195 protein-coding genes, 1 pseudogene and 1 riboswitch (1 of these 197 cut by a window edge) are annotated in these 230686 nt (G+C 52.5%); of the genes and pseudogenes, 110 read left to right on the top strand and 86 right to left on the bottom strand.

Annotated features, from left to right (window positions below; genetic code table 11):
* The 3 genes in view from dnaN to gyrB are tightly spaced (at most 49 nt apart) and all read left to right on the top strand, a layout consistent with a single transcriptional unit that may run on beyond the window.
* Nucleotides 1-630: the 3' portion of a DNA polymerase III subunit beta gene (dnaN, locus tag CLR69_RS18295; protein WP_129707529.1), read on the top strand. Its footprint begins 471 nt before the window's first position; only the last 630 of its 1101 coding nucleotides appear in the window; its start codon lies off the left edge, out of view; it ends in the stop codon at nucleotides 628-630.
* Between the two features lie 49 nt (nucleotides 631-679).
* Nucleotides 680-1765, top strand: a complete 1086-nt coding sequence (gene recF / locus CLR69_RS18290) for a DNA replication/repair protein RecF (protein WP_129707527.1) — start codon at nucleotides 680-682, stop codon at nucleotides 1763-1765.
* Nucleotides 1766-1783: 18 nt separating this feature from the next.
* Entirely contained in the window at nucleotides 1784-4201 is a 2418-nt protein-coding gene (gyrB, locus tag CLR69_RS18285) for a DNA topoisomerase (ATP-hydrolyzing) subunit B (RefSeq protein WP_129712925.1), read from the top strand.
* A 319-nt stretch (nucleotides 4202-4520) separates the two neighbouring features.
* Here gyrB and CLR69_RS18280 read toward each other — a convergent pair whose 3' ends face one another.
* Nucleotides 4521-5474 carry a LysR family transcriptional regulator gene (locus tag CLR69_RS18280; protein WP_242451658.1) on the bottom strand — a complete coding sequence of 318 codons (954 nt, stop codon included), beginning with the start codon at nucleotides 5472-5474 and terminating at the stop codon, nucleotides 4521-4523.
* A 107-nt stretch (nucleotides 5475-5581) separates the two neighbouring features.
* Between CLR69_RS18280 and CLR69_RS18275 the strand changes: the two genes are divergently transcribed.
* A complete protein-coding gene (locus CLR69_RS18275; RefSeq protein ID WP_129712926.1) occupies nucleotides 5582-7141 on the top strand; it encodes an MFS transporter in 1560 nt (519 codons plus the stop codon).
* Nucleotides 7142-7208: 67 nt separating this feature from the next.
* Here CLR69_RS18275 and CLR69_RS18270 read toward each other — a convergent pair whose 3' ends face one another.
* From CLR69_RS18270 to CLR69_RS18260, 3 genes are all read right to left on the bottom strand, one after another.
* Nucleotides 7209-8399 (bottom strand): MFS transporter, encoded by a 1191-nt coding sequence (locus tag CLR69_RS18270; RefSeq protein ID WP_129712927.1) that lies wholly within the window; start codon nucleotides 8397-8399, stop codon nucleotides 7209-7211.
* A gap of 223 nt (nucleotides 8400-8622) precedes the next feature.
* Nucleotides 8623-9810: a mannonate dehydratase gene (gene uxuA, locus CLR69_RS18265; RefSeq protein ID WP_129707519.1), complete on the bottom strand. Its 1188-nt coding sequence runs from the start codon at nucleotides 9808-9810 to the stop codon at nucleotides 8623-8625.
* 43 nt (nucleotides 9811-9853) lie between these two features.
* Complete coding sequence (locus tag CLR69_RS18260; protein ID WP_129712928.1) at nucleotides 9854-11161, bottom strand: MFS transporter; 1308 nt, start codon at nucleotides 11159-11161, stop codon at nucleotides 9854-9856.
* A gap of 275 nt (nucleotides 11162-11436) precedes the next feature.
* On the opposite strand from CLR69_RS18260, the gene CLR69_RS18255 reads away from it, so the two are divergent.
* Nucleotides 11437-12126, top strand: coding sequence for a FadR/GntR family transcriptional regulator (locus CLR69_RS18255; protein ID WP_129707515.1), 690 nt, complete (start codon nucleotides 11437-11439; stop codon nucleotides 12124-12126).
* A gap of 52 nt (nucleotides 12127-12178) precedes the next feature.
* On the opposite strand, the gene CLR69_RS18250 is transcribed toward CLR69_RS18255, so the two are convergent.
* Both CLR69_RS18250 and CLR69_RS18245 read right to left on the bottom strand, forming a co-directional pair.
* Nucleotides 12179-14182 carry a methyl-accepting chemotaxis protein gene (locus CLR69_RS18250; RefSeq protein ID WP_165345999.1) on the bottom strand — a complete coding sequence of 668 codons (2004 nt, stop codon included), beginning with the start codon at nucleotides 14180-14182 and terminating at the stop codon, nucleotides 12179-12181.
* A gap of 327 nt (nucleotides 14183-14509) precedes the next feature.
* Complete coding sequence (locus tag CLR69_RS18245; RefSeq protein WP_129713033.1) at nucleotides 14510-15523, bottom strand: LacI family DNA-binding transcriptional regulator; 1014 nt, start codon at nucleotides 15521-15523, stop codon at nucleotides 14510-14512.
* Nucleotides 15524-15735: 212 nt separating this feature from the next.
* Between CLR69_RS18245 and CLR69_RS18240 the strand changes: the two genes are divergently transcribed.
* From CLR69_RS18240 to yidA, 5 genes are all read left to right on the top strand, one after another.
* Nucleotides 15736-16041, top strand: coding sequence for a PTS sugar transporter subunit IIB (locus CLR69_RS18240; RefSeq protein WP_039275979.1), 306 nt, complete (start codon nucleotides 15736-15738; stop codon nucleotides 16039-16041).
* Nucleotides 16042-16057: 16 nt separating this feature from the next.
* Entirely contained in the window at nucleotides 16058-17371 is a 1314-nt protein-coding gene (locus tag CLR69_RS18235) for a PTS sugar transporter subunit IIC (RefSeq protein WP_129712929.1), read from the top strand.
* Entirely contained in the window at nucleotides 17361-17693 is a 333-nt protein-coding gene (locus CLR69_RS18230) for a PTS lactose/cellobiose transporter subunit IIA (protein ID WP_129707678.1), read from the top strand. The genes CLR69_RS18235 and CLR69_RS18230 overlap by 11 nt, the downstream gene beginning before the upstream one ends.
* Nucleotides 17694-17708: 15 nt before the next feature.
* Nucleotides 17709-19151: a 6-phospho-beta-glucosidase gene (locus CLR69_RS18225; protein ID WP_129712930.1), complete on the top strand. Its 1443-nt coding sequence runs from the start codon at nucleotides 17709-17711 to the stop codon at nucleotides 19149-19151.
* A 421-nt stretch (nucleotides 19152-19572) separates the two neighbouring features.
* Nucleotides 19573-20388, top strand: a complete 816-nt coding sequence (yidA, locus tag CLR69_RS18220) for a sugar-phosphatase (RefSeq protein WP_129712931.1) — start codon at nucleotides 19573-19575, stop codon at nucleotides 20386-20388.
* Between the two features lie 145 nt (nucleotides 20389-20533).
* Here yidA and CLR69_RS18215 read toward each other — a convergent pair whose 3' ends face one another.
* Entirely contained in the window at nucleotides 20534-21430 is an 897-nt protein-coding gene (locus CLR69_RS18215; RefSeq protein WP_129707507.1) for a LysR family transcriptional regulator, read from the bottom strand.
* Nucleotides 21431-21572: 142 nt separating this feature from the next.
* On the opposite strand from CLR69_RS18215, the gene CLR69_RS18210 reads away from it, so the two are divergent.
* The 7 genes from CLR69_RS18210 to CLR69_RS18180 all read left to right on the top strand — a co-directional run bounded on the left by CLR69_RS18210 (nucleotide 21573) and on the right by CLR69_RS18180 (nucleotide 29832).
* Nucleotides 21573-23123 carry an ABC transporter substrate-binding protein gene (locus CLR69_RS18210; RefSeq protein ID WP_129707505.1) on the top strand — a complete coding sequence of 517 codons (1551 nt, stop codon included), beginning with the start codon at nucleotides 21573-21575 and terminating at the stop codon, nucleotides 23121-23123.
* 68 nt (nucleotides 23124-23191) lie between these two features.
* Nucleotides 23192-24076: a dihydrodipicolinate synthase family protein gene (locus tag CLR69_RS18205; protein WP_129712932.1), complete on the top strand. Its 885-nt coding sequence runs from the start codon at nucleotides 23192-23194 to the stop codon at nucleotides 24074-24076.
* A gap of 108 nt (nucleotides 24077-24184) precedes the next feature.
* Nucleotides 24185-25138 carry a nucleoside hydrolase gene (locus CLR69_RS18200; RefSeq protein ID WP_129712933.1) on the top strand — a complete coding sequence of 318 codons (954 nt, stop codon included), beginning with the start codon at nucleotides 24185-24187 and terminating at the stop codon, nucleotides 25136-25138.
* A gap of 1 nt (nucleotide 25139) precedes the next feature.
* Nucleotides 25140-26111, top strand: a complete 972-nt coding sequence (locus tag CLR69_RS18195) for a nucleoside hydrolase (RefSeq protein WP_129712934.1) — start codon at nucleotides 25140-25142, stop codon at nucleotides 26109-26111.
* Entirely contained in the window at nucleotides 26111-27088 is a 978-nt protein-coding gene (locus CLR69_RS18190; protein ID WP_129707497.1) for an ABC transporter permease, read from the top strand. Before CLR69_RS18195 ends, CLR69_RS18190 begins: the two co-directional genes overlap by 1 nt.
* Complete coding sequence (locus CLR69_RS18185) at nucleotides 27085-27993, top strand: ABC transporter permease (RefSeq protein WP_129707495.1); 909 nt, start codon at nucleotides 27085-27087, stop codon at nucleotides 27991-27993. Before CLR69_RS18190 ends, CLR69_RS18185 begins: the two co-directional genes overlap by 4 nt.
* Nucleotides 27994-28032: 39 nt before the next feature.
* Nucleotides 28033-29832 (top strand): ABC transporter ATP-binding protein, encoded by a 1800-nt coding sequence (locus CLR69_RS18180; RefSeq protein ID WP_129712935.1) that lies wholly within the window; start codon nucleotides 28033-28035, stop codon nucleotides 29830-29832.
* 86 nt (nucleotides 29833-29918) lie between these two features.
* On the opposite strand, the gene bhsA (CLR69_RS18175) is transcribed toward CLR69_RS18180, so the two are convergent.
* The 5 genes from bhsA (CLR69_RS18175) to CLR69_RS18155 all read right to left on the bottom strand — a co-directional run bounded on the left by bhsA (CLR69_RS18175) (nucleotide 29919) and on the right by CLR69_RS18155 (nucleotide 34181).
* Nucleotides 29919-30176 (bottom strand): multiple stress resistance protein BhsA, encoded by a 258-nt coding sequence (gene bhsA, locus CLR69_RS18175; protein WP_129712936.1) that lies wholly within the window; start codon nucleotides 30174-30176, stop codon nucleotides 29919-29921.
* A gap of 179 nt (nucleotides 30177-30355) precedes the next feature.
* Nucleotides 30356-31156 (bottom strand): aliphatic sulfonates ABC transporter ATP-binding protein, encoded by an 801-nt coding sequence (ssuB, locus tag CLR69_RS18170; protein ID WP_129712937.1) that lies wholly within the window; start codon nucleotides 31154-31156, stop codon nucleotides 30356-30358.
* Nucleotides 31153-31947 (bottom strand): aliphatic sulfonate ABC transporter permease SsuC, encoded by a 795-nt coding sequence (gene ssuC, locus CLR69_RS18165; protein WP_129707487.1) that lies wholly within the window; start codon nucleotides 31945-31947, stop codon nucleotides 31153-31155. The genes ssuB and ssuC overlap by 4 nt, the downstream gene beginning before the upstream one ends.
* A gap of 10 nt (nucleotides 31948-31957) precedes the next feature.
* Entirely contained in the window at nucleotides 31958-33100 is a 1143-nt protein-coding gene (gene ssuD, locus CLR69_RS18160) for an FMNH2-dependent alkanesulfonate monooxygenase (RefSeq protein ID WP_129712938.1), read from the bottom strand.
* 58 nt (nucleotides 33101-33158) lie between these two features.
* On the bottom strand, nucleotides 33159-34181 hold the full coding sequence (locus tag CLR69_RS18155) for a sulfonate ABC transporter substrate-binding protein (RefSeq protein ID WP_129712939.1): 1023 nt from the start codon (nucleotides 34179-34181) through the stop codon (nucleotides 33159-33161).
* 446 nt (nucleotides 34182-34627) lie between these two features.
* Here CLR69_RS18155 and CLR69_RS18150 point away from each other — a divergent pair, with 446 nt between their 5' ends.
* From CLR69_RS18150 to CLR69_RS18135, 4 genes are all read left to right on the top strand, one after another.
* Nucleotides 34628-36073 (top strand): MFS transporter, encoded by a 1446-nt coding sequence (locus CLR69_RS18150; protein WP_129712940.1) that lies wholly within the window; start codon nucleotides 34628-34630, stop codon nucleotides 36071-36073.
* Between the two features lie 314 nt (nucleotides 36074-36387).
* Nucleotides 36388-36711: a PTS sugar transporter subunit IIB gene (locus CLR69_RS18145; RefSeq protein ID WP_029367717.1), complete on the top strand. Its 324-nt coding sequence runs from the start codon at nucleotides 36388-36390 to the stop codon at nucleotides 36709-36711.
* Nucleotides 36708-38030: a PTS sugar transporter subunit IIC gene (locus tag CLR69_RS18140; protein WP_129712941.1), complete on the top strand. Its 1323-nt coding sequence runs from the start codon at nucleotides 36708-36710 to the stop codon at nucleotides 38028-38030. The genes CLR69_RS18145 and CLR69_RS18140 overlap by 4 nt, the downstream gene beginning before the upstream one ends.
* A 25-nt stretch (nucleotides 38031-38055) precedes the next feature.
* Nucleotides 38056-39453: a glycoside hydrolase family 1 protein gene (locus CLR69_RS18135; protein WP_129712942.1), complete on the top strand. Its 1398-nt coding sequence runs from the start codon at nucleotides 38056-38058 to the stop codon at nucleotides 39451-39453.
* A gap of 195 nt (nucleotides 39454-39648) precedes the next feature.
* Here the strand turns inward: CLR69_RS18135 and bhsA (CLR69_RS18130) are convergent, their stop codons facing one another.
* On the bottom strand, nucleotides 39649-39906 hold the full coding sequence (bhsA, locus tag CLR69_RS18130; RefSeq protein WP_129707473.1) for a multiple stress resistance protein BhsA: 258 nt from the start codon (nucleotides 39904-39906) through the stop codon (nucleotides 39649-39651).
* A 212-nt stretch (nucleotides 39907-40118) separates the two neighbouring features.
* Here bhsA (CLR69_RS18130) and CLR69_RS18125 point away from each other — a divergent pair, with 212 nt between their 5' ends.
* Nucleotides 40119-41429 carry a YidR family protein gene (locus tag CLR69_RS18125; protein WP_422762874.1) on the top strand — a complete coding sequence of 437 codons (1311 nt, stop codon included), beginning with the start codon at nucleotides 40119-40121 and terminating at the stop codon, nucleotides 41427-41429.
* 47 nt (nucleotides 41430-41476) lie between these two features.
* Here the strand turns inward: CLR69_RS18125 and CLR69_RS18120 are convergent, their stop codons facing one another.
* Entirely contained in the window at nucleotides 41477-41833 is a 357-nt protein-coding gene (locus CLR69_RS18120) for a YceK/YidQ family lipoprotein (RefSeq protein ID WP_129712943.1), read from the bottom strand.
* A 388-nt stretch (nucleotides 41834-42221) separates the two neighbouring features.
* Between CLR69_RS18120 and ibpA the strand changes: the two genes are divergently transcribed.
* The 6 genes from ibpA (at nucleotide 42222) to dcuR (ending at nucleotide 49544) form a co-directional block, all read left to right on the top strand.
* The gene (gene ibpA / locus CLR69_RS18115) at nucleotides 42222-42635 is read left to right on the top strand and encodes a small heat shock chaperone IbpA (RefSeq protein WP_113627117.1); all 414 of its coding nucleotides are present in this window, start codon (nucleotides 42222-42224) and stop codon (nucleotides 42633-42635) included.
* A gap of 129 nt (nucleotides 42636-42764) precedes the next feature.
* Nucleotides 42765-43217 carry a small heat shock chaperone IbpB gene (gene ibpB, locus CLR69_RS18110; RefSeq protein WP_129707468.1) on the top strand — a complete coding sequence of 151 codons (453 nt, stop codon included), beginning with the start codon at nucleotides 42765-42767 and terminating at the stop codon, nucleotides 43215-43217.
* Between the two features lie 188 nt (nucleotides 43218-43405).
* Nucleotides 43406-45064, top strand: a complete 1659-nt coding sequence (locus CLR69_RS18105; RefSeq protein WP_129712944.1) for a putative transporter — start codon at nucleotides 43406-43408, stop codon at nucleotides 45062-45064.
* 527 nt (nucleotides 45065-45591) lie between these two features.
* Complete coding sequence (locus CLR69_RS18100; protein ID WP_129707464.1) at nucleotides 45592-47004, top strand: anion permease; 1413 nt, start codon at nucleotides 45592-45594, stop codon at nucleotides 47002-47004.
* 196 nt (nucleotides 47005-47200) lie between these two features.
* The gene (locus tag CLR69_RS18095; protein WP_129712945.1) at nucleotides 47201-48829 is read left to right on the top strand and encodes a sensor histidine kinase; all 1629 of its coding nucleotides are present in this window, start codon (nucleotides 47201-47203) and stop codon (nucleotides 48827-48829) included.
* On the top strand, nucleotides 48822-49544 hold the full coding sequence (gene dcuR, locus CLR69_RS18090; RefSeq protein ID WP_129707460.1) for a two-component system response regulator DcuR: 723 nt from the start codon (nucleotides 48822-48824) through the stop codon (nucleotides 49542-49544). The genes CLR69_RS18095 and dcuR overlap by 8 nt, the downstream gene beginning before the upstream one ends.
* Before the next feature lie 90 nt (nucleotides 49545-49634).
* On the opposite strand, the gene CLR69_RS18085 is transcribed toward dcuR, so the two are convergent.
* Both CLR69_RS18085 and CLR69_RS18080 read right to left on the bottom strand, forming a co-directional pair.
* The gene (locus CLR69_RS18085; RefSeq protein WP_129712946.1) at nucleotides 49635-50039 is read right to left on the bottom strand and encodes a MoaF-related domain-containing protein; all 405 of its coding nucleotides are present in this window, start codon (nucleotides 50037-50039) and stop codon (nucleotides 49635-49637) included.
* A gap of 41 nt (nucleotides 50040-50080) precedes the next feature.
* On the bottom strand, nucleotides 50081-50638 hold the full coding sequence (locus CLR69_RS18080; RefSeq protein WP_129712947.1) for a flavodoxin family protein: 558 nt from the start codon (nucleotides 50636-50638) through the stop codon (nucleotides 50081-50083).
* Between the two features lie 104 nt (nucleotides 50639-50742).
* On the opposite strand from CLR69_RS18080, the gene CLR69_RS18075 reads away from it, so the two are divergent.
* On the top strand, nucleotides 50743-51141 hold the full coding sequence (locus tag CLR69_RS18075) for a winged helix-turn-helix transcriptional regulator (RefSeq protein ID WP_129707454.1): 399 nt from the start codon (nucleotides 50743-50745) through the stop codon (nucleotides 51139-51141).
* A gap of 44 nt (nucleotides 51142-51185) precedes the next feature.
* Here the strand turns inward: CLR69_RS18075 and CLR69_RS18070 are convergent, their stop codons facing one another.
* Nucleotides 51186-52529, bottom strand: a complete 1344-nt coding sequence (locus CLR69_RS18070) for a 2-hydroxycarboxylate transporter family protein (RefSeq protein WP_129712948.1) — start codon at nucleotides 52527-52529, stop codon at nucleotides 51186-51188.
* A 1420-nt stretch (nucleotides 52530-53949) separates the two neighbouring features.
* On the opposite strand from CLR69_RS18070, the gene dppA reads away from it, so the two are divergent.
* The 6 genes from dppA to CLR69_RS23460 all read left to right on the top strand — a co-directional run bounded on the left by dppA (nucleotide 53950) and on the right by CLR69_RS23460 (nucleotide 59938).
* Nucleotides 53950-55557: a dipeptide ABC transporter periplasmic-binding protein DppA gene (dppA, locus tag CLR69_RS18065; RefSeq protein ID WP_129707449.1), complete on the top strand. Its 1608-nt coding sequence runs from the start codon at nucleotides 53950-53952 to the stop codon at nucleotides 55555-55557.
* A 235-nt stretch (nucleotides 55558-55792) separates the two neighbouring features.
* Nucleotides 55793-56812 carry a dipeptide ABC transporter permease DppB gene (dppB, locus tag CLR69_RS18060; protein WP_012772789.1) on the top strand — a complete coding sequence of 340 codons (1020 nt, stop codon included), beginning with the start codon at nucleotides 55793-55795 and terminating at the stop codon, nucleotides 56810-56812.
* A gap of 13 nt (nucleotides 56813-56825) precedes the next feature.
* Complete coding sequence (gene dppC, locus CLR69_RS18055) at nucleotides 56826-57728, top strand: dipeptide ABC transporter permease DppC (protein WP_129712949.1); 903 nt, start codon at nucleotides 56826-56828, stop codon at nucleotides 57726-57728.
* 13 nt (nucleotides 57729-57741) lie between these two features.
* Complete coding sequence (gene dppD / locus CLR69_RS18050) at nucleotides 57742-58722, top strand: dipeptide ABC transporter ATP-binding protein (protein WP_129712950.1); 981 nt, start codon at nucleotides 57742-57744, stop codon at nucleotides 58720-58722.
* Complete coding sequence (gene dppF, locus CLR69_RS18045) at nucleotides 58719-59729, top strand: dipeptide ABC transporter ATP-binding subunit DppF (RefSeq protein ID WP_129712951.1); 1011 nt, start codon at nucleotides 58719-58721, stop codon at nucleotides 59727-59729. Before dppD ends, dppF begins: the two co-directional genes overlap by 4 nt.
* Nucleotides 59684-59938, top strand: coding sequence for a SymE family type I addiction module toxin (locus CLR69_RS23460; RefSeq protein ID WP_422762873.1), 255 nt, complete (start codon nucleotides 59684-59686; stop codon nucleotides 59936-59938). The genes dppF and CLR69_RS23460 overlap by 46 nt, the downstream gene beginning before the upstream one ends.
* 103 nt (nucleotides 59939-60041) lie before the next feature.
* Here the strand turns inward: CLR69_RS23460 and CLR69_RS18035 are convergent, their stop codons facing one another.
* The 8 genes and pseudogenes from CLR69_RS18035 to CLR69_RS18000 form a co-directional block, all read right to left on the bottom strand.
* Nucleotides 60042-60242 carry a hypothetical protein gene (locus tag CLR69_RS18035; RefSeq protein WP_242451657.1) on the bottom strand — a complete coding sequence of 67 codons (201 nt, stop codon included), beginning with the start codon at nucleotides 60240-60242 and terminating at the stop codon, nucleotides 60042-60044.
* Nucleotides 60243-60695: 453 nt separating this feature from the next.
* Nucleotides 60696-61241 (bottom strand): annotated as a pseudogene (locus tag CLR69_RS23325) (RHS repeat-associated core domain-containing protein); the annotation flags it as partial.
* 158 nt (nucleotides 61242-61399) lie between these two features.
* Nucleotides 61400-61924, bottom strand: coding sequence for a hypothetical protein (locus tag CLR69_RS18025; protein WP_129707439.1), 525 nt, complete (start codon nucleotides 61922-61924; stop codon nucleotides 61400-61402).
* A gap of 15 nt (nucleotides 61925-61939) precedes the next feature.
* On the bottom strand, nucleotides 61940-66211 hold the full coding sequence (locus CLR69_RS18020) for an RHS repeat-associated core domain-containing protein (RefSeq protein ID WP_242451655.1): 4272 nt from the start codon (nucleotides 66209-66211) through the stop codon (nucleotides 61940-61942).
* Nucleotides 66201-66650 (bottom strand): DUF1795 domain-containing protein, encoded by a 450-nt coding sequence (locus CLR69_RS18015; protein ID WP_129707435.1) that lies wholly within the window; start codon nucleotides 66648-66650, stop codon nucleotides 66201-66203. The genes CLR69_RS18020 and CLR69_RS18015 overlap by 11 nt, the downstream gene beginning before the upstream one ends.
* Before the next feature lie 28 nt (nucleotides 66651-66678).
* Nucleotides 66679-68508, bottom strand: coding sequence for a type VI secretion system Vgr family protein (locus tag CLR69_RS18010; RefSeq protein WP_129712953.1), 1830 nt, complete (start codon nucleotides 68506-68508; stop codon nucleotides 66679-66681).
* 89 nt (nucleotides 68509-68597) lie between these two features.
* A complete protein-coding gene (locus tag CLR69_RS18005; protein ID WP_012822145.1) occupies nucleotides 68598-69116 on the bottom strand; it encodes an Hcp family type VI secretion system effector in 519 nt (172 codons plus the stop codon).
* 516 nt (nucleotides 69117-69632) lie between these two features.
* On the bottom strand, nucleotides 69633-70883 hold the full coding sequence (locus tag CLR69_RS18000; RefSeq protein ID WP_129707431.1) for a valine--pyruvate transaminase: 1251 nt from the start codon (nucleotides 70881-70883) through the stop codon (nucleotides 69633-69635).
* Between the two features lie 392 nt (nucleotides 70884-71275).
* Between CLR69_RS18000 and CLR69_RS17995 the strand changes: the two genes are divergently transcribed.
* Both CLR69_RS17995 and CLR69_RS17990 read left to right on the top strand, forming a co-directional pair.
* The gene (locus CLR69_RS17995; protein ID WP_129712954.1) at nucleotides 71276-72484 is read left to right on the top strand and encodes an aldose 1-epimerase family protein; all 1209 of its coding nucleotides are present in this window, start codon (nucleotides 71276-71278) and stop codon (nucleotides 72482-72484) included.
* Nucleotides 72485-72646: 162 nt separating this feature from the next.
* Nucleotides 72647-73558 carry an EamA family transporter gene (locus tag CLR69_RS17990; RefSeq protein ID WP_129712955.1) on the top strand — a complete coding sequence of 304 codons (912 nt, stop codon included), beginning with the start codon at nucleotides 72647-72649 and terminating at the stop codon, nucleotides 73556-73558.
* Between the two features lie 75 nt (nucleotides 73559-73633).
* Here the strand turns inward: CLR69_RS17990 and CLR69_RS17985 are convergent, their stop codons facing one another.
* Both CLR69_RS17985 and CLR69_RS17980 read right to left on the bottom strand, forming a co-directional pair.
* Nucleotides 73634-75079 (bottom strand): tagaturonate reductase, encoded by a 1446-nt coding sequence (locus tag CLR69_RS17985; protein ID WP_129712956.1) that lies wholly within the window; start codon nucleotides 75077-75079, stop codon nucleotides 73634-73636.
* A 13-nt stretch (nucleotides 75080-75092) separates the two neighbouring features.
* Entirely contained in the window at nucleotides 75093-76115 is a 1023-nt protein-coding gene (locus tag CLR69_RS17980) for a zinc-binding alcohol dehydrogenase family protein (protein ID WP_129712957.1), read from the bottom strand.
* Between the two features lie 140 nt (nucleotides 76116-76255).
* On the opposite strand from CLR69_RS17980, the gene CLR69_RS17975 reads away from it, so the two are divergent.
* The 3 genes from CLR69_RS17975 to ggt all read left to right on the top strand — a co-directional run bounded on the left by CLR69_RS17975 (nucleotide 76256) and on the right by ggt (nucleotide 80775).
* Nucleotides 76256-77170 carry a GntR family transcriptional regulator gene (locus CLR69_RS17975; protein ID WP_129707422.1) on the top strand — a complete coding sequence of 305 codons (915 nt, stop codon included), beginning with the start codon at nucleotides 76256-76258 and terminating at the stop codon, nucleotides 77168-77170.
* A gap of 213 nt (nucleotides 77171-77383) precedes the next feature.
* Nucleotides 77384-78733 carry an MFS transporter gene (locus CLR69_RS17970; RefSeq protein WP_129712958.1) on the top strand — a complete coding sequence of 450 codons (1350 nt, stop codon included), beginning with the start codon at nucleotides 77384-77386 and terminating at the stop codon, nucleotides 78731-78733.
* A 263-nt stretch (nucleotides 78734-78996) separates the two neighbouring features.
* Nucleotides 78997-80775, top strand: a complete 1779-nt coding sequence (gene ggt, locus CLR69_RS17965; protein WP_129712959.1) for a gamma-glutamyltransferase — start codon at nucleotides 78997-78999, stop codon at nucleotides 80773-80775.
* Between the two features lie 116 nt (nucleotides 80776-80891).
* Here the strand turns inward: ggt and CLR69_RS17960 are convergent, their stop codons facing one another.
* The 7 genes from CLR69_RS17960 to eat all read right to left on the bottom strand — a co-directional run bounded on the left by CLR69_RS17960 (nucleotide 80892) and on the right by eat (nucleotide 92172).
* On the bottom strand, nucleotides 80892-81221 hold the full coding sequence (locus tag CLR69_RS17960; RefSeq protein WP_129712960.1) for a zinc ABC transporter substrate-binding protein: 330 nt from the start codon (nucleotides 81219-81221) through the stop codon (nucleotides 80892-80894).
* Between the two features lie 74 nt (nucleotides 81222-81295).
* Entirely contained in the window at nucleotides 81296-81706 is a 411-nt protein-coding gene (locus tag CLR69_RS17955; RefSeq protein ID WP_242451654.1) for a DUF4279 domain-containing protein, read from the bottom strand.
* A gap of 202 nt (nucleotides 81707-81908) precedes the next feature.
* Nucleotides 81909-82244: a hypothetical protein gene (locus tag CLR69_RS17950; RefSeq protein WP_129712961.1), complete on the bottom strand. Its 336-nt coding sequence runs from the start codon at nucleotides 82242-82244 to the stop codon at nucleotides 81909-81911.
* A 74-nt stretch (nucleotides 82245-82318) separates the two neighbouring features.
* Nucleotides 82319-87463, bottom strand: a complete 5145-nt coding sequence (locus CLR69_RS17945) for a DUF637 domain-containing protein (protein ID WP_129712962.1) — start codon at nucleotides 87461-87463, stop codon at nucleotides 82319-82321.
* 34 nt (nucleotides 87464-87497) lie between these two features.
* Nucleotides 87498-89180, bottom strand: a complete 1683-nt coding sequence (locus tag CLR69_RS17940; RefSeq protein WP_129712963.1) for a ShlB/FhaC/HecB family hemolysin secretion/activation protein — start codon at nucleotides 89178-89180, stop codon at nucleotides 87498-87500.
* Nucleotides 89181-89433: 253 nt separating this feature from the next.
* A complete protein-coding gene (locus tag CLR69_RS17935) occupies nucleotides 89434-90777 on the bottom strand; it encodes an aspartate aminotransferase family protein (protein ID WP_129712964.1) in 1344 nt (447 codons plus the stop codon).
* Between the two features lie 33 nt (nucleotides 90778-90810).
* Nucleotides 90811-92172 carry an ethanolamine permease gene (gene eat / locus CLR69_RS17930; protein WP_129712965.1) on the bottom strand — a complete coding sequence of 454 codons (1362 nt, stop codon included), beginning with the start codon at nucleotides 92170-92172 and terminating at the stop codon, nucleotides 90811-90813.
* A 258-nt stretch (nucleotides 92173-92430) separates the two neighbouring features.
* Between eat and CLR69_RS17925 the strand changes: the two genes are divergently transcribed.
* Together CLR69_RS17925 and qhpR are read left to right on the top strand one after the other, a co-directional pair.
* Nucleotides 92431-93438: a phosphotransferase enzyme family protein gene (locus CLR69_RS17925; protein ID WP_129707676.1), complete on the top strand. Its 1008-nt coding sequence runs from the start codon at nucleotides 92431-92433 to the stop codon at nucleotides 93436-93438.
* Nucleotides 93439-93610: 172 nt separating this feature from the next.
* A complete protein-coding gene (qhpR, locus tag CLR69_RS17920; RefSeq protein WP_129707412.1) occupies nucleotides 93611-94669 on the top strand; it encodes an AraC-like transcriptional regulator QhpR in 1059 nt (352 codons plus the stop codon).
* A 6-nt stretch (nucleotides 94670-94675) separates the two neighbouring features.
* On the opposite strand, the gene bcsC is transcribed toward qhpR, so the two are convergent.
* The 6 genes from bcsC to bcsR all read right to left on the bottom strand — a co-directional run bounded on the left by bcsC (nucleotide 94676) and on the right by bcsR (nucleotide 105335).
* The gene (gene bcsC, locus CLR69_RS17915) at nucleotides 94676-98155 is read right to left on the bottom strand and encodes a cellulose synthase complex outer membrane protein BcsC (RefSeq protein WP_129712966.1); all 3480 of its coding nucleotides are present in this window, start codon (nucleotides 98153-98155) and stop codon (nucleotides 94676-94678) included.
* Nucleotides 98137-99252, bottom strand: coding sequence for a cellulose synthase complex periplasmic endoglucanase BcsZ (gene bcsZ, locus CLR69_RS17910; RefSeq protein ID WP_129712967.1), 1116 nt, complete (start codon nucleotides 99250-99252; stop codon nucleotides 98137-98139). Before bcsZ ends, bcsC begins: the two co-directional genes overlap by 19 nt.
* 6 nt (nucleotides 99253-99258) lie before the next feature.
* A complete protein-coding gene (gene bcsB, locus CLR69_RS17905; protein WP_129712968.1) occupies nucleotides 99259-101616 on the bottom strand; it encodes a cellulose biosynthesis cyclic di-GMP-binding regulatory protein BcsB in 2358 nt (785 codons plus the stop codon).
* A 73-nt stretch (nucleotides 101617-101689) separates the two neighbouring features.
* Entirely contained in the window at nucleotides 101690-104389 is a 2700-nt protein-coding gene (gene bcsA / locus CLR69_RS17900; protein WP_129712969.1) for a UDP-forming cellulose synthase catalytic subunit, read from the bottom strand.
* A complete protein-coding gene (gene bcsQ, locus CLR69_RS17895; protein ID WP_129712970.1) occupies nucleotides 104386-105123 on the bottom strand; it encodes a cellulose biosynthesis protein BcsQ in 738 nt (245 codons plus the stop codon). The genes bcsA and bcsQ overlap by 4 nt, the downstream gene beginning before the upstream one ends.
* A 2-nt stretch (nucleotides 105124-105125) precedes the next feature.
* Nucleotides 105126-105335 carry a cellulose biosynthesis protein BcsR gene (gene bcsR / locus CLR69_RS17890; RefSeq protein ID WP_129707400.1) on the bottom strand — a complete coding sequence of 70 codons (210 nt, stop codon included), beginning with the start codon at nucleotides 105333-105335 and terminating at the stop codon, nucleotides 105126-105128.
* 544 nt (nucleotides 105336-105879) lie between these two features.
* On the opposite strand from bcsR, the gene bcsE reads away from it, so the two are divergent.
* From bcsE to CLR69_RS22935, 7 genes are all read left to right on the top strand, one after another.
* Nucleotides 105880-107454, top strand: coding sequence for a cellulose biosynthesis protein BcsE (gene bcsE, locus CLR69_RS17885; RefSeq protein WP_129712971.1), 1575 nt, complete (start codon nucleotides 105880-105882; stop codon nucleotides 107452-107454).
* Nucleotides 107454-107672, top strand: coding sequence for a cellulose biosynthesis protein BcsF (gene bcsF / locus CLR69_RS17880; RefSeq protein WP_129713036.1), 219 nt, complete (start codon nucleotides 107454-107456; stop codon nucleotides 107670-107672). The genes bcsE and bcsF overlap by 1 nt, the downstream gene beginning before the upstream one ends.
* 1 nt (nucleotide 107673) lies before the next feature.
* The gene (gene bcsG / locus CLR69_RS17875; protein ID WP_129712972.1) at nucleotides 107674-109320 is read left to right on the top strand and encodes a cellulose biosynthesis protein BcsG; all 1647 of its coding nucleotides are present in this window, start codon (nucleotides 107674-107676) and stop codon (nucleotides 109318-109320) included.
* A gap of 486 nt (nucleotides 109321-109806) precedes the next feature.
* Nucleotides 109807-110955: a HAMP domain-containing protein gene (locus CLR69_RS17870; protein WP_129713037.1), complete on the top strand. Its 1149-nt coding sequence runs from the start codon at nucleotides 109807-109809 to the stop codon at nucleotides 110953-110955.
* Between the two features lie 307 nt (nucleotides 110956-111262).
* Nucleotides 111263-112555: a dicarboxylate/amino acid:cation symporter gene (locus tag CLR69_RS17865; protein WP_129707393.1), complete on the top strand. Its 1293-nt coding sequence runs from the start codon at nucleotides 111263-111265 to the stop codon at nucleotides 112553-112555.
* 394 nt (nucleotides 112556-112949) lie between these two features.
* Complete coding sequence (locus tag CLR69_RS17860; protein WP_129712973.1) at nucleotides 112950-114446, top strand: M16 family metallopeptidase; 1497 nt, start codon at nucleotides 112950-112952, stop codon at nucleotides 114444-114446.
* Nucleotides 114447-114907: 461 nt separating this feature from the next.
* The gene (locus CLR69_RS22935; RefSeq protein ID WP_165346001.1) at nucleotides 114908-115078 is read left to right on the top strand and encodes a hypothetical protein; all 171 of its coding nucleotides are present in this window, start codon (nucleotides 114908-114910) and stop codon (nucleotides 115076-115078) included.
* 93 nt (nucleotides 115079-115171) lie between these two features.
* On the opposite strand, the gene kdgK is transcribed toward CLR69_RS22935, so the two are convergent.
* Nucleotides 115172-116104, bottom strand: coding sequence for a 2-dehydro-3-deoxygluconokinase (kdgK, locus tag CLR69_RS17855; protein WP_129707389.1), 933 nt, complete (start codon nucleotides 116102-116104; stop codon nucleotides 115172-115174).
* A gap of 147 nt (nucleotides 116105-116251) precedes the next feature.
* Nucleotides 116252-117268, bottom strand: a complete 1017-nt coding sequence (gene yhjD / locus CLR69_RS17850; RefSeq protein WP_129712974.1) for an inner membrane protein YhjD — start codon at nucleotides 117266-117268, stop codon at nucleotides 116252-116254.
* Between the two features lie 138 nt (nucleotides 117269-117406).
* On the opposite strand from yhjD, the gene CLR69_RS17845 reads away from it, so the two are divergent.
* Nucleotides 117407-118606 carry an MFS transporter gene (locus CLR69_RS17845; RefSeq protein ID WP_129712975.1) on the top strand — a complete coding sequence of 400 codons (1200 nt, stop codon included), beginning with the start codon at nucleotides 117407-117409 and terminating at the stop codon, nucleotides 118604-118606.
* A 41-nt stretch (nucleotides 118607-118647) separates the two neighbouring features.
* Here the strand turns inward: CLR69_RS17845 and CLR69_RS17840 are convergent, their stop codons facing one another.
* Nucleotides 118648-119214 (bottom strand): DcrB family lipoprotein, encoded by a 567-nt coding sequence (locus tag CLR69_RS17840; RefSeq protein WP_129707383.1) that lies wholly within the window; start codon nucleotides 119212-119214, stop codon nucleotides 118648-118650.
* Nucleotides 119215-119400: 186 nt separating this feature from the next.
* Complete coding sequence (locus CLR69_RS17835) at nucleotides 119401-120078, bottom strand: 7-cyano-7-deazaguanine/7-aminomethyl-7-deazaguanine transporter (RefSeq protein WP_129712976.1); 678 nt, start codon at nucleotides 120076-120078, stop codon at nucleotides 119401-119403.
* Between the two features lie 216 nt (nucleotides 120079-120294).
* On the opposite strand from CLR69_RS17835, the gene tusA reads away from it, so the two are divergent.
* On the top strand, nucleotides 120295-120540 hold the full coding sequence (gene tusA, locus CLR69_RS17830; protein ID WP_129707672.1) for a sulfurtransferase TusA: 246 nt from the start codon (nucleotides 120295-120297) through the stop codon (nucleotides 120538-120540).
* A gap of 221 nt (nucleotides 120541-120761) precedes the next feature.
* Here tusA and CLR69_RS17825 read toward each other — a convergent pair whose 3' ends face one another.
* Together CLR69_RS17825 and CLR69_RS17820 are read right to left on the bottom strand one after the other, a co-directional pair.
* Nucleotides 120762-123125 (bottom strand): zinc/cadmium/mercury/lead-transporting ATPase, encoded by a 2364-nt coding sequence (locus CLR69_RS17825; RefSeq protein ID WP_129712977.1) that lies wholly within the window; start codon nucleotides 123123-123125, stop codon nucleotides 120762-120764.
* Between the two features lie 94 nt (nucleotides 123126-123219).
* Nucleotides 123220-123849, bottom strand: a complete 630-nt coding sequence (locus tag CLR69_RS17820; protein ID WP_129707377.1) for a lysoplasmalogenase — start codon at nucleotides 123847-123849, stop codon at nucleotides 123220-123222.
* Nucleotides 123850-124030: 181 nt separating this feature from the next.
* On the opposite strand from CLR69_RS17820, the gene CLR69_RS17815 reads away from it, so the two are divergent.
* On the top strand, nucleotides 124031-124351 hold the full coding sequence (locus tag CLR69_RS17815; RefSeq protein WP_010681394.1) for a DUF1820 family protein: 321 nt from the start codon (nucleotides 124031-124033) through the stop codon (nucleotides 124349-124351).
* On the top strand, nucleotides 124351-124710 hold the full coding sequence (locus CLR69_RS17810) for a DUF2500 domain-containing protein (protein ID WP_129712978.1): 360 nt from the start codon (nucleotides 124351-124353) through the stop codon (nucleotides 124708-124710). Before CLR69_RS17815 ends, CLR69_RS17810 begins: the two co-directional genes overlap by 1 nt.
* 3 nt (nucleotides 124711-124713) lie before the next feature.
* On the opposite strand, the gene CLR69_RS17805 is transcribed toward CLR69_RS17810, so the two are convergent.
* Together CLR69_RS17805 and rsmD are read right to left on the bottom strand one after the other, a co-directional pair.
* Nucleotides 124714-124989, bottom strand: coding sequence for a DUF1145 family protein (locus CLR69_RS17805; RefSeq protein ID WP_165346003.1), 276 nt, complete (start codon nucleotides 124987-124989; stop codon nucleotides 124714-124716).
* A 29-nt stretch (nucleotides 124990-125018) separates the two neighbouring features.
* Nucleotides 125019-125594 carry a 16S rRNA (guanine(966)-N(2))-methyltransferase gene (gene rsmD / locus CLR69_RS17800; RefSeq protein ID WP_129707371.1) on the bottom strand — a complete coding sequence of 192 codons (576 nt, stop codon included), beginning with the start codon at nucleotides 125592-125594 and terminating at the stop codon, nucleotides 125019-125021.
* A 349-nt stretch (nucleotides 125595-125943) separates the two neighbouring features.
* Between rsmD and ftsY the strand changes: the two genes are divergently transcribed.
* The 4 genes from ftsY to rpoH all read left to right on the top strand — a co-directional run bounded on the left by ftsY (nucleotide 125944) and on the right by rpoH (nucleotide 130222).
* Nucleotides 125944-127398, top strand: a complete 1455-nt coding sequence (gene ftsY, locus CLR69_RS17795) for a signal recognition particle-docking protein FtsY (protein WP_129712980.1) — start codon at nucleotides 125944-125946, stop codon at nucleotides 127396-127398.
* Nucleotides 127399-127403: 5 nt separating this feature from the next.
* Nucleotides 127404-128075, top strand: a complete 672-nt coding sequence (ftsE, locus tag CLR69_RS17790) for a cell division ATP-binding protein FtsE (RefSeq protein ID WP_012772843.1) — start codon at nucleotides 127404-127406, stop codon at nucleotides 128073-128075.
* A complete protein-coding gene (gene ftsX, locus CLR69_RS17785) occupies nucleotides 128065-129033 on the top strand; it encodes a permease-like cell division protein FtsX (RefSeq protein ID WP_129707367.1) in 969 nt (322 codons plus the stop codon). The genes ftsE and ftsX overlap by 11 nt, the downstream gene beginning before the upstream one ends.
* A 331-nt stretch (nucleotides 129034-129364) precedes the next feature.
* Nucleotides 129365-130222 (top strand): RNA polymerase sigma factor RpoH, encoded by an 858-nt coding sequence (gene rpoH, locus CLR69_RS17780; RefSeq protein WP_012772845.1) that lies wholly within the window; start codon nucleotides 129365-129367, stop codon nucleotides 130220-130222.
* A 64-nt stretch (nucleotides 130223-130286) separates the two neighbouring features.
* On the opposite strand, the gene panM is transcribed toward rpoH, so the two are convergent.
* Nucleotides 130287-130736, bottom strand: a complete 450-nt coding sequence (panM, locus tag CLR69_RS17775; protein WP_129712981.1) for an aspartate 1-decarboxylase autocleavage activator PanM — start codon at nucleotides 130734-130736, stop codon at nucleotides 130287-130289.
* A 404-nt stretch (nucleotides 130737-131140) separates the two neighbouring features.
* On the opposite strand from panM, the gene CLR69_RS17770 reads away from it, so the two are divergent.
* From CLR69_RS17770 to CLR69_RS17745, 6 genes are all read left to right on the top strand, one after another.
* Nucleotides 131141-132253: a branched-chain amino acid ABC transporter substrate-binding protein gene (locus CLR69_RS17770; protein ID WP_129707363.1), complete on the top strand. Its 1113-nt coding sequence runs from the start codon at nucleotides 131141-131143 to the stop codon at nucleotides 132251-132253.
* 157 nt (nucleotides 132254-132410) lie between these two features.
* Nucleotides 132411-133337, top strand: coding sequence for a high-affinity branched-chain amino acid ABC transporter permease LivH (gene livH, locus CLR69_RS17765; RefSeq protein ID WP_129707360.1), 927 nt, complete (start codon nucleotides 132411-132413; stop codon nucleotides 133335-133337).
* On the top strand, nucleotides 133334-134608 hold the full coding sequence (locus tag CLR69_RS17760; RefSeq protein ID WP_129707358.1) for a high-affinity branched-chain amino acid ABC transporter permease LivM: 1275 nt from the start codon (nucleotides 133334-133336) through the stop codon (nucleotides 134606-134608). Before livH ends, CLR69_RS17760 begins: the two co-directional genes overlap by 4 nt.
* The gene (livG, locus tag CLR69_RS17755) at nucleotides 134605-135375 is read left to right on the top strand and encodes a high-affinity branched-chain amino acid ABC transporter ATP-binding protein LivG (protein ID WP_113627073.1); all 771 of its coding nucleotides are present in this window, start codon (nucleotides 134605-134607) and stop codon (nucleotides 135373-135375) included. Before CLR69_RS17760 ends, livG begins: the two co-directional genes overlap by 4 nt.
* Nucleotides 135376-135380: 5 nt before the next feature.
* Nucleotides 135381-136082 carry a high-affinity branched-chain amino acid ABC transporter ATP-binding protein LivF gene (gene livF, locus CLR69_RS17750; RefSeq protein WP_129707355.1) on the top strand — a complete coding sequence of 234 codons (702 nt, stop codon included), beginning with the start codon at nucleotides 135381-135383 and terminating at the stop codon, nucleotides 136080-136082.
* A 29-nt stretch (nucleotides 136083-136111) separates the two neighbouring features.
* Nucleotides 136112-137302 (top strand): aminotransferase-like domain-containing protein, encoded by a 1191-nt coding sequence (locus CLR69_RS17745; protein ID WP_129707353.1) that lies wholly within the window; start codon nucleotides 136112-136114, stop codon nucleotides 137300-137302.
* A gap of 101 nt (nucleotides 137303-137403) precedes the next feature.
* On the opposite strand, the gene CLR69_RS17740 is transcribed toward CLR69_RS17745, so the two are convergent.
* The 8 genes from CLR69_RS17740 to ltnD all read right to left on the bottom strand — a co-directional run bounded on the left by CLR69_RS17740 (nucleotide 137404) and on the right by ltnD (nucleotide 148881).
* The gene (locus CLR69_RS17740) at nucleotides 137404-139050 is read right to left on the bottom strand and encodes a methyl-accepting chemotaxis protein (RefSeq protein ID WP_129712982.1); all 1647 of its coding nucleotides are present in this window, start codon (nucleotides 139048-139050) and stop codon (nucleotides 137404-137406) included.
* Between the two features lie 590 nt (nucleotides 139051-139640).
* Nucleotides 139641-141311: a methyl-accepting chemotaxis protein gene (locus CLR69_RS17735; protein WP_129712983.1), complete on the bottom strand. Its 1671-nt coding sequence runs from the start codon at nucleotides 141309-141311 to the stop codon at nucleotides 139641-139643.
* Nucleotides 141312-141589: 278 nt separating this feature from the next.
* A complete protein-coding gene (locus CLR69_RS17730; protein ID WP_129712984.1) occupies nucleotides 141590-143269 on the bottom strand; it encodes a methyl-accepting chemotaxis protein in 1680 nt (559 codons plus the stop codon).
* Nucleotides 143270-143556: 287 nt separating this feature from the next.
* Entirely contained in the window at nucleotides 143557-144915 is a 1359-nt protein-coding gene (locus CLR69_RS17725) for a GntP family transporter (protein ID WP_129712985.1), read from the bottom strand.
* Between the two features lie 192 nt (nucleotides 144916-145107).
* The gene (gene otnI, locus CLR69_RS17720) at nucleotides 145108-145890 is read right to left on the bottom strand and encodes a 2-oxo-tetronate isomerase (protein WP_129712986.1); all 783 of its coding nucleotides are present in this window, start codon (nucleotides 145888-145890) and stop codon (nucleotides 145108-145110) included.
* Nucleotides 145891-146036: 146 nt separating this feature from the next.
* Nucleotides 146037-146699 (bottom strand): 3-oxo-tetronate 4-phosphate decarboxylase, encoded by a 663-nt coding sequence (otnC, locus tag CLR69_RS17715; RefSeq protein ID WP_129712987.1) that lies wholly within the window; start codon nucleotides 146697-146699, stop codon nucleotides 146037-146039.
* Nucleotides 146696-147970: a 3-oxo-tetronate kinase gene (otnK, locus tag CLR69_RS17710; RefSeq protein WP_129712988.1), complete on the bottom strand. Its 1275-nt coding sequence runs from the start codon at nucleotides 147968-147970 to the stop codon at nucleotides 146696-146698. The genes otnC and otnK overlap by 4 nt, the downstream gene beginning before the upstream one ends.
* Complete coding sequence (ltnD, locus tag CLR69_RS17705) at nucleotides 147967-148881, bottom strand: L-threonate dehydrogenase (RefSeq protein WP_129712989.1); 915 nt, start codon at nucleotides 148879-148881, stop codon at nucleotides 147967-147969. Before ltnD ends, otnK begins: the two co-directional genes overlap by 4 nt.
* 336 nt (nucleotides 148882-149217) lie before the next feature.
* Here ltnD and ygbI point away from each other — a divergent pair, with 336 nt between their 5' ends.
* The 9 genes from ygbI (at nucleotide 149218) to CLR69_RS17660 (ending at nucleotide 157479) form a co-directional block, all read left to right on the top strand.
* Nucleotides 149218-149979, top strand: a complete 762-nt coding sequence (gene ygbI / locus CLR69_RS17700) for a DNA-binding transcriptional repressor YgbI (RefSeq protein ID WP_129712990.1) — start codon at nucleotides 149218-149220, stop codon at nucleotides 149977-149979.
* Nucleotides 149980-150092: 113 nt separating this feature from the next.
* Nucleotides 150093-150788: a hypothetical protein gene (locus CLR69_RS17695; protein ID WP_129712991.1), complete on the top strand. Its 696-nt coding sequence runs from the start codon at nucleotides 150093-150095 to the stop codon at nucleotides 150786-150788.
* A 1-nt stretch (nucleotide 150789) separates the two neighbouring features.
* The gene (locus CLR69_RS17690) at nucleotides 150790-151206 is read left to right on the top strand and encodes a hypothetical protein (RefSeq protein ID WP_129712992.1); all 417 of its coding nucleotides are present in this window, start codon (nucleotides 150790-150792) and stop codon (nucleotides 151204-151206) included.
* A 325-nt stretch (nucleotides 151207-151531) separates the two neighbouring features.
* Nucleotides 151532-152797 carry a sn-glycerol-3-phosphate ABC transporter substrate-binding protein UgpB gene (gene ugpB / locus CLR69_RS17685; protein ID WP_395303111.1) on the top strand — a complete coding sequence of 422 codons (1266 nt, stop codon included), beginning with the start codon at nucleotides 151532-151534 and terminating at the stop codon, nucleotides 152795-152797.
* Between the two features lie 72 nt (nucleotides 152798-152869).
* Nucleotides 152870-153757, top strand: a complete 888-nt coding sequence (gene ugpA / locus CLR69_RS17680) for a sn-glycerol-3-phosphate ABC transporter permease UgpA (RefSeq protein WP_129707325.1) — start codon at nucleotides 152870-152872, stop codon at nucleotides 153755-153757.
* Nucleotides 153754-154599: a sn-glycerol-3-phosphate ABC transporter permease UgpE gene (ugpE, locus tag CLR69_RS17675; RefSeq protein ID WP_129707323.1), complete on the top strand. Its 846-nt coding sequence runs from the start codon at nucleotides 153754-153756 to the stop codon at nucleotides 154597-154599. The genes ugpA and ugpE overlap by 4 nt, the downstream gene beginning before the upstream one ends.
* Before the next feature lie 25 nt (nucleotides 154600-154624).
* On the top strand, nucleotides 154625-155698 hold the full coding sequence (locus tag CLR69_RS17670) for a sn-glycerol-3-phosphate import ATP-binding protein UgpC (protein ID WP_129707321.1): 1074 nt from the start codon (nucleotides 154625-154627) through the stop codon (nucleotides 155696-155698).
* Complete coding sequence (gene ugpQ / locus CLR69_RS17665; RefSeq protein ID WP_129712993.1) at nucleotides 155698-156447, top strand: glycerophosphodiester phosphodiesterase; 750 nt, start codon at nucleotides 155698-155700, stop codon at nucleotides 156445-156447. Before CLR69_RS17670 ends, ugpQ begins: the two co-directional genes overlap by 1 nt.
* Before the next feature lie 75 nt (nucleotides 156448-156522).
* The gene (locus CLR69_RS17660; RefSeq protein WP_129712994.1) at nucleotides 156523-157479 is read left to right on the top strand and encodes an AEC family transporter; all 957 of its coding nucleotides are present in this window, start codon (nucleotides 156523-156525) and stop codon (nucleotides 157477-157479) included.
* Between the two features lie 13 nt (nucleotides 157480-157492).
* Here CLR69_RS17660 and CLR69_RS17655 read toward each other — a convergent pair whose 3' ends face one another.
* Nucleotides 157493-157783 carry a hypothetical protein gene (locus tag CLR69_RS17655; protein ID WP_129707315.1) on the bottom strand — a complete coding sequence of 97 codons (291 nt, stop codon included), beginning with the start codon at nucleotides 157781-157783 and terminating at the stop codon, nucleotides 157493-157495.
* Between the two features lie 195 nt (nucleotides 157784-157978).
* Between CLR69_RS17655 and CLR69_RS17650 the strand changes: the two genes are divergently transcribed.
* Entirely contained in the window at nucleotides 157979-158443 is a 465-nt protein-coding gene (locus tag CLR69_RS17650; RefSeq protein ID WP_012772875.1) for a tRNA (cytidine(34)-2'-O)-methyltransferase, read from the top strand.
* A gap of 20 nt (nucleotides 158444-158463) precedes the next feature.
* On the opposite strand, the gene CLR69_RS17645 is transcribed toward CLR69_RS17650, so the two are convergent.
* The 4 genes from CLR69_RS17645 to cpxR form a co-directional block, all read right to left on the bottom strand.
* On the bottom strand, nucleotides 158464-159273 hold the full coding sequence (locus CLR69_RS17645) for a DUF3142 domain-containing protein (RefSeq protein ID WP_129712995.1): 810 nt from the start codon (nucleotides 159271-159273) through the stop codon (nucleotides 158464-158466).
* On the bottom strand, nucleotides 159243-161417 hold the full coding sequence (locus CLR69_RS17640; protein WP_129712996.1) for a PA5441 family protein: 2175 nt from the start codon (nucleotides 161415-161417) through the stop codon (nucleotides 159243-159245). Before CLR69_RS17640 ends, CLR69_RS17645 begins: the two co-directional genes overlap by 31 nt.
* 228 nt (nucleotides 161418-161645) lie before the next feature.
* Nucleotides 161646-163016 carry an envelope stress sensor histidine kinase CpxA gene (cpxA, locus tag CLR69_RS17635; RefSeq protein WP_129712997.1) on the bottom strand — a complete coding sequence of 457 codons (1371 nt, stop codon included), beginning with the start codon at nucleotides 163014-163016 and terminating at the stop codon, nucleotides 161646-161648.
* Nucleotides 163013-163711, bottom strand: coding sequence for an envelope stress response regulator transcription factor CpxR (gene cpxR, locus CLR69_RS17630; protein ID WP_012772878.1), 699 nt, complete (start codon nucleotides 163709-163711; stop codon nucleotides 163013-163015). The genes cpxA and cpxR overlap by 4 nt, the downstream gene beginning before the upstream one ends.
* A 153-nt stretch (nucleotides 163712-163864) precedes the next feature.
* Between cpxR and cpxP the strand changes: the two genes are divergently transcribed.
* From cpxP to CLR69_RS17595, 7 genes are all read left to right on the top strand, one after another.
* A complete protein-coding gene (gene cpxP / locus CLR69_RS17625; RefSeq protein ID WP_129712998.1) occupies nucleotides 163865-164389 on the top strand; it encodes a cell-envelope stress modulator CpxP in 525 nt (174 codons plus the stop codon).
* 228 nt (nucleotides 164390-164617) lie between these two features.
* On the top strand, nucleotides 164618-164893 hold the full coding sequence (locus CLR69_RS17620; RefSeq protein WP_129707668.1) for a type II toxin-antitoxin system HicA family toxin: 276 nt from the start codon (nucleotides 164618-164620) through the stop codon (nucleotides 164891-164893).
* A complete protein-coding gene (locus CLR69_RS17615) occupies nucleotides 164890-165252 on the top strand; it encodes a type II toxin-antitoxin system HicB family antitoxin (RefSeq protein ID WP_129707300.1) in 363 nt (120 codons plus the stop codon). Before CLR69_RS17620 ends, CLR69_RS17615 begins: the two co-directional genes overlap by 4 nt.
* 366 nt (nucleotides 165253-165618) lie before the next feature.
* Nucleotides 165619-166806, top strand: a complete 1188-nt coding sequence (locus CLR69_RS17610) for a sugar transporter (RefSeq protein ID WP_129707298.1) — start codon at nucleotides 165619-165621, stop codon at nucleotides 166804-166806.
* A gap of 43 nt (nucleotides 166807-166849) precedes the next feature.
* A complete protein-coding gene (gene fieF, locus CLR69_RS17605) occupies nucleotides 166850-167752 on the top strand; it encodes a CDF family cation-efflux transporter FieF (RefSeq protein ID WP_129712999.1) in 903 nt (300 codons plus the stop codon).
* A gap of 206 nt (nucleotides 167753-167958) precedes the next feature.
* Nucleotides 167959-168921: a 6-phosphofructokinase gene (gene pfkA, locus CLR69_RS17600; RefSeq protein ID WP_129713000.1), complete on the top strand. Its 963-nt coding sequence runs from the start codon at nucleotides 167959-167961 to the stop codon at nucleotides 168919-168921.
* A 513-nt stretch (nucleotides 168922-169434) separates the two neighbouring features.
* Nucleotides 169435-170364, top strand: coding sequence for a LysR family transcriptional regulator (locus CLR69_RS17595; protein WP_113627050.1), 930 nt, complete (start codon nucleotides 169435-169437; stop codon nucleotides 170362-170364).
* Here CLR69_RS17595 and CLR69_RS17590 read toward each other — a convergent pair.
* From CLR69_RS17590 to CLR69_RS17575, 4 genes are all read right to left on the bottom strand, one after another.
* Complete coding sequence (locus tag CLR69_RS17590; protein ID WP_129713001.1) at nucleotides 170351-171043, bottom strand: DUF6250 domain-containing protein; 693 nt, start codon at nucleotides 171041-171043, stop codon at nucleotides 170351-170353. The two genes, CLR69_RS17595 and CLR69_RS17590, sit on opposite strands and share 14 nt — an antisense overlap.
* Before the next feature lie 35 nt (nucleotides 171044-171078).
* Entirely contained in the window at nucleotides 171079-173853 is a 2775-nt protein-coding gene (locus tag CLR69_RS17585) for an exo-rhamnogalacturonan lyase family protein (RefSeq protein WP_129713002.1), read from the bottom strand.
* Nucleotides 173854-173857: 4 nt separating this feature from the next.
* Entirely contained in the window at nucleotides 173858-176128 is a 2271-nt protein-coding gene (locus tag CLR69_RS17580) for a TonB-dependent receptor (protein ID WP_129713003.1), read from the bottom strand.
* Nucleotides 176129-176213: 85 nt separating this feature from the next.
* On the bottom strand, nucleotides 176214-177221 hold the full coding sequence (locus tag CLR69_RS17575) for an ABC transporter substrate-binding protein (RefSeq protein WP_129707289.1): 1008 nt from the start codon (nucleotides 177219-177221) through the stop codon (nucleotides 176214-176216).
* A gap of 444 nt (nucleotides 177222-177665) precedes the next feature.
* On the opposite strand from CLR69_RS17575, the gene CLR69_RS17570 reads away from it, so the two are divergent.
* From CLR69_RS17570 to aguA, 7 genes are all read left to right on the top strand, one after another.
* Nucleotides 177666-178520, top strand: a complete 855-nt coding sequence (locus CLR69_RS17570; protein WP_129713004.1) for an energy transducer TonB — start codon at nucleotides 177666-177668, stop codon at nucleotides 178518-178520.
* 10 nt (nucleotides 178521-178530) lie between these two features.
* Nucleotides 178531-179247, top strand: coding sequence for a MotA/TolQ/ExbB proton channel family protein (locus tag CLR69_RS17565; protein WP_129713005.1), 717 nt, complete (start codon nucleotides 178531-178533; stop codon nucleotides 179245-179247).
* 1 nt (nucleotide 179248) lies between these two features.
* Nucleotides 179249-179650 (top strand): ExbD/TolR family protein, encoded by a 402-nt coding sequence (locus tag CLR69_RS17560; RefSeq protein WP_129713006.1) that lies wholly within the window; start codon nucleotides 179249-179251, stop codon nucleotides 179648-179650.
* A gap of 20 nt (nucleotides 179651-179670) precedes the next feature.
* On the top strand, nucleotides 179671-181281 hold the full coding sequence (locus CLR69_RS17555; protein ID WP_129713007.1) for an ABC transporter permease: 1611 nt from the start codon (nucleotides 179671-179673) through the stop codon (nucleotides 181279-181281).
* Nucleotides 181282-181298: 17 nt separating this feature from the next.
* The gene (locus tag CLR69_RS17550; RefSeq protein WP_129713008.1) at nucleotides 181299-182057 is read left to right on the top strand and encodes an ABC transporter ATP-binding protein; all 759 of its coding nucleotides are present in this window, start codon (nucleotides 181299-181301) and stop codon (nucleotides 182055-182057) included.
* Between the two features lie 511 nt (nucleotides 182058-182568).
* Nucleotides 182569-183453 (top strand): N-carbamoylputrescine amidase, encoded by an 885-nt coding sequence (gene aguB / locus CLR69_RS17545; RefSeq protein ID WP_011095743.1) that lies wholly within the window; start codon nucleotides 182569-182571, stop codon nucleotides 183451-183453.
* Between the two features lie 3 nt (nucleotides 183454-183456).
* Complete coding sequence (aguA, locus tag CLR69_RS17540) at nucleotides 183457-184557, top strand: agmatine deiminase (protein ID WP_129713009.1); 1101 nt, start codon at nucleotides 183457-183459, stop codon at nucleotides 184555-184557.
* A gap of 154 nt (nucleotides 184558-184711) precedes the next feature.
* On the opposite strand, the gene tpiA is transcribed toward aguA, so the two are convergent.
* Both tpiA and CLR69_RS17530 read right to left on the bottom strand, forming a co-directional pair.
* Entirely contained in the window at nucleotides 184712-185479 is a 768-nt protein-coding gene (gene tpiA / locus CLR69_RS17535) for a triose-phosphate isomerase (RefSeq protein ID WP_107168687.1), read from the bottom strand.
* 159 nt (nucleotides 185480-185638) lie between these two features.
* The gene (locus tag CLR69_RS17530; RefSeq protein ID WP_129707275.1) at nucleotides 185639-186238 is read right to left on the bottom strand and encodes a YiiQ family protein; all 600 of its coding nucleotides are present in this window, start codon (nucleotides 186236-186238) and stop codon (nucleotides 185639-185641) included.
* A 258-nt stretch (nucleotides 186239-186496) separates the two neighbouring features.
* On the opposite strand from CLR69_RS17530, the gene CLR69_RS17525 reads away from it, so the two are divergent.
* A complete protein-coding gene (locus CLR69_RS17525) occupies nucleotides 186497-186919 on the top strand; it encodes a DUF805 domain-containing protein (RefSeq protein WP_129713010.1) in 423 nt (140 codons plus the stop codon).
* 17 nt (nucleotides 186920-186936) lie between these two features.
* Here CLR69_RS17525 and fpr read toward each other — a convergent pair whose 3' ends face one another.
* The 4 genes from fpr to CLR69_RS17505 all read right to left on the bottom strand — a co-directional run bounded on the left by fpr (nucleotide 186937) and on the right by CLR69_RS17505 (nucleotide 191580).
* Nucleotides 186937-187683, bottom strand: coding sequence for a ferredoxin--NADP(+) reductase (gene fpr / locus CLR69_RS17520; protein WP_129707271.1), 747 nt, complete (start codon nucleotides 187681-187683; stop codon nucleotides 186937-186939).
* Nucleotides 187684-187921: 238 nt separating this feature from the next.
* Entirely contained in the window at nucleotides 187922-188932 is a 1011-nt protein-coding gene (gene glpX / locus CLR69_RS17515) for a class II fructose-bisphosphatase (protein ID WP_129713011.1), read from the bottom strand.
* A gap of 243 nt (nucleotides 188933-189175) precedes the next feature.
* Nucleotides 189176-190687, bottom strand: a complete 1512-nt coding sequence (glpK, locus tag CLR69_RS17510; RefSeq protein ID WP_129713012.1) for a glycerol kinase GlpK — start codon at nucleotides 190685-190687, stop codon at nucleotides 189176-189178.
* Between the two features lie 53 nt (nucleotides 190688-190740).
* Nucleotides 190741-191580, bottom strand: coding sequence for an MIP/aquaporin family protein (locus CLR69_RS17505; RefSeq protein WP_048263061.1), 840 nt, complete (start codon nucleotides 191578-191580; stop codon nucleotides 190741-190743).
* A 550-nt stretch (nucleotides 191581-192130) separates the two neighbouring features.
* On the opposite strand from CLR69_RS17505, the gene zapB reads away from it, so the two are divergent.
* Nucleotides 192131-192370, top strand: a complete 240-nt coding sequence (zapB, locus tag CLR69_RS17500) for a septal ring assembly protein ZapB (RefSeq protein ID WP_005973326.1) — start codon at nucleotides 192131-192133, stop codon at nucleotides 192368-192370.
* Between the two features lie 118 nt (nucleotides 192371-192488).
* Here the strand turns inward: zapB and rraA are convergent, their stop codons facing one another.
* From rraA to priA, 7 genes are all read right to left on the bottom strand, one after another.
* On the bottom strand, nucleotides 192489-192974 hold the full coding sequence (gene rraA / locus CLR69_RS17495) for a ribonuclease E activity regulator RraA (protein ID WP_129713013.1): 486 nt from the start codon (nucleotides 192972-192974) through the stop codon (nucleotides 192489-192491).
* A gap of 134 nt (nucleotides 192975-193108) precedes the next feature.
* Nucleotides 193109-194026, bottom strand: coding sequence for a 1,4-dihydroxy-2-naphthoate polyprenyltransferase (locus CLR69_RS17490; protein WP_129707265.1), 918 nt, complete (start codon nucleotides 194024-194026; stop codon nucleotides 193109-193111).
* 144 nt (nucleotides 194027-194170) lie between these two features.
* On the bottom strand, nucleotides 194171-195502 hold the full coding sequence (hslU, locus tag CLR69_RS17485) for an HslU--HslV peptidase ATPase subunit (RefSeq protein ID WP_129707263.1): 1332 nt from the start codon (nucleotides 195500-195502) through the stop codon (nucleotides 194171-194173).
* 9 nt (nucleotides 195503-195511) lie between these two features.
* A complete protein-coding gene (gene hslV, locus CLR69_RS17480; RefSeq protein WP_005973334.1) occupies nucleotides 195512-196042 on the bottom strand; it encodes an ATP-dependent protease subunit HslV in 531 nt (176 codons plus the stop codon).
* A gap of 205 nt (nucleotides 196043-196247) precedes the next feature.
* The gene (gene ftsN / locus CLR69_RS17475) at nucleotides 196248-197108 is read right to left on the bottom strand and encodes a cell division protein FtsN (RefSeq protein ID WP_129707261.1); all 861 of its coding nucleotides are present in this window, start codon (nucleotides 197106-197108) and stop codon (nucleotides 196248-196250) included.
* 213 nt (nucleotides 197109-197321) lie between these two features.
* Nucleotides 197322-198365 carry a DNA-binding transcriptional regulator CytR gene (gene cytR, locus CLR69_RS17470; RefSeq protein WP_129707259.1) on the bottom strand — a complete coding sequence of 348 codons (1044 nt, stop codon included), beginning with the start codon at nucleotides 198363-198365 and terminating at the stop codon, nucleotides 197322-197324.
* 299 nt (nucleotides 198366-198664) lie between these two features.
* Nucleotides 198665-200863 (bottom strand): primosomal protein N', encoded by a 2199-nt coding sequence (gene priA, locus CLR69_RS17465; RefSeq protein WP_129713014.1) that lies wholly within the window; start codon nucleotides 200861-200863, stop codon nucleotides 198665-198667.
* A gap of 271 nt (nucleotides 200864-201134) precedes the next feature.
* On the opposite strand from priA, the gene rpmE reads away from it, so the two are divergent.
* A complete protein-coding gene (rpmE, locus tag CLR69_RS17460; RefSeq protein WP_010281510.1) occupies nucleotides 201135-201350 on the top strand; it encodes a 50S ribosomal protein L31 in 216 nt (71 codons plus the stop codon).
* An 86-nt stretch (nucleotides 201351-201436) separates the two neighbouring features.
* Here rpmE and CLR69_RS17455 read toward each other — a convergent pair whose 3' ends face one another.
* From CLR69_RS17455 to metJ, 4 genes are all read right to left on the bottom strand, one after another.
* Nucleotides 201437-202450, bottom strand: coding sequence for a FecCD family ABC transporter permease (locus CLR69_RS17455; RefSeq protein ID WP_129713015.1), 1014 nt, complete (start codon nucleotides 202448-202450; stop codon nucleotides 201437-201439).
* A complete protein-coding gene (locus CLR69_RS17450) occupies nucleotides 202447-203409 on the bottom strand; it encodes an ABC transporter substrate-binding protein (protein WP_129713016.1) in 963 nt (320 codons plus the stop codon). The genes CLR69_RS17455 and CLR69_RS17450 overlap by 4 nt, the downstream gene beginning before the upstream one ends.
* Before the next feature lie 9 nt (nucleotides 203410-203418).
* Nucleotides 203419-204216, bottom strand: a complete 798-nt coding sequence (locus CLR69_RS17445; RefSeq protein WP_129713017.1) for an ABC transporter ATP-binding protein — start codon at nucleotides 204214-204216, stop codon at nucleotides 203419-203421.
* 224 nt (nucleotides 204217-204440) lie between these two features.
* Complete coding sequence (metJ, locus tag CLR69_RS17440) at nucleotides 204441-204758, bottom strand: met regulon transcriptional regulator MetJ (protein WP_005973355.1); 318 nt, start codon at nucleotides 204756-204758, stop codon at nucleotides 204441-204443.
* Nucleotides 204759-204945: 187 nt separating this feature from the next.
* Here metJ and metB point away from each other — a divergent pair, with 187 nt between their 5' ends.
* The 10 genes from metB to oxyR all read left to right on the top strand — a co-directional run bounded on the left by metB (nucleotide 204946) and on the right by oxyR (nucleotide 217527).
* Complete coding sequence (gene metB, locus CLR69_RS17435; RefSeq protein WP_129707249.1) at nucleotides 204946-206106, top strand: cystathionine gamma-synthase; 1161 nt, start codon at nucleotides 204946-204948, stop codon at nucleotides 206104-206106.
* 2 nt (nucleotides 206107-206108) lie between these two features.
* Nucleotides 206109-208544 carry a bifunctional aspartate kinase/homoserine dehydrogenase II gene (locus CLR69_RS17430; protein ID WP_129713018.1) on the top strand — a complete coding sequence of 812 codons (2436 nt, stop codon included), beginning with the start codon at nucleotides 206109-206111 and terminating at the stop codon, nucleotides 208542-208544.
* 203 nt (nucleotides 208545-208747) lie between these two features.
* Nucleotides 208748-209914: an ABC transporter ATP-binding protein gene (locus tag CLR69_RS17425; protein WP_129713019.1), complete on the top strand. Its 1167-nt coding sequence runs from the start codon at nucleotides 208748-208750 to the stop codon at nucleotides 209912-209914.
* Between the two features lie 22 nt (nucleotides 209915-209936).
* A complete protein-coding gene (locus CLR69_RS17420) occupies nucleotides 209937-211070 on the top strand; it encodes an extracellular solute-binding protein (RefSeq protein ID WP_129713020.1) in 1134 nt (377 codons plus the stop codon).
* 71 nt (nucleotides 211071-211141) lie between these two features.
* Nucleotides 211142-211981 carry an ABC transporter permease gene (locus tag CLR69_RS17415; RefSeq protein ID WP_129713021.1) on the top strand — a complete coding sequence of 280 codons (840 nt, stop codon included), beginning with the start codon at nucleotides 211142-211144 and terminating at the stop codon, nucleotides 211979-211981.
* Complete coding sequence (locus tag CLR69_RS17410) at nucleotides 211978-212784, top strand: ABC transporter permease (RefSeq protein ID WP_129707239.1); 807 nt, start codon at nucleotides 211978-211980, stop codon at nucleotides 212782-212784. Before CLR69_RS17415 ends, CLR69_RS17410 begins: the two co-directional genes overlap by 4 nt.
* Nucleotides 212781-213785, top strand: a complete 1005-nt coding sequence (locus CLR69_RS17405; RefSeq protein ID WP_129713022.1) for a LacI family DNA-binding transcriptional regulator — start codon at nucleotides 212781-212783, stop codon at nucleotides 213783-213785. The genes CLR69_RS17410 and CLR69_RS17405 overlap by 4 nt, the downstream gene beginning before the upstream one ends.
* Nucleotides 213737-214594, top strand: a complete 858-nt coding sequence (locus tag CLR69_RS17400; RefSeq protein WP_242451653.1) for a phosphodiesterase — start codon at nucleotides 213737-213739, stop codon at nucleotides 214592-214594. The genes CLR69_RS17405 and CLR69_RS17400 overlap by 49 nt, the downstream gene beginning before the upstream one ends.
* Before the next feature lie 523 nt (nucleotides 214595-215117).
* Nucleotides 215118-216014 carry a methylenetetrahydrofolate reductase gene (gene metF / locus CLR69_RS17395; protein WP_129707235.1) on the top strand — a complete coding sequence of 299 codons (897 nt, stop codon included), beginning with the start codon at nucleotides 215118-215120 and terminating at the stop codon, nucleotides 216012-216014.
* Between the two features lie 604 nt (nucleotides 216015-216618).
* The gene (gene oxyR, locus CLR69_RS17390) at nucleotides 216619-217527 is read left to right on the top strand and encodes a DNA-binding transcriptional regulator OxyR (protein ID WP_010281486.1); all 909 of its coding nucleotides are present in this window, start codon (nucleotides 216619-216621) and stop codon (nucleotides 217525-217527) included.
* On the opposite strand, the gene sthA is transcribed toward oxyR, so the two are convergent.
* Nucleotides 217519-218925 carry a Si-specific NAD(P)(+) transhydrogenase gene (gene sthA, locus CLR69_RS17385; RefSeq protein WP_129707234.1) on the bottom strand — a complete coding sequence of 469 codons (1407 nt, stop codon included), beginning with the start codon at nucleotides 218923-218925 and terminating at the stop codon, nucleotides 217519-217521. The genes oxyR and sthA overlap by 9 nt on opposite strands.
* Nucleotides 218926-219136: 211 nt before the next feature.
* On the opposite strand from sthA, the gene fabR reads away from it, so the two are divergent.
* Together fabR and CLR69_RS17375 are read left to right on the top strand one after the other, a co-directional pair.
* On the top strand, nucleotides 219137-219766 hold the full coding sequence (gene fabR / locus CLR69_RS17380) for an HTH-type transcriptional repressor FabR (RefSeq protein WP_010308157.1): 630 nt from the start codon (nucleotides 219137-219139) through the stop codon (nucleotides 219764-219766).
* 32 nt (nucleotides 219767-219798) lie between these two features.
* The gene (locus tag CLR69_RS17375) at nucleotides 219799-220185 is read left to right on the top strand and encodes a YijD family membrane protein (RefSeq protein ID WP_129707232.1); all 387 of its coding nucleotides are present in this window, start codon (nucleotides 219799-219801) and stop codon (nucleotides 220183-220185) included.
* A gap of 108 nt (nucleotides 220186-220293) precedes the next feature.
* Here the strand turns inward: CLR69_RS17375 and CLR69_RS17370 are convergent, their stop codons facing one another.
* Nucleotides 220294-221046, bottom strand: a complete 753-nt coding sequence (locus CLR69_RS17370) for an IclR family transcriptional regulator (RefSeq protein WP_129707230.1) — start codon at nucleotides 221044-221046, stop codon at nucleotides 220294-220296.
* A gap of 404 nt (nucleotides 221047-221450) precedes the next feature.
* Between CLR69_RS17370 and CLR69_RS17365 the strand changes: the two genes are divergently transcribed.
* The 6 genes from CLR69_RS17365 to CLR69_RS17340 all read left to right on the top strand — a co-directional run bounded on the left by CLR69_RS17365 (nucleotide 221451) and on the right by CLR69_RS17340 (nucleotide 226269).
* Nucleotides 221451-221843 carry a RidA family protein gene (locus CLR69_RS17365; protein WP_129707228.1) on the top strand — a complete coding sequence of 131 codons (393 nt, stop codon included), beginning with the start codon at nucleotides 221451-221453 and terminating at the stop codon, nucleotides 221841-221843.
* Between the two features lie 136 nt (nucleotides 221844-221979).
* Nucleotides 221980-222816, top strand: coding sequence for an ABC transporter substrate-binding protein (locus tag CLR69_RS17360; RefSeq protein WP_129707226.1), 837 nt, complete (start codon nucleotides 221980-221982; stop codon nucleotides 222814-222816).
* Between the two features lie 48 nt (nucleotides 222817-222864).
* Nucleotides 222865-223602 carry an amino acid ABC transporter permease gene (locus CLR69_RS17355; RefSeq protein WP_129707224.1) on the top strand — a complete coding sequence of 246 codons (738 nt, stop codon included), beginning with the start codon at nucleotides 222865-222867 and terminating at the stop codon, nucleotides 223600-223602.
* Nucleotides 223599-224243 (top strand): amino acid ABC transporter permease, encoded by a 645-nt coding sequence (locus CLR69_RS17350; protein WP_129713024.1) that lies wholly within the window; start codon nucleotides 223599-223601, stop codon nucleotides 224241-224243. Before CLR69_RS17355 ends, CLR69_RS17350 begins: the two co-directional genes overlap by 4 nt.
* The gene (locus tag CLR69_RS17345; protein ID WP_129713025.1) at nucleotides 224240-224977 is read left to right on the top strand and encodes an amino acid ABC transporter ATP-binding protein; all 738 of its coding nucleotides are present in this window, start codon (nucleotides 224240-224242) and stop codon (nucleotides 224975-224977) included. Before CLR69_RS17350 ends, CLR69_RS17345 begins: the two co-directional genes overlap by 4 nt.
* A gap of 20 nt (nucleotides 224978-224997) precedes the next feature.
* Nucleotides 224998-226269: an alanine racemase gene (locus tag CLR69_RS17340; RefSeq protein ID WP_129713038.1), complete on the top strand. Its 1272-nt coding sequence runs from the start codon at nucleotides 224998-225000 to the stop codon at nucleotides 226267-226269.
* A 126-nt stretch (nucleotides 226270-226395) separates the two neighbouring features.
* Here CLR69_RS17340 and trmA read toward each other — a convergent pair whose 3' ends face one another.
* Nucleotides 226396-227514 (bottom strand): tRNA (uridine(54)-C5)-methyltransferase TrmA, encoded by a 1119-nt coding sequence (trmA, locus tag CLR69_RS17335; RefSeq protein ID WP_129713026.1) that lies wholly within the window; start codon nucleotides 227512-227514, stop codon nucleotides 226396-226398.
* Nucleotides 227515-227644: 130 nt separating this feature from the next.
* Nucleotides 227645-227878, top strand: a riboswitch (cobalamin riboswitch).
* A gap of 66 nt (nucleotides 227879-227944) precedes the next feature.
* Here trmA and btuB point away from each other — a divergent pair.
* Both btuB and murI read left to right on the top strand, forming a co-directional pair.
* Complete coding sequence (gene btuB / locus CLR69_RS17330; RefSeq protein ID WP_129713027.1) at nucleotides 227945-229849, top strand: TonB-dependent vitamin B12 receptor BtuB; 1905 nt, start codon at nucleotides 227945-227947, stop codon at nucleotides 229847-229849.
* Nucleotides 229794-230651, top strand: a complete 858-nt coding sequence (gene murI, locus CLR69_RS17325) for a glutamate racemase (protein ID WP_129713028.1) — start codon at nucleotides 229794-229796, stop codon at nucleotides 230649-230651. Before btuB ends, murI begins: the two co-directional genes overlap by 56 nt.
* Nucleotides 230652-230686: the final 35 nt, after the last annotated feature.

Here is a 230686-nt window from a genome sequence, read left to right as displayed (position 1 = left end):
ATGTTGTTTGAAACCGAAGGCGAAGATCTGCGCACGGTCGCGACCGATGGTCACCGTCTGGCGGTCTGCTCAATGCCGGTTGGACAATCTTTACCATCACATTCGGTGATCGTGCCGCGTAAAGGTGTCATGGAATTGGTGCGCTTGCTGGATGGCGGTGATACACCGTTGCAACTGCAAATTGGCAGCAATAACATTCGTGCGCACGTCGGTGATTTCATTTTCACGTCGAAACTGGTCGATGGCCGTTTCCCTGATTATCGCCGCGTATTGCCGAAGAACCCGGATAAAACGCTGGAAGCCAGCTGTGATTTGCTCAAGCAGGCTTTTTCCCGTGCGGCGATTCTGTCGAATGAAAAATTCCGCGGTGTGCGTCTGCATCTGATTCAGAATCAGCTTAAAATTACTGCCAATAACCCAGAGCAGGAAGAAGCGGAAGAGATTCTGGATGTGCAGTACGACGGCACCGAAATGGAGATCGGCTTTAACGTCAGCTACGTACTGGATGTGCTTAATGCGCTGAAGTGCGAAGGTGTGCGTTTGCTGCTGACCGATTCCGTTTCCAGCGTGCAGATTGAAGATAGCGCCAGCCGAGCGGCGGCCTATGTCGTCATGCCAATGCGGTTGTAGAATTATCGGGCAAGTTTACTTGCCCTTTCATCATTAAGATAACTGCAACATGGCCCTCACTCGTCTTCTCATTAAAGATTTCCGTAATATCGAGGCGGCCGATCTGGCATTGGTTCCCGGCTTTAATTTTTTGGTCGGTGCCAACGGCAGCGGTAAAACCAGCGTGCTGGAAGCGATTTATACGCTGGGGCACGGGCGCGCGTTTCGTAGCATTCAGGCGGGGCGCGTGATTCGTCACGATCAGCCGGAATTTGTGCTGCATGGTCGGATTGATGGCACAGAAACAGAGCGTTCCGTCGGGTTAAGCAAAAACCGTCAGGGCGATAGCAAGGTGCGAATTGACGGCAGCGACGGTCATAAAGTCGCTGAACTGGCACAATTGCTGCCAATACAGTTGATCACACCTGAAGGGTTTACCTTACTCAATGGCGGTCCGAAATTTCGGCGCGCCTTTCTCGACTGGGGCTGTTTCCATAATGAACCCGGCTTTTTCGCAGCCTGGAGCAACATGAAACGCCTGCTGCGCCAGCGAAATGCGGCGCTACGTCAGGTGAGTCATTATGGGCAGCTCAGAGCCTGGGATCAGGAATTGGTGCCGCTAGCGGAACGTATCAGCGAGTGGCGTGCGCAATACAGCGCGGCGATTGCCAGTGATATCTCCGCGACCTGTACGCAATTTTTGCCAGAATTTTCTCTCAGTTTCTCTTTCCAGCGCGGCTGGGATAAAGAAAGTGAGTATGCAGAACTGCTGGAACGGCAGTTCGAACGCGACCGTATGTTAGGTTATACGGCGCTGGGGCCGCATAAAGCCGACTTCCGCATCCGCGCCAGCGGCGTGGCCGTCGAGGATATGCTGTCCCGGGGACAGCTCAAGCTGCTGATGTGTGCGCTGAGGCTGGCTCAGGGTGAATTCCTCACCCGTCAGAATGGACTGCGCTGTCTGTATCTGATCGATGATTTTGCTTCCGAACTGGATAGTACCCGCCGCCGTTTGCTGGCAGAACGGTTAAAAGCCACTCATGCACAGGTGTTTGTCAGTGCGGTTAGCGCTGAACAGATAGAGGACATGATTGGTGAAAAGGGCAAGATGTTCCGCGTAGAACAGGGTAAAATAACGGTTCAATCACAGGACTAAAATGAGCGAGAAACGTTGATGTCGAATTCTTATGACTCCTCAAGTATCAAGGTATTGAAAGGGCTGGATGCGGTACGTAAACGCCCAGGTATGTATATCGGCGATACGGACGACGGTACCGGCCTGCATCACATGGTATTCGAGGTTGTGGACAACGCTATCGACGAAGCACTCGCTGGCTATTGTAAAGACATTATCATCACCATCCATGCCGATAACTCGGTGTCGGTGCAGGATGATGGCCGTGGTATTCCAACCGGCATTCATGAAGAAGAAGGGATCTCCGCTGCTGAAGTCATCATGACCGTACTGCATGCGGGCGGCAAGTTTGATGATAACTCGTATAAAGTCTCCGGCGGCCTGCACGGCGTAGGGGTTTCCGTGGTTAATGCCCTGTCGGAAAAACTGAAGCTGGTTATTCACCGCGACGGAAAACTTCACGAGCAGACCTATAAACACGGTGTGGCGCAAGCACCGCTGGCTGTCACGGGTGAAACCAACAGAACCGGTACGACGGTGCGTTTCTGGCCGAGCCACGAGACGTTCACCAATGTGGTGGAGTTCGAGTATGAAATTCTGGCCAAGCGTCTGCGCGAGCTGTCGTTTCTGAACTCTGGTGTTTCTATTCGCCTGATTGACGAGCGTGAGAAAGATAAAGCCGATCATTACCATTATGATGGCGGCATCAAAGCATTTGTTGATTACCTGAACCGTAACAAGACGCCAATCCACCCGAACGTGTTTTATTTTTCAACGATGAAAGATGATATCGGCGTAGAAGTGGCGTTGCAGTGGAACGATGGTTTCCAGGAAAACATTTACTGCTTTACCAACAACATTCCGCAGCGTGACGGTGGTACGCACTTGGCTGGCTTCCGCGCCGCGATGACCCGTACGCTGAATACCTACATGGATAAAGAAGGCTACAGCAAGAAAGCCAAAGTCAGCGCTACCGGTGACGATGCGCGTGAAGGGCTGATTGCCGTGGTGTCCGTGAAAGTGCCCGATCCGAAATTCTCTTCACAGACCAAAGACAAGCTGGTTTCTTCCGAAGTAAAAACCGCCGTCGAATCGCTGATGAACGAAAAGCTGGTGGATTACCTGATGGAGAATCCGTCAGACGCCAAAATCGTGGTCGGTAAAATTATTGATGCTGCACGTGCCCGTGAAGCGGCGCGTAAAGCGCGTGATATGACGCGTCGTAAAGGTGCGCTCGATCTGGCTGGTTTGCCGGGTAAACTGGCGGACTGTCAGGAACGTGACCCTGCGCTGTCTGAACTGTATCTGGTGGAAGGGGACTCAGCGGGCGGTTCTGCTAAGCAGGGGCGTAACCGTAAGAACCAGGCGATTCTGCCGCTGAAGGGTAAAATCCTGAACGTTGAGAAGGCGCGTTTTGACAAGATGCTTTCTTCGCAGGAAGTGGCGACGTTGATCACTGCGCTGGGCTGCGGCATTGGCCGTGATGAGTACAACCCAGACAAACTGCGCTATCACAACATCATCATCATGACCGATGCTGACGTCGATGGTTCGCACATCCGTACCCTGCTGTTGACCTTCTTCTACCGTCAACTGCCTGAAATTGTTGAGCGTGGCCACGTTTATATCGCGCAGCCGCCGCTGTACAAGGTGAAAAAAGGCAAGCAGGAACAGTACATCAAAGATGACGAAGCGATGGATCAGTACCAGATTATGCTGGCACTGGACGGCGCGACGCTGCACACCAATGCACAGGCACCAGCGCTGGCGGGTGAACCGCTAGAGAAGCTGGTTTCTGAACACTACTCTGTACAAAAGCTGATTGGCCGTATGGAACGTCGCTTCCCGCGTGCGTTGTTGAATCGTCTGATCTATCAGCCTACGTTGTCCGAAGCTGATTTGAGCGAACGTGAAAAAGTGCAGGTGTGGGCGGAGTCACTGGTTAGCAGCCTGAACGAAAGCGAATTGCACGGCAGCACGTACAGCTTTGTGATTCACCACGATGAAGAGCGTGGCGTGTTTGAACCGGCACTGCGCGTGCGTACGCACGGTGTGGATACCGATTACCCGCTGGGCGCGGGCTTTGTGGCGGGTGGTGAATATCGCAAGCTGAACCTGCTGGGCGAAAAATTGCGCGGCTTGATTGAAGAAGATGCGTACATTGAACGCGGTGAACGCCGTCAGCCAGTTGCCAGCTTTGAGCAGGCGCTGGAATGGCTGGTGAAAGAGTCTCGCCGCGGTCTGACCGTGCAGCGTTATAAAGGCCTGGGCGAAATGAACCCGGATCAGCTGTGGGAAACCACGATGGATCCGACCAGCCGCCGTATGCTGCGCGTGACAGTTAAGGACGCCATTGCTGCCGATGAGCTGTTCACTACCCTGATGGGGGATGCGGTTGAACCGCGTCGTGCGTTTATCGAAGAGAACGCCCTGAAGGCGATGAACATCGATATCTGATTCGGTCTACAGTGTTATCGTTATCTGAGCCAGCTCCCTGCGGAGCTGGCTTTTTTATTTCACCTGAGCCGTCCTGAATGACACCTGTACCGCACTTTTCTGGACTACGCCAAGACTAGGTGCGGTTTTTTATCAATAGGTTATGTTATTTCAATCGATGCCCATGCTTTCCGACACTTGACCCGACTTCCCCTCTGCTAGCCTCTGGAAGGTTCCAGAGAACCGGGTCTTTCCAGAGTCATCATGGCAAAAATCAAGCTCACCAAGCCTGCTGCTGCTGCTGCGGGTAGTTGGGGAGGTTGGGTGATCCAACGGGTTTTCAGTCGGCTGACCCCTTGCTCAGCCACGGACTCATACCCAGCGCCCCCACAATCCAGTCGGCGAATGCCCGTGTCTTGGCAGGAACCAATCGTGCGGATGGATGCACAAGGTAAACGGTCTCGTTGCTCTCCACGGGATGATCGGGCAGCACCAGCACTAGCCGACCACTATTTAGCTCCGGCCCTGCAAGCCAGTCAGATACCATTGCAATGCCCGTACCTGAAACGGCCGCTTGTACAAGGCTCTGCGCATCGTCGGTGACCAGAGGGCCAGCGATCCGAATTGCCGTAGCCTTGTCACCATCGCGCAGGTGCCAAAGCGGGTGCGATGCCAGACGGCAGAATCCCAGACAGGCGTGCCCGGCAAGATCGGCTGGGCGAGAAGGAGTACCGTGTGTTTGTAGATACGCGGGAGATGCACAGAGCATGCGCTGCGATGGCGCGAGCCTGCGTGCCACCAGTCTGCTATCGGCCAATGTTCCGATGCGGACTGCTACATCAAATGACTCAGCCACCAGATCGACGTAGCGATCTTCAAAGGCCGTTTCCACGATCAACTCAGGATAGGCCGCCAGGAAGGCTGGAAGGATCGGTGCAACCCACATGCGGCCGAAGGTCGCGGGCAAGGCGATACGCAGCGTGCCGCGCACGCCGACCGCAGCTGCTGCGGTGTCCTGCTCGATTTCCTGCAAGGTGCGCAAAGCGACCAGCATACGCTGATGGAAGGCCTCACCAGCTTCCGTCAACGCCAGCCTTCGTGTGGTGCGCTCCATAAGGCGTACACCTAGGCGCTTTTCTAGTGCCGTGACGCGTCGAGAGATAATGGAGCCATCACGCGCCAGCGCCAGGCCCGCGGCGGTGAATCCGCCATGTTCGACCGCGGCCAGAAAAGCTGTGATCTGCTCGAAATCGGTGCCGTTCATCTCTGTATTATTTGCATCAGTTATTTGCATTTAACCAATATTATCATTTTATGGTGAAGTAATTAAGCTGTGGGCAATCATCTAGCCCTCGGTTCCATGCGCATCCGGCGCGGACGGAAGGGTATGTTGGAGCTGAAATGAGCAAGACACATACGTCGGTCGCGACGGGTGACAGATTTAAGGTATTGGTGGCGATCTGCATCTCTGCGGTCATCATTCCGCTGGTGTTCACTGGCCCGGCGATATCCACGCTGGCGGTCGGGCGCGATTTAGGCGGGGATCAGTCCACCTTGAGTTGGATCGTGAATGCGTACGCCATCTCATTCGGCGGTTGCGTTATGGCCGCGGGAGCCATCGGTGACCAGATCGGCCGCAAGCGTTGCTTCGTGGCAGGGCTTTGGGTTTTCATCATCACCTCAGTTCTGATCGGTCTGACCCCGACCTTACTACTGCTAAATCTGCTGCGCGCCGCCGAAGGCATCGGTGGCGCCTTGGTACTAACCTCAGCCACCTCGCTGCTGGCTCAGGAGTTCGAGGGCGCAGAGCGTACTCGGGCTTTTAGCTTCCTGGGAACCGCGTTTGGTGTGGGTCTTGCGTTCGGACCGATGGCGTCCGGTTTCCTGATCGAGCACTTAGGTTGGCGCTCGCTCTACTTCGCCATCGCATTGATAGCGGCCTTGATCCTGTTACTGGGTACGAAGCGGATCAAGGAATCCTACGACCCCGATGCACAAGGTATTGACTGGCCGGGCTCCGTGTCCTTTACGACCGCATTGGTGTTGCTGACATTCGGCATTGTGTTCGGGCCGCAAGACGGCTGGGCGAGCCTGAAGGTTCTGTCGATGTTGGGCGGTGCTGCTCTGCTACTGGGAATATTCGTCGCCGTGGAGCTGCGGCGTACACGTCCCATGCTTGAACTTTCCCTGTTCCGCTACCCGCGTTTCATCGGCGTGCAGTTGCTACCAGTAGCGACGGGCTTCAGCTTTATCGCCTTGATTGTCTATGTGCCGATTTGGTTCATCGTGATCCAAGAGCGCGATGCGTTCACTGCTGGCCTTGCTATCCTGCCGCTAACGGCACCGATGCTGGTGGTGCCGCTGTTGGCGGGGAGGATGGCCCGATACGTCTCTCCGGGCCTGCTGTCGGGCATCGGCTTTCTCATTTCAGCTCTCGGTGCCTGGCTGTTGATGGACATATCTCCTGGCGGAAGCTTGTGGATGATGGCGATTCCCATGTTACTGATCGGCGTCGGCAATGGCCTACCGTGGGGGTTGATGGATGCCTTGTCAGTCAGTGTTGTTCCCAAGGAGCGTGCAGGAATGGCTGCCGGTATCTTCACCACCATGCGGGTGGCTGGGGAGGCGATTGCTATTGCGGCTATAGGCGCTGCGTTGGTCGGCTTGACGGCTACGAACTTGCGCACTGCGGCAGATGCCAATTCGCTATCGTTGCCGCAAAACGCCACGATGATTGCCAGTCAGATCGGAACTCGTTCCGGGCATGGTTCGTCTGCAACGACAGCCAGCGCCACGGACGACGTGATCATTGAGCTTGCGCATCGTGCCTACACTTCGGCTTTTCACAGCATCTTCGGTGTGCTGGCGCTCCTCTCTATCCTGACAGCGGTGATCTGCATCTTGACGCTGCGAAAATCGGCCGATGCACCGGACGAAACCTCGAGATCCGGTGGTAAGTAGTGAGTCACTAACTCAGTTAACCTATTGAAAAAATAACGTAGTCATCCGCATTTCTTTTTGCTTTTTATCAGGCCAATGCACGCCGTTTGGCGCTGCGCATTTCCTGTAGCAGCGTGATGAAAGCGGTGATTAGCATAAAGATGACGGCAGACCAGAAAATCGCGTGAGGGTGGCCGTGATCCAGCAGCCAGCCGAACAGCACTGGTCCCGCAGCACCACCCAGATTAAAGCCAGTGGAAACAATACCAAACACTCGCCCTTCGGCACCCGGTGGTGAGGCGGCGCGCACTAACATATCCCGAGACGGTGCGATCATACCGGAGAGGAAACCAGCGGCAGCCAACAACGGCACTAGCACGATGGTGGGTAAAGAATACATGGCGACGATGCTGACCAGTATGGCAGTGACGGCCAACGCCGCTGTCGCGACCAGTCCGTGCCGTTTAGTTTTATCCGCCAGTGAACCGCCAGCCAGTACGCCAAAGGCGCTGGCGAACAGAAACGCGGTGAGTGCCACGTTAGCCTGTGAAAGCGACAAGTCGTAGCCCGTTACCAATGCCGTCACCGAGAAGTTCTGGATTGAACCCGTACTTAAATTGAGCAACAGGAACAAAATCAACAGCGCCAGAATTGGCAGTGTGAAAACAGGCGCACGGGATATGCCTGGTTGGGTGTTTGTTGCCGCTGCGGGTTGCGCCCGGCGGGGTTCATCGCGATCTGTCAGAAGCAGTGGGATCGTCAGTAAGCCGATGATGCCGGAAACGATGAATGCGCTGTTGATACCGGAAAAGGCGGCAACGGACAGCAAAATTCCGGGGGCAATGGCCGTGCCCAGAAAGCCGGAGAACGTATGTACCGAGAACGCGCGACCCATGCGTTTTTCATCAATTCCGCGCGACAGTAAAGCGTAATCTGCCGGATGGTAAACCGCGTTCGCCACACCAGCCAAACCCATTACGGCGATCAGCCAGACGTAGCTGCCTGAAAAACCGAGTGAAAGAAAACAGAGGCTTCCGAGCGTGATTCCTGCGGTTAACGTGCGACGTGCACCAATGCGGTCCACTATAAAACCAATCGGCGTCTGCACACAGGCGGAGACAATGTTGAATACGCTGAGTGCAAACCCGAGTTCGACAAAGCTGATATCGCGCTGGGCTGACAGCAGTGGAATGAGTGCAGGCAGCACCATCATATGGAAGTGACTCACCAGATGGGCGGATGAGATTTGCGCCAGTAGCGGTAATTTTATGAGTTTCATATTTTTGGTCGCTTACAGGTCTATCGGTTTTATTATCGTGAGAGCTAGCGCAGGAACGGAGGGGCACTCCCTGGCAAAGAGATCATAAGGTTAGCATACTACTTATACTCGTTAGATTAGGGAAATGAGACAAGCGATTTGACGAGATGATAGGGGGCAAGTGGCGGAGAGAAAGCCGATCTCATGGAGAGTCAGAGACCGGCTAATTGAACGACGTTAATCGTTAGTCTTGTGTGAAAAATGTTTTCTTCAGCGCCACTTCAACACCACGTACTTCAGCAAGGCCGCGAAGACGGCCAATGGCTGAATAGCCTGGATTGGTCTTTTTCTTCAGATCGTCAAGCATTTGGTGACCGTGGTCGGGGCGCATCGGAATGGCACGTAAATTCCCCTGATGGCGGCGTTTCTGTTCCTCAGTAAGTACCGCTTTCACCACGCCGACCATGTCGACATCGCCATCCAGATGATCGGCTTCATGGAAACTATTCGGATTCACTTCACGTTTAGTGGCTCGCAGATGCATGAAGTGAATTCGGTCAGCGTAGGTTTCCGTCATTTTCACCAGATCGTTATCAGCACGTACGCCGAATGAACCGGTACACAGCGTAAAACCATTGTGGATACTATCGACGGTTTCTTTCAGCCACTGCATATCTTCAATTGTTGAGACAATACGCGGTAGCCCTAAAATGGGGCGCGGTGGATCGTCTGGGTGTACCGCCAGCACAATACCGACTTCTTCGGCAACATGAACGATGGCTTTGAGGAAATATGCCATATTTTCCCGCAGACGCTGGTGATCGATGCCTTTGTAGCGATCTAACTGAGCCTGAAATTGATCGAGCGTATAGCCTTCTTCTGCACCGGGCAGACCCGCAATAATATTACGCGTCAGTGTGTCGATATCTTGCTGGCTCATTGCTGCAAAATAGGCGCTAGCCTGAGCACGCTCATCGTCGTTGTAGTCTTGTTCTGCGCCGGGGCGCTTGAGGATATGCAGCTCGAATGCGGCAAATGCAATGTGATCGAACCGCAAAGCGCGAGAACCATCCGGCATCGGGTAGGCCAGATCGGTACGCGTCCAATCCAGTATCGGCATGAAGTTATAGCAGACGGTATCAATACCGCAGGTACCGAGATTACGTAGTGATTGCTGGTAGTTAGCAATGTATTCCTGATAGCGGCCCGTATGCGTTTTGATCTCTTCATGTACGGGAATGCTCTCAACCACAGACCAGACTAAGCCTTTTTCTGCCAGCAGTGCCTGACGTTGTTTGATCTCCTCAACGGGCCATACTTCGCCATTCGGAATATGATGCAGTGCGGTGACGATACCCGTCGCTCCCGCCTGACGCGCATCGTCTAATGATACGGGGTCGTTAGGGCCGTACCAGCGCCATGTATGTTCCATAATGTTACTCCTTGCTACTGAATATCAAAAATAGGTGGCGATATTATGCCGCTGGGGTTTCTTCTATAGGATCTTTCACGATAAAGAAGTAAGCCAGCGCCCCTGCAAACGTCACACAGGAGCACACCACGAGGGCCAGATTAAATGAATGCGTTTTGTCCACGACCCAACCGGTGACGATGGGGGCAAAGGACGCGAAAATGAAGCTACCGAAATTCTGTATGCTGCTGACTGAAGCAACCATACGCGAAGGCGCCATCACTTGTACCAATCCCCATGCTGATGTTCCCGCGAAGTGGACAAAGAACAGCGCCAGACTGATAAACGCGACGGCCATTGAGGTAGATGTTGATTGCACAACCAGCAGTGTACATGCCGCAGAGCACACCAGACCCAGGCAAATGAGTGACTTACGGCTTTTGGCAAGGGAATAGCCTCTGCGTGCCAGCTGGTCAGCAACGGTGCCATTAATCAACATGCCAATTGAACCAAAAAGGAAGGGAATAGCTGCGACCCATCCGGTGTTGACCAGACTCAGTCCACGTTCTGCCTGAAGGTAACCCGGTAACCAGGAAAGGTAGAGCCATCCAGTATAGTTAACACCGCTGAAGCCCAGAATCATTCCCCACACGGTACGGCGTTTAAACAACGCGCCCCATTCTTTCAGCGTAACACGGGTCTGCGATACGGGCTTGGTGCCAGCATTGAGGTAGTCTTTCTCTTCCTGAGTCAGAACGAATTTTTCACGGTTGCGATACCAGGCATACCAGCATAGAGCGATGGCGATACCGGCGATACCAATAATGACAAACATCATACGCCAGCCAAATGCCAGCATCAGCGCAACCAGAATGGGGGGGGCAAAAGCCTGACCAATGGTTGTAGAGGAATTGAAAATCCCCATTGGCAGACCGCGTTCTTTAGCGGTGAACCAATCGTTGATGACTTTTACGCCACTGGGCATAAAGGGAGCTTCACCGATGCCCAAACCAATACGCAGCATGATGAAATGGGAGAAATTATTCACCATGCCCGCCAGCGCTTGCATACTTGACCAAAACAGCAAACCGGCACCCAGCACAACGCGAGGGCCGAAGCGATCCAATAACAGCCCGCTGGGTAACTGCGAAATACCATAGGAGAGTGAAAAAGCGGAGAGGAGCACGCCAAATTCCGTGGCGGACAGTCCCAGATCGGCACGAATGGCTTCGTTTGCAATAGACAACGAACCGCGATCGAGAAAATTGATAATCCCTGCAAGAAACAACAAAAGCAAAGAAACAGTCTGGATACGTTTGAGCCGTTCAGTACGTTGCGCTGTCGGCGTGTGATCCAACGAGGTGGTAGACATTATTTTTATCCTCAACAGCAATCAGAATCTTTTAAGACCTCGAACCGTTATAGAGATAACAGCATTGAAGTTTGGACTAAAGGTCTGGTGGTCAGGCCACTGGACCTTAAAAAGTATTCCGCAATACGACGGTAATTACTGTGATGTACTTCTCATTATCTTTTCTCTTGAGTGATGGGCAGCGTAGATGAAAGGGCGAGCGCCTTCTCCGCATGTGGTAAGATTTGCTTCAGCATCGTACAGCCCACGCAGGCCTGAAGCCGGTTGGAGGAGTTATGGATTTACCCACGCTCAAAGTGGAGCGTTTGTATCGTCAGATATCAAATCTGCTGATCAACTGTATTCAACGTGGACAGTTTTTACCGGGAGATTTGCTGCCTTCAGAACGGGACTTGGCTAAACAACTCGGTGTAAGTCGGTCGTCGATTCGTGAGGCATTGATTGCATTAGAAATTACCGGATGGGTCGAAATACGCACCGGAAACGGTGTTTTTGTCAGCAACCCATTGCCACTGGTTGCGCAGCAGCAACCAGAAGAAGAATTCAGCCTGAAATCGTTGATTCTGGCCCGTCAGGCCTTTGAAGGTTTATTGGCGGAAATGGCCGCACGTAACGGTAGCGAAGATCAGCGAACCGAACTCATGGATATCATGCAGGATCTTACGCAGCTCAATGCTAACGATGAAAAATTTCTGAGTGAAGATAAGCGCTTTCATTTACTGATTGGCGAAATGAGTGGTAATGAAGTGCTGCGTGACATGATGGAGAATTTGTGGAACAAACGCACAAGCTCACGTTTTATTCGGCTGGAGAGCCATTACGCGCAGGAGGATTTTCCTGTGGCGTTGCAACAAGATCACCATGATATCGCGGTGGCGATTGTGGAGCGCGATCCAGTGCGTGCTCGCTCCTGTATGGAACGTCATCTACAACATGTTTACGATCGACTATTCAGCAACCCATAAGTCATGAAGCTCACCGCCTCAATTGAGGCGGTGAGCTTTGGAGCGCAAAGGTCTAAGAGAGCTTGAATACCAGCACCGTTTGCGCGAGCTGTCTGGCCTGCTCTTCCAATGATGCGGCAGCAGCTGTGGCTTCCTGTACCAATGCGGCGTTCTGTTGGGTGACGCCGTCCATCTCGTGAACGGCCTGCGTGACCTGACTGATACCGCGCGATTGTTCATCCGACGCAGAGACGATCTCATCCATGATGTCTTTTACCGAGGTTACGGCATGCAGCATTTCCTGCATGGTTGAACCGGCGTTTTGAACCAGCGTGACGCCGCTGTCGACACGGCTAGCGGATTCCGTAATCAGTGCTGTGATGTCTTTTACGGCACTGGCACTGCGCTGCGCGAGATTACGCACCTCGTTGGCGACGACCGCGAAGCCGCGCCCTTGTTCACCTGCTCTGGCGGCTTCCACCGCCGCATTGAGCGCCAGTATGTTGGTCTGAAACGCGATACCGCTGATGATGCTGGTAATATCCGCAATCTTCTTCGAACTGTCGTCGATCTCACTCATAATGTTGACGACCTGACCGACTATCTTGTCACCCCTCTGAGCGATGTGTGCAGCATTCTGTGCCAGCGTTGTAGCGTTGTGGGCGTTATCCGCATTCTGTTTCACCGTCGCCGTAATTTGTTCCATGCTGGCGGCGGTTTCTTCCAGCGCCGCAGCCTGTTGCTCAGTGCGGGAAGCCAGATCGGTATTGCCTGCCGCAATTTCTGTCGCTCCATGGCTGACTGATTCGCTGGTACTAATCAACTGCTCGGCGATGTCTCTCAACTGCGTCTGCATGGCGTTCATAGCGTAAAAAATACTGCTGTCGTCCTTCGGCTGCACAGGAATGTTTTGCGTTAAATCCCCTTGTGCGACGGACAGGGCGATCTGTGCTGCCTGAGCCGGTTCTCCACCGATAGGGCGGGCAACCTTGCGGTTAAAGATGATACCCAGCACGCCGGAAACGACCACGATGCTCAGTACCATAAGCAGTAGTGCCATGTTGCGCTGCTGTGCGGTTTCCGCCATCACCACGTTGACGGGAGCGGATAAGCCAAGCATCCAGGGCGTACCCGTATTGCCGATTTTTACTGGTACATACACGTTAAACGCCGGCGTGTTTAGCACGGTATTGTCACGCTCGATCTGATAAGGCTGACCCGTGGTGACATGCTCAAGCAGCGTTGAGTCGTTTTCAATTTTTTTGGTCACCCGAGCTTTGTCGGGATGAGAGATATAGGCACCGGTGTGTGACAACAACTGTGCGTAGCCCGTGCCTTGATAAGGTTTGATGTCATTGGTGAGCTGTTGCAACGTATCCAGTGCAAAATCTGCGGTGACGGAGCCGTAAAATTTGTTGTTGATGATGATAGGTACGGCAATAGAGGTCAGGAGTACATCAACGCCGTTGTAAGGGTAGCTATAGGGTTCCAGAATAACTTCTTTCTGGAGCTTCTTCGGCAGCAGATAATAATCACCACTACCGGGCGTTTCATAATCCACCAGATTATGCAGCGCAACGTTGCCAGCGGTATCGCGGTCGACATAGCGGACGAAGCGACCTTTCGGATCCTGATCGGGTTGGCTAGCGTACTCCCGATCTTTGCCGTCAAACGCATCAGGCTCCCATGCCAGCGACATGGAAAGGAAATCGGGGTGACTCTTTAGCGCATTCTTCAGCAGTGTTTCTGCGGTTTTCCGGTCGGCATTGCCTGCCTCTTGCAGACTGACAACGCTTTGTACCAGATTGCGCGCTGCATGGAGTGCAACATCCAGCTTTTGCTGAATGAGGTAGCTGTTGGTATATGCCGTTTGCTCAAGATACTGCTGGGCGATGGCCTTTTGCTGCTGGCCAGATTGCCAGATCAACAGACCGATAGTGAGAATAAAACCGAGTGCGATAGTGGTGACGCCCGCCAGGAGCATCAGCATACGTGTGCTGAGCTTTCTTTTTGGCGCGGTTGGTGAGGAATGAATGGGTAGATTGCTGTGGTTAACCGGTAACAGTGTTGTAGACATATGCGTAATATCCCCTGGGATATAAGCGCCGATACCCTTTATGCTTCAAGCTGCATGTGCGTTGTTCAAAACGATAACGTTTTGTCCTGAAACTCGAATTATTTAGGGTATATAGGTGCTTTTTTATAAAAAGAATCAATTAATTGTCTTCCTTTATGTTGTTGGGTCATTCCCTTACGCGACTCGTCATTTTTTGTGATGTAAGTCACAGTTAAATTATCGGCGAGAAACAGTATCTCTTTAGGTTATTCACGAAAACGTCACAAAGCGATGTGGCACGACAAATCGCTGTCGTGTGGGATTACATCACGCCGAACGGGGGAGGGATTAGGCGGCGGGGCCTTTGCTGACGGAATCACGGATAATCAACTCGCCTTTGAAGGCAGGCGCAGGCACGACGGTTTCCCCCTCCAGCCGACACAGTAGTTTCTCGAGGGTATAGTTGATCATTTCGGCGACAGGAACATGCACGGTAGTGAGTGGTGGATAGAACCATGATGCCATCGGCAAATCATCGAACCCCAGTAGAGAGACATCTTGCGGGATCGCGAGGCCGTGTTCGCGCAACGCTTTTGCCGCGCCAATAGCCATATCGTCATTACTGGCGACCAGTGCGCTGAATGTGGTTGAACGCTGGAGCAGGTTTTTTGCCGCCGTGTAACCGCCGTCATGAGTCCAGTCGCCTGGCGCAGTCAGCCTGTCATTATAGGGAATCCCGTTTTCCGCTAGTGCCTGTCGGTATCCAGCCAACCGGCTTGTGCCCGTGGGGGAGTTCGACGATCCACAGATAAACGCGATATCCCGATGGCCCTGTGCAATCAGGTAATTGACTGCATCATGGCAGTGTTGCTGGTGATCGGCGCAGATACCGTTATCGCCGTGTTGATGCAGTGTGCGGTTCACGACCATGATCGGCTGTTCATGTTGTTCGATAATGCTTTCCAGCGCCTCGATAGAAAGAAAGCGCGGATAGATAATGACGGCATCGCAGCGTAAATCGAGCAGGAACTGGATCGCTTCCCGTTCTTCTTCCGCACTGTGCTTGCCATCCGCCATGATGAGCTGCCGCCCGTATTTTTCCGTCATGGTTGCCGTTTGGAACAGTAATTCGCTGAAATAGGGGCCGCTATACAGCGTGTTAGTCACGACCAAGCCAATAATTTGCGATTTGCTCGTGGCGAGCTGTCGCGCCAGCAGGTTGGGCCGGTAGCCAATCTCTTCAATTGCCTGAAATACCCGATCCCGCGTGGTTTTACTGACGTAGTTATTCCCAGTCAGCACGCGTGATACGGTGGCCTTGGATACGCCGGCCTTTTTCGCTACATCAAGCATGGTTACCATCATACTTCCTGTTTTCTTTTTGCACCGCTTTATCGCGATATTATAGGGAAACTTTCCCTTTTTTATCATCAATAGCGAGTGTGGGGATAAAAATATTCCCCGATTGCGCTATTTATGATCGCCTTCAAAAAATAGTAAAAACAATATGAAACCGGTTGCATATTATTTTATGTCTTGCTTGAATAATAGAAAAACGGACGGTGAGGTGCAGTATGAATAAAATTTTACTCTGTTGCGCAGCAGGAATGTCTACCAGCATGCTGGTACAGCGAATGGAAAAGGTCGCCGAGAAAAATGCGATCGCTGTTGAGATAAAAGCCGTTGGTTTTGAAGAGTTTAATGAACTGATTGATGAATATGATTGCTGTCTTTTAGGGCCGCAGATCAAGTATAAACTGCCTGAATTCAAAGTGATAGCCGACGAAAAAGAGAAACCTATTGCCGTCATTAATATGGTTGACTATGGCATGATGAACGGGGAAAAAGTCCTCAATGATGCTCTGGCGATGATCAATTAGTATAACGGGAGGAATAATGAGTAAATTAAGTGAGTCATTATTCAGCGTTATCGAAAATCGTATTAGTCCGATTGCAGCAAAACTCTCCAGCCAGCGTCATGTTGTCGCAATTAAAGATGGGTTCATTGCATCTATGCCCTTTTTAATTGTTGGCTCTTTTATGATGTTATTTGCCCACCCGCCTTTTAGCCCGAATAGTGAATGGGCTTTTGCACAGTGGTGGCTGGGGATGGTGGAACGCCACGGCGAGCAGATCATGATGCCCTACAATATGACGATGGGCATTATGGCGGTGTATATCACCAGCGCCATCGCTTATAACCTGGCTCAGAGCTATAAAATGAACGGTTTTATGGCTGCCAGCCTGGCGCTGATGTCGTTTATGGTGGTGGCAGCGCCACAAATCGACAAAAGCCTGCCAGTCGGGTCGTTGGGCGGTGAGGGGATTTTTACCGCGATTATCGTGGCCATTTATTCGACGGAGCTGATGCATTTTTTGCAGAAGCGCAACATTGGTATCCGCCTGCCGGAACAGGTGCCGCCGAAAATTCGTCAGTCTTTCGATTTGCTCATCCCGATTCTTGCCATCTTCCTAACGCTGTTCCCACTTAGCCTGCTTATGCAGAGCCAGTTCGGCATGCTGTTACCGCAGGTGATTATGGCGATGTTTGCGCCGATTATCTCAGCATCCGATTCGCTCCCTGCCATTCTTATTGCCGTGCTGCTCTGTCACCTGCTGTGGTTTGCTGGGATCCACGGCGCGGTTATCGTCGGCGGTATTTTGCAGGCGTTCTGGTTGACTAACTTAGGGATCAACCAGGAAGCGTTTAACGCAGGCGCACCGATCACCAAAATCTTCATTGAGCCCTTCTGGCAGTTCTTCATTACGGTAGGAGGGTCGGGGGCGACCATGGGGCTGGTCTTTCTCTATCTGCGTAGCCGTTCTGCCCATTTGCGCTCCATCGGCAAGCTGGCCGTGGTGCCAAGCATGTTCAACATCAACGAGCCGGTAATTTTTGGTTCACCTGTCGTGATGAACCCGCTGTTGTTTATCCCGTTTATTACCGCGCCGTTGGTGAACGCTACCCTTGCCTATATCGCATTAAAAACCGATTTGGTGCACCGCGTGATCTCTCTTGCGCCCTGGACTACGCCGGGCCCAATTGGTGCGGCCTGGTCTACGGGATGGGACTGGCGGGCGGTGGTGCTGGTGGGGGTACTGATTATCGTGTCGTCCTTAATCTATTACCCCTTCTTCAAAATGTATGAACGTCAGCTGATTGCACAGGAAGTGGGTACAGCAGAGGAGGCAGTAAGTGATGCTCGATGAAACCACGGTAATGGAACTGATTATCTATGCGGGAGAAGCGCGCTCAAGCTCGATGGAGGCACTGAGTGCCGCCAGAAAATACGACTGGGACAAGGCTGAAGAACTGCTGAACATGGCTTCTGTGGCGGCACGCAAAGCCCATCAAATTCAGACGGCCTTGATCGGTGCTGATGAAGGCAGCGGAAAAATCCCGGTTAACCTGATTCTGGTTCACGCACAGGATCACCTGATGAACGCGATGTTATGCCGTGAGCTGGTGGAGGAGCTGATTCAACTGTATCGGGAAATCTCCTCCCTGAAACAACATGTAAATTTGAAATAACGAAAAGGAAATAAGATGTCTATTGAACAATTACCGAAAGACTTTCTGTGGGGCGGCGCGGTAGCGGCGCATCAAGTTGAAGGTGGTTGGGATCAAGGCGGCAAAGGCATCAGCATTTGCGATGTCCTATCCGGCGGTGCGCACGGCGTTGACCGTGTGATTACCGATGGCGTACAGCCTGGTGTCAGTTATCCAAACCATCAGGCGGTGGAGTTCTATTCCCACTATAAGCAGGATATCGCCCTGTTCGCCGAAATGGGCTTCAAATGCTTCCGTACTTCGATTGCCTGGACGCGTATTTTCCCCAATGGCGATGAGCTGGAACCAAATGAAGCGGGCCTGCAATTCTATGACGATCTGTTCGATGAGTTGTTGAAGCACAACATCGAGCCAGTGATTACGCTGTCTCACTTTGAGATGCCGCATCATCTGGTGAAGCAGTACGGTGGCTGGTTAAACCGCAAAGTGGTGGATTTCTTTGTGCGCTACAGCGAAGTGGTTATGAAGCGTTATCAGTCCAAAGTGAAATACTGGATGACCTTCAATGAGATCAACAACCAGCGCAACTGGCAGTATCCGCTGTTTGGCTATTGCTGTTCCGGCGTGATTTTTACCGAACACGATAAGCCGGAGCAGGCGATGTATCAAACCCTGCACCACCAGTTTGTCGCCAGTGCGAAAGTGGTGAAGCTGGGCCATGAGATTAACCCGGATTTCAAAATTGGCTGCATGCTGGCGCTGGTGCCACTCTATCCGTGGTCATGCCACCCGGATGACGTGATGTTTGCACAGGAAGGGATGCGTCAGCACCATCTGTTCGGTGACGTACAACTGCGGGGTTATTATCCTTCCTACATCCTGAACGAGTGGGCGAGAAAGGGCTATCACATTGATATGCAGCAGGAAGATGAACAGATATTGCGTGAAGGTTGCACGGATTATCTGGGCTTCAGCTACTACATGAGTAATGCGGTGCAGTACGCGGCAAAAGGCCGGAAAACCGAAGATGTCATCGTTGGGTTTGACGGCGGCGTGAAAAACCCGCATGTGAAAGCGTCGGAGTGGGGCTGGCAGATTGACCCGGTTGGCCTGCGCTATACTCTGAACAGCTTCTACGAGCGCTATCAGAAGCCGATGTTCATTGTCGAAAACGGCTTTGGTGCGGTGGATAAGGTGGAAGCCGATGGCAGCATTAATGATGACTACCGCATCAACTATCTCAAAGCACACATTGAGCAGATGAAGAAAGCCGTCGTGGAAGACGGTGTAGAACTGATGGGCTACACCCCGTGGGGCTGCATCGACTGTGTGTCGTTCACTACTGGCCAGTACAGTAAACGCTATGGTTTCATCCACGTGGATAAACACGATGACGGCACCGGCACGTTCAAGCGCTCGAAGAAAAAGAGTTTTGACTGGTATAAGAAAGTGATCTCCAGCAACGGCGCCGAGCTATAACGGCGATTGTAGGAAACATTAGCGACAGAGCCGTGCGTAACCGCACGGCTTTTTCTTGTCAGTGCTAATCGCTTCTCCAAGATGAGCGCGTATACACAAGTAATGTCGTGTGCAAGCTGGGTTGCCGTTATCCCCGGCGTAAGAAATTATGCTGAGGAGATAGCAGGCTTAGGATGAGCCGCAAGGACGCGGCGAAAGCTTGCGCCACGTCGGGCGCGTGCTACTCAGTCGCATGAGAATGCTGGCATTGTGGCACACGAAACGGTCGCTGAATCTGCATAAAAATGTGACTAAGAGGCGGCCTTCAGGAAGAGAGATTGTCCTGTTCTGTAATACGCCTGTCACCCTGCCGTATTTCACTAACGACTTCATCGCTGAATCGCGTTAGCATGAAAACAGATAACTTGATGCTGGAAAAACTATGTCTGTAAAACTGATCGCTATTGATATGGACGGGACGTTACTGACGCCCCAAAATCAAATTTCACCTGCGGTAAAGGTTGCGATTGCTGCTGCCAGAGAGAAAGGTGTTCAGGTCGTGCTGGCAACCGGTCGCCCCTACATCGGTGTCGAACGCTACCTGATGGAGCTGGATTTGCAGCAGGAAGGCTGTTACTGCATCACCAACAACGGTGCACTGGTACAGCGTACGGTCAACGGTGACTGTGTGGCGCAAACCGCGCTGAGCTTCGACGATTATCTCTATTTCGAAGCGCTGGCCTGCAAATTGGGTGTCCATTTCCACGCGCTGGACTTCAATTTCGTCTACACCGCCAACAAAGACATCAGCCCTTACACCATTCACGAATCTCACCTGACCGGGATGCCGTTGAAATATCGAGCGGTAGAAGAAATGGATCGCAGCCTGACGTTCCCGAAAGTGATGATGATTGATGAGCCAGAGATCTTGGATCGCGCCATCAGTCAACTGCCACCAGAAGCCTTTGAACGCTACACCATCATGAAGAGCGCCGAATACTATCTGGAAATTCTGGATAAGCGCGTCAACAAAGGTGAAGGCGTGAAGATGCTGGCGGAGCACCTCGGTATTCCACGCGAAAGCGTCATGACGCTAGGTGACCAGCAGAACGATCTGGCAATGATTCGCTATGCGGGCATCGGCGTCGCGATGGGGAACGCCATTGAGGAAGTGAAAGAAGCCAGCCAGTTCGTCACCAAATCCAACATGGAAGACGGCGTAGCCTACGCGATCGAGAAATTCGTGTTGAATGTCTGATTATTTACAGATAAAGCTGAATAGCCATCAATGATGGCTATTTTTATATAAAATAATAATTCTGCTATTTATTTTATATAAATCTATTCCCTGATATTTATTATTCAATAAATACATTAATAAAAATAACGACTTTGGTTGGACGTTATTTTAATTCCAGACTCGCTGCTATTTTCTCTTTCATAACCAAAGTGATGTGATTAACCACTTGGCTACGGGGGATTTGCGGGGGATATACCGCACAATACGCCATTTTTATATCGGGATTAAAAGGCTTAACGATGACGGGTGAAGGGCTGTTCAGCGCAGTAATAAAATCTACCACACCGATGCCAACATTTCTTGAAGCCAGCACGCAGCAGTTAACCATCGAGGTTTCGATTGGGTTATGCAGATAGCTCTGCTCTTTTCTGATGGCAATATCGAGCTGTGCCCGCAGTGGCGTGGTTCTTCCCGGCAAAATAGCACGCGAGCTGGCCAGATCGGCAAGCGTAATTTCATCCGCTGTGGCAAGGGGGTGATCCACCGCTAACACCGCGACTGCACTGGCGTCCGCCAGTGGTTCGGCCTCTAACCCTTTAATGCCAGGCTGGCCAAAAATAAAACCCACGTCATAGTGATTTTCAGAAATTGCGTTCGTAATGCGGCTGCTGCTTTCGATGTCTAAAAACAGGGAAAGGTCGGGGTATTTCTTGAGTAAGGTAGGGAGAACCTGGTCTGAACAAAGAAACGAGAGCGCCTGAACGGCGGCAATGCGCAGTATGCTGCCTCTGGCGTGGCGAATTTCATCGGCAATCAGCCCGATATGATCCAGCCCCAGATAAAGACGCTCCACTTCCCGATACAGCTTCATCGCCTCAGCGCGCGGAATCAGGCCGCGTCCGTCTCTATCAAACAGCTTCAGATTCAGTGCGTCTTCAAAGTCTTTAATGAGCCGACTGACTGCGGGCTGGGTGATATACATCATGTTGGCGGCAGCGGTAATGCCTCCGGTGAGGATGACTTTATGAAAGGCTTCAACCTGACGGGGATTGATACGCATGCTCGTCACCTTAAAACATAACATTTAGTTATCAATTTAACACAAAATGCAATTTTTCATTATCCAATCTGGCGCATAGACTCACAATCATAAGATTTAATACACTTCATTAGTACTCAATCATGGAATAGAGGGTTAGTGAATGAAGAAATCAACGCTGGCGTTATTGTTTACCGTTTTATTTTCATCTTCACCTTTGGTTTATAGCGCGGACCTGAATATCGGTTTGGCTTCCTCCACCACATCAATGGATCCGCAGTTTTATGTGGGTGGGGCAAATAGCGCAATGGCGCGCAATATTTTTGACGGTTTGGTTGTACAGGATGAAAAACAGCAGATTAAACCTGCCCTGGCAGCCAGTTGGAAAGTGATTGACGACAAGACGTGGGAGTTTGTATTGCGTCCTGGCGTTAAGTTTCACGACGGCAGTGATTTTACGGCTAAAGATGTGATTGCCAGCATTAAGCGTGTTGCGCTGGCATCAAAAAACAGCCCAAGTTCTTACGCACCCTACGTCAGCGACATTGCTGAAGTAATAGAAGTTAATCCACTAACGGTGCGGATAAAGACAAAAGAGGCTTCGCCACTGCTGCTGAATAATTTAAGTCGGATTTCCATTTTACCGGCCCGACTTGAGAACGTCCCGACGGAAACGTTGAATTCAGGAAAAGATGTGATTGGTACAGGGCCATTCAAATTTGTTTCCTGGGTGCCGGACGACCGGGTAGTCCTTAGTCGTAATGACGATTACTGGGGAGGAAAAGCAGAGTGGGACAACGTTACTGTCCGTGTATTTAAAAACAGTAGTGCACGTGTAGCAGCAGTATTATCCGGTGATGTGGACATGATTGAAAACGTTCCAACAGCCGATAGCAGTAATATTGAAAAAAATCAGCAGTTAAAAACGATTTCAACACCAGGGAATCGTATTATTTACCTTCACATGGACCAGCAGCGAGACGAATCGCCGTTTGCTAAAGGTCCTGATGGTAAAAACCCATTACTAAAAAAAGAAGTACGCCAGGCGATGTCTTTAGCTCTTAATCGCCAGGCAATCGTCGACCGTGTAATGGAGGGGCAGGCTGTTGTTGCCTCTCAGCTTGTACCGAAGGGGTATCTCGGGTATTCCGCTTCCATTCCTGCGCCGGTTTATAATCCGGAGAAAGCCAAGCAGGAACTGGCGGCGGCGGGTTACCCCAACGGCTTCACGCTGACCTTCCACGCGTCGAACGATCGTTATCCTAATGATTCTAAAATTGCTCAGGCCATTGGCCAAATGTTCACACGCGTCGGCATCAAAACCGAAGTGGTTACGATGCCCGGCAGTGTGTACTTCTCACGTGCGTCCCGTCTCGAATTCAGTTTGATTATGGGCGGGGCCGCGATTGAAACCGGGGAAGCTTCTGGAGTATTGGGGCCATTGTTAGAAACCTTTGGCCCCAATGCAGGACAGGGTAATCGTGGTCGCTATTCCAATCCTGTCTTTGATAAAACGCTGAACGAGGCACGTATCACGTTGGATGAAACCAAGCGTGATGCGCTGCTGGCAGAAGCGATGAACATCGGTATGAACGATTTAGGTGTCATTCCGGTGATGTTCCTGTCCAACACCTGGGCGATGAAAAAGCAGTATACCTATGTGGGCCGTTCCGATGCCTACACGCTGCCTTACTTCGTCCGTTCCGCGAAATAGTTACCTTTCAGTCATGATCCAAAAGGGGTGAGGCTTCACCCCTTATTACCGATAACAAGGAGAGCGGTGTGAATACGTTTAGCGGTGTTTTTCCCTATCTGGTGTCACCCGTCAGGCCTGATGGTCAGGTTGACAAGCCTGTGCTGGCGCAACTCACTGAGCATCTGATTCAATGTGGTGTGCATGGCGTCGTGCCGTTAGGTAGCACTGGTGAATTTGCCTATCTCTCTGCGGCTCAGCGTTTGGATGTGGTCAAAACCGTGATCGAGACGACGGCGGGTCGTGTGCCGGTGATCGCTGGTGTTGCTTCCACAACGATTCAGGACGCCGTTGAGCAAACTAAACGCTACGTTGAACTCGGTGCGGATGGCATTCTTGCGGTACTCGAAGCCTATTTCCCCCTCAAAGACGAAGGCGTTGAACAGTATTTCCGAGCCATTGCCGAAGCCGCGCAGGGCAAACCCGTTGTGCTCTACACCAACCCTCAGTTCCAGCGCTCCGATTTGAGCTTGCCCGTCATCGAACGCCTGAGCCATGTCAGCAATATCCTCTATATCAAAGACGCCTCAACCAATACCGGGCGTTTGCTGTCCATCATTGAACGTACCCGTGGCCGGATGGAGGTGTTCTCCGCATCCGCTCATATTCCTGCCTGTGTGATGCTGATTGGCGGTGTGGGTTGGATGGCTGGCCCGGCGTGTATCGTTCCCAAACAGAGTATTGCTTTGTATGAAGCCGCCCGCGCGGGTGACTGGAACAAAGCAATGGAGCTTCAGCGTCCGCTGTGGCGCATCAATGAAATCTTTGCCCGTTATTCCATTGCTGGCTGTATTAAAGCGGCGCTGCAATTGCAGGGATTTGCCGTAGGCGACCCGTTGCCGCCTCAGCAACCGTTGGATGAAAAGGCGTGTAAGGAGATCGCTGACGTTTTAGCGTCTGTTGGTTCCCTATAACGTAAAGGCATTAGGCATTTGTTATTTTTCACACTGTAGAGGTGTGGGGTTTTCTGCACCTTGAAATTTGGCTGTACCTATTAAAAAGAGAAAAGGAATCACCAAGGGATGAGTGCGTTACCTATTATTATTGATTGTGATCCGGGGATAGATGACGCCATTGCGTTATTAAGTGCATTTGTGGCGCCAGAGTTGGATATCCGCGGCATTTGCACGGTGTGCGGTAACCAGCCGCTGGAAAAGACGGTGCGTAATGCGCTGCAAATTGTTGAGCTGGGCCAGCGCACGGATATCCCTGTCTTCGCTGGCTGTCATCGGCCGCTGCTGCGCGAACCCATTCATGGCCAGTTTCACGGCGAAAGCGGACTGGGTCAAACGGTGCTGCCTGTACCGCAAAAACAGGCCGAAGCGCAGCATGCAGTGAGTTTTATTATTGAGCAGTGCAAGCAGGCGATAGCTGACGGCACGTCGATCACGCTGTGTACGTTGGGGCCATTAACTAATGTGGCGACGGCGCTGCGTATGGCTCCCGAGATTGCCGATGGTATTACACGCATTGTGATGATGGGCGGCGCATACCGGGAAGCGGGCAACCGCAGCCTGACGTCTGAATTCAATATGATTGCCGATCCGCAGGCAGCGAAGGTGGTGTTTGATTCGTCGATTGCCCTTGTCGCGCTACCGCTGGATGTTACGCATCAGGTGATTTTAACACCGGAATTGGTCGCGCGTTTCGTTGCGCTATCCGGGCGAATTTCCGCGCCGCTGGGTGAAATGATGGCATTTTGGGATCGTAACGATATTCGTCGCTATGGATCACGTGGTGGCCCACTGCACGACCCGTTGGTTATTGCCTGGGTTCTGGCTCCGCACTGTTTTACGACGGAAAAAGCCAGCGTTTACATTGAACAGGAAAGTGAGCTGTGCATGGGGCAAACCGTCGCCGACTGGTATGGAAAAACCGAGCGTCAACCGAATGTGGATGTGGTGACGGGGGTTGATGCCAAACAGGTTGTCGAGCTATTTGCTGATCTATTGAGCCGCTACAGAGAGGATGTCTGACATGCTTCGAGAGCGCATTATTATTGATACCGATCCCGGCGTTGACGATGCAATCGCCATCTGGCTGGCATTGGTATCGCCCGAGCTGGACGTGCTCGGCATTACCGCTGTGGCAGGTAATGTGCCGCTTGAGGCAACATTGCGGAATGCTTGCAACGTTGTTGGCCTGGCGGACAGAACCGATGTACCTATTTTTGCTGGTGCCTCGCGTCCGCTAATCCGCGATCAGGTTTTCGGTAAATACGCCCATATCGGCACATTTTCCTCTGAGTGGGTGCCGGAGAGCACGCTAGCGCCGGAACAGGAACACGCCGTTGATTTCCTTGTGCGGATGACGCGCCAGGCCGCTGCCGACAATAACCCGATCACCATTTGTTCACTCGGCCCGATGACGAATCTGGCGTTGGCGCTGTGCTTCCACCCTGACGTTGCACGCGGCATCAAACAGATTGTTTCCATGAGCTGTGCCTTTACCGCGATGGGAAATCGCGTGCCGTGGGCTGACTTTAACGTCTACGCCGATCCCCATGCGGCGGACATCGTTTTTTCCTCCGGCGTTCCCATTGTCATCATGCCATTGGATGTGACCTTTCAGGCTCTGATTCAGACGGAACAGGTTGATGACATCGAACGCAGTTGTGGTGCACCGGGTAAAGCGATGGCTGCACTGTTGCGCACGTTTGATCGCAATGAAGTAGAACGTTTTGGTCGTGAAGGTGGACCGATTCATGATGCGACCGTCATTGCGTGGCTGTTGAAGCCTGAGTTATTCAAGTCAAAACACGTTCGGGTTGGGGTCGAAGTTTCTGGTAAGACTGCGGGTTACGTGTTTGCCGATTTTTATCACAAGCTGGGTGAGCCAGCGAATGCGCTAGTCATGCGGGAAATCGACGAACAGGGATTTATTGGGCTGATTGCCGACCGCCTGCGCCACTACGATGTTGATGCAATAAACGGTTCCGGGGGGCGCTGATGATAGCCTACCTGCTGAGCCGAATCGGACAAACGCTGCTGACGCTGGCTGTTATGTCGGTGCTGGTGTTTGTAGGTGTCTATTTGGTTGGTAACCCGGTCGATATGCTGCTGGGTGCAACGGCCACGCCAGCGGAACGGCTGGCGGTAATTCAGTCTTTTGGTCTGGATAAGCCCGTCTGGGAACAGTACGGGCTGTTTGTCTGGAACGCCTTCCAGGGCGATATGGGCAAGTCTTTTATCTTTAACCAACCCGCGCTGACGCTGATTTTTCAACGCATGCCCGCGACGCTCGAACTGGCGATGGTGGCGTTCGTTATGGCGCTGGTTGTCGGTATCCCGCTGGGGATTTACGCGGGCCTGAAGCCGGACAGCGCGGTGTCCAAATCCATCATGACCTTCTCCATCCTGGGCTTTAGCCTGCCCACGTTCTGGATCGGGCTGGTGATGATCATGCTATTCAGCGTAAAACTCGGCTGGCTGCCATCATCGGGCAGGGGTGATACGCATGAGCTATTAGGTATCCCGTTCAGCTTTTTGACCCGCGACGGCCTCGAACATCTTCTCCTGCCCGCATTTAACCTCGCGCTGTTTAAAATCTCGCTGGTCATCCGCTTGATGCGTGCGGGGGTGATGGAATGCCTGCAACAGGATTATGTGCAGTTTGCCCGCGCGAAGGGGCTATCGGAAACCCGTATCGTGCTAGTGCATGTGCTGCGTAACACGCTGATTCCATTAATTACCGTGCTGGGGCTGGAGCTGGGTTCGCTGATCGCGTTCGCCGTCGTCACGGAAACTATTTACGCCTGGCCGGGCATGGGCAAGTTGATTATCGACTCGATCGCCGTGCTCGACCGCCCGGTTATCCTGGCTTACCTGATGATTACCGTCGTGATGTTCAGCGTGATTAACCTGTTGGTCGATTTGCTGTATGTGCTGGTTGATCCGCGTGTACGGCTGGGAGGAGACAAAGGATGACAGGGAATACCATACACCAGCCCGCTACCGTGCAAAAAGCCGTACATCCGGTGATGCGTGTAGTGATGGCGCTGATCAACGATCGGCTGGCGCTGTGTGGGCTGATCATGCTGGCGATTTTTGTGCTGCTGGCGCTGTTTGCCCCGCTTCTGTCGCCGCAGAACCCCTACGATCTGATGCAGCTCGACATCATGGATGGCCGGCTTGTGCCGGGCTCCTCCAGTATGTCGGGCATGACGTACTGGTTGGGGACCGACGATCAGGGTCGTGATCTGTTCAGCGCCATTCTTTATGGCACCCGTATCAGCCTGATTGTGGGTTTTTCCAGTGCGGTATTTGCGTTGCTGATTGGTGCATCGTTAGGGCTGATTAGCGCCTACGTTGGAGGAAAAACGGATGCGACGATCATGCGCATCGTTGATATCCAACTCAGTTTCCCCCCTATCCTGATTGCACTGATCCTGCTGGCTGTGCTGGGGCAAGGGGTCGATAAAATCATTATGGCGCTGGTGGTAACCCAGTGGGCTTACTACGCGCGGACGATTCGCGGTTCGGCACTGGTGGAACGTCGCCGCAGCTACGTGGATGCGGCACGCAGCATGGCGTTATCCAATCGCCGCATTCTGTTTCGCCATATTTTACCGAACTGTCTGGCACCGCTGATCGTCGTCGCGACGATGCGCATCGCCTACGCCATCATGTTGGAAGCCACGCTCTCGTTTCTGGGAATTGGACTGCCCGTGACGGAACCGTCGTTGGGGTTACTGATCTCAAACGGTTTTGAGTACCTGATGTCGGGCGATTACTGGATCAGCTTCTTTCCTGGGCTGACGCTGTTGCTGCTGATTGTAGCGATCAATCTGGTGGGGGATGCGCTACGCGACATCCTCAACCCACGGAATTAATCAGTGGGAACGCCCATGGGAATAAGGGGTAACGAACACATGACAGTGCCGATTATGTCCGTTTCACATCTCACCACCGCTTTCCAGGTGAACGGTGAGTGGATGAATGTGGTGCGGGATTTATCCTTCACAATTGGCGAGAAAGAGACGGTCGCCGTCGTGGGAGAATCCGGCTCAGGGAAAAGCGTGATGGCGAAATCGATCATGCGTTTGCTGCCACCCGGTCAAAGCCGGACTGAGGGGCAGATTCATTTCGGTGACACTGAACTGCTGTCGCTCCCCAATAAAGCGATGCAGGATGTGCGCGGTAACCGCATCGGCATGATTTTTCAGGAGCCGATGACCAGCCTGAATCCGGTGTTGCCGATTGGCTACCAGATTACGGAAGTGCTACGCCGCCATCGCGGCATGGGAAAAGCCGAAGCGCGTGCCGAAGCGATACGGTTGCTGGAAAAGGTACGCATTCCGGCGGCGAAATCACGACTGCACGAATACCCGCAGAGCTTCTCCGGCGGGATGCGCCAGCGAGTGGTGATTGCCATTGCACTGGCCTGTCACCCGAAGCTGTTGATCGCTGATGAACCGACGACGGCGCTGGACGTCACCATTCAGGCACAAATTCTGACGCTGATAAAAACCCTTCAGGAAGAAGAAGGGATGTCAGTGCTGTTTATTACCCACGATATGGGCGTGGTGGCGGAAGTTTCTGACCGCACGCTGGTAATGTATCAAGGCGAAATGGTGGAAAATGCCGTCACGCGGGAAATTTTTCACCATCCGCAACAGCCCTATACCCGCATGCTGCTGTCTGCCGTGCCCAAGCTTGGCTCGATGTCCGGCAGCGCATGGCCGCAGCGTTTTCCGCTGGTGGATCTCAAGACGGGCGAGCGTCAGCCAGTGCCGGATGCGGTGAATACCGTGTCAGGCGAGGAACCGGTGCTGACGGTAAAAAATCTGGTCACCCGATTTGATATCCGATCAGGATTTTTCCGTCGGCTGTCTGGGCGAGTTCACGCGGTGGAGAATGTCTCGTTCGATCTCTGGCCGGGAGAAACGCTCGCACTGGTCGGCGAATCGGGCTGTGGTAAATCCACCACCGGTCGATCGATTATTCGTCTCAACGATGCCGTCAGCGGTGACATTCAGCTTTTGGGCAAAAATATCCTGACGGCGGATAAGCATGCGCTGATCGATTCACGTCGGCAGATTCAGATGGTGTTTCAGGATCCGTATGAAAGCCTGAACCCGCGCATGCGGATAGGGGAGGCGATCGCCGAACCGATGCTGCTGCACGGGCTGGCGACCCGACAGAATGTGAATGCGAGAGTGGGCGAATTGCTGGAACAGGTGGGGTTATCCGGCGATATGGCCTCGCGTTTCCCGCATCAATTCTCCGGCGGGCAGCGGCAGCGCGTATGTATTGCCCGCGCACTGGCGCTGGAGCCGAAAGTGATTATTGCCGATGAATCGGTGTCGGCGCTGGATGTGTCCGTCAAGGCGCAGGTCATCAATCTGATGTTGGATCTTCAGCAGAAGCTGGGGCTGTCATTCCTGTTTATCTCGCACGATATGGCCGTCGTCGAGCGTATCAGCCACCGTGTGGCGGTGATGTATCTCGGCGAAATCGTGGAGATAGGTCCCCGTTCGGCAATCTTCGACAATCCGCAGCATGATTACACCCGACGTCTGATTTCTGCGGTACCCGTGCCTGACCCAGACACTCGTCCAGTACGTAATATTACCAATGATGAACTGCGCAGCCCGGTACGCGCACCCGATTTCCATCCTCCTGCACGTCGCTATAAGCAGGTCGGAGAGGGGCATTTTGTACTGGAGTAGATGACGTAACGTGGAATGTAAAAAAACGGACTTTCCTCTTGAGTGAGGAAAGTCCGTTTAATTTTTTGACTGTCTATCAGCAGACATTATTTGTAGATAACGGCGGTGCCGCGCAGTTGGTTGTCGCCCGTTGCAGATGTGATGGTGAAGGCACCCGCACCCGCTTTTTCAGCTTTCTGAGCTAACTGCGCTTGCAGTGAATCCAGGCTGTGTGCAGTCGCTGTAACTACACCTACTTTTTCCAGACCTTGTGCCTGTTGTGAAGACACTTGCTCAGCAGCGAAAGCACCGAAAGACAGAGTAGAAAGTACGACAGCTGCGGCGAAGAATTTTACGTTTTTCATGTGATAGTTCCTGTTCAATGTTGTTTGGAGTGAAAGGTTATTTCCTTTCGATGAAGAGGATACTACGCTGATACGTCGGGGAGATAAAATGGAGTGTTTTGAGAATATCTGTCAATATTTTTGATGTTTGTTCTGGCGATAAGATGCGCAGTCTCGATCGCCAGAATCCAGAACGGAGGTTATATCGCCGCCTGTTGAGGTAAGGGCGATGAAGTTGGAGCCAGTACGCGTTCCAGTACGCGAGCTTCCAGCTCCGCCAGCTTTGCCGAACCACGGCGTCGTGGTCGTGGCAAATCAACCATGATATCCAACCCCACACGTCCTTCTTCGATCAGAATAACCCTGTCGGCTAGCGCAATAGCTTCGGAAACATCGTGCGTGACCAGCAGTACGGTAAACCCGTGCTGAAGCCAGATATTTTCGATCAGGCTTTGCATCTCGATGCGGGTTAAGGCATCCAATGCCCCCAGCGGTTCATCCAGCAGCAGCAGGCGCGGATGGTGGATGAGCGCGCGTGCCAGCGCGACGCGCTGTTTCTGACCACCGGACAGCGCTGCTGGCCAGTCGTTAGCGCGATCTGCTAGCCCAACGGAGGCCAGCGCATCCTGCGCTTTCTCACGCCAGTTACCACGCAGCCCCAGCCCGACATTATCGATCACTTTTTTCCACGGCAGCAGTCGTGCTTCCTGAAACATCAGCCGCGTGTCGTCTTTCGCGCTGCTGAGCGGTGCGGTGCCAGTTAGAAGTTCGCCGCTGCTGGCTGCTTCTAGCCCAGCAAGCAGCCGCAGTAGGGTGCTTTTGCCGCAGCCGCTTCGGCCGACGATGGCAACAAACTGCCCGGAGGGGATGCGTAGTTGCACCTCATTCAGTACGGTCCGGTGGCCATAGTGCTTGGTGATGGCATCCAGCACCAGCGGCGTCCCTTTAGTGAGCGGAGACGGTGAGTGAGTGTGCGTTGCAGAATCGGTAAAAGCGGTCATGATGCGTCCCCCGATGAGGTTTGATAAGCCGGATTCCAGCGCAGCCAAATGCGCTCCAGCCCCTGAGCGCTGATGTCGGCCAGCTTGCCGAGCAGGGCGTAAAGGATGATAGCGACCACCACCACGTCCGTTTGCAGGAACTCGCGGGCGTTCATCGCGAGGTAGCCAATGCCGGAGTTGGCAGAAATGGTTTCTGCGACGATCAGCGTCAGCCACATAAAGCCCAGCGCAAAGCGGATGCCGACCATGATGGACGGCAGCGCGCCGGGCAGCACCACCTGATAGAACAGGCTAATGCCGGACAGTCCGTAACTGCGTGCCATTTCCAGCAGGCCGCGATCGATATTCTTAATGCCGTGATAGGTGTTGAGATAAACCGGGAACAGCGTACCCAGTGCGACCAGAAAGATTTTGGCCGCCTCATCAATGCCAAACCATAGAATCACCAGCGGGATCAGCGCCAGATGAGGAACGTTGCGAATCATCTGCACCGAACTGTCCAGCAAGCGTTCTCCCCAGCGTGACAGCCCAGTGATAAAGCCGAGCACCAATCCGATACTGCCGCCAATAGCAAACCCGATCAGGGCGCGCCAGCCGCTGATAGCCAGATGCTGCCAAAGCTCGCCGCTATAGATGAGCGACCACCCTGCGGTAATCACTGAACTGGGCGCAGGCAGAATCCGGTTGGATAGCCAGCCGAACTCGACGGACACCTGCCACGCGACCAGCAGCGTTACGGGGAGCAGAAAAGGCGCCAACCGCTGTGCCAGTGAAGAGAGCGTTCTTGCCATGATCGGTTCCTCAGCTTTGCGAGACTTTGCGCGGCACATAGCGGTTTGCCACGACCTCTCCCGCGTTGTTCACGGCATGCAGCTGTGTGGGCTGTTGCGCCAGATCGAGGTGCGGGAACAGCAGTTCACCCACGCGGTACGCCTCTTCCAGATGCGGGTAGCCGGACAGGATAAAAGTATCAATCCCGAGATCGGCATATTCCTGAATACGTTCGGCAACCGTCGGGCCATCGCCAACCAGCGCTGTACCCGCACCGCCGCGTACCAGACCGATACCTGCCCACAGGTTCGGGCTAATCTCCAGATTGTCCTTTTTGCCGCCGTGCAGAGCGGCCATGCGCTGTTGTCCGACAGAATCAAAACGCGCCAACGCCGCCTGTGCGTCGGCGATAGTTTTTTCATCCAGATGGGAAATCAGCCGATCGGCAGCCTGCCAAGCCTCTTCGGTAGTTTCCCGCACGATGACGTGCAGGCGAATACCGAAGCGAACCTCACGCCCCTGTGCCGCTGCTTTAGCGCGGACTTCCGCCAGCTTTTCTTTAACCTGCTCAGGCGGTTCACCCCATGTCAGGTAGAGATCGACCTGTTCTGCCGCCAGATTCTGCGCCGCCTCGGAAGATCCGCCAAAATAGAGTGGTGGACGCGGCTGCTGAACGGCTGGGTAAAGCAGTTTGGCGTCTTTTACCTGAATGTGTTTACCCGCGAAATCAACGGTTTCACCTTCCAACAGCCTGCGCCAGATATGGGTAAATTCCGCTGAGGCTTCGTAGCGCTCTTCATGGCTGAGGAATAACCCTTCGGCGGCCAGCTCTTCCGGGTCACCGCCGGTCACCAGATTGAACAGTGCCCGGCCGTTAGATAGCCTGTCCAGCGTGGCGGCCTGACGTGCGGCGATAGTGGGAGAAATCACACCGGGGCGCAGGGCAACCAGAAATTTTAGCCGCTGTGTTACCGGAATCAGGGATGCCGCGACCAGCCAGGAGTCTTCGCAGGAGCGGCCAGTCGGCAGCAGCACGCCGCCAAATCCTTGCCGCTCGGCGGCTTGCGCCACCTGCTGTAGATAGCTGTAGTCAACATGACGTGCGCCCTCGGCGCTACCAAGATAGCGACCGTCTCCGTGGGTGGGTAGAAACCAGAATACGTTAAGACTCATGGTGTTAACTCCTTAAACAGTCTTGTTTGGGGTAAACAAAATGTGTGTGATAAGCGGGTTATGGCGTTTGGGGATGCCAGACGCGCTCCGCGATATTGACCTTCACCGGCACCAGGCGGTTTTCATAAAACAGGTCGGCTGTGGATTGCTGTGCCTTGATCGTGGCAACATCCAGCGGTTCTATGGTGGTCGGCGGCCTATGGTCGAGCGCCGTTTCAATCACTTTTTCCGGCAGCCCTACCGCGTTTGCTAACAGTGTGACGCTTTGCGCCCGGTCGCTGATCGTTAAAGCATCGGCCTTGGTCAGTTCGTCCAGTACCTGACGAATAAAGGTGCCATGGGCTTCGACGTAGGGGCGACCCGCCAGATAGAAGGAGCCGGTTTTCTCCAACCCGCTGCTATCGACCAGCACGCGGACGCCGCCTTCCAGCAGCGCGGCGGAATAGTAGGGATCCCAGATTGCCCATGCATCGACATTGCCTTGTTGGAATGCCGCGCGGGCATCAGCGGGGGTTAGGTAGGTTGGTTTGATATCGGTGAATTTCAGCCCGTCGCGTTGCAGCGCTCGCAGTAGCGTGTTGTGCGCGCTGGAGCCTTTCTGGAAGGCGACTTTGCGACCTTTCAGGTCGGCAACGGTTTTCACCGGACTGTCTTCTCGTACCAGAATCACTTCGGCCTGTGGTTTAGGTGGCTCCACGCCAACATATAGCAGGTCGGCCCCGGCAGCCTGAGCAAAAATAGGGGGGATATCGCCAGTGCCGCCCAGATCGATGCTGCCAACATTAAGCGCTTCCAGCATCTGCGGGCCTGCGGGGAATTCAACCCAGCTGATTTTAGTATTGGGGAACTGCTTTTCCAGCAGTTGGTGAGATTTTGCCAACACCAGACTGATCGAGCCTTTTTGATAACCGACCCGAAGCTGCGTTGGAACGCTGTCCTGCGCATAAGCCGTGGACATGAACAGTACCGCACTGGCAGCCAGAATGGTGGGGATTTGGCGTAACTGTGCCGCTACGTTTTTCCATAACGGCGTGCGCTTCCCACATCCTTCCGTGACAGATTGTTTCATCATCGATGGCATGCTTATGCTTTCTCCCTTATAACTAAAAATCAAAATACAGTGAGGAAATGCAACATCAGGTGATAAACATAGCAGGGGGGAGGTGGGCTTTTTAAATCTCAATTTGTCGTTTTTATAGCCAAAAGTAGAAAATGCCTGAAATCAGTACACTAAGAGCCTATCCCAATGGGATTTTATTAATTCCATTTTGTCTTCGATGGGAGTTCCACTGCCCTATCCAAAGTACATCTGTGTCAACAAGCGAGCAGTAGATCGGTGGCTGGCGGTAAGCAATGCGTACTGTCTGAGACTCAGTTCCGTCACAGAGACGCGTGCCCAAATCTGATTTTTCAACGAAGCCTCACAGACATTAAAAAGTAGTTATCAGCCAGTTTGTTTATTTGGTATAACAACTTTCCATCTTGTCACGCCTTTACCACGTCGTGACGAATCGCTGAGGGCGGTATGTGGCTTTAACAGATTCATCCCGGGACAAAGCGCCTCGGCAGGAACACTCTGACTCAGAGCAGATTTCAGGGCTGGCGCTGCTGGTTGCCAGTGCTTTTTTTATGGAGTTTCTTGATGGAACGGTGATTGCCACGGCTCTGCCAGATATGGCAAAGGCGTTTGGTGTCACGGCGATAGACCTTAATATTGGTATCAGCGCTTATTTATTAACTCTGGCAGTGTTGATCCCGGCCAATGGGTGGGTTGCGGAGCGTTTTGGTGCGCGGAATGTATTTACCCTGGCGCTGTGCATTTTCACGCTCTCATCCCTATTATGCGGCCTGAGTCAAAATGTCACTGAATTTGTTCTGATGCGTATCCTCCAGGGGATCGGTGGTGCCATGATGGTTCCGGTAGGACGTCTGGTCGTTCTGCGCACCACCCCGAAGGATCAGTTGATTAAGGCGATCGCAACGCTAACCTGGCCCGCGCTGGTGGCACCGATCATTGGGCCACCGCTGGGCGGATTCATTACCACCTACGCCAGCTGGCACTGGATTTTCTTTCTCAATGTCCCCCTTGGACTGATCGCCATCGTGCTGTCATTGCGGATGATGCCTAAACAGTCAGCGAATGAGAGCAGGCCATTTGATTTCCCTGGGTTTGTCGCTACAGGCGTAACAATGTTGTGTCTGGTCGTAGGGCTGGAAATGCTCAGCCAGCAAAATGTCAGCCTGACCGGAGCCGCGGTCACTATTGCGATTGGCCTTGCCACGTTGGTGTGGAGTATCCGTCATCTTTTGACCTGTAAAACGCCGCTGATTGGCCTATCTTCGCTTTCGGTGCCTTCATTTCGCATCAGCATGCGCGGGGGATTTATTCTTCGTGCGACGATCAGCTCCGCGCCCTTTATGCTGCCACTGATGTTTCAGGTTGGCTTCGGGATGAACGCGTTTGAAGCCGGTTCGATGGTGCTTGCCGTGTTTGCAGGCAATTTGGCGATGAAGCCTGCGACCACGCCGCTGATTCGCTACTTTGGCTTCCGCAAGCTACTCATCAGTAACGGTATTGCCTGCGTTTTGACGCTGCTGCTGTGCGCGTTGCTAACGCCAGACTCACCGCATCTGATAACGCTGACGCTGCTGTTCCTCGGCGGGCTGAGTCGTTCCATGCAGTTTACCGGCATCAGTTCGCTGGCGTTCGCTGAAGTTCCGTCGCAAGAGATGAGCTCAGCCAATACACTGTTCAGTACCTCGCTCCAGCTCGCCAGCGGCTTGGGGGTAACGATGGGGGCGCTAAGCATACGCTTGGGCAACATCCTCAGTGATGAGCTGGGCTATACAGCCGTGCCTGGCATGGGGTTTCGCCTGGGATTTGTGGTCATTGCGATTATCACCGCCTTCGGAGTGTATGACATGACGCGACTCGCACCAAATGCAGGTATCAACGTCTCGCAGAAAAAATAGATTAGCGCCAGCCAACGGATTGCTTTGCCATTATCGATTAAATGACAACGCCTTTTGGGATAGATTCTTAGCATAATAAGCGTAGCAATAGCGCGTTTTCCCCCTCCTTCACGTCTGAAATACGTTTTCCATGACCTGCCTCACATTGTTTCCGGCAATGTCTATCATTTCGTGAACCTATTCTCATATCTGTGTTTTTTTCATGGAAAACGGTTTCCGTTTTGTTTCCAATGATGATGTTTCCATGAACGTGCTTCCAATGAGGTGTTTATTCACGACGCTTTTTATTCATGACGTACGACGGGGTGTTGAAAATGAAAAGGATCATGCTTTGTTGTTCCGCTGGGATGTCTACCAGCCTTTTAATGAGAAAGATGAAGGAGGCGGCCAGCGCACGTGGTCTGGACGTTGAGATTGCCGCTTATGCCGCCCATGAATTTGACGAACAAGTCGGGAAGTATGACGTTGTGCTGCTGGGGCCACAGGTGAAATATATGCTGGCGTCATTCAAGGAAAAAGCCGAGGGAAAAGGTGTGCCCGTGGCAGCGATAGATATGATGGATTACGGTATGCAGCGCGGTGACAACGTGCTGGATTTTGCATTTTCACTGATCGAAAAATCAGGACAACCGCTATGAGTGGTCTCTATCAGTCGATGGTCGATATCATCGAGCAAAAGATTACCCCGTTGGCAGGTGTGGTAGGGCAACAGCGCCACATCATCGCGATTCGTGATGGCTTTATCGCCGCGCTGCCTTTCATGATCATTGGTTCATTTATGCTGGTGTTCATCTTCCCGCCGTTCTCGCCGGATACTACGTTGGGGTTTGCCCGCGCGTGGCTCGATTTCTCCGTTACCTACCGTGAACAGCTGATGCTGCCGTACTACCTTAGTATGGGGGTCATGACCTTCTTTATCTCAGTGGGAATTGGTGCCAGCTTGGGTAAGCATTACAAGCTGGATCCGATCATGACCGGTCTGCTGGCGCTGATGGCGTTTTTGTTGGTGGCTGCGCCTTATCATGATAAGCAGATTTCCACTCAGTACTTCTCCGGCGAGGGGATTTTTACCGCAATTCTGACCGCAATTTATGCGGGTGAAGTGTATGCCTGGCTGAAGAAGCGCAACATCACGATTCGCCTGCCGAAAGAGGTGCCGACCGGCGTGGCACGTTCGTTTGAAATTCTTATCCCCGTGTTGGTGATCGTCGCGACGCTGCACCCGTTTAACCTGTTCATCCAGTCCGCTACCGGCATGATTATCCCGGAAGCTATCATGCACCTGCTGGCACCGTTGATTTCTGCATCGGATTCGCTGCCCGCGATTCTGATTTCGGTATTTATCTGTCAAATTCTGTGGTTTGCCGGGATTCACGGTGCGCTGATCGTTACCGGAATTATGAATCCGTTCTGGATGACCAACCTGGCGCTGAATCAGGCTGCACTCTCGGCAGGTGCGCCGCTGCCACATATTTATTTGCAAGGCTTCTGGGATCACTATCTGCTGATCGGTGGCGTTGGTTCCACACTGCCGCTGGCCTTTTTGTTGCTGCGTAGCCGTGCGGTTCATCTGAGGACGATTGGCCGTATGGGTGTAGTGCCGAGCTTTTTCAATATTAACGAGCCGATTCTGTTTGGTGCTCCGATCATTATGAATCCGCTGTTGTTCCTGCCGTTTATTTTCGTACCGATGGTCAACGCGGTTATTGCCTATACGGCGACGAAGCTCGGCTGGATCGCGCAGGTGGTTTCGCTGACACCGTGGACGACGCCTGCGCCGATTGGTGCATCATGGGCGGCGAACTGGGCTTTCAGCCCGGTGATCATGTGTCTGCTCTGCATGGTGATGTCGGCTGCGATGTACTACCCGTTCCTGAAAGTCTACGAGCGCACGTTGCTGAAACAGGAGCAGGAGAAACAACAGCAGGCAGCGAGCGAAGCCAGCGCACACGCATAAACACGAGTGAAGCAGAGAGGAACGTATGCACGATCATCTTCAGAACAATTTTCGCTTCCCAGCGAATTTTTGGTGGGGCAGTGCTAGCTCGGCACCGCAAACGGAAGGCGAAAGCCTCAACTATGGTAAAAGCGCTACCGTGTGGGATGAGTGGTTTGCCATGCAGCCAGGCCGTTTTCACCAGCAGGTTGGGCCTGCGGACACCTCCACGTTTTATCAACACTGGCGTGAAGATATCGCACTGCTGAAAACGCTGAATCACAACACGTTCCGAACGTCGATCTCCTGGGCACGGCTGATTCCCGATGGCGTTGGTGAGCCTAATCCGCAGGCAGTCGCATTTTATAATCAGGTCATTGATGAAATGCTGGCGCAGGGCATCACGCCGTTTATCAATCTGTTCCATTTTGATATGCCAATGGTGATGCAGCGGCTAGGCGGCTGGGAAAATCGGGCGGTGGTGGTGGCCTACGCGGGTTATGCGGCAACCTGCTTCCGTCTATTTGGCGATAGGGTAAAACATTGGTTTACATTCAATGAGCCGGTGGTGCCAGTGGAAGGCGGGTATCTGTATGATTTCCACTACCCGAACGTGGTGGATTTCAAACGCGCCGCGACGGTGGCGTACCACACTATGCTGGCGCACGCGCTGGCGGTGAAAGCTTATCGTGAACAGTCTCAGGGCGGGGAAATTGGCATTATCCTCAATCTGACACCTTCTTATCCGCGCTCCCAACATCCGGCCGATGTCCAGGCAGCCAACATTGCCGATCTGATGTTTAACCGCAGCTTCCTCGATCCTACACTGAGGGGGGAATATCCGCAGGAATTGGTCGATCTGCTACAGCGATACGGCCAACTGCCGAGCTGCCAGCCAGACGATCGTGCGCTGCTGGCCGATGGGGTTGTCGATCTGCTGGGCATTAACTATTACCAACCGCGCCGTATTCAGTGCCGCGACAGTCTGGTCAATCCCGATAGTCCGTTTATGCCTGAGTGGTTCTTTTCCAGCTATGAGATGCCGGGACGAAAAATGAATCCCTATCGCGGTTGGGAAATTTACGAACCGGGCATCTATGACATCCTGACGAACCTGCGGGTGAATTACGGCAATCCGCGCTGCTTTATTTCGGAAAACGGCATGGGGGTGGAGAACGAACAGCGTTTCGATGCCAACGGCCAGATTCAGGATGATTACCGCATCGATTTTGTCCGTGAACACCTGAAGTATGTACACAAAGGCATCGCGGAAGGCAGCAATTGCCTCGGCTACCATATGTGGACGTTTATCGATAACTGGTCGTGGTCGAATGCCTACAAGAATCGCTATGGTTTTGTGCAGTTGGATTTGGCGACGCAGACGCGCACGGTGAAGAAAAGCGGGGAATGGTTTGCGACGGTGGCGGCTGAGAATGGCTTTTGACCAAAAGCACACATAAAAAAACGTAGGGAACGTTTTTCAACGTCGCTTGCGACGGCCCGTCATAAAAAAAACCGGCTTGCCCTGATGAGGAGGCAAGCCGGAAAGAGGGTAATACGTGATGTCTTACTGGTCTATCTATGATAGCTATCGGGCTGGGATGGCTTATCGGGACAAACAACTCAGGGTTAACAACGCTTAGTTGAAGATTACCGCTGAGCCACGCAGCTGATCGTTACCGGTCGCAGACGTGATGGTATAAGCTTTAGCGCCTGCTTTTTCTGCTTTCGCTGCGAGCTTAGCTTGCAGTGAGCTCAGGTCTTGAGCAGTAGCGGTAACAACGCCTGCTTTTTCCAGATTCTGTGCCTGTGAAGGAGATACATATTCAGCAGCAGAAGCACCGAAAGTCATGGTAGCGAGAACAACAGCAGCGGCGATGGTTTTTACGTTTTTCATGATGTCTTATCCTTTTCTGGTTTGATTGGTGAAAGGGGGCTGCCCTTTCGATATGAAGAATGTTACGCCGATGCTAATGAATTAAAAAACGGATGTTATTGAGGTAGTCTTTCTATTTTTTTGAATGACTTTTATTGGTGTTGTTTGTTTTTTTTAAATAAAAAACAATTACTTATACATAAAACTGAAATTGATTTACAAACTATTGACTGATGTTGAATAACTGGGGTGATGTCTTGTCTGTTGAAGTTCAATTAACGTTTAATGCTGCTGGGCATCAAATTACCAATATTAATTGCTGGTCATGTGATGGAAATTGGCTGGTTTATGACATAAGACCCTATGGATCTTCATTCACAGGGCTGACCATTGAGCGCATACACCTGAAAAACCTGAAAACCGAGGTGATTTATCGGGCGACGGCGGGCGCACACGTGGGCGTCGTAACCTGTAGCCCGCAAGAACCGCTGCGCTATGTCTTTATTCACGGGCCGGAAAATCCAGATAGCGAGTGGCAGTATGATTTTCACCATCGCCGTGGAACGATAGTGGCAGATCGCCAGCGCGATAAGGCAATCACGCTTGATGCCTTGTCTATTACGCCGCCTTATCAGGCTGGTGCGCTGCGCGGCGGTACGCACGTCCACGTCTTCAGCCCAGATGCGAGTCGCCTGAGCTTTACCTATAACGACCATGTGTTGCACGAGCACGACCCTGCATTAAACTTGCGCAATGTGGGCGTGGCCGTCCCGCTACAGGGCGTTGCCGTTGATAAACACCACCCGCGTGAATATGACGGCAGCCACTATTGTGTGCTGGTCAGCAAAACGACACCGCAGCCGCAGCCCGACAGTGATGAAATCAATCGCGCCTATGAAGAGGGTTGGGTTGGCACCACGGGCTATATTCGACAGGACGGTTCGCGGCAGCGCTGGGCACTGGCGTTTATCGGCGACACGCGTGCGGTGGATGGAACAACCATCCCTGAGATCTTTATCGTCGATTTGCCGGAGGTACTGGAAGATTACGCCAAAGAGGGTGATGCGCCATTAGCGGGGACGGCAACGTCCATGCCTGCGCCGCCAGCGGGCGTGCAGCAGCGGCGTTTAACCTTTACGCACCCGCGTCGTTATCCTGGTTTGGTGAACCAGCCGCGCCACTGGCTTCGGGCTTCACCCGATGGTCGCGAGATTGCTTTTCTGATGCGCGATGAGGCTGGTGTGGTACAGCTATGGACGATTTCTCCGAATGGTGGTGAGCCAAGACAGGTAACGCACACGGAATACGGCGTACAGTCTGCCTTTAACTGGCACCCGGATGGGCGTTCTCTGGCATTTGTGTGTGACAACAGCATCATGCTGTGTGATGCGAAAAGCGGTGAACTTGCTCGACTGACGGCGCGGACGGACTGCGCACCGAGTGCGGATGCGGTGGTCTTTTCCCCTGATGGGAAACACGTTGCGTATATGCGGGAAATTGACGGTTTTAATCAGCTTTTTGTCGTGGCCTGCTTGTTATCATGACTGCGGTGTAGCGGATTCACCCGTGGTTCACGGCGAGAGCGGCGTTATCAAAGTTGATTATGCGGCGTGGTGGCAAATTGTGAACTGGCAGTTTGGTTTTGCTCTTCGCTCTGCGAAATGCGTTCACGCGTCGACAGTTTGCGCTTCTCGCTGCCCGCGCGATAGTAGTCGTAGGGCAGCAGCAGCGTGTCGGCAACCGCGGAGAACGGCAGATCGATCGCGACTAGCGGGATCATCGCCCAACTGGTGTCATCGTCACGCAGCATACCTACGCCGGCGCGCGTGCCGGAATAGTACCCCTGATCGCTTCCGGTATGCGTCATGACGCTGGAGCAGCCGCTGGTAACTACCGCGCCGCTACCAGTAATAATGAAAGAGAACAATGCACTTTTCAGTAAAGTCATATTACCTATCCATTAAGAACCTGCTGCCAGAGTGGGTCTAAGCCTGGTACTGGTCACTTGAGTCCGTTGTTAGGGGAAACACAAGGGGAGGTTCCCGTAGGGACGTCTCACTCCTGTGGTCGCCCCGTGTATCTCGATGCTTAAACGATCGGCACTAGGCCAAAACCTGCCTATCTTGAGTGTATGTGATAACGCCCACAATGTGAGTGAATATTGCATGAAACGTAGCGATTTTTCTTTTTTGCCTCTTGAAAGTCTGAGGGGGGTCACCATATTGATTATAAGTCGGAAGAAAACGATACGCCGTCAGGGTATTCGTCCCGGCTGTGAGCCTGTCCCTAGGGAAGGTAAAGAATAAATCCTCGCTGCATGTTTAGGAGGCTGTTTTATGCGTAACCCCGATTTTTCCCCACTGTATCGTTCCGCTATTGGTTTTGATCGCCTGTTCAATCTATTAGAAACCGGCCAGACCCAGAGTAACGGCGGCTATCCTCCCTACAACGTCGAACTGGTTGACGAGAACCAATACCGCATTGCGATTGCCGTAGCCGGTTTCGCCGAGCAGGAACTGGACATCACCGCGCACGACAACCTATTGATTGTCAAAGGTGCTCATGCTGGTGAGCAGATTGCCCGCAACTACCTGTATCAGGGCATTGCCGAACGCAATTTCGAGCGTAAATTCCAACTGGCCGAACATATTCAGGTAAAAGGTGCCAATCTGGAAAACGGGCTGCTGTATATCGATCTCGAACGCATCGTGCCGGAAGCGATGAAGCCGCGCCGGATTGAAATCAAGTAAATCACTATTAAGTCAATGAATGAATACTTCGTCTGCCGAATGGGGACGACGCCAGCTATTGAACCGTGGCTGGAATAAACTATGCCCATAGGGGCACCATTAATCTCGCTTCTTAGAAGGAGTTATATTATGCGTAACTACGACTTATCACCTTTACTGCGTCAGTGGATCGGTTTTGACAAATTAGCCAGCTCAATGCAGGGCAGCCAGGAACCGATTGATTTTCCTCCGTACAATATCGAGAAGAAAGACGACAACCACTACCGTATTACGCTCGCGCTGGCAGGTTTCCGGCAGAGCGATCTGGATATTGAAGTAGAAGGCCCGCGCCTGACCGTGAAAGGTAGCCCGGCACCGTCCGAGAAAGCCGTGGAATATTTGCATCAGGGGCTGGTGTTTAAACCTTTTTCGCTAAGCTTTACGCTGGCTGAGCACCTGCATGTGTCCGATGCGCATTTTGAAAATGGCCTGCTGCACATCGATCTGGTGCGTGATGTGCCGGAAGCCTTGCAGCCGCAGCGCATCGCCATCGGCGGTGGCCGACCTGCATTGAACCAGCAGTCTGCTGAAGATGCGTCATAACGCGATATCTGCGCCTTAACCCGCGCACGATTAAACCAATAGTTAGCCGCGCCCGTATCATTACGGGTGCGGTTTTGTGTTACCCACCACGTTTCCTTCTCTGGCATTCTGCCAAAATCAAAAATACTTGTCGTAGAGTATGGCGTCAGTGGCATTTCCCAATAAAAACGTCCGCAAAGGATACGGGTATGAGTGATATCGCACTTACCGTGAGTATGCTGGCGCTGGTTGCCGTTCTGGGGTTATGGATCGGTAACTGGCGGATTTATGGCGTTGGTTTAGGGATTGGCGGGGTCCTGTTTGGTGGGATCATCGTCGGGCATGTTGCCCATCAGTACCAGATCCAACTGAATGATGACATGTTGCATGTTATTCAGGAGTTTGGGCTGATCCTGTTTGTCTACACCATTGGTATTCAGGTTGGACCGGGCTTCTTTTCCTCTCTGCGGGTATCTGGCCTGCGACTTAATGCATTCGCCCTGCTGACGGTGTTTCTCGGCAGTGTAGTGACCGTCATACTGCACAAACTACTCAATATTCCTCTGCCTATTATTCTCGGTATTTTTTCCGGTGCGGTAACCAATACACCTTCGCTTGGCGCGGGCCAGCAGATTTTGACCGATCTGGGTTCGAGTACAGCCTTAGTGAACCAGATGGGGACGGGCTACGCGATGGCATATCCTCTGGGGATCTGCGGCATTTTACTGGTGATGTGGCTGATGCGCGTGCTGTTTCGTGTCGCAGTGGATAACGAGGCAAAGCAGTTTGAGGCCAGCAACGGCCAGCACCATGAACAACTGCTCACGATGAATGTGTCGGTAACGAATACCAATCTGCAAGGACTGGCGATTCAGGACGTGCCGATTCTAAACCGCGACACGATTGTTTGCTCCCGCCTGAAACGCGGTGAGGAACTGATGGTGCCGTCGCCGCATACGCTGATCCAACTGGGTGATTACCTGCATTTGGTGGGCGCGAAGAACGATCTGGATCAGGCGCGTCTGGTTATCGGTAATGAAGTTGAGACATCGCTCTCAACGAGGGGCACCGATCTGCACGTTGAACGCGTAGTCGTGACGAATGAGAAGGTGCTGGGGCGCAAGATTCGTGAACTTAATCTGAAGCAAAATTATGATGTCGTGATTTCGCGCCTGAACCGTGCAGGTGTCGAGCTGGTCGCCAGTAATCAGGCCAGCCTGCAATTTGGCGATATTCTGAATCTGGTCGGACGGAAAACAGCAATCGATGCCGTCGCGGATATCGTGGGGAATGCACAGCAAAAACTCCAACAGGTACAGATGCTGCCCGTTTTTATTGGTATTGGGCTGGGCGTGCTGCTGGGCTCTCTGCCGCTGATGATTCCTGGGTTTCCCGTGGCGCTGCGGCTCGGGCTGGCTGGTGGGCCGCTGGTGGTGGCGTTGGTGCTGGGGCGTATAGGCAGTATCGGTAAACTTCACTGGTTTATGCCGCCCAGTGCGAATCTGGCGCTGCGGGAGCTCGGCATTGTGCTGTTCTTATCGGTAGTGGGATTGAAATCCGGCGGTGATTTCGTCGATACGTTATTGAACGGTGACGGGGTGTGGTGGATTGGCTATGGTGCGCTGATTACCATTGTGCCGCTGCTGCTTGTCGGCATACTGGCGCGCACGCTGGGCAAGATGAACTACCTGACGCTCTGCGGCATGCTGGCGGGTTCTATGACCGATCCACCCGCGTTGGCATTTGCGAATGGGCTACACCCAACCAGCGGTGCTGCTGCGTTGTCTTATGCGACGGTTTATCCGCTAGCGATGTTTCTGCGAATTATGTCACCGCAGTTGTTAGCCGTACTTTTTCTTACTCTCTAAATGTTATCAGATGGATAAAAAATAATATTTCTTCGCTGAATAATAGCGATTTGTTTTTTTATTTTTGAATAAATAAATACCTGAGTAAATAAATAAGGAATAGATAACTTACTGTCTGGGAAAGAATTATATTACCACTATGGGGTATAAGGTTTTTTTATCATCGAATTGTCGTTACCTTCGTTAAATTTATGTTCACGGGATGTCAATTATTATTGAATTTTAAGGATTTTTATCTGGAAATTAAAACCGTGGCAGTTTCTTAAATAAATTAATGAACCATTTTAGTAACTAAAGTAACACTATTTTGCAGGCGCATTATAATACTATCTCTTCATTAATCACATGATTTGATCAGACGAGAGAAGCACCCTGAATCCTTGTTTTCTCGTCTTTTTTTCCGCAGATGATTCCTGTTGCGTTGTTTCAGCAGGGTGACGAAGGAAGAATAACGAAATACCCCACTCCTCCGCTCGGGACATCCGTCGTGAATACTGAATTCCGTTTTAATGAAGAGTGGTGTTCTTATGTCTGCGAATAACAGCAGGTTTATAAAGCTTCTAGTTATCCTTTGTATTGCCGGTGGCTTATGGCTATTACCGGTTCCCGATGGTGTTAAACCTGATGCCTGGCATCTGATGGCGATTTTTATTGCTACGGTTGTCGGTCTGATTCTCTCTCCTTACCCGCTTGGCGCGATGGCGATGTTCAGCCTGACCTCGGTTGCCATATTAGGGTTATTATCCATTAAAGAGGTGTTAGCGGGTTTTAGCGATCCCACTATTTGGATGATTGCCTGCGCCTTCTTTATCTCTCGTGGCTTTATCAAAACCGGTTTTGGCCGACGCATTGGCCTGCTGTTCATCAGCAAGCTGGGAAATAGCTCTCTCGGTCTGGCGTATGGTCTGGTGTTTACCGATTTGCTGTTCGCTCCGGCGATGCCTTCTACGTCCGCTCGTTGTGGTGGGATCATCACTCCGCTGTTCCGGTCGATTGCCGAAGCCTATGACTCCACGCCGGAAAAAGGCACGCAGCGTCGCATTGGCGCGTTCCTGGTGCAGTCTATTTTCCAGTGTAATGCCGTGACTTCTGCGATGTTTATGACCTCCATGGCGGGTAACCCGATGGTGGCGAAGCTGGCTTCTCAGTTTGGTATTCATATCAGTTGGACTGACTGGGCATTGGCGACACTGCTGCCGGGCTTCCTGTCTTTGGCGCTGATTCCTTACCTGATCTACCGTTTCTATCCGCCTGAACTGAAGAAAACCTCCGAAATGCGTGCGATCGCCGTCGAAAGATTGCGTGAGATGGGCAAAATGACCCGCGATGAGTGGGTGGTACTGGGCGTTTTCCTGGGACTGGTGACCTTCTGGGTACTGGGCTCTACGCTGAATATCGACGCGACCCTGACCGCGCTGGCTGGTCTGAGCGTGCTGTTGCTTAGCCGTGCACTGACCTGGGACGACGTGGTCAGTGAGAAAGAAGCCTGGCACACCGTGGTGTGGTTTGCCGTACTGATGACGCTGGCTGGTCAGCTCAACAAAATGGGCCTGATTGCCTGGCTGGGCGGATTGGCTGGTAATGCGGTTAGCGGAATGCACTGGCTGCCGATGCTGGGTCTGCTGCTGCTGGTTTACTACTACAGCCACTACCTGATGGCGAGTGCGATTGCCCACATCAGCGCCATGTACGCGATTTTCGTCTCTATCGCGCTGGCAGCCGGTGCGCCGCCAATGCTGACCGTACTGGTATTCGGTATCTTCAGTAACCTGTTTATGTCTACAACCCACTATTCCAGTGGTCCGGCACCGATTTTGTTCGGCACTGGCTACATGCCGCTGGGAACCTGGTGGAAGATTGGTTTCTCCATCAGTCTGGTCATCATCCCTATCTGGCTGGGTGTTGGCAGCGTGTGGTGGAAACTGCTCGGTTTCTGGTAAAAATGCGGATATCCCCGCTGGCTTTCCTGATGCGAGACATTCCCGATACGGAAAATGTATAGCAATACGTTAAGCCTGATTTCCTTTCTTCAAGCCTACGCCCTGTCCCTGTGACGGGGCGTAGGCATCACGACACGCGAAACGCGACGAAACAGTATAAGATAATGGTGTGATGATGGTTGTTTCGGAGAGTGACATGGGCAAGAAAAAAGCACCGCTAAAGCTGGGAACATCGGTGTTTCTGATGGTGTCAGTTGTGCTTGGTGCGGTGTTGCTGGTGGTCTATTCCCTGCTGTTTTTTCGTATTAATCAGCTTTCAGAAGATCATCTGCGAGAAAAAGCCTTTGCCATTGCTCGCACATTTGCGGCTTCTCCTGTTGTTATTGATGAACTTAAAGGGATTGGCCGACCGGAGGAAGTGCAGATTGCTGCGGAGACGATCCGTCAGCGTAATCAACTGCTCTTCGTCACGGTCACAGATATGGATACAGTGCGCCATAGCCACCCTGAACCGGAAAGAATTGGTGAGCATTTTGCCGGCCGGGATATCTACCCGGCGCTGTTGGGGATGGAAAATACCTCAATCAACCGAGGAACGCTCGATCCTGCATTGCGGGTATTCACTCCCGTTTTTGACAACAACCATAAGCAGGTTGGGGTCGTCGCGTTGGGGATTGCCTTAACCAGCGTGCAGAAGGTGATTAGCGATAACCGCTGGATGATCCCCTGGACGTTATTGGCGGGGGCGCTGGTTGGCTGGCTTGGCACGTTGATTTTGGTGAAGGTGCTCAAGCGTATTATGTTGGGATTCGAGCCGTTTGAGATCTCGAACCTGTTTGAACAGCGTAACGCGATGCTCAAACACATTAAGGAAGGCGTTATCGCGGTCGATCAACATGGCCGGATTACGGTAATCAATGACGAAGCGCGGCGGCTTTTCCGGCAGAATAAGCCGCAGGGCGGTGAAACGTCTGCTGCGAAGCCAGCCGAACGCGTCAGCGAACAGTGGCTTGAGCACCTGCACCTGAAACAGGTGCTGGAGAGCGGTACGCCACGACGCGATGAAGAGATTAACTTTAATGGGCACCTGTTGCTGACCAACACCGTTCCGGTTTTTGTGAAAGGCGATATTATCGGTGCAATTGCGACGTTCCGTGATAAAACGGAGATCAGCCAGTTGCTGCAACGGTTGAGTGGGATGTCCTACTATGCGGACGCGCTGCGTGCGCAGTCGCACGAGTTTATGAATAAGCTGCACGTCATATTGGGGATGTTGCACTTAAAGTATTACTCGCAGCTAGAAGACTATATCCTGAAGACCGCTAATAATTATCAGGCGGAAATTGGCTCGATTATTCGTAAAGTGAAATCGCCAGTGATTGCTGGCTTCCTGTTGGGTAAAATCAACCGTGCGCGCGATCTCGGTATTACGCTTTCCATCAGTGAGGAGAGTCTGCTGCCGGATACCGATGATGTTGATGCTACGAATGAATTGATTACCGTATTGGGTAATCTGATTGAGAATGCGATGGATGCGATTGATGGGCAGGAAAACTGCGAAATTAGCGTGAGCTTCCATCATCAGAATAGCCGCCTTCACTGTACCGTGGGGGATGACGGCCCCGGCATTTCACCGGAGAGCCAGGCGCGCATTTATGAACAGGGATTCTCTACCAAAGGCAGCGGGCGCGGTATCGGCCTGTACCTGACCAAACAGAGTCTGGAGAAGATTGGCGGCACTATCGAGTTTGAATCAGAACCTGAGGTGTACACCCAGTTTTTCGTTACTATTCCTTATCAAGCAAGGCTGTTTGACCATGATTAATGTACTGATTGTTGATGACGATGCCATGGTTGCAGAGCTTAACAAATCTTATCTGAACCAGGTTTCTGGATTTAGCTGCTATGCGACCGTCCCCACGTTGCAGCAGGCGCGAAACCTGCTGATGCAACCTGACTCGGAAATCGATTTGGTACTGCTGGACATTTACATGCAGCAGGATAATGGACTGGATCTGCTGCCGACTATCCGTGAATTCAGTGAAAAGACGGACGTCATCATCATCTCTTCTGCCAGTGACGTGTATACCATCAAAAAAGCGCTGCACTACGGCGTGGTGGATTATCTGATTAAGCCTTTCCAGTTCTCGCGTTTCGAACAGGCACTGACGGCCTATCGCGAAGAAGCGAACTTATTCAAGCACCGCGATTTTGTTGGGCAGTCTGATATCGATAATTTGATTCGCCGTACGAGCAGCAGCACTATCAGTGAGCGTAAGAAATTGCCAAAAGGGCTAACCAGCCTGACGCTGCGTACCGTCTGCGAGTGGATTGAAGGTAATCAGGGGATCGAATTCTCCACCGAAATGCTGGCAAATGCGATTGGCATTTCGCGTGTATCCTGCCGTAAGTATCTGATCTACTTGTCCGATACCGGCATTCTGACCACCAATATCCTGTACGGCTCGACGGGGCGACCGGTTTATCTGTATCGACTGTTGCCAGAGAAACAGGACTCGCTGCGTCAGTACTGTGAATAAATAGCTGTGAATGGGACCGGCAGAAATAGAAACGAGGCGGGAGCGATCCCGCCTCGTGTTATTTGTGCCGATAGTAAAGGGATGAAACGTTTATTTAATCTCGACCAACGTTCCCTGACGGCGAGAAATGGAGCCATCTGGTAGTACGATGTTGGTATAAGATACGCCGTTTTTGAAGTCGTCCACATGTACCACATGCTGCCCCGCACGTCGTGACCAGTAGATCATATAAACCCCATCACCAACCTTCGTGGTTGTGATTGCCACATCCGCCTTGTTTTTCCCATCGGGAGACGTAAACGTCATTTCAGACGGTGATTTGAAATCCAGACGGAATTTCTGATCGCCAAAATCGACATTATAGGACTTGCCGGTGGCGATGAACTCTGCTGCTGTTGCCAGTGGAACGGCATGAGGATCGGTTTGCTGAGCCGCAACCGTAGTGCCAGTGGCCAGCAGGCCGCTCAGTAATAAAATAGAAAGTATTTTTTTCATTCTTGATGGTGTTCCATGTGAGGTGGAGGGATGGTTGCTTGTCATTCGCCTTTGAAACGACGGGCAATGTCTGCAACTCGTGTGCCGTAGTGTTTTGCGGTGTCCACATCGCCAGAGGGGATCGCCTCTGTGCCTGCATCCGATGGGGATTGGGCAAGGAGACCGACGGAACCGCCGAGGTTGTTGACATCATTCCGCGTAGCGGCAAGGGTATTCGATGGCGCAAGCCCCAGACTGACCCAGATCCCGCCATGCTGAGACGCGAGTGTTTGCAGATAAATCAACGTGACTTGCTTATCGCCGTTCAGGCTGGCGCTATTGGTAAAGCCACCAAAAATCTTGTCCTGCCATGCACGGGTAAACCACGCTTTGGAGGTCGCATCGGCAAATTTCTTGAATTGCCAGGGCACGGAGCCCATGTAGGTCGGTGCACCGAAAATGATGGCATCCGCCGCATTCAGCGTTTCCCATCCTTGTTCATCGATATGGCCGTCAGCATCAATCGCAACGAGTATCGCATCAGCGCCTTCAGCAACCTCTTCCGCAATACGTTTGGTGTGCCCGTATCCAGAGAAGTAAACAACGGCAACGTTCGTCATGGTGTTTCCTTATTCAGGTTAGGATTTAACGGTAATAAGGTATATATTAGAAACCAACATAACAAGAAGTTACCTTGAATCTACTAAGTTTACTCGGGTATACCATGATCAAAAATTCAGCGATTGATAGAAAGGAAACGGAGGCAGGCGAGCAGCGTTATAACGTTTATTTACAAGGCTGTCCGGCGCGGATGGTGCTTGAACGTCTGGCCGATAAATGGGCGTTGCTGATAGTGGGCCTGCTGAGAACAGGGCCACTGAGATTTAATCAACTGCGGCGTGAAATTGAAGGAGTATCACAGAAGGCGCTGAGCCAAACGTTGAAGAAATTGGAGCGGGACGGCTTGCTTTCCCGCAAGGCATTCCCGACGGTGCCGGTTACGGTGGAATATGCTCTGACTCCGTTGGGTAAAACATTATCGGAAGCGGTTGAACCGCTGGCCAGATGGGCTGAAAAAAATATCGAAGACGTTTTATTGGCACAATCGAACTATGATCAATAAGGTTTCCCCCTGATTGGGGGAAACCGTGATACTAGAGAGTGAAATCAGACAACCCAGCCCAGCAGCAGCGTTGCGGCGATGACGGTAGACGCGCCACCGATACGGGTAGCGATCTGTGCGAACGGCATTAGAGACATACGGTTAGAGGCGGACAGAATCGCCACGTCACCTGTACCACCCAGACCGCTGTGGCAAGTCGTGACGATGGAAGCTTCAATAGGGTACATATTCAGATAAGGCGCAATCAGGAAGCTCACTAGCGCCATGGATAGCACCACAGAACCACAGACGATGACGTAACCTATTGAGAATACGGCGACGACGCTCTCCAGTGGAATATACAGCATGCCGAGCCCGATCATCAGCGGCCACACCAGAGAACTGGATACGAATTTATAAACGCTGTGCGCACCGGTTTCCATGACGGCTGGAATAACGCGTCCGTATTTGCAGAATACGGCGATCAGAATCATCAGAACCGGGCCAGGGATATGTACCAGTTTCTCAAACAGGCCACCGATGATGAAGAAGGCGCAAATCATCAACAGCCCGCCGCCCATCAGGTGAAAATCAACCGGCTTTGGCGCTTCGTTTACGGCAAACATCGCGTTGTCTTCATCGCTGCGAACCAGACGACCTTCGCCGTTCAGATCCTTACGGCGCATACCCAGACGAGACAGCACACCAGCGCACAGGATAGCAAAGATGTTACCGACGACGGCAGCGGGCGCTAACTGAGCAACATAAACGTCCGGGCTTTGTCCCAAAATGGCGGAATAGGCTAATGATAACGGCAGGATACCTTCACCAATACCGCCACCGATGATTGGCACGATAATGAAGAAGAAAGTGTGATAGACGCTGTAACCGCACAGTTTACCGACCAGTAAACCGGTTGCCAGCGCTGTCGCGGTGCCGATGACCAGCGGGACGAACATGCGCACCATCCCCTGAATCAGGATTTTACGGTTCATGCCCAGAATGCTGCCGACGACCAGACAGGCGATGACGAAATACAGGAAGTTGGCCTCTTTCATCAACAAGTGTACGGTTTTCATGGTGTTGTCATTGAATAGATCAAAATACACCATAACGGAAGGCACCATCAGGCACAGAATTGCCGGGCCACCGATGTCTTTGAACACGGGAATGTTGCTGCCAATGTGCGCCAGTAAGAAACCCATCGTCATGATGACGGCGAAGCCGCCAATCATATTTTTAGGCAAATATCCCTCGTAGGCGGCGATAGCGACAATGGCGGCAATCACCATAAAAAGCGCAACGGGAACGGAGCCGACTTTCTTTTTAAAAAAGCCTCCGATAAACGATTCTTGTGTTTCCAGAGCGAGATTGTTCTCACATAGAATATCAGTTTCAATTTTTTTCATTATATTCACCCTGCTAGGACAGTTGGTACAGAAAGAAATTACATCCCTGCCATTGCGATATTGATAGTGCATCGTTATCGACGTGGACTATTGGCTTTTTTCCCACCGATATCGGTGTGATTATTGAGCGTTGCTAATACCAGTGGCGGTGGAATGTTTATTATCAGAAAGCAGAACGTTCGTTTTTTTGTATTTTTATCAGTTAGTAACAAAATGGTAAGGAATGATGGATGTTATTTAACAATGAATCACTTCTGAGGGTAATCTAGCATGATGAAATGTTAAAAATAATACGTTAATTACGTATTTGTGAACTTATCAGCAACTCCATTTTAAATAACTTACGTCATTTTTTTGTAATTAAAATAATTTTCTATGAAAGGAGGAGGAACTAAAACAGGAGGGAAGATAAATAATAGACTGAAAAAATACCACTTTATGGGAATAAGTAAATAGCGTAATTTCGTTTTAGTGAAAATATTTATTTAATTAAAATAGCCAATTAATAATTGAGCAATATCATTTTCTCGCAGGTACATGCTTCTGACGAAAGTGTAACCACTTTGCTCCCACCTCGCCCACGGTAACAGCATCTAGCCTTATGATAAAACTCGTAGAGAAATACGATTTAGCACACACTTTGACCAATTGATGTTACGGACAGCAAAGTTTTTTTATGTAGCGTAGATAGTCATTATTTTGCTTATGGCATCATGGTAAATATCATAATTTCTTATCACCCTTCAGAGTTTTCACCTGCCGTTAACGTTTTTAACAAAAAATAGTGCTCAAATCTTGGACATGTAAGACCAGATGACTATAGTTTTTTTAATGGTGATAATTTCTTTATGTCAGCAATGTATCGGTTTTTATCGCTGTTTTTTCATAAAAAGGCAAAACATCCACCTTTTGTAAGGTGATGAGCTTGTATTTTCTCTTTTAAGAAAATGTAAGGAAATTTTGTAAATCCTTACTGCTTATATTGACGTCACCGTCATCTGTTGAGAAATTGAGTGCGTCATAGGGATATAAGGAGGAAAGCAGCGGCTTGTCTGAATGATTCTACGTCTTCATCCAGCATCCGTGAGCGGGTTGTGGCGCTTCAAGGTATAGGTTGTAGTTATTATGACTATATCTAACAGTGTGCGACTATCGGTTGTAGCAATCACCATTCCTCTCCCCATTATTTTGATTTTGCCTTCGGGCGACAGGGTACAGACCGCAGCACATAAAAATACAGGTCTGGCCAACCATACCCAATTAATTTCGAGATGCAGGACAGGACATCAGCGTTGTTAACATCTGTGTTTTTAGCGATCGCGCTTTTAACGATCATGCTTTTAACCACAGTATTAACGCGTATGCAGCTTGGAGTCGGGCGGGTATAGCACACAACATCATCCACAATGGAGCATAAGTAATGGAAAAGTCCCTGGTTAAATCAAGGGTGTTGAAGTTCGGCCTTGGCTTGCTCGCCATGTCCGTCGCTGCAGGTGTTCAGGCAAAAACACTGGTTTACTGCTCAGAAGGCTCCCCGGAAGGTTTTAACCCACAGCTGTTCACCTCCGGTACGACGTTTGATGCCAGCTCTATTCCTATTTATAACCGCCTGGTGGAATTCAAAGACGGCACCACGGACACCAGTCCAGGGCTGGCTGAGAAATGGGATATCAGCGAAGACGGCAAAACCTACACCTTCCATCTGCGCAAAGGCGTGAAATGGCAGGACAGCAAGGATTTCAAACCTTCCCGTGAATTCAATGCCGATGACGTGATTTTCTCCTTCATGCGTCAGCAGGATGCCAACCATCCGTACCACAAAGTGTCTGGCGGCAGCTACGAATACTATCAGGGTATGGGGATGCCAGAGCTGGTCAGCAAAATCGAAAAAGTTGACGACTACACAGTCCGCTTTGTGCTGAACCGCCCTGAAGCGCCGTTCCTGGCAAACCTGGCGATGGACTTTGCTTCCATCCTGTCAGCGGAATACGCGGATAAGATGCTGAAAGCCGGTACGCCGGAGAAAATTGACCTGAACCCAATCGGTACAGGCCCGTTCCAGCTACAGCAGTACCAGAAAGATTCCCGCATTTTGTACAAAGCCTTTGAAGGCTTCTGGGGTACTAAGCCGGGTGTTGACCGTCTGGTCTTCTCCATCACGCCAGATGCTTCCGTACGTTATGCCAAGCTGCAAAAAGACGAATGCCAGATCATGCCGTATCCAAATCCGGCCGATCTTGCTCGCATGAAAGAAGACAAAAACATCACGTTGATGGAACAGCCTGGCCTGAACGTCGGCTATCTGGCCTACAACGTTGAGAAGAAACCGCTGGATAACGTCAAGATTCGCCAGGCGTTGAACTATGCGGTTAACAAGTCAGCCATCATCGATGCGGTCTATCAGGGCGCTGGTCAAGCGGCAACCAACCTGATCCCACCGACCATGTGGGGCTACAACAACGACGTTAAAGACTACAGCTACGATCCTGAGAAAGCGAAAGCACTGCTGAAAGAAGCAGGTATGGCTGACGGCTTCTCTATCGACCTGTGGGCAATGCCAGTACAGCGTCCGTACAACCCGAACGCGCGTCGTATGGCGGAAATGATTCAGTCCGACTGGGCGAAAGTGGGTGTGAAAGCCAAGATCGTCACTTACGAGTGGGGCGAGTACCTGAAGCGTGCGAAAGACGGCGAGCACCAGACCGTATTGATGGGCTGGACGGGTGACAATGGGGATCCAGATAACTTCTTCGCGACCCTGTTCAGCTGTGATGCTGCCAAAAATGGCTCCAACTACTCCAAGTGGTGCTACAAGCCATTTGAAGATTTGATCCAACCGGCGCGTGCTGTTTCCGATCACGAAAAACGTATTGAGCTGTACAAGCAAGCTCAGGTTGTGATGCACGATCAGGCTCCGGCACTGATTGTCGCGCACTCCACCGTGTACGAGCCAGTGCGTAAAAACGTGAAAGGTTATGTCGTGCAGCCGCGTGGCGTGCATAGCTTCAACAACGTGACGTTGGATTAAGTCAGCCACTCGATTTTCACGGACATTGAAAACCCCGACCTTGCGGTTTCTCGTTTGAGGAGCCGTGGAGGCGGGGTTTCTTGCCCGTTAAACTTTTTATAGCTGACTTCCCTGCCTGCTTCCCTGTGGGCCGTCGCACACGACGTTTAAAATCGCTCCTGGCGATTTTTTAGCTGTGAGCAATGATAAGCCTGATGGCCAATGAGCCAACGGGCATGAATAGAGAGTTCGGGATATGTTGCAGTTCATACTCCGGCGTTTGGGGCTCGTTATCCCAACGTTTATTGGTATCACCTTGTTAACCTTCGCATTCGTGCACATGATTCCGGGTGACCCGGTCATGATCATGGCGGGGGAACGTGGTATTTCCGCCGAGCGCCATGCGCAATTGCTGGCTGAAATGGGGCTGGATAAGCCGCTTTGGCAGCAATACATTCACTATATCGGCGGTGTGTTGCAGGGCGATCTCGGGATTTCCCTCAAGAGCCGCATCCCCGTGTGGGAAGAATTCGTGCCTCGCTTCAAAGCGACGCTGGAACTGGGTATCTGCGCGATGCTGTTTGCTATCGCGGTTGGGATTCCGGTTGGTGTGCTGGCTGCGGTCAAACGCGGTTCTATTTTCGATCATACCTCTGTTGGCCTGGCGCTAACGGGCTACTCCATGCCTATCTTCTGGTGGGGCATGATGCTGATTATGCTGGTCTCCGTGCAGCTCAACCTGACGCCCGTCTCGGGGCGCATCAGCGATACGATTTTCCTCGATGACAGCATGCCGCTGACCGGCTTTATGCTGATTGATACCCTGTTCTGGGGCGAGAAAGGCGATTTTATCGATGCGGTTGAACACATGATCCTGCCTGCCATCGTGCTGGGTACCATTCCGCTGGCGGTGATTGTGCGTATGACGCGCTCCGCGATGCTGGAAGTGCTGGGGGAGGATTACATTCGTACCGCCCGCGCCAAAGGGCTGAGCCGCCTGCGCGTGATTGTCGTGCATGCGTTGCGTAATGCGATGTTGCCGGTGGTGACGGTAATTGGTTTGCAGGTCGGCACCATGTTGGCTGGGGCGATCCTGACGGAAACCATTTTCTCCTGGCCGGGTTTGGGACGGTGGTTGATCGATGCGTTGCAGCGTCGTGATTATCCGGTGGTTCAGGGCGGCGTGCTGCTGGTGGCGACCATGATTATTCTGGTTAACCTGCTGGTGGATGTGCTCTACGGTGTGGTTAACCCACGCATCCGTCACAAGAAATAAGGGGAAGGCTAAGATGACACACGTCACTGAACCTGTTGTAAATAGCGCACCGCAGCCGATGACCCCGCTACAGGAATTCTGGCACTATTTTAAACGTAACAAAGGGGCGGTCGTTGGCATGGTGTATGTCGTGCTGATGCTGATTATCGCCATTGGCGCCAACGTGTTGGCACCGCACTTACCTGCCGAGCAGTTCCGCGATGCGCTGCTTCGTCCGCCAGTCTGGCAAGAAGGTGGAAGCTGGCAGTTTATTCTGGGAACGGACGACGTCGGGCGTGATGTCCTGTCTCGTCTGATGTATGGCGCACGCCTGTCGCTGCTGGTCGGCTGTCTGGTGGTCGCATTGTCGCTGGTGCTGGGGGTGATCTTCGGCCTGTTGGCTGGGTATTTCGGCGGTGTGGTCGATGCGCTCATCATGCGTATCGTCGATATCATGCTGGCATTGCCGAGCCTGCTGTTGGCGCTGGTGCTGGTGGCTGTCTTCGGGCCTTCGATTGTTAACGCCTCGCTGGCGCTGACCTTCGTGGCGTTGCCGCACTATGTCCGTTTGACTCGCGCGGCGGTTCTCGTGGAAGTTAACCGCGATTATGTCACCGCTTCACGCGTGGCGGGAGCCAGCTCGGCGCGCCAGATGTTCGTCAACATTCTTCCTAACTGTCTGGCACCGCTGATTGTGCAGGCTTCTCTCGGTTTTTCTAACGCCATTCTTGATATGGCTGCTTTGGGTTTCCTCGGTATGGGCGCACAGCCGCCAACGCCAGAGTGGGGCACCATGCTGTCGGACGTTTTGCAGTTTGCGCAAAGCGCCTGGTGGGTGGTGACGTTCCCCGGTCTGGCAATCTTACTGACGGTATTGGCGTTTAACCTGATGGGGGACGGTTTGCGTGATGCTCTCGACCCCAAACTCAAGCAGTAATAGAGGTAGAGAGATGGCGTTGCTCAATGTAGATAAACTGTCGGTTCACTTTGGTGATGAGGATCTGCCGTTTCGTGCGGTCGATCGTATCAGCTACCAGGTTGAACAAGGTCAGGTCGTCGGTATCGTCGGGGAATCCGGTTCCGGTAAGTCCGTCAGCTCGCTGGCGATTATGGGACTGATTGATTACCCCGGCAAAGTGATGGCCGACAAGCTGGAATTTAACCAGCGCGATTTAACAAAAATTTCTGAGAAAGAACGGCGTAATCTGGTGGGTTCTGAAGTCGCGATGATTTTCCAGGATCCGATGACCAGCCTTAATCCGTGCTACACCGTGGGCTACCAGATCATGGAAGCTATCAAGGTGCATCAGGGCGGTAATCGCAAAACGCGTCGCCAGCGGGCGATTGACCTACTGACGCTGGTTGGGATTCCCGATCCGGCTTCGCGTCTTGATGTGTATCCGCACCAGCTTTCCGGTGGGATGAGCCAGCGCGTGATGATAGCGATGGCGATTGCCTGTCGGCCGAAACTGCTGATTGCCGATGAACCCACCACTGCACTGGATGTGACCATTCAGGCGCAGATCATCGAACTGCTGCTGGAATTACAGCAGCGCGAGAACATGGCGCTGATCCTGATTACGCACGATTTGGCGCTGGTGGCTGAAGCGGCACATCACATCATCGTGATGTATGCCGGACAGGTGGTGGAATCAGGCAAAGCGGCGGATATTTTCAGCGCACCCCGTCATCCGTATACCCAGGCGCTGCTGCGTGCTCTGCCGGAGTTTGCGGTGGATAAAGCTCGTTTGGCATCGCTGCCGGGCGTGGTGCCGGGTAAATATGACCGCCCGAACGGCTGTCTGTTAAACCCACGCTGCCCCTATGCGCAGGACCGCTGCCGTAAGGAAGAACCTGCGCTGCGCGATATTCCTGGTCGTCAGGTGAAATGTCATACACCGCTGGATGATGCGGGGAGGCCGACCCTATGAGTGAACTGAATAAAACATCGCAACCGTATTTACTGCATGCGATCGATTTGAAAAAGCACTATCCGGTGAAAAAGGGCTTTTTTGCGCCGGAGCGGATGGTGAAAGCGCTGGATGGCGTGTCCTTTACGCTGGAGCGCGGTAAAACGCTGGCGGTGGTAGGGGAATCCGGCTGTGGGAAATCCACGTTGGGCCGCCTACTGACGATGATCGAAACACCATCAGAAGGTGAGCTGTACTATCAGGGGCAGGATCTGTTGAAGCCGGATCCGGTAGCGCAGAAACTGCGTCGACAGAAGATCCAGATCGTTTTCCAGAATCCTTACGGATCGCTGAATCCACGTAAGAAAGTCGGCCAGATCCTGGAAGAACCACTCCAGATCAATACTGAACTGTCGAAAGCTGAGCGTCGTGAAAAGGCGCTGGCGATGATGGCGAAAGTCGGGCTGAAAACGGAGCATTATGACCGCTATCCGCATATGTTCTCCGGCGGCCAGCGTCAGCGTATTGCTATCGCCCGTGGGCTGATGCTGGACCCGGACGTGGTGATTGCCGATGAGCCGGTGTCGGCGCTGGACGTGTCGGTACGTGCGCAGGTGCTGAACCTGATGATGGACTTACAGCAGGATTTAGGGCTGTCTTACGTCTTCATCTCGCACGATCTGTCCGTGGTCGAACATATCGCTGATGAAGTGATGGTGATGTATCTGGGCCGCTGTGTTGAGAAAGGCAGTAAAGATGCCATTTTCAACAACCCGCGACACCCTTATACGCAGGCGTTACTTTCCGCGACGCCGCGCCTGAACCCGGATTTACGCCGTGAGCGCATTAAGCTGATCGGTGAACTTCCTAGTCCGCTGAATCCACCGCCGGGTTGCGCGTTCAACGCTCGTTGCCAGCGCTGCTTTAGCACCTGCACGCAGTTCCAGCCGCAGTTGAAAACTTACGGTGAACAGCAGGTCGCTTGCTTCGCCGTCGATCAGGACGAGCAGGGTATAGCTGTGGCCTAGTTTGCCTTCGATGCACCCACGCCGCTTTGCTGCGGCGTGGGTGGTGGGCTTTACCTACACACTATCGCGTATGCATTTCGTTAGATTCAACCGAGCTTCGGCTATTAACCTTGAAAGGCCGCTGGCTGGAAGCGTCGGGGTTTATGACGGGGATGCCGATAACGGTGACGGTTGAGCGGGGCAGGATTGAGACCGAGATTAATCTCTGATCGTTGTAATAAACAGCAGGTAAAAAATAGCCGGAAGGATCGTTGGGATCGCTTCCGGCTCTTATTAACTTAAACAGTCAATGACCAATGCATCTAATTCAATTCAAGCGTCTTCTAATCTGAATGCGATTTCAGGCTTATTTTCTTTCCCATCAAAACTCACATATGCATTTCGTATCATTTGTGGAATGGTATATAAATAAAGCGCCAACTCCTTATCAATAAAATCATTATTTTTCAATTCATTGGATAACTTATCCAAAGACGATATTAACCCAATATAAGCATCTTCATTGAACGCCATATTGGTTCTAATTTCATCAACAAAGCTATTTTTATGATCTTTTCTTTTATTTCTTCCAACATATTATTCACCTATAAAAATCAAATTATCGCTTCTGATGGTATTTCTCCAAAGATTAATACCTCTTGGTGGGCTGCTGCTACATTTCGGGTGAATGGAGTCTGCAAATGTTCCGCAGCCTTTTGAACGTTTGATAAATCTTAAATCTTATCGCTCGGAATTTTAGACAGATCTATCTTAACAATTGGATTTGCTGCTTGGGTTCCACTATGAGTGGCGAAGTATTCTGCTGTTGATTGACTTCTAGTTGTTGATATCCACGGATCACGCGAGTGCGGTAGCTCCTGCTACATGCTGAGTCGGTGTCGTTCTATGATATGGAGTCGGCCTTGATATTCCATTGCCTGCCCGGATACTTGCTGCTTGTTCAGGAGTCACCGCCCTATGGACTATATTACATCCAGCTAACCCTTTCGGATCGATCCAACTTACAGGGTTTTTAACATATGCATAGAGGTTAAGACCACCTCTTATCCCTATCGGGTCAGGCGAAATGTAGCATCCACCGTTCGGGTCATAGTACCGAAAACGGTTATAACATAGCCCGCTTTCGCTGTCACAGTACTGTCCGGCAAAGGCGAGTCCGGGGTCGGCATTGTCTGCATAAGTGCTCTGTCGCTGGCCCCAGAGGGTGCTTTTGGGTGCCTGCCAGAGCAGGGTGCCGTCGGGTTTATACAGAGCCTGGGGTTCGCCGTTCTGGCCGCTGGTGACAAAGTCCGTTTCCCAGCTACCGTCCGTATCCTGCCGCTGCTACACCAGCAGCTCTCAGCCGTTGTGTACCCAGTGTCGACGGGCAATCAGCTCGCCGTTGCGATAATGACGTACCTCGGCGATTTGGTCGCCGTCCCACAGGTAGCGGATATCGTCCTGCGTCTGCTCACAGCGCTTGCCGGTACGCCGCCCGAACGGGTCATAGCGGTAGAACCAGCGGGAGTTGGAATAGCGGAGTGGATTAGCAAAATGTAAACCATCATTTATCGAGAACTTTCGATTCATTCAGCTAATATACTCGGAGGCCTGAAATGAATTTCATGTAAATTCTCAGAGCCGCTATTTTTCTCGATATATTATATACAGGTGACACAATAAAAATTTGACTAAACACGCCACGAAAGAGCAGATGCACTTACATCGTCATTCAGATATGCAGTTAAATATCCAATAAAATTTTTATATCTCGATTCCCCATTCGCGTCATAAACCCAAAACTCAGGCTCGACTTCATCATCAAGCCATAGCAGAAATATGGCTTCATTTCCTATATCACTGCCAGCAAACAAAGAGAGTCGATTCTCTTTAAATAATCCAAAGGCATTATTAGACCAATCATCTCTTAAACATTCGGACTGAAATTTAACTAGATCGACAAGCTCATCTTGGATAGAGTCGCCCCACAGAGCTTCCATATCACCAACGCTCAACCAATTACCATGGGTGGCATTTTCCCATCTTCCGTAGCATTGAAAACGCTCACTAAGCATAGGGCTAGAATCTCTATACACGCCTTTGATTAGCGTCGGTATCTTCCCCTGAAAAATAGATTCAGGAGAATTTGGTTTGATAAAAAAATCACTATCAATTTTTTTCTTCTTTTCAATTACAGAATTTATTTTTTCTTTCATAAAACACTCCGGAATTTAAATAAGAATCACTTTAGAGTATATGGTCCCAACAGGAACTGCTTGAGTAGCCCCACCGATATAACTATTCACTCTAGACAGGAGCGGAATTATTGGCCCTTCAGTTGCACCGCCCCATCCAACATCAGGGGTATGGCCCGGAGCTGTGCCTTTTGGATATAATTCAGGTGTTGCTCTCTTCGCTGCGTTAGCTGCATTATTAGCAGAAGCGCGCATTTCTGGACTGACAGCTTGCCTTGTCATTGAGCCTCCATTAGCCTGAATTTGCGCATTCCAATCTGCAACATGCTTCTGTAGTGCCAAGTCTTCGGCTGAATCTGGCAAAAATTTGTTTTTAATGCTTAGCACCCCATCTTTATCAACACTTGCACACCCAGCCAACCCAAACGGATCAACCCAACTGACAGGGTTATGCACATACCCATAGTTATTATCACCCCCCGCAATCCCTATCGGGTCAGGCGAAACGTAGCATCCACCGTTCGGGTCATAGTACCGAAAACGGTTATAACATAGCCCGCTTTCGCTGTCACGGTACTGTCCGGCAAAGGCGAGTCCGGGGTCGGCATTGTCTGCATAAGTGCTCTGTCGCTGGCCCCAGAGGGTGCTTTTGGGAACCTGCCAGAGCAGGGTGCCGTCGGGTTTGTACAGAGCCTGGGGTTCGCCGTTCTGGCCGCTGGTGACAAAGTCCGTTTCCCAGCTACCGTCTGTATTCTGGCGCTGCTGCACCAGCAGCTCCCAGCCGTTGTGTACCCAGTGTCGACGGGCAATCAGCTCGCCGTTGCGATAATGACGTACCTCGGCGATTTGATCGCCGTCCCACAGGTAGCGGATATCGTCCTGCGTCTGCTCACAGCGCTTGCCGGTACGCCGCCCGAACGGGTCATAGCGGTAGAACCAGCGTTCGCCGTTCGGTGTGTCGACTACCCGTAGCTGATTACGGCTGTCCCAGCGGTAGTGCCACACCTGTGGCCGATAGCCCGGCTGCACCACCTGCTTGCGAATGAGCCGCCCGGCTTTGTCGTACTGGTAGTGGGTGTTGTCCTGCTGGGTCAGTCGCCCGGCCTGCCACTCGGTGAGTCGGGTCGCATCCTGTGGCAGCCCGCTGCGGGTGTAGCGATACTCCTCTTCGGTATTAATGGTCCGCCCTGCGCCGCCGCTCAGTACGGACAGCACGCGCCCGCTGGCATCAAGCTTATAGCCTGCCGCCTCGCGGTTGCGCCGGGTGCCGGTCAGATTGCCCGCACCGTCGTACAGGTATTCCCGGGTCTGGGTCGGTTGCAGGCGACCGCCCACCGTCTGACCGCTCATCTCGCGCGTCAGCCAGCCCATCGCATCATATTCACGTTGCTGCATAAATCCAGCGTGGCTGTGGCGTGCTGCCTCTCGGCCTGCGGCATCATGAGCAAGGGTGAGTTCCGCTCCATCCGGCAACATGACCTGCCGCAGTTCGCCTGTCGCGCTGTAGCAGAAAGAACTGGTCAGTGTCGCGCTGTCTTCTTCACCTTCCCAGTACAGGCTGCGGGTAACGGTGTGCGATGCGTCCTGATAGTGGCGTCGGATTACCGAACCGCTGTTGTGCTCCTCTACCACACGGTCGCGCTCGTCATACGCCAACTGGATATGACTGGTTGCGGACGTGACTTCAGTCAGTCTGCCAGCGGCGTCATAGCGATAATGCAGGGTATCGTCCGGCGCGGTTTCTTTGATGAGCAGCCCGCGTCCGTCATACAGGAAGTGGCGGGTTTCACCTTCGCCATTACGAACAGTGATGCAGTGTCCGTCTTCGTCATAGCCATAGTGGGTTTCCGTACCGGTCATGTCCCGTTCGCGGATAACCCGCGCATCCGCATCCAGCCACCACTGCCACTGGTTACCATCCGGTGCGGTGACGCACACCAGTTGCTGGCTGTCTTTGTCGTACTCGTACTGCCAGGTGCGACCTGCCGCATCGGTACGTGATGTCAGCAAATCAAACGGGCCGTAGGTTTGTGCCCATACCGCGCCGTTGCCGTCGGTATAGTTCAGCAGGTTGTTGTGCTTGTCGTACTGGCGCTGCTCTTGTTTGTCATCTGGACGCAGCAGTTGCTCCGGCAGTTTCCAGCTTGCACGGCGGTAGCCAAGCCGATAGGTCGAGCCATCCGGTCGTGTCCAGGTGGTCAGTCTGTCCTGCTGGTCATAACGCAGTTGCTGGGTACGGGATTCCGCATCTGTGGCGCTCAGCAGGCGCTGACGGTGGTCGTAAAACAGACTGGCCTGCACCTGACCGTCCTGGTCACTGATTTCAGTCAGCAGTCCGTAGCGGTTCCACGCAAAGCGCACTTCGCTGTTGTCGGGTCCGGTGAGGCTCTGCGGGTCGCCTTTATTGTCGTACTGCCACGCCCAGTGGCGCCCGAGCGGGTCGGTGATACCGATAAGCCGCTCATGGTCATCGTAATCGTAGTACCACGAGTGGCCGCTACCGTCGGTGAAGGTGCTGACCAGTCCGGTATCATCCTGATAGGCAAATTCCACCACCCGACCCGCCGGAGAGATTTCCCGCCGCAGGTTGCCAACATCATCATATTCATAGCGAGTAACGTGCCCGAGCGGGGATTTCTCCCACGCCATCAGGTACAGGTCGTTGAAACCGTATTCATGGCGTTGACCCAGCCCATCGGTCATCACCACACGGTCAGCCAGGTACTCGAAATTCGCCGTCAGGTAGCCGTCGGCACAGGTGGTATAAACGCAGCGTCCCTGATGGTCGTATTCATATCGTGCCCAGGTTTTGTCGTTGTCGTGCCAGCGGGTCAGACGGTTATGGTTGTCGTAGTCGTAGAACAGGTGATAGGCATGGGCGGCATCCGCTTCGACCAGCCGTCCTTGCTCATCCTGTCGGTATTCGGCCAGCAGAGTCTTCTGGCCGCCATCAATACGCTGTACCTGACGCAGAAATTCCCCCTGCCACACCAACAGCAGTTCGATGCCGTCGCTGTGCCGCACCTTACGCAAATAGCCTTTGGGGTCACGGAGAAAGTCGATATGGTTCTGGTGATTGTCGGTGATTGCCGACAACAGTCGCTGGTCGCCCTGTTTGACGGTAAAGGCGCGCCAGGTTTGGCTATCACGGTGCCACAGGTGAAAACCGTTATGCCGTCGCAGCAGTTTGAATTCGGGGTACTCGGCGCAGTACACCACGGAGGCACCTATCTCGAAGGTGAAGTCGATGTCATAACCCTGTGCCAGCGTAATGGTGACATGGGTATTTCCGTCATCGTGGATCACGGTCGCGATTTCGCTCCAGCTATCCTGCCAACCGTGGCCTAATAGCCCCGTATGGGGAGAAGCAGTACGGTAAGTGCGCTCGAACACCAGTGGGATAGTCTGCCCCAGTTCAATATCGGTGCGGCTTTCAATCACCTCACCGCTGGCGATATACACCGGATCTGCCTTGAAGGCCGCTTTAGCATGAGAAAAACGGGCCAATCCTTTGCTGCGGATAAAGGCTGTCGTCGCACAGCGCGTCTTTTGCGCCAGTCTCTTACCTGCCCAGAGTGCGCCAGCGCTCAGCCCTTTCATCACCGCTTTCGGGCCGCGAAAGAATAACTTCCCCAACCCACGAAACAGGCCACGGGTTGGCGGCACCAGAAACTCCACCGCAATCAGCAGCGCTTTTTGCCAGCCGCTGAATTCGTCCTGTATCTCCAGTACGGTAGCCTGACCGGAGCCAAAGAATACCGTCGAGGCACCGTCCTTGATGGTGGCACCACATACGGTTTTGTCGCCAACCCGCGCCGCCGGATGACCGTTCACGAAGACGGTTTCACTACCCTGTGCAATCAGTTGGGGACCGTTGTGTTTGGTACAGAGAACGACATCGACTTCAGCACGGGAAACCGGATTCCCTTCCACCGACACATTCGGTGATCCACTGTCCACTTTCCCCGCAGGCGGTGAAGCACTATCTACCATGGCGGACACTCGCCCACTGACCGCCGATATCAGACTCCCCGCCCCTAGTACTGCCAGCCCGCCGACAACGGCAATCGCCAGTCCGCCGGTGACGCCCACCAGTGCAACGGCCACTGCCGCGACCGCTGCGGCGACCAACGCACCGGCAACGGCACCGAGCAATGCTCCCAGAAAGCTGCTGTGTTTGATCGGCTTGCCTGGTGAGGTAGGCGGTGAGCCACTGCCGGGTGCCGGTAAGTCAGGTGGTAGTGTGGGCCGATTGCCCGCGTGCATGGCTCCGACACGCGCAATGCGGGCCAGAATTTCATCGCGCATCGCGGCCTACCTTATCCTCCGGTGCGACAGGCGGCTCAGTGGTTTTAAAGGTTTCAATCACAGCCAGCAATTCAGCTTTACGGATATCGCTTAATACATCCGCCGCAGTAATCGTGAAGGTCAACAACAAGCTGCCGCGAACTTGCATTACCACCACCTGATGCATCTGACCTTCCGGTGACTGCCAGGTGTATTCCAGCGCCGGGGCTGGCGCTCCCGCCAGCGTCAACTCCCAGGCCAGCACTTCTTTGTAACCGTTGAGATGGGTAGAAAATTGCTCCAGCGTTTTCTTATAGACCGATTCGGGTGTTTGACCAGATTCAGTCGGGGTGCGGTTAACCACCAGATTGGTGGTTTCATCAGGCAGTACAAAAACGTGCAGGGATTCATCACGCCACTGTGCCGGAATAGCCAGCGAGCCTTCGTTCATCTGATACATGTTCACGTGTCCTTGTTGTTCTTGTTGTTCAGTTCAGGTCGATTTGCTGGCCGTTAATGACAATGTGGGTGCCCTTGATGTTGATGACCCCGTCTGCGCCGATACCAATAAATCCCTTGTCAGTTGCTATCAGGATGTCCCCCTTCTGCGACTGGATGGCGATATTGTTTTTCACCTGTAGGCTGTCGTTGTCATCCACGGTAGTACTGCGGTTTTTGGTGACGGCAATAGTCTGCTGCCCCTGAATTTCGGTGGACTGATCTTTCACCACCGACACCGCCTGATTACCGCCGACGCTTTCGGTATGGTCGGCGGTCACGCCGGTTGTACGGTTATTCAGTACGACGGTATTCATGTCTTTCTGGGCATGGATAAACACTTCTTCCTGACCAGCCTGATCTTCAAAACGCAGTTCGTTGAACCCGGCGCCTTTGTGGGTCGTGGTACGCAGTGTCGTGCGCGTCTTGTTGGCGGGTAACGGATAGGGTGATGGATTGGTGGCATGGAAGGTTCTGCCCGTCACGATAGGCTGATCTGGGTCGCCTTCGAGGAAGCTGACGATGACCTCATGGCCGATGCGCGGGATGGCGATCAGGCCGTATTGACCGCCTGCCCAGCCTTGGCTGACACGTACCCAGCAGGAGCTCTGGTCGTCGCTGGAACCGTATCTGTCCCACGGGAATTGCAGCTTAATTCTGCCGTATTCGTCGCAGTAGATTTCTTCACCAGCAGGGCCGACTACCGTTGCGATTTGCGGGCCGTCTACCATCGGCTTGTACGGTAGGTCCGCACGCCAGGTAGTGCTGGCTTTCACGACTTCGAAGCTGTTGCTGTAGGTGGTCGGTTCGCCACCGCTTTCTTCTTCCAGCGCCTGAGGCTGCTGCCCGCTGTGCGTGATAGCAACCAGTTGCCAGGCGATATTGAGCGTCGGATTGGGGTGTTCGGTTAAGGTAAAACTGCTACCCGGCATCAGCTCTGCGGCATTGGATTCGCCCGAACCGGTCATTGCTCCTGCTCGCAGGGCATCCAGCCGATAGCCAGTGAAGGCTTTACCGCTCGGGTCTTGTTTAAAACGACCGGGGTAATCGAAATGCTGATAGCTTTCGCGTTGGTGTTCCAGCTCTCCGCTCGTCTTGCTATGCAGCAGGCCGTAGGCTGGGGTTTTAAAGCTGTAGTCTTTGAGTGCTACTTCGGCAGTCCGCACTGCTTCGGCATAGCGGAAGCGATTGACGTACGCCCCTTCGCTTAGCCCCTGTGTGGCAAGGTTGAAAAACAGCTCAGAGCCTTTGGCCAGCGCACCCGCATCGTCGGCAAAGACCAGCCGGTGTTTGTTTTCCTCAAATTCGTGGAAGAAGTACAAGCCTTCCTCTGCGGCTAGCCGAGTGATAAAGGCTAAATCGCTTTCTCGATACTGCACGCAGTATTCCCGCACCGCATGCTCGTTGCGCAGCGCAAAGGCGTAGTCGGTGATACCTGCTTCTTCCAGCAGTGCGCCGATAATTGCTTCTGGTTTTTGTGCCTGAAAGATGCGGGCATTAGTGCGTAACCCGAGACGCCACACGGCAGGACGGACTTCTGCCTGATAGCGCGTGCGGCGAAAGCCGGTGTCACCCTGTGCGAACGCGCTGACAATACCGCTTACTCGTCTTTGGAGTTCGCCCTCGTACCACACCAGAAGTTCACAGGGTTGGTCGAGAACATCGCCAAAATCGATCCCCGGTAAGGGGCTGGCCAAATTCAGCGACAGGGCAAACGGCTGGTTGAGCGCCTCGCTGAGCTGAAAATCCACCACGGCAAAAGTCGATGCAGGCAATGCCCCGACCTTAACGGTGAACTGTAATCCTGTACTGTTTGCCATCCGTCCTCCTGATGCTGTCATCCACACTCAGGCATGGCGTGGCCATGGCTCAATGCAGAAAACCCGGGCAAGCCCGGGTTAAATAGGAATTACGCTTCGACCGGCGCACGCCAGTCATCAGAACCAGAAGTACCGGCAACGGTGTGTTCCCAGTCAATTTTGCGGTAGGCCAGCGACACTTCAATCAGTTGGGTGTAGTCCAGCTTCGCTGGATCCTGGCAGTGTGGCATCTGGCAGTTAACGTCAACGATGGTGGCGTCGGTCAGAACGGTAGAGAAGAAGTGCTCTTGTTTACCTTCAACCGATGTGCGGTACCATTTCAGAGTCACGGTCGGCAGCATTTCACCAGACGCCAGGGCGTTGTACATCAGCGGAACGGCTTTGTTCAGCGCGACAGTAAATTTGAATGGCTTGTGTACGCGTTGACCGGATGGCTGACCAGACTGTGGGTCGGTCGGTACGGTGACGATGTGTTTGAATTCCTGTACCAGCATTTCGTCTTCGTGGCCTTCCACATAGATGTTGCCGACAGAATCAGACGTGAAAGCACCAGCGGTGATGTTGCCCTGCGTTTTACCTTCGATGCTGATATAGCATGGAGTTGGCATAGTCTTGCTCCTTGTTGTTGAACGGGATTAGTAACTTCGCTGTTCACATAGCAATTCGCATGCCATGTTTTATCTATTTGTTTTGTATGTAAATTTACCTAATTAAAATTTTCACTAAGCAAAATTTGAGCAAGAAGTTGCGCAGACTTCCCGAATCGTTTGCAAACATTGCGCAAAAAGTGATTTCAACTAGAAAGTGAGCAATAAGTTGCGTGAGGTGCGTATTTATTCTGAAAATTTTAGTTAAGTGTGTGAGATTACTGTCTCTTTTGAATGAATTAACTATTAATCTGGAATAAACGAATGTTATTACCGATTGAAAATGAAAAAAATAATTCAAGAATTAATCGTTAGTAGCCTGATGTTGTGGCCAGTAATCATGGGATGGCAAGAATAGGGAGAATGAATACAAAGGGGGAAATGTCTGGTGTTGCTGTGTTGAAAGCGGGTGACAAAACAAAAACGGTGGGAGCATGCCCCACCGTATTCAGCTCAATAACGACCTGTCGCCGACAGTCAGCCTTCCTGTATCGCCTTTTCGACTTCTTCTGCCAGAATCGCAATACCGCGTTCGATTTTTTCCGGCTCCGGCACGTAGTTCATGCGCATGCATTGATGAGCATGTGGCCATTCCTGCTCCAGACCGGGGAAGAAATAGTGACCCGGTACCATGAGGACGCCGCGTTTTTTCAGGCGCTGGTACAGGATTTCCGTCGTGATGGGGAGATCCTTGAACCACAACCACAGGAAGATGGCGCCTTCTGGTTTATGAATCAGGCACTGCTCGGGTGACAGATAGCGACGAATAATGGCGATAGTCTCCGTCACGCGTTGCTGATAGAACGGGCGTACGACGTCGTTAGATAAGCGAAGCAGATCGCCACGCTGAATCATCTCATGCGCCAGCGCTGGGCCAATTGCGCCTGGAGACAAGCTAATGATGCCGTTCATATTGCCAATTGCCGAAATCACCTTTTCATCCGCAATCACAATGCCGCAGCGCGAGCCGGGCAGGCCCAGTTTGGACAGGCTCATGCACAGGATGATATTCGGGTTCCACAGCGGCGTAGCATCGCTGAAGATGATGCCGGGGAAAGGCACACCATAGGCGTTATCAATCAGCAGAGGGATATTGTGCTGCTGTGCCAGAATATCCAGACGCATTAGCTCGTCGTCGGTCAGCACGTTACCGGTCGGATTGGTCGGGCGTGATACGCAGACGAGCCCGATATCATCGGTAATCGACAGATGATCGAAATCGACGTGATATTTAAATTGCCCTTCAGGCAACAGTTCGATTTGCGGGCGAACGGAAACGAACATGTCTTCGTCCAGTCCAGAATCTGAATAGCCGATATATTCCGGTGCCAGTGGAAACAGTACCTTTTTTAGGCTGCCATCGCTGTGGCGACCAGCAAACAGATTAAATAAGTAGAAAAACGCACTCTGGCTGCCATTTGTCAGCGCAATGTTCTGTGGTCCAATCTGCCAACCTAATTCATTACTCAGGAGCTCGGCCAGCGCATTAAGCAGTGTATCTTTGCCTTGCGGGCCGTCGTAGTTGCATAGCGCTTCCGTTAATTTCCCTTGCTCCAGCATTTCCTGACACAGCTTTTGGAAGTAGCTATCCATCTCTGGAATGTGCGCCGGATTGCCGCCCCCCAGCATGATTGCGCCTGGCGTACGCAGCCCTTCGTTCAGATCGTCCATTAACTGAGTGATGCCAGCGTGGCGCGTGAATTTCTTGCCGAAAAGAGAAAAGTTCATAGTTTATTTATCAGTGGTCGTACACAGGTTAGCGGCAACCATAGCGCTTGCGCTAATAGGGTGCAATGTGGTCAAAAAACAATCCGGTAATTTTTTATCCTGTAATAATAAGATATTTAAGCATGAATTGCTGATGATCTCGTTGTCGGGAAAATGCTTTTAGGCGGCATGCTTTATTTTGCTGAAACGATGTCAGCTATTTCCGATCAATATCTCAATTTTTCTGCAAAAATGGTTTCTATTTACAGGTAATTAGTGAGTCTAGTCAGATAAATAACGCATCAATGCTGAATTTTTCCATCTGGTGATAGTTATCACATTCTGACCATCCGCTGATTTGTAGTCTTTAGCTCGCATTAGCTAAAACAATTCAGCAAAGAGGGACGGTTAACATGAAAAAATTACTGGCTATGGGTATTACACTGGCGCTGACATCATGGCAATTATCGGCGCAGACGTTTGTGCTGACAGATGCTGAAAGCAGCGTAGAAAAGGGAAATTGGCAAATCAGCAGTGATGCTCTGAAGATCAAGAATCAGCATTTCAGCATTGAGCAAAAAGTCCTGCACGGTGGACGTCAGGAAGGCAGTAAAGTGATTACGATTACCAGTCAGGACGGACTGAAAATTGCCCTCAGCCCGACGCGAGGGATGAACTTATTGCATGCGGCAGGTAAAAACATCCGTTTGGGGTGGGATTCGCCGGTTGATGAGGTCGTCAATCCGAATACCATCAATCTGGAAAGCCGTAATGGATTGGGCTGGCTGGAAGGTTTCAATGAGATGATGGTGCGCTGCGGCTTTGAATGGACGGGGCACCCTGTCGTTAGTGATGGCATGATCTACACCCTGCATGGCCGTGCGGGTAATACGCCTGCCTCAAAAGTGGTGGTGGAAGTCAGCGATAGCGCGCCGTATACCATTACGGTGCGTGGGCTGCTGAAAGAAAACAGCTTTAAGAAGTCGAATCTGGAAACCTGGACCGAGCTGCGTTACGTTCCCGGCAGCGAGTCGTTTACCGTACATGATGTATTGACCAATAAAGCCGACTACGCGCGCGACTATCAGATTATCTACCACAGCAATTTCGGCACGCCGATTCTGGAAGACGGTGCGCGTTTCCTCGCGCCAGTAAAAGAGATTTCTCCGTTTAATGACCACGCCAAAGCGGGTCTGGCAACCTGGCAAACCTACAAAGGGCCGACAAAAGACTTTGATGAGATGGTGTTCAACATTACGCCATATACCGATTCGCAAGGAAAAACGCTGGCGGCGCTAGTAAACAAGGCGGGAGATAAGGGCGTGTCGATTGCCTTTGATACTCATCAGCTACCGCTGCTGACGCTGTGGAAGAATACGGATACGGAAAAACAAGGCTATGTGACAGGGATCGAACCCGGCACCAACTACGCCTATCCCGTCACGATTGAACGTGAGCAAGGGCGAGTCAAAAAGTTACAGCCCGGCCAGAGCACCACGTTTGAGCTGACGTACAGTCTGTTGAGTAGCGCAGATGCGGTACAAAAAACGGAACAGAAAGTGAAAGCCATTCAGGGCGACAATAAAACTACGCTGACGGAAAAACCGATCGCCGTCGAGTAACCGCCATCTATGCCGACTACTAATGTGGTGGTCGGCCTTCTCACATTATGCTCACGCTTAGTCATCATCACGTAACGCCATAATTATCTTTTCTTATCCGTTTTCTCATTTTACGCGTACCTTGAGGAAGGCATTTGTTACGAATTTGATCAGGGGATGAGGATGTCGTTGAAAGATGCGCTGCTTGCGCTATGTGTTGTCGTGTTATGGGGTGTGAATTTTGTCGTGATTAAAGTCGGGCTGAATGACATGCCACCTTTTTTACTGGCAGGGCTGCGTTTCTCGCTGGTGGCGCTCCCGGCTATTTTATTTGTTCCTTTCCCGCGTATTCCTCTGAAATGGCTGCTCGCCTATGGCATGACAATTAGCTTTGGCCAGTTTGGTTTCTTGTTTCTCGCCATCAAGCTAGGCATGCCTGCGGGAATTGCATCGCTGGTGTTGCAGGCTCAGGCCTTCTTTACACTGCTGGTTGGTGCGGTATTGCTGTCGGAAAAGCTGCGCTGGAATCATGTTGTCGGCATTCTGGTGGCGGCAATAGGGATGGTGGTGCTGGCTGAAGGGCGTACGGCGCTGCAAACGTCATCCGGTATGACAACCACGACCCTGCTGCTGACGCTGGCGGCAGCACTGTCATGGGCGGTGGGTAACATCATCAATAAAATTATCATGAGTAAAAACAGCGATGTGCGAATTATGTCGCTGGTAGTGTGGGGCGCTCTGGTTCCTGTTGTGCCGTTCTTCATGAGTTCCTGGCTATTTGAAGGCAGAGAAGCGATTGTCCATAGTCTAACCACTATCCAACTGCCAACGATCTTATCTCTGGTGTATCTGGCGTTTGCCGCAACGATCATTGGCTATGGGATTTGGGGAAGCCTGCTGGCGCGCTATGAAACCTGGCGCGTGGCTCCCTTGTCGCTGCTGGTGCCGGTGGTTGGGTTGGTTAGCGCCGCCGTTTTTCTTGGTGAATCTCTCTCGCTATTACAGATCGTGGGCGCGGTGCTGATTATGGTCGGTTTGTTGGTGAATGTGTTTGGCGCACGGCTGCGTTCATGGCGATCCGTGCGGCAGTCATAGCGGCGCAGTCGAACGATTTGGGTATGTATTATCGTGCAAGGGAAAACAGCGCCCGCCGGGCGCTGTCGATCATCATTATCCCCGCGCTTTCACCGCCTGACGCATCCCTTGCGCCAAAATATCGCTCAGATCGGCCGCCACCTGATCCACTAAACCTGACCGCTGAGTGAGATCTTCACCCCAGTGTGCGGTATCTGTGAGCACCTCGTTGACCAATTCATGCACGGTTAGATTGGTTCCCACGCGTGGCCACAGCTGGCGGTAACGGGTGAGCCACTGCTCATCATCCTGCAAAGGATAAGTCTCGCCCACTCGTTCTCCGCGGTAGAAGGCAATCAGCGCGGCCAGGGCAAACGTCAACCGCGTCGGAAAGCGCCCGTTGCGGTGACCTGCCAGCAACTGTGGCAGAATTCGTGTGCGGAATTTAGTCATGCCATTGAGTGCGATGGAGAGCAACTGATGGCGAATGTAGGGGTTCTGAAAGCGCCCTGTGACGGCATCGGCAAATTCACGTAACTCATTCGCCGGTAAATCCAGCACCGGGATGATCTCTTGATGTAGCGTATTTTCTACAAAGCGACGCACATCGCTATCCTGCATGGCTTCACCTACCGTATCCAGCCCGCATAGCCAGGCAACCGGAACCAGAGCGGTGTGTGCACCATTCAGAATTGCCACTTTACGTTCTTTATACGGCCTGATGTCGTCAACAATGCGGATATTCAACGGGTATTCCGCAAGTTTCAGCTCATCCGCCAGCCAGTTGGGGCCTTGAATCACAAAGAGATAAAAATGCTCGGCGGTATCCAGAAAGGCATCGTGGTAGCCCAGTTTTTCTTCCAGCGCTGACGATTCTTCACGTGGATATCCCGTTACGATTCTGTCCACGAGTGTGGAACAGAAGGTATTTGCCGTCTCAATCCAGTCAATAAACGCGGGTGAGAGTTGCCATTCTTGAGCATAGCGCAGGACCAGAGCTTTGAGCGCCTCGCCGTTATAGTCGATCAGTTCGCAGGGGATAATGACCCAGCCTTTATTGCTATCACCGTTAAAATGCGTAAAGCGTTCCAGCAACAGGCGTGTCAGTTTGGCAGGAAAGCTGACGGGTGGCGTATCGTTGACGCTGTCGCCAGCGTGATAGCTGATGCCCGCTTCCGTGGTGTTTGAAAAAACAAAACGAATGGCGGCGTTATGGGCCAGTGCCAGGTAATCGGCAAAATGCTGATACGGGTTAATCTCGTTATTAACCGAGCGGATCAGGCGCGCATCGCTGACGGCCTCACCCTGTTCATTAAGTCCACGAATGACCGTGGTGTAAAGCCCATCTTGCGTATTGAGCGATGGCGGAAAATCCGTATTGATGGGGCGTACAATCGTCACGCCCGCCTGAAGGTCGGTCTTCTCATTCAGAATATCTAACTGCCAGTCCACAAAGGCGCGCAGGAAGTTACCTTCACCAAACTGAATCACTTTTGTTGGGTAACCTACGCCGGGAAAGTCCTTCCGGTTTAATGTCTTCATGATTATTCCCTCATCAGAATGTGATGACGCCTTTGATCAGCGCACGGTTGTTAATGACATCCTTTTCATAGATGTCAGCCAGTGTGGCAAAGGGATAACGGTGCGTCAGCATCATTTCTGCGGTGAGTTTACCTTCAGACATCAAGCGGCCCACTTTGGCGAAATCTTCCGGTGTGGCGTTACGACTGCCCATCATCGTGGTCTCTTTCTTGTGGAATTCAGGATCGGAGAACTGCAAATCACCTTTAAACAGACCGACAAACACGATGCTGCCACCGTGGCGGATCAGGTTAATGGTGTTGTTCATCGCATGCTGATTGCCCGTGGCATCAATCACTTTTTCTGCTAGTGAACCGCCAAATTCGGCGCGTAGCTGGGCCTCAAAATCCTCGGCAGAGGGATCGACGACCGAAAGATTCAGGTGGGCAATAACGTGCTCGCGGCGTGCAGCACTGGTATCTGCGACAACCACGTGAGCGCCGTCTGCTTTGGCGATGGCTGCTGCGCCGAGGCCAATCGGTCCGGCACCGACGACCAGCACCTGTTCACCCTGTAACACCTTTGCCCGACGAACGGCGTGTGCACTAATGGCGTAGGGTTCGATTAATGCCGCCGCTTGTGGATCGATCCCTTCTGCGAGCAGTAAGTTTGTGGCTGGAACCGCTAAATATTCGCTAAATCCGCCGTCCTGATGTACGCCAATCACTGAAATTTTCTCGCAGCAGTTGGTACGACCGCTCTTGCAGGCTGGGCATTGCTGACAGGCTACATAGGGAATGACGGCAACCTGCTGACCTTTTTTAAATTGATGTGCATTTTTTCCTGTATCGACAACTTCACCACATATTTCGTGACCTAATACGCGCGGGTAGCTAAAAAAAGGTTGATTCCCTCCCCAGGCATGAATATCTGTTCCACAAATGCCGACAGACTTAATTTTAATTAATGTTTCACCCTCGCCTGGAATAGGTATTTCACGTTCTTTCCAGACTAATTTTTTCGGTTCCTGGCAAATCAATGTATTCATTGTTGACATGATTATTCTCTCCTGTTTTTTGTTTTTTCAGATATTGATGAAAAAAAATATTGATGAGAGACAGGAGATGTAAATTGTGAATGCGGGCTCATAAAAATGTTTTAAATCGGTTTTTAATGTGTGCAAAAAGGAGATCTATTATGAGCCGTTCGAAAAACTTACGTCACAATGTCATTAATCAGATTATCGATGATATGGCCCGTGGTCATATTCCCTCGCCTCTGCCGTCGCAAAATGCGCTGGCAGAGATGTATAACATCAGCCGTACGACGGTACGCCATATTTTGGCTCACCTGCGTGATAGCGGCGTGCTCACACAGGTTGGCAGCGACTATGTTATCGTTCGAAAACCTGACCACGACGATGGGTTCACCTGTATTACCGCCCCGATGGCTGAGCAAAACCGCATTTTTGAGCAGGCATTTTTCACCATGATTAACCAGCGTCTGCTACGTGTGGGAGAGACATTTTCGGAGCTACAGCTCGCACGGGATGCGGGTGTTAGCCCGGTCGTCGTACGTGAATATCTTTTAAAATTCGGGCGTTACAATCTGATTCAAAACGAAAAGCGTGGGCAGTGGAGCATGAAAGAGTTCGATCAGGCCTACGCGGAACAGCTGTTTGAATTACGGGAAATGTTGGAGACACATGCTCTGCAACACTTCCTCAATCTGCCGGACGATGACCCCCGTTGGCTACAGGCTAAAACCTTGCTGGAACGCCATCGCATGTTACGTGACAGCATTGGCAACAGTTTTCGCATGTTCTCGCAGCTCGACCGTAGTTTTCATGCACTTTTACTTTCTGCTGCCGAAAATGTCTTTTTCGATCAGTCTCTTGAAATTATTTCCGTGATATTTCACTTCCACTACCAGTGGGATGAAAGCGATCTCAAACAGCGCAATATCATCGCGATTGACGAGCACATGACCATCCTCAGTGCGTTGATCTGCCGAAGCGATCTGGATGCCACGTTGGCACTGCGTAACCATTTGAATTCAGCTAAACAATCGATGATTCGTTCAATTAACCAGACGGTTCGTACGAGCGATTAAAAACCAATTAAAAACCATAAACCATTATCAAGAGCACGGTTTTATCAAAATAAAAACGCCTGAGAAATATCTCTTACCTATGCTCACGAGAAGTCGACTTTATTAATAAAAATCCGTGAGTGGTGATTAAGTATTTCATTGCTTTCCGTTTAAAACAACTTTACTCAACCCTGCGTTGAGTAGAGATAAAATTATAATATCCAGGAGCCAGACGTGGAAAAAAATAATATAACGCTAGACCCGCGTTCTTCGTTTGATACCCGCTCTTCAGCACCGCCAGAGGGAGTAATTCAGCGCAGTAGTCGAATTAAACGTATTCAAACTACAGCAATGATTCTGCTATTTTTTGCTGCGGTGATTAATTATCTCGACCGAAGTTCTCTTTCGGTGGCTAACTTAACTATTCGTCAGGAATTGGGGCTAAGTGCGACAGAAATCGGTGCATTGCTCTCCGTTTTCTCTCTTGCTTATGGGATTGCACAGCTCCCTTGTGGACCGTTGCTGGATCGTAAAGGCCCACGCATTATGCTGGGCCTTGGCATGTTTTTCTGGTCATTGTTTCAGGCGCTATCTGGCATGGTGCACAGCTTCACCCAGTTTGTACTGGTCCGTATTGGCATGGGGATTGGCGAAGCACCGATGAACCCATGTGGCGTGAAGGTGATAAACGACTGGTTTAACATCAAAGAACGCGGCCGCCCGATGGGGTTCTTTAATGCGGCTTCAACTATTGGTGTTGCAATCAGCCCACCCATTCTGGCGGCGATGATGTTGGTCATGGGCTGGCGCGGTATGTTCATTACCATCGGCCTATTTGGTGTTTTACTCGCTATCGGCTGGTATATGTTGTATCGCAACCGTGAGCAGATCGAACTCACTGCTGATGAGCAGGCTTATCTGAACGCGGGCAGTGTGAACGCTCGTCGCGATCCGTTGAGTTTTATTGAATGGCGCAGTCTGTTTCGTAACCGTACGATGTGGGGCATGATGCTGGGCTTTAGCGGCATTAACTATACCGCGTGGTTATATTTGGCCTGGCTGCCCGGTTATCTACAAACGGCTTATAATCTGGATTTAAAAAGCACGGGTCTGATGGCCGCGATTCCTTTCCTGTTTGGTGCCGCTGGGATGCTGGTGAACGGCTATGTCACGGACTGGCTGGTGAAAAGGGGAATGGAACCAATCAAGAGCCGTAAAATCTGTATTATTGCCGGTATGCTGTGCTCTGCGGCTTTTACCTTTGTTGTTCCACAGGCGACAACCTCAATAGAAGCGGTATTACTGATTAGTATGGCGCTGTTCTGCATCCACTTTGCGGGGACATCGTGCTGGGGGCTGATCCATGTTGCCGTTGCGTCGCGTATGACAGCATCGGTCGGCAGTATCCAAAACTTTGCTAGCTTCATTTGTGCATCGTTTGCCCCGATCGTGACCGGCTTTATTGTGGATACCACGCATTCTTTCCGTCTGGCGCTGATCATCTGCGGCTGTGTAACGGTATTGGGTGCTCTGGCCTATATCTTCCTTGTTCGTCAACCGATTAGCGATCCCCGTAAGAATTGATTCTCCGCCGCCCCGCATCTCTGTCCCCTTTCTTCTGCGGGGCGGTTTTTTGTCACCTTGCCTTATGACGGTGCGTATTTATCGTGCGGCGTCGCAAAGATAAGCGGCTATTTTCGCAATTTCTCACGCCTTTCCTACGCTTCTTACTGTTGCTGACGCGTCCGTTAAGCCGCTGCCGTTTGTTGGCGCGGACTTTGCAAGTTTGCTTTGCAAGAGGATAGCGATAAAGCAGTCAGTAAAATCAACGGGATAAAGGGGTCTTCATGAAAATAAAAAACACAACATCGGGAAAGTGGCTGTTGTCACTCAGTATAACGGCGCTGCTGGTGGGGGGAACCGTGCAGGCGGCATCTGCCCCTGCGGTGGAAGCGAAAAACGGTATGGTGGTCAGCTCGCAGTATCTGGCTTCGCAGATTGGCGTCGATATCATGAAGATGGGCGGCAATGCGATTGATGCCGCCGTGGCTGTGGGCTATGCGCAGGCGGTAGTGAATCCCTGCTGTGGCAACATCGGCGGTGGCGGTTTTATGACGCTGCACTTGGCCGATGGGAAAGACACCTTTATCAATTTCCGTGAAACTGCACCGGCAGCAGCCAGCGCCAACATGTATCTGAACGCGGATGGGAGCGTGAAAAAAGACGCGAGCCTGTATGGCTATCTGGCCGCTGGCGTACCGGGAACGGTACTGGGGCTGGATACCGCGCTGCAAAAATACGGCAAATTGACGCGTGAACAGGTGATGGCGCCGGCGATTAAACTGGCACGTGAAGGTTTTGAGCTTACGCGGGCAGATACCGATATTTTGGATACTACGGTAAAACGCTTCAAAGCTGACCCTGAAGCGGCGCGCATTTTCCTGCGTCCTGATGGCAGTCCGTTACAGCCCGGCGATAAGCTGGTGCAAACCGATCTGGCGAATACGCTGGCGGCGATTGCCGCTAAAGGGCCTGATGCTTTCTACAAGGGCACGATCCCGCAGGCAGTGGAGAAGGCGGCAAAGCAGGGCGGTGGCATCCTGACGGCGGCTGATTTTGCCGATTACCGCATTACCGAAACGGCACCAGTCACCTGTAACTATCGCGGTTATCAATTTGTCTCTTCACCACCGCCCAGCTCCGGTGGCATCACGATGTGTGAAATTCTCAATATTGTCGAAGGCTACGACATAAAATCGACGGGCTTTAATTCTGCGGCTACCGTTCATGTGCTGACGGAAGCGATGCGCCACGCTTACATGGATCGCAACACGTATCTCGGCGATCCGGCGTTTGTCAGCAACCCTGTCGAGCGCTTGTTGAGCAAGGATTATGCCGCCGAAATCCGCAAACAAATCGAACCGGAGAACGCGACGCCGTCCAAAAACGTACAACCGGGGATTGGTCCGCACGAGCGACCGGAAACGACGCACTACTCCATCGTGGATAATCAGGGCAATGCGGTGTCTACCACGTATACCGTGAACGGGCGTTTTGGTTCGGTGGTGATTGCGCCGGGAACAGGTTTCTTCCTCAATAACGAAATGGATGACTTTACCGTGAAGGTTGGCGAGAAAAACCTGTACGGACTGGTGCAAGGGGAGCGTAATTCGATCGCCCCCGGTAAGCGCCCACTTTCGTCCATGAGCCCGTCACTGGTGACGAAAGACGGTAAGGTCTTCATGGTACTTGGCTCGCCCGGCGGTTCGCGCATTATCACCATCACCCTGCAAACGGCGCTGAATATTATCGATCACGGTATGGCACCGCAGGAAGCGGTAGATGCACCGCGTATCCATCACCAGTGGCTACCGGATGAGGTGTATTACGAACAGCGTGGGCTGTCTGCCGATACGCTGAACCTGCTGAAGCAGCGCGGCTATAAAATGGTCGAACAAACACCATGGGGTGCAGCGGAGCTGATTCTGGTTGGCTTACCGGGTGCGGCGGGCGTGACGCCTGCGGATTCGGGCAATGACTCTGCGGTATCCGGCAAAGTACGTGAAGGTTACCTGTATGGCGCCAATGATATCCGCCGCCCGGCTGGGGCAGCGATCGGGTATTGATTTGAATGCACGTCAGGAGAAGCGGTTTACTTCCCCCCTACCTATAGATTATTTTTAACTATTCACAACATCCATGAATTAAACTTCATGGATGTTGTCTGAATTACTCTTAATCTCTATTTTGGACCTTCCCACAAGAGCTTAGACTTCATTTCTTGTGGAACCATCTCAAAAAGAGATGATATAAGTTCTTTTTGACCGCTATAAGCTATTGAAATATCATCACTACAGTTTTCAATATAATACCTTGCCTGATTGTTTAGAAAGTAAATGTCGTGATCTTCAAAATCTGGTGTCAAGATAGTGTAAGCCAAATTATGGACAAGTTCCGCCTCATGATAGCATGATAAATCAGATGATTTTTTAGATTTCTGTCTATTCCTGATATAAGGGATAGAGAGTAATAACATTTTTACATATATTTCGTTCTTCTTTAATGTTTTCATAAATAGGATGGCCGATCTATTTTTTAATGTGTGATTTTAAGTAAGGGAATTTATTGTTGATATACGCTATTGTGTTATTTTTCAGGATAAAAATAGATATCAAAAGCACATTCCAGATCTAAATCAGCTAATGCCTTCATCTGCTCTGGCCATAGCACAGGGCCGCTGTGACCGACCGGCGACCACCATACACAGCTAAGTGTCATGTTAACATCAGGTGTATTTTGTAGTTTTTTCAGACCTTCTCGGGAAGCGTCAAGCTTAGCGACAATCCAATCAATATGATCTCTGAGATCTTTTGAAAAAACGAAGTCTTCGGATGACAGAAACCATCCTGATGTTTTTACTTCACGGGTTCGACCTAAACTATTTGTTTTTCTATCACCAATGATATTTTTCTGAGTCGGTTCAATATTGAGGATCGCGCTAACTTCATCAGGGTGCATCTCAGCAGGATAAATCAGCAACTTTGCGCGACACTCCAAACATGTCTCATAGTTAGGGTTTGGTGGTGTGATTTTTTGAATTAACAGTGCTCATGGCAAGTAATCCTCAATGTTACCAATTATTTTATCCACTTTATATATAAGTTCCATTGTCTAATATTTGCCCATGAAAGTCATGCTAAAGATAATGTATTCAATTTTAGAGTGGCGGCCTGGAAAGGGCCGCTTTGTCTGCTTTATTTTAAACTATCTTTGGTCCTTCCCATTCAAGTTTTTCTCTCAAATCATCTGGAATAATTGAGAAAAGGTCCGAAAAACTCTTTAAATGATCGTTATAAAGCATACTGATTTTTGAGTTGCAATTCTCATAGTAATATCGACAGTGGTAATTTAAGAAACGTATGTCATCATCTTTAAATTCTTCATGAGACAACAAAGAATAGAATCCATGAATCAACTGTGTCTCATACACTGCAGAACGATCTCTCATCCTGTGAATGAAACTGGATGATGCAATCATACGCAAATGAGGTAATGTCACTTGTAATATATCAATATATATTTCGTTTTTTTTCATTATTCCTCCATCTTAATATTATTAACTAGTTGAGTGATAGCCACAACTAAAGGTAGTGGCTATCGATAAAGTGATTATTTTTTCCTTACAGGTAAAGAGTACACATCACTTGTATATTTTTCAGTATAAGTCCATTTCCCATTTTTTATCAAATTTTCAATATATAGAGAGTTTCCTGTCTCTTGGTACAATTCCTTGGCGGCCACCATTCGATGATTACCTTCGAGAAGGTAATACTTCCCGTTCTTATCAACATAGCCACCTACTCTATTTTCCATATTCGAGAAATTAAATGAATTATTTTTCATTTGATTTTTTAAAGTATCAACATAAGCGGGGTCTTTTAAACCAACCTGTGCACTTTTTATATTAGCTAAAGCGCCTTTCTGTGAAAGAATCCCCACTTCAGTAAGATATTTTCCAATAGCGGGGCCGGCAAACTTAGCCACTCCCCAGCCAGCGCCCAATAAGACAGCTTCAGTTACTGCCTCTTTTCCCCATAATTTTAGCGCACAGCCTGTACCCACATTCCAGCCACATGTATCAAACCGATCATACGCATTTTCTCCCATCTGCTGATATTGTCCGGCAATGTCGAAACCAATCTGCAAACCTAGTTCCCTAAATCCGCTCGCCTCAGATATCCCTGACAACATCTCATTGATGCAGTCACCGTTTCCTGCAACTCTGCAGCTTTCGAACTTATTCTCATTCTGTGCTGACAGCCGTGTTATTTCTTTGCGGATATCGACTTCACATTCACCGTTTCCTTTACAGTCAGCCAATTTTTTCGCCATTCTGGCGGGTTCATCATGCATAAGAAAGTTATATAGCAGGACACTTTCGGCAGCATTGGCTCCGCTATTAACACCACTGGCTTTGCCGGTAATAGCGGCTCCCGCCAAAGCACCAATAATTCTGCCAGTAGAGGTTATCTGTATTTCTCTTAAGGCTGGATCAACGAAAGTGTTGCCTAAACTGATTGCCGCTAGCTCTGCGGCCAACGCACCGGCCGCAGCCCCTTTAGCATTGCCCCCTCCGATTTCTGCTGCAACACCCGCAATAACCGCATGGCTGATTACTCGTCTAGGGTCATCTATCGGCAAGCCGAGGACTTCTCCCTTATCCCCAATAAATTTTGCCCCTTCAGCATTGATCTGACTGCCGATATTACTCAAGAGTGCTGTAGTGAAATTATCTTTGAAGCTACCGCCGTTAATTGCGGTTCCGATGCTGGAGTTGATCACTGATTGCCCGGCGACACGCTGCGCGACCTTGCTCCAGTCCCCGTTGCTGAGCATGGGTAGCTTAGCCTTAGCGGGGTCGATGACGGTTGTGCCGTTAGTTGCCTGGCTAAATTGCATGACTTCATCGAAGCCTGCTAATGCGCCGCCGATTACCATTGAGGTAACCAGAGATTTAACAGAATCGCTGCTGCTCATGGCCTGGAACGTTTTGGACAGATTGCCTTTGTTATCCACTAGCGCGACTGCCGCCTGCGAGGTCAGCGCTGTCATGCCTGAATAAGCTGCACCGTTTACTACAGCGATTGTTGTCGCGCTGGCTCCAGTTCCCACAGCACCAGCAGCCAACTGACCCGCTGCTGCTGCCAGTCCTGTGCCTGCGGTTACCGCCGCAACAGCGATTGCAATTACTGCACCTACAACGGGGTTCAGGCTTTGTGTGGTATGGTTCCAGGTGCTATAGGCATCTTGTACTGTGCTCCATTGCACATCGGTGCGGCTGTTTAAATCCTTAAGCCAGGCAGTGCCGGGGTTATTACTTAACACCAAAAGAGCATTTTGCAGGGACTGTGCATTCTGGTTTTTTGCATCAGCGGTAATGCCAGTCGCGGCATCAATAGTCAGTTGGCCGCCAGAGTAGATGCTTGGAAGCAACCAGGTGTCTTTGGTATAGCCCTTGTCATTGCTCTTGATGAAGAACCCTTTTGAGGTGGTGATCGTCTGCTCGAATGCGGTGTCTTTGACCGCCTTGAAGTTAATGCTTCCTTGTGTGCTGGTCAGCTTGGCATTCTTGCCCGCGTTGATTTTGCTGGCTTCATAGGTGCTGTCATCACGGCTGAGCAGATTGATATCACCGTCTGCGGTGAATTCTGTCACTTTGTTCGTGACATTGTGGCTGGTTTGCCGAATGGTGGTTTTCTTTCCGTACCATTTGCGTGTGGTGGTGGTTTTTTCGTAATGGCTACTTTCTTCCGCCGCTTGCGCATAGAGGAAACCACCTTTGGCTGCGGCATCTAATGCACCTTTAGCGATAAGCTGGGTCGCCTGGAAGAGAATGCTGCCATTGGATAACAGAGTGAGTATTCCTCCGCTGTTCAAGACGGCATTTTTTTGCGTAACGGACTCACTATATTCGTTGGTTCCCTCTCGATAGACATGATTAGCCACGGCGTTAAATTCCATTTTTCCGCCGGAACTTAATGTCATATCACCACCGGAAGAGAAATCGGTTCCGGTGGCAATAAGAGTGCCATTCGCCGAGATCGTTAATTCTTTATCGGTATGAAGTGAGGCTACAGATTGGCGATCATCTTTATTGTTATCATTTAAATCATCAATGAATGAGTATGCTAATGCGGGAAGAGTGAAATCGCGCCCAGCGGCTAATGTAGCTCTTCCTTTACTGTTTATTTTCATTCCTTGAGCTTCGATATCCCGTCCTGCGCTAATTTGTAGGTTATTGCCGCTATATAGTTGACTGACGCTCTCTGGGGCACGACTTGGTAGAAAGTCGAGATCATATCCTTTTGTTTTACTCTTCGGGTTGATTATTACATCCAAAGCACCGCTGAGGCTGATATCTTTTCCAGCATTAAGGCGTTTTCCTTGCAACAGAAGAGTGCCGCCAGCATTCATTAAAATATCGTTTGTGGCGTTAACTTCGCTGGTTCTTAGTAAGGCATCGTTGTAAAGAGGCTGACGTTCCTCCGAAGATGGAGAAAGATCTGGCGATTGTTGTAATAAATTTTCAGAGTGGATGAATAATATATCTTTATTCGCTGTAATGGCTATATTTTTGCTTTGTGTTATCTCTATGTCAGATAGATGTATATTACCACCTGAGTTAATTTCTAGATTATCAGAAGCAGAGAGTTTGGAGAATTTTTGACGTTTTTTTTGCGTATAATAAAGCCCTGTTAAATAATTTTCATCTTTGGGCTGACTGTGTATCGTAATGTCACCCGTACGGCTTGTGAGCATAGCGTTTTGACTGATGAAACTCCCCTGGAAAGCAGAAATATTATTACCCGCTATGGCTGATAAATTTTTTTCAGCCTGAAGTTTTGCATCGGAGATAGAAATGTTTTCTTCTGCTATCGCCGTTATGTTTCCTGTTGCTTGTAACGTATCGTTGATGAAAATGTTCTTTCCATTTAGGACGATATTTTTTGCGGTAATAGCTGGCTGAGATGTAATAGTGAAAACTGTATCTGGGGTTTTGATATCGTAAGGTGCTTTTTTATCAAAGCTTAATGTGTCTATGAAATCAACAACCAGATCACTTCCAGCCGTAATGTGAGAAGATAATGGTAGGCTCTCACGCCAGTTGTAAAAAGACTCCATTTTTTTCATCCATGATGGATCTTTTCTATTCGGCTCAAAAAAGTTTGGCATAGGAATTGGGTTTAGCAAGTTTTCTCCACCGTCAAAAATATATTCGGAATCAATATCCATGATGCCTAATTGATAACTGACAGATGTGAATCTTTCTCCGGTTAGGACGGCACTTTTTGATGCAGATAGTTGGCTGGCATCATTATGTAGCTGTGCGGCATTAATATAAATATTACTACCGGATAAGATAATAGCTTCGGGGCTGTTATTAGAAACTTCATACTGTATTTTCCCCTCATTTATGGCGAGTACATCATTATAATCAATCGCATCACCAAACCACTTTTTGTTTTCTTCTCCTTTGAAGTATGGTTTGTAGGCTGTATCAATGCTTTCTTCTGCGGATTTTATGGACGTAGAGGTTGGAACCATCTCTTCGCGCTTTATCGTAAGTTTATCTCGCACATTATCCAATTGTTCAGTCCGAATCACCAAATCCCCGGTATTGGTTTTAATCGTCCCCGAACGGTTTTCGACCTTAACGCCTTTTTTCCCTGCCGCGTCTTTTTGAATCCACAGGTTGTTGTTGGCCTCAATAGTGGCCTGCGTGTTGGTCAGGCTATCGTTGAACAGGCGCATATCTTCGCCCGCGATGATATTCCCTCGGTTATTTAATACGGTACTGGCAAGCGTGATATCTCGGTCGCTTTTCACCGTATTGCCAGCAGCAATATCGACCTGCTGTGCGGTCAGATTAAGGTCGGTTTTCGCGTGCACATTACCGAGCTGGATTTTACCTTTGCTGTCCAGCGTAATGCCTTGCTGAGAGCTCGTTAGGTTGGCGACATTAGCGCCGACGCCATCTTCGGTTGCCACGAGCCGGATGCGTTCTGCATACATGCCGCCGAGCGCTTTGGTATCGACTGCCAGCAGTGGTTTTGTGTCCTCTCCGGCGATAGGGGCGATGGTGCCGGTTTTGAAATCCACCCGATTGCTGCCTTGAGTCAGCGTCAGGCTTTTTGCGTTGATTTTGCCGTTCAGTTCGGTTGCTCGGCTGAGGATATCGACATAATCCGTTGCTGAACCGTCCAGGCCTTTCCCACCAATGGTGATGCTGCCTTTTTTCACTTCCAACGTTTCAAGTGCGCCTTGCTGATCCAACACTGGTTTACCGGTTGTCAACGTGGCTGAAGGTGTGTTGATGAACCCACATCCGTCACAGGTGATGCCATTCGGGTTGGCAATCAATACGTTGGCTTTACTCCCGAAGACTTCGACCTTTCCTTGCAGGTCTGAACGGGTTGAGCCCGTCACTTCGTTGATAATCAGCTCTGCCGCTTTGCCATTGAGGTTAGCGTTAGCGTTTACCTGTCCGGCCAGCTGCGATTGGCCTGCGGCAATGCTGTTGTTTAGCACAGCACCGGGTGTCCCGACGCTGAAATCTTGATAGGTGTTGTGAGAAACGCCCGCTGCGTTCGGCGTGGCGATATTGATGACCGGGACGGCACCCGCGTTGTTGACCTGCGTGCGGGGGCCGTCTGGCGTGAGTGCCGCGAACGCAGGGTGTAACGGCTGAATCGCAGTGAGATAGATCAGCACATAGCTAAGCCCGCGAGTGGCGCGGTTATTGAATTTTTCCATGTGACTTTCCTTATTTTTACAATTAATCAATTGCTTAATCAAAAATCGCTGTAACGGGGAGGGAGACTTGCCAGTAAACGACGGCGTTGTCAGGATGGAGATCGTCCGGGAAGTACAGCGGTACGCCGAGCGATACTGATTGGCTTACCCAACGTGAAGATGCAGACAGGCCGACGGAAGCACCGGTCATATTGCCGCCATCAACTTTGCCGGTTTTCCCCGTAATCCACCCGCTATCCAGCGCGGTGGTTAATGCGATATCTCCCAAAAACGGCAGGGTGGTGAATTGCCAGTTCACTTCATTACGCCAGTAGAAACCCCGGTTGCCAGTTAGCGTTTGTTCCTTAAAGCCTCGGACGGAATACTCGCCGCCGAGTGAGACGCGTTCGCTGGTATACAGGTTGTCCGGCGTGGTTTGGCCGTAAAGGGATGTCAGGAAGTACAGCGAAGGTGCAAGCGGATAGAAATAGCTGCTGCTGACACTAAATTTGCGGAACTCGCTGCGTGGCAGGCCACTGCTCTCTTTTACGTCACCCGTCGCGCCCCAGCTCCGCAGGCCGTGGCTTAACATTGGGTTGAGCGTAAAATATCCGCCCGCCAGCGTGGTGCTATAGCTGAGCCCAAGGCTAGCGCTACTGACCGTAGGGCTGCTAACTTCAAGGCGCTCACCCGCCATCCGGTTCTCGGTGCGTCGACGAGAGAGCGCGCCATCCAGCGCCAGCTTCTGCTTCCCATCTCGATAGAGCGTTCTGTTAAGGCTGAGCCGATGAGTATTACTTTGCCCTTCATAGCGATATGCGCTGCTGCCGATCGGGATCGGTTGGAAAAAGTCATTCCAGGCGTATTGATAGCCGAGCGTCCAGTAGCCATATGGCAAAGACATCCCGCCCGATAAGGCTTTGCTTCCGTAACTATGGCTGAATGCGTTATCGCGGCTGGCTGTGAGCCACCAGCGATCGGCGAGTCGCAATGGGTTATCGAGCGTGAGATGGGTAGAAAGCTGTTCGCGGCCCGTGCTTTTTTGTCCGCTGTTGTCAGTGCTAATTGATAGGGTTACAGGACGGGCTTGAGTGGTGCGCTTGAGATAAACAATCGAACTTCCGGCTTGTTTTCCTGGCTGAATATCAATCGCAACCTGCTGTGAAGGCAGGCGATTTAGCTGTTCCATCCCTTGTTCGATGTCGCGCAGATTAAGAATACGTCCTTCCAGCCCCGGGAAGGCCATTTTGATTGCGAGTGGCGTTTCCCCTTCCATGCGAATGGCTTCTATCTTTCCCTCGCTGACGCTGATGATGAGCGTGCCGCCGGAGAGGTCTTGTTCCTGTAAATAGGCCTGACTGGTGACAAAGCCACGATTGAGGTAGGCGTTGGTGGTTTCCCTCACGGCGTTATGGACTGTGGCTAAATCAAGGCAGCGGCTTTGGTAGCGTTGCTGAATGGCCGTGCGATCTTTCGCTGGGAGCGACGCTGCATCATGAAAGACAATCTTTTGGATGGGGAAACAGACGGCATCTTTTGTGGTTGGTGCTGTGACTGTCGGTATCGTTAAGGTGGTGCTGTTTTCCAGCGATAAACGCTGCTGTTTGGCCTGTTCCAGTAATGACTTTTGTTGGAATTCCAGCGCATCACGATCCGTTGGACTGATGGCGGTGGCGGCAAAGGTTGAGCTACTGAGACTCAAAAGAATAAGACTTATAAAATAAAAATACTTACACAAAACAAGATAAATCCTTACGATAAGTTACATTTTTTACTTATATACACAAAATCCTTATTCCGTGGCTAGGTAAAATCGGTGTCGAATAAAAATTCGACAGAATAAGTTGAGAAATTCTTTAAACGATAATAAAAACGATACTCATTATCGTTTTTATGTGGATGGGTGGGTGACTATATCGTAAAAAAGGGTAATTTTGATATTTATCATTGGGTTTCCGCTGTGATGGAAACCCAATGAAAGGAGATCGAAATCAGCCGTGGGTTAGTGCCCCCATACAGTCATCCAGCGCGCCGACCAGCCAGTCGATGTCCTGAGTCTGGAATGCCAGCGGCGGACGCAGTTTCAGCACGTTGCCGTAAGGCCCCGCGACTGATGTTAGAACACCGCGGTCGCGTAGCGCTTCCGTCAGATTTAGTGCCAGCGTTTTATCCGGCGTTTTGCTTTCTCTGTCGCTCACCAACTCAAATCCGATGAATAATCCTGCACCGCGCACGTTGCCTACACTGGCGTATTTGTCTTGCAGAGTGGCCAGTTCCGCCAGCAGCTGTGCGCCGACGACGCGACTGTGTTCCTGAAGTTGTTCATCGTGGATCACCTTCAGCACCGCCTGTGCTGCGGCCATCGCCACTGGATTCCCGCCGAACGTGTTGAAGTAGGGGATCTGATCGCTGAAGGCGGCGAGCACATCACTTTTCGCCAGCAGCCCGGAAACCGGGATGCCGTTGCCCATCGGTTTTCCGGTGGTGATGATATCCGGCACCACGTCATGCCGTGCGAAGCCCCAGAAGGCGTCGCCAGTGCGTGCAAAACCGGGCTGGACTTCATCAGCGATGAAAATACCGCCATTGCGGTGAACCACATCAACCACAGGACGCAAAAAGCCGCGCGGATTGGGGTGTACGCCATCGGAAGAAAAGATGGAATCCGCGAGAAACGCGGCGAACTTGATGCCGTGCGCCGCCATGTCGTCGATCTGTTTCTGGATTTCATTGGCAAACCACACGCCCAAGTCCGGCGTATTAACGCGGTAGGCGTCCGGCGGCGGCACCAGTCGGGTCGTTGCTGCCAGCGGTTGACCGCTGCCTAACGCTGGCGAGGCGCCGGAGGTCAGCTCGCTGGTGCCGTGGTAGGCTTCGCGTGTTACGATCACACCCGTGCCGCCGCTCCAGGCGCGAGCCACGCGGATTGCCAAATCGTTAGCTTCTGAACCGGTGCACATATACATAGCGCGGTTAATCGCTTCGGGTGCTGTGGCGAGTAGCTGCTCCGAATAGTCCAGAATACGCTCATGCAGATAGCGCGTGTGGGTATTGAGCATCGTCATCTGTTGGTGTACGGCTTCTATCACCGCAGGGTGGCAGTGGCCGATGCTGGCGACATTGTTATACACATCGAGGTATTTCTTGCCGTCGGCATCCCACAGGTATTGTCCTTCACCGCGCACCAGATGAACGGGTTTGCGGTAAAACAGCCGATAGGATTCGCCCAATACCTTGCTGCGTTTATCGGTCAGCATACGGATATCCGTGCTCAGCGCGTCGGCATGCTCGGCGCGGAAACTGTTGGTATCCATGATGGTTGAACGTGTTGCCATAATCACTCCCGTTATAAAATGTGCGCCTCAGTATTAGTTGGCATCGGCGACAAGCGGCTCAAGCAGATGTTCCCGTCGTGCTTTGGTGGTCAGGAAATAGAGGTAGCCGAGCAGCATAAAGGTGCAGAACAGCCCACCAATCACCGGGTTAAACCAGAGCATCGCAATCAGGCAGATGATGGCGCAGACGAGTGCGAATGCGGGGATGATGGGGTAACCGGGCGCACGATAGCTGCGTGCCATATTGGGTGCGCTGCGGCGTAGGCGAAACAGACTTAACATGCTCATGATGTACATGACGATCGCACCAAAAACCGCCATGGTAATCATCGCTGCCGTCAGGTTCATGCCTTGTAAGTTAATCCCGTCGCAAAAGATGGCTGCAATCCCGATTGCACCACCAGCCAGAATCGCGCGGTGTGGCGTGTGGAAACGGGACAGTTTGGCAAGCCCCGGTGGGAGATAGCCTGCGCGCGCCAGTGCGAAGAACTGACGGGAGTAGCCCAGAATAATACCGTGGAAGCTGGCGATAAGACCGAACAGACCAATCCACACCAGCATGTGCATCCAGTTGGAGTTTTCCCCGACGATGAGCTTCATGGCCTGTGGTAGGGGATCGTTAAGGTCGGAGAGCTGACGCCAGTCGCCCACACCGCCAGCCATCAGCATCACGCCAAGCGCCAGCACCACCAGCGTCAGGATGCCGCTCACGTAGGCACGTGGGATGGTTCGCTTCGGATCTTTCGCCTCCTCGGCTGCCATTGCCGCACCTTCGATAGCGAGGAAGAACCAGATAGCGAACGGAATTGCCGCAAACATGCCTGAAATGGCACTTGGCGAAAACTCATTCTGCCCAGCCCAGCCGTGCGCCACGAAATTACTCAGGCTGAAACCTGGCGCGACTACACCCATAAACACCAAAAGCTCCATGACGGCCAGCAACGTGACCACCAGCTCAAACATCGCTGCCAGCTTCACGCCAAGAATGTTTAGGCTCATGAAGATAAGGTATGCGCCAACGGCGGCGAATTTGGGATTTAGCTCAGGGTATTGCACGTTCAGATAGGCACCAATTGCCATCGAAATAGCGGGCGGTGCAAAAACAAACTCAATTAGCGTGGCCATACCGGCAATCAGGCCACCCAAATCGCCGAACGCCAGTCGGCTATAGGCAAAAGGGCCGCCGGCATGTGGGATCGCCGTCGTGAGTTCGGTAAAGCTAAAAATAAAACAGGTGTACATGGCGGCGATGAACAGCGTGGTGACTAAAAATCCCAACGTGCCAGCGACGCCCCAGCCGTAGCTCCAGCCAAAATACTCACCAGAAATTACCAGTCCTACCGCGATACCCCACAAATGCAGGGCGCCCAGCGTGGGCTTTAATTTGCTCGTCATCACATTATCCCCGTCAGTCTGCTCATGGTTATTTAGGGCCAGTACGGCAACCCCTGTTGGCTTGTGTAGCGATAATGCCCACGCTTGTCGGTGGAAAACTTGACGCGGGCGTATCGAATGCTGCGCGCTGAAGTCAACTTTTACGGTGGGTATCGCGCGTACGCCATCTGGGGTCAAACATGGGTTCTGGTGCGTCAAGTTTCTCTGTACGACACACGCCATGCTGAACGCTCGTTGACTCGCGTCGGAGTGGGAACCATGAGTGCTAAACAATATGACACCTTAAATAATGCGGAAATTACCTCACTGGCGCACCGGGCGCTTGCCTGCTATCCGGCAGCGTTGCAAGGGGAAGTACGGCTGCTGTGCCGCTCGGAAAATGCGACGTTTCTTGTTACGTCAGCGGGTAAACGCTACGCGTTGCGGCTACATCGCAGTCACTATCACCAGAAATCGGAGATTGAAAGTGAGCTGCTGTGGTTGGATGCGCTACGTGAGACGGGAATTCTGGTTCCAGAAGCGATACGTGATGCGAGCGGGGAGCGAGTGCAGTCGCTGGATTTATCGGATGGTTCCTGTCGCTACGCTGTGCTGTTTCACTGGATTGACGGCGAGATGCCGACCACCAGCATTGATCCGCGAGCGTTCCGGCAACTGGGCGAGATTACCGCCCACCTGCATCAGCATAGCCGCCAGTGGCAAAAACCTGACGGCTTCCAGCGGATTGTCTGGGATCATCATACGATGGTGAGTGCGCAGAGCCACTGGGGGAGTTGGCGTGACGCGCCTAATCTATCGCGTAGCGAACACGGTATTGTCGAGGCGGCTGTCGAGCGCATGGGGGCAGAAATGGCGGAATTTGGCAAAGCGCCGCACCGCTATGGGTTGATTCATGCCGACCTGCGCCTGACCAACCTGCTTCTGCATCGCGGCGAAACGCGAGTCATCGATTTTGATGACTGCGGTATGGGCTGGTATCTGCACGATCTGGCGGCGGCGATTAGCTTTGTGGAGCATCATCCACGCGCAGCCGAATGGGTTGAAAACTGGCTATGTGGCTATGAACGTGTGGCCCACGTCAGTGATGAAGAATTGGCGCTGCTGCCGACGCTGCTGATTCAACGGCGTATCCAGCTTACCGCGTGGGTAGGGTCACATGCGGAAACGGAGATGGCGCAGAGTCTTGGGCCCGACTGGGCGAGCCACAGTGTTCGCCTGTGTCGACGTTATTTGGAAACCCGCGACCTGCCGCTTGGAGTGGCCTGAATGCACCACGGGTGGGCAGCTTGCGCTATGGTAATGCCTGTTCGCCCGGCGTGCTGTTTTTAACCCATTGATTTCACGTCATTACGGACTGGTACGAAACTTGCTGGTATTAAGCTTGCTGATCGTTTCATGGCCCGTTGGCGGGCCGTGTGATACGGCGAGGTGAAAGGCAATGGAAAACGTGACGTACTCTTCGGCGCTGAATGCGGCGTTCTCCCGCAACTGTGGCGTGTTGGCAGCGGCAGCAAGCGGGCTTGGCGACTTTATTCATGATAACGGTGGTGATGCCGATCGTATCTTCGGCATCAGCGGCGTCGATCCTGAGCTGCTCGCCAGCCCAACGCTCAGTCTGGGGCTGGTGAATTATTGCCGTGTGATGGAGGAAGCGGCACGTAATTCGGGCGTTGATAATTTCGGTTTACGCTACGGCAAGCAGTTTAAACCGCAGTCATTAGGCCTGATCGGCTATATCGGTTTATGTTCGGATACGCTGGAGCAGGCGCTGCACAATGTGGTGAAGGCATTTCCCTGTCATCAACATGACACGCTGACGCGCATGGTCGATAAAGGTGACTGCTGGCGGTTGGATTATCAGGTCCGACACGGTGCCATCCTACATCGCCGCCAGGATGCTGAGCTGACGCTGGGTATGCTGCTCAACCTGATTCGCCATGTATTGGGTAAGCACTGGGCACCACGCGAAGTGCATTTTGAGCATCCACGTCCTGAAATGTGGCATGAGCACTGTAAGGTGTTCGATGCGCCTGTTTACTTCGACCAACCCTATAACTCTCTGCTTATTCCCAAACACCAACTGACCCGCACTATGCCGGATCGTGATATGACGCTGCTGTTGGTGATGCAGGATGCCATTCGCCGCCTGAATGAAACGTCGCCACAGCAAAGTATTGTCGATCAGGTGCGCACGCAGGTTCATCTGTTATTGATGCAGAAAGAGCCGACGCTGGAAGAGGTGGCAGAAAAAGTCGGTTTGTCGAGCTGGTCGCTCCAGCGCCGCCTGCGGGAAGAGGGGCTTAGTTTTTCACTATTGGTAGACAAGTTGCGCTGTGAAATGGCGACGCACTACTTGCAACAAAAACAACTGCCGATTTCGGAAATGGCGCTGCTGCTCGGCTATTCCGAGGTGAGCGCCTTTTCCCGCGCATTCCGTCGCTGGTTTGGCATCAGCCCGCGCCAGTGGCGCAAAGACGAAGCTCTCAATCTTTCCTGATATCCGCTATTTAAAGTCCGCGTACGGCGTAAGCGGCTGTGGTGGGCTGTCGAGATCGCCCTGCCAGCCGGAGGCGGAGTAGCGCAGGTAGAGGAGACCGTGGCTTGGGGTGTAGTCCTTCGCTTGCTGAATGTCGATACCGACACCCAGTGTCCAGTGTGAGCTGAGTCGGCGTTCGACGATGGCACGCGCCGTATAGCCGAAGCCGGAACTGCTGCTGCCCTGTTCGATATTGTTTCTGTCGGTGAGCGCGGCGTTGCCGAGCAGGTCGACAAGCGGGTAGCGACGCTGGTTTTTGGTGGAGGAGCGCGACCACGACAGCGATCCACCGAGTTCCCATGACCAGTTTTCCGTCCGTTGCCGATAGTTCACCGGCACACCCAGCGAGAAGTACTGCTGCGGGCTGTAGTAGCCGCCCTGACCGAGTGAGTAGCCACTCAAATCTTTCTGGTAGCGCCACCACATGCTGTTCAGGCCGACTGTGACGCGTCGGTTATCTTCGTTAATCAGCTTGTAGTAGTAGCCTGCCATCGCACGGGCGCGATCGTTATCGGCCACGTTTTTCCCCGTAATCTGGTGGAGGCTGAAATCACTCCAGACGCCGTGCGCTTCGCCCCGATCATAGCTCAGCCCGAGGCTGACACCTGTTGCACGTACGCCGCCCCAGGTAATGCCGGTGCCGGGATCTTTGGTGCCGCCGAACGCCAGCAATGAGCTGGAGATCGGGCGGCGCGAGGCCGTCGCTGTCCAGCCGATTTGCCGCCAGTCACCGCTGTAGCTTGCGCCACCGACGACATCGACCACGTCAAAGCCGAGCGGCGTGGTGCCGATATCCGCCGACCAGCGGTCGTTCTTCCAGCCTGCGGCAACGCTGGTGCCAGTGGCTTTCTGCGATTTGCCGTCGAAACAGTCCCGCGTGGCGCAGGTGCCGAAGGTTTCCCGGTAGGCGCCGTTGCTGTTCGTTGAGAAGGAACCGGCGTTCATCTGCACGGTATCGGTGCGGAAGAAGGCGCGGCCATCGTACAGCGGCATATCCAACTGCAACATGGTGTCGTGTGAACTGAGGTCAGAAATCCCACCGGTGCCGCTCGAACTCGAGTAATCATGATCGAGGGTGACGGTAATATCCTGTTTGCGATACAGGTCTGCGGCATCGGCGCGGATGCTACGTTGCAGCCAGTCGTCGCTACTTTTATTACGTGTCAGTCGGGTGTAGTCATCGTCGTTTTGTGGTAGCTCAGGGGTAATACCGCTGGCGACCATGGCCTGTTTATAGTCCTGCTGCGCCTGTTCCGGTTGGGATTGCTGTTGCTCAACGCGTGCTGCATCGCGGTAGACCAGGGCTTTACCCTGACCGATAGGCTCTTTCTGTGCATCAATTTTTAGCTGACGGAAAAGCGCTGTCGACTTTTGCGGATTGCCTACCGCTTGCCAGGCGTTGGCGACGCGCCGCTGTCCGTTGAGCGTATCAACCGCCTGCGCTGGAAGTTGGTTTAGGTGCTGGCGTGCCTCATCTTGCTGCCCCTGCGCGATAAACGCATCGATCTCACCCAACTGGGCGTCGGGGTTTTGTGGTTCACGTGTGCGGATGCGTTGATATTCTGCCAGAGCAGTTGCGTATTCACCCCGAGCCAGCGCCCAATCTGCCAGTAACAGATCGATACGTGTATCAGATGGCTGCTGACGCAGAAACGCGATGGCGGCGGATTCGTCACCTGCATCGCGTATCGTTTCTGCTTTCGCCAGCGTGGTTTGAATCGTCAGACGCTTTGATAAATCGCGCATGTCATTGCTCCACTGTGCCGCAGGCAGCGTATTCAGGTGAGCGAGGGCTTGCTCATCGCGATTGGTGGACGATAGGTAAAGTGAGTAAACGTAATTCTTCTCCGCGCTGTCGGGGGGCACGGCAGTAGCACGTTGTACTACGCTGTCTGCCTGCTGCGTTTGTCGCAGTTGGCGCAGTGTCTGAGCATAGTGATAAGCCAGCCACACATCGTTCGGATCTTGTCGGTTAGCCTGACGATATTTCTCCTCGGCCTGCGTCCACTGCTGCTGTTCAGACAACTGGTCCGCCTGCTGTTTCAGGATATCGAGTTGCAGGGCAGCAAGTGTCTCCCGCATCGTATTCTGCTGGCTGCGCGGCAGGCTGTTTAGGTAAGCGAGCGCTTTCTCCGGCGACTGTCGTAGGTAAATATCGACCAGTCCACGTAGGGCATTATCATTGCCGGGTTCAAGGTGCAAAGCCTGTTGATAGAACGGCTGAGCGGCAGCATCATTTTTGCTGGCAACTGCCACGTCGCCCAAACCAATCAGCGCATAAGCATTGGTATTATCCATCTGGCGTGCCTGCTGATATTTCTGCCGCGCCAGCGATAGGTTGTTAGCTTTTAGCGCGTTGTCACCTTCTGCAATGGTGGTCCAATATTGCGTGCTTTGGATGAGCCCTTCCCATTTGTCGCTGTTCAGGCGGTTAACATCTGCCTGCAATGCCTTCTGGAACTGTACCAGCGCTTTCGACCGATCGCCTGCACGCAGGTAAACCAGACCAATGGCACCGATTAGTTCGGGGTCGTTTGGCGTGGCGGCCAGCGCTTTATTCAACTCATTAAGTGTGGCGCTATTGCCGCCGCCGCCCTCAATCTGCGCCAGCGCACGCAGCCGCCCCTGATAAACCGGATCGGCTAATATTCCCTGCTGACGACTGAGTTCTTTACGTGCGGTTTCTGCCTGTTCGCCTTCATCAAAAACGGTCAGAAAGCGGTTTAGTTCAGCCACACTTTGTGGCGTGACCTGCATCCTGCCAATAATCTCCAGCCACAGCGATGCCGCCTGGCTACGCCCGACGGCGTCGTGAGAAAGCTGTTTCAGCAGGGGGTAGGCTTGTTCGTTACGATTCTGGCTAAATAACAATCGCGCCAGCACCATGCGCAGTGGCACATTATTGGGGTAGACCTGATCCAGTGCCTCCAGTTGCTTAATTGCAAGAGGTTGCTGGTCGGGCAGGCGTGAAACCAGGCGCCAATACTCCACCGCAAGATCGAGCGTTGGCGGATTGCCGTGAAAGATCGCGTCGTACTGAACTTTGGCTTCTGCATAGCGCCCGGCGGTAGATAACAGGCGCGCTTGCTGTAACTGCTGACGTGCGTCTTCCTGCGTCAGTGCCAGCGTTATTTCTGACTGACGGTAGGCGGCAGAGTCGTGTGCTACTGCCTTCAGTTTTTCCAACTGCTGGCGAGCCTGCGCCTGATCGCCTTGACGCAGTGCCAGCCGTAATCGGGCTGCGATAACCTCGGGGTTGTTTGGATCGATAAGTTCCAGTCGATAAAGCGATTGGCGCACGAGATCGTCTTTGTTGCTGGCCTCTCCCAGGCGCACCTGCTCCATCAAAAATTGCTCTGGCGGTGTGGTTTCTGCGCTATATGCCTGCGGTGCAGCAACCAACAATAGCGGGAGGAAGCGCAGCCAGTTTAAGGTGTTGTTGTGCATTGGCTGCCCCGGGACGGTAAAAGTTGGCCTTGTGACGTGAAGCGATAGCGCTTCTCATCCCATCCCTGACCAAAGAGCGTCAGAGAAGCAGAGAAATACGCATCGTCGCCCGGTGGATTAGCGGCGAGTCGTTGTCGCTGTGCTGCTAGTGCATCCGGCTGGCGGGATAGCATCGGAAGCAGGGAGGCAGAAAATCCGACTGACCCCTGTCCTGTGACAGCTCCCGTCGCGGTGTCCGTTTTTTCGGGCGGTAACCCCTGTTGGATCGTCTGTTGAATCATCGGCTGAAACTGCTTGATCAAGTCGGTTTTCCCTCTGCTGCTGTCTGCCATCATTCCTACCCACAGATAGACACGAATGGCGTCATAGCTGCCGACATTGGGTTTGGTGGTATCGGGCTGCCAGCCTTTACCCTTTTGCCAGATGACCCAATCAGGCGAAAATCCTTTCGGTGCGGTTTCCAGCAGCAGGCGTTGTGTCGTGCGCTGCATGGCTTTCCACTTCTCACCCAACGGAGCAAAACGAGCCAACAGCTGTGGTGGAAGGTAGCTAGGGTTTACGCGCCAGCTCTCTTTCTCTACGAAACCCACTTTACCGGGCAATAGCATCACACCCAGCCCTGGAATGTTAACGACTTCCTCTTTGGCGATACGAGCGAGCAGCGCAGTGCCCAGCGTTTGATAACGTGTTTCTTTCCACAGCCGGCCGGCTTCGAGCAGGTTATAGGCAATCCACAGATCGGCGTCAGAAGCGGAGTTCGGATCCAGTACCGTCCACTGCTTATCTTTGCTTTCTCCCCACAGCCAGGCAGGCAGATTAGCGCGTAAATCGCCAGAGGACAGATTGTCTTCCGTCCATTTCAGCAGCCGATCAAACATCACGCGATCGTTGGCGACCAGCGCAAAGAACATCGCGTAACTTTGCCCTTCGGACGTGGTGATTTTATTGGGCGTGGAGGTATCAATCACCCGTCCTTGCTCACTGATGTAATGCTGTTTGTATTGTTCCCAGGCGGGCCAGTCGCAGACGGCCGCTGTGGCTAGGGAAGCCCATAGCCACAGCAGTGTGGAGATCAGGTAACGCAGCACGCGTGGCATGATGCGTTAATCCCTTTCATCCGGCGACAGACGGCGGCGGCTGAAGAATTTCAGGCCACGCCACAGCAGCCAGGCAATGATGATGACGGTAAGGGTCGATATGATGGCCAGCCAGATGGGATGCTGTGCCAGCGCGTGCCAGATACGTTCCCACCACGGCAGATGGCCAACGTAATAAATGTCGCCGACTCGCAGATTATTGATGCCCGATTCACGGATGACGGAAACGGAACCAAATAGCGACGCTCTTTTTTCGCTGTCGATCAGCGCGTTGTTGAGTAGCGTATAACCCTGTGGGCTATCGGCTAATAGCGCAACAACGCTGCGCTGGTCGTGATACGGAGACTGGAAGCCGATAATTGCTGACATCGCTCCGTCACTGCTGACGGTGGTTTTGCTGTCTGGCTTCGCGTCAGATTCGGGCACGTCTATGTCCAGGATCGTGGTCTGGCGTGTCGGCTGCTTAATCCAGCTTTGCGTTTGCTCGACCAGCAGGTTGATTTTGCCGTCATCGTGCAGTTCAGGCGGGATAGCGCCGATCATCAAAATATCGCTGTCCTGTTTGTCTACCTGCGTCCAGTCGTCGCTGAGCTGCACTGCTAAGGCGGGGTAACCGGTTTGTGCTCCGATGTTGCCAATGGCATTCAGCAGTGCGCTAACTTGAGCGGGTTGCGGCTGTTTATTCACCAACACCAGCGTTTGTGACAGGTCAGCCAAGCGGCTAAATGGATAGCCTGCATTGGCAAAGGCACGTAGATCCGGCATCGCCATAAAGTGGCGATAGCCAGAGAAGTTAATCGTCGAATTACTGTCGATGACGGCGTGGTTTACAACGGGCGTATAAGTTTCGCAGCGGTCTGCGGTACCGCTGGAAAGCAACGTGGTGTAGTTGAAATCAAAACGCAACTGGTTGGTGGTGCCCAGTTTCAGTGCCGGAATTGACAGGCTTTTGTCAGAATCCCATAACCCCTGTGTGAGCGGCAGATGCATGAGCAGGGAGTTCTGATCGTGCTCCGGTGCCAGCGAGAAGGCCTGTACGAACTGGTTATTCAGATTGATGCTCAGACGGGATCCGTCCTGAATCTGCGGCGCGGTGTAGCGATATTTGAGGCGCATATCGATGCCCTGACTGCGGATCAGGAACAGATCAGGTGGCAGATTCATGGTCAGTGAAATCGGCCGGGGAACAATACCGTCGGTTTGCAACTGCTCGTTATATTGCTGAAGCTCAGTGAAGGTCATCGGACGATCAGTGCGCACCCAGTTTGGCGCATCATACGGCTGGCGTGGGGCGAGTTGCTCGACCTTATCGATGGTGACGCTTTGTCCACGGAACAGCGTGTTCCCCTGTGCGATGCCTTGCACGGCGGTGAGCAATTCATTGTCATCACGACCCTGCACCAACAGCAGTTTAACGTGAGGATTGTCAGGGTGGCTGATGATAGACACCGTCGGCCCGTTCACGGCAGGAGTATCACGCAGGAAATCTGGTCGCTTATCGTTGGTGGCGAAAACAATACCGTGTTGATCCGGCAACTGGTTGAAGAGAGCAGGGAAGGACTGCCCACGCCACTGTGCTTTGCTGCCAAACCAGGAGGCGAGCATCGCTGCGGCACGCTGTTGCACCAGATCTGGCTGACCAGCAAAGACGATGGGTAGCGTCAGCGGGCGGGTATCGCGGCTGTCAAAAAACGGTGCGGGGAACGGTGACAGATCGTCCCTCAGCGTCAGCTTTTGGAATTGCAGATTGAGTGCGCTGGCTTTGCTGACATCCAGCCACAGGCTGGTACTCGCCGGATTTTCACAGATGTTCTGATAATGGCCGACGAACACCAATTGCAGGCGGTTGAAGTCCGTGATGTAGCGCGGATCGAGAGGAATGCGGACGCGGTTCGACTTACCCATCTGCTCTTTGCCAAGCGCGGTAACGCCCATCAACTCATTGTTCAGATAAACCTTGATATGAGATTCGGTGGGGATTAGCGCTGGTGACGGGGTAAATTCGAGATCGAGGGAAGCCTGCGTGACGACTTCGTCACTACGAACGCCGAACTCAATCTGCCCATCAGGATTGATACCGCGTAATGCAAAGTTGCCCGGAGCTGGCGCGATTTGCGCAAACGGTATCACCATGTTGCGCACGGTAGCATTAGCTGACGGCTGCACCAATGGGATCGTGGGTTCGCTCGTCGTAGACATGCCCGTCGCAGGTGTATCCGCTGCTGGCGTTGCGGTGGCAGCATTGGTGGACGGCTGGGTAGCGCCTCCCACAGCCGGTGTTTGTGCGTGCGGCGCGGTGACAGCCTGAGATAATGAGCTGACGCCTAAAGCCAATGCGGTGAACCAGATTATTTTTTTCGTCATCGTGTCATCATCAATGTTAAGGGTCTTTTTCTTTGTTGGGAAAAAGGCCGTTGATCACGCCTGTGAATGGCAATCAAGCCACTGTCTTTTCTGTAAACAGGTTCTCTTGTGCAAATCGCGTTTCATGGGCCGACGGTGTCTTGCCCTGATGTACGGTTTTTTCCGGCAGCGTAGCGTCCGGCTGTTCTGTTGTGGTGCGTTTCCCTACATAGCGCGGGATGAATGACACGACCCACACCACAATGCTGAGAAAGGCCAGAATAATGTTGCGTATGACGGGTGGCGCGTAATCTGCCAGACGCAGGTAGCCGCGAAAGCCGAGTGCCAGTACATCAACCAGACTTTCAACCGGTTTATCCTGCGGAAAGCTGTCTTGCCAGAGCGCCCAGGTATCGGCGCGGGCAAAGGTACATTGAATGAAATCAATATGCTGGCGGATGGTCAGATTGGTCATGCGCAGGCCAATCTTGTTGTCGAACGCGCGGGTGACGCTGAAAGGGAAGGCGTACTCCTGCTGACCGCGTTTTAACAACAGTGAGACGTTGTCTCCGACCTGAAGAATTCCTGATTCACGGGCTTCAACGCCGACACCGCCATCAGAGTAGTCGCGCAGGACGCAGGGGAAAAGGTGACCATCGGTGCGGAGGATGGCCGCGGACATCGACATTTCCACTCGGTGCGCCTGACGCACCTGCTTGGCTTCTACGGCAACCGCGACGGCTCCGCCTAAAATAGTCATGTTGTACACGACCCAGAGCAGGCTGATGAGCACCGTCATGATCTCTTCCGACGGCCCATAAATCAGACGCCAGATGCCATACACCACCCCAGCGATATTCAGCAGCACCAGTACCAGATAAGGCCGCGTAATCACCCAGTCGACGTGCTGTTCTTCAACCAGCCCACCTTTGGCCGTCACGTTGAATTTCCCTTTGTGTGGGTTAAACAGTGCAACGGTGGTGGGACGAGCGATGTACCACGCCAGCACAGTTTCATAGATCTCACTCCAGAAAGAGTGGCGGTAGCGACCCTGAATACGCGAATTGGTCAGGCTGGCGTGCACCATGTGCGGCAGCACGTAGAGTGCAATCGCCAACGCCGGGGCGAAAATGATGTAGGCGTGTATCAGAAGAAATGCCAGCGGCGCGGTCAGAAAGATTAGCCGGGGAATACCGGACAGGAAATGCATCATGGCGTTGGCATAACATAGACGCTGGCCTAGCTTCAGCCCTTTGCCGAATAAGGGGTTATCCAACCGGAAGATTTGTACCATTCCGCGCGCCCAGCGAATGCGCTGCCCGATATGGGCTGAGAGGCTCTCGGTCGCCAGTCCGGCAGCCTGCGGAATACGGATATAGGCTGAGCTGTATCCACGGCGATGCAGGCGCAGTGAGGTGTGGGCATCCTCCGTCACCGTTTCGACTGCGATGCCGCCAATTTCATCCAGCGGTTTACGCCGTAGGATGGCGCAGGAACCGCAGAAGAACGTGGCGTCCCACATGTCGTTACCGTCCTGAACCAAACCGTAGAACAGGGTGCCTTCGTTGGGCGTGCGGCGAAAGCGTCCCAGATTGCGCTCGAACGGATCGGGCGAGAAGAAATGGTGTGGTGTTTGTAACATCGCCAGCTTTTTGTCTTTGAAAAACCAGCCCATAGTCAGTTGCAGGAAGGAGCGGGTAGGGACGTGGTCGCAGTCGAAAATGGCGACGAACTCGCCTGTTGCCTGTTTCAGAGCATTGTTGATATTCCCGGCTTTGGCGTGCTCGTGCGTGACGCGGGCGATGTAATGGACGCCAACTTCTTCTGCGAAGGCTTTAAATTCGGCACGGCCACCGTCGTCCAGAATATAAATATTGAGCTTGTCTTTAGGCCAATCGATGCCCAGCGCGGCATATACCGTCGGTTTCACGACGCTTAGTGGTTCATTGTAGGTCGGGATCATGAGATCGACGGTCGGCCACGTTTGACTGTCTTCCGGCAGCGAAACGGGGTGACGGTTCAACGGCCAGATCGTCTGGAAATAACCGAGAACCAGAACGACCCAGGCATAGGTTTCTGCTGCCAGCAGCAATAGGCCACAGACCAGACTGACGGGATCGTCCCAGTTCAGTGTTTCGGTGTAGCGCCACCACAGGTAGCGGCAGGAGACCGTGAAAGAAAGGGCAATCATCATGAGCGTCGGCATGCGTCCCGGCATGTTGCGAACGAGCATGGCGATGCCCCACAGCAGCGTCATGAAAATAAACTGCGACAGTAAATCAAACGGCTGCGTGATGCACAGGAGCGCCAGTGCTGCACACAATAGGCTCAGCGTCACCGTCACCAGCGTCTGTACGCGGTTCATCCGGCGGGAGCCTGATTCACTGTCTTCGCGATCGTCAGTATTCGCGTGGCTAAAGCGGGTAAACAGCTTTTGCTGCACGTTCATATAGCGTTGCCGCCAGCGCGGTAAAGCAGAGAAGTAGTTACGGCGTGATGTAGGCAACTGGCCATTTTTGATTGTCAGCAGCCAAATACCTTGTGTCAGATAGCGAAGAACATCCGCGGGACGTGGGCGCTGAGGCGAAATGTGCGGGAACCAGTAGGTTCGTTGCGCCCGAATCTGTTGCCAGCCGTCAGACTCCAGCCGCAGGAAGATCCAGCCGAGTATCGCAAACAGCGTGGCGAAAAAGGCGGCAAAGGCGGACGCACCTTTCTGACGATAGCCGCGGTAGCGTTGCTGTATCGCTTGTCTGGCGGGGGGAACGAGGAATAAGCGCAGGATACTACTCATACGCCGCTTTCCTTAACGTGAATCAGGCACCAGTTTGCCAGCGTCATGACCTCTTCTGCTGCTACGCTGTCTGGGCGGCACTCGCCCAGCGGCTGCTTCAGCATGAGTGATTCTGACAAGGCTTCGTCACGGTGTACCACCAGCGGCAGCAGATGTGACAGCGTGTGCAGCCAGAGCTGGTGCAAATCCTGCTGAAGCGTACTGAGAGTGGAAAATTGATTAACCAGAAAGTGGCACTGACGCGGCAGTGCCTGTTGGTGTAGACGTGAATGGCAGTTGGCATCTGCCACCACCACCTGAAAAACGGTATTTGCGGTAGCCAACGCCTGCCGTGTAAGCGGACTGTTGTCCGCCGGTACATCGATCAATATCCAGCGGTGGCGGCCTGCGGTGGCGAGCTGTGCCAGATTGTTTTGCCATGTCGCGGGGTGCTGCTGGTAATGCTGTTGCAGTGTCGCGATTTCCTGCGTGTTCAGGCGGCCAAACGGCAGAAAATCCAGTCTAGGGAGATATTGCATGGCACCGGTTTGCCACGGTGCGCCGTCAGCTTCCGCCCGCGCCCAGCCACGACGCTGCTCGAACGGCATATTAAAGTTAATGCGTAACAAATTGTCCGGCGAGAAATCAATCACCAGCGCGGATTCTCCCAGCCGTTGGAACGCCCATCCCAGTGCTGCGGCTATCGAGGTTGTGCCTACACCTCCACGGATTCCTTGCAATGCAATAACGGGCATCGTCAATCGCTCCCAGCCGGTTCTTTTAGTTCATTCAGTAGCGGCCAGCGAGCCATCATTTGGCTCAAACGCGCCTGACGGGCAATATCGATATAGTTTATTTCAGGTAAAGAAAAAGCCTGGCTGAGAACCCGTAAGTCGTCATCGGATCTTGCATTTTCGGTTAAATCGGCGCGTGCGCTGGTATCTATACGAGTCGGTTCGTTATTCATTCCATGCCTCTGAAATAGGCTATCCATTATCATTGAGCACGATAAAGGGAAACATCTGAATGGCAGATGTAGTAGTTCTTTATTACACCCACAATGGACGGTCTGGCAGATGAAGGCTTACGCCTCTGCTGTTTTTAATAAAATAGTGGGCAGGCCAATTAACTATAGCAATGAATTGGTGTTTGCAATGTTGAACGCTAAAAATAGTAAAAGCGGGAATTTATTAAGGGATCAGAATAATTAATGGCGCGACGTTGTGATCCTACAAGGGGCTGCTAGAGTTTATTTTGACTGTGTTATACCCGTCCTACTTCAAGTTGCATGTGCGTTGGCTACGATACTCGGCACGCTGTGCGTGTGCCTCGCCCCGCTGGGGCCGCTGCAAGCAGCGTTCAAATTTGCCTTTGGCATATTTGTCAGTCACCCGAATCACTTACTTGTGTAAGTTCATCGGGACGCCTTCCCTTGCCACCTGCCTGAGACTCGAATTATCCAGGGTATATTAGGGTTGGTTACCGCCATTAATGGAAAAGAAAATCAGTCTATGAAGCAGAACTTTTCATTAGGTATTCGTCACCTTTGGGATGAGTTGGCTGCGCTCCAGCAGGCTGGCTTTTATTGGGTGAATATTGATCGACAGGTTGATGCCACATTATTTTGCCATCAGGTCATACATGGCCAAAATAACGACGCGAGAGTGGCGTTAATAGGCTGTGGGGAACGATCTGACACGCTGCTGACTGCATTACTTAATACTGAATTAAAACAATTAACTTGCTATGCATTGCCGGAAAATAAAGCCGCGTTGCTGAATTTAACCGATGACTTAATGCGTTCATTACGCCCAAAGAATCGCCTTCTGCTGCTTTACGCGCCAGCCAGCTTGTGGCGGGACATTTCGCCGGAGAGGTTACAGCGGTGGGTGGACGACACGGCGGCATGGCTACATCAGCGACAGTGTACGCTGTTGGTTATCAGCCACAGTAGCGGCGTAACCCGTTTGAGGAATATGTTGATTTCCCAGCATCGTGGGCTCTACGGGCTGGCCAGCCTGCAATGGCAGCAGGATCGCGCGCAGTATTTAGTGTCATGGTGGGCAACGGAAAGAGGTGTGCGAGCGAATCAGGTACAGATGCTGCAATCCGATAATGACGGATGGCAAATGCTGACGGAAGAAGAGCCTGTTCTCACTCCTTCGTTGAATGACGATGGACTCTTTCTGATGGAAAGAAGCGTGATGGAAGGCGCACCTGCGCTGTCAGAAAATTGGCAGTTAATGGATGATAACGCCATTTTGGTACAGACTGGCATGCTGACGCATGCGGCAACCCTTGTTTTTGCGCTCAATCAGACCAATCAGGTCGATACGCTTGCCAAACAGGTCCATAGCCTGCGCCGTCAACGCGGTGAATTGCTAAAGATAGTGGTGCGGGAAATGAAACCTTGCCTGCGTGCCAGCGACGAGCGTCTGTTATTGGCGTGTGGCGCAAATCTTATTGTCTCCCATTCAGAGCCGTTATCCCGCTTTCTGACACGGATTGAAAGCGTACAAGGGCAGCGCTTTACTAAACATGTTCCTGTCGATGTCGATATTCTGTTAACCACCATGCGGCCGCTACAGATTAAGGGCTACCAGCCACCGGAGACATTTCGGCAGTCTGTGCAAATGTTGATTGATAGCACGTTGATGCCTGAAGGCAGTAAAGGCGTGCTGGTGGCATTCCGTCCCGTGCCGGGTGTTCGAGCGGCGCAGGCGTTGACGCTGTGTACGCTGCGGCGTTTTGGCGATGTTGTTACGATTGCGCAGGGGCGCTTGTTTTTGTTTCTGTCCAATTGTCGCTTGAATGAGCTGGACATTGCGTTGAAGTCAATCTTCCGCCTGCCAGTAGATGAAGTGTTCAGTAATCGTATTGTGTGGTCACAAGACTTACAGATTCTGGCGGAGATTAAATCGTTGATGCAGGACAGTACCTCCGGGAAGGGGCAGCAGATTAATGATTATGTGCAATTGCAACGGACTGAATCTGTACCACATAGTCAGACGCCGCGGCGCGAGCCTATTGCTATTGATTTACTCGAATACGATTTATTGACCCGTGCACCGGGAGAATCATCATGATGAACCTGATTGATATCGTTCAACTGGTGTTATTGAGTGCGGTCATCTTCTTTACGCTCGGCTATCTGGCACATCGTGTGATTCCCCACTGGATTCAGTACTGGAAAAATAGGCTATTGTCGCCGCGCTACCTGAAGCCCGCGAGTGTCTGGATGCGTAGCCCTTCTTCAACAAAGACGGTCTCAACCAAGCCGACTTCAGCAGAGACTAAAAAATAAAATGGACGAAAAAACACGTACGCAGCAACAGCAAAATATATGGCGTTACTGGCGTGGACTCGGTGCCTGGAATTTGTATTTTTTGCTGAAATTTGCCCTGTTATGGTTTGGCTACCTGAATTTTCATCCGCTGCTTAATTTGGTATTTCTGGCGTTTCTGCTGTTCCCGATCCCCAATGTCATGCTGCTCCGCTGGCGTCATATTATTGCTATTCCGCTCGGTATCGGGCTTTTTTATCATGATACCTGGCTACCAGGTATCAACAGTATTCTCAGCCAGGGTTCGCAGGTTGCGGGCTTTAGTACAGCCTATTTGCTAGAGCTGTTAAATCGCTTCATTAACTGGCAAATGGTCGGTGCGGCAGTAGTGATTACCGTAGCTTACCTGTTCTTCGCACAGTGGATTCGAATTACGGTGTTTACCGTGGCGGCGCTGGCGTGGTTAAACATCGTCAATCTGGCTGGCCCTGCTGTTTCGCTGATGCCTGCGGTATCGACGGCGTCCGTATCTCCGGGGGCCGCTTCTCCAACGGGCGGAGGAACCGCGCTGCCCGAGGCAACCTTACCGCCAACGAGCGCGAACCTAACGGCTTATCTGAATCAGTTTTATACGCGAGAAAAAGCGCGAACTACGGCGTTCCCCGCTACGTTGCCGCAGGATGCACAGCCTTTTGATCTCCTGATAATCAACATCTGTTCGCTGTCGTGGTCGGACATAGAAGTCGCGCAGTTGGAAAATCATCCGCTGTGGAAGAAGTTCGATATCCTGTTCCGGCAGTTTAACTCTGCTACCGCGTATAGTGGGCCAGCATCAATCCGCCTGCTGCGGGCAAGCTGTGGTCAACAGTCTCACACCGATTTGTACCAGCCAGTGAACCAGCAGTGCTTCCTGTTCAGTAATTTGGTGAAGCTGGGTTTTGAAGAGCAACTTATGCTCGATCATTCCGGCGTTTTTGGGAATTACCTGCGTGAGGTACGTGAAGAGGGTGACATTCAGATTCCAATGCTGTCGCAAGAGGGCATTAGTCACCAGATTACCTCGTTTGACGGCGAGCCGATTTATAACGATCTGGAGCTGTTAAATCGCTGGTTGGGTGAGCGAGGTAAAGCGACGACGGCGCGCAACGCGACCTTCTTTAACCTGATTCCCCTACATGACGGTAACCGCTTTGTTGGGACCAACCAGTCGGCTGACTATGCGCCACGTGCGAAGATTCTGTTTGATCAACTGGATGCCTTTTTTGACGAGCTGCAAAAATCCGGTCGTAAAGTGATGGTGGTGGTGGTGCCAGAGCATGGCGCGGCGCTAGCAGGGGATAAGATGCAAATGTCTGGTCTGCGGGATATCCCTAGCCCGAGCATCACGCATATTCCTGTTGGTGTGAAACTGTTCGGTTTACAGGCACCACATCAGGGCAGTGCGCTGGAGGTTACGTCTCCGAGCAGCTATCTGGCGATTTCGGAACTGGTGGCACGGATGGTGGATGGCAAGATGTTCACCGCGCCTTCTGTGGACTGGCAAACGCTGACGAGCGCACTGCCGCAAACGGAAGCGATCTCGGAAAATGAGAACGCTATCGTGATGCAATATCAGGGGAAACCCTACATTCGTTTGAATGGTGGCGACTGGGTGCCTTACCCGCAATAGCGCCAACGCCATAGCATTATGCCAATCGTTTAAGCCTTGAGATACACGGACGACCGCAGGGGTGAGGTATCCCTGCGGGAGCTTCCCCCTGTGTTTCCCCTAAAAACGGACAGTATTAGGTCGGCACAACACGTTCTATCAGGTAGCTACCTGCCCTTATTCATCGCCCGCGATATTCTCTCTATCCCTAAATCGCCACGCTAGCTTATACGGGGGATATACCCTATTCTGAGGCCGCGTTAACGCTGTTGCCGGCGCTTGCCTAGGATTAAGATGAAATCCCCCGAACATCAGTAGAAAACAGCGTTGAGGCGACGATAAGCTGCCTTATACTATTTGCCGAGTGTAACTTATGCGCGCCACGGCGCGTTTTTCGCGTTGTGTATTGCTCACCCATTTTTATCCGGTGGGTCAGGTATTCAGGTCTGCATAAAAGGTTGACGGAGAAAGCGCTTGCGGCTCAGACGTTCATTAACGATTAAACAGATGACAGCCGTGTCTGCCGTGGCACTGGTGACGATCAGCCTGTTTATCGTCATACAGCTCTTTCACTTCGTTCATCAGCGCCGTGAAGACTATGCCAAGCAGTTGGAGAGCATCGCCTATTCCGTGCGCCAACCGCTGACGGATGCCGTGTTACAGGGGGAAGTTCAGCGGGCTGGCAATATTCTGGATAGCTTGCTGCCGGTTGCCTTTCTTAGTCGGGCAGATGTGCTGCTGCCGGATGATTTCCAGACGCTGCATGCCAATTTCCCAAAAGAACGCCCGGTGCCGGATTGGATCGCGCGGGTCTTTAGGTTGCCGATTCGCATTTCTATTCCTCTCTATTCACCGCCGCAGACGCAATATTCGGCCCCGTTGGCGCATCTGGTCTTGCAGGCAGATTCCTACCGGATGTATCAATTTATCGTCAGTACGTTTTCAACCATGCTGGCTACGTATCTGCTGCTTGCGCTGATTATGTCGATTGCCATCACCTGGTGCATTAATCGGCTGCTGGTACACCCGCTGCGCGGGATTATTGTCGAATTACAGAATTTACCGCCGGACGCGATGCTTCATCGTCCACTCACGCTGCCACCCTGGCATCAGGATGATGAGCTGGGGGCGTTGGTGCGCAGCTATAACCGTAATCAACAACTGCTGGAGCAGTCGCTCTCTGCTGGAAATACAGGCGCTGGCCTACCGGACAAAGCACATTTTATACGACGCTTCGAACAGCGTTTGGCCGATGGCATCCCGTTCAGTCTGCTGGTCGTCGGGCTTGATTCCTCAGTCGGTCAGGGCGATATGGCCGCGTTGGCTAAGCAGCTTCATGCGGTGATTGCAGAACAAAATGAGGCTGGCCTGATCTATCTGGCGAGTCTCGATTGCGATGAATTCGCCATCATCGGGAAAACGCTGGAATCCGCCGGGCAAGCACAGGATTGGGCGCAAAACGTGATGCTGGCGATTAACTCTCCCTTTTTACCTGCGGGCCCCCTGCCTACACGGGCTGTCAGTGTCGGTATCCTCACGATTACCGATCCTCGACCAGAGGAGGCAGCGCTGTTCTTGTCGCAGGCGCGTTTTGCCATGCAACTGGCGCGTCGTGATAAAAAACAGGGTGTTCATCATCTCACCACGCCTTCATGACTATTTGCAGGTAACATAAATGTTACTTTTCGTGGATATGTTTCCTGAACGTTGCTTCCCCGTATGACGTGGGGTTGAGGGCTTTTTCCTGCTGTAGAAATGTGCATCTGTTACAAGAAAATTGCACTAATGTTTCTTTATAATTCCTGCTGACGTGATTCAGCTCTTGTTTTTAACCTCTTGGTCACAAACTAAACTTATAAAACATTCTCAGCTTGTTATTGCAATGTTACTTTCCGGCGCAATCACAGGCGGCATTCTCGTACCCTATTCCCCTCCTGTGTTTTCCCCACCATAGGACGTATGTATGAAAACATCAATTTTTAAAAGTCTTTATTTTCAGGTTCTTACTGCTATTACGATAGGGATACTGTTGGGGCATTTCTACCCTCAGCTTGGCGAGCAAATGAAGCCGCTTGGCGACGGGTTTGTTAAATTAATTAAAATGATTATTGCGCCGGTTATCTTCTGTACGGTAGTTACCGGTATTGCAGGCATGGAAAGTATGAAATCAGTCGGTCGCACTGGTGCGGCGGCTCTGTTGTATTTTGAAATAGTCAGTACGATTGCGCTGATTATCGGTCTGGTTGTCGTTAACGTCGTGCAACCTGGCGTGGGCATGAACATCGATCCGAGTACGCTGGATGCATCTGCGGTGGCGGTTTATACCCAACAGGCCGCACAACAAGGTCTGATTCCGTTCCTGATGGACGTGATTCCGGCGAGTGTGGTCGGTGCGTTTGCCAGCGGTAATATTTTGCAGGTTCTGCTGTTTGCTGTGATGTTCGGCTTTGCGCTGCACCGCTTAGGGCCAAAAGGCAAAGTGATTTTTGATGTGATTGAGAGCTTCTCCAAGGTCATCTTTGGCGTCATTAACATGATCATGAAGTTGGCCCCGCTGGGTGCATTCGGTGCTATGGCTTTCACCATCGGTAAATATGGTGTGGGTACGTTGGTGCAACTGGGGCAGTTGATCGCCTGCTTCTACATCACCTGCGTTCTGTTCGTATTTCTGGTGCTGGGCAGTATTGCCAAGGCAACGGGCTTCAGTATCTTCAAATTCATTCGCTACATCCGTGAAGAGCTGTTGATCGTACTGGGTACGTCTTCTTCTGAGTCCGTGCTGCCACGTATGCTGGAGAAGATGGAGAAGGTCGGCTGTAAAAAATCCGTTGTGGGTCTGGTTATTCCGACCGGTTACTCGTTCAACCTTGATGGAACCTCCATCTATTTGACGATGGCGGCAGTGTTTATCGCTCAGGCGACCAACAGTCACATGGATATCTGGCATCAAATTACGCTGCTGGTGGTTCTGCTGCTGTCCTCTAAAGGGGCTGCGGGTGTGACGGGAAGTGGATTTATCGTGCTGGCAGCAACGCTGTCTGCCGTGGGCCACCTGCCTGTTGCCGGCTTGGCGCTGATTCTGGGTATTGACCGCTTCATGTCTGAAGCCCGTGCGCTGACCAACCTGATTGGTAACGGTGTTGCGACCATCGTGGTAGCAAAATACTGCCGCGAGCTGGATGAGAAGAAACTGGAAGCTGAGCTGTCTGGGACTAACAAGAACGATAATGCGGCCACGCCGACGGCGCAGTCGTAATTTCAGCAGGCAGTTATCGTTCCAGCATCGTGTTCTATACCCTAAATAATTCCCTGCGGCGTTTTGCACCGCGGGGAATTTTTTTGTCTGTAAGCCTTTTGTCTGTAGTTTTTTGTTTATAAACACGTCCAATCAAAACGTTTTTTTCTCTCTTCTTACCCGGCATGAAACGTAAAAATATTGTTAAATATGACTATTTTTACCTTTTTTGCAGATTATTTCGCCTCTTGAAGTGACATAGACAAAAGCGCGCTGTCCAATGCAATGGTACACTTCGCGTCTTCAATTTTTTCCGTGATATATCCACGAGAGTGTGCGGTGGCAGACGCAAGGCCACCATAATGATCAACAATAACCACATTATTATGTTGGATAGCTATGAGTAGGGGTTCACATGCAGGGCACCAAAAAGGCGCTTTTCGTTGGTGGTTTGTTGCTGGCTGTGGTCAGCAGCAGCGTGCAGGCTGAAACACTACAGCCCGATCCTGCCTGGCAGCAGGGTAAACTTGATAATGGTTTTACCTGGCAATTATTAACAACGCCACAGCGCCCCGGCGATCGGGTTGAGCTGCGTCTGGTTGTTAATGCCGGATCGTTGCTGGAAAACGCCCAGCAAGTGGGCTTTGCACATTTTCTTCCTCGTCTGGCTTTAGCGCCCGGCGATAAGCTGTCCGCAGCTCAGTTACCTTCCATGTGGATGCGGGATGCCAACGGCTCGCGCGTCTTGCCTCCGGTCATTATTTCGTACGACTTCACGTCGTATAACCTGAGTTTGCCAAATAATCGCCCCGAACTGCTGAAAGAAGCGCTGACGTGGCTGGCTGAAAGCGCAGGGCAGATGACATTCGACGAAAAAAATCTACAGGCTGCGTTGAAGGTGCCCGATCAGGTGGCAACTTTTCCAGTTAACCCGCAGGATCCGAGCTGGCGCTATCGCCTGAAAGGGTCACCTCTGCTGGCACACGATCCTGCTCAGGACGTCAAACCGCCGCTGAATGGTGAACAGCTCCAGCAATTTTATAAAACCTGGTATACGCCAGATGCGATGACGCTTTACATCGTCGGTCATGTGGATAATCGCAGTGTGATTGAGCAGATCGGTAAAGTTTTTTCCCCGCTGGAAGGGAAACGTGAAGCGCCAGCGCCTGTTCCGACATTAAGTCCGCTGCCGCCGCAGGCAATCAGCCTGATGAATAACACTGTCCAGAAGGACACGCTGTCGCTGATGTGGGATGCGCCGTGGCACCCAATTCGTGAGTCACAGGCGCTGGTTCGCTACTGGCTAGGCGACATGACGCGAGAAGCGATGTTCTGGCATTTACAGCAGGTGCTGGAGAAGAGCCCGCTGAAGGGCAACAATCTCCGTTTCGACTGCAACGTGTTTTACACCCGTTCCCAGTGCGCGATTCATATGGATGTTCCAGGTAGCGAGGGTGTTGAACCGGGCGTCACGTTTATGGCGCGCGAACTGGCGGCGCTGCGTGAAAAAGGACTGACACAGCAAGAGTTTGACGCGTTGATTGCGCGCAAGACGGATGAACTGAACAAGCTGTTTGCTACCTATGCGCGTACCAGCACGGACATCCTGATGGATCAGCGTTTACGCTCCCAGCAAAATGGCGTCGTGGATATTGCTCCCGAACAGTATCAGAAACTGCGTCAGACTTATTTGTCCGCGTTGACGCTCGATATGTTGAATCAGGAACTGCACCAGCAACTGGTACAGGATACGACACTGATGCTGATCCAACAGCCTGGTGAGCCAGAAGCGAATATGAAGGCATTACAGGAAACCTACGATCAGATTATGACGCCAGTCGCTGAGCCAGTCGCCAGCGCGGCGGCAGCTGAAGGAACAAAACCGCAGGAAACGGCTCCCGCCGCGCAGTAAAGCATTAAGGTCTTCGCCTTTCGGCGCGGCCTATTGCAGGAAGTCAGCTAATGGTTGCGTCGGTGAGGGGCAGGATGTCTCTCATTTCATCCGAATCACTTACCCCGGTAAGTGATTCGGATGACTGACAAATCTGCCAGAGGCAGGTTGGAGTGCTGTTTGAATGAGGCGCACGCAAGTGTCTGAATAGCGTAACTAACGCACAAGCAACGTGAAATATGACAAGTATAATTCGTCACTTAATCCCACAATATCTGTGTGTTTATTGGGTGGCGTTTTCACCATCTCCCCGATAGCTCTCAAGACTCCGTATAATAAAATACGGGATATCGTTCGTGGAACGTTAGCTTATGTAACCAGTTATTTATAAAGCGGTTTTCAGGATAAATCCCGTTGTGAGCCCTTTTCCCCACCTCTATTATTCCCCCCGAGCGTCGTAATAATGAATCGAGGTATAAAGCATGAGTCGTACTCTTAAAGCTGCGGGGGTGATCGCTCTGATCGCCATGTTGAGTGGTTGCTTGTTCCCTCCTCCGGGGGGTGGTGGTGGCGGAGGCGGTGGTAGAGGCGGCGGCGGCGGCCCGTTCGGCGGTTTCCAGGAACAACCGGTTAACCAACCGGGGCCACGTTAAACCTCAAATGACGATGTGAGGCAGAGTTTCCTGCTTTGTCGAACAACAAGGCCGCTGTAGCGGCCTTGTTGTTCGTATTGCATACATCCAGACTTATGCTGGCATTGCCTCAAGCGGGATAATCGCGCCACGGTATTGAATGACCGTGCTGGCCGTCAGGTGACCGCGCTGTGCGGCTTCCTGCGTGCTACCGCCATTCAGGCGCACTGCCAGATAACCTGCGCTGAAAGAGTCGCCTGCTGCGGTGGTATCGACCACTTTCTCTTTTGACAATTTTATCGCTGGAACATCAACCAGATCGTGTCCACGTTCTGACACGATGCAGGAATCCGCACCGCGTTTGATGACGACTTCGTTAACGCCCAGACCGTGCGTCCGCTCCAGCACCGCTTCCAGCGGCTTCGCGCCCCACAGCATGTCTTCATCATCCAGCGTCAGGAAAGCGATATCCGTACAGGACAGGATGTCGGTGTAGGACTGTTGCGTCTCTTCCTTGCTCTGCCACAAACGTGGACGGTAGTTGTTATCAAAAATCACTTTACCGCCGTTGGCGCGGCAAGCACGCAGCAACGCGAGGAGACGCTGACGACTTTCGGCATTCAGGATTGCCAGACTAATACCGCTCAGGTAGAGATAGTCAAACTGTGCCAACGCCTGACCGATTTTTTCTGCTTCCGGGCTGTCCAGCCAGTAACGGGCCGCTGCGTCATTACGCCAATAGTAAAAAGTACGCTCGCCGCTATCGTCGGTTTCAATGAAGTATAAACCGGGCAGCTTGTTGTCCAGTCGCTGGATCAGGTCGGTTTTCACCCCTTCTTTTTGCCAGGCGGCAACCATCTCGGTACTGAAGCTATCGGTGCCGAGTGCGGTCACGTAATGCACGCCCAGCTTATCGGCGTTTACCTGACGGGCAATGTAAACGGCGGTGTTCAGCGTATCGCCGCCAAATCCACGGTTAAGATCCGTGCCCTTCTGCGACAGTTCGATCATGCATTCGCCGATTACGGCAATGTTAGTAGTTGTCATCACTTTTGGCCTGTTTGAAAAGCTGGGTATAAAAAATGCGGAAATTAACATCAGTCTCAACATTACGTGAGACTGAGTCAATAGTCTTGAAACGATGTTTTACTTTTTCATGACGCAGATCGGAAAACCAATGCTTCCCCGCTGCTTTTAACGAGGTGAGGGCGGTTCTTTCTCCTGCTCATTCTTGTCTGTCGAGGTATCGCCTTTGTAGTTCGCTGTCGCGATCCAGGCGGCACAAAAGAGCGTCAGGCGAGCGAAGAAGTAGAAGAACGCCATCAGGCCAATGACCGAACCGAATGCGGCGCCGGAAGGGGAACTAGCCAGTTTAGGTAGCGCGACGGTCATCGCGAACTTGATGGCTTCAAAGCCCACTGCGGCAATCAGCGTGCCGCGAAAGAGCGCTTTGCGTTTGGGTTTATGACGCGGCAGGACGAAAAATATCCACAGAAACAACAAATAGTTGGCGAAGATGGAGATTGACAGTGCAATCAGCGTTAACGCGGGGCGCAACCACTCAATGCCATCCAACCCCAACGCGGTTACGATAATGTTTTGCGCGGTGCCAGCAACGGAGGTCAGGAAAAGCGTGATGATTAGCGCAATAACCAAACCGGTCAGCGACAGGAAATCCCGCGTGTATTGAAAGTAAATTTTCTCTTCATCTTTCGGGTTCCGTTCCCAGACGTCGCGCGATTGGGCGCGAATGGCTTCACGCAGATTTCCCATCCAACTGATGCCGGAATAGAGTGCGATCAGTAATCCGGTAAGCCCGACGGTGGTACGCTGCTGTACGGCTGTGTTGACGGTACTTTTCAGCGTATTGGCCAGATTAGGATCGCTGATACTGTTGACGATACGGTTGATCAGCCCCGTCAGTAGGTCTGGATTGGAAGCCAACACGAAACCCACGGCGGCAAAAGACACCATGAGAATGGGGATCAGCGACAGGAAGGAAAAATAGGTAATGGCCGCGCCAAACTGATTTCCCATACGATCGTTAAAACGTTCGCCCGCACGGATTAGGTGTGCCACGCTGGGAATCGCTTGAATTCGTGTGGCCAGACGCTTGCTCTTACCCAGAAACGAGAGGGGTTTCTGGAGCGATTTATCCCCTTCTGGGGTTGACGATGTTGATTTGCGATCCGGGTCTGCCGGTACAGGCATTGCGTTTCTCCTGTGTTCGGGATTAGTTTATTGAGAGACAAGGTATAAGTTTGATTATAACCAACAATATAAGAATGTTACTTTTAGATGTTTTTCTGAACGTACGTCATACACGGACGTTAAGCGAGTGAATCTTCCATGCCAACACCTTCCCCATCCGAACCGGTGCTAAGCAGCCTGCGCCTTAATCTGCGCATCGTTTCCATTGTGGCGTTTAACTTCGCCAGCTATCTGAATATTGGCCTGCCGTTGGCGGTGCTGCCGGGATATGTGCACGATCATCTTGGCTATAGTGCATTCTGGGCCGGGCTGGTGATCAGCCTGCAATATTTTTCCACGCTATTGACCCGCCCGCACGCGGGTCGCAGCGCCGATGAGAAAGGGCCGAAGAAAATCGTCGTTTGGGGGCTGGCTGGCGTCATGCTGAGCGGCGTGTTTTACCTACTGGCTGCTTTTAGCGATGCATCACCTGCAATCACGCTGCTGCTGTTGTGTCTCGGGCGTGTTGTGTTGGGGGCAGGGCAGAGCTTTGCCGGTACAGGTGCAACGCTCTGGGGCGTTGGCGTGGTGGGCTCCCGACACATCGGGCGCGTGATTTCGTGGAACGGCATTGCGACTTACGGCGCGATGGCGATTGGCGCACCGCTTGGCGTCTGGCTCAATCATGTCGGTGGGTTAAAGCTGCTCTCCGTGTGCATTATTCTGATCGCCGCCGTGGCGATTATCTTCGCGTTGCCGCGTCCGGCAGTGCAGGTTGCGCCTGGTAAAAAGATTCCCTTCCGCGAAGTGCTGGGGAAAGTCTGGGTTTACGGCATTATTCTGGCGATCGCCTCTGCGGGTTTTGGTGTTATTGCTACTTTTATCACGCTGTTTTATGCCGATCACAACTGGGAAGGTGCCGCGCTGACGCTGACCGTTTTCAGCTGTGCTTTTGTTGGTGCGCGGCTGGTTTTCCCCAACAGCATTCAACGGTTTGGCGGGCTGCGCGTGGCGATGGCGTGCTTTGTGGTTGAGATCGTGGGTTTACTGCTGGTGTGGGGGGCGACGCAACCGCTTATGGCTGAAGTGGGTGCCTTCCTCGCGGGGGCCGGTTTCTCTCTGGTATTCCCTGCATTAGGTGTTGTTGCCGTCAAGGCTGTATCACCACAGAATCAGGGCAGTGCGCTGGCAACCTATACGATATTCCTCGATCTGTCGCTGGGCATCGTCGGACCTGTGGCGGGCGTAATGATGGGCTATACCGGAATCGCTTCTATTTATCTGGCCGCGGCGTTACTGGGGCTATGCGGTCTGGCGCTGACGTGGCGGCTGACTCAGCGCACGGCAATCAGAGAATAACAGTAGCCACCGAAGTGGCTACTGTCCGGCAGTAACGTCGATTATTTCAGCTTCAGGGTGTGGATGATGCTTTCTGCTTCGCTCTGTGCCTGTTGCTGATTGCTGGCTGGCAGCGTGATCTGCAAGGTCAGCAGTTGGTTTTCCACTTTACCCAACACCACAGAGGAATAAGCCTGCTGCCCACTGCTGGTGATGATGCTGTCGAGCTGTTGCAGCTTCTTGCCGTCAACATCGATGGTTTTGTTGGTGACAACCTGAAGGTTGGCGTCACGCGTGCGCTGCTGATCTTCCAGGCGTTGTGTCAGTACGGTTAGCTCTTCCGTGGTGTTGTCGCCCAGAATCACGATGACCGCTTTCTGCCCATTGTCATTGGCGTAAACGTGCATGTTGTTTGCCTGCGTACCCACTTTCCCGCTTTGGTCACGCATATCGGCCGGTAGGGTAAACGCAATCTTCCCATCCATTAATTCGATGTTCTGGCTCGCGGTAGCTTCCGCCGCTGGTTTATCTTGTGCGCCCGCTTTTGCGGCGTCATCCGTTTTGCCATCACAGGCAGCAAGCAGGCCGACAAGCAAGCCGACACCGAGGTATTTGATTACATTCGACATGGGATCCCTTTCTCTCGTTTTTGAACAGGTCATCTTTTGAAACAGGTAATAACAGTATGGCACCCTATTCAGATAGCAAAAACAAGCATTTTGTTGTTGCAAACCGTTGTGGGAACCTGCGTTATTTTTACAAAACGATGAGTGACTTAAGAGGAAAGGGCGGCATAAATAGCCGCCCGATTGCCATTACTGGTGACTGCTGACGGAACGGTAGTCGGCCGAGCCTTTTTGCTCGCTCAGACGTTTAAGTACCATGTTCAGCATCACGCCGTACATCGGCAGGAAGAATGCCAGGCTGATCAGCAGTTTGAACGCATAGTCCACCATCGCAATTTCGATCCAGTTTGCAGCCATGAAGGCATCAGTGCTGTGGTAAAACGCGATGAAGAAAAAGGCCAGCGTATCACTGAAGTTACCAAACACGGTCGACACGGCTGGAGCGACCCACCATGCACGATTTTGGCGCAGGCGATTGAAGACGTGAACATCCAGAATCTGGCCCAGAACATAGGCCATGAAACTGGCGCAGGCGATACGTGCCACGACGATATTCACCTGACTTAATGCTTCGAACGACTGCCACGATCCCTGATAAAACAGGGATGAAACCAGATAGGAAATCACCAGCGCAGGCACCATCACGGTCAAAATAATACGACGCGCCAGCGGTGCACCGAAAATCCGAACCGTCAGGTCAGTAGCCAGAAAAATAAACGGGAAGGTAAACGCGCCCCAGGTGGTATGAAAACCGAAAATCAAGACCGGGAGCTGAACCAGATAATTACTCGACGTAATGATCAGGACATGGAACAACGATAGCCAGATCAGCGCCGTAAGCCGCTGCTGGGGAGTAAAACGATACATAATGTGACCTTTTTGGTTATTGGGGTTAGGGAACCCAAGGAATAACGTGCAGATTTATGCTGCAACGCGGCGGCATAATACGCAATTGCTTCGCTAATGCAATGTGTTTTGCCAGGAAAGTATGGTTGTTTTATGCGCAAACGTTGTCGTCGCTTGCGTCGGGAAATCCTCCGCGTAAACTAAGGCGGTTTTTTGATTCCAGCACCGAGAACGTTGATGACCGATCCCTTTACTAACCCGGATAAAACCCTTGATGCTCAGGGACTACGCTGCCCTGAGCCTGTGATGATGGTGCGTAAGACAGTACGCCAGATGGAAACCGGGCAAACGCTGCTGATTATTGCCGACGATCCGGCCACCACTCGCGATATTCCCGGTTTTTGCGTGTTCATGGAACATGAACTTCTGGCGCAGGAGACCGAACAACTTCCCTATCGTTATCTGCTGCGCAAGGGCCACTGATACTCGTCATACTTCAAGCCGCAGGTGTGTTGGCAATACTCGGCTCATCTCTGAGCCTCGCGCCGGCCTACAACTCGAATTATTTAGAGTATAAGAGTTACTCAGTGCGTTATTTTGCACGCTGAAGTTTGTCATTAGGAGAAACACGGGGATGAGGTTCCCGTAGGGAGGCCTCGCTCCGTGTTTCTCGATCCTTCAACCAACAGCCAACAACGGGATTGTTAGTCCTGTTTTCTCAGCAGCCGCAGTGCGTTGGCAGTGACTAACGCCGTTGCGCCGGAATCCGCCAGCACCGCCAGCCAGAGCCCAGTAATACCCAGAATACTGGTGACCAGAAATACCGCTTTCAGCCCCAGTGCGATCGTAATGTTTTGACGAATATTACGCTGCGTCGCCCGCGACAGGCTGATCATGGCCGCTAGCCCAGTCAGGCGGCTGTGCGTTAATGCGGCATCTGCGGTTTCCAGCGCCACATCCGTACCGCTTCCCATCGCGATGCCGATGGTTGCGGCTTTCATTGCCGGAGCGTCGTTGATGCCATCGCCCACCATTGCCACGGGGTGCTGCTTACTCAATTCGCTGACTGCGGTAACCTTATCGGCAGGCAGCAGACTGGCTCGGTAATCGATCCCCAATGTTGCTGCAATGGCCGCTGCCGCACGGGGATTATCGCCGGTGAGCATGACGCCACGAATCCCCAACTGCTGCAAGGCATCCAGCGCTTCACGCGCATCGTTGCGCAGCGTATCGCTCAGCGCCAGCAAACCGAGCAGACGGTCGTCTTCTTGCACCACCACCACGGTTTTCCCTTCGCTTTCCAGTGCGTTAACCTGCTGTAACCAGTCGGCGTCAAGTAAACCGGGCGCGACGCGGGTTGGGGCGCTGACCTGAATCCGCTTGCCGCCGATCATGCCTTCAACGCCGACACCCGCCAGTGCTTTACGGTTTTCCGCCATCGGCAGAAACGTGCTGCTGGACAACGCATGCTGGATGATTGCTTTAGCAAGCGGATGGTGAGAACCCGATTCTATTGCGGCGGTACGCGTCAGCAGCGCCGTTTCGCTGATACCTGCGGCGGGTAACACGTCCGTCACCTGTGGCTTGCCTTCCGTCAGCGTGCCCGTCTTGTCAAATGCGATGGTTTTGATGCTGCCCAGCGATTCCAGCGCCGCACCGCCTTTAATCAGCGCCCCACGACGCGTTGCCGCTGCCAGCCCAGACGTAATCGCCGCAGGCGTTGAGATCACCAGTGCACACGGACAGCCGATTAATAGCAGCGTCAGACCGCGATAAATCCACTCTTGCCACGGCTGTGCCAGCAGCAACGGCGGTACCAGAATCACCAACAGCGACAGCAGCATGATGGCTGGCGTGTAATAGCGGCTGAACTTATCGAGGAAGCGTTCTATCGGCGCACGGCGCTCTTCCGCTTCTTCTATCAGTTGCAGAATGCGGTCGATGGCGCTGTTGCCTGGCTGTGAAACCACACGCAACTGCACGACCCGATCGACACACAGGCTGCCAGCGGCAATTTTTCCACCGGGTGTGCGCTCAACGGGAACCGATTCACCAGTCAGGGCGCTTTCATCAAAGCTGGCGTCGTTGTTCAATAGCTCCGCATCGGCAGGGAGTCGTCCGCCGGGGGCAACTTCAATGATATCGCCAGGAACCAGACTCGCAACGGGCACGAGGCGTCGCTGCCCGTTGCCGACTACCGTTGCGTCTTCAGGAAGCAGCGCCATCAGTGCCGTTACGCCTCGTCGTGCGCGGTTTGCCGCGTAAGACTCCAGATATTCGCCCAGCATAAACAGCAGCAAAATAACCGTGGCTTCGGTGGTGGCACCAATCAAGAGCGCCCCGATGGAAGCCACGCTCATTAGCGTCTCAATCGCGAAGGGCGTACCTGTGCGAATGAGCTGCACTGTTTTTTTCAGTATCGGTATCAGCCCGACAATCGTAGTGGCGATAAACGCGATTTGCCCGCCGCGCTCGCTTAACAGGGAAAGTCCCCAGCTTGCAGCAGCCAGCAAAGTGAAAAGTACTAAGAAACCATATTCATGCACGAAACGACGTACGGTCGAGGTGTCGGATGGTGCTATGGGGAGTGCGGTGTCCTGCAAGGTAAAGCCAGCTTGCTGAACGGCATATTGAACCTGAGGGCGAATATCAGTGTAGGCGTCAACAACCAGTTTTTCGGTGGCGAACAGCACTTTGGCTTGTTCAATTCCGGTGAGATTTTTTACTGCATTTTCGATTTTACGTGCACAGCTAGGACAATCCATCCCGCTGATTTTCCAACTGAAACGCTGATGGGATCGGGGCCTGTCGCTGTCTCCGCCGTCGGGGTCGTCTGAATCCGCGCTACCGCCGCTGTCTGACGAATGCTGTTCTGTGCCACATGCGGTCTGTACCACCGCGTCAGACGAGTGTTTGGTGGAACAGCAACTGTGATCCGCGTGGTTTGAATGCTGCGTGTGTTCATTACAGCAGCGTTTAGTGCTGTGTGCGGTGCTGCGTGGCGCGTGGTGAACGCCGTTATTACAGCAGGCTGATTTCTCAGCGCTGTGGTGTTGATGAGAGTGCATGTCTTCCTCCTGGGTTATTAGTGATAGCCATTCTCATCAGAAACTTTACACCGCCGCTCAATGCTTAGCCAGCCTTTCGTAAGCGTCGCGAGCGTCAGAAATAGAGGGAGCGAACGATCAGGAAATGTCCGCCAAAATAGCCTGCTGCCACAATCGCCTGATGGGCGCGAAATGGGAAACGATAATGGTGAATAAGCCAGGCTGCATGGGCAACAAACAGCAGTACGGTGCCCGTCAGCAAGGAGAAATTCGCGTTTGTACCCAGCGCAAAATACCGTTCACCGGCAATCCAGACCATCAGCGTCGTCATGATGATAAACGCGCAGGCGGGCCAACGCTGTGCATCCAGTCGCCCCCAGATAATGGCGATCAGGATCGCGGCCAGAATGACGAGTGTTAGTGCCAGTGGCCAGAAGAAGGTGAGCGCGATTTGTCCGGTAAAAAAGCTGACGGTATACAGCAGATGAGAGAGGAAATAGGCACCAAATGCGTAAAGCAGGCGCTGAGTTGGGAGCAACAGTAGCGTGTCCGCGACTAGCGTTGCCAGTAATCCCAGCACAATCAGATAGCCCGGAACGCCAAGCAACGGCGTCTGCCAGGCTAGAGCTAGCAGCAGTAACATTGTGACTGGTTTGAATAACCAACGCTGCCACGTTGGACCACGATAGCTGGCATCTACATATAACCAACCAGAAAAAAGCACAGCAATAAATGACCAAAGCATAGCGTGTCCTTTTTGTGTTTTTGTTTGTGTCAGGATAAAAATAAACCGTTCTTTATTCAGTGTAGGGGATTGTGAGGAAGTTAAACAACACGGTGCGAGACGGATGCGTCTTTCGTGAGCTTCATGTTATGTTATCGCCCGTTTTTACGGCGTGAAGTCTCTGAAGGGAGCATGGTGTTGAATGAGTAATGAATCCGCGCTTTATCGTATTCAATTTATAAATAACGGTAAGAATTACCAGCTTTACGTGCGTGAGTTGGTTCAGAGCAGCCTATTCGGTTTTATTGAAATTGCCGACTTTGTGTTTGATAGCCAATCTACAGTGTTGGTTGACCCATCAACCGAGAAACTGAAAACGGAATTCTCCGGCGTTAGCCGCAGCTTTATCCCTTTACAGGCGATAATTCGTATTGATGCCGTGACGGAAAAAGGCAGTGCCCGTATTTCTGATTTAGGCGATAACGTTACCGCATTCCCTTATCTTCCCGGCAAGAAACCCTGATGAATGACGTTCCCTGGCTGCTGGTTTTGGCTGTTGGCGCGATTCTGGTGCTGGCAGCGCGACAATACCGACGCCAACGCTACAGGGAAGCGCAGAATGATGCAGCTCCGTTGCGTATTGTGGCCGCGGAGGTGAAACACAAACGCGAATTTCCCCGTATTCGTCGGCGGGCGCGAGAGCATCAGGGGATGGTCGCAGAAGATATGCTTTATGAGGCCACGTTCAGGCCGATTACGGGTGGCGGGGAGGTCACATTGCGCCTCGAAAGCGCGGATTATCACCAGCTTGATACCGGTATGCAGGGATCGTTGCAGCTAAAGGGCACGCGCTTTATTCGCTTTGTGCCCCAGCAGAGGTAGCGGTTACGGCTTCGGTGGCTTAGGCTGCTTTTTCTGCCATGCCAGCAGTTCAAACACGCCAAAAAGGAAAATGCGTGCCTGAAGCGCCCGGTCCAGCGCGGGGCTGTCCTTCGGCTGGCTGGATTTTAACAGCAGCAGTTGGAAACCGTGCATCAGAATCATAAACACCATCGCTACGGTCATGAAGATATTCAACGGTTTGGGAAACGGCTGAATCAGGTTAAGCAACAGAAATCCCCACACGCCTAGCATCAATAATCTGCCAAGGTTAATCAAAATCATCTCTTACCCTTACGTTGCTGCGAAGATCACTGACGGATGTACAAACGGTAGGCGACCTGACCCGCAATTTTTTCACGGTGCAGTTGCCAATTCTCCGGGATAGTCAGTTGCGCATTTTCCGCCTCTGTTTCCACGTAAATCCACGCGTCTGGTGCAAGCCAGCCCTGTTGTTCCAGCAGCGCGAGCGTGTTGTTCAGCAGCTCTTTGCGAAACGGTGGATCGAGAAAAACGACGTCAAACGGCGTGCCCGGCTGTGCCAGCCAGCTCAGGGCATCGGTATTGACCACCTCAGCATTTTCCGCCCGAAGCAGAGCCAAATTCTGCGTTAATTGCTGGGCGACTGCACGCTCCATTTCCAATAATGTGGCGTGAGCAGCATAACGGGATAAGGCTTCCAGACCGAGCGCGCCGCTGCCAGCAAAGCAATCCAGGCAGCGTGCCTGTTGAATGACGGGAGCCAGCCAGTTAAACAGCGTTTCCCGCACGCGGTCGGTAGTGGGACGTAAACCGGGGCTATCAGGAACCGGAAGTTTTCTGCCGCGCCATTGACCACCGATGATTCGGATTTGTCCGGCGGCTGACGATGCGTTTTTTTTAGCCATAGCTCACAGGGTTATTGTTGTGCCGCATCATCATGGTGTGGATGCGGGCAGGAAATTTCTGGCGCTATTCTAGCGGCGGTTACGTGTAGAGGGAATGTTAAGATGGACGTTAAGGCGCTTAAGCCAAAATTTTGTGCGGTCAGTGGCCTTTCGATCACGCGCGGCGTTTGACACACTTCGTTACGGACATCGCCTTTCGTTACGAAGATTGTCGGTAGCGCGGAGAATTGTCTGTCATTGCTCCCGCTGGCTGCGTGTTGCTGTCGGCTGGAAAGTGTTAAACTTATTGTTTAAATATGATTTTCATTGATTGATTCGCTGCGGTGAGCAGCGTGGAGCGCGATTACACATGTCAAAAGAAAAGAAGCGCGGTTTTTTTTCCTGGCTGGGACTCGGGAAACAGGAAGAAAAACAACAAGAGCAGTCGGTTGTTGAAGATGCGCCCGCTGCTGAACCGGATGCTGCCGCATCGACTCACCAGACCGTTGAGCAAACATCGGAGCTCGTAGAGCAACCGCTGCCGGAAGAATCTAGCGTTGAAGCAGAGAGCGTCGCTGAAGAAATAAAGGTTGAAGCGGAAGAACTGGCTTCTCCAGTCGCCGAGCGTGAAGTTACTGTTGTTGCAGACGAGCCAACGGTTGTTAGCCCAGAAGCCAACGTTTCTGCACCTGTTATTTCCGAAACAGCCGATCGTGAACCGATCGAACATGACGTTCTCGATCGAGATATCGCCGAGCCGATCTTGCAGACCGCGATCGCAGAGAACGCGGCGCTGGTTGACGATGAGCAGGATACCGTTCAGCAAGAAGAACAGGGCGAAGAACAGGAAAGTGAGCCGCTGGATGACGTTCCGGTTGTTGTGCAAGAACAAGAACGCCCGACGAAAGAAGGTTTCTTCGCTCGCCTGAAACGTAGTCTGGTTAAAACGCGCCAGAATCTCGGTTCCGGATTTATCGGATTGTTTCGCGGTAAGAAAATCGATGACGATCTGTTTGATGAACTGGAAGAACAACTGCTGATTGCGGATGTTGGGGTTGAGACGACCCGTAAGATCATCACCAGCCTGACGGAGCATGCCAGTCGTCGCCAACTGAAAGATGCTGATACGCTTTTTGTTAAGCTGAAAGAAGAAATGGCGGAGATTCTTGCTAAGGTGGACGCCCCGCTGAATATAGAAGGCAAAACACCGTATGTCATTCTGATGGTTGGCGTTAATGGTGTGGGTAAAACTACCACCATCGGGAAAATGGCACGTCAATTTCAGGCGCAGGGCAAATCTGTGATGCTGGCGGCGGGTGATACCTTCCGTGCGGCGGCAGTCGAGCAGCTTCAAGTCTGGGGGCAGCGTAATAACGTGGCGGTCGTGGCGCAACATACGGGAGCGGATTCGGCATCGGTGATTTTCGATGCGATTCAGGCAGCGAAAGCGCGTGGTGTTGATGTCCTGATTGCGGATACCGCTGGGCGTTTGCAGAACAAAGCGCACCTGATGGAAGAGCTGAAAAAGATTGTGCGCGTGATGAAGAAGCTGGACGAAGACGCGCCGCATGAAGTGATGTTGACGCTGGATGCGAGCACCGGGCAGAACGCGGTGAGTCAGGCCAAGCTGTTTAATGAAGCGGTCGGGCTGACGGGCATTACCTTGACTAAGCTGGATGGTACCGCGAAAGGCGGGGTGATTTTCGCCATTGCCGACCAGTTTGCGATTCCTATCCGCTATATTGGGGTAGGTGAAGGTATTGAAGATTTACGGCCATTCAAGGCCGACGATTTTATTGAGGCACTTTTTGCCCGAGAGGATTAAAACGGATGATTCGTTTTGAACAGGTCAGTAAAGCTTACCTCGGTGGGCGTCAGGCATTGCAAGGGGTGGATTTCCATCTGCGCCCAGCGGAAATGGCGTTCCTGACCGGCCATTCCGGTGCGGGGAAAAGTACCCTGCTGAAACTGATTTGTGGTATTGAACGTCCCAGCGCGGGTCAGATTTTGTTTGGCGGTCACAATATTAGTCGCCTGAAAAAACGCGAAGTCCCGTTTCTGCGGCGTCAGATTGGTATGATCTTTCAGGATCACCACCTGCTGATGGAGCGCACGGTCTATGACAACGTCGCAATGCCGCTCATTATCGCGGGTGCCAGCAGTGAGGATATTCGTCGCCGGGTATCCGCTGCGCTGGACAAGGTGGGCCTGCTGGATAAAGCGAAAAACTATCCTATCCAGTTGTCCGGTGGTGAACAGCAGCGTGTAGGTATTGCACGCGCGGTAGTGAATAAACCCGCCGTGTTGCTGGCGGATGAGCCGACCGGCAACCTGGACGAGGCGCTGTCAGAAGGCATTTTGCGCCTGTTTGAAGAATTCAATCGCGTTGGCGTCACTGTGCTGATGGCGACGCATGATACCGGGCTGATCGCCCGCCGTAATTACCGTGTGCTGACGCTGTCGGATGGTCGCATGGTGGGGGGAAACCACGATGGCGAATAATGTCCGTAATGCGAAAAAGCCTGTCGCAAAAGCGAAAGCGCTGCGCGGCGGCTGGCAGGAACAGTGGCGCTATGCCTGGACAAATACGCTGGCTGATATGCTGCGCCAACCGCTGGCGACGTTTCTGACTGTGATGGTCATTGCTATCTCGCTGGCGTTGCCCAGTATCTGCTATCTGGTGTGGAAAAACGTGAGTCAGGCTGCCACGCAGTGGTATCCATCGCCTCAGCTAACGGTGTATCTGGATAAATCGCTGGATGACAACGCGGCGCAGGCGGTTATCACGCAGCTTCAATCTGAAGATGGCGTTGATAAAGTCAATTATCTCTCGCGCAATGAAGCGATGGGCGAATTCCGCAACTGGTCTGGTTTTGGCGGCGCGTTGGATATGCTGGAAGAAAACCCACTGCCTGCGGTGGCGATCATTACGCCAAAAATGAGTTTTCAGGATTCCACCACGCTGACGACGTTGCGTGACCGCGTGGCATCGACGCAGGGTGTGGATGAAGTGCGGATGGACGACAGCTGGTTTGCGCGTCTGGTGGCGCTGACCAATCTGGTCGGGCAAATTTCTGCGACGATTGGCGTCCTGATGATTGTTGCCGTCTTCTTGGTGATCGGTAATAGCGTACGTCTGAGTATTTTCAGCCGCCGTGAAACGATCAACGTGATGAAGCTGATTGGTGCGACGGACGGTTTTATTCTACGTCCGTTCCTGAACGGTGGTGCGGCAATGGGCGTGGGTGGTGCGATACTGTCGTTGATTCTCTCGCAGGCGCTGGTTTGGAAGCTGGATGCCGTGGTAGCGCAGGTTGCTGCTGTTTTCGGCACGACGTTTGCCGTCAAAGGGTTGAGCTGGGATGAGTCCCTGCTGCTGCTGTTAATCGCTGGCATGATTGGCTGGTTGGCCGCTTGGCTGGCAACCGTGCAACATTTACGCCGTTTTACACCACAGTAAGCGTTTTCTGGTATAATTATCCCCTGTAATTCAGACTGTATTGCAGGGGAAACCTCCTCAGCGACATCTCTTCTTTGCATTTCCCGCTGCGTTTTCCCCTTGGTTTCTTGTACGCTGACGTCTTGTTTGTCTCCTGCTTGATCTCTGGCATGAGGTGAATAAAATACTAGGAACTTGCGAGCGAAATCACAGTCTGAATAGACAGATTTTAAGGTTTCAATAAATACGCTTTAAGGTGCCGCATTTTGCCATTTTCGCGCAAAACGATGCGGCGAAGCAGTGCTAAGATAGTCGACTGCAATATGATGAGTAGAGCAACTGAGAGGGTTGAATGACCAAAGATATGCAAACTTTCACCTTAGTTCCCCAGGGCAGTCTGGAAGGGTATATTCGTGCCGCCAATGCCTATCCGATGCTGACGGCGGAGGAAGAGCGGGCGCTGGCTGAACGACTGCATTATCAGGGCGATCTGGATGCGGCTAAGCACCTGATTCTGTCACACCTGCGCTTTGTTATTCACGTTGCCCGTAACTATTCCGGCTACGGCCTGCCGCAGGCAGACCTGATTCAGGAAGGGAATATCGGCCTGATGAAAGCGGTTCGTCGCTTCAACCCAGAGGTTGGCGTGCGTCTGGTTTCTTTTGCTGTGCACTGGATCAAAGCAGAAATTCATGAATACGTGCTGCGTAACTGGCGTATCGTGAAAGTGGCGACCACCAAAGCACAGCGTAAGCTGTTCTTTAACCTGCGGAAGACGAAAACGCGCCTCGGCTGGTTTAACCAGGATGAAGTCGAACTGGTCGCGCGCGAACTTGGCGTGACCAGCAAGGACGTGCGCGAGATGGAATCCCGCATGGCGGCGCAGGACATGACGTTCGATCCGACGCCGGAAGAGGATTCGCACGATGGCAAAGCGATGTCGCCAATGCTTTACCTACAGGATAAATCGTCTGACTTTGCCGATGGCATTGAAGAGGATAACTGGGACACGCATGCGGCCGATAAGCTCACCTACGCGCTGGAAGGGCTGGATGAACGTAGCCAGCACATTATTCGTGCCCGCTGGCTGGATGATGACAACAAATCCACCTTGCAGGAACTGGCCGACCAATACGGTGTTTCCGCAGAGCGTGTGCGTCAGTTGGAAAAGAATGCGATGAAAAAGTTGCGAGCGGCGATAGAAGCGTAATCGCTCTCATCATCTCTTTCTGTAGCGACCGGGTAATGCCCGGTCGTTTTGTTTTTGTCTGGGGTCAATCCAGCTTATCTGGATTGAGTTCGTCAAGAATCAGCGGCGTTTCTTTTCTGCGAATATAGCGCCAGCCGCCGGATACGGGTGAAAAGCCGCAAGACACCATAAATCGCGCCAGCACTTCCTCTTTGATCGCGGCATGATTAGCCGTGGCCAGCCACCACTCGTTTACTTCAGGAAGCTGACGGCGGGCCTCATCAACCAAAAGTTGCCCTACGCCTCGTCGACGCGTAACTTCACGCACCATCATATCGCTCAGTTCTGCATAGTCCCCCGCAATTTCGACCAGCATTCCTCCGAGTAACCGATCGTTAAAACGTGCGGCAAAGAGTCGTCGAGTCGGTTTGAGTCCCGCTTCTAATAAATCAATGTTTTGATGCGGCCAGATTTTCGCCAGATCAATTTTATCCTGGGGGCTGAATTGGGTGAGGCATTCAACGGCTAGTTTCATTTTTATCGGCACTCCATCATATGAGTGAAGAATAATGTAGTTGTCTTGTAGTGGAACAGTTGTGTAATTTGATCGTTATGGTTAATAGGGCAAATGTTTTTCTCATTCTTCGTTTTTCGAGTAATCCATCAACAATTAATGCATAAAGTAGAATATCTGACTATATATAAATTGAATGCTGGTTTTTGCATCTGGTGTTTTGTGCTGTTTGCTCCGCTTGTTTCTGACAGAGTGAGTTGATTTGCAGCATAAAATTCCTGTTTAATAATATGAAAAATAAAGCCTTCTTAGAAAACATTACTAATAATAACCTAAGCCTTTCTTACTTATAAGAAAATAGCAGGTTATAGCAGAAGGCGGTCAGGTTTTCGGCAATATCCATAATGACAGATGGGGTAAAAAGAATGAAATTCAGTAAAGGTAAAGTATTGCTGATGGGTTGTATGGCTGCGGCGTTTAGCCACGCGGTCAGCGCTGCCGATATTAAGGTTGCGGTTGTTGGCGCAATGTCTGGCCCAGTTGCGCAATATGGCGATATGGAGTTCATTGGCGCGCGTCAGGCTATTGCCGATATCAACGCAAAAGGCGGCGTAAATGGTAACAAGCTGGTTGGCGTTGAATATGATGACGCGTGCGACCCTAAGCAGGCAGTTGCCGTAGCGAACAAAGTCATCAACGACGGTATCCGTTATGTGATTGGTCATCTGTGTTCTTCCTCCACGCAGCCTGCGTCTGATATTTATGAAGAAGAGGGCGTGATCATGATTACGCCTGCGGCAACCAACGCCGACTTGACCACGCGCGGCTACAAAATGGTGTTGCGCACGACGGGGCTGGATTCCGATCAGGGGCCAACTTCAGCAAAATACATCGTCGAAACTGTCAAACCGCAGCGTATTGCCGTGGTTCATGACAAACAGCAATATGGTGAAGGTCTGGCCCGTTCTGTTCAGGATAGCCTGAAAAAAGCCGGTGCGAATGTTGTGCTGTTTGAAGGTGTGACGGCGGGTGATAAAGATTTCTCTACACTGGTTGCACGTCTGAAGAAAGAGAACGTCGATTTCGTTTATTTCGGCGGCTACTACCCGGAAATGGGGCAGATTCTGCGTCAGGCACGTCAGGCTGGTATGACAACCAAGTTCATGGGCCCAGAAGGCGTGGGTAACTCTTCGCTATCTAACATTGCAGGCGATGCATCTGAAGGTATGCTGGTGACGTTGCCGAAGCGTTACGATCAGGTTCCTGCTAACCAACCCATTGTCGATGCGCTGAAAGCCAAGAAACTGGATCCAACGGGTCCGTTCGTCTGGACGACTTATGCTGCGCTGCAATCGCTGACCACCGCGATGACACGTACCGGCAGCGATGAGCCGGAAAAACTGGTTGCGGATCTGAAAGCGAAATCTGTGGATACCGTAATGGGACCATTAAGCTGGGATGCAAAAGGCGACCTGAAAGGGTTTGAATTTGGCGTATTTGAGTGGCACAAAGACGGTACTTCCAGCGCAGTGAAATAATCATCATGCAGAGGAGCAGGGGGCGAGCGAATATACCGTTACCTGTCTCTTCGGTGTGGAGAACATTCTCCGCCTTCTGAGTCTGTACCACTACTAATCCCTCAATACCGAAGCCCCCGTTGCCGCAAGGTGCGGGGGCAGCATTTAAGGTTAAGGTATGTCCGAGCAGTTCCTTTACTTTTTTCAGCAGATGTTCAACGGCCTTACGTTGGGCAGTACTTATGCGCTGATCGCCATTGGCTACACCATGGTTTACGGCATTATCGGCATGATTAACTTCGCGCACGGCGAAGTGTATATGATCGGTAGCTACGTCTCCTTTATTGTGATCGCGGCCCTGATGATGATGGGCATCGATGCTGGTTGGCTCCTGATTGGTGTCGCCTTCATTGCCGCCGTGGTCATTTCCAGCGCTTATGGCTGGAGTATCGAACGGGTGGCCTACCGACCTGTTCGATCGTCAAAGCGTCTGATCGCGCTGATTTCTGCCATCGGGATGTCCATTTTCCTGCAAAACTACGTCAGCCTGAATCAGGGCTCGCGTGATGTTGCGCTGCCGAGTCTGGTGACCGGCCAGTGGGTGCTGGGCGAAAGCAATGGCTTTGCCGCCACCATTAGTACCATGCAGTTGACCATCTGGATTGTTACGTTCCTCGCCATGCTGGCGCTGACGCTATTCATTCGCTATTCCCGTATGGGACGCGCCTGCCGCGCCTGTGCTGAAGACCTGAAAATGGCAAGCCTGCTGGGTATCAGCACCGATCGCGTCATCTCTCTGACCTTTGTCATTGGCGCGCTTATGGCTGCCGTTGCAGGTGTGCTGCTGGGACAATTTTACGGCGTTATCAACCCCTACATCGGCTTCATGGCCGGAATGAAAGCCTTTACGGCTGCGGTATTGGGTGGGATTGGCAGTATTCCTGGCGCGATGATCGGGGGGCTAATTCTGGGCGTTGCCGAAGCGCTGACGTCCGCTTACCTGAGCACGGAATACAAAGATGCGGTGTCATTTGCGCTGCTGATTGTGGTGCTGTTGGTGATGCCAACCGGTATTCTGGGTCGCCCGGAGGTTGAGAAAGTATGAAGCAGCTCAACCTGTTTAATGCGTTTGTTTCCGCGTTCATGTTGCTGGTGTTAGCCTCGTTTTTAATGGGCATGCAACTGGCGCTGGATGGCACCAAACTGGTGGTACGTGGTGCCGATGAAGTTCGCTGGTATTGGATTGGCGCGGGCTGCATCGTGGTGTTTTTCTTCCAGTTGATTCGCCCCTTCTTCCAGCAAAGCATCAAGAAATTTTCGGCTCCATCGCTGGTGCTGCCGAGCTTTGATGGCAGTACGCCACGGCAGAAGATATTAGCTGCGGCATTGATTATCGCCGCCATCGCCTGGCCGTTTTTGGTATCACGCGGTACGGTTGACATCGCCACCCTCACGCTGATTTACGTGATGCTGGGTCTGGGCTTGAACGTTGTGGTTGGCCTGTCTGGTCTACTGGTATTGGGGTACGGCGGGTTTTACGCCATTGGCGCGTATACCTATGCCCTGCTAAATCACTATTACGGATTGGGCTTCTGGGAAAGCCTGCCGCTGGCGGGCATGGTAGCAGCGCTGTCCGGCTTCTTGTTGGGGTTCCCTGTGCTACGGTTGCGCGGCGATTATCTGGCGATTGTGACGCTAGGGTTCGGCGAAATTGTCCGTATCCTGTTGCTGAATAATACCGAAATTACCGGTGGCCCGAACGGCATCAGCCAGATCCCTAAGCCGACCTTCTTTGGCCTGGAATTCGGTCGCAGCGCGCGCGATGGCGGTTGGGATACGTTCCACAACTTCTTCGGTCTGCAATATGACCCCAGTGACCGCATTATCTTCCTGTATCTGGTCGCGTTGCTGTTGGTCGTGTTGACCCTGTTTGTGATTAACCGGCTGCTGAGAATGCCGCTGGGACGTGCGTGGGAAGCGCTACGTGACGACGAAATTGCCTGTCGTTCTCTGGGCCTGAGTCCAACGCGTATTAAGCTGACCGCCTTTACCATCAGCGCCGCGTTCGCTGGGTTTGCCGGTACGCTGTTTGCGGCGCGGCAGGGATTCGTCAGCCCGGAATCGTTCACGTTCGCTGAATCTGCCTTTGTGCTGGCTATCGTCGTGCTGGGTGGAATGGGCTCGCAGTTTGCGGTCATTCTCGCTGCAATCCTGCTGGTGGTGTCTCGTGAACTGATGCGCGATCTGAATGAATACAGCATGCTGTTGCTGGGTGCATTGATGGTTCTGATGATGATTTGGCGTCCGCAGGGTCTGCTGCCGATGAAGCGTCCTGAGATGAAGTTGAAAGTCGCGAAGAAGGAAGAGCAAGCATGAGCACGCAGCCACTGTTATCAGTCAGAGGTCTGATGATGCGTTTTGGCGGCCTGCTGGCGGTCAACAATGTTGAAATGGACATTCATGCTGGCGAAATCGTCTCGCTGATCGGCCCGAATGGGGCGGGTAAAACCACGGTCTTTAACTGTCTGACCGGTTTTTATCGTCCGAGTGGCGGTACTATTATGCTGCGCGATCGTCATCTGGAAGGATTACCCGGACAGGCTATTGCCCGTATGGGCGTGGTGCGTACGTTCCAACACGTTCGCCTCTTCCGTGAAATGACGGTGATCGAGAATCTGTTGGTCGCGCAGCATCAGCACCTGAAAAGCGGCGTGTTTGCCGGGCTGTTGAAAACGCCGAGCTTTCGTCGTGCGGAAGCCGATGCGCAAGAGCGCGCTGCGGTGTGGCTGGAGCGTATCGGCCTGCTGGATTTAGCGAACCGCCAGGCGGGAAATCTGGCTTACGGCCAGCAGCGCCGTCTGGAAATTGCCCGCTGTATGGTGACGCGGCCTGAGTTGTTGATGCTCGATGAGCCCGCCGCCGGTCTGAACCCGAAAGAAACTGACGAGTTAAATCAGCTGATTGCGGAACTGCGCGATAGCCATCAGGTGTCTGTTTTGCTGATCGAACATGATATGAAGCTGGTCATGGGGATTTCCGACCGGATTTATGTCGTCAATCAGGGAACGCCGCTGGCACAAGGCACCCCAGCTGAAATTCGTAACAACCCGGATGTCATCCGTGCATATCTGGGTGAAGGATAACGTTTATGCTGTCATTACATCAGGTTTCCGCCCACTACGGAAAAATTCAGGCGCTGCATCAGGTTAGCCTGCATATTAATCAGGGCGAGATTGTCACGTTGATCGGTGCGAACGGTGCCGGTAAAACGACGCTGCTGGGTACGCTGTGCGGCGATCCGCGTGCGACGGAAGGTACTATTACATTTGACGGTAAGGACATCACGCACTGGCAGACTGCACAGATTATGCGTGAAGCTATCGCGATTGTGCCGGAAGGCCGTCGCGTCTTTTCTCGCATGACGGTAGAAGAAAATCTGGCGATGGGTGGGTTCTTTGCCGAGCGCGATCAGTATCAGGAACGCATTGCGCGCGTCTACGATCTGTTTCCGCGTCTGTATGAGCGCCGTGCTCAGCGTGCCGGTACCATGTCCGGTGGTGAGCAGCAGATGTTGGCGATTGGCCGTGCGTTGATGAGCCAGCCGCGCTTGCTGCTGCTGGACGAACCGTCGCTGGGGCTGGCGCCGATTATCATTCTGCAAATTTTTGATACTATCCAGCAATTGCGCGAAGAAGGCATGACCATCTTCCTGGTGGAACAAAATGCCAATCAGGCGTTGAAGCTGGCCGACCGGGGTTATGTACTTGAAAACGGGCATATCGTGTTGGAAGATACCGGTGCGGCATTGTTAGCTAATGAAGCGGTACGTTCGGCCTATCTGGGCGGATAATTGAAGTTTTGTTGAAAGGTTAAGAAGACATGGCCATTGAAGGGTTGCTAGCGCACCGCATCGCTCAGTTAAAAAGTTCTGCCATCCGTGAACTGCTGAAACACAGCAAGATGGAAAATATTATCTCGCTGGCTGGCGGGATTCCGTCAGATGCATTGTTTGATTTCGAAGGGTTAAACCAAGCCACACAGTTAGCGATTACTGAACAGCCGAAAACGGCATTCCAGTATGGTTTAACTGAAGGCAGCGGCGTGTTACGCGATCGCATCGCCGACCTGTGCGCCCTGCGCGGTGTAAAAACACGCGGTGACGATATTGTCGTGACGGCAGGTTCACAGCAGGCGCTGGACTTAATCATGCGCTCTATGGTCGATCCTGGCGATGTGTTCGTCGTTGAACGTCCGACTTACCTGGCGGCGCTGCAAACGCTGGAACTGGCGCAGGCAAATGTGATGTCGGTGTCATCCGATGCCAATGGCATGGTAGTCGAGGAACTGGAAGAGCTACTGAAGACACAGCGTATCAAAGGTGTCTATATCGTCCCGAACTTCGGTAACCCGAGCGGTGTTACGCTGAGCTATGAGCGCCGCCTGCTATTGGTTCAACTGGCGGAGCGCTACGGTTTTGTCATTATCGAAGACGATCCCTATGGTGAGCTACGCTTCACTGACGAGCGCAACCCGACGCTGTTCCAACTGGCACAGGATAAACTGGGCAGCACGGAATACGTGCTGTATACCTCCACGTTCTCGAAAGTGTTGGCACCGGGTCTACGTCTTGGTTGGGCGATTTTGCCGGATTGGTTGTTGCACAAGGTGGCGATTATCAAACAGGCTGCGGATCTGCACGCTAGCGCACTGTCGCAGACCGTCGCAGAATGCTATCTGGGGCTGGGACGTCTGGAAACGCAGATCGAAAAAATTCGCCACGCCTATAAGCACAAAGGCGAACTGTTGGCACAGCTGGTCGAGAAGGAACTGGGTGATGTGATCACCTTCAACCAACCGAAAGGGGGGATGTTCCTGTGGGCGAAGTTCCGTCAGGACGATTTCAACACGACGGAATGGCTGAAAAAGACGCTGGAACAAGGTGTTGTCTTTGTGCCGGGCGAATTCTTCTTCCCAGACAATATCGATTACTCAACGTTGCGTCTGTCCTTTGCGACGGCAACGGATGAGCAAATGCATGAAGCGGTAGCTCGCCTGCGTCGGGCGTTGTAATCGCCGATAGCAGGCAACCCGTTGATGTAAAAGCCGCTGATATTTCAGCGGCTTTTCTTTTTAGCGTTAATAGCCTTTATTGGTGTTAAGCAGCGATGCGTTTAAAAAGTTTCCCAGTTGGTGTTACTCGAATGCCCAGCTAACGCCAGTTTTGGTTTGGACCGCGTTGCCACCGGTAGTACGGCTCGCTGTGGCTGAATGCCGTCGATTTTGAAAACGCCCATCAACTCAACCAGATTTCTGGCCTGTTGGCTCAGGCTGTCTGCGGCAGAAGCCGATTCTTCAACTAGCGCCGCGTTCTGCTGGGTAACCTGATCGAGCTGATTCACCGCATCATTGACCTGAGAAACGCCCTGCTCCTGCTCATGCGTAGTCAGGCCGATCTCATTGATAAGATTGGCGACGCGCTGCGACTGCTCTACCACTTCTTCTATAGTGACTCCCGCTTCGTTAACTAACAGCTCTCCCGCTTCCACTTTCCCTACGCTGATACCAATAAGATCTTTGATCTCGCGTGCAGCGGAAGCAGAGCGTTGAGCCAGTGAACGAACTTCTCCGGCCACTACCGCGAATCCGCGTCCTTGTTCTCCGGCTCGTGCGGCTTCGACGGCGGCGTTGAGTGCCAGAATATTGGTCTGGAAAGCAATTCCGTCTATTACACCAATAATATCGCCAATTTTACGTGAACTTGCGGTGATCTCTTCCATTGTCCGCACAACATTGTTGACGACATCTCCTCCTTTACGGGCGGCGGCACTGGCGGAATTGGCGAGCTGTGTGGCGGTGCGTACGGTGTCGGCGTTCTGTTTAACCGTGGTATTCATTTCCTCCATGGAGGCTGCGGTTTCTTGCAGGTTAGCGGCCTGTTCTTCCGTGCGCTGACTGAGGTCGGTATTGCCCATCGCAATCTGGTTGGCTCCTGTGGCGATAGACTCACTGCTTTGATGAACCTGCCCGACGATATTACTCAGACTTTGGCGCATGTCCTCCATTGCTGCGAGGACGCTGGTGGTATCTCCATCGCGCCGTTCAATGTTGATAGCAAGATTCCCCTGTGCAACCTGACGGGTAATCTCCAGCGTATAGGCGGGTTCTCCACCGAGCTGACGTTTGATTTTCCGAGTGATCCACCAGGCAACAATGCCTCCCAGTAGGGCAGAACACAGTGCGATGATTAGCATTAGGGTGCCAGCGTGTAACGCATTATTCTCGGATTCATTGGCGAGAGTGACGGTCAGTTTTTTTTGCATCTCAACCATTTTATCCAGAATGTCGAATACGCTTGCTTGCGTGGTACGTACTTCCGACAGCAGGAAATTACGAAATGCATCGTGCTCGCTGGACATGGCGAGATCGATGGCTTTTTTCATACTGCTGGTATACGCGGGGCGAGCCTGATCCAACGTGGCGAGCAGCGTTTTAGCCTCGTTATCTACTGCATTTTTACGTATTTGCACGAGCAAATCGCTATTACGTGCGATGGTTTGCTCAATGCGATCTTTTTCCACCTTCATTTGTTGTTGGTCGGTCAGAAGTGCAATATTTCTGATGGAGCGTGCCGCTATGTTGACGTTGTCTTTAACTTCCTGCATGAGCAGAAGATTAGTTATACGCATTTGTGACAAAAGCTGAATGTTTCCCCCAAGTTTTTCTAGCTGAACGCGACCCAATATGGCGACTAAGAATCCAAGAACGATAATTAGCGTAAAGCCTGTTCCTAACATTTTTCCCAAACTCATATTCTTCATGATGTTCCTTTTTTATTTATTGAAGTCTGACACGGCAGGTGTCGTTATTTTATGTTAGGGGTTATGGTACAGACGCGATTTCCCCTGCGAACTCCATTGCTTTCATCATTCCACTTATCTCCCAACGGTTCTTCGATACAGGAATGCTGGCGGCATTGACGTCCCCGACGCTGCATTGGCGAAGGGGAGTGAACGTCGCTTTCATACCTATAGGGAATGGCTGTTGAGAATATTTACAGGCCAGAGAATGACAAATTAAGTGTAGATAATCATGTGGTAGGTTGATGGCGGAATAAACGTAACAAAAACCTCTAATTTATTAGCTGGGGAAAATTTAATATTATTTTCTTATGATGATAAGAATGGATAATAAATACTAATCAATAAATTTATACCCCATAAGAGTTATGTCTTTTCCTCATCACGCATTAGTTTGTAAATCATTATTTCCAGCTGTGTTATTTATTAATGGATGCGGTTTTTTTAACCTTGTTATTTCTTTTATCTTTATGCAATAAAAAGCCGCTGAAGATTCAGCGGCTTTATTCTGTTTACCTCAAGACTTAGGGATTCATCGATCGCCGTGTTCGCTAAAAGGTTTCCCAGTTGTGGCTATCGCTTCCCGTTTTGCCTTTAGGACTTGCGAGAGAGAGTTTCGTGCTGGACGGTCTTTTCAGCGGTGATGTAGTACGCTGTGACGAGCCGCCTTCAACGATAAATACTTTCATCAGTTCTACCAGATGAGCTGCCTGATCGCTCAGGCTATCGGCGGCGGATGTCGATTGCTCAACGAGTGCCGCGTTCTGCTGCGTGACCTGATCGAGCTGGGTAACGGCATCATGAATCTGTGAGACGCCAGATTCTTGTTCCTGCGTGGTAACGCCAATTTCGTTGATTAAGTCGGCAACGTTACGCGCCTGACGCACCAATTCTTCAATTGTCGTTCCCGCATTGCTGACCAGTACGGAGCCTGCCTCGACTTTCTCGACGCTGTGGCCGATCAGCTCTTTAATCTCTTTGGCCGCGGTGGCGGAGCGCTGTGCCAGAGAACGAACTTCGCCTGCCACCACGGCAAAGCCACGACCTTGCTCACCCGCTCGTGCGGCTTCCACGGCGGCGTTAAGTGCCAGAATGTTGGTCTGGAAGGCGATACCGTCGATGACGCTAATGATGTCGCCAATTTTTTGTGAACTGTCGGTAATCTCTTTCATGGTGACAACGATATTGCTGACCGCTTCGCCGCCTTTAGCGGCGGTGTTGCTGGCGGCCTGTGCCAGTTGAGCGGCGTTACGTACGGTGTCCGAGTTCTGGCGTACGGTTTGGCTCATCTCTTCCATCGACGCTGCGGTTTGTTGCAGGTTGGCGGCTTGCTCTTCCGTGCGTTGACTCAGGTCGGTGCTGCCTGCGGCGATCTGGCCAGCGCCTGTCGCGATGGATTCACTGCTTTCACGCACTTGCTCAACAATACCGCTCAGGCTTTCACGCATATGGTTCATCGCAGACAACAGGCTGGTCGTGTCGCCTGCCGCCAGTTCAATCGGTATGGCGAGATTGCCCTGTGCGATTTCCTGCGTGACCTGCGTGGCGTAAGCGGGTTCACCACCCAACTGCTTCTTGATATGACGAGTAATCAGCCAGGCGATGCACACGCCAATCAATGAGGCGATACCAGCCAGTATCAGCAGTGAATTGCCATCATAGTAGGACTCTTCAATCGCATTGGTTGCCGTTTGCGTGGTGTAGTCTTTCTGCAACTGAATCATCGTGTTCAGATTGTTAAAAAGTTTGGTTTGTATTGGCTCAAGCTGGGTTTTGACTAACTCGATGGACTCTGCTTGTTTATCATTGAGCGATAGGGCGACGGACTGACGGCCCACGGTGGCAAATTCGGTGCGATTTTGCTGAAGTTCACCCAGAATATTGCGAACCTCTTTTGCTTGTAAATTTTCTTCCAGTTGAGTGACGAGCTTTGCGTTTCTGGCGCTAGTGGTTTCAATCAGTTTTTGATTGTCCTCCAGAACCTTTCTTTCCGTTGTGATCAGCATGCGCAACGTGGCTTTGATCGTTACGTTCAGGTTGTCTTTCAATTCTTGCAGCACGATAAGATTGGCAAGATGGTTTTTGGCAAGGTTGTCAGTCGTATTACCGAGGCCAACCAGATGCATTCTGCCGAAAATGGCCACCAATAGGCCGATAATAATAACAATGGCAAACCCCGAACCGACCTGGGTACCCAGTTTCATTTTTTTTGTACGCTGCATGTTATCCTCATGACTTATTGACGATATTTATTGTTATTAAGCTGATTTTCTTCCGTACTACGGAAGCAATGTGCTGGCGCGGTCCCTGATCCCTTTGATGAATAACTAACCAGTCCACTCAGGAATATCGGCATTTTTCGGGAAAACATTGATTTTAATTCTTGCTGCTGCGGCATGGCGCACGATGATGAAAAAAACAAAAGCGTCTTGTGTGGGGCTGGTGGTGAAGAGAGGTGAACGTAAACTAGGGGAGGCATGATCCTCCCCCAGGTCTGGAATCAGAACTGTTCCCAGTTTTGGCTATTGCTTCCCACGCTGCTTTTAGGGTTGGCGAGAGAAGGCCTTGCGCTGGTCGGCCTTTTCAACTGCGGTGCAATACGCTGTGATGAGCCGCCTTCAACGATAAATACCTTCATCAGTTCTACCAGATGGGCAGCCTGATCGCTCAGACTATCGGCAGCGGAAGCGGATTGCTCAACGAGTGCGGCGTTCTGCTGTGTGACCTGATCGAGCTGGTTAACGGCATCATGAATTTGCGAAACGCCGGATTCTTGTTCCTGCGTGGTGACGCCAATTTCGTTGATGAGATCGGCAACGTGGCGCGCTTGACGAACCAACTCTTCGATCGTCGTTCCCGCATCGCTGACCAGCGTGGAACCCACCTCGACTTTCTCGACGCTGTGGCCGATCAGCTCTTTAATCTCTTTGGCCGCAGTGGCAGAGCGTTGTGCCAGTGAACGAACTTCTCCAGCGACTACCGCAAAGCCACGACCTTGCTCGCCTGCCCGTGCGGCTTCCACGGCGGCGTTAAGCGCCAGAATGTTGGTCTGGAAGGCGATCCCGTCGATGACACTAATGATGTCGCCAATTTTTTGCGAGCTGCTAGTAATCTCTTTCATGGTGACAACAATATTGCTGACGGCTTCTCCGCCTTTAGCGGCGGTGTTGCTGGCGGCCTGCGCCAGTTGAGCGGCGTTACGTACGGTATCCGAGTTCTGGCGTACGGTTTGGCTCATCTCTTCCATCGATGCTGCGGTTTGTTGCAGGTTCGCCGCCTGTTCTTCCGTGCGCTGGCTAAGATCGGTGCTGCCTGCGGCGATCTGGCTGGCACCGGTTGCGATAGATTCACTGCTTTCACGTACCTGTTCAACAATGCTACTCAGGCTTTTGCGCATACCGTTCATTGCTGCCAGTACACTGCGGTCATCACCGGGACGTAGGTTGACTGCTACCGCCAGGTTTCCCTGTGCAACCGCCTGAGCGATCTGTGCGGCGTAGGCCACCTCGCCCCCCAATAAGCCTTTGATGGTACGGGTAATCAGTACAGAAACCAAAATACCGACGAGAACCGCAATCGCCGCGTAGAAGATCAGAGTGTTACCATCTGCGCGTGCTTCCAGCATGGCGCTTGTCGTCATCTCCAACGTCCGTTTTTTCTGCAATTCTGTCATGCTGTCCAGTGCGGCGAAAACGGGGGCCTGCGTAATTTGCATTTCATTGACCATGAGCTGCACGGCTCGTGCTCTTTCTTCGGCGTTTTCAGATATGCCCAGTTCTACGGCCTTATTCACGGCATCCCGATAGGCGGGGCGAGCCTGCGTCAAGCGCTCCAACGAGTCGCGAGATTCTGACTCAGACAGGTGGGAATACAGTTTGGTCAGGATTTCGGTATTGCGGGCAATTTGCTGATCGATCAGGCGCTTCTCTTCCTGAATACGGTTCCTGTCATCGGTCAGGCCAATATTACGCACTGAACGTGCTACGGCATCAAACCCGCCTTTGGCATCTTGTATCAGGATCAGACCGGACAAATTTTTTTCTGAGAGCGATTCAATATCTTCACCCAGATCGACCAGATGCATGCGTCCCAGAACAGCGACCATCAAACCGATGATAATGACAGAGGCGAAGCCAGTACCCAGCATGGTGCCAAGCTTCATTTTTGCTAAAAAATTCATAGTATTCCTTTATTATTTTTCATCGGTTGATGCTGGCCCTGCCTTACGAATTAGGCATTTTCTACGAGAGGTCAGGAATAGGGCGTATTTCTGATTACATCATGTATTGGTATGCAGACTTGTTTAGCGGTGGTTAGGGAACTCGCGGTCCCTTACCCCATATGTATTATAAGGACTGCGTGTGAATAGTCAGATGTGGAATATAAGAGTAAAACAGGCGTATTTTCTGGCATAAGGAAAAAACCGCTGAATGTCAGCGGTTTTCCGTAGGCAGAACGCGATGACGCTTACATGACCAACCAAAGCGCCCAGGTGAAAAGGAACCCGGCTAACCCGAGGATCGTCGTTAGCACCGTCCAGGTGCGCAGTCCATCGGCGACGGACAGCCCCAGATATTTGGTAACAATCCAGAAACCAGAATCATTCACGTGCGATAGGCCTAATCCGCCAAAACAGGCAGAGAGCGTCACCAGCACCAACTGCATTTGGTTCAGGCCACTGACGGCTTCACTTAACAAGCCGCAGGTGGTGAGAATGGCGACGGTAGCTGAACCTTGCGAGGCTCGCAGCGCCAATGACAAGATAAACGCGGCGGGCACCAGCGGCAGGTGAATGCTGGTTAACGTATCCGCCAGCGCTTTACCGATGCCTGATTCCACCAGCACTTTACCGAATACACCACCCGCACCAGTCACCATGATGACCATCGCAGCAGCAGGCATCGCATCGCCCATCACGCCGCTGGCTTTTTCCAACGACCAGCCACGACGCAGGGCAATTAGCCAAAACGCTAATGCCAGCGCAATCAGCAGTGCCACGGCGGGTGAACCAACCAGTGACATCACGTTACGCACCGGATGTCCGGCAGGCAAAATGGTGGCAGACACGGTGCCGAGCATAATGATGGCGATAGGAATGGCGATCAGCGCGGCGACCAAACCTGCCGAAGGAGCAGACGCAGGAGCCGTGTCCGGCGTGCTGTCTTCCGGTTTCGCCAACTGCAACTGCTCTAGTACCTCGACAGAAAGCGCATATTTACGGCGGTTCATGGCTTTAGCCGCCCAGTAACTGATGATACCGACCGGAATCGACACCAGCAGGCCAATGATGGTCAGCCAGCCGATATCTGCATTCAACAGGCCAGCCGCGGCAACCGGGCCAGGGTGCGGTGGCAGAGCGACGTGCACCGTCAGCATCACACCTGCGACGGGCAAACCGAATTTAATTGGGGAGACTTTAGCGACCTTCGCAAAGCCGTAAATAATCGGGGCGAGGATAATAAAGCCGACATCGAAAAAGACCGGAATACCCAGAATAAAAGCGGCAATGGTTAATGCTGCCACCATCAATCCCGGTCCCATTAATTGGGCAAAGCGGTGCGCTAAGGATTCCGCACCGCCGGACACTTCGATCATTCTGCCGAGCATGGCGCCGAGGCCGATAATAATTGCCACCGAACCGAGAATACCACCCATACCGGAAGTAATGACTTTCATCACTTCAGCAGTAGGAATACCGGTTGCCAGAGCAACAAGCAAGCTCACGACCAGCAGGGCGACAAAGGGCTGAATTTTAAATTTAATGACCATCAGCAGCAGGAGTAACACCCCGGCGATAGCGATGCAGAGTAAGAGCGAGGTGGCCATATTCTTATCCTCATTGACCCATTGTTTTCAATTCAGAGGCTGAAAAGGTATTGGGTTATTGTTTTATTTGAAGAAAAGGGTGACCTGACTCCCGCATTGGAATAATGCAGGAGTCTGACCTTTTCTCGTATTTTATAAATGTGTCTCTGGTGTTTGCTTGTTTATAAAATAGTAATGCGTTGTTGCGAGAATTTATTTCTTCAGCCAGGGTTTAGCCCATCCCAACCCGTCCTCTGTTTTGCCACGCGGATTATATTCACAGCCAACCCAGCCGGAATAATTCACGCGATCCAGTTCGGCAAAGATGAACGGGTAATTAATTTCCCCTTCATCAGGTTCATGCCGTGCCGGAACCGAAGCAATTTGAATATGTCCGATGCGGCCATCTAAATCGTGAATAATTTGCGTCAGGTTGCCATCGACAATTTGCGCGTGGAAGAAGTCCAACTGAATGTAGACATTCGGTCGGTCGATCAGATTGGCTAATTCCAGCGCCTGATACTGACTGGCGAACAGGTAATTCGGTTTCACCTTCGCACTCAGTGCTTCAATCATGATATTGATGCCGTGCGGTGCGAATTTATCCGCCGCGTAGCGCAGGTTATCGATGAAGGTCTGCTGATAGGCTGCGCGGTCTTCACCGGGTGGCACGACGCCCCCCATTACCAGGACTGAAGGACACTTCAGAGCCAACGCATATTCCAATGCGTTATCGATATCCCGGCGGGCATCCTCAATGCGGTCGGGCAGGGCAGATACGCCCCACTCGCCTGCGGCGATATTGCCGGGCGCAGTATTGAACAACACCTGTTTCAGGCCATTTTCCCGCAGCTTTTCTGCCAGCAGCGGTGCCGGATATTCATAAGGAAACAGGTACTCGACGGAGGTAAAGCCGGCATCGGCAGCGGCTTTAAAGCGATCGAGAAACGGAACGTCGGTAAACAGCATAGAAAGATTGGCAGCAAACTTAGGCATGGTTAGTTCCTCGGTAAAAATGTCTCATCAAGAGATACCCGTCATACTTCAAGCCGCTTGTTCGTTGGCTTCCCTTACTCACCCCAGTCACTTACCTGAGTAAGCTCCCGGGGACTCGCGCGGTTGCCGCCTTCACGCAACTCGAATTATTTAGGGGATAGCTCTGCAATATCGTCAGCGGTGAGGTAGCGAATTTTGCGGTCACCGAGAATAAAAATTAGCTTGGCGGTTTCTTCCAGCTCTTCCATGTTGTCCGCCGCCGCACGCAAATCTTTGCCAGTGACGACCGGGCCGTGGTTAGCCAGTAAAAACGCTTTATAACGTGGGGCTAGCTTCGCCAGATCTTCACCGAGCCGCGCATCGCCGGGGCGGTAATAAGGGACGACAGGGACTTTACCAACGCGCATCACCACATAGGGCGTGAACGGCTTGATGGCATCCTGCGTATCGAGCCCTTCCAGACACGAAAGCGCCGTCAGGTAGGTGCTGTGCAGGTGAACGATCGCTTTGCATTCGGGATCGTTACGGTAAATCGACAAGTGAAAGCTGACCTCTTTCGACGGCTTATCGCCAGAGATCCACTCGCCGCTCAGGCTGACTTTGGACAGCCGCTCGGCATCTAGTTCGCCGAGGCAGGAGCCGGTCGGCGTTGCCAGCAGCGTACCGTCATCCAGCAGAAGAGAAAGATTGCCCGCTGAACCGGTGGCGTAGCCGCGTTGGAAAAAAGACGCACCTAATTTAACCATCTCCGCACGTGCGCGCTGCTCGCTGTTCAGCGCGGCTTCAGTGTTGTGGTGTTTTTCACTCATGCGGCAAACTCCTTTTGGGCGCGGGCAAAAAAGTCTTCATCACCGAAATTGCCGGATTTCAACGCCAGCGAAAGCGGATGAGTGGTGGAACGCACCCACGGTACGCCGGGAGAAATAGATGGCCCGATATGGAACGCGTGAATACCCAGCGTTTGCACCACGATGCTGGAGGTTTCCCCACCCGCGATGATGAAGCGCTGAAAGCCGTCTTCTTGAAGCTGTTGGGCGACGGCGGCAAACAGTTTTTCTACCGCCTGACTGCTGGCCTCCGCGCCCCAGCGCTGCTGAATCTGCGCCAGTTCGTCGGGTGAAGACGTGGCGTATAGCAGTGGCGCGAGCGGGTCATCACGATGTGCTTTTACCCAGTCGGTCAGTTCCCGCACGTAGGACTGCTGAGCATCATCGTTTTCTAAGCAGCGGGCGACGTCAATGGCGCGACCTGCCGCCTGTTTCAGGTAGTGAGCGACCTGCTTGTTGGTCATCACTGAGCAGGAGCCGGATAGCACAACGCCTGCGCCAGACTGCTGCTTTCCTGCCTCGGTTGCGGACCCCGTCTGCGCTGTGGGTTCTGCCCACTGACGTGCCAGACCAATCGCCAGGCCAGAGCCTCCGGTAACCAGCTTCATGTCACGCAGCGCCTCGCCCTGCGTCAGCAAGTGCTGTTCGTTCAGCGTATCCAGTACCACATAGCGGATGCTCTGCTCTTTCAACTGCGCCAGCCGCTGTTTGACGGCGTCTGTACCCTGATCCATGACGGCATAGGGCACCAGACCACAGCGTCCAGTTGCCTGTTGTTCCATGACGCGCATCAGGTTGCTGTCTGTCATTGGCGTAACTGGATGGTGACGCATCCCGGATTCAGACAGTAACTGGTCCATCACGAATAAATGGCCTTGATAGACGGTTCTGCCGTTCACCGGCAGCGCCGGAGAGATGATGGTTTGCGTTTCGCCTAACTGCGCTAACAGCGCATCGGTTACCGGACCGATATTACCTTTCGCGGTGCTGTCGAAGGTGGAGCAATATTTAAAGTAGAACTGCTGGCAGCCCTGCTGTTGCAGCCACGCCAGCGCCTTGAGTGAATCCGCCACGGCTTGTTCCACCGGGCAGGAACGTGATTTCAGGCTAATGACGACGGCCTGTGTGTCGACCTTAAAGTCTGATGGTGGTACACCATTGAGCTGCACAGTAGGCAGTCCGTTGTTCACCAGAAAGCTGGCGATATCTGTGGCACCGGTAAAATCGTCGGCAATCACACCTAGTTTGATCATGGCGCCTCCTTCTTTTCCGGCAGCGTAATGCCGTTAAAAATCTTGATGACTGCACTGTCATCTTCTTTACCGAATCCAGCGTTGCTGGCGGCGGTGAACATGTTGAACGCGGTAGAGGCTAACGGCAGCGGGAAATGGAGCGATTTGGCGGTGTCGGTGACCAATCCCAAATCTTTGACGAAGATATCAACGGCCGATTTCGGCGTGTAATCGCCATCGACAACGTGGCGCATACGGTTCTCGAACATCCAGGAATTCCCTGCGGCGTTGGTCACCACGTCGTACATGATATCCAACGGGATATCGGCACGGGCGGCCAGCGCCATGGCTTCTGCCCCCGCGGCGATGTGTACGCCTGCCAACAGCTGGTGGATAATTTTAACCGTTGCGCCCAGTCCGATTTCTTCACCGATGCGATAGACCTTGCCTGCGACGGCATCGAGTACCGGCTTCAGCTTTTCAAAGGCCAGATCGGACCCAGATGCCATCACCGTCATGTCGCCAGCGGCAGCTTTTGCCGCACCGCCGGATACTGGCGCATCTAGCATGACGAGCTGATGCTCGGCCAGACGCTGCTCAATATTTTTGGCATCCTGCGCGGAGATAGTCGAGGACACCATGACTACGGTGCCAGGCTTGAGTTTCGCTGCAACCTGCGGCTCACCGAACAGAATTCCGTTCACCTGTGCGGCGTTTACCACCAGTAGCACGACGGCATCCAGTTTGTCAGCGAAGGCGTCAATACGCGTGTCGGCCTGCACTGCTCCCGCCTCACGTAACCTTTCCAGCGCCTGAGGATTAATATCGACGCCGTATGTCTTCAGACCCGCGTTGATGCAGGACGCCGCAGCGCCAAAACCCATGGAACCCAGACCGATAACGGCGACAGCATAATCAGAAGTCTTTTTCATCGTGGTTGCCTTGTTAAAATTAGTGATTTTTTGTTCTCTGGTGTTAAATATAAGGACTATCAGAACAAATTATGGTGATTCTTATCACATAAATTAACATTGAGGTTGTGATGATTCAGTGTAGTTGAACTCCGTTTACTGCGTGATTTTCATTATTTATGATATTTATCAGTTAATTATTTCTATTTACTCGTTGGTGAATGATGATGGCAGGCATGTCTGGCGTGGTTTATAACGTGAATTTATGGTAATTATCGTCACTAAATGGGGTGTTTCTCACAATCTTTACCAAACTGATTTTATCAGACCAGTGTTATCAAACAGGGAACGGACAGCGTGATTCCAGTAGAACGTCATCAACAGATTCTGGCGCTGATCGCCGAGCGTGGCGCGGTAAGCATCAACGAGCTCACTGAGCGACTGGGGGTGTCGCACATGACGGTGCGGCGCGATGTGCAAAAGCTGGAACAAGACGGCCTGCTGCTGAGCGTCTCCGGCGGCGTGCGCTCGCCTGAACGGCTGGCGATTGAGCCGTCGCATCAGGATAAATCCGTGATGTTTAGCCAGCAAAAAGCGGCGATGGGTAAACTGGCCGCACAACATATCCCGCTCAATAGCTGCATTTATCTGGATGCGGGCACCACCACGCTGTCGCTGGCACGCGAATTGGCCGAACGCGACGATCTCCTGATTGTCACCAACGATTTTGCGATTGCTGCTTTTCTGATTGAGTCCAGCCAGTGCCGTATGATCCACACTGGCGGCACGCTGTGTCGGGAAAATCAATCCTGCGTTGGGGAAGCGGTTGCGCAGGCGCTGCGTAACCTGTTTATCGATATCGCCTTTATCTCCGCGTCTTCCTGGAGCCTGCGTGGGCTGTCCACGCCGAATGAAGACAAAGTGGTCGTGAAACGCGCGGCAGTGGAAGCCAGCAGAAAACGTGTACTGTTGTGCGATACCTCAAAATACGGCCGCATCGCCACCCACCTCGCCACGCCGCTCGACGTCTTCGACAGCATCATCACCGATGACGGCCTGCCTGCCGCCGCCAAAGAAGCGCTAAGCAAAATGGGTGTCGAGGTGCTGGTGGCGGGGTGAGGGGCGTTTACCTGAGCGGATTCTTTAATGCCTTGAGTTTAATCTGTAAATAAACGTATTATCGCAATGTGATTAATTAAATAACCTCATGAAAAAACAAAGGAATGTAAATAATGAGCGTACGTAGTGAAATCATTGATGGCCGACAAGCCTCTGGTGTGACATATGGCTTGATTTATACCGAGGTGCTAGGTTGGATTGATTTAGGCCATGCGAAAGGGGACGATATTAAGGATATTGTCCAACAAATGCATATTGGCGAGAATACTAAAGACGCAATGCCGTACTATGATGTCACCTATAAACAAGGCATGATTGGACTCAGAAGAAGTGTCACTATCAACCGATTTATTAAATGGCGGATAAAGAAAGGAAGGTCTCTTCAAGAAAGGTATAGCATTGCACTTGCTATGATGTTGACCGTAGCTAAACGGTTTGAATCTATGCAGGCATCTTTTCCATTCAATGTCGTTACAGACAGTAGATTTAGTGGGGAAGATCTCGTTTCAGATTTGTTAGGTTTTTATCGAGTGGTTTCTACTCCTAATCCTTTTTATTTATTACGGCCAGTGAGTAAAGAAGAGGCTTTAAAACGATGGGATTTTTATGGCCCTATCGGAAATTTTAAAAACATAGGATTCCGCCCTATTTTATTTCCAGACTTTGAGAAGATGCCGCATGCTCAACCTCGATTGGGGTATCTCCCCTCTTTTATGCAAACAATACAACCCTATAATGATTTTAAGTCAGGAAACGTAGGTATTTCATCCTACGATGGCACTGAAATCATAACGCATTTCTTTGAATAAAATGAAAAAAAAGATAATTATATTACTCGCAGTATCGATCCTAATTGCCTTGCCGCTTATCTATTATTGGCCTGCCATGGTTATTCTGACGGAGGGGAGTTCTCGCTACACGGAACAGGACACCCGACGATATGAAATGCTGACGGACGATATTATCAAAAATTGCCCGCGTATTTCTTCTATCTATGATTTTGGTTATGCCACGGTTGATGGCCCTGCATTGGAAGTCAGCAATATTACGTTTCAAAACACTAATGACGCGACAAATATACGCAGCTATCTAGCGTCGCTTGGTTTTACGCTGAGCTACACAGACACGACGGGTGAGTATTGGAAGTCTACGGATTCAGATAAAACGATACATATAGGAATCATCAACGATCCGAAAACCGTTATTGTTGATGTCATTCGCAAATAGCCCTGATCGGAGTAGCCAGTGCGTTTGAATAGATACGTAGCTTTCCACTTATGACACCTGTCGTCGTCCATGTGTAGTGAAAACCTGTAAAATCTATTTACTGTAGGATAAGCGACTTCTTTACTTATGCCTCTCCTATCTTTGTCACTTTCCCGTCATCTTCCAGTTATTTTTCTGTCATGCGCCCGTGTCATGTTTACCTTCGCATAAAAAACGCCGTGATGATGGCGAACTTAATTGATTGCAGGAGACAGGCATGTTCAACAACACAATTCGTAAAACACATGCTATTCGCACCGCAGCGGCGTGTGTGGCATTCGCGCTGATGAGCGCCGGTGCGCAGGCCGCGACAGAAATTCCTTTTTGGCATTCTATGGAAGGCGAGTTAGGGAAAGAAGTGAATTCTCTGGCTGACCGTTTTAATAAAGAACACAGCGACGTAAAAATTGTACCGGTATACAAAGGTAACTACGAACAGAACCTGGCTGCCGGGATTGCGGCCTATCGCGCTGGGAATGCACCCGCTATTTTGCAGGTCTATGAAGTAGGGACTGCCACCATGATGGCAAGTAAAGCCATCAAGCCTGTTTATGAAGTCTTCAAAGACGCTGGCATTAATTTCGATGAGTCGGTATTCGTGCCGACGGTCTCCGGTTATTACACCGATGCGAAGAGTGGTCACCTGCTGTCGCAGCCGTTTAACAGCTCGACCCCTGTGCTGTATTACAACAAAGATGCCTTTAAGAAAGCCGGTTTAGATCCCGAGCAGCCGCCGAAAACCTGGCAGCAGATGGCTGACTACACCGCCAAACTGCGCGCAGCCGGGATGAAGTGTGGCTACGCCAGCGGCTGGCAGGGTTGGATTCAGATTGAAAACTTCAGCGCCTGGAACGGTCTGCCTGTGGCGACCAAGAATAACGGTTTTGACGGTACTGATGCGGTACTGGAATTCAATAAACCTACTCAGGTCAAACACATTCAGCTGTTGCAGGACATGAACAAGAAGGGTGATTTCACCTACTTCGGGCGCAAGGATGAGCCGACCGAGAAGTTCTACAACGGTGAATGTGCTATGACGACTGCGTCTTCTGGCTCGCTGGCGAACATCCGGGAGCATGCCAAGTTCAACTATGGTGTCGGTATGATGCCGTATGATGCCGATGCAAAAGGCGCGCCGCAGAACGCCATTATCGGTGGAGCCAGCCTGTGGGTTATGGGTGGTAAAGATGCCGCGACTTACAAGGGTGTTGCTGAGTTTATGCAATTCCTGGCGAAGCCAGAAAATGCCGCTGAATGGCACCAGAAAACGGGTTACCTGCCGATCACTACTGCGGCGTATGAGCTGACGCAGAAGCAGGGTTTCTACGAGAAAAATCCAGGTGCGGATATCGCTACGCGTCAGATGCTGAACAAGCCACCATTGCCGTTCACCAAAGGTCTGCGTTTGGGCAATATGCCGCAAATTCGTACCGTCGTGGATGAAGAATTAGAAAGCGTATGGACAGGTAAGAAGACGCCTCAACAGGCGTTGGATAGTGCGGTAGAACGCGGTAACGCGCTGCTGCGTCGCTTCGAGCAGTCAACGAAGTAATACGCTGTTGTTGAGTAATACCGGGCCGAAGGGAATCGGCCTGTTTCTTTTCTGTTTGCAATGAGTTACCGCATGACATCATCCCGCCCCGTATTTCGCAGCAGTTGGTTGCCTTATGTGCTGGTGTTGCCTCAACTGCTGATTACCGTGATTTTCTTTATCTGGCCTGCTGGTCAGGCGCTGTGGTATTCGGTGCAGAATCTGGATCCGTTTGGGCTATCCAGCGAATTTGTCGGCATGGAAAACTTCAGACAGCTGTTCAATAACCCCTACTACCTCGATTCGTTTTATACCACGCTGATATTCAGCTTTCTGGTAGCCGGGTTTGGCATGCTGATTTCACTCTTTCTGGCCGCGCTGGTTGACTATGTCATTCGTGCCAGCCGCCTGTATCAGACGTTAATCATCCTACCCTATGCTGTGGCACCCGCTGTCGCTGCCATATTGTGGATGTTTCTGTTTAACCCAGGACTCGGGCTGATTACCCATTTTCTCGGGCTGCTGGGCTATACGTGGAATCATGCGCAGAACAGCGGGCAGGCGATGTTTTTAGTCGTACTGGCGTCGGTGTGGAAACAGATTAGCTATAACTTCCTGTTCTTTCTGGCCGCGTTGCAATCGATCCCCCGTTCGCTGGTGGAAGCGGGCGCGATTGATGGTGCAGGGCCGGTGCGGCGGTTTTTCAATCTGGTGCTGCCGATGATCTCACCAGTGAGCTTCTTCTTGCTGGTGGTCAATCTGGTGTATGCCTTTTTCGATACCTTTCCGATTATCGATGCTGCGACGGCAGGCGGGCCGGTACAGTCGACAACTACGCTGATCTATAAGATTTATCGCGAAGGCTTTGCAGGGCTGGATCTGTCCAGTTCGGCCGCGCAATCGGTGGTACTGATGATACTGGTTATCGGGCTGACCATTATTCAGTTCCGTTTTGTTGAGCGGAAGGTGAATTATCAATGATAGAAAATCGTCGCGGATTAGATATTTTCAGCCACGTCATGCTGATCGTCGGCATCCTTGCCGTCTTGTTCCCGCTGTATGTGGGGTTTGTGGCCGCCACGCTGGATAATCAGGAGGTTTTTCAGGCACCGATGACGCTCATCCCCGGTTCTCACCTGTGGGAAAACCTGCGTTATATCTGGCTGCATGGTGCAGGCAACAACACTACACCGTTCGGACTGATGCTACTCAACAGCTTCGTGATGGCGCTGGCGATCACGGTAGGCAAAATCACGGTATCGATCCTGTCCGCTTATGCCATTGTCTATTTCCGTTTTCCACTGCGCAGTCTGTTCTTCTGGATGATTTTCCTGACGCTGATGCTGCCGGTGGAAGTGCGTATTTTCCCTACTGTGGAAGTAATCGCGCGGCTGGACATGATGGATAGCTACACCGGTTTAACGCTGCCGCTGATGGCGTCGGCGACCGCCACTTTCCTGTTTCGCCAGTTCTTTATGACGCTGCCGGATGAACTGATGGAAGCGGCGCGTATCGACGGTGCCAGCCCGATGCGCTTCTTCTTTGACATGGTGTTACCGCTGTCGAAGACCAACCTGGCTGCGCTGTTCGTGATCACGTTCATTTACGGCTGGAACCAGTATCTGTGGCCGTTGCTGATTGTTAGCGATGCCAATCTGGGTACCGCTGTTGCTGGGATTAAAAGCATGATTGCCTCCGGTGATGGTGCAACCCAATGGAATCAGGTGATGGCTGCGATGCTGTTGACGATGCTGCCGCCGCTGCTGGTCGTGCTACTAATGCAGCGCTGGTTCGTTCGCGGTCTGGTCGACAGCGAAAAATAAATCGAGACGAATTTCGGAAACGCTTATGGCATGTTTAAAACTTCAGGCCGTCACCAAGTCCTACGATGGCAAAACACAGATTATCCAACCCATCGATCTGGACGTCGCGGACGGCGAATTCGTGGTAATGGTAGGGCCGTCGGGCTGCGGTAAATCGACGCTGCTTCGCATGGTGGCAGGTCTTGAGCGCACCACCAGCGGCGATATCTATATTGATAACCAGCGGGTCACCGATCTGGAACCGAAAGATCGCGGAATTGCGATGGTGTTCCAGAACTATGCGCTTTATCCGCACATGAACGTGTTCGACAATATGGCTTACGGCCTGAAAATCCGTGGCTTCGGTAAGGCGCAGATTCGTGAGCGCGTGGAAGACGCCGCGCGTATTCTGGAACTGATGCCGCTGCTACAACGCAAGCCACGTGAATTGTCGGGCGGCCAGCGTCAGCGTGTGGCGATGGGACGGGCGATTGTGCGTGAACCGGCAGTGTTTTTGTTTGATGAGCCACTGTCGAATCTGGATGCCAAACTGCGCGTACAAATGCGTCTGGAATTGCAGCAGCTGCACCAGCGCCTGAAAACTACCAGCCTGTACGTAACGCACGATCAGGTTGAAGCCATGACGCTGGCGCAGCGCGTCATCGTGATGAATAAAGGTATTGCTGAACAAATCGGTGCGCCGTCTGATATTTACCGCCGTCCAGCGTCGCTGTTCGTTGCCAGCTTTATTGGCTCACCGGCTATGAACCTGTGGGCGGGGCGCATTAGTGATGACGGCTGCCGCTTTGAAATTGGTGAAGATATCGCGCTGGCACTACCTGAACCGAAACCTCAATGGCGCGGTAAAGCATTGACGCTGGGGGTGCGGCCGGAGCATATTCAGCTGGCGACGCGCGAAACCGGTGGTATCCCGTTGCAGATCTCAACACTCGAACTGCTGGGCGCGGACAATTTGGCGCACGGTAAGTGGAGCGGGCAAAACGTGATTGCACGGCTATCTTACGAGCACTGTCCCGCCATCGGCTCGACGCTCTGGCTGCATTTGCCGACGTCATCATGGCACCTGTTTGATTCGCAAAGCGGATTACGGATGGAATAATGGAAACAATCTGGCCTTACCCGACCATTGTCGCCCATCGCGGCGGCGGTTCATTAGCACCGGAAAACACGCTGGCGGCGATTGATGTGGGTGCCAGCCTCGGTCACAAGATGATCGAGTTTGACGCTAAGCTGTCGCAGGACGGCCAGATCTTCCTCTTACACGACGACACGCTTGAGCGTACCAGCAATGGCTGGGGGATTGCGGGAGCGTTGCCGTGGGACAAACTGGTCGGGCTGGATGTCGGCGGCTGGTACGGTCATAAATTTGTCGGTGAACGCCTGCCGCTGTTATCGGAAGTAGCCAAACGCTGCGTGCAGTACGGCATGGCGGCCAACATTGAGATTAAACCCACCACCGGATATGAAACCGAAACTGGGCGCGTGATTGCACTGGCGGCGCGTCAGCTATGGGCTGAGCACCCGATCGCGCCGCTGCTGTCCTCGTTCTCTATCGAAGCCCTGGAAGCGGCGCAGCAGGCCGCACCGGAACTGCCGCGTGGGCTGTTGCTGGATGAATGGGAAGAGGAGTGGCTGGCGTTAACGCAGCGTCTGGGATGTGTGTCCATCCATTTGAATCACCAACTGCTGACCGCAGAACGTGTCGCGGAACTGAAAGCGGCGGGTTTACGCATTCTGGTTTATACCGTTAACCAACCCGATCGCGCGCAAACTTTGCTGGATTGGGGCGTTGACTGTATCTGTACTGACCGGATAGATTTAATTGGGGCAAGCTTCGCGACCGGCTGAAGTTTGCAACCCGCATTGTCTTTATTGCGGTGGAGCCTCTTGCTGACTCGGTGCCGGTAATAAGGAAGAGGCTTCATGCCCGCATTTATTGTTTCGCTTTGGCACCAGATTTTTCTGTCGTTACCCCTTTTTGTTCTTATCGCGCTCGGCTATAGCCTGATTCGCTACGGTAAATGGCCGACCACCGTCACCGACGGCATGACGCGCTTTGTCTTCTCCGTGGCAATGCCTGCGATGCTATTCCGCCTGATGTCGGATTTCTCCACACGCCCGGTGGTGGATGCCCGGCTGCTGATCGCCTTTTTCGGCGGTTGCCTGCTGGTGTTTGTCCTCGGTCGCATTGTGGCGCGTAAGGTCTTTCATCTCGATGGCGTATCCGGTTCGTTGTTTGCGCTGAGCGGCATCTTCTCCAACAACGTGATGCTGGGGTTGCCGATTGCCACGCTGATGTTGGGTGAAGAGGCGATCCCATCCGTCGCGCTGGTGGTGGTGTTTAACGGGCTTATTTTGTGGACGCTGGTAACGGTGTCGGTGGAATGGGCGCGTAACGGTGCGCTGTCGCTACAGGGCTTTACCAAAACTGCACTAGGCGTGCTGAAGAACCCGCTGATTATTGGCATTCTGTCCGGTACGGTATTCAGCCTGACTGGTCTACCGCTGCCTTCGTATGTCGATCAGCCGCTTGCCATGCTGGGGCAGATTGCTGCTCCGCTGTCGCTGGTGGCGTTGGGGATGGGGTTGGCGGAATACCGCGTGCGTGACGGCTGGCAGATTAGCACGGCGATTTGTACCATTAAGCTGCTGGTTCAACCACTGGTGATCTGGGGGATTGCTGTCGCACTCGGCCTGCCGGAAATGGAGACGCGTGCGGTCGTGCTGCTAGGGTCAATGGCCGTGGGCGTCAACGTCTATCTGATGTCGCGCCAGTTTGGTGTGCTGGGCGGCCCGGTGGCATCGAGTCTGTTGCTATCAACGGCAATGGCGGCATTAACCACGCCGTTGATTCTGACGCTGATGGGAGTGCGGTTATAAGGCCGCAGCAGCCTCAGGGGTTCTGTTGAGCTGGCGGTGGGGTTCTCTGCGACCGCTGTAAATCTTTCTGTAGCTGTTGTTGGCGTTGTTGTTGCAACTGCTGATTACGCTGCTGAAGTTGCTGATTCAACTGCTGTTGCTGCAACTTCTGGCTTTGCTGCATATTCTGCTGCAACTGTTTCTGACTGCTGATACCACTTTCAAACTGCTGCTGAGGCGTGGGCGCTTGCGTTGTATTGGCGCTCGCCAGAAGTGGCAGGCAGAACAGAGCGGCACAGGCTAATAATGTCTTAGGGTGTTTCATTAAACCTCCACACAGGCTGTATGCCCGTATCGTGTTTTCATCAGCATACTTTCCTGATGTGTTTCATTAAGTGTAATCGCTGTGGATGAAAACGTCGTGCAGAGTAATCCGCATTCCTGTGCGCCTTGCTTTTGGGCACGTGATGGGAATGCGCTATACTGCGGCGGAATTTTTCTTCATGGTTAACGCTATCTCATGTTCCATATCGCGCTCTATGAGCCTCAAATTGCACCAAACACCGGCAATATTATCCGCCTGGCGGCTAACAACGGCTGTACGCTTCATTTGATTGAACCGCTGGGGTTTGATTTTGAAGAGAAAAAACTACGCCGTGCGGGGCTGGATTATCACGATCTGGCGAACGTCAGCCGTCATAAAAATTATCAGGATTTTCTGGCCGCGGTTCCTGGCAAACGCATCTTCGCCTGTACCACCAAAGGCAGCCGCCCCTATGACCAGCCAGCCTATCAACCAGGTGATGTCTTGCTGTTTGGATCGGAAACGTCCGGCCTGCCAGACGAGATTCGCAACGGCTTTGAGTCGGATTTCCGTATCCGCATCCCCATGCAGTCCAACAATCGCAGCCTGAATCTGTCGAATGCGGTGGCGATCATCAGCTATGAAGCCTGGCGGCAAAATGGCTTCGGCGGTTGCCTGTAATTATCTGTAGTTACATATAGTCACTCAGCTTTACTGCTGTGCGATAGCGATTTCTTCGTGGGCGGGTTCACCAAAAACACCACTTCTCCGCGATAATAGGGTGAAGTGGCAAGGCGCTGCTGCCACTGTTGTTCCCACTTGCCGTTTTGTACCAGCCCTAGCCGGAAAGGAAGCGTTAGCTTCATCAGGGCAGGCAGGTACTCGGCGTAGTTGGTAATGGTGTTGCGCCCTTGATAGGTTTGCACCACTACCTCATCTAGCTTGCCCTGCAAGCGATTCAACGCGGTGACATCCCCCGTTTTCGACCAATCGAGCAACCCGGTAATGCTGAGCTGACAATCTTCGGGTAAACGCTCGCGCAATTGCGTCAAAAATGCGACATAGCCAGCTAACTGATAGCTTTTCGCGTCAAAATCGATCTGAATGCCGGCAACGTGATTACCGTGGCGCTGCCACTTTTCCCGTAACTTTAGCATCCGGTTCAGGTGGCGATCGGAAAGCTCCAGCGTGGTCATACGGAAAGCCAGCCAGATGCGGTTAACGCGCAGTTGGCTGGGGGGAATCCCCTGACGCAGGAAAACGACCTTGCCCTGACGGCGGGCGATTTCTCCCTGATGCAGGTACAGCGTCTGTGCCTGATGTAGGATCGGCTGTGGTCGCACGGCCGCCCACAGCCAGAAATCCTGATAGTGTGTTGCATCGACGACGGGATGTGCCGCGTTGACGGTTGAAGGTTCGGCGTTAACGGAAATGGCCTGCGTACAGAACGAGAGCAGGCCTGCCAGCACCATTAATGGCGTTACCAGTAATAATCGAGCTTGTCTGCCCACACGCTGCCTTTGTATTTGGTTTTCAGTTGAGTAAACCAGGCTTTGCGGGTTGCCTTGCTGATTTCCTGTGGACCGCAGTCGTTATAGCCACTCGGTGCATAGCAGTAGACTGCGCGATACAGGGCATAGGTTTTGTCTTCCGGTGGCGCTTTCGGATCGGCAATCACCTTCATATAACCATCCAGCCGGTTATATTCGGTGCCGACGAATTGCGTTGGCGCGTTGGTGAGTCCGCTCAACATGCTGCTTTCACCCCAGTCGAAACCCACGCTGTTATTGGTGCGTAGGAAAAACTCGCCGAGGCAGTTAATTGCACGGGCGTCATTGGGACGTTGATTCAGCGTCGTGACCACATTATCCAGTACCGGACATTGGTAGCCTTCCTCGGTGTCGCTGCCATCCCAATCAAAGGCTGTTAGGTCTTCCTGATTCCAGCTTTGATTTTCGCTGCTGACCAGCGGCGCGATGTCTTTTCTCAACTGAACATCTTTGAGATAGCTGGCGTAATCACCGTGGGTCAACGATTTGGTTAACAGCGTATGCAGCGCGATAGCTCGTTCTTCATGGGTTTGCTGTGAGCCAGTTTGCTGACGGAGCAGATCGGCGTTGGCGCTGGTTTTCAGCACCGCAGAACGAAAACGAAGATTCTTCACTGGGCTGTCGGCGGCAAAGATACGCTCCGGGTGTCCCGCTTTGACCAACGTTTCCGCCAGTGCCAGCTGTAGGAACTGATTTTGGCTATATCCCATATTGCGTGTTAACAGCTGGCGCCAGTGCGCCTCGGCTTCATCCCAGCGCTCCAAACGCACCAGTGCTCGACCGCGTAATACTTGCAGGCTGAAACGCACGGTATCTGTCAGGTCGTTCGTCTGTGTTGCAGGAACGCTGTTAACCACGGCAGTGTAATCATTTTGACCATAAAACAGCTGTGCTGCCTGAAGGTAGCTGAATGCTTCCTTCATATTGTCTTGCTCAAACAGCGGTTTCTGCGCGGCCAGCTCATCGGTGGATAATGCGGGTAATGCCATCCATCCCTCATCGGAACGCAAACGCTTGAGATCTTGCACCATCGTCAACGGCGCGCTGCCCGGTGCGCTGGTGAACAGCCTATTTTCCAGCAGCTTGTTGTCGATCTCATCACTCAACTCAAGCAGGGCTTCGACGTCGGAGGTGTTGTCCAGCTCATGTTGGTACGTTTTCGCTAGGGCATTCACATCGTCCATTATCCAGTAAGCACGGCGATACAGTCCGTTAGCGGACTCGATGTATTGCCCGTCTGGATACTGTTTCAGATAGTCGCCAATATGCTGAATAGCCAGCTGTGCAGCAGCCTTATCGGCTTTGCTGGCATCGAACATGTTGTATTCATCAAGCGCGTTCTCCATGGCTTTATTGATTGCCACGCGAATCAGCATATAGCGTGAAGTTTCGGCTACCCAGGGCTGTGGTGATGATACCAACGCCTGAAAACCGCTTTCCGCCTCATCAAAGTGACCCTGATAGAACGCCAGAACCGCGAACAAATATTGCATAAGTGCGCCGGCATGCCCTGCGTCCGGCAGTCTTGCAAGACCCTCGTTCAGCGCCTCTTTGGTATACAGTGGATTGAGGAGGTTCACCCGCTGGTGTGCCAGCAGCGTGCGCTGCTCCTCGGTGAGCTGTTTGTCTGCCAACAGGACGTCAAAAAACGCTTCCAATGTGGAGAGCGCATTGGAAATATGCCGTCCTTCGTTGTCGTCAGGTGAAAACGTGGAGAGCGTGCTCTGAATGGACAAAGGAAGGTTCAGTTGCTTCGCTTTGTTGAGCGTCGAGAGATAAGGTGCATCAGCCGTGACGTCTTCTCCTGCCTCTGATGTCTGAGGTATTTCCGTGGCCGCAATCCCCATTACCCGGTAGGCCGTGAAAGGGTCGATACGTGAACGCGTTTGATCGGGTAAAGGATGGGGTAACGGAAGCGACATGTTGTGGAGACGGCTTTGCAGCAGCATCAGGTTAGCACGTGTGTCGTTGCCTGGCTGCAAATAGGGTAGGGCGGATACGCCACATTCCGAGTCGGAAAAGCCGCACACTCCATCGCTGGAACTGAATGCCTGACTGCTCATTAATGCGGTCAGTACGCCAGCCAGCAGCGTTACTCCTTTCATGGTTAGTATCCTTCATTCAACACGGGTCTTGCCTGTTTTCGGCATGAGTGGGATCACTCTACGCAATCGCGTAAAAAACGCAATCCAGTGTATATCCGTAATACTTCAAGCTGCATGTGTGTTGGCTACGCTACTCGGCCCACTACAGAAAATGGCAGGTGCCCTATCGGGCACCTGAATGTGAGTTGTCGAGGGGATGTCGGCGGTGGGGGGAAGAACCTGTCCGATTTACCGTTGATGCAGCGGCAGCCAGATGATTAAGCGTAACCCACCTAATGGACTGTCCTCCGCTTTTACCCAGCCTTTGTGCTGCATAATGGCAGTTTCCACGATGGCGAGCCCCAAACCACTTCCGCCGGATGCGCGATCGCGCGCTTCATCCGTACGGTAGAAGGGGCGGAAAATCTGCTCGCGATCTTCCGGGCTAACGCCGGGGCCATCGTCATCCACTTTGATGGTGATGCCCTGATTATCTACGGAGAAAGCCACTTCGATGTGGTTGTGGGAATAACGTAGCGCGTTGCGCACGATATTTTCCAACGCACTGTCGAGTGAAGCAGGGTTGCCAAAGAGTGTCCACGGCCCCGGAGGGTAAGGCACTTCCAGCGTTTTGCCCATTTGCTCGGCTTCAAAGGCGGCATCGTCCAGCACATTGCCCCATAATTCATCGGCACGCAGGAACTCACGGGTTAGCTCGTTCTTGTGTTGATTACGTGAGAGCACCAGCAGATCGTTAATCATGCTGTCGAGTCGCTGCGTTTCCGTCTCAATGCGATTCAGCTCATTGCCTTCGCCCTGACGCCGACGCAGCAGCGCCGTCGCCAGTTGCAAGCGCGTCAGCGGCGTGCGCAGCTCATGAGAGATATCCGACAGCAGACGTTGCTGTGCGGTAACCATCCGTTCCAGCGCACTGACCATCTGGTTAAAGCTGACGCCCGTAGCTAGAAACTCCTGCGGGCCGGACTCTAACTCAGGATGCTGGCGTAAGTTACCTTTAGCGACTTCGTCAGCAGCATGTTTGAGCTTACGCGCGGGTTTTGCCAAGCTCCAGGCGAGCCAGAGCAACAGTGGTGAACTGATCAGCATGGTGAAGATCAGCAGCAGCAAAGGACGGTCAAACAGCAGGCTAATGAAATCGGACTGTGGACTGCTGGCAGGACGAATCAGATAAAGCTGGTAGTTGTCATCACCATCGCGGATTGCAAAAGGACCGAGAAGCTCAATGCGGCCATAATTTTTCTTTTGCGGGTGATCGGCGTTATCAGACAGCCCGATAAAATTACGCACAATCGGCGTTTCATGTTTCTCTGCGCCAAAGATTCGGCCTTCGCTGGTGACAAGGAAAAGACGTTGCCCCGGTGGTGCCCACTTTTCCAGCACCCAAAATAGCCGTAACCACCAACGCAGATCGTTGGCTGGCGTGTTGGCGAGGTCTGCTTCAATGTGCTGTTCCAGCATGATGCCCTGCCGCTGTTCGTTTTCCAGCAAGGCGGTAAGCTGGCGCGAGTCCAGCTTGGGCACCATCAGAACCAGCATGAGTACCAGCGCCAGCGTTAACCAAAAAATGGCAAAGATACGTGCGGTCAAACTATTGATCATGCAGCCGATACCATCAAGTAGCCTCGTCCACGCAGCGTTTTAAACCAGGGCAAACCGTCCTTGCGTTCTGGCAATTTACGCCGCAAGTTCGAGATATGCATGTCGATTGCACGGTCAAATGGCGTTAGCCGTTTCCCCAGTACTTCCTGACTCAAATGCTCGCGTGAAACCACCTGTCCGAGCCGCTGCGCCAGCAGGTAGAGCAGCGTGAATTCTGTGCCTGTCAGATCCAGCACGATATCGTCAAAGCTGGCTTCCTGCCGTCCAGGGTTCAGGCGCAGGCCATCGACTTCCAGCGTCGGCGCGCTGTTATCACCCGCCTGCTGTTGATCGGTCCAATTAGAACGGCGGAGAATCGCGCGAATCCGCGCCACCAGTTCCCTGTCGTTAAAGGGCTTAGGCAGATAATCATCTGCACCCAGTTCCAGACCCAGAACGCGATCCAGTTCACTGCCGCGAGCGGTCAACATAATGACCGGCGTTTGATGCTGCTGTCGTAGTTCTTTTAGTGTATCGATACCGTTTTTCTTCGGCATCATCACATCCAGTAATAACAGGTCAATGGTGTTATCTAATACCTGTAACGCCTGCTCGCCGTCGTAGGCGACAACGACGTTAAAACCTTCCATTTCGAGCAACTCTTTCAATAAAGATGTCAGCTCTCTATCGTCATCAACCAGCAGAATTTTATTCATGTTTTCTCTACCTCCAAGGGCAAAATACGACATAGATTAGCGCTATTCCATGACTTTACGTAGTTTTACATCCTCTGACGCATGTTTGCAGCAAGATGCGTAGACTCCTGCTCATTGATTCACAAAATGACGTACCGCTCTGGAGAGTTATTGATGCAAAAGTTCGCAACCTTATCTCTTGCTTCACTGCTTATGTTAGGCACTTTTACTGCCTTTGCAGCAGAAAGTGGAGATGCCCCGGCGAGCGGCTGGCATATCGATGATTCCGCCACAAAAGGGGCATCCGGTCAGCAAGGTATGTTCGATGGCGTGAGGCTGACTGAGCAACAACGTCAGCAAATGCGTGATTTGATGCACCAGAGTCGTCAGGACAAACCGACGTTTAATGTCGAAGATATCAAAGCCATGCATAAGCTGGTGACGGCGGAAACCTTTGATGAAGCGGCAGTGCGAGCGCAGATAACCCGAATGATGAGTGTGCAGATTGAGCGTCAGATTCAGATGACCCGAGTGCGCAACCAAATGTATAACCTGCTGACGCCAGCTCAGAAAGAGATCTTAGATCTGAAGCATAAGCAACGCATGAAAGAGATGCAGCAGCAGATATCAATGTTTAATCAGATGGCCGCGCCATCATCAGGCACGATAAACCAGACTGAGACAGAGAATCCCGAGTAGTAACGCTAGTGTAGTAAGCCGTAACGTAGTGCAGTCCGAGTAGTAATGTGTAGTAGGTACACACCCTGTTTTTCCTTGCCATAGACACCATCCCTGTCTTTTTGCCCTCCATGATGGAGGGCTTTTTTTTGCCTTTTTTAACGTCGATAATGCACTCTGACTTCATTATTTGACTTCAGAAAAGTGATATCTATAATGACTTCAAAAAATGACAGCATGGAATCGGCAATGCAGGGAAAAATAGCCCGTCTACGAAAAAAGCAGCGTGAAACTCTGAGCCAAATTTTCAAGACACCCGTGCTGTCAGGTGTTAAATGGTCAAATATTGAGTCACTCATTACTGCGTTAGGTGGTGAAATTAAGGAAGGTAGCGGGTCACGGGTACGCTTTTTATTGAATGGAAGTATCGCCCGGTTCCATCGTCCTCACCCGTCACCGGATACTGATAAAGGCGCATTGGTTAACCTGCGTGAATGGTTGGAAAGTATAGGAGTAAAACCATGACTAAAGCACTTAACACACCAAATACGATGGTTGTTTCCGGCCAACCGGCCATTATCAGTTACGTACCGGAAATCGGTATGTTTCGCGGTAAGTTTATTGGCTTATCCGGCTACTGTGATTTTGTCGCTGACAGTATTCATGGGCTGAGAAACGAGGGCGAAATTTCGCTACGTGAATATCTGGAAGATTGTCAGGAAAATGGCATTGAACCTTACGAACGTGAAGAGAAGGTGAAAACGTTCACTCTCCGTTATCCTGAATCGTTCGGAGAACGGCTGACTATAGCGGCGGCTGAACGTCAGATGTCAGTGAATACGTTTATTGTCGAAACGCTTAATGAACGTATTAAACAGGTTTAACGATCTCCCACTGCGGCAGTTTTGTTGCGTAAACAAGCCCGAAGTACTCCACGAAATCTCTTGATGCAGTCCATGCTTTCTCGATAGAGAGCAGGATAAAAGCTGAGTAAGAAAAGCACGAAAAAAGACAGCGTAAGGGAGTGGTAAAGCGTAGAATATGAGCACCAAAAATGATGCTCATGAATGTTCCCTTACCTGTCTTCAGGCTTTTGGCTGACATCCTCATAAAAGCACGCTGAAACATCGTTGGCCGCTCGCCATTACATGGTGATGTCATACTTTCCCTGTACCATTGCTTCACCGCGTTAGCCTCTGCTATGACAGGGGGCGACGCATTATTTTATTTTAACTTTTGATATCAATACCATGACCCGTTCTCCCCGTTCGACCGCCTGGTTACGCGTCGTCAGCCTTTCTCTGGCGGCATTCATTTTTAACACCGCTGAATTTGCCCCTGTCGCGCTGTTGTCAGACATTGCCGCCAGCTTTTCCATGAGCGCTGCGCAGGTTGGGCTGATCATTACGATTTATGCCTGGGTGGTCGGGCTGATGTCGCTGCCCTGCATGCTGCTGTCCAGCGATATGGAACGACGCAGCCTGCTGATCAAAATCTTTATCCTGTTTGCCATCAGTAATGTGTTGTCTGGCCTGGCCTGGAATTATTGGGTACTTGTCATGGCTCGGATCGGTGTGGCGCTGTCTCATGCGGTGTTCTGGTCGATTACGGCATCGTTGGTGGTGCGTCTGGCGCCTGCGGATAAAAAAGCGCAGGCATTGAGCCTGTTAGCGACCGGGACGGCGCTGGCGCTAGTGCTAGGATTACCGCTGGGGCGTGTCGTCGGGCAGTATCTGGGCTGGCGCGTGACGTTTGTCCTTATTGGCCTGATTGCTGCGGTGATTATGCTGGGCCTGATGAAACTCTTGCCTGTGTTGCCGAGCAGCAACTCCGGTTCGCTGAAGAGCTTGCCTCTGCTGCTTAAACGTCCGGCATTACTGTGCGTCTATGGTCTGACCGTCATGATCGTAACGGCGCATTTTACCGCCTACAGTTACATTGAGCCGTTTATTCAGAAGGTCGCGTTGCTGAGTGAAAATTTCACGACCATCCTGCTGTTGATTTTTGGCGGTGCCGGAATTATTGGCAGCATGTTGTTTAGCCGCTACAGCAGCAAGTATCCGGCGGGCTTCCTGATTGTGTCGTTCACGTTTCTGGCAGTGTGTTTGCTGCTATTGCTGCCCTTATCGTTCAGCGGCTGGAGCCTGTCGACGCTGTGCATCGTCTGGGGTATTGCCATTATGGCGCTGAGTCTGGGCATGCAGGTCAAAGTCTTGACGCTGGCATCGGATGCAACCGACGTGGCGATGGCTCTCTATTCGGGGATTTATAACATCGGGATCGGCGGCGGCGCGCTGCTTGGTAATCAGGTGATTGTCCATCTGGGGCTGCCTGATATCGGCTACATTGGCGCGGCGATGGCGATATTGGCGACGGTGTGCTGTATTTTTACGTTTGTTCGCTATTCCCGTGTGTTAAAAACGTCATTAACGAACTGAATGTGGGCAACGACTCAGACGATCTGTTTTCTGTGAGGGCATGATGAATCCACACTATGCGCGTCTGGTGACGCTGGCGGCGGTGAGTGCAACGGCTGTTGCGCTGGTACTGTTTGTGATGAAAGTATTCGCCTGGTGGCATACCGGTTCGGTCAGCCTGCTGGCATCGCTGGTTGATTCGCTGGTGGATATCGCCGCCTCGTTGGTGAACCTGCTGGTGGTGCGCTATTCGTTACAGCCAGCAGATACTGAGCATGCGTTCGGCCACGGTAAGGCGGAATCGCTAGCGGCGCTGGCGCAGAGCATGTTTATTTCCGGTTCGGCGCTGTTCCTGATCTTGACGGGGCTACAACATTCGCTGGAGCCGCAGACGCTGCACGCGCCGGAAGTGGGCATGTGGGTGACGCTCATTGCGCTGGTGGCTACGCTGCTGCTGGTGTCGTTCCAACGCTGGGTGGTCAAGCGCACGCACAGTCAGGCGGTACGGGCGGATATGCTGCATTATCAGTCTGACCTGTTGATGAATGGCGCGATTCTGGTGGCGCTGGCGCTCAGTTGGAAAGGCATTACGCGCGCCGATTCTCTGTTTGCGTTGGGTATCGGCGGCTATATTTTATATAGCGCATTGCGTATGGGGTATGACGCCGTGCAGTCACTGCTGGATCGCGCACTGCCGGATAACGAGCATCGCGCTATCGCTGAGGTGATTGTGAACTGGCCAGGGATTCGCGGCGCACATGCGTTGCGCACCCGACGTTCTGGGCCGACGCGCTTTATTCAACTGCATCTGGAAATGGATGACGCCCTGCCGCTGGCTGAGGCGCATCAGATCGCCGATGAGCTGGAGCAGGCGTTACTTAAACAGTTTCCGGGTGCCGATATTATTATCCATCAGGATCCCGTTTCTGCCGTGCCGGAAAATCAGCGTGGCCGGTTGACGGCGTAGTTGACTGTGTTTCAGCATTTTATGTTAAAAACGTGATAGGTCATGAAAATTTATGCACAATTTAGCCTGACCTGAATCAATTCAGCTTCGGGTGTTTGTTATAATATGCTAATAAAAGAATAAGGCGTTGCTGCCTGCCTAACGGCGGCGGTGAATTTACGATAGAAGAATCCTGCAAAATTACATCTACAAGTCCAGAGGTTGTCATGATTAGAAGAATCGGAGTGTTGACGAGCGGTGGCGATGCACCAGGTATGAATGCGGCAATTCGTGGTGTGGTTCGTGCTGCACTAACGGAAGGTCTGGAAGTTTACGGCATTTATGATGGCTATCAGGGCTTGTACGAAGATCGCATGGAGCAGTTGGATCGCTACAGCGTATCGGATGTCATTAATCGGGGTGGTACGTTTCTTGGTTCCGCACGTTTCCCACAGTTCCGTGATGAAGCGGTGCGTCAGGTTTGTGTGGAAAACATGAAGAGACGCGGTCTGGATGCGCTGGTCGTTATCGGCGGTGACGGTTCCTATATGGGTGCCAAGCGTCTGACGGAAATGGGTTTTCCCTGTATCGGTTTACCGGGCACGATCGATAATGACGTGGCGGGTACAGACTACACGATCGGCTACTTTACCGCGCTGGAAACCGTGCTGGAGGCGATTGACCGCCTGCGCGATACCTCCTCTTCCCACCAGCGTATTTCCATTGTTGAAGTCATGGGACGCCACTGTGGTGACCTGACGCTGGCGGCCGCGATTGCAGGTGGCTGTGAATTTATCGTCCTGCCGGAAGTGCCGTTCAGCCCGGAAGATCTGGTTAGCGAAATTAAGGCTGGCATTGAGAAAGGTAAAAAGCACGCGATTGTGGCAATCACCGAGCTGGTGTGCGACGTCGATGAGCTGGCGAAATACATTGAAAAAGAGACCGGGCGCGAAACCCGTTCGACCGTACTCGGTCACATTCAGCGCGGCGGTTCGCCGGTCGCGTACGACCGTATTTTGGCTTCCCGCATGGGTGCCTATTCGATTGAACTGCTTCAGCAGGGCTACGGTGGTCGCTGTGTCGGTATCCAGAATGAAAAAATGGTGCACCACGACATCGTTGACGCCATCGAGAACATGAAGCGTCCTTTCAAAGGCGACTGGCTGGATACGGCGAAAAAGCTGTTCTGATCTAGGAAAGTTGATGTTTTCGCTGAATGGCGACTACACAAGTTTTGCTGGTTTTGCCGTTATCCGGCGTAAAAAATTATGCTGAGGAGATAGCTAGTTTAGGATGAGCCGCATGGACGCGGCTCAAGCTTGCGCCACGCAGGGAGCGTGTCGCAAGCGGTCCGTAAAGCTGGGTATCGACGAAGGCACCGCTTCAGCGGCATAATTTCCGCCGAAAGCCTGGGGTCACGGGGCGAGCGGCGTTTGAGCCGTCCCGTGTCGGGCGCGTGCTACGAGGTAGCATAAAAATAACGTCATTATCGCGCACGAAACTATTCCCCAGGCTATATAAAACATATGATCAAGAGACAGCACTAAGTGGAGATGCTATCTCCGTTGCTTCCCCCCATTACATCAACCGCCTTAGATATATAACCAGCAAGAATATAAAAATCGGTTTTATTATTTTTTCTGCACGAGCAGACCTGCTAGCCTGCAAATTCCTTCCGTCCTGATGACACGCCGATTGCTGCCATGAATATCGATCTTCGCCAACTGCGCCACTTTATTGCCCTGATTGAGCATCGCAATTTTACGTCGGCGGCACAGGCGATGAAGCTGTCACAGTCCGCTTTCAGCCGCAGCATCCAGTCGCTGGAACAGACCATCGGCACCCGCCTGATCGATCGCATGAACCAATTGGAACCGACGCCGAAAGGGCTGGTGGTGCTGGAGCACGCACGTCGTTTGATTAATCAGACACACGACCTGTTTAATGATATTCAGCAGTTCAATGAGAAAGAGGCGGGCGAAGTGAATTTTGGCTGCGGTCCTGCACCCGCCGCGTGGCTGATGCCGCAGGTGATCGGGGCTTTCTCTCGGCTGTACCCTAAGGTACGAATGGTCTTTCGCGTTGATAACTGGCAGGCGCTGGGCCATCGGCTCATGGCCGAAGAACTGGATTTCATCGTGGCAGACATGCGTAACTTTGAATTCGATACCCGCTATCGTGTCCAGCCGCTGAGCCAGCATCGCTGGGGATTTTGCTGCCGTAGCGGACACCCGTTGGCGGCGCAGGAAGAGATTACCGTCGAGCAGTTCTTTTCCTATCCGCTGGCAGCAACGATCCGCCCACCCAACCTGCATCGTGCACTGGTGCAACTGAGCGGTAAACTGGATATTCGCACCAGTATTGAGTGTGAGAATGGCTATAGTCTGCTGGACGTGGTGCGCCATTCGGATGCTATCGGGACGACCAATCATTTCAACGAGCCCGATCGGCACGGCATTCATATGTTGAAGATTGCGGGTCTGGACGACAACACCGACGAATTTTATACCCATTACGGCATTATTTATCTGGCGGATGCCCGTCTGTCTCTGCTGGCACGTAAGCTGATTGATACTTTCGTGCAGGTCGATAGTGACCTGCACGGCGCGCCTGCGTCGCTTACAGCGGAGTGATGCTGAACTCGCTGATTTCCTGACGTGAAAATACCGTCCGAAAACCGAAATAGCCCGGAGCCGGCGTATTCGGGTAGCTCGCGTGGAAATAGAGCACATCATCGACCCAGAAACGCGTTTCCTGCCGATCCACTTCAATCACGATGCGATAGCGATGATTAGGGCGTAGCAGATGCGCAGCATCAGTGTATTCGCCAAGCAGCAGGCGCTCACCATGACCGTCGTAATAACGAAAGCGCGTGGTGCTGTTCCAGTTGCCGCCCATTCCGACATAGTACAAGTTCAGGCTGTCATATTCGTTGAGCTTACCGTGCCGGGTAAACAGGTTCGGGCGGTGCAGGTCGCGTGCAGCCCAGAACTGATTCAGATCGGACACACGGTCATAAGGGCGCTCTGCGACCAGAATTTCCCGCGTGAAGGCGATGCGATAGGTGCCAGAAAGCGGAGCATCCAGCCAAAGTGTTAGCCCAGCGGCGCTCTCTAGCGTTAGGCGTTCAGGCGTGGTCTGGATCGCCGTGCGGTCAGGATCTTCCTGCTCCACCTGCCACTGTAGTGGCTGACCGGTGGAATCTGTGGACCAGATAAGCGCCGAACGGTGCGGGGAACCGATGATGTCACGCGTGCCGTTTACCTGCGGCGATAGAAGGAGCGTGTTTTCAGTACAGCTTGGGTCAATCATGATGATGTCCTGTAACGTGCCGCCGGGGGGCGGCCTTAAGAAGAAGGAGGAATGTCATCCAGCACGGCAAGTAGGGCGATGGCGGTTAATCCCCACTGTGCAACAGCGTTGGTCGCCAGATTGGTCGCGGTGGTACTGCCGGAATGTTTATCAATGGTGGAGTTAATCACCGGCTCGTTGATGGGGTAGAGCACGTCAGGGGGCGTCAGGCGTTTCTGCGTGAGCATCGGGTTGGCAATGCCGCCGCTGCCTGCGGTAAATTCTACCCACGCGCGCTGCGCCAGCGTACGATCGTTCAACTGTCGTGCAGCAAAGGCGGTCAGTCGGGCATGACCTTGAGCCAGGTTGAGTTTTTTCACCGTTTTACCAACGGCTGCACTTAACGCGATGGGATCGTTATACAGTCGACAGTAGTCGAGCCATGCGCGTTTAAAGGCAGGATCGGGCAGCACCTCAACCAGCTCACTACAGATTTCTGTCAGACCAAATACTGCACTGAGGTGTGAGATTTCTACCTTACCCACAGGCGCGGGTAGAAATCTGCCGGTATCGGGATCGATGGCTGCGCTGCCAGTGAAAAAACCGTGTGGCTGAGCGGCCAGCGTTTGCATACTGTTTAGCAAGCGTTCGCGCATCGCTGGATCGCCGTGGCGTTCCCAGGCGGTGAGCCACGCGGCAGCGACGGCCCCCCAGTCGGTCCCGAAACCCAGACTGATATGGTTTGGGTTATCGGGATGTGTCTGGCCGATTTTGCGACCGGGCAGCACCGCGCTTAGCGTGCGCAATGCTTCAACCTGTTCATCCATCAATTCCCCGATACGCTCATCGGCGGTGAGGTAGTAGAGAAAACGGCGGTTGGCGACGGTAGAAATACGCAACTGTTTGGCGCTGTCGCCCCAGTGGCGGACATTGTGCCGAGATCCTAACGGGCTAAAGCGTCCCAAATGGTGCACATCGACCTCACCAGTGTGGCGTGTCATGGCTTCCGCCATATGAAACACCTCGGCGCGTCCGCTATGTAAGAAGTAATACCAGAGCCACAGATCGGTACTCAGTTCTGAGTTATCCCACGCGTAGCCGCCCACATCGTAGCGCCAGACGTGACGGTCGCTGTCATAGGTATGCATGACGTCACCGAAATCCCAGAAGCCATACCATTTTCGCTGTTCGACCTCCTGCTGGTAGGCGTCGAAATATGCCCTCAACTGTTGCTCCAGACTGGTTCGGGCGGGTGTTGTGGCAGAGGCCGGTGCCCACATCGATCCAAACGCCTGCGCACGGTACAGATCTTGTGCATCCGCCACCAGCAGCGGCGGTTGCTGCATACGTCGTGCTCGATTCACCAGATTTTCTGCGTCGGGCGTCGCGGGCAGAATATCGATAAACAGTTCACTGGTGCGTGCTACGCCAACGGCGGAGCCGAAACCGGGCTCGTAATCTTCATAGGTTATCGCCAGCCCTTCGCGCTGTTTGTCATGGCTATCCTGACCGAGCCCGTCATGATAAAAGCGCATATCCATCGGTTCTGCCCACGGTGACCACAGCCAGAGCGTGACGGTCGCCACGTCGGTGTGGGCATTGTCGATTTCCAGACTGGCGGGGTAACTCTGCCAGAAATTGCGCAGGCCGAACGCCACGCCGCCTTTCGGCGTGCCCAGATAGCCGACGCCCGCTGCCCGTTCGCCCGTGGCTGAAAGCAGCCAACCCTGTCCGGCTGCGGTGCGTTTATGGATCTGGAATCCATCGGGATGATGCTGAGTCAGGCGGTAGCTGCCAAACGCGGGGATATAATCCAGCCGTTTGCTGACCTCCGGTGAAAACTCTGCTATCGGCGGCGTGGCCTGCCCGGCCAACTGTGCCGCGATAACGGCAGCACCGGGATCGCGACGTAACCCGCTCAGGCCGCGTACCGCTTCACGAAAGAGTCCGCCTTGATCCGAGACGAAGCGTACGTGTCGATCGTGCAACTCCCCCTCTAGTGGAATGTCGAACGCTAACCCAAGCCCTTTCAGGCTGAGCCGATCGTCATCGTTGTCATAGATCAGGGTGTGTACCACGCGCAGCGAGTCGGTATTCGCATAGCTATACAGCCGGATAACAAAGGGGATGCGCGTAACCCCCTGCTGCTGCGTATGGTGTGTACCGCGTAGCGCAATCACTGTGCGCTGTGGCCCACTTTGCTCCACCGTTACCGTGTCGATCTCGCCCTGATAGGTGTCCTGTGTCAGCGTACTGTCCGTCTCGGCGCCTCGCTGCATGCGCAATACCAGCCTGCTGTTGGTTAACGCCAGACGATTATCCCGCCAGATTTCTTCAATCAGGCGGGAGCCTGAGCGTGGAATCAGGCAGCGAATATGGCCGGTATCGATTGTCCAGCCGCGATCGTGCTCGCTGACCATTCCGACACCCAATGGCACGCCTGCTTTGGCTGTCGGCCGGAGAACGAGTGTGTCTTGTGGCGGCGTGTCGCCGCCCAACGCATGTGCCGACCATTTAATCGAGCCGTCCGGCCAGCGTGCCAGCGGCCAGCTTTGCAGGTCGTAAACCTGCTGCTGGGTGCCCTGTAACTGGAAGTCGCTATCGCTGCGTACGACCCCCTGCGGCCAGGGTACGCCCCAGGTTACGCCACTGAAGGCGTGAGGCACCTGTCCGTCCAACCAGTGCAGGCTGACTTGCGGTGCGGCCCCGCCAGCATGGTTGGAGGCCGCAGTGAAAGGTGCGGCGATCGCAGGTTTCCAGAACGGTGCTGACAGCGCCAGCAGCGTGCTGTCGCGCAGGAAGCGGCGGCGTGAGTAGGTCATCTTATCCATGACATCAGCCCTTGAAGTCGTAACCGACGGATATGCCGACCATGCGCGGTTCGCCAATCACGCCCGTTGTGGCGCTGGAGCCTCTGACGGAGCGGTAGTAGTTTTTATCCAGCGCATTTTTTACCCATAGCGATACGTTCCAGCGGTTGTCGCCTTGCTTGCCGCTCAGTCCACTAGACAGATTCAGGACGCCATACGATGGAATGCGATTGCTCTCGGAATCATCGAGTGTACCGTAGGCCCAGCTACGCCATGACCATTGACCGGAAACCGAGGCTTGCAGGTTATTTGGCGTATCCCATTGATAACGCACGCGTGTGTTGTAGCTCAGCGTCGGGGATTTAAAGACGCGTTTTCCTGACATATCGCACGAGACGGCGGAGATTTCTGCCGGGCAGCGGGCGTTAGGGAAATTCAGGTAGCTGGTATCCAGAACAGTACCGGCGAGACTGATACTCAGGCCGTCAAGCGGGCGTAGTGTCAACTGAGATTCCCCGCCGCGTGAACGAAATTTCCCAGCGTTAATCAGATAGCTGGTATCTGTTTCTTCGTCATAGGCGTTATTTTGGAAATCTTCGACCACGCTCCAGAACAGCGCGGTATTCCACTCTACTTTACGCTGTAGCCAGTGTGTCTTAACGCCCAATTCCGCAGAGCGGGTTTTCTCTGGATCGACGTATAACGAGTCTATCCCCAACTGCCTTGCCGCCCCGGACGATACGTTCAGGCCGCCGGATTTTTCCCCATAGCCCAATGTGGCATAAGGGGTGACATTCGGTGCAGCGAACCAGTTCAGGCTGATGGAGCCAGAAGGCAGGCGGTTGGTTTGCGAAAGCGGGCCGGAGTCAAAGGTTGCACGGTTTTTGCGAACAAATGTCCCTTCCTTTTTCTCATAGGTTTGGCGCAGGCCGACAATGACATCCAGTTTATCGGCAGCGTGCCAGGTTCCACGGCCATAGACGGAATAAACGGTGTCATCTAACGTGCCAAAGCGCTGCACGTTAATGCCCTGATAGCCATTTCCTACCCATGTCCGTACGCGGTTGTCGTTGTAGTAGCGACTGTTTGCCTCGGTATCGAGGTTCTCTCCCCAGTAATCGACGCCCAGTGAATAATCAAATTTATTGCCTTTGGGTGAGTCCAGCCAAAAGCTTTGCGACCAGACGCGATCGCGTACATCGGCACCGCTGTCGTGGTAGAGCGGAATATTCCAGTTATCTGCTGTGCTGGGTAACACACGGAAATAGCGCAGTGATGACAGAGAGTTGACGCTATAGCCGTTTTTCAGCTTCCAGTTGGCCTCTACTGAGCCGCCGCCTTGTGCAACGCGAATCACGTTCTCGTCATCCATGGCGACCTGACGACCGCTGACGACCTTGAGGCCTGTCTGTTCCGCGCGAGTACGAAACGCGTCAGTTGCGCTCACCAACACCGAGACGGGGCGCTGGGTGGAATCGCTGTAGTCACCGGTAATTCTGAGGCTAAAGCTGTCATTGGGCTGATAAAGTAACTGGCCGCGCACGCCGTTATTGGTACTGCCTCCAAGCTTATGGCCATTTTCGATATTCGTGACGTTTCCACCGCGTTCGGTACGGGACAGGTTGATACGGCCTGCCCAGTGGTCGCTGAGTGGCCCAGAAGCCATCAGTTTGGATTGCAGGTAGCCGCGCTGTCCGAACGATTGTTCCAGTGAATATTCGGGTGTGAAGGTGGGTTTGCGGGTGCGAATGTCAATCGCACCGCCAGTGGTATTAAAGCCGTAAGCGGCACCCTGTGGGCCTTTCAACACGCGGGTACTGTCGATATCCAGCAAATCGTTAGAGATGACGCCGGGGCGTGATAAGTAGACGCCATCGACAAACAGGCCCACGCTACCCGGCATACCGATGTTGGTGCCGCTCTCGCCACCATCACCAATCCCACGGATGGTGACGGTGGTATCCATCACATCAACGGTATCAACATCCAGCCCCGTCACGAGCTGTGACAGCTCTTCAAAGCGGTATATCCGCTCTTCTTCGAGCGTTTTGCCGTCAATCACTGATGCCAGCGTAGTCGGCGGTTGAACAGGCGCACGCTGGGCGTTCACTTTTACACGTTTCAACTGGACGGGGGCGGCGGTTGTTGCCTCGGTTTGTGGAACGTTCTCCGCTGTGACTTGCGGATCGGCTGCTCGTGCTATAGCAGGAAGCGTTAAGACACAGCTCATTAAAATACCTGATGTTATTTTTCGCTGGTGTTTTTTTAAATACTGCTGGTGTTTTTTAAAATACATAGCTTCTTCCGAATGTAGTCAATACGCTGCCGATTGCCGTGAAATTCACGGCAATACGTGGGTTATCATTTTTTAGGGGAGTTAATTACTGCGTTGCTTTTAGATAAGAATCATCCAGCCATTTATCGACATCAAAAGGTTGCCGAATAAGACGCGATTCATAGGCCAATGTGACGGCACGTTTTAATTTTTCTACGAAGGCGGGATCCAATTCGGGTGAAAGACGCTCGGTTAATGGCGGCAATGTATCCCATTCGACGCGTAATATATTTTCTGGATAACCCGATTGGGTAGCTAATAGCTGAATAAATTCGTCTTTATTTTTATCAGCGCTAGCCCAGTTTGCTGCTTCTCGCTGAACTTTGACTAAGCGGCGAAGAATATCCTCGTTGCCTTTGGCAAATTTCTCATCCACCAACAGGAAGCCGCTTAGCTGACCCGCACCGTTTAAATCGCGGCTGGATAATGGAATGTCTGCCAGCCCTTTATCCCGTAGTGAAAGCGTATTGCTGCCGCCCCAGGTGGCATCAATCTGTCCGGCAGCTAACGCCGCGCTGGCCGCCGCGAAATCGAGATTAATTAGCTTAACGTCAGAGGGCTTCAGGCCCTGAGAATCGAGCGCGCTGACGAAGGAAAGCTCGCCAGCCGTTCCACGAAAGAGCCCGATACGTTTGCCTTTCAGATCGGGGATTTTTTCAATACCGGAGCCTTTCGCCACTGCCAGATAGTGATTGATACCGCGTGAGGCTACGGCGATCACGCGGGTATCCAGACCACGCGAACGGCCAATAATGCTGGCTAAATCCCCCAAATAGGCCACATCGACCTGATGGTTGCCGAATGCTTCGTTGATGACGGGGCCTGCGCCTTTGATGAACGTCCAACGCACGCTGATCCCATCTTTGCTAAACTCGCGTTCCAGCAGCTTCTGGCTGTGGATGACGTCGAGCAAGCCGCCGCCGCTGGGTTTTGTACCCGCGCCAATGTCTGGCGCGGCAATTCGAATCTCGGTGATCGCTGATGCGACGCCTGACCAGGCCATACCCATTGCCAATAAGCTGGTTACTAACCATTTTCGTCCTGATGTCGTCATTATTTTACCCGCCAGTAATGAAATTGATGAATAGGAATTGTGTTATTGCGCCTGTTTCGAACGGCGTCATATCGTGTGCAGCACCACATTTAAAGGCTTGGCAATAAACTGACTAATACAAAAAAAGCATTATTATTGTTAGTAAATAGCTAAATCAGTATTCATCGTCTATTTCATCAATATGCAGCGAACGAAAAAAAACTATTCCAACTATGCATTAGCCTGGCGGTAATTTTTACCTTTAGTCTGAATGTCGATTATTAACGCTATCGTCTTATTAAAGAAATAAAGAATGAAATGAATATCGATATGCAGATACATACGTTGACTTTATTAAATAGTCGGGAAGAATCGATTATCCCAACGCTATTTCAGGCGACATAGTCATTGACACCTGCAACGTGAAATAGGGCGATAAAGATATATTGTCAGGAGCAACCCATCATGACGGAATTACTCTATGCGGGAGCCGCGCCGATACCCCGGTCTTATTCACCGGAACCAACGCCGCATGCTAGCCGAGTAAGTGGTGCGGTGCAGCAGCGCTTACCGCATCTGAATACGACGCCCTCGTCCCGACCGGAGCGCTGGCTGGCGGTGGTAGCGACGCTGCTATTGCACGCCGGGGTGCTTGCATTGTTCAACGCCGCGTCGACGCCGCCCGTTACGGTGCCTGCTCGGCCGCAGCCTGTCAGCGTTGAGCTGGTTTCTATGGTTGCAGAACCTGTGCAGCAAGAGGTTGTTCCGGTTGCTGAACCTGAGATGCCGACGCCACAACAGGTGGAAGAACCAACGATAACTGAGCCGCAGGTGGATGAAAATGCATTGCTGCCCCCTGCTCCGGAAAAAAAAGTACCGGAGAAAAAACCTGAACCTGTACCGAAAAAGACGCCGGTGAAAAAGAGCACTCCCGCGCCCAAACCGACGGTGCAATCCCAGAAGGAAACCGCAACAGCACCGATAACGCCAACGCCGGTGGCGCAAAACGCAGTCGCGCAGCCCGTTGACGCACCGTTGACACCGCCGCTCGCTAATGCCGACTACCTGCATAACCCCGCACCGTCTTATCCCGATGTGGCGATTAGCCGCGGCTATGAAGGCACTGTGCTGTTGAACGTGCAGGTACGTGCCGACGGCAAAGTGCAAACCATCCGTATTCATCAATCAAGTGGCTATCCGTCACTTGATGAGGCCGCCAGAGATACGGTGCTGCGCTGGTCTTTTGTTCCGGCGCGTCGCGGCAGTCAGCCGGTTAGCGGCTGGGTCGTTGTTCCTGTCGATTTTTCGCTGAACTCATGAGGTATTGGTTATGACGCTTGGACACATTGAACTCTTTTCTGCGGAAGGCGCGGTGATCCTGTTGCTGCTGCTATTTTCTCTCGTCACCTGGGGACTGGGGCTACTGAAGTTCGTCCAATATGGGCGCGCGCAGCGGCGCGATCGACGTTTTCGCGAGGCCTTCTGGCAGCAGGCTGATGTCAGCCAGACGCCAGAAACCAGCGCAAAACAGCCTGGTTCACTCGCCAATTTGGCGCTGGCTGCGGTCAAAGCGCCGGAGCGGATTAGCGGGCAGCTTGCTCTGAATATTCATCTGCCCGATCGGGTTGAGCGTGCGCTGCAACAGCAGATTCAACGCGAACGCCGCTCGCTGGAAAGCGGGCTGGCGGTTTTGGCTAGTATTGGCAGTACGTCGCCGTTTATCGGCCTGTTTGGTACCGTTTGGGGCATTATGGCGGCGTTGCAGGAGATCGGGCTTTCTGGCTCTGCCAGTCTCGACACTGTCGCGGGGCCGATTGGTAATGCGTTGATAGCCACTGGAGTTGGGATCGCTGTCGCGGTTCCTGCGGTACTGATCTACAACTACTTTTTGCGTCGTCTTAAGCTGGCCGTCGCAGACATGGATGACTTCGCTCATGATGTCTACAGCGTGATGCAGGCGCACGATTTTCATGTCAGCGCGTTTCACACCGGTGCGGAGTCATCGTCTGCCGCTTTCTCCGTGAAGAACCTGAGAGAGGTGGTCTGAAATGGCGTTTACCTCGCGTAATGATGACGACGTCATGAGTGAAATGAACATCACGCCGCTCGTGGATGTCATGCTGGTATTGCTGGTGGTGTTTATCGTTACTGCGCCGATGCTGACCAATGCCATTCCTATTCAGTTACCAAAAACAGCGGCGGTGGCCCCGGTCGATCGCACCGATCCGGTTGTTATTAGCATTGATGGTGAACAGCGTGTCTTCATCAATAAAGAAAACTTGGCGCGGGAACAACTGGTGCCACGTCTACAACAGGCTAAAGCAGGTAATGCGGATCTGATCGTGCAGGTGCAGGCGGATAAAGAAGCGAATTACGGTGATGTTGCCGCGTTGCTGGCCGATGTTGAGCAGGCGGGGATTACCCGACTATCCCTGCTGACGCAAAAATAACGTTGCGGATACCGACGATCATGATGCCCAAATCTCCGCTGCGGATACGTTCAGCCCCTGATACTTCTCTGACCGCTGCTGCGCTGTCGGCCGGACATTCTGCGCTGGTTATTTCACTGACTGTATCGCTTGTCGTGCCGCTGCTGGTACTTGCGGGCTGGTGGCTTGCTAGCTGGCACGGATGGATGTCTGAGCAAATCCTGCCTTCACCACTGGCGGTCATCGATAGCGCACGGGCTTTTATCCCCGAAGAGTTGATTCACCAGTTGCCCATCAGCCTGATGCGGCTGGTGATTGGTTTTAGCGGCGGTATCGTGCTGGGTCTGGTATTGGGCAGTCTATTCGGTCTGAATCGACGATTGAATGCGCTGTTTATGCCGCTATTTACCGTCATCGCACAGATCCCGACGTTAGCCTGGATCCCGCTTTTGATGTTGTCGCTGGGGATCGGTGAAGCGCTGAAGCTGGTGGTGCTGGTGAAATCGGTCACGGTGCCTGTGACGCTCTATACCTGTGCCGGTATTCAACAGACGCCACAAAAACTGCACGAAATGGCGCGTAGTCTGCGTTTATCACAGGCTGCCTTCCTGCGTTATCTGATTTTACCTGCGATGCTGCCGTATGTGATGACGGGCGTGCGGCTGGCATTTTCTACCGGATGGGTCGCTTTGATTGCGGTTGAGCTGTTGGCATCCAGCGAAGGACTGGGCTATCTGTTGGTTCAAAGCCGCCAGTTGTTCATGTTGGATCTGGTGTTCGTCTGCATTCTGATCATTGGAATACTGGGGTTTGCCGGGGAACGCGTGCTGCTGAAGCTGGAGCGTCGCTGGATTCACTGGCCTGCGCCAGTACTGGGGCGTGATAGCCTGAGCTATGCGCTGCCGAGTCTGTCTCTGACGCCTTGGCTCGCGCCATTAGTACTGATTGTACTATGGCAGATGAGCAGTACCCACCAGTGGGTGAACGTGGCTTTCCTTCCCGCGCCGAGTAGCGTGGTTGACGCGCTGTGGTCGGGGTTGATTCAAGGCGGGCTGTGGGCCGATCTCAATGCCAGTTTGCTGCGTGCGCTACAGGGTTTCATGCTGGGAAGCGCTATCGGCGTGCTGATTGGTGCGTTGCTCGGTGGCTGGCGCATCGCCGACAGGCTGTTTAATCCGGCGTTGTCCGCCTTGCGCTGTGTGGCGCTATTTGCCTGGCTGCCGCTGATCACAGCCTGGTTCGGTTTAGGCGAGAGTGCCAAAATCGTGTTTATCGCTGTAGCGGCATTCTTTCCCGTCATGCTGGCGACCCGTCAGGGAATCGCCCAGCTTCCGCCCATGCTGTTGGAAGTGGCGCAGGTTCTGCGTCTGACGCCAGTGCAGACGCTCCGCACGCTGATACTGCCCAGCGTGTTACCGCCGATGTTTTCCGGTTTACGGCTGGCGTTGATGCATGCGTGGACGGGGGCGATTGGTGCCGAGTATTTCATGCCGTCGGGAGAGGGGTTGGGCGGCATGATGATTCGCGCGCAACAACTGCTTGAATCCGATCGCATTATGGCCGGTGTGGTGCTGATTGCGGTGGTGGCCGCGCTTTTTTCCCGGTTGATTACCCTATCGGAACGGCGGCTGACCCGCTGGCGCTTTGCATGACGGTTAACGGAGAATCTATGTCCCTGCATTTTCAGCACATTACCAAACATTTTACCGTCAACGGAGCCCCTCTGACGGTGTTACAGGACATTGACCTCTCGCTGCATGCTGGTGAGCTGGTTGCGGTCATCGGTACCAGCGGCTGTGGTAAATCGACGCTGTTGCGTTTGGCTGCCGGGATTGATACCACTGGACGAGGACGTATTCTGATTGGCGATCGGCCTGTTAATGGCATTCCCGATGAGGTCAGTCTGGTGTTTCAGGAGCCGCGACTGTTTCCGTGGCTCACCGTGACGGGCAATATTCGCCTCGGTATGCTCAATCTCAATCTTTCTCCTGCGGAAATTGCGCAGCGAATTGTCCATTATCTTCAGATAATGGGACTGGAAGGTTTTGCCGATGCATGGCCGCATCAGCTGTCAGGCGGGATGGCACAGCGTGTGGCGATCGCCCGTGGGCTGGTATCGACGCCGCGCATTCTCTTGCTGGATGAACCTTTCGGCGCGCTTGATGCGCTGACCAAACAGCAGTTGCAGGAACGTCTCGCGGAGATTCGCCAGCAAACGGATTTGACGATCTTGCTGGTGACGCATGATGTGGAAGAAGCCGTGTTTCTGGCGGACAGAGTGGTCGTCATGTCACCCCGGCCCGGTCGGATTAGTGCAATTCTTCCGGTCAATCTGGCCTATCCTCGCGACCGAACCAGCACCGCCTTGCTGGAGCAACGCCAAGCAGTCAGTCAGGCGCTGCATCAGGCGGATACCGTTGAAGCCTGAGCGATCGCTTCCTCCCTCATCTCGAGTATCGACAGAAACCGCCGCGGAAAAGGCGGTTTTTTCTTTTCTTTCCGCACGTGAGATCATTCATTTTCAGCATAGTGAAGTGCTGTCATTAACTGGCATAATGCGCATGTCATTCTTGGTCAATACCTTAACAGGATATTCCTATTGGGTATGCGCAGGTGTGTTGGCCTATACTCGTCATACTTCAAGTTGCATGTACGTTGGCTGCGTTCACTCACCCGAATCACTTACTTAAGTAAGCTCATCGGGATGAAATGAGAGACATCCTGTCTCTCACCGGAGGCCAGCCTTTGGCTGGTCAAATTCGTTCCCGACGAATTTGTCCTTCTTGCCGCCTGCCTGAAACTTGAATTATTTAGAGTAGGCACTCGTTAAGGCCGCGCCGGTTAGTGACGATGCATAATCGTGACCGAGAGAAACACTTATTGCCGATACTTGCCGGTGAAAAAGGGCAGGTATATATCGTTATTATTGAGGTTTTCGCATGAAAAAAGTTACCGTTGCCGCAACACAAATGGCGTGTTCCTGGGATCTGCCCAAGAATATCGAAAACGCTGAAAAACTGGTGCGACAAGCGCATGCAAAAGGCGCGCAGGTTATCCTGATTCAGGAACTGTTTGCCGCGCCGTATTTCTGTATCGATCAAAGCCCAGAGCACTACGCGCTGGCGCAGGAGCTGGAAACCAGCCCGCTGATTAAGCATTTTTCCGCACTGGCGGCGGAGCTGAACGTGGTACTGCCGTTGAGCTTCTTTGAGCGTGCCAATAACGCCTATTACAACTCGCTGGTGATGATTGATGCGGATGGTTCCGTATTGGACGTTTACCGCAAAACACACATTCCGAACGGTCCGGCGTATCAGGAAAAGCAGTTCTTCATTCCAGGCGACACGGGCTTTAAAGTCTGGCAGACGCGTTACGCGAAAATCGGCGTGGGCATTTGCTGGGATCAGTGGTTCCCGGAAACCGCACGCAGTCTGGCGTTGCAGGGCGCAGAATTGATTTTCTATCCGACCGCCATCGGTTCGGAACCGGCCTACCCGGACATCGACAGCCAGCCGCACTGGACCCGCGTTCAGCAAGGGCACGCCGCGGCGAATCTGGTGCCGGTGATCGCATCCAACCGCATCGGTACGGAAGCCAGCAAATATATCGATGGTCTGGAAATGACGTTCTACGGTTCTTCTTTCATCGCCGATCAAACCGGTGCGCTGTTGGCTCAGGCCAATAAGACGGACGAAGCTATTCTGGTGCATGAATTTGATTTAGAAGCGATTGCCGCCCAGCGCGCCTCGTGGGGGCTGTTCCGCGATCGTCGCCCGGAAATGTACGGCACCATTGCCAGTTCAGATGGCAAGACCCGGAGATAAGTGATGTCACAGTTAGTAACGCCTCACCTCACGACACCACATCAGGATGGTTTTGCGATGCCCGCCGAGTGGGCACCGCATGACGCCGTGTGGATGATCTGGCCATATCGTACCGACAACTGGCGCGAGCAGGGTGTTCCGGCGCAGAAAACGTTCGCACGCGTGGCGGAAGCCATCGCTCAAAACACGCCCGTCATCATGGGCGTACCTGCACGTTACATGGCGGATGCGCAGAAAGTAATGCCGGTGAACGTCACGCTGGTGGAAATGGAAAGCGACGATGCCTGGATGCGTGACACGGGCCCAACCATCGTGCTGAATCAGGCTGGTGAGCGTCGGGGTATCGACTGGCAGTTCAACGCCTGGGGCGGCGAGCTGGGCGGTCTATACGAAGACTGGCGTCAGGATGAAAAAGTCGCAGCGCAGGTGCTGGATTATCATCAGACGGCACGCTATGCCGCTCCGCTGATTCTGGAAGGTGGCTCGATCCATGTCGATGGTGAAGGCACGTTGCTGACCACGGCAGAATGCTTGCTCAATCCGAACCGTAACCCGCACCTGAGCAAAATGGAAATCGAACAGCTGATGCGTGATTACCTCAGCATCTCGACGATTATCTGGCTGGAAGAAGGCGTGTACAACGACGAAACCGATGGGCATATCGATAACATGTGTTGCTTCGTGCGCCCCGGTGAAGTGGCGTTGCACTGGACGGATGATGAAAACGATCCGCAGTATGCGCGCTCCATCGCAGCCTATGACGTGCTGTCGGCAGCACGGGATGCGCAAGGACGTGAGCTGAAAATCTGGAAATTGCCTGCACCCGGCCCGCTCTATGCGACCAAAGAGGAAGCGCAGAGCGTGGATAGCGGCGATGCGGTCGAGCGCCTTGCCGGTTCTCGTCTTGCGGGCTCTTATGTGAACTTCCTGATCAGCAATCAGCAGATCATTTTCCCGTTGCTGGATGAGAAGACGGATGACGTTGCACGCGATCTGCTGCAACAGATGTTCCCTGGCTACTTGATTAGCGGTGTGCCTGCGCGGGAAATCCTGCTGGGCGGGGGAAATATTCACTGCATTACGCAGCAAATTCCAGCGGTGTAGTAACCGTCGAGCTGTTAACGGACGGCTGAAAAGAAGGGGCGCGGGTGCCCGAAGGGTGACGAACAGGGATGTCGGTCATAAAAAAGCCGGTTGGCGCGATAGCGTAAACCGGCTTTTTATCAGGCTGACATCTGCCTGTCTTTTCTCGAGACGCTTAGCCGCGTTTTGCGTCGGCTGCGGCTTTCACGATAACGGCAAAAGCATCCGCTTTCAGTGATGCACCACCGACCAGCGCGCCGTCGATGTCCGGCTGGGTAAACAGCTCTGCTGCATTCGCAGCATTAACCGAACCGCCGTACTGGATGATCACTTGTTCAGCAACAGCAGCATCTTGTTTGGCGATATGGTCACGGATGAATTTGTGAACGGCCTGAGCCTGTGCTGGGGTAGCAGATTTACCGGTACCGATAGCCCATACGGGTTCGTAGGCCACAACGGTGTTTTCAAACGCTTTCGCGCCCAGCGTATTCAGCACGGCATCCAGTTGACGTGCACATACGGCTTCGGTCTGGCCTGCTTCGTTTTCTGCTTCAGTTTCGCCAATACACAGCACTGGAATCAGGCCCGCGTCTTTCAGCACGCCAAATTTCTTCGCAATGAATTCATCGCTTTCTTTATGGTAAGTACGGCGCTCAGAGTGACCGATGATGATGTATTTCGCACCGATATCTTTCAGCATCTCGGCAGAGGTTTCACCCGTGAAAGCACCAGAAAGGTTCACGTCGACGTTCTGCGCGCCCAGTGCAATACGGCTGCCTGCCAGTTGGTGATTAGCCTGATCGAGGTAAATTGCCGGGGGGGCAATGGCTACACCGCAGCCGTCAACGGTGCTGAGTTCTTTACGCAGACCCGCGATCAGTTCGTTGACCATGTTGGTGCTGCCGTTCAGCTTCCAGTTACCCATAACTAATGGATGTCGCATCTTTTTTCCTCCAGCCGGAATCGGTAATGAATCAATGTGTTAATGAATCAATGCATTAATGACGTAAACAGTAGTGCCCATCAGGCAATATAACTTGCCCACAGTATAGAGACGAAATGTGACCGTGGCTCTGTTTTTCGTCATTAATTACTGCATTGATCACGGTTCAGATAGCGTTAGCTTAATCGGTTCAACAGCAAAAGTTAGCCCTTTTTCGCCGTCATCTGCAACGACATAGCGCAAGGCGCCTTCCGTTTGCTGGTAAAAGCGCTGTCCTTTGCCTTTTCCTAGCAGTTCGGTGACTTTTTTCACACTCTGTTCTTCCGTCAGTGACGGTGCGAACGTACGTGCCAGTGCTGCCATATAGTCGATAGCTTGTTTGCGACGCGCTGCGGTTTCTTGTTCGTTCTGCGGCTGCGGTAGCCAGGTGATTTGCAGCGTTTTGATTTTCCCTGTGCCTTTCTCCAGTGCGGTTGACGCATAGAGGTGGTCGTTGATCCGGCTGGCAGCACGGGTCAACATGCTGATGATATTACCGGTATCGACAACTCGAAATTCACCGATCGGCAGCGTCGGGTTGCTCAGGTTGTAGCGAGAACGGAATTGCGTGATGGTTTGATCGAAGGTTGGGGCACCGGCTAGCAGATACGGCGCATTGGCTGATGTCTTGGGCGGAAACGTCGGATCGGCCCCCGCGTGAGTCTGGTACAGCACCAGTGATGATAAAACCAACAGTGAAGCGATGCGTTTTCGTGTCATAGGGATTCGGGTCAGCCACTTCAGAAGATGTCCAGGCCGATAACGGCAGAATACGTTTGATTAAAGCGGCATTTGTACGTCGTTGTCAAAAATAGTGCATCGCTGCCTGAAATCGTACGGACTTGTCAAAAAAGAGTACGGGGTTGTCAAAAATCGCGTAAAGATTGCAGGCAAACACGTGGGTTGAGGTAAAATCGTTCCGACTAAAATACAGATTAATTCGGCCAGGCAGGCTAATAATTCAGGGCGTTATCGTTAATGACATTACAGCAATGGTGCTTCTCGTTTAAAGGCCGTATTGGCCGTCGTGATTTCTGGCTCTGGATGGCTATTTGGGTGGCGCTGATGGCGGTATTGTTTACGCTTTCTGGTCAACGCTGGCTGGATACGCAACTGACGGCGTTTGGTCTGGTGGTATTGCTGTGGCCGACAGCGGCGATGATGGTGAAACGGCTGCACGACCGTAACAAAAGCGGCTGGTGGGCGCTGCTGTTAGTGGTGGCATGGATATTGGTGTCGGGGAATTGGAGCATGTTCTCCACTATCTGGCAGTGGGGTATTGGCCGTTTCTTACCGATCCTGATTGTCGTGATGACATTGCTCGACTGCGGCGTTTTTCTGGGAACAAAAGGGGAAAACCGGTTTGGAGCAGAGGCGGAGCCGTTTCGCTTCCGCCGCTGAATGGCAACGAGTGTTGCTTACCAATAGTTCTCGGCAGTCATATGACCGGGCCTGCGGCGCAGGTGTTTGGTCATTTGCCGCTCTTCTTTCAGCAACAGCTGAGTATCACGCACCATCTGTGGGTTACCGCACAGCATGACATGGCTGGTGGCGGTATCCATCGGCAAGCCCACCGCGGCTTCTAGCGTGCCGTTGCTGATCAATGTAGGAATTCGGCCTGTCAGCGAGCCAGCTTCCTCTTCCCGGCTGACCACCGTTTGAATATGCAGTTTGCCGTGGTAGCGCTGCTGTAACTGCTGCATCAGCGGCAGATAGCTGAGATCGCGTGAAAACCGAGCGGCATGAACCAGCACGATGTTCTTAAAGCGCTCCAGGTTCTTGCCTTCCTGAAGGATCGACAGATAAGGGCCGATGCCCGTGCCTGTTGCCAGCATCCACAGCGTTTCACAATCAGGAATCTCTTCCAGCACGAAAAATCCGGCGGCTTCTTTGACGATCATAACTTCTGAGCCGGGCTGTAGCGCATGCAGATGAGGGCTAAGTTTGCCTTCCGGCACGGTCACCAGATAGAACTCAAGTGTAGGATCGCTGGGTGCGTTCACGTAGGAATACGCGCGCTGCACTTTTTCACCCTCAATCTCCAGTGCCAGCTTGCCATATTGCCCGGCAGTGAACGCATCGGTGGGTGCGTGAACCCGAATGCTAAACAGACTTTCTGTCCAGTTTTCCACCTGAACCACTTTGCCTGTCACCCATTCAGCCATATTTTTCTGCTCCTGTTGCTTGCGTTATCCCCGCCATACTTCAAGCTGCATGTACGTTGGCTTCTCTCACCTCAGCCACTTACTTGAGTAAGCTCCTGAGGACTCGCGCGATTGCCGTCTGCCTGCAACTCGAATTATCTAGGGTATCGATGCCACTATTTGTGCATGTAAGTCATGCATCTAAGATACGCCATTTATTAACAACTGTGAAACAATCAGTCAGTTGGGTCGTGGTCTGCTACAGCAGGAATTCGTGCAGCTTGCGATCCTTACGATCCAGATAGTGCGTCGATTTAATCCGGCGGATCGTGCGAGATTTACCGCGGATCAGCAGTGTTTCTGTCGTGGCCATATTGCCTTTACGCGCGATCCCGTCCAGCAAATCGCCTTTGGTGATGCCGGTTGCGGAGAAAATCACGTTATCGTTACGCGCCATGTCATCGAGCTTGAGAACGCCACCGGCTTCGATGCCCATTTGTCGGCAGCGTGCTAATTCGTCTTCACCGATGCGGCGGTTTTCAGCGCTATCGCCTTTGACTTCATGACGTGCGAGTAAACGCCCTTGCATGTCGCCGTCGAGCGCGCGGATAACGGCTGCCGAGATGACGCCTTCTGGTGCACCGCCGATGCCGTACAGTACGTCAACTTCGCTGTCTGGCATGCAGGTGAGGATGGATGCCGCTACGTCGCCATCTGGAATCGCGAACACTTTCACACCCAACTGCTGCATTTCCGCAATGCAGGCATCGTGGCGCGGCTTGGCCAGCGTAATCACGGTTAACTGGCTGAGCGGTTTACCCAGCTTCAGGGCGACATTGCGCAGGTTGTCCGCCAGCGGCAGGTTGAGGTCAATCGCTCCTTTCGCTTCGGGCCCGACGATCAGCTTTTCCATATACATGTCTGGTGCGTGCAGAAACGCGCCTTTTTCGCCAACGGCCAGCACAGCTAGCGCATTTGCCTGACCCATTGCCGTCATCCGCGTGCCTTCAATCGGGTCGACAGCAATATCAACAGCATCGCCCTGACCGGTGCCGACCTGCTCGCCAATGAATAGCATGGGTGCTTCGTCGATTTCCCCTTCACCGATGACAATCTGACCGTTGATATTGACCTGATTCAGCATAATTCGCATTGCCTGTACGGCGGCATTGTCGGCGGCATTCTTATCGCCACGACCTAACCACTTATAGCCTGCCAGCGCGGCTGCTTCAGTGACGCGCGAGAACTCGATGGCTAATTCACGTTTCATAAATACCTGTCTGTTGTCGATCGGGAAAGGGAAGCCTTATGTTGGCCGCTTAAATGTGGATTGAGGGGGAAACACGACGATGAGGTTCCCGCAGGGAGACCTCGCATCGTGGTCGCACCCGGTATCTCGGTTCTTAAGCGATCAACATTAGAATATTAAGTGGGATTTTATCACAACGGGGAAGGGCGGCGGTTAAGTGATGCGGAAAAATCGGGCGCGTCTGTCGCGCCCGATAGGGAGAGATTAGGCGTCGTGATCTTCCCAATTACGGGCACGAGCAACGGCTTTCTGCCAGCCGCTGTAGCGAACGTTACGCTCCACCGTTTCAATGCTGGGACGGAATTCACGTTCAATAGTCGCTTTGCTCTTCACTTCATCCAAATCGTTCCAGAAGCCAGTGGCAAGGCCTGCCAGGAAAGCGGCACCCAGCGCGGTGGATTCACGCACTTCTGGACGTTCCACGCGCGTACCGAGGATGTCGGACTGGAATTGCATCAGGAAGTTGTTGGCGACTGCGCCACCGTCGACACGCAGTGATTTCAAACGCGTATCAGCGTCCGCTTGCATGGCATCCAGCACGTCACGGGTCTGGAAGGCAATGGACTCCAGCGTCGCACGGATGATGTGGTTAGCATTCACACCACGCGTCAGGCCGAAGATCGCGCCACGGGCATACGGGTCCCAGTAGGGGGCGCCCAAACCGGTGAAAGCGGGTACGACATAGACGCCGTTGGTATCTTTCACTTTTGTCGCGAAGTATTCGGAATCCATAGAATCGCCGATCAGCTTCAGCTCGTCACGCAGCCATTGGATAGAGGCACCGCCAACAAACACGGAGCCTTCGAGTGCGTAGTTCACTTCACCGCGCGGGCCACAGGCGATGGTGGTCAGCAAACCGTGTTTGGACTGTACGGCTTCTTTACCGGTATTCATCAGCAGGAAACAGCCGGTGCCGTAGGTATTTTTAGCCTGCCCAGGATTGACGCAAAGCTGGCCGTACAGCGCCGCTTGCTGGTCACCTGCGATACCGGCGATAGGAATACGCGTGCCGCCTTTACCGCCGATGTTGGTCTGGCCGTAGACTTCTGAAGACGCGCGCACTTCCGGCAGCATCTCGCGCGGGATATCCAGCGCTTCCAGCATACGGGTATCCCATTCCAGCGTATGAATATTAAACAGCATGGTACGGGAGGCGTTGGTGTAATCCGTTACGTGAACACGCCCTTGCGTCATTTTCCAAATCAGCCAGGTATCGATGGTACCAAACAGCAGTTCGCCGCGTTTAGCGCGTTCACGGGAGCCTTCAACGTGATCCAGAATCCATTTCACTTTGGTGCCAGAAAAGTAGGGATCGACCACCAGTCCGGTGGTGTTGCGAACATACTCTTCCAGACCGTCTTTCTTCAGCTTCTCGCAAATTTCAGCGGTACGACGACACTGCCAGACGATAGCGTTATAAATCGGCTTGCCGCTCTCTTTTTCCCATACGACGGTGGTTTCACGCTGGTTGGTGATACCAATACCCGCGACTTCATCTGCGCTAATATCGGCTTTCGCTAGCACTTCGACCAGCGTTGAGCTTTGTGTCGCCCAAATTTCCATCGGGTCGTGCTCTACCCAGCCCGCTTTTGGATAAATCTGGGTGAATTCACGCTGTGAAACGCTAACGATGTTTGCATCGTGATCCAGTACGACGGCGCGGGAGCTGGTTGTGCCTTGGTCGATAGCAACAATGTATTTTTTTTCCGGGTTCATAAATCCAATCCTGTAATGATTAACCGTGAAATAGGATGGCCGTGGCGTTAAGTTTAACGGCTTTCACGACGCGTGGTAGCTTCTGCCTCGGGTTCGCATACATCACATGGCAGATTACGGCCAATCAGTGCGCGATAACCGAAGGCACCCAGACAGGCACCGATAATGGGGCCAAAAATAGGAACCAGGAAGTAAGGGATTTCGCGTGCGCCAGTAAAGGCGACGTTGCCCCAGCCCGCCAGAAAAGCGAACAGCTTAGGACCAAAGTCACGCGCCGGGTTGAGGGCGAAGCCGGTCAGCGGCCCCATAGAGGCACCGATAACGGCAATCAGAATACCGATCAGCAGCGGAGCAAGTGGCCCACGCGGGATACCATTACCGTCGTCAGTCAGTGCCAGAATCAGGCACATCAGAATCGCGGTGATGACGGTTTCAACCAACAGCGCCTGCATAACGGAAATGTGCGGATTTGGGTACGTTGAGAAAATGCCCGCTAAACTCAGGCTTTCCGTGCTGCCGCGCACCATATTGTTGGTTTGTTCAAAATCCACGAACAGATTGTAATACAGCCCGTAGACCAGTGCGGCGGCACAAAATGCCCCTGCAATCTGCGCCACAATGTAAGGCACAACCTTGCGTCCATCGAAGCAGGCAAACAGCCACAGGGCGATAGTGACGGCCGGGTTGAGGTGAGCACCGGAAATAGCCGCGGTCAGATAGATTGCCATCGCAACCCCCAGACCCCAGATGATGCTGATTTCCCACTGTCCGAAGCTGGCTCCCGCCAGTTTTAAGGCGGCGACGCAGCCGACACCGAAGAAAATCAGCAGGCCAGTGCCGAGGAATTCGGCGATGCACTGGCCTCTTAGCGTTGAACGTTCTGCTTGGCTCATAATTTTTTCCTGCTGGGTAACATACAGAGTGGTAGGTCTAAGGATACCGTCTGGCGGCATCCTCTGTTTTAAATGTATTTATGATGTGAATTTATCGTTAATGAGCGAAAACGAGAAATATCGAAATTGAAATGTGTGTTGCTCGTCAAAAAAATGAGCGTATTCGCTTATAAAATGACTCGTAGTGGTTTTTCGTCGGTGGTTGATAGTAACGCTCAGGTTAAATTTATTAACACAATTGGAGTAACGGAGAAGTGAACGAGGGCGTTTTCAGTTTTAGCCGCTCGTTTTTCGGTTTGTACTGCCCGTTTTTCAGTTTGTACTGATAGTGTTAAGTCGGAAAAGCTGCCACACTCGCGTAGTGGGGGATGTGCGCTAGACAGGCGGCCATTGGCTACATACAATTTCGTTATGGTCTGTCTTGCCAGCCGTCCCGCGGTCAGGATTATGTTTGCGGGCGGATGACGCGACACCGTGAGTGTTGGTTACAGAGTCCGAAAGCCAGCGTTAACCGATCTTTGCCTTGTTGCGATTAAAAGGGGTTTGAAGAATGTCATTTGAAGTGTTTGAAAAGCTGGAAGCGAAAGTTCAGCAGGCGATTGATACTATCACGCTGTTGCAAATGGAAATTGAAGAGCTGAAAGAGCAGAACAACACGCTGTCGCAGGATGTTCAGGCGGCAGCCGGTTCACGTGAAGCGCTGGTGCGCGAGAACGAACAGTTGAAAGAAGAGCAAGTGGTATGGCAAGAGCGCCTGCGCGCGCTGTTAGGCAAAATGGAAGAAGTCTAATCGGGCTTGCTGGCTCAAACGAAGGAACGGCTTGTCGATTGAGCCAAATAAAAAAGGGCGTAAATCGCCCTTTTTTGTGGTGATGTTACCGCAATAAAAACGCGGAAATTCAACGATATTATTCAATATCCAGCGGGTCTTCCGACAGGATGATGCCTGTGTTGTCGGCATACAGATGGTCACCGGAGAAGAAGGTTACGCCGCCGAAGTTGACGCGAATGTCGCTTTCGCCAATGCCTTCACTACACGCGCCGACCGGAATGGCCGCCATCGCTTGAATGCCGATATCCAACTCCGCCAAATCGTCAACCTGACGCACTGCACCATACACGACAATGCCTTCCCATTCGTTTTGGGTCGCCAGTCGGGCGATTTCCGCGTTGATCAACGCGCGGCGCACGGAGCCCCCGCCATCGATTAGAAGTACGCGCCCAAGGCCGTTTTCTTCAAGGAGATCGAAAAGCAGGCCGTTATCCTCAAAACATTTCACGGTGGTGATTTTGCCACCAAATGAAGTACGCCCGCCAAAATTGGAGAACAGAGGCTCAACAACATTCACCTCTTCGTGGTAGATATCGCACAGTTCGGAAGTATCGTATTTCATAGGATTAACGTCAGGTTGCCGCCGGAATCATGAGTATATCCCTTTCTGGCGGCTGTTGGCAAAATCATCAAATGTTAACTTGATGCGCATCAGTAAATGCGTGCTGCTTTTCGCCTGCGCTCAATTTACCCGCACTAACTCAGTATCACGCCAACGGCGAACAGAATGTTGGTCAGCAGCGCGCCCTTCACTGTTTTTTCCAGCATTGGACGCATACTGAACGCGCTGGTTTCACGCAATACATAGCGTGCCTGCTTAATCAGCAGCGGGAGCGCCAGAATAAACAGCCAGCCCGCCAGACTGTGCAGATAAAACGTCGCAAACAGACCGAGACAAACCGGTGCCAGCAGCAGCAGCATCGTGTGGTAGAAGCGTGCTTTTTCCGCGCCAAGACGCACCGCCAGCGTGTTTTTCCCGCTGATGCGATCGTTGTCGATATCGCGCAGATTGTTGATATTCAGTACCGCTGTCGCTAACAGACCGCAGGCCGTTGCTGGCAGCATCACGATGCTGTCGAAATGGCCAGTTTGCAGATAATACGACCCCGCGACGCTGAGCCAGCCGAAAAAGATCAGCACTGAGATATCGCCGAGTCCGATATAACCGTAGGGCTTGTTACCGACGGTATAGGTGATGGCGGCAAAAATCGCCAGCAGCCCCAGAATCAGGAAACCGAAGATATCCGCTGGCTTTTCACATGCCAGAATGACCAGACTCACACCAGAAATGATGGTGAGTACCACGGTTACGATTAGCGCATTGCGCAGTTGCGACAGTGTAATAACACCAGTCTGGATACCGCGCAACGGCCCGATGCGTTCCTCGGTATCGCTACCTTTTATCGCATCCCCATAGTCGTTCGCCAGATTGGAAAGGATTTGTAGCAGTCCGGCGGTCAACAACGCCAGTAATGCTACGCCCGGTTTAAAGCTGCTATGCCAGCTCGCGATCGCCGAGCCGGTGACGATGGACGCAAAAGCTAATGGCAACGTTTTTGGACGCAGACTATCCAGCCAGGCTTTGGTTTTGCTGCTATGGGTCGATAAGGTCATGGTGTGCTTCAATTTTATTGACGATTCAATTGCGTGAATCATCCGTTTATAAATAAAAAAAGTCAGTGATGGTGGCGTCAGAAACAAAAGTGGGAGGCCAACGCCTCCCACTTTATCGTTAATAGTGCGATCCGCGAAAACGGATTATAAGATAAATCGACTCAGATCTTCATCTGCTACTAATTCATCCAGATGATTACGTACGTAATCTGCGTCAATGGTAACGCTTTGGCCGTTCATTTCGCTGGCGTCGTAAGAAACATCTTCGATCAGACGCTCCATAACGGTGTGTAAACGGCGCGCGCCGATATTCTCGGTGCTTTCGTTTACCTGCCAGGCCGCTTCGGCAATGCGACGAATGCCATCGGCGGTGAATGAAATCTCCACGCCTTCTGTTGCCATCAACGCTTTATACTGTTCGGTTAGCGAGGCGCTCGGTTCTGTCAGAATGCGCTCGAAATCTTCCGTCGTCAGCGCCTGCAATTCCACACGAATCGGCAGACGTCCCTGCAACTCTGGAATCAGGTCGGACGGGCTGGCAACCTGGAATGCGCCGGACGCGATAAACAGGATGTGGTCAGTTTTGACCATACCGTGCTTGGTCGATACGGTGCAGCCTTCAACCAGCGGCAGCAGGTCGCGCTGAACGCCTTCACGGGAAACATCCGGGCCTGAGCTTTCGCCACGCTTACAAATTTTGTCGATTTCGTCGATGAACACGATACCGTGCTGCTCAACGGCTTCAATTGCCTGCTGTTTCAGCTCTTCCGGGTTCACCAGCTTGGCCGCTTCTTCCTCTATCAGCAGCTTGAAGGCGTCTTTGATTTTGACCTTACGGGCTTTCTGCTTCTGTCCTGCCAGATTCTGGAACATGGACTGTAGCTGATTGGTCATCTCTTCCATGCCCGGCGGAGCCATGATCTCTACGCCGACGGGGGCGGCAGCCAGATCGATTTCGATCTCTTTGTCGTCCAACTGACCTTCACGCAGTTTCTTGCGGAATGCTTGACGAGTTGCGGAAGGCTCCTGAGTGCCTTCTGCTTGTCCCCAGTTGTTTTTTGCCGGAGGAATCAGCACGTCCAGAATGCGGTCTTCCGCCATCTCTTCCGCACGGAAGCGATTTTTTTCGATGGACTGGTGGCGCACCATTTTGATCGCGGAATCCGTCAGATCGCGGATGATGGAATCCACTTCCTTACCCACGTAGCCGACTTCAGTAAATTTGGTCGCTTCCACTTTGATGAACGGCGCATTGGCGAGCTTCGCGAGGCGACGAGCGATTTCGGTTTTACCTACGCCGGTCGGGCCGATCATAAGAATATTTTTAGGCGTCACTTCATGACGGAGTGCTTCGTCCAACTGCATACGGCGCCAGCGGTTACGCAGCGCGATGGAAACGGCGCGTTTCGCTTTATGCTGGCCGATGATATAGCTGTCGAGTTCACTGACTATCTCGCGCGGGGTCATTTCAGACATAGTTGATCCTTACGCCTTGGAGGCTAATTCTTCTATCGTGTGGAACTGGTTGGTGTAGATACAGATGTCGCCAGCAATCCCCAGAGATTTCTCGACGATATCGCGGGCACCCAGCTCGGTATTTTCCAGTAAAGCACGCGCTGCGGCCTGCGCATAAGGACCGCCGGAACCAATGGCGATCAGATCGTTCTCAGGCTGCACGACATCGCCATTACCAGTAATGATCAGTGAGGCATTTTCGTCTGCGACGGCCAGCAAGGCTTCCAGTTTGCGTAGCATACGGTCAGTACGCCAATCTTTAGCCAGCTCGACGGCCGCTTTCACCAGATGGCCCTGGTGTAATTCCAGCTTGCGCTCGAAAAGCTCAAAAAGGGTGAAGGCATCCGCTGTACCGCCTGCGAAACCAGCGATGACGCGGTCATGGTAGAGACGACGTACTTTACGCACGTTGCCTTTCATCACGGTGTTGCCCAGAGTGGCTTGTCCATCACCGCCAATGACCACCTGGCCGTTGCGGCGTACGCTTACAATTGTTGTCACGAGTCAGTCCCCGTTTGAAGAAAAAGACCCCCGCATCACGCGCAATGTTGCTCGTTTAGGTTTGATGCCAGAAAAATACGGTGTGAGGTAATGCTGATGATACCTCGCACCGTGCTAGTCCGGTCTCTCGACCCTTAACCGATCGGCATTGCCCACATTACTCGGGGCGCATTGATGTTATAGATGGGGGAAGGCGTGGGTTTTTTCAACCCCCGCTGGCAAGAGGAATACAGTTTGATGCACCTGCGCCTTTAAGACGTTGAAGCATACTGTCCGCCGCAGCCCGGTTGTTGTAAGGCCCCAGCATAATACGGTTCCAGCCACCGTTAGAGGTGATGCGGCTTTCGATACCCGCAAACGCCAACTGTGCTCTCACGGATTCGGCTGGATCCATGGTTTTGAAGGAGCCACACTGAATCGCCCAGCGTTGTGTTTTTTCGACTTTTGGTGCTTCAGGCTGTTTGACCGGCTGTTGCTTCGGTGCTTCTTGTTTTGGAATATCTTGTTTTGGAACCACAGGCGTCGTTTGCGTGACCGCTGGTGCACGTGTTGCAGGCTGGGTCGTCACAACAGGCGGCTGTTGCATTGTTTGCGTCGGTGGCTTAATTGTTACCTGCGAGCGCGGAACCTGTGTCTGGTCGTTATACGGCACTTCGGAAAGCTGTGTTGGCTGACGACGCATATCAGACTGCATCTGTTCCAACAGCTGGCGCTGTTCATCCGTCAACTGTACCGGCGAGCGGATCTCTCCACCAGCCGAAGGCTCTGTTGGCGTCGTGACACCCAACTGACGGTTTTCCAGCTCTTTGATGTAGCGCCAGCGTTCTTCCGGCTTGGGTGGCAGCCCGTTACCTTTGCCCGTGTTCTGATGTGGCAGGACGGGTGAGTCATCGGGTTTATTATGGGCGATAAAGTACAGACCGCCCGCGAAGGTGACCAAAACGGCAACAGCAAGCGCGACCATTGTTTTGGACGCGCCTGAAGCGTTGCCTTTTTTTCGGCTATTTGTCGTTTTCCGACGCGTTCCTGATGAACGTCCCCGGCTCACGTAGTCTCTTTGTGCCACTGTCGTTTCGCTGTGAATTGATAGGTAAATGTACCCGTCATACTTCAAGTTGCATGTGCGTTGGCTACGTTCACTCACCCGAATCACTTACCTGAGTAAGCTCATCGGGATTCCTTCCCTTGCCGCCTTCCTGAAACTCGAATTATTTAGGGGATAACATAATTAGGGGGTCATGTTACTGAACCCTCAAATATTTGACCAGCACCTGAAGTCTTAAAGCCTGTTACGGGCGTAATTCGGAGCGGCGACGCTATCGCGTATGACCAGCTCACTGGACAACAGACGGGAACCGCTTTGTACCGTGTTACCTTGCAACTGCTCTAAGAGTAGCAGCATTGCCTCACGTCCGATCTGATAACGTGGTTGGGCGACAGAAGTCAGAGGAGGCCAGCAGTACTGCGCTTGTTCGATATCGTCGAAACCGATGATGGAGAGATCGCGCGGGATATCCAGTCCCATCTTTCGGGCCTGCGCCAGCACGCCCAACGCCATGAGATCGCTATGGCAGAAGATAGCGCTGGGTGGCTGTGGGTGTTGCATCAGCGCAATCAGACCATTGATTCCCGTTTCGTAGGTGAAATCGCCCCGAAAGATATACTGGGTATCGATAAGAATCCCGTTGCGGCGCAGGGCTTGAATATACCCTTGCAGGCGATATTGGCTCAGATGCATGTGCTCTGGGCCCGCAATGCAGGCGATGCGCTGATGACCGGCCTGATGCAAATAGTGTACGGCTTCAAAGGCGGCGGTCAGGTTATCGATATGCACGGTTGGCAGCGCCAGATCCGGTGAAAACTCATTCGCCATCACCATCGGTGGCAGATTACGCTGCTCTTCCTGACCTGCGTCAAACGGCAGATTAGAGCCAAGCAGCACCATGCCGTCGATCTGTTTGGTAATAATCAGGTCGACGAAGGTTTTTTCTTTCTGATGCTGGTGAGCGCAGTCGCCAATCAACACCAGATAGCCGTGTTCGGCTGCCGTTTCCTCGATCCCACGAAATATTTCGGAGAAATAAGGATCGCAGATATCTGGCACGATCGTCAGGATCGTGCGTGATTCGTTACGCTTGAGGTTTCTGTTGAGTGCGTGAGGCGAATAGCCAACGGCGATGACAGCCTGCTCGACCCTCCTACGGGTGGTCGCAGAGACTTTCTCCGGGTTCATTAACGTTCGAGATACGGTGGCGGTGGAAACGCCTGCCTCATCCGCCACGTCTTTCATCGTCGCCGTGGTGACGCCTTTCTTCTGCTTCAACGCTTTTCTCCTTGCGTCAGCGTTAACTGGCGCTGACTGTCAGCAGAACGCTCCTGTCTGCTGACTCTCTATGATTACGGATACACTTTTCGGCGTAGTATGCCAACCGAGTGGCACTATATGTCAGTAAACATGTCAGTAAACGATCTGTCCCAGCATACTGCCTGCGTAAACAGTGATAACAGATTGAACGCAGGTTTTGTTGCTTAATTTGCACAGAAAGTGTGATGAATATCGTGTTAGCGACGCTGCTCGCAAAAAATGCGTGGCAAAAAACCGAAATGACCTAACAGGAAGCGCTAACCGTCTGTGGGGTCAACATCTAACACCCATTTCACTTTACGTGCCTGCGGCAGGGTACCGATCAGCGCCAACGACGTTCTGACCAGCTTCTGCAACAACGCTCTGGAGGGATGTTGTAGCAAGAGTTGCCAGCGGAAGCGCCCCGCGCGTTTGGGCTGTAAAGCAGGCACTGGACCCAGCAGCCAGAGTGATTCATCCCGCAGCGGACTCGCCTCCAGTAAATTACGCAATTGCTGGAGGAATAAAGCGGCCTGCTGATTATCGTGATCGTCAGCACGGAAGATGATGTGGCTGGTAAACGGCGGTAGAAAAACGCTTTTTCGTTCGGTAAGCGCCTGACTGGCAAAGGCATCGTAGCCCTGTTGCAGCAGTGTTTGTAATAGCGGGTGTTCCGGGTGATGAGTTTGCAGCGCCACCTCGCCAGCCTTGCCTGCACGCCCCGCGCGACCTGCTACCTGAGTGTAGAGCTGGGCAAAACGTTCGGCTGCGCGAAAATCGGCGGAGAACAGCGAACCGTCAACGTCCAGTAAGGCAACCAATGTTACGTCAGGGAAATGGTGGCCTTTCGCCAACATCTGTGTGCCGATAAGAAGACGTGCGCCTCCCTGCCTGACCTGAGAGAGTTGCTGCTCAAGTGCGCCTTTACGGCTGGTGGTGTCACGGTCGATGCGAGTGATCGGGACATCTGGAAAGATCGGGACAAGACTTTGCTCCAACTGCTCGGTGCCCAGACCGACAGGCACCATATTGGTCGAGCCGCAGCCGGGGCACTGTTGTGGGACCGGGCGCTGGCTATCGCAGTGGTGGCAGCGCAACATCTTCTGATGCTGGTGGTAGGTATAATAGTGATCGCAACGCTGACACTCGGCAATCCAGCCGCACTCATGGCACATCACCACGGGGGCGAATCCGCGCCGATTAAGGAATAAAATAACCTGATTATCGTTCGTCAGATGGTGACGGATACGGGTAATCAGCGGCTGAGATAATCCTGCTGTCAGCGGCAAGCCTTTCAGATCGAGAACATGCTGTTTGGCCAAGGCGGCATTGCCTGCTCTTTTGGTCAAATTCAATCGTCGATACTTGCCGATCTGGACGTTATACAGCGTTTCCAACGCGGGTGTCGCCGTTCCCATGACGATCGGAATATCTTCCTCTCTGGCACGGAAGACGGCCAAATCACGGGCGTGATAGCGCCAGCCTTCCTGCTGTTTGTAGGAGCTGTCGTGTTCTTCATCGATCACAATCAGCCCTAAACGTGCAAAAGGAGTAAATAGCGCCGATCGTGTTCCGATAACGATCGCCGCTTCGCCGCTGCGGGCGCGCAGCCAGACGGCGAGGCGTTCGCTGTCGTTGAGTGCCGAGTGCAGTACATCCACTGGGGCGTTAAAACGTTCGCGGAAACGGGCGATGGTTTGCGGCGTCAGGCCAATTTCCGGCACTAATACCAGCGCCTGTTTGCCCTGTGCCAGCACGTTTTCCAGCACGCTGAGATAGACTTCGGTTTTGCCAGATCCAGTGATACCCGCGAGCAGCCAGGCGGAAAAATGGTTATCTTCGCTGCGGATAGCGCCAACGGCGGTGGCCTGTTCAGTATTCAGACGCAAGCGGTCGGTTGCCAGGCTAAAGCTTTGACGCCAGTCATGAGGCGTTTGCTCCGCGGCTTTTAACTCGCATAGCCCTTTGCTACGCAGCGCCTGTAACGCCGTCTCCGTCAGCCCGATTTCACTTACCTGATGGCGATAAAGTGGCGACTGAAGTAAGGCTGCCAGCGCTTGCTGCTGTTTAGCGGCGCGTTTGAGCGTGCTGAGCGGTGTCGCCCGGCCTTGTTCGGTGGCAAACCATTGCCAGAGCGGTGCGCGGTGCGCGGGTTTCCCTTGCCGCAGTAATATCGGCAGCGCATGGAACAGTACTTCGCCAATCGGGTAGTGATAGTACTCGACTGCCCACAGTAAAATACGCCACAGGCTGGGTGGAAACAGCGGCTGTTCGTCCAGCACGTCATGCACGGGTTTTAATTGCTCAAGCGGGAGTTCGCTGGTATCGCTCAGCGCGGTAATAATACCGATGGCTTTACGGTTACCAAAAGAGACGCTGACGCGTGTGCCGACCTGCGGAGTCACTCCTCCTGCGGGTAGCAAATAATCGAATGTACGTGCCAGTGGCACGGGCAAAGCGACCTGAGCGACAGACATAACTTCTCCGTGGTAGTCGACGTGATTTGCGAAGCGATCAAAGACATAACCGAGCGGTCGGTATCATGCGCGACGCAGGTAGAAAATAACGCAAGGCGCTAGTGTACATGCTGCGAGGGATAATGTGTGGATGCGATTGCATCGGGGTAGCAGATTCTGTATGATCCGCCGCCATTGTGCCGTTTGCATAATGAACTTACTTACTCAACTTTCGTGTGGTGTCTGGCGGAACAAGGCTGGATAGCGACACGGCCTTAACAGAGGTTTCCCCATGAAAAAAGGTATTCACCCGAATTATTCTGCAGTTACTGTAACTTGCTCTTGCGGTAACGTGATCAAAACCCATTCTACCGTGGGTCGTGACCTGAACCTGGACGTTTGTGGCGAATGCCACCCGTTCTACACTGGCAAACAACGTGATGTTGCAACCGGTGGCCGTGTTGACCGCTTCAACAAGCGTTTCTCCGTTCCAGGCGCTAAAAAATAAGTTTTACTGGCCAACTGGCATCGCCATTTTTGGCACAGTAACTTTCGACAAAGGCACCGACAGGTGCCTTTGTTGTTTCTGGCGTATCAGTATCCCTGCTGACGTTTTACTAGTAGTCCCAGAACGAAGATGCCGCCTAATCCTGCCGTAATAATCCCGATAGGTAATTCCTGCGGAGCCAATAGCTGCTGGCTGAGCCAATCACCACCGCATAGCAGTATCGCACCGAGCACCGCTGCCAGCGGCAGAAGCCTCTTGTGCAACACGCCGCTCAATGGGCGAGCCAAATGGGGAATCATCAGGCCGATAAAACCGATCACGCCGGTCAACGCGACCAACAGCGAGGTGGCGAACGCGCAGCAGATGAAAATTTCCACCCGTACGCGAGACAGATTAACCCCCATTGAAGCCGCAGTTTGCCCGCCAGCCAACAGCGCGTCGAGCGCGCGCCAGCGGAGGACTGTGAGGCCAAATAACAGCAGAACGCTGAACAGCGCGAAGGGTAAGGTATCCCAACGGGCAAGGCCCAGCCCGCCCAGTGACCAGAAAAGAATCGAGCTGGCAGCGCGTTGATCGCCGGAAAATACCAGATAATTCGTCAATGCGCCGAAGAGAAAAGAGATCGCTAATCCGCAGATGATTAGGCGCTCCGCACCACGCGCCTGTTGCAGTAGAAACAGTGCGGCCACGGCGACGGCCGATAAAAGTCCGCCACAGAAGGCCGCCATCGGTAGCGCCCAGTCACCGAGCTGTTCACCAAAACGAGTGATGACGGCGACGGCACCTGCCGAGGCTCCAGCAGACAGGCCGAACAGAAAAGGGTCTGCCAGATCGTTACGAGTCGCCGTTTGCAGAAAAGCGCCGACCATCGCTAAACCCGCTCCGCATAATGCTGCCAGCAGGCTGCGGGGAATGCGCAGATCCAGAATGATGCGTGAGGTCATCGGCGAAACGTCTGCTGACGATAACCCTAATACGCTGGCGACCTGAGTAAGAGGGATTGTCGTGCTGCCTGTCGCAATATTTAACAGCATCAGCCCAGCCAGTATTAGCAGCGCGATAATGAGAGTCGCGGCATAACGTGAAGGCGTTGGGCTCACTTGAAGGCATCCGGGTAAAGGGTGTGCGCCAGTTTATCGATGGCTTTTATATTGGCTGGCCCTGGCGTTAGCTCCGCATATTGCAGTTTCAGGTAGCGCTGCTGCTGTACGGCAGGGGTAAATTTCATCAGCGGGTGTGATTCCAAAAAGCGCCTTAAGGCATCTGCGCCATTGCCCGTCTGATAATCTAGCAAAATGATAAAGTCGGGCTCACGTGCCGCCACGCTTTCCCACGATGTGGAGGCCCAGCTTGTTTCCATATCGTCCATCACGTTCTTGCCGCCCGCAGCCTCAATGATGGCAGTCGGCATGGCAAATTTCCCGCTGGTAAAAGGCTTATCGTCGCCCGAGTCATACAGAAAAACCCTCTGCTTTGGCCGATTGCCAATACGGATTTGCAATTCCGCAAGGTGCTGTTTCCAGCCATCAATCTGTTCCTGAGCCTGTTCCTGCTTACCGAAGATTTTCCCCAGCTTCAGCATGTCGCCGTAGAGCAGATCCATACTGGCTCGCGGACGCTGTTGCTGCGGTTCGGTGAACACACAGCTTTCGCTGAGCACCAGCGTCTGAATACCGTATTTTTTCAACGACTGTGGCGTGACTTCTCCGCCTACTTTCATGCCGTAGTTCCACCCTGCAAAGAAGAAATCCGGGTGGACGGCTAGCAGATTTTCCAGCGTTGGATATTTTGCTGCCAGTTCAGGGATCGTGCCCTGCTGCTGGATAAAGTCTGGCGGTGCCTTATACCAGCCGGTGATTCCGGTCAGCCCGACGATATCTTTTTGCAACCCAAGTGCAAACGCCATCTCTGTCATATTCAGGTCATGAATAACGGCGCGCTGCGGCGGCTGGGTAAAAGTGAGCGGTTGCCCACAGCTGTCGACCGTGACCGGAAAATTCGAGGCGAGCGCCCCGTACGACGTTAATGCCAGCAGTCCAGACAGAAGCGTTATTTTCATCAGGGTTCCTTAGTGCAGTTCAGGGGCTTCAAAGATGCGAATGGGTAGCCCATTTAGCGGATGCGGTACCGTAAAGCTCTCCATCCCAAATACTGATTTCACACAGTCAGCGCTCAGCGCGTGTGCAGGCGTTCCCCAGCGGAGTAGTGTTCCCTGCTGCAAAACGGCAACGCGATCGGCAAAGGGGGTAATCAGTGGCAGATCGTGCAACACCGCCAGCGTTGAAATGCCGCGTTTTCGCACGAGAGACAGCAACTGCGCGCGTGCTAACGGATCGAGATGGTTGGTCGGTTCATCCAGCAGCAGGAGCTGCGGCGTTTGTGCAAAAGCTCGCGCCAGCGCGGCACGCTGACGTTCCCCGCCAGAGAGCGTACCCAGCAGTCGGTGGCGCAGCGGTAGTAATCCGGTATCGTCCAACGCTTCCTCGATGAGTTGGCGATCGTGTGCAGGTGTACTGCATCCGTGGTGCGGAATCCGCCCTAAGGCGACATATTCCGCGACCCGCAGGCGCAGGTCTGGCGCATCGCTTTGTGCCAGAATCGCGATACGCTTTGCTCGCTCATGGCGACTGAGTGCGCTCAGAGGTTGTCCATTCAAACAGACATACCCTGTCGTTGCGCTGAGTTCACTGGTCAGCACGCGTAACAGTGTGGATTTGCCGCTGCCGTTGGGCCCGATGAGTGCCAGGCGTTCACCAGCGTGCATGGAAAGCGAAATATCACTGAGTCGCGGTGCTCGATTGGCGTCGGCAACAGAAACATGGTGAAGCTGTAGCAATAAAGGCCTGTTGGATAGAGGCTCTGTCATGATGCGGGCATATCAGCGTTATAAATCATAATTGATATGTTATAACATAACAAATTAAATGCAATCCTGATTCTGAACGTGAGCGGAAAAGGAAACGAGCGGAAGAAAAGAGGGCGGTTGATATGTGTCAGTGAGGCGCGATGGGACGGATGGGGATTCTCTGCATAGCAAAACCCCGCCGGGAAAGGCGGGGGTTAGCTAGAAAATAGACAGCGCAAGCGCGATCAGTATTCCCACGTATCTGGGTCGATGCCCATTTCACGCATGATGATTTTCGCTGCTTCAGGAATTTCATCACTGCGTTCTTTACGCAGGTCTTCGTCATTCGGTAACGGTTGGCCCGTGAACGCGTGCAGAAACGCCTCGCACAGCAGCTCGCTGTTGGTGGCATGGCGCAGGTTATTCACCTGACGACGCGTGCGTTCGTCAGTCAGTATCTTCAATACTTTCAGAGGGATAGATACTGTTATCTTCTTGACTTGTTCGCTTTTTTTACCGTGTTCAGCGTAAGGGCTGACATACTCGCCGTTCCACTCAGCCATGGGATACCTTAAAAATTAATCTAATGAAGACAGCATCTGTCATGAAATGCCACAATTCTAGCGGTTATTATGCTTATGCTCAATCTATACGCAAAGAAGTTTAGATGTCTAGATGTGTTGACGTCTATTAAAACTGCGTTTACTCTTAAGTTCCTATCTTTTCAGCCTCCAGCCAGGAAATGAGCCGATGACGCGTAAACAGGCAACGATCGCAGTCCGCAGTGGGTTAAATGATGATGAGCAGTATGGCTGCGTCGTCCCCCCGATTCACCTTTCCAGCACGTATAACTTTACCGGATTCAACCAGCCACGTGCACATGACTATTCACGTCGCGGTAACCCCACGCGTGATGTGGTGCAGCGTGCGCTTGCTGAACTGGAAGGTGGTGCGGGTGCGGTAATGACGAGCAGCGGGATGTCGGCGATTATGCTGGTTTGCACGGTGTTCCTGCGTCCCGGCGATCTGCTGGTGGCACCGCACGACTGTTACGGTGGTAGCTATCGTTTGTTTGACAGCCTGAGCAAACGCGGCGCGTTTCGCGTTAAATTTGTCGATCAAAGTGACACCACTGCGCTCAACGCGGCGTTGGCAGAAAAGCCGAAGTTAGTGCTGGTGGAAAGCCCGAGCAATCCTCTACTGCGCGTCGTGGATATTGCTGCGATTTGTCAGGCTGCGCGGGAAGCTGGCGCAGTCAGCGTGGTGGATAATACCTTCCTGAGCCCGGCGTTGCAGAAGCCGCTGGAGCTGGGGGCCGATCTGGTGGTGCATTCATGCACGAAGTACCTGAATGGTCACTCCGACGTGGTTGCGGGGGCTGTGATTGCCAAAGATGCTGATACCATTACTGAACTGGCCTGGTGGGCGAACAATATCGGTGTGACGGGTGCCGCGTTTGACAGCTATCTGCTGCTCCGTGGTCTGCGTACCTTATCGCCACGTATGGCGGCCGCGCAGCGTAATGCGCAACAAGTGGTTGAATTTTTACAAACGCAGCCGCTGGTGAAGGCGCTGTACCATCCTTCACTGCCCAACAATCCCGGCCATGATATTGCCCGCCGTCAACAATCTGGTTTTGGCGCTATGCTAAGTTTTGAGCTGGATGGGGATGAAGATACCCTGCGGCGTTTTCTGGCCTCGTTGGAATTGTTCACGCTGGCGGAATCGCTGGGTGGAGTTGAGAGCCTCATCTCTCATGCCGCAACGATGACGCATGCGGGTATGGCGCCAGAGGCGCGTGCCGCGGCGGGTATCTCTGAAACATTACTGCGTATTTCCACCGGCATTGAAGACGGCGATGATCTGGTTGCCGATCTGGATCGTGCGTTTCAAGCCGCAGCCAAGAGGTAAGAATGAGTGCATTAGGAGTAGCGCCATCGGTAACAGGCCGACAGCTGCATAAGTTTGGCGGTAGCAGTCTGGCCGATGTGAAGTGTTACCTGCGCGTAGCCGGTATTATGGCGGAGTATAGCCACCCCGGTGATTTGATGGTGGTGTCTGCCGCAGGCAGTACCACAAACCAGCTGATTAGCTGGTTGAAACTGAGTCAGAGCGATCGCCTGTCTGCGCATCAGGTTCAGCAGGCATTACGTCGCTACCACAGTGAACTGATTGCCGGGCTTCTACCTGCGCAAGATGCAGAAGCGCTGACAGTCCAGTTTATTCGCGATCTGGAGCGTTTGGCTGCGCTGCTGGATGGCAAGATTACGGATGCTGTCTACGCCGAAGTCGTTGGGCACGGTGAAATTTGGTCGGCTCGTTTGATGTCCGCTGTGCTGAATCATCGGGATATGAATGCAGCCTGGCTGGATGCGCGTGATTTTCTCTGTGCGGAACGTGCCGCACAGCCTCAGGTTGACGAAGGGCGTTCCTGGCCGCTGTTGCAGCAATATCTGACGCAACACTCAGGGCAGCGTTTGGTGGTGACCGGTTTTATCTGCCGTAATGACGCGGGTGAAACGGTGCTGCTGGGGCGCAACGGGAGTGACTACTCCGCGACGCAAATTGGTGCGCTGGCAGGTGTTGAGCGCGTGACCATCTGGAGCGATGTTGCCGGGGTTTATAGCGCTGACCCGCGCAAAGTAAAAGATGCCTGCCTGCTGCCGCTGCTGCGTCTGGATGAAGCCAGCGAACTGGCTCGTCTGGCTGCACCGGTGCTGCATACGCGAACTTTACAACCCGTTTCCGGCAGCGATATCGATCTGCAACTGCGTTGCAGCTATCAGCCTGAGCAAGGGTCAACGCGCATCGAACGCGTGCTGGCCTCGGGCACGGGTGCCAAAATTGTCACCAGCCACGATGATGTGTGCCTTATTGAAGTTCAGATTCCTTCCGAACACGATTTCGTGCTGCTGCAAAAAGAAGTCGAACAACTGCTGAACCGCGCACAGTTGAAACCGTTGGCGATCGGCGTTCATCAGGATCGTAATCTGCTGCAACTGTGCTACACCTCCGAAGTGGTGGAGAGTGCATTGCAGTTGCTGACGCAGGCCGCGTTGCCCGTTGAACTCAGCGAACGTGATGGGCTGGCGATGGTTGCGATGGTTGGTGCAGGCGTGGGTAAAAATCCGCTACACAGCCACCGTTTCTACCAGCAGTTAAAAGATCAGCCGATTGAATTTGTCCGTCAGGCTGATGATGGCATCAGTTTGGTGGCCGTGTTGCGTGTTGGCCCGACGGAACATTTGATTCGTGGCTTGCACCATTCACTGTTCCGTGCGGAAAAGCGTATCGGTCTGGTGCTGTTCGGCAAGGGTAATATTGGTTCACGCTGGCTAGAGCTGTTTGCGCGTGAGCAGAGCAACCTTTCTGCACGTACCGGTTTTGAATTTGTACTGGCTGGTGTGGTGGACAGTACGCGCAGCCTGTTGAACTATGATGGACTGGATGCTAGCCGCGCGTTGGCTTTCTTCGAAAGTGAAGCGCAAGAGCGGGATGGCGAAGATCTGTTCCTGTGGATGCGTGCGCACCCCTTTGATGATTTAGTCGTTCTGGATGTCACTGCCAGTGAATCAGTCGCCGATCTGTATCTGGATTTCGCCAGCTATGGTTTCCACGTCATCAGTGCTAACAAACTGGCGGGTGCATCCGGTGGCAATAACTATCGCCAGATCCGTGATGCTTTTGCTAAAACGGATCGTCACTGGTTGTATAACGCGACGGTGGGCGCAGGATTGCCAGTCAACTTTGCCGTACGCGATTTGCGGGAAAGCGGCGACAGCATTCTGGCGATTAGCGGGATTTTCTCCGGCACGCTCTCCTGGCTGTTTTTGCAGTTCGACGGTACCGTACCGTTTACCGACCTGGTCGATCAGGCTTGCCAGCAGGGGCTGACCGAACCAGATCCGCGCGTTGACCTCTCCGGTCAGGACGTCATGCGCAAGCTGGTAATTCTGGCGCGTGAGGCGGGATATGACATTGAGCCTAGTCAGGTGCGGGTTGAGTCGCTGGTGCCGCCAGGTTGTGAACAGGGGTCTGTCGATCACTTCTTTGAAAACGGCGATTCGCTGAACGAGCAGATGCTGCAACGCTTGGAAGCCGCACAGGAAATGGGCTTGGTCCTGCGCCATGTCGCGCGTTTTGACAGCAACGGCAAGGCTCGCGTTGGCGTTGAGGCGGTTCGCCCCGATCATCCACTGGCTTCGTTGCTGCCGGGTGACAACGTGTTTGCGATTGAAAGCCGTTGGTATCGGGATAACCCGTTGGTCATCCGTGGGCCGGGGGCAGGGCGTGATGTGACGGCGGGTGCGCTTCAATCTGACCTCAGTCGTTTGGCGCAACTCTTGTAAAGTCTGCTGTCATTGCCCATCACCGTTGACCGTCTCTTAGTCGTATTTTTATGCAGACCAAGAGACGGTTTCACGCGCCACAATACGGCTATTTTCATGCTCCCCCGTAGTCCTGTCATTGAAATGTCACGGTGACAACACGCCACTGACACGATCTCACCGCACAATCGGCGCATTGTTTGATTATCGCGGAATGCACAGCTGTGCAAAAAACCACTTCCTCTGCGGCAGCCCCGCACATTGTTATCGACCATCTACATGTCGGATATGGCACGACAGCCGTATTGAACGATATCCATCTGGAGATTGCGCAGGGCGAATTCGTTGCGTTACTCGGTTCGTCAGGATGCGGTAAGACGACGTTATTACGCACGGTTGCTGGTTTCTCGTCACCGCAGGCTGGGGTGATTCGTGTTAACGGGCAGGATATGACGCAAGCGCCGCCAGAGAAGCGTGGAATGGCGCTGGTGTTTCAGAGTTATGCGTTGTGGCCACATATGACGGTGGCACAGCATATTGCTTACGGGCTGCGTTTGCGCCGTGTACCACGAGCGGAGATAGTCAGTCGCGTAGCGGAATTGGAGACGATGCTGGGGTTGACGGGGCTAAGCGCCCGTAAGCCTGCGGAATTGTCCGGTGGACAGCGCCAGCGCGTCGCCTTGGGCCGTGCACTGGCCGTTCGGCCCGACATTCTGCTGCTGGACGAACCGCTTTCCAATCTGGATACCCGCATTCGCCTACAGCTGCGTGATGAAATCCGTGCGCTGCAACAGCGGCTGGGGTTGACTGCGATCCACGTTACGCACGATCGGGAAGAAGCGATGGTGATGGCGGATCGCATCGTGATTTTGAATCAGGGCCGCATTATGCAGGCGGGTAGTCCGCAAGAGGTATATCACCATCCGGCCAGTTCGTTTGTCGCGGCGTTTATGGGCGCGGAAAATCGGCTCGTGCTGGAGGCTCGCTATGACGGCGATACGCTGATGATTTCCGGGGATGCAGAAAGCCACTCACTGGTGCCAAAGAACACGTCGCTACAGCCCGGCCCGATAGAAGCACGTTTCCGTGCGGAGGCTGCTCAGCTTTACGATCCTGCGCATGCCCCGCTCGTCCAGCCCGGCATGTTGATGCGCTACGGCACCGTGCTGTCACAAAGTTACCCCGGCGGATATTGGCTGCATACGATTGCCAGTGGATCGTGGCGGATACAGGTTCATGCCACTCATCCTTATGCGATTGGGCAGCGGGTTGCCGTACAGATCCCCGCCGAGGCGCTGTTTCTTTTCCCGCTGGCAGCAGAGCTCACGTCTTCGGCCGCGGCACCAGATACCACTTCACTTTATTCCCCGCTTCCTGGCCTGACGGCCTGACCCTGAATTGGAGACAAATGATATGAAACGCATTTTTGCTGCAACGCTGATGATGAGTACGCCGCTGGCTGCCGTGCAGGCACAGGAGTTAACCGTGTTGACGGCGGGCGATCAGAATATGGTCGACTATGTGAATGAATACTTAGGGCCGCTGTTCGAGAAGCAGCATCCCGGTGTGAAAGTGCGTGCCGTCGGTACAGGACCAGGTGATGCAGGGTCGCAGAAAATCCTTGAGCGCTTTAATGCACAGCAGGCTGCCGGGGCCAAAGTATGGGATACCGATGTCGCGATCGTGCATGAGAAATTTGTTGGCCCGATGGTGCAAAAGGGCGATTTGCTGAAGTATCGCGATGATATCGCCAGCGGCAAGTTGGTCAGCATGGCCGCCGCGGATAAAGCCATGGGGATAGATGTGAAAGGCTATGTGATGCCGATGTTCAGTAGCCAGACGGCACTGGCCTATAACCCCGGCATGGTGGCTAATCCGCCTAAAAGCTATGACGAAATCCAGCAGTGGGCGGCCGCGAACCCGAAGATGTTTGGTTATAACGGCATTAAGGGTGGAGCATCGGGCGTCAGTTTTGTGATGGGCTGGATTTACGCTTACGGCGGTGATGCGCAGAAACTGATGAACGGACCGTTTGACGAAGCGGAAGCGAAGAAATGGCAGCCAGCGTTTGAACGCCTGAAAGCCTTTAACAAGAACGTGACGCTGACGCCGGGCAACGCGGGCACGCTCGACATGTTGAGCCGTGGTGAAATCGCCATGGGACCGGTGTGGGTAGACATGTTCTATTCCTGGAAAGCGAGTGGACAACTGCCAGACAATTTCAAACTGCTGCTTCCTGCACCGGGTATGCCGGGACAGCCGATGCACTATGTCATCCCCGCGCAGGCACCGAACCGCGAGCTGGCTAAACAGTTTGTCGAACTGGCAACCAGCGCCAAAGTACAGGCTGAAGGGATTGTCGAGCGCTTTAACTGGTATCCGGGGATTGATGCCAAGTACGTTCAGGCTGAGCTGAAGCCTGCTGTATGGCAGCGTCTGTTCACCGATGTGACGCCTGATGAGCTGGCGAGCAAAGGCAAGACGTTCCCTATCGCGCCTTACCACACCGCGATCCTGAACGCCTATGAGCAGGCGATGGCAAAATAGTGCCACTGGCTTAGATACCCTTTAGTATTACAGGCGCTCTGGCGGGATGAAGCCAGAGCGCGGAGACATTCATGTTGCAAGTATCCCAATTATCTTCCCGACTGGCGGGGATCGCGTTGGTGTTACCCGCGTTGGCGGTGGTGGCTGTCTGTTTTATCACGCCGCTGGGGCTGTCGGTTGGGGGCGCGTTTGTCAGTCAGAATGGCGTGGGCATTGATAATTTTGTCACGGCATTGACGCTGTATCTGCCCGATATCCTGTTTACCTTGCTGATTGTGAGCCTTGCTACGCTACTGATCGGTCTACTGTCCGTCCTGATCGGTGGCTACCTGACGCTGGGGGAAAGCCCGCGCATGGTAGCGCTGCTACGTTGGGTGTATCGCTGGCCGCTGTTTATCCCGTTTATCGTGACCGGGCAAATTTTACGCACGTTTCTGGCTAAAAACGGCTGGCTGAATGGCGCGCTGGATACGCTCGGTATCGTCGATATGGCCAGCGCCAGCAATTGGCTGGACTGGCGTGGCATCGTGTTCGCCTTCGTCTGGAAACAGACGCCGTTTGTGGCGCTATTGGTTGCGGGTGCGATGGCGTCGTTGGATCGCACGATGATAGAGTCCGCTCGTAACTTAGGCGCATCGCGCCTGCGTATTCTGTGTGAGATTGTGGTGCCCCAGGTTGGGCAAACGCTGCTCACCGGGCTCATTCTCTCCTTCGTCACCATGATGTCGGTACTGTCCGTGCCGATGATGATCAATGCTCAGTCGCCGACGATGCTAACCGCCAATATTGCCTTCCGCATTAACGCCTACGGTGACTATGGCGTGGCGAATGCGCTGGGGGTGATTTCCTTGTTGATGACCGGCCTGTTTGCTGTGATTTATCTCCGCTTGAACATGAGGGAGAAGGCATGAAGAACGTACTGTGGTGGATCCCGAGGATGCTGATTCTGGGGACGCTGATCTTCTTGATATTCGGACCATTGGCGAACCTCCTGCTGTGGTCGGTAGCGGAAAAATGGTTCTATCCTCACCTGCTGCCCAATGACTGGGGTTTTGCCTTCTGGAAGCGGGTATTTTCACCGCGCGGTGTAGCCTGGGAAGCGCTGGGGAATAGCGTGTTGGTGGCGGTGTTCACGGTGCTGGCTTCGCTATCGCTGGCGATTCCGGCTGGATATGCGTTGGCACGTCTGCCGTTACCCGCTCGTGGCCTGATATTGCTGGTATTCCTGATCCCGCAGGCGTTTCCGAACCTGACGGTGTACGTCAACATTGCCCGTCTGTTTTATCAGTGGGGGCTGAATGGCACGCTGCTGGGTGTTGTGCTGGTTCATACGGTACACGGGCTGGTATTTGCTGTCTGGATTGCTTCGGCGGCGTTCTCTGCGGTGGGGCGTGAAATGGAGCAGGCGGCACGTTCGATCGGTGCCGGGCCGTGGCGTGCCTTTATTGATATTACCTTACCGCTAGCTATGCCGGGACTGATGGCGTCCGCCATTTTTGTCTTCCTTGAATCGTTGGATGAATTTACTGGCAGCTATTTTGTGGGAGCACCGGATGTGCAGATGATGCCACTGTTGCTCTATACCGCAGGAGCGGGCGGTAACTATCAGATTGCCTCTATTACCGCGCTGGTACTACTGATTCCTTCTGTCTTATTCATGCTGGTCGTAGAGCGTTTTTTGAAGGCTGACGTTATGGCAAGGATAGGGAAATGACGGTGGGTAAACCGGGCTACGTTAGCGCACAGGATGTCGCACGTCGGGCCGGCGTATCGCGCTCGGCGGTGTCCCGCAGTTTTACCCCTGGCGCAAGCGTGTCTGCTGCGACCTATGCCAAAGTGATGACGGCGGCACAGGAGCTGGGATATCAGGTTAACGATTTGGCGCGTGGCCTGTTGACGAACAGCAGTCGTCTGGTTGGGCTGGTGGTGACGCATCCCGAAGTCGGATTTCGTGCCAATTTGGTTGCGGAGCTATCGCAGGCGTTAATTCAACGCGGCTCAATTCCTGTTCTCATTAATACCGGTCATGTACGAGAAGCGATGGTTGCCGCGCGTTCAATTCTATTTGGTCACCGGGCAGAAGCGACGATTGTGCTTTCGGGGTCACCGCCAAAAGAGTTTGTCGAACTGGCACAGCTAAACGGTCAGCCGCTGATTGTTATTGGGCGGCATGAACCTGCGTGTGACAGCGTACACATCGATAATGACACCGCCGCGCGTATGGCGGCGCGGCTGTTTGCCTCATCGGGCAGAACGCGTTTGGCTTTGGCCGGAGCGGCTTCGGCAACGCCCAATATCATGGAACGTGAACAGGCGTTTTGTGAGGAGGCGCGCGCATTAGGGCTACCCGTGGCTGTTGTGCGCGGTAGTGATACGGATTATGACGATGGGCTGGCGGTGGGGCAGACGCTGTTTTCTTTCCCGGAAGCCGCCAGACCGGATGCAGTGTTCTGCGTCAACGATTTAGTGGCATTTGGCGTGATCGATCGCGCAAAGCAGTTTGGGCTTACCGTTCCGCAGGATCTCATGGTTATCGGGTTTGATGATATTCCGGCGGCAGGGTGGGATGCCTATGCGTTGACAACGTTTCGCCAGGATCCTGCAACGATGGCGGCACAGGCGTTGGCGTTGCTCGATCGACGCCAGTCTCAACTACAAGAACCTGCGTGCCGAGCGAAAGTGGCCGCTCCATTAATCCGCCGCCAGTCGGCGTAACGATATTGATGGGCGACAGCGCGTGGGTAGCAAAACCGAGGGTAACGATGAAACTGATTCAACTTTCCGACCTGCATTTGACCGCACAAGGCGGCAACTTGCACGGTCGCGATCCCGAACTGCAACTGAAAGCGGCGATTGCCGACATCAACGCATACCACCGCGATGCCGATCTGGTGGTGATCTCTGGCGATCTGTCCGATGATGGAAGTGCGGCATCCTATGCCTTTCTAGCATCGACGCTGGCTGAATTACAGGTTCCCTGGTGTGTGACGATGGGGAACCACGACGATCGGGAGATGTTTCTGGTTCAGTTCCCGACACTGGTGGATGAAAACGGATTTGTGCAGAGCGTGACGGCGGTTGGAGATGATCGCGTCATTCTGCTGGACTCGTTACATGCTGGTGAAGTGGCCGGAACGTTGTGCTCCGTGCGATTGGCATGGCTTGAGCAACAGCTTCAGGCGGCTGAAGGAAAGAATGTGTTCCTGTTCCTGCACCATCCACCGGTGTCGATTGGGCTTCCAGCGCTTGATAGCGTTAGGTTGGCACCCGAGGCCGCAGACGCGCTGTATCAGGTATGCCACCGCGTCGGTAATGTGCGGCATATTTCGGCAGGACACGTGCATCGGCCTGCTAGCGGCAGTTGGCGAGGAATGTCATTCAGTACGATACGCGGCACCAATCATCAGTCTGCCCTGCGTTTCGCTCCTGGATTTGAAGTCAGTTTGGAGGCTCCGCAGTACGCTATTTTTCTGACGACGGAAGACGGGCACACCGTACATTTTCACGATTTCTCTTGTGGCTGAGGGCATGTTCCCTTTGGTTTAATCATTTTTTATGCAGTCTGAGTGAAGGTTTTGCGGTTATCCGGCGTAAAAATTATGCATCAGTGGGCTTGAGCGCCGAGTGAGCGGCATGGACGCCGCGAAAGCCAGTGCCGCGTCTGGAACGCGTCACTGGCGGCTCGGTTAGCGGTCAAGAACACTGATGGAACCGCGTAGCGGCATAATTTAGCCGTAAGCCTGGGGTCACGGGGCGAGTGGCGCTTGAGCCGTCCCGTGTCGGGCGCATGCTACGAGGTAGCATGAAAATAACGGTATTATCGCGCACGAAACTGGCTCCACGTTGACATAGCAATGTGAATAAGAGACAGCACTCTTGCGGGAAGATCATCATGAAATTTTTTCATTTACCGTGAGCAATCATCACCTCTGTCGGGCTGAAAAACGTTGACTCTTTAAGCGGATTACGTCATTTTCTATATAGACGTCTAAACGTATAGACGTGTAGAGAATGATAATAACAATCACGGTCAATGGGGTAGCAGGTATGAGTTTTTTTCACGCAAACCAGCGGGAAGCGCTGAACCAAAGTCTGGCGGAATTGCAGGGACGAATTAATGTGTCGTTCGAGTTTTTTCCGCCACGTACCAGCGATATGGAAGAAACCCTGTGGAGCTCGATTGATCGACTGAGCAGCCTGAAGCCCAAGTTTGTTTCTGTGACCTACGGGGCGAATTCTGGCGAACGCGACCGTACTCACAGCATTATCAAAACGATTAAAGAACGTACCGGTCTGGAAGCTGCTCCTCACCTGACCTGTATTGATGCCTCGCGCGAACAACTGCGTGAAATTGCGCAGGATTACTGGCAGAGCGGTATCCGCCATATTGTTGCGCTGCGCGGCGATTTGCCCCCAGAAGGCGGTAAGCCGGAAATGTATGCGGTGGACCTGGTGTCCCTGCTGAAAGAGGTTGGTGATTTCGATATTTCGGTTGCCGCCTATCCTGAAGTACATCCTGAAGCTAAAAGCGCGCAGGCTGACCTGATCAACCTGAAACACAAGATTGATGCCGGGGCGAATCGTGCGATCACACAGTTCTTTTTCGATGTAGAAAGCTATCTGCGGTTCCGTGACCGCTGCGTGGCAACGGGTATCGACGTAGAAATCGTGCCGGGCATTCTGCCAGTATCGAACTTCAAGCAACTGCAAAAATTTGCCACGATGACAAACGTCCGCGTGCCACACTGGATGACAAGCGTGTTTGATGGTCTGGATAACGACCCGGAAACCCGAAAAATGGTTGGGGCGTCTATCGCGATGGACATGGTGAAAATCCTGAGCCGCGAAGGGGTAAAAGATTTCCACTTCTACACATTGAACCGTGCTGAGCTAAGCTACGCGATTTGCCACACGCTGGGCGTCCGCCCTGAAGTGGCACGCTGAGGCAATACGCAAGATTTCAGGAAGAAAAAGGGCCGTCACGCAGTTGCGGTAGATTCAGGGATTGGAATACCCGAATCTACGGCTTGTGGGGGCTTTGAAAGGGATGAGTCTCAGGGATGAGATTCCTATTCGCGCAGTTCTGCTAATCGTCACTGGCCTGAACCACCGTTTATCTCTAATGCATGGTTTTATCGCTAATCATTTTTATTTCTAATAACAGTATGATGGCTTCCCTACGATGTGATTAGCCATTCCCTCTGAATGTTCGAATTCTATTTTTCCGCCCAACAATTCCCATATCGCTAATTGCTTCGCCTGCTGGTCAGATTTCCTGGTGTGGATCGCGAGGGTATCGTTGATCGATGCACACAAAATGCTGTCGATGCCAAATCGCTTGAAGATGTCAGTCCGCTTGTTATAGCGTGGCTGAAAGCTGGTAGGTATGCCCTAGTGGTACCGAAACCGTAAAAATATTGTTTTATTCTTGTAGAAATAAATAGATACGCTTCGGTGGGATATATTATTCATTTTGGATGTTGATAGGGATTATCGTTCATTGATATCCTATCTATCGCTGTTAGCTATCATGATAAGGAGAATAATAATGAATATTCGGGACTTAGAGTATCTTGTCGCGCTGGCGGAGCATCGTCATTTTCGGCGTGCGGCGGATTCCTGCCATGTAAGTCAGCCAACACTCAGTGGACAGATTCGTAAACTGGAAGATGAGCTCGGGGTAATGCTGCTGGAGCGAACCAGTCGTAAGGTACTATTTACGCAGGCTGGGCTGCTGTTGGTTGAGCAAGCGCGAACGGTATTACGTGAGGTCAAGGTATTAAAAGAGATGGCGAGCCAGCAGGGTGAAACCATGTCTGGGCCGCTGCACATTGGCCTGATTCCCACCGTGGGGCCTTATTTGTTGCCGCAAATCATTCCGATGCTGCATCGTACGTTCCCCAAGCTTGAAATGTATCTGCACGAAGCGCAAACACATCAACTGCTGGCCCAGTTGGACAGCGGCAAACTGGACTGCGCCATTCTGGCGATGGTGAAAGAGTCTGAGGCTTTTATCGAAGTTCCTCTGTTTGACGAACCGATGAAGCTGGCGATTTATCAGGATCACCCTTGGGCGAACCGCGAACGTGTAGCGATGTCCGATCTGGCGGGTGAAAAGCTGCTGATGCTGGAAGATGGCCACTGTCTGCGCGATCAGGCAATGGGCTTCTGCTTTCAGGCTGGGGCGGATGAAGATACGCATTTCCGGGCAACGAGTCTGGAGACATTGCGCAACATGGTCGCAGCCGGAAGCGGGATTACGCTGCTGCCGTCGTTATCGGTTCCGCGTGAGCGTGAGCGTGATGGCGTCTGCTATTTGCCATGCTATAAACCGGAGCCTAAACGTACCATCGCGCTGGTGTATCGCCCTGGTTCACCGCTGCGCGGACGCTATGAGCAGCTTGCTGATACCATCCGCGAGCATATGCAGGGCTATATGGAAAACCTGTCAAAATAAGCGGTTAAGTCCATTCAATGCCGCCACGCGGTAAGCCTCTGCCATGGTTGGATAGTTGAAGGTGGTATTAACGAAATATTCGATAGTATTACCTTCACCTTTCTGTTCCATGATGGCCTGCCCGATGTGGATAATCTCCGCGGCGCGCTCACCAAAGCAGTGAATACCCAGAATCTGTTTCGTTTCGCGGTGAAACAGAATCTTCAAACTCCCCACATTCATCCCAACAATCTGCGCCCGTGCCAGATGTTTGAACTGTGCCCGACCAACTTCATAAGGCACTTTCATCGCGGTGAGCTCTTGCTCGGTTTTCCCCACGGAGCTGATTTCTGGGATGGTATAAATACCAGTCGGGATATCTTCGATCAGATGGGCGCTAGCATCACCTTTGATGATCGCCTGCGCGGCGAGCCGACCTTGATCGTATGCCGCTGATGCCAGGCTGGGATAACCGATGACATCACCGATGGCATAAATATGTGCCAGAGCCGTCTGGTACATACTGTTGACCTTGAGCTGACCTCGGCTGTCGGTACTCAGGCCAATATTTTCCAGCCCCAGCGTTTCCGTATTGCCCGTGCGTCCGTTGGCATAGAGCAGGCAGTCTGCTTTCATCTTTTTGCCTGATTTCAGATTGACGATAACGCCGTCAGACAGCCCTTCAATACTTTCGAATTCTTCGTTGTGGCGGATAACCACGCCGTTGTTCCAGAAATGGTAGGACAACGCATCCGACATTTCCTGATCGAGAAAGGCCAGCAGCCTATCGCGAGTGTTGATTAAATCGACCTTAACGCTCAGACCGCGAAAGATGGAGGCATATTCGCAGCCGATAACGCCCGCACCGTAGATAATGACGTGCTGAGGTTCGTGGTCGAGTTGCAGAATAGAGTCGCTGTCGTAAATGCGCGGATGGTTGAAGTCGACTTCTGCCGGATGATACGGACGCGAGCCGGTCGCGATAATGATATTCGCAGCGGTCAGCGTTTCGTGGGTATTGTCTGGGTAGTGAACCGCAATCGTATGGGCGTCGATGAAGCTGGCTTCACCGGAGAACAGCTCACACTGATTACGCTCATAAAATCCTTGTCGCATACGGGTTTGCTGACCAATGACGCTGTCGGCATGGCGCAGGATGTCGGAAAATGAGGAGCGAATAATGCGGGAGTTGTCACTGTAGAGGGGATTTTGGTTGAACTCGATAATACGGCTGACGGCATGGCGGAGGGCTTTGGAAGGAATCGTACCCCAGTGGGTACAGCCGCCGCCGACATTGTAGTGACGTTCAATCACCGCAATTTTGGCACCGTGCTTGGACAATCCCATCGCTGCACCTTCACCGCCGGGACCGGAACCAATAACGATGGCATCATAATCGAATTGATGTTCTAGAGTCATGGTAGGTTAAACCTGTTTTTATACAAATTAATAACGCGACTGTAACATTGTGCGATTGTAGCATCGACTGTGGTAGAACCCAATCATCCCTGCCTTTAATAAGGAAACAGATTCTCACATTCTTAATATGGCAAACTTTGTCTCATTCTGCGGACAATAAAGTTTGCTATAGTGCCCCTCTGGAAAGGGGAGAGATCATTTGGGCAGCATAATGGGTGTCAGAGCACAACAAAAAGAACGGACTCGTCGTTCCCTTATCGAAGCTGCATTTAGCCAGTTAAGCGCTGAGCGCAGTTTTGCCAGCTTGAGCCTGCGTGAAGTCGCTCGCGAAGCAGGTATTGCGCCGACATCTTTCTATCGCCACTTCCGTGACGTGGATGAGCTGGGGCTGACAATGGTTGATGAAAGCGGGTTAATGCTGCGCCAGCTAATGCGGCAGGCCCGGCAACGTATCGCCAAAACGGGTAGCGTAATCAGGACGTCGGTTTCCACCTTCATGGAATTTATCGGTAACAATCCGAATGCGTTCCGGCTATTGCTGCGTGAACGTTCAGGAACATCGGCGGCCTTCCGTGCGGCGGTTGCACGCGAGATTCAGCATTTTATTGCTGAACTGGCGGATTATCTTGAGGTGGAAAACCATATTCCACGCAGCTTTGCAGAAGCGCAGTCAGAAGCGATGGTGACCATTGTTTTCAGTGCGGGAGCGGAAGCCCTGGATGTTTCTCTGGAACAGCGTAAACAACTGGAAGAACGACTGGTGCTGCAACTGCGAATGATCGCCAAAGGTGCCTATTATTGGTACAGAAAAGAACACGATAGTAGCTTTACCGTGCCATAAATCCTCTATACCAACATGAGAAGGGAGAAACCATGACAGAAAAACCTCACCAAGAAAAAGGTACGCTGGTTCTGGCGCTGGTTGCGGGCTTATCCGTCAACGGTGCATTCGCCGCCTTGTTCAGCAGTATTGTTCCGTTCTCGATTTTTCCTCTGATTGCGCTGGTATTGTCCATCTATTGCCTGCATGAACGCTATTTGCACCACAGTATGCCGGAAGGTATTCCGATGTTGGCAGCGGCCAGTTTTCTGCTAGGTCTATTGATTTACAGCGCCATCGTGCGCGTTGAATATCCCGCCATTGGATCGAACTTTATTCCTTCAATCCTGTGTGTGGCATTGGTTTTCTGGATTGGCCTGAAACTGCGTCGCAGAAAAGCGACGGAGTCGGTATCAGCAGAAGAGAGTGAAACGCTATAGCTGAATAGGTGCTACAACCGATTTCAAAGAGCGCTAACTGCACTAGCGATCGCGTAGAGGTAAGGATAAACCTGTTTGCAGCACTGGTTTATCCAATGAGGATGGCTTTCAGATAAAATCTGAAAGCTTTTTCCCGGAAGAAATCAGTGTTTCAAGCAGCATTTGACGGCGATCTGTCGGCGTATCACGGCTGATCATAAAACAGATAGCGGCAATAGCCTGGCCATTACGTGAACGAATCGGTGCTGCCATGCAACAGGTAAAACTCTCCGATAGCCCTTCAGTCTGGCAATATCCCAGTTGGCCAGCTCGGTGTATATCATCAAGAAACGCTTGCTTATCGAGTATTTTCCCATTAGCCAGGCGATAATCCTCTTCCGGGATGAGGTCAAGAATGTCACGATCTGACCAGTTACTCAGCAGCAAACGGCCGGTTGCTGTCCAGGGAATAGGAATGCGTACGCCAATATCTGAGGTGATTTTGAAAGGGTGGGCATTACTTTCCGACAGTACGACGGTGTATTTATTACCTTCCAGCATACAGAGCTGCACCGTTTCGCCGTGATGTGTCACCACTTCCACCATCAGCTGATGCGCCCTGCGAATCAGGTCATTATGCGCCAGATAATCCGCACCGTAGTAGTGCATTTCACGCCCAAAGAATACGATACCATCGTCATCTACTTCCAACAGTCCCGCTTCACTCAGCAAATTCACCAGTTCATACACACTGGAACGTGGTGCTCCCGTCGCTTCGATCAGATCTCGCATGGCCATTGGCTGGCGAGCAATATGCAGTTGGCGAAAAATACCGATAACCCGGTCAACACCACGCGCCCGTAATGGTTTCTCGTCAGACATAAATACACTCTCCTGTAGCAGTCATGCCGTGGAAAAGACACAGAAAAAGAGAAGCATCATACACTGAGAACGCTGTTTAAAATCATTTCGGTTAAATAAAATTTAGTTAGGTATAACGACAATTATTTTGCTCTATTTTGGGGCCTCATTTTAGCTCATCACGGCAACGCTATTTTTAATAATGCTAAAAAATCCATACTATTTATTTATAAATAAACTCAGCATTAAATATATTTTTAGATTCACCTGCGTTTATAAAAAATAAATTCGTCTTTATATATTGCAAAAATAAAAAACCTGTGCAAATCTTGCTCTATCCGGTATTTTGGATTTGAGTCTGGTATACCAGACTACTCACCAATAGCCAAACACGCGAGATTATCGCGAAAAAGGAGCAGGGTAGTATGACAATCAAACGTTACGGCATTGAGGGTGGAACGGGTACCGGTGGGCAGAAACTGCCGTTCGCTCGCGCCGTAGAGGCCGATGGCTGGTTGTATATCTCCGGCCAGACGCCAATGCGCGATGGTGAGGTCGTTGAGGGCGGCATCATTGAACAAACGGCACTGGCATTTGATAATTGCCTGAATATCATGAATGAAGCTGGCTATCGTGTGGAAGATGTCGTGCATGTGACGGCCGTATTAACCGATGCCCGTTATTTCAGTTCATTCAACAAAGTTTTCAAACAGATATTTAGTGATAACCCCCCTGCGCGTATTTGTAGTGTGCAGGACTTGGTTGTCGACTGCAAAGTGGAAGTGGATATGAAATGTTTCCGCGCAGACCGTAAATAATTACTTTCACTTTAAGACAGGTTAAGTATTTCCATTTTTACCGCCACATCAGGGTTGTCTGTTATTCATTACAATTTTTTATTTTGCTGTGAAATAACGGTTTTCATATTATCTCCATTAAATAAGAGAGCACAGAATGAATATAATACCGCAAAAAATAAGTGCCAAAGCCATAGCCAGCACACTGGTCTTGTTAGCCTTGGTAGGGTGTACACCCACTGAAGAGAAAAAAGAGACTAGCGCGGCACCACAGTCAGCCCTGCAAACCGTTCTGCAACGCGGGACGTTACGTGTCGGTGATTGCCTGAGTTTTGCTCCGTTCGGCTTTTACGACAAAGCGGGCAATCCTGATGGATATGACGTCGATTTGGCCAAAGAGCTGGCGGAAGCGATGGGGGTGAAGCTGGAGATGGTAAATACGACCAGCGCGAATCGCATTCCTAACCTGCAAACCAATAAAGTCGATGTGGTGTTTTGTAACTTTACCCGCAATCTGGAACGTGCCAAAGAGATCGGTTTCACTCATCCATATGTCGTAGCGAGTGAAGCGATGTTGGTGCGCAAAAACAGCGGTATTCAGTCAGCCCACGATATGGCTGATAAAACCATTGCCACGGTGAAAGGTTCAACCAACGGTGATGAGGTACGCAACCTCGGCATCAATGTCAAAATTCAAGAGTACGATTCATCTCAGGCCGCCATTCTGGCAGTAAAACAGGGCCAGGCTGATGCAATGATCGAAGATAACAACTTCCTTGCTTATCAAGCCACGCTCGATCCGACGCTGACGGTCACTAACGAAGCCTTGGTGCCATTAGAGTACAACGGCTTTGGTGTGAAACAGGGCGATCAGATATGGACTAACTATCTGAACGAGTTCCTGTTTGAAATTAATGCGTCAGGCAAAAATGCTGAGCTATACCAGAAGTGGTTTGGCAGCAAGCCGCGTTACCCGCTGAATCCGCAATATTGACCGTATACGGCGCGGCCCTGAGTGCTGCGCCGTCCTGAGGAGGCGCTCATGAATTATCAATGGCTAACCCTGTGGCGCTATGGCGATACGTTTCTCTCGGCCGCCTGGCTTACATTACAGGTAACGCTTCTTGCTTTTGCACTGTCGGTGATGCTCGGACTCCTGGCTGCATTGGCAAAGGCATCACCGTTTGCTCCAGTACGCTGGTTAAGTCACTGCTATGTCGAATTTATTCGTAATACACCCGTGTTATTGCAAATCTTCATTATTTTCTTCGGCCTACCGTCGCTAGGAATAACCATGAGCGCTTTCACCGCTGGTGTGTTAGCTCTGGGCATTAATGTAGGGGCTTATTTGTCTGAGATTTTTCGGGCCGGTATTCAATCTGTACCTAAAGGCCAGTTGGAAGCTGCATGGATCCTGGGTATTCCGCGTCGGAAAATCTTCCTGAGTGTTGTTCTGCCTCAGGCCGTACGCGCGGTGTGGCCCGCTATCATCAATAACCTTATTCAATTACTACTGGGCACCTCGCTGTTATCGGCGATCGCTTTGCCGGAGCTGACTGGTACAGCAATGGTAATCAATGCGCGGACGCTGTTATATATCCAGACGTTCAGCATTGTGACGCTTATCTATCTACTTCTCAGCAACCTGTTTTCGTGGCTTGGCAATCAGGTGGGGCGGCGTTTGTTTCATCCGCCGATGGTGGCTCCGGTAAAAAAGTCCACCAGGCTGTTGGCAAAAAAATGGCTGATTAGCCCGCTGAAAAGAGGAGAGACACGATGATCGAGGTTCTCACCAGTTCGTTGCCAATGTTGTTGAAAGGGCTTGGTACCACACTGTTGCTCTCTGTGGTGGCCATGATGGGTAGTACGTTGCTTGGCCTGTTGGCTGCCGTACTACGTACCAGCCGATTGTCCGTCACTCGAAAAATAGCGCTGCTTTACATTGAGCTGTTTCGCGGTACACCCGTGCTCATCACTCTGATGTTTATCTACTTTGGCGTGGCGTATCTCGGTTATGACATTAACTTGTTCGCAGCAGGCATTATCGGGCTGAGCATTTATCAGGGAGCCTACATCGCCGAAATATTTCGCGCCGGTATTGAGGCTGTTCCTAAAGGACAGTGGGAAGTGGCATGGATTCTCGGTCTTTCCAAACGTCAGACTTTTGTCAGCGTGATCTTGCCGCAGACGCGCGGCATCGTGTTACCTCCACTAGTCGGCCAGTATCTTTCACTGATTAAAGATACCTCGATAGTCAGCATGATTGGCATGTCGGAGTTGATGCACCAGGGACAGGTGATTGTCGATCGCATCGGCCAACCCGTGGTGATTTACGGACTGGTTGCCTTGCTCTATTTCGCCGTCTGTTTTCCGCTTTCCCATTGGGTTCAACGTCATCAAGTCAGGAGCCAATTATCATGAGCAAATTTGCCATTACGCTGAGTGGTATTACCAAATCGTTCGGCGCCACTCAGGTGTTGAAAGATATCAGCCTTGACGTATCGCCAGGTGAAGTACTGGTGCTGATTGGTGCTTCTGGATCGGGTAAAAGTACGGTATTGCGTATTATGAGTGGTCTGGAGCGTGCAGATGGCGGTGAAATTTGGGTTAACGATGTACCGTTGCACGACGCTAAACGTAGCCGAGAAATCTGCGGTCATGTTGGTATGGTATTTCAACAGTTCAACCTGTTCCCGCACAAAACAGCACTGGGCAATGTGACGTTGGCACTGATCAAGGCGCAAGGGTTATCTGAAGATGAAGCGGCTAAGCGCGGTATGTCTGCACTGTCCCGTGTTGGCTTGGCCGAGCGCGCCCATCACTATCCAGCACAGCTGTCTGGTGGGCAGCAACAGCGAGTAGCCATTGCTCGTGCACTGGCAGTCGAACCGAAAATTATGTTTTTTGATGAAGCGACTTCAGCACTCGATCCAGAACTGGTCGGTGAAGTGATGGAGGTCATGCGCAGTCTGGCACGTGAAGGCATGACGATGGTGGTAGTGACACATGAAATGGGTTTTGCACGCAAAACGGCTGACCGTGTGGTGTTTATGGATCAAGGCGTGATTGCTGAGCAGGGGGCTCCCGAACAGATTTTCGTAGATCCGCAAAATCCGCGTACTCAGCAATTTTTATCACGCGTACTGGAACACTGATGGGAAACGCTATGAACGCTATGTCTATTCACTTTCCGCTGCTAGCGGATGGCTTGCTGGATGAGCAACAAAACACGCCGCGTTTTAAATCAGTCGCGGGTAGTGGGGATGCTCCTTTGCCTATAGGTACATCAGTGTTGAGCAGTGAGCGTGTCTTTTCTCCTCTGATGATCATGAAACAATCCGCATTGGAAAACAATTTGCGCCAACTGGCAGCATTTTGTCGTGAACAAGGCGTCTTATTGGCGGCGCATGGGAAGACCTCAATGTCTCCTGCCATTTTGCGTCGTGCCATTACTGAAGGAGGTGCGTGGGGGTTGAGTGCCGCCACACCCGCTCAGGTGCGTGCACTACGACAGTTTGGTATTCGCAACGTGTTTCTTGCCAATCAATTGGTTGATCCCGCAGGAATTCGCTGGATTGCACAATGGCAACAGCAACACCCTGACCACGGCTTCCTCTGTTATGTCGATTCACTACAGGGGGTGAAATTGCTGGAGCAGCACCTTGATAACGTCAAGATTGCTGTGTTACTGGAGATGTCGGTCAGCGGTGGCCGTACTGGCTGTCGTTCACCGCATGACGCCCTCACGATAGCCGAAGCTATTGCGGCAAGCCCGGTACTGCAACTGGTGGGCGTCGCAGGGTATGAAGGTGCATTGGGAGCAGGGCGTGATGTTGCGGGTATTGCATGCGTACAAAATTATTGCCAGATGCTAATCACAACCGCGGCGATGCTGGCTGAACAACAGCTATTCAGTGGTAATAATATTATCCTCAGCGCAGGAGGGGGAGCCTGGTTTGATATAGTCAGCGCTTGTTTTACTGCGGCACAGTTGCCTTTACCCGTTACACCGCTGATTCGTTCTGGTGCCTATATGGCCCATGATAATGGGCTCTATGCCCGTATTGCCCCTTTCTCTCAATCTGGTTCTGGTCATCATTTTACCGCTGCGTTAGAGATTTGGGGACGCGTGCTATCGCGCCCGGAACCGGGGTTGGCGTTTGTTGATTTTGGTCGCCGCGATGTGCCTTTTGATCAAGACCTGCCCACGCCATTATGGATACGTCGGGCTGATGGTAGTGAACCACGCAGCGCAGCGAACCTACGTATTACTGACGTTAACGATCAGCACGCTTATTTGCATCTGCCGGATACCGAGCCGCTACAGCCTGGTGACTGGGTGGGGTGTGGGATTTCCCATCCTTGCACTGCCTTTGATAAGTGGCGCTATCTGCCACTGGTCGATGACGATTATTGCGTAACTGATGGATTGGAAACCGCATTCTGACAGGGTGTCGAGTTAACGTGTCATACCCATGGGGGACACGCTTTCTTCTTTACGTTAGGTTGCGGTGCTTCCGTATGTTGTCACGCCAGCCAGACAGAGAGTCTGGCCTGACGATGAGCACATGACTTATTTGTCGATCGGTATGTGGCGTTTTTCCAACAGCACGCCACACTCCATATGATGGGTGTAAGGGAATTGATCGAACAGCGCCAGACGGCGAATGTCGTGGGTTTCCGATAGCGATTGCAGGTTGTTGCTCAACGTTTCTGGGTTGCAGGAAATATAAAGAATGCGCGGATACGCCTGCACCAGTTTCACCGTTTCGTCATCCAGTCCGCTGCGCGGTGGGTCAACAAAAATAGTCTCACACTGGTAGCTTGTCAGATCGATGCCCTGTAAGCGGTTAAACTCGCGTACGCCCTGCATAGCCTGCGTAAATTCTTCTGCTGCCATACGAATAATCTGCACATTCTCTATCTGATTCGCGGCGATGTTATATTGTGCAGCCGCGACGGACGGCTTGGCGATTTCGGTCGCCAACACGCGCTCGAAATTTCTTGCCAGCGCGAGTGAAAAGTTGCCATTACCGCAATACAGTTCCAGCAAATCCCCTTTCGAGCCCGCCGTCGCATCCAATGCCCATTCCAGCATCTGAATATTTATTGCAGCATTCGGCTGCGTGAAGCTGTTTTCCACCTGTCGGTAAATCATATTCTGGCCAGCAACCGGCAGACATTCATCGACATAATCGCGATCGAGGCAGATTTTGGTTTTCGTCGCGCGACCGATCAACTGTAGGTTGAACCCCTGCGCCGTCAGGCTATCGCGCAGTGTGCGGGCATGTTCCTGCCATTCTTCGTTTAGCGCGCGGTGATAAAGAAGAGAAACGATAACTTCGCCGCTTAGAGTCGACAGATAATCTATCTGGAATAGTTTACGGCGTAGTACGGGGTCAGGCTGGATCGCGGCAAGCAGCGCCGGCATCAGGCGGTTAATGAGTTCACTGGCTGCAGGAAACCGATCGACCCGGATGCGTTGTTTAGTCTGCTGGTCAAACATAATGTGATAAAGCTCATCACCATCGTGCCAAATACGGAATTCGGCGCGCATCCGATAATGACTGACGGGAGAACGGAAGACGACAGGCTCCGGTGCGTTGAAAGGTGCCATCATTCCACGCAGACGCTCTGTTTTCTCTGCAAGCTGGTCGTCATAGTGTTCGATGGGCAAGATTTCTGGCGTCATGGTTTTCTCGTCTGAACAGCGTCTAAAAGGGTGTTATTGGCCGGGAATTGTAGGGAATCCGGCCAGGAAGTCCAGTTTTGTTACGTTATTATCCTGTAGTGATATAGAAGTCTAGACTTCCACAATTCGCAATTGTAGGATGAGCGTCCGGCCTTGTTTCACAAGTCAAAAGGGAATCCAGTGTAAATCTGGAGCTGACGCGCAGCGGTAAGGAATGCCCCAGCGATAGCATTATTATGCAGACACTGTCTTCAACTTTTGAGGATGGGAAGTCATCGCTTTCGTTGTATCCCCTACCGTTATTGACGGTTTGTGGTAACAACGGCATCCAAGCCCGAAGACCTGCCGGAATACGTCGCAATTGGTTCTGCATATCGCGTGCTATTAACAGAATCTGCGGCATCCTTATTATTTCTCGGATGCTTTAACAATGATTAAAAAAATTTCGCTGCTGACGGCGCTTTCCGTCACGGCATTTTCTGGCTGGGCGCAGGAAAATAGTTCATCTCAAAACTCGTCATCGGAAAAAAATGCTGATGACATCGTGGTAACAGCAAACCGTTTCGCCCAGCCTGTGTCTTCGGTGTTGGCACCAATTGATGTGGTTACTCGTGATGATATCAATAGATGGCAAGCGAAAAATGTTTTGGAAGTTATGCGTCGATTGCCAGGGGTGAATATTGCTCAAACCGGTGGAGTGGGGCAAAGCGCATCGATGTATATTCGGGGCTCAGAAGCACGTCATACGTTGGTACTCATTGATGGTGTTCCTATTGCTAAATACGGTATTACAGGCAATCCAGATTTCAACCTTATTCCTATTGCTTTAGTACAACGCATTGAATTTATGCGTGGCCCACGTTCGGCTGTATACGGGGCTGACGCTATTGGTGGCGTAATTAATATCATTACGCAAACAACAGAAAATAAAACCGTACTCAGTACTGGGATTGGTTCGAACCGCTATCAGGAATATAGTGGCAGCCTGCATCAGTCGGTTGGTGATAACACTCGGGTCTCTTTAGCTGGAGCATATCAGGACTCTCGGGGATTTAATGTTTACCCGAACTCTTCTAATCAAGCGTTAGACTCAGATAAAGATGGTTGGCGTAACAAAACATTCTGGGCGGGTGTTGAACATCAGTTTAACGATTCAATTTCTGGGTTCTTCCGTGGCTATGGCTATGGCACTAATAGCGATTATGATGCGCTGTCTGATGACACCTATGGCCCTATTAATGATGAACAGCAGATCTACAGCCATACTTATAGTGGTGGTTTGCGGTTCTCTCATGAAAATTATGCTTCTCAGTTGATCGCCAGCTATCAGAAATACACTTCAATTCAGTATCTCAGCACTCAAGGACGTTATGGTGCCTATAATTCCCAAGATGATATAGATCAATATGACATGCTGTGGGGAAACACTTTGGCGTTAAGTCATGGCATGGTCAGTGCTGGTTTTGATTGGCGCCGGCAGAAGTTAACTTCAGAAGGCGTTAGTTTTAATACGCTAAATCGTGAAAGTAATCGCTATAAGCAGGATAATTCAGGCGCTTATTTAACCGCGCAACAGCAGTATGGTGCTGTTATCTTGGAAGGATCTGTACGCGGTGATGATAATGAGAAATTTGGTAGACATGGTACTTGGCAACTGGCATCAGGTTGGGAGTTTTTCCCCGACTACCGGGTAACCCTTTCCTATGCGACAGGTTTTCAAGCACCTACTTTAGGGCAGTTATATGGTCAGAAGCGTTTCGATATTGAATCAAATGAAAACTTAAAGCCTGAAGAGTCGAAACAATGGGAAGCTGGATTGGAAGGTGTAACCGGGCCATTAAGTTGGCGTTTGTCGGGTTATATTAATAAGATCGATAATCTGATTGCGTATGAGTATGCTTTTGCAACAAATACCGGGACTTATTATAACGTTGATGCAGCAACGATGAAGGGTTTGGAATGGACGGGGTCATTTGAGACAGGTGTTCTGAATCATCAAATCACTTTGGACTATCTCGATGCCCGTAACGATGAAAATGATAAGGTTTTGGCTCGTCGTGCGAAGCAGCAAGCAAAGTACCAGGTTGATTGGAATCTGTATGACGTCGATTTTAATCTGAGTTATCAGTATGTGGGTAAGCGATTTGATAATGCAGCGAATACTCGCCGCTTGCCAAGCTACAGCACTGTTGATCTCGCAGCCTCATATCCAGTCACCTCTCATCTGACAGTTCGTGGTAGAATCGCCAACCTGTTTGATAAAGATTATGAGACGGCATATGGCTACCGCACGGCAGGGCGAGAATATTATCTCACTGGAAGCTATACCTTCTAACCTGCCATCCCGTCCTACGGTTCTGGTGTTTGATTCCGGTGTAGGTGGGCTGTCTGTTTATGATGAGATCCGGCAACTCCTGCCGGATCTTCACTATATATACGCATTCGATAACGAAGCGTTTCCATATGGTGAGAAATCACAGCAGTTTATTATCGAGCGCGTGGTTGAGATTGTTAGCGCAGTCCAACAACGTCATCAGCTCGCACTGGTTGTGATTGCTTGCAATACAGCGAGCACGATTTCCCTTCCTGCGCTACGCGAGCGCTTTGCTTTCCCTGTCGTGGGTGTCGTCCCAGCGGTTAAACCGGCGGCTAAGCTGACACGTAACGGTGTTGTGGGTCTACTGGCGACGCGAGCAACGGTTCAACGCCCGTATACGCACGAGCTGATTGCCCGTTTTGCTACGGATTGCCAGATTTTGTCGCTAGGTTCGTCAGAACTGGTTGAGTTGGCAGAAGCTAAATTGCAGGGGGAGACGATCTCAATTTCTGAATTGCAAAAAATTCTGCGTCCTTGGCTACGTCTGCCGGAACCACCAGATACGGTTGTGCTTGGATGTACGCATTTCCCATTGTTAGCAGAAGAGCTGAAGGTGGCATTGCCTGAAGGTACACGTCTTGTGGATTCTGGCGCGGCTATAGCCAAAAGAACGGCATGGCTGATTGCTAATCTGGATAATCCTCCACTTTCTACAGATAAAAACCTGGTTTATTGTCTGACGATTACGCCTAAAGTAGCCACGCTGTGGCCAATATTGCAGCGTTATGGCTTCGATTCGCTGGAAAAACTGCCACTTTAATCGCTTTATGGGTGAATAGTAGACAAACGAAAATT

The organism is Pectobacterium zantedeschiae, from assembly GCF_004137795.1.
Taxonomy (GTDB): Bacteria; Pseudomonadota; Gammaproteobacteria; order Enterobacterales; family Enterobacteriaceae; genus Pectobacterium; species Pectobacterium zantedeschiae.
The sequence above is the reverse complement of the archived record's forward strand: the minus strand, read 5'-3'. Positions and strand labels throughout refer to the sequence as shown.

Excerpts from the sequence above, each read along its gene's own strand:
- ugpE (WP_129707323.1), top strand. The coding sequence starts at position 153,754 with ATGATAGAAAATCGTCGCGGATTAGATATTTTCAGCCACGTCATGCTG.
- CLR69_RS17585 (WP_129713002.1), bottom strand. The coding sequence starts at position 173,853 with ATGGATAAGATGACCTACTCACGCCGCCGCTTCCTGCGCGACAGCACG.
- otnI (WP_129712986.1), bottom strand. The coding sequence starts at position 145,890 with ATGCCTAAGTTTGCTGCCAATCTTTCTATGCTGTTTACCGACGTTCCG.
- CLR69_RS18000 (WP_129707431.1), bottom strand. The coding sequence starts at position 70,883 with ATGAACTTTTCTCTTTTCGGCAAGAAATTCACGCGCCACGCTGGCATC.
- CLR69_RS18200 (WP_129712933.1), top strand. The coding sequence starts at position 24,185 with ATGAGTGCGTTACCTATTATTATTGATTGTGATCCGGGGATAGATGAC.
- CLR69_RS17825 (WP_129712977.1), bottom strand. The coding sequence starts at position 123,125 with ATGCACTCTCATCAACACCACAGCGCTGAGAAATCAGCCTGCTGTAAT.
- livG (WP_113627073.1), top strand. The coding sequence starts at position 134,605 with ATGAGCACGCAGCCACTGTTATCAGTCAGAGGTCTGATGATGCGTTTT.
- CLR69_RS17370 (WP_129707230.1), bottom strand. The coding sequence starts at position 221,046 with ATGTCTGACGAGAAACCATTACGGGCGCGTGGTGTTGACCGGGTTATC.
- ssuD (WP_129712938.1), bottom strand. The coding sequence starts at position 33,100 with ATGAGTCTTAACGTATTCTGGTTTCTACCCACCCACGGAGACGGTCGC.
- murI (WP_129713028.1), top strand. The coding sequence starts at position 229,794 with ATGGCTACCGCACGGCAGGGCGAGAATATTATCTCACTGGAAGCTATA.
- ssuC (WP_129707487.1), bottom strand. The coding sequence starts at position 31,947 with ATGGCAAGAACGCTCTCTTCACTGGCACAGCGGTTGGCGCCTTTTCTG.
- CLR69_RS17565 (WP_129713005.1), top strand. The coding sequence starts at position 178,531 with ATGACGCTTGGACACATTGAACTCTTTTCTGCGGAAGGCGCGGTGATC.
- CLR69_RS17490 (WP_129707265.1), bottom strand. The coding sequence starts at position 194,026 with ATGACCTTATCGACCCATAGCAGCAAAACCAAAGCCTGGCTGGATAGT.
- bhsA (WP_129707473.1), bottom strand. The coding sequence starts at position 39,906 with ATGAAAAACGTAAAAACCATCGCCGCTGCTGTTGTTCTCGCTACCATG.
- CLR69_RS18230 (WP_129707678.1), top strand. The coding sequence starts at position 17,361 with ATGCTCGATGAAACCACGGTAATGGAACTGATTATCTATGCGGGAGAA.
- recF (WP_129707527.1), top strand. The coding sequence starts at position 680 with ATGGCCCTCACTCGTCTTCTCATTAAAGATTTCCGTAATATCGAGGCG.
- CLR69_RS17555 (WP_129713007.1), top strand. The coding sequence starts at position 179,671 with ATGATGCCCAAATCTCCGCTGCGGATACGTTCAGCCCCTGATACTTCT.
- CLR69_RS18100 (WP_129707464.1), top strand. The coding sequence starts at position 45,592 with ATGTCTGCGAATAACAGCAGGTTTATAAAGCTTCTAGTTATCCTTTGT.
- livH (WP_129707360.1), top strand. The coding sequence starts at position 132,411 with ATGTCCGAGCAGTTCCTTTACTTTTTTCAGCAGATGTTCAACGGCCTT.
- aguA (WP_129713009.1), top strand. The coding sequence starts at position 183,457 with ATGTCACAGTTAGTAACGCCTCACCTCACGACACCACATCAGGATGGT.
- pfkA (WP_129713000.1), top strand. The coding sequence starts at position 167,959 with ATGATTAGAAGAATCGGAGTGTTGACGAGCGGTGGCGATGCACCAGGT.
- CLR69_RS17835 (WP_129712976.1), bottom strand. The coding sequence starts at position 120,078 with ATGTATCGTTTTACTCCCCAGCAGCGGCTTACGGCGCTGATCTGGCTA.
- CLR69_RS17560 (WP_129713006.1), top strand. The coding sequence starts at position 179,249 with ATGGCGTTTACCTCGCGTAATGATGACGACGTCATGAGTGAAATGAAC.
- fabR (WP_010308157.1), top strand. The coding sequence starts at position 219,137 with ATGGGTGTCAGAGCACAACAAAAAGAACGGACTCGTCGTTCCCTTATC.
- CLR69_RS17375 (WP_129707232.1), top strand. The coding sequence starts at position 219,799 with ATGACAGAAAAACCTCACCAAGAAAAAGGTACGCTGGTTCTGGCGCTG.
- CLR69_RS17935 (WP_129712964.1), bottom strand. The coding sequence starts at position 90,777 with ATGGCAACACGTTCAACCATCATGGATACCAACAGTTTCCGCGCCGAG.
- CLR69_RS17650 (WP_012772875.1), top strand. The coding sequence starts at position 157,979 with ATGTTCCATATCGCGCTCTATGAGCCTCAAATTGCACCAAACACCGGC.
- rsmD (WP_129707371.1), bottom strand. The coding sequence starts at position 125,594 with ATGGCTAAAAAAAACGCATCGTCAGCCGCCGGACAAATCCGAATCATC.
- yidA (WP_129712931.1), top strand. The coding sequence starts at position 19,573 with ATGTCTGTAAAACTGATCGCTATTGATATGGACGGGACGTTACTGACG.
- CLR69_RS17745 (WP_129707353.1), top strand. The coding sequence starts at position 136,112 with ATGGCCATTGAAGGGTTGCTAGCGCACCGCATCGCTCAGTTAAAAAGT.
- dppF (WP_129712951.1), top strand. The coding sequence starts at position 58,719 with ATGAGTGAACTGAATAAAACATCGCAACCGTATTTACTGCATGCGATC.
- dcuR (WP_129707460.1), top strand. The coding sequence starts at position 48,822 with ATGATTAATGTACTGATTGTTGATGACGATGCCATGGTTGCAGAGCTT.
- CLR69_RS18135 (WP_129712942.1), top strand. The coding sequence starts at position 38,056 with ATGCACGATCATCTTCAGAACAATTTTCGCTTCCCAGCGAATTTTTGG.
- fpr (WP_129707271.1), bottom strand. The coding sequence starts at position 187,683 with ATGGCTGAATGGGTGACAGGCAAAGTGGTTCAGGTGGAAAACTGGACA.
- kdgK (WP_129707389.1), bottom strand. The coding sequence starts at position 116,104 with ATGACAACTACTAACATTGCCGTAATCGGCGAATGCATGATCGAACTG.
- bcsE (WP_129712971.1), top strand. The coding sequence starts at position 105,880 with ATGAAGCAGAACTTTTCATTAGGTATTCGTCACCTTTGGGATGAGTTG.
- CLR69_RS17925 (WP_129707676.1), top strand. The coding sequence starts at position 92,431 with ATGAGTGCTAAACAATATGACACCTTAAATAATGCGGAAATTACCTCA.
- CLR69_RS18015 (WP_129707435.1), bottom strand. The coding sequence starts at position 66,650 with ATGTATCAGATGAACGAAGGCTCGCTGGCTATTCCGGCACAGTGGCGT.
- CLR69_RS18140 (WP_129712941.1), top strand. The coding sequence starts at position 36,708 with ATGAGTGGTCTCTATCAGTCGATGGTCGATATCATCGAGCAAAAGATT.
- CLR69_RS18215 (WP_129707507.1), bottom strand. The coding sequence starts at position 21,430 with ATGCGTATCAATCCCCGTCAGGTTGAAGCCTTTCATAAAGTCATCCTC.
- CLR69_RS17610 (WP_129707298.1), top strand. The coding sequence starts at position 165,619 with ATGACCCGTTCTCCCCGTTCGACCGCCTGGTTACGCGTCGTCAGCCTT.
- bcsA (WP_129712969.1), bottom strand. The coding sequence starts at position 104,389 with ATGAGTAGTATCCTGCGCTTATTCCTCGTTCCCCCCGCCAGACAAGCG.
- metJ (WP_005973355.1), bottom strand. The coding sequence starts at position 204,758 with ATGGCTGAGTGGAACGGCGAGTATGTCAGCCCTTACGCTGAACACGGT.
- rraA (WP_129713013.1), bottom strand. The coding sequence starts at position 192,974 with ATGAAATACGATACTTCCGAACTGTGCGATATCTACCACGAAGAGGTG.
- ugpB (WP_395303111.1), top strand. The coding sequence starts at position 151,532 with ATGAGCGCCGGTGCGCAGGCCGCGACAGAAATTCCTTTTTGGCATTCT.
- zapB (WP_005973326.1), top strand. The coding sequence starts at position 192,131 with ATGTCATTTGAAGTGTTTGAAAAGCTGGAAGCGAAAGTTCAGCAGGCG.
- ibpB (WP_129707468.1), top strand. The coding sequence starts at position 42,765 with ATGCGTAACTACGACTTATCACCTTTACTGCGTCAGTGGATCGGTTTT.
- dppD (WP_129712950.1), top strand. The coding sequence starts at position 57,742 with ATGGCGTTGCTCAATGTAGATAAACTGTCGGTTCACTTTGGTGATGAG.
- bcsZ (WP_129712967.1), bottom strand. The coding sequence starts at position 99,252 with ATGCCACGCGTGCTGCGTTACCTGATCTCCACACTGCTGTGGCTATGG.
- CLR69_RS17430 (WP_129713018.1), top strand. The coding sequence starts at position 206,109 with ATGAGTGCATTAGGAGTAGCGCCATCGGTAACAGGCCGACAGCTGCAT.
- otnC (WP_129712987.1), bottom strand. The coding sequence starts at position 146,699 with ATGAGTGAAAAACACCACAACACTGAAGCCGCGCTGAACAGCGAGCAG.
- gyrB (WP_129712925.1), top strand. The coding sequence starts at position 1,784 with ATGTCGAATTCTTATGACTCCTCAAGTATCAAGGTATTGAAAGGGCTG.
- eat (WP_129712965.1), bottom strand. The coding sequence starts at position 92,172 with ATGACGAGCAAATTAAAGCCCACGCTGGGCGCCCTGCATTTGTGGGGT.
- ftsX (WP_129707367.1), top strand. The coding sequence starts at position 128,065 with ATGGCGAATAATGTCCGTAATGCGAAAAAGCCTGTCGCAAAAGCGAAA.
- CLR69_RS18255 (WP_129707515.1), top strand. The coding sequence starts at position 11,437 with ATGGATTTACCCACGCTCAAAGTGGAGCGTTTGTATCGTCAGATATCA.
- otnK (WP_129712988.1), bottom strand. The coding sequence starts at position 147,970 with ATGATCAAACTAGGTGTGATTGCCGACGATTTTACCGGTGCCACAGAT.
- CLR69_RS17530 (WP_129707275.1), bottom strand. The coding sequence starts at position 186,238 with ATGACACGAAAACGCATCGCTTCACTGTTGGTTTTATCATCACTGGTG.
- bhsA (WP_129712936.1), bottom strand. The coding sequence starts at position 30,176 with ATGAAAAACGTAAAATTCTTCGCCGCAGCTGTCGTACTTTCTACTCTG.
- CLR69_RS17615 (WP_129707300.1), top strand. The coding sequence starts at position 164,890 with ATGACTAAAGCACTTAACACACCAAATACGATGGTTGTTTCCGGCCAA.
- CLR69_RS17950 (WP_129712961.1), bottom strand. The coding sequence starts at position 82,244 with ATGAAAAAAAACGAAATATATATTGATATATTACAAGTGACATTACCT.
- CLR69_RS17810 (WP_129712978.1), top strand. The coding sequence starts at position 124,351 with ATGAATGACGTTCCCTGGCTGCTGGTTTTGGCTGTTGGCGCGATTCTG.
- CLR69_RS18025 (WP_129707439.1), bottom strand. The coding sequence starts at position 61,924 with ATGAAAGAAAAAATAAATTCTGTAATTGAAAAGAAGAAAAAAATTGAT.
- glpK (WP_129713012.1), bottom strand. The coding sequence starts at position 190,687 with ATGAACCCGGAAAAAAAATACATTGTTGCTATCGACCAAGGCACAACC.
- CLR69_RS17525 (WP_129713010.1), top strand. The coding sequence starts at position 186,497 with ATGACATTACAGCAATGGTGCTTCTCGTTTAAAGGCCGTATTGGCCGT.
- CLR69_RS17670 (WP_129707321.1), top strand. The coding sequence starts at position 154,625 with ATGGCATGTTTAAAACTTCAGGCCGTCACCAAGTCCTACGATGGCAAA.
- rpmE (WP_010281510.1), top strand. The coding sequence starts at position 201,135 with ATGAAAAAAGGTATTCACCCGAATTATTCTGCAGTTACTGTAACTTGC.
- bcsF (WP_129713036.1), top strand. The coding sequence starts at position 107,454 with ATGAACCTGATTGATATCGTTCAACTGGTGTTATTGAGTGCGGTCATC.
- CLR69_RS17405 (WP_129713022.1), top strand. The coding sequence starts at position 212,781 with ATGACGGTGGGTAAACCGGGCTACGTTAGCGCACAGGATGTCGCACGT.
- CLR69_RS17735 (WP_129712983.1), bottom strand. The coding sequence starts at position 141,311 with ATGCAGCGTACAAAAAAAATGAAACTGGGTACCCAGGTCGGTTCGGGG.
- CLR69_RS17420 (WP_129713020.1), top strand. The coding sequence starts at position 209,937 with ATGAAACGCATTTTTGCTGCAACGCTGATGATGAGTACGCCGCTGGCT.
- CLR69_RS18280 (WP_242451658.1), bottom strand. The coding sequence starts at position 5,474 with ATGCAAATAACTGATGCAAATAATACAGAGATGAACGGCACCGATTTC.
- CLR69_RS17840 (WP_129707383.1), bottom strand. The coding sequence starts at position 119,214 with ATGTCGAATGTAATCAAATACCTCGGTGTCGGCTTGCTTGTCGGCCTG.
- ggt (WP_129712959.1), top strand. The coding sequence starts at position 78,997 with ATGAAAATAAAAAACACAACATCGGGAAAGTGGCTGTTGTCACTCAGT.
- ssuB (WP_129712937.1), bottom strand. The coding sequence starts at position 31,156 with ATGACCGCTTTTACCGATTCTGCAACGCACACTCACTCACCGTCTCCG.
- CLR69_RS17570 (WP_129713004.1), top strand. The coding sequence starts at position 177,666 with ATGACGGAATTACTCTATGCGGGAGCCGCGCCGATACCCCGGTCTTAT.
- uxuA (WP_129707519.1), bottom strand. The coding sequence starts at position 9,810 with ATGGAACATACATGGCGCTGGTACGGCCCTAACGACCCCGTATCATTA.
- CLR69_RS17505 (WP_048263061.1), bottom strand. The coding sequence starts at position 191,580 with ATGAGCCAAGCAGAACGTTCAACGCTAAGAGGCCAGTGCATCGCCGAA.
- panM (WP_129712981.1), bottom strand. The coding sequence starts at position 130,736 with ATGAAACTAGCCGTTGAATGCCTCACCCAATTCAGCCCCCAGGATAAA.
- CLR69_RS17550 (WP_129713008.1), top strand. The coding sequence starts at position 181,299 with ATGTCCCTGCATTTTCAGCACATTACCAAACATTTTACCGTCAACGGA.
- CLR69_RS18020 (WP_242451655.1), bottom strand. The coding sequence starts at position 66,211 with ATGCGCGATGAAATTCTGGCCCGCATTGCGCGTGTCGGAGCCATGCAC.
- sthA (WP_129707234.1), bottom strand. The coding sequence starts at position 218,925 with ATGACTCTAGAACATCAATTCGATTATGATGCCATCGTTATTGGTTCC.
- cpxP (WP_129712998.1), top strand. The coding sequence starts at position 163,865 with ATGCAAAAGTTCGCAACCTTATCTCTTGCTTCACTGCTTATGTTAGGC.
- CLR69_RS18185 (WP_129707495.1), top strand. The coding sequence starts at position 27,085 with ATGACAGGGAATACCATACACCAGCCCGCTACCGTGCAAAAAGCCGTA.
- CLR69_RS17945 (WP_129712962.1), bottom strand. The coding sequence starts at position 87,463 with ATGGAAAAATTCAATAACCGCGCCACTCGCGGGCTTAGCTATGTGCTG.
- CLR69_RS17575 (WP_129707289.1), bottom strand. The coding sequence starts at position 177,221 with ATGACGACATCAGGACGAAAATGGTTAGTAACCAGCTTATTGGCAATG.
- hslU (WP_129707263.1), bottom strand. The coding sequence starts at position 195,502 with ATGTCTGAAATGACCCCGCGCGAGATAGTCAGTGAACTCGACAGCTAT.
- CLR69_RS17990 (WP_129712955.1), top strand. The coding sequence starts at position 72,647 with ATGTCGTTGAAAGATGCGCTGCTTGCGCTATGTGTTGTCGTGTTATGG.
- dppA (WP_129707449.1), top strand. The coding sequence starts at position 53,950 with ATGGAAAAGTCCCTGGTTAAATCAAGGGTGTTGAAGTTCGGCCTTGGC.
- CLR69_RS18070 (WP_129712948.1), bottom strand. The coding sequence starts at position 52,529 with ATGAAAAAAATTGAAACTGATATTCTATGTGAGAACAATCTCGCTCTG.
- CLR69_RS17655 (WP_129707315.1), bottom strand. The coding sequence starts at position 157,783 with ATGAAACACCCTAAGACATTATTAGCCTGTGCCGCTCTGTTCTGCCTG.
- ugpA (WP_129707325.1), top strand. The coding sequence starts at position 152,870 with ATGACATCATCCCGCCCCGTATTTCGCAGCAGTTGGTTGCCTTATGTG.
- priA (WP_129713014.1), bottom strand. The coding sequence starts at position 200,863 with ATGTCTGTCGCTCAGGTCGCTTTGCCCGTGCCACTGGCACGTACATTC.
- CLR69_RS18080 (WP_129712947.1), bottom strand. The coding sequence starts at position 50,638 with ATGACGAACGTTGCCGTTGTTTACTTCTCTGGATACGGGCACACCAAA.
- rpoH (WP_012772845.1), top strand. The coding sequence starts at position 129,365 with ATGACCAAAGATATGCAAACTTTCACCTTAGTTCCCCAGGGCAGTCTG.
- CLR69_RS17820 (WP_129707377.1), bottom strand. The coding sequence starts at position 123,849 with ATGCTTTGGTCATTTATTGCTGTGCTTTTTTCTGGTTGGTTATATGTA.
- CLR69_RS17870 (WP_129713037.1), top strand. The coding sequence starts at position 109,807 with ATGACAGCCGTGTCTGCCGTGGCACTGGTGACGATCAGCCTGTTTATC.
- CLR69_RS17995 (WP_129712954.1), top strand. The coding sequence starts at position 71,276 with ATGAAAAAATTACTGGCTATGGGTATTACACTGGCGCTGACATCATGG.
- CLR69_RS17410 (WP_129707239.1), top strand. The coding sequence starts at position 211,978 with ATGAAGAACGTACTGTGGTGGATCCCGAGGATGCTGATTCTGGGGACG.
- CLR69_RS18085 (WP_129712946.1), bottom strand. The coding sequence starts at position 50,039 with ATGAAAAAAATACTTTCTATTTTATTACTGAGCGGCCTGCTGGCCACT.
- CLR69_RS17760 (WP_129707358.1), top strand. The coding sequence starts at position 133,334 with ATGAAGCAGCTCAACCTGTTTAATGCGTTTGTTTCCGCGTTCATGTTG.
- CLR69_RS17815 (WP_010681394.1), top strand. The coding sequence starts at position 124,031 with ATGAGTAATGAATCCGCGCTTTATCGTATTCAATTTATAAATAACGGT.
- bcsB (WP_129712968.1), bottom strand. The coding sequence starts at position 101,616 with ATGACGAAAAAAATAATCTGGTTCACCGCATTGGCTTTAGGCGTCAGC.
- bcsR (WP_129707400.1), bottom strand. The coding sequence starts at position 105,335 with ATGAATAACGAACCGACTCGTATAGATACCAGCGCACGCGCCGATTTA.
- CLR69_RS17590 (WP_129713001.1), bottom strand. The coding sequence starts at position 171,043 with ATGATTGACCCAAGCTGTACTGAAAACACGCTCCTTCTATCGCCGCAG.
- CLR69_RS18195 (WP_129712934.1), top strand. The coding sequence starts at position 25,140 with ATGCTTCGAGAGCGCATTATTATTGATACCGATCCCGGCGTTGACGAT.
- glpX (WP_129713011.1), bottom strand. The coding sequence starts at position 188,932 with ATGAAACGTGAATTAGCCATCGAGTTCTCGCGCGTCACTGAAGCAGCC.
- CLR69_RS17355 (WP_129707224.1), top strand. The coding sequence starts at position 222,865 with ATGAATTATCAATGGCTAACCCTGTGGCGCTATGGCGATACGTTTCTC.
- CLR69_RS18240 (WP_039275979.1), top strand. The coding sequence starts at position 15,736 with ATGAATAAAATTTTACTCTGTTGCGCAGCAGGAATGTCTACCAGCATG.
- CLR69_RS17415 (WP_129713021.1), top strand. The coding sequence starts at position 211,142 with ATGTTGCAAGTATCCCAATTATCTTCCCGACTGGCGGGGATCGCGTTG.
- CLR69_RS18260 (WP_129712928.1), bottom strand. The coding sequence starts at position 11,161 with ATGTCTACCACCTCGTTGGATCACACGCCGACAGCGCAACGTACTGAA.
- CLR69_RS17690 (WP_129712992.1), top strand. The coding sequence starts at position 150,790 with ATGAAAAAAAAGATAATTATATTACTCGCAGTATCGATCCTAATTGCC.
- CLR69_RS17740 (WP_129712982.1), bottom strand. The coding sequence starts at position 139,050 with ATGAAGAATATGAGTTTGGGAAAAATGTTAGGAACAGGCTTTACGCTA.
- CLR69_RS18180 (WP_129712935.1), top strand. The coding sequence starts at position 28,033 with ATGACAGTGCCGATTATGTCCGTTTCACATCTCACCACCGCTTTCCAG.
- CLR69_RS18095 (WP_129712945.1), top strand. The coding sequence starts at position 47,201 with ATGGGCAAGAAAAAAGCACCGCTAAAGCTGGGAACATCGGTGTTTCTG.
- ftsE (WP_012772843.1), top strand. The coding sequence starts at position 127,404 with ATGATTCGTTTTGAACAGGTCAGTAAAGCTTACCTCGGTGGGCGTCAG.
- dppB (WP_012772789.1), top strand. The coding sequence starts at position 55,793 with ATGTTGCAGTTCATACTCCGGCGTTTGGGGCTCGTTATCCCAACGTTT.
- CLR69_RS18190 (WP_129707497.1), top strand. The coding sequence starts at position 26,111 with ATGATAGCCTACCTGCTGAGCCGAATCGGACAAACGCTGCTGACGCTG.
- CLR69_RS17660 (WP_129712994.1), top strand. The coding sequence starts at position 156,523 with ATGCCCGCATTTATTGTTTCGCTTTGGCACCAGATTTTTCTGTCGTTA.
- CLR69_RS17845 (WP_129712975.1), top strand. The coding sequence starts at position 117,407 with ATGCCAACACCTTCCCCATCCGAACCGGTGCTAAGCAGCCTGCGCCTT.
- CLR69_RS18005 (WP_012822145.1), bottom strand. The coding sequence starts at position 69,116 with ATGCCAACTCCATGCTATATCAGCATCGAAGGTAAAACGCAGGGCAAC.
- bcsQ (WP_129712970.1), bottom strand. The coding sequence starts at position 105,123 with ATGCCCGTTATTGCATTGCAAGGAATCCGTGGAGGTGTAGGCACAACC.
- bcsC (WP_129712966.1), bottom strand. The coding sequence starts at position 98,155 with ATGCACAACAACACCTTAAACTGGCTGCGCTTCCTCCCGCTATTGTTG.
- yhjD (WP_129712974.1), bottom strand. The coding sequence starts at position 117,268 with ATGCCTGTACCGGCAGACCCGGATCGCAAATCAACATCGTCAACCCCA.
- CLR69_RS18075 (WP_129707454.1), top strand. The coding sequence starts at position 50,743 with ATGATCAAAAATTCAGCGATTGATAGAAAGGAAACGGAGGCAGGCGAG.
- CLR69_RS18245 (WP_129713033.1), bottom strand. The coding sequence starts at position 15,523 with ATGGTAACCATGCTTGATGTAGCGAAAAAGGCCGGCGTATCCAAGGCC.
- cpxR (WP_012772878.1), bottom strand. The coding sequence starts at position 163,711 with ATGAATAAAATTCTGCTGGTTGATGACGATAGAGAGCTGACATCTTTA.
- CLR69_RS18105 (WP_129712944.1), top strand. The coding sequence starts at position 43,406 with ATGAGTGATATCGCACTTACCGTGAGTATGCTGGCGCTGGTTGCCGTT.
- dppC (WP_129712949.1), top strand. The coding sequence starts at position 56,826 with ATGACACACGTCACTGAACCTGTTGTAAATAGCGCACCGCAGCCGATG.
- CLR69_RS17365 (WP_129707228.1), top strand. The coding sequence starts at position 221,451 with ATGACAATCAAACGTTACGGCATTGAGGGTGGAACGGGTACCGGTGGG.
- CLR69_RS17985 (WP_129712956.1), bottom strand. The coding sequence starts at position 75,079 with ATGAAGACATTAAACCGGAAGGACTTTCCCGGCGTAGGTTACCCAACA.
- CLR69_RS18275 (WP_129712926.1), top strand. The coding sequence starts at position 5,582 with ATGAGCAAGACACATACGTCGGTCGCGACGGGTGACAGATTTAAGGTA.
- qhpR (WP_129707412.1), top strand. The coding sequence starts at position 93,611 with ATGGAAAACGTGACGTACTCTTCGGCGCTGAATGCGGCGTTCTCCCGC.
- livF (WP_129707355.1), top strand. The coding sequence starts at position 135,381 with ATGCTGTCATTACATCAGGTTTCCGCCCACTACGGAAAAATTCAGGCG.
- tpiA (WP_107168687.1), bottom strand. The coding sequence starts at position 185,479 with ATGCGACATCCATTAGTTATGGGTAACTGGAAGCTGAACGGCAGCACC.
- btuB (WP_129713027.1), top strand. The coding sequence starts at position 227,945 with ATGATTAAAAAAATTTCGCTGCTGACGGCGCTTTCCGTCACGGCATTT.
- cpxA (WP_129712997.1), bottom strand. The coding sequence starts at position 163,016 with ATGATCAATAGTTTGACCGCACGTATCTTTGCCATTTTTTGGTTAACG.
- CLR69_RS18035 (WP_242451657.1), bottom strand. The coding sequence starts at position 60,242 with ATGGCGTTCAATGAAGATGCTTATATTGGGTTAATATCGTCTTTGGAT.
- ftsY (WP_129712980.1), top strand. The coding sequence starts at position 125,944 with ATGTCAAAAGAAAAGAAGCGCGGTTTTTTTTCCTGGCTGGGACTCGGG.
- CLR69_RS17350 (WP_129713024.1), top strand. The coding sequence starts at position 223,599 with ATGATCGAGGTTCTCACCAGTTCGTTGCCAATGTTGTTGAAAGGGCTT.
- CLR69_RS18125 (WP_422762874.1), top strand. The coding sequence starts at position 40,119 with ATGTTGAATAACTGGGGTGATGTCTTGTCTGTTGAAGTTCAATTAACG.
- CLR69_RS17595 (WP_113627050.1), top strand. The coding sequence starts at position 169,435 with ATGAATATCGATCTTCGCCAACTGCGCCACTTTATTGCCCTGATTGAG.
- CLR69_RS17770 (WP_129707363.1), top strand. The coding sequence starts at position 131,141 with ATGAAATTCAGTAAAGGTAAAGTATTGCTGATGGGTTGTATGGCTGCG.
- bcsG (WP_129712972.1), top strand. The coding sequence starts at position 107,674 with ATGGACGAAAAAACACGTACGCAGCAACAGCAAAATATATGGCGTTAC.
- CLR69_RS17860 (WP_129712973.1), top strand. The coding sequence starts at position 112,950 with ATGCAGGGCACCAAAAAGGCGCTTTTCGTTGGTGGTTTGTTGCTGGCT.
- aguB (WP_011095743.1), top strand. The coding sequence starts at position 182,569 with ATGAAAAAAGTTACCGTTGCCGCAACACAAATGGCGTGTTCCTGGGAT.
- metF (WP_129707235.1), top strand. The coding sequence starts at position 215,118 with ATGAGTTTTTTTCACGCAAACCAGCGGGAAGCGCTGAACCAAAGTCTG.
- CLR69_RS18235 (WP_129712929.1), top strand. The coding sequence starts at position 16,058 with ATGAGTAAATTAAGTGAGTCATTATTCAGCGTTATCGAAAATCGTATT.
- CLR69_RS17580 (WP_129713003.1), bottom strand. The coding sequence starts at position 176,128 with ATGTATTTTAAAAAACACCAGCAGTATTTAAAAAAACACCAGCGAAAA.
- CLR69_RS17960 (WP_129712960.1), bottom strand. The coding sequence starts at position 81,221 with ATGAAAACATTAAAGAAGAACGAAATATATGTAAAAATGTTATTACTC.
- CLR69_RS17980 (WP_129712957.1), bottom strand. The coding sequence starts at position 76,115 with ATGTCAACAATGAATACATTGATTTGCCAGGAACCGAAAAAATTAGTC.
- CLR69_RS17620 (WP_129707668.1), top strand. The coding sequence starts at position 164,618 with ATGCAGGGAAAAATAGCCCGTCTACGAAAAAAGCAGCGTGAAACTCTG.
- metB (WP_129707249.1), top strand. The coding sequence starts at position 204,946 with ATGACGCGTAAACAGGCAACGATCGCAGTCCGCAGTGGGTTAAATGAT.
- CLR69_RS17725 (WP_129712985.1), bottom strand. The coding sequence starts at position 144,915 with ATGGCCACCTCGCTCTTACTCTGCATCGCTATCGCCGGGGTGTTACTC.
- CLR69_RS18120 (WP_129712943.1), bottom strand. The coding sequence starts at position 41,833 with ATGACTTTACTGAAAAGTGCATTGTTCTCTTTCATTATTACTGGTAGC.
- CLR69_RS18010 (WP_129712953.1), bottom strand. The coding sequence starts at position 68,508 with ATGGCAAACAGTACAGGATTACAGTTCACCGTTAAGGTCGGGGCATTG.
- tusA (WP_129707672.1), top strand. The coding sequence starts at position 120,295 with ATGACCGATCCCTTTACTAACCCGGATAAAACCCTTGATGCTCAGGGA.
- CLR69_RS18210 (WP_129707505.1), top strand. The coding sequence starts at position 21,573 with ATGAAGAAATCAACGCTGGCGTTATTGTTTACCGTTTTATTTTCATCT.
- CLR69_RS17360 (WP_129707226.1), top strand. The coding sequence starts at position 221,980 with ATGAATATAATACCGCAAAAAATAAGTGCCAAAGCCATAGCCAGCACA.
- oxyR (WP_010281486.1), top strand. The coding sequence starts at position 216,619 with ATGAATATTCGGGACTTAGAGTATCTTGTCGCGCTGGCGGAGCATCGT.
- CLR69_RS17640 (WP_129712996.1), bottom strand. The coding sequence starts at position 161,417 with ATGAAAGGAGTAACGCTGCTGGCTGGCGTACTGACCGCATTAATGAGC.
- CLR69_RS22935 (WP_165346001.1), top strand. The coding sequence starts at position 114,908 with ATGAGTCGTACTCTTAAAGCTGCGGGGGTGATCGCTCTGATCGCCATG.
- CLR69_RS18270 (WP_129712927.1), bottom strand. The coding sequence starts at position 8,399 with ATGAAACTCATAAAATTACCGCTACTGGCGCAAATCTCATCCGCCCAT.
- trmA (WP_129713026.1), bottom strand. The coding sequence starts at position 227,514 with ATGACGCCAGAAATCTTGCCCATCGAACACTATGACGACCAGCTTGCA.
- CLR69_RS17865 (WP_129707393.1), top strand. The coding sequence starts at position 111,263 with ATGAAAACATCAATTTTTAAAAGTCTTTATTTTCAGGTTCTTACTGCT.
- CLR69_RS17345 (WP_129713025.1), top strand. The coding sequence starts at position 224,240 with ATGAGCAAATTTGCCATTACGCTGAGTGGTATTACCAAATCGTTCGGC.
- CLR69_RS18155 (WP_129712939.1), bottom strand. The coding sequence starts at position 34,181 with ATGCCATCGATGATGAAACAATCTGTCACGGAAGGATGTGGGAAGCGC.
- fieF (WP_129712999.1), top strand. The coding sequence starts at position 166,850 with ATGAATCCACACTATGCGCGTCTGGTGACGCTGGCGGCGGTGAGTGCA.
- ltnD (WP_129712989.1), bottom strand. The coding sequence starts at position 148,881 with ATGAAAAAGACTTCTGATTATGCTGTCGCCGTTATCGGTCTGGGTTCC.
- CLR69_RS17450 (WP_129713016.1), bottom strand. The coding sequence starts at position 203,409 with ATGAAAATAACGCTTCTGTCTGGACTGCTGGCATTAACGTCGTACGGG.
- CLR69_RS17340 (WP_129713038.1), top strand. The coding sequence starts at position 224,998 with ATGTCTATTCACTTTCCGCTGCTAGCGGATGGCTTGCTGGATGAGCAA.
- CLR69_RS18250 (WP_165345999.1), bottom strand. The coding sequence starts at position 14,182 with ATGTCTACAACACTGTTACCGGTTAACCACAGCAATCTACCCATTCAT.
- CLR69_RS18225 (WP_129712930.1), top strand. The coding sequence starts at position 17,709 with ATGTCTATTGAACAATTACCGAAAGACTTTCTGTGGGGCGGCGCGGTA.
- CLR69_RS18145 (WP_029367717.1), top strand. The coding sequence starts at position 36,388 with ATGAAAAGGATCATGCTTTGTTGTTCCGCTGGGATGTCTACCAGCCTT.
- ibpA (WP_113627117.1), top strand. The coding sequence starts at position 42,222 with ATGCGTAACCCCGATTTTTCCCCACTGTATCGTTCCGCTATTGGTTTT.
- ugpQ (WP_129712993.1), top strand. The coding sequence starts at position 155,698 with ATGGAAACAATCTGGCCTTACCCGACCATTGTCGCCCATCGCGGCGGC.
- CLR69_RS17445 (WP_129713017.1), bottom strand. The coding sequence starts at position 204,216 with ATGACAGAGCCTCTATCCAACAGGCCTTTATTGCTACAGCTTCACCAT.
- CLR69_RS17975 (WP_129707422.1), top strand. The coding sequence starts at position 76,256 with ATGAGCCGTTCGAAAAACTTACGTCACAATGTCATTAATCAGATTATC.
- CLR69_RS17695 (WP_129712991.1), top strand. The coding sequence starts at position 150,093 with ATGAGCGTACGTAGTGAAATCATTGATGGCCGACAAGCCTCTGGTGTG.
- CLR69_RS17730 (WP_129712984.1), bottom strand. The coding sequence starts at position 143,269 with ATGAATTTTTTAGCAAAAATGAAGCTTGGCACCATGCTGGGTACTGGC.